Origin of the sequence: Microbacterium sp. Leaf151 (assembly GCF_001424225.1) — a bacterium.
Taxonomy (GTDB): Bacteria; Actinomycetota; Actinomycetes; order Actinomycetales; family Microbacteriaceae; genus Microbacterium.
In genome coordinates this window covers 53,938-278,505 of sequence record NZ_LMOR01000003.1, presented here as the reverse complement: position 1 = coordinate 278,505, position 224,568 = coordinate 53,938, and the positions used below count along the sequence as shown (strand labels likewise).

Below are 224,568 nucleotides of genomic sequence, written 5' to 3'. Positions count from 1 at the left end.
CGCAGTTCGAGGAGTTCCCCCACTTCATGAGCTTTGTCGAGTCGATCACGCAGAAGACCGACACCCTCACGCACTGGAAGGTGAAGATCGGCGGAGCCGAGCGCGAGTTCGACGCCGAGATCACCGAGCAGCACCCCGACGAGCGCGTCGCGTGGAACAGCGTCGGTGGAGACGAGAACCACGCCGGTGTCGTGACCTTCCACCGTCTGTCCGACGACCAGACGCGTGTCACCGTGCAGATCGACTGGGAGCCCACCGGCCTCCTCGAGAAGCTCGGCGCCGTGTTCGGCGCCGACGACCACTCGGTGAAGAAGGACCTCGACAACTTCAAGGAGTACATCGAGTCGCGCGGTGCCGAGTCCGGCGCCTGGCGCGGCGACGTCAGCTGACGTCACCCCTCCACGCAAGCCGGGCCCGTCCACAATGGACGGGCCCGGCTTCTGTCATGCGGGGATCACCACTGCGGGTGGATCTCCGCGCGCAGGCGCCGGTCGTACACCTCGCGCACGACCGCATCGAACGCGGCCAGGTCGAAGTCGCCGTCGAGAAGGTCGGCGGCCGCGGCGTTCGACGCCGCCTGGGCCGCCGAGCGCGCGCCCGGGATGACCGAGGTGATCCCCTCTCGCGACGCGATCCATGCCAGAGTCGCGGCGGGCAGCGTCACACCTTCGGGTAGCGACGCCTTCAGCTCGTCGGCCGCGGCCACGCCCTCGTCGAACGGCACCCCCGAGAACGTCTCGCCCTTGTCGAAGGCCTCGCCATTGCGGTTGTAGGTGCGGTGGTCGTCCTTGTCGAACGTCGTGTCAGCGGTGTATTTGCCGGAGAGCAGGCCGCTCGCCAAGGGGACGCGGGCCAGGACGGCGACGTTCTTCTCGACCGCGAGCGGGAGCACCTCGTCGAGGGGCTTGAGGCGGAACGGGTTGAAGATGATCTGCAGATTCGTCAGGTTCGGCCGGCGAAGCGCCGACAGAGCCTGGTCCATCGTCTCGACCGACGCACCGTACGCCGCGATGACCCCCTCGGCCACGAGCTGGTCGAGCGCCTCCCAGGTGGCGTGGTCGTCGATGACGGCGGAGGGCGGGCAGTGCAGCTGCACCAGGTCGAGCGTGTCGGTGCCGAGCAGGCGCCGCGAGCGGTCGAGCCAGCCGCGGTAGTTCTCGATCGTGAAGTGCTCGGGCGACTGCTCGGCGCGCCGGCCCATCTTGGTCGCCACGGTGATGTTCGCGGCATCCGTGCTGCGCAGGAACTTTCCGATGATCTCTTCGGAGCGCCCGTCGCCGTAGACGTCGGCGGTGTCGAACAGCGTCACCCCCGCGTCGGCCGCCGCCGCGAGCACCGCGAGCGCGTCGTCTTCGCTCACCCCGCCCCAGTCGGGGCCGAGCTGCCAGGTGCCGAGGCCGATGGCCGAGACCTCGCGGCCGGTACGGGAGAGGGGACGCTGCTGCATTGCGGTTCCTTTCGATGCTTCGTCGAGCCTATCCAGCCCCTCCGATACCAGGGCCGCGCGGGAACGGATGCCGCGGTGCGACCCAGCGCAACCCCGGCCCGCCCCACCGGCGCCGCGCCTAACGTTGCGGCACACCCACGGAAGGACGACCATGAACACTCCCGCCGACCGCCTGCCCGGAGCAGACGAAGAGAACCTCGTCCCCGAATCGGACGGCCTCACCGCCGACGTGCCCGCGGGCGCCGCCGGCGCGGACTCGGGTGCCGTCGGCGCCGTCGGGATCGACCCCGGCGACGAAGCGCGTCTGCAGAACATCTCGAGCCAGAACGACCTCCCCGGCGTGGGGACGCGCGCAGCGGACGGTCTGACCGAGCGCGGCACGGATCACGGCGACGGCGGCTCCACCTCGCGCCACACCGAGGACACCGAGGGCGAGGCGGACGCCGCCGATGCGGACGACGATCCCGCCGACCGCGACCGCACCCCGGCTTCCCCGCCGGTGCGCGACGGGGGCGAGCCCCACGTCGACGCCGACGACCCGATCGCGAAGTTCCAGCCCGGTGTCGGCCGCGATTCCGCGGCCTCCAGCAAGATCGCCCAGGGACTCGGCGACTCCGACGACGACTGAGCCCTCGCGGGGCGAACACCTCTTCGCGCGGGCGTGCGGGGCGGGCACCTCCCCGCGCAGGGCGGCGACCTATCGCGCCAGGCGCAATGCGTCCTCCGCGAGGTGGAACAACGTCGGCGTCGCCGCCGAGACGGCCGCCACGTCGGCGTCCGCCATCATCAGCACCACCGTCGCCTCGCTCGCCTCGTCGCGCACGAACCAGCTGCCGGTGACCACACCGCGACTCGACCCGCCCTTGAAGGCCACGTACGGCCAGGATCCGACGTCCAGCCCCTGACCGGGGTTCTCGCTCAGGATGCCGAGCACCTCGGCATCCTGAGTCTCCTGGAGCGCGCGGTGCACGGCGGCGACGTCGGCGGAGGAAGCGAACCACTCGAAGCCCTGCTGCCACACCGGGGTCGTCACGTCGGCCACCGCGACCGCCAGTGGCGCGGCATCGATGCGGTCGAGGAGCGCGCGCCTGCCCGCGTCGTCGGCGGCATCCCACTCGGAGCGCACGGCGGCGTCGCCGTAGCCGAGCGTGAACAGCTCCTTCGTCGAGAGGAACGGCGTGAGCGCCGACGGGTCCGCGTGGCCGCTGCGCGCGACCGCCGCCTCGACGCGCTCGCGCCCGAGACGGCCGATGAGCAGGTCGGTGGCGGTGTTGTCGCTGATGCGGATCATCGCCGACGCCGCCTCGCGCACCGACACCTCGGTGCCGGTCGGGGCGTCCTGCAGCTCACCCGAGGGCAGGCTCCGATCGGTGTCACCGAGCACGAGCGTCTCGTCCCAGGCCAGGTCGCCGGAGGCCACGGCATCCGCCACCGCCAGCAGGACGTACAGCTTGAACACCGAGGCCAGCGGCGCCGACCGGTCGGGGTCGATCGAGACGACGTCGGCGTCTCCGCGCCGCACGAGCGCGCTCACCTCGCCCGGGAGTTCGCGGAGGCGCTGCTCCAGCTCCTCCCACGACGTCGAGGGCTCCCACGGCGCGGCGACGGGGCCGAACACCATGCCGGTGATGCGGTCGTTCCCATCGATCGAGAGCGAGAGGTCGAAGGGGTCGCCGACCGACCCGGCGAGCGTCGCCACGGCCTGCGTCTCGGTGCCCTGGTAAGCCGTCACGGTGAACGGGGCCGCCGGACGGATCTGTCGGTTGAGAAGTTCGGCGACGTCCTCGGCCGACACCTGGGACCGGAAGTCCTCGTGCAGCACATGTGCCCATTCGCTCGCCGTCGTATCGGCCTCGGCTTCGAGCACGTCGATGATCCAGGTGACGCGCTCCCCCACCGGGGTCGACGGCACCTCCACGGATGCCGCCGCGGAGGCGGGGGCGTCGGAGGCGGCGCTCGTGCACGCGGTGAGGGCGGCGACGGCGACGAACGAGAGGGCGGCGGCCAGGCGACGGGCGAGAGTCACGGGGATCCTTCCGGAGGGGGGACGTCCCACGCTACGGAGCGGCCGGCGGCCGGACCTCCCTCGCGAGACGGAGATGCGCCAGGCTGGAGCGATGGACGATCTGCGGCTGGAACCGCTCGCCCCGAGCCTCGACGACTATCTCGAGCTGCGCCGTGCATCGGGCCTGACGCCCAAACGCCCTGAGCAGGGGGCACCGGCTCTGGTGAACAGCTGGGCCTGGCGGCGCATCGTGGATGCCACGGGCCGATCCGTCGCGATGGGCCGCGTCGTGGGCGACGGCGGGTGGTACTTCCTCGTCGCCGACATGGCGACCCTGCCCTCGCACCAACGGCGTGGACTCGGGCGCCGCATCCTCGAGGACCTTCTCGCGGAGATCCGCGCGAAGGCCCCCGAGGGGGCGTACGTGACGCTGCTGGCCGATCCGCCGGGTCAGGCGCTGTACCGGAGCCTGGGTTTCGAGCAGCCGACCAACGGCTCCGTGACGATGCACATGCTGCTCGCCTGACCCGCCGGCGGCCATATGGCACCGTGCCAGCGCGAAGCTCCGCGGGGCAGCTCCCAGAGCCGGTGCCGCGGCGGAACGAGCCGGTGCCGCGGACGCGAGAGCCGGTGCCGACTCAGCGCGACGAGGCCTCACGCCGCTCGGACCGCGACACGCGTCTGGCGCGCCACCCGAGCAGCAGGTCGATAGCGACGAACACCGCGAGGGTGAAGCCGACCAGCGGCAGCACCAGCCCGATCGCCACCGCTGCAACGAGCACCGCACCGATACCCCACCACGGCGCATGTCGCAGCACGCCCCGCGCGGGCGCGGTGGCGAGCCCCCGCGTCGGCCGCCGGTTCCACCACATCGCGTAGCCCAGCACGACCAGCGCCGCGATACCGATCGCGAGGGCGAACAGCACGAGCTGGTTGGCGAGCCCGAACATCGTGCCCATGTGCAGATCGACACCCCAGCGGGAGAGCTTGGCGAGGAGGGGGTAGTCGGCGAAATCGACCCGGTCGGTCACCCGCAGGGTCGCGGCGTCGATCGCCACGGCATCCACCTCGGTCGGGAAACTGCGGTGGATCTCCTGCACGACCCACGCCATCCCCTCTCCCGCGGGCGGGCGGATCTCGAGGTCGCCGGAGGTCACGTTGACCGTGCGGGCGACCGCGAGGACCTCGTCGAAGGTCTCGGCGTCCGCGGCGGAGGCGGGCTCATGCGCTCCCCCGTGATGGGCGTGCTCGCCGGCCGCGGCCGAGCCGTCGAGGCTCGTCACCAGCGCCGGCGTCCCCGCCCCGACCGCCGCGCGCAGGTCGGCCACGTTGGCTCCCGCGTACGTCGACCACGTGATCCCGGTTGCCGAGAGGAACAACGCGCCCAGCACGACCCCGACCCCGATTCCCGAGTGCCAGCGCATCAGTCGCCGATAGCCCCGCACCCGACGGGTGGATCGCCGGCGCCTGGCCAGGAACCGCCCGATCCACAGGCCGAGCCCCGCGAGCGCGACGATGCCGAGCCAGGATGCCGCGAGCTCGCTGTACCAGCGGCCGACGTCGCCCAGGTGCAGCGAACGGTGCAGGTCGCTGATCCAGTGCCGCAGCGGCAGCGCGCCGCTCGTACCGTAAGCGGGGAGGTCGCCGCGGATCTCCGTGGTCGCGGGATCGACGAAAACCGCCCGCGTCGTGCTCTCGGGCAGGGCGTCGTCGGCGAACATCACCCGGGTGGTGTCGCCGGGTGCCGGCGCCGGTCGTACAGCCACGGGCGTCCCGCCTCCGACGTACGCCTCGGCGGCGGCGATCTGGTCGGCCAGGGCCATGCCGTCCCGCGTCGACGACGCCGTGAGCTCGTGAGCGTACATCGCCCTCTCGAGGGTCGGCGTGAGCGCGTACAGCGCCCCGCTGAGAGCGGCGACGAGGATGAACGGCCCGACGAAGAGCCCGGCGAAGAAGTGCAGGCGCCGCAGGAGCGGAAGGAACCAGCCCGAGCGGGGACGGTCGGGCGAGACGGCGGCACCCGTGGACGGGGAGTCGGTCGCGGTCACGGGAGGACCGCCGGGATGGGGAACAGAGGAGACATCTGCGAGATCGCTTTCCAGGTGCAGAGCACCCGTCATCCGGCGGCCACGAGGGCAGCACCGGGACCGCGCCGCCCGCGCGATGACACGCGGGTCATCGCGGACGGCGGGCACTCATGGGTCGAATTGCGCCCGGTGAGGACGCGGAACAGCCCCCGCGGGCGCACGACGGCACCCGGCACGGCGACCGACCGCCCCACCGCTCGAACGGGCGGGGCGGGACTCAGGATGCCGCGACCGGTGGTCCCCGACGAGCGCTCGCTCGCACGACGACCGTCGAGACCGGAGTGACGACGGCGACGATCGCGGCGCGCACGCACCGCACCGGGACCGGAACGAACGCGCTGACGCGGACGCGCGCCCGCACCCAGGCGACGCAGGCGCCCGCCAGCGCCCGCAGCCCCGCCAGTGCCCGTTCGCCGCGGTGCAGGGCCAGCGTCGTCACGACGGCGGCGACGAGGTGCCCCACCGCCATGTCGGCATCCATGGCGAACGCCGGGGCCGACGAACCGCCCGCCACGACGGGGATGACACCGCCGTGCGCGTGGACACCGGCAGCGAGGTCGTAGCTGCCGAGCACGAAGAGGGCGTGGAACAACGCTTGGCTGACCGCGACCGACAACCCCAGCCGCCACGCCGACAGCCGCCGACCGGCGAGCGCCACGCAGACGACGAACGACAGGGCGAGCGGCACCACGATGCCGACCGGGCCCGGGACCGCTCCCCCCGCCGACACGTGCGACACGAGCGCGACGAAGCTGGCGAGGGATGCGGCGACAGCTCCGCGCGCGACGCGCGCGCCCCGGTCGTGTCGTCGCATGGCATCCATTGTGTCAGCCGGGTCGGTGGCATCAGGAGCGCGCGCCGCGGGGGCCTAGGCTGAACCCACCGACCCCAGGAGGACGCCGTGACCCGACCGCCCACCGCGCGCCGCGTCGTGATCGCCGGGGCGAGCGGCTTCGTCGGACGGGCGCTGACGCGGGCGTTCGAGGACGACGGGTACGACGTCTTCACCGTTGGCCGGACGGGGTCCGCCGTGTGGGGAGACGCCGCCGCGATCTCGCGTCTCGTCGACGGCGCCGACGTGCTGGTGAACCTCGCGGGCAAGATCGTGTCGTGCCGGTACACCGACGCGAACCGCGACGAGATCCTGCGCTCCCGCGTCGACACGACCCGTGAACTGCACGCGGCCGTCGCCGCGGCCGCGCATCCGCCGCGCGTGTGGATGAACGCCTCCACCGCCACCGTCTACCGGCACGAGACCGAACGCGGCAACGACGAGATCGACGGGGTCATCGGTGAGGGCTTCTCGGTCGACGTGGCGACGAGCTGGGAGCGCGCCCTCTTCGCCGGCGACCTGCCCGCGACCCGGCGGGTGGCGCTGCGCATGGCGATCGTCCTCGGAGACGGGCCCGCGACCCGCATGCTCTTCGCGCTCGGACGCCTGGGGCTCGGCGGACCGCAGATCGACAGCTGGTGGTTCCCGCACCGCCGTTACCGCGGCATCGGCGCCCACCCCACCGGCGCGGTGTTGTCGAGCTGGCACCGCACGTCAGGACGACAGCGCTTCAGCTGGATCCACATCGACGACGTCGTGGCATCCGTCCGCTTCCTTCGCGACCGCGACGACGTCTCGGGACCGATAAATCTCGCAGCACCCGGCGTCAGCGACAACCGCACCCTGATGCGCGAGATTCGGCGCGTGGCCCGGATGCCCCTGGGCCTCCCGGCCTTCCGGTGGATGCTCGACCCCGCCATGGCCCTTCTTCGCAACGAACCGGAACTGGTCCTGAAGAGCCGGTGGGCGGTTCCGCGCGTGCTCACCGAGGCGGGCTTCTCCTTCAGCTACCCGGAGCTCGGTCCCGCGCTCGACGCGGTCGCCGCCTCGCGCAGGCCGCGGGCACGCGACTTGTTCTCGGTCTGAATCGATTCCCCCCGACCCGAAGGAGCCGACCCCGCGTTCGCGGTCGGTGAGCCCGGAGGACAGCGAGAACGACGGATGCCGTGTCCGCGGCGGGCCGCGTCAGACCTTCCGGCGGACGAAGCGCAGGACCGCCATGACGGCCCCGACGATCAGGATGATGAGGCCGATCCACAGCAGGAACTTCACGGCCTCGACGAAGATGCCGAGGAAGAGCAGCACGAGACCGACGATGACGAGAATGATGGCGAGAGCAGGCATGACCACAGCCTGCGCCGACGCAGATTCCTCTTCCACGGCCTTGACACCTCGGCACGTGCGCCACAGGGCACCTGTCAAGACCGCTGCGGCGGCGCCCGGGCGGGTCTAGCGTCGACCCACCACGATCCAGGAGGCGGCAATGGCTGAACGCGATGTCAACGGACACGGCACGGGACCCGAAGAGGGCGAGTACACCGATCTGCAGCTGCCGGACGGGACGGCCGATCGCGGGAGCGCCGACCTGCCGGGCGAGTACGTCGACCGTCAGAACGTCGACGGCACCCAGGAGCGACCCCGGTCCGACGAGGCGGGCGCGTACACCGATGTGCAGCTGCCGGGCGGCGACGAGTCGCGCGAAGACATCGACGATCCCGGCGAGTACACCGACCGCGATCGGTGAGCCGCTCAGCGGTCCAGCGTGGTCTCGGGCGCTGAGCCGTATGCGGCGCGGTACGCCGCGACGAACGCGGCGCGGTCGAGGAAGCCCCACCGAGTGGCCACCTCGTCGACCGTGACGCAGGTCGGATCCGCATCGATGAGATCGGCGTGCGCCGCGCTCACGCGGGCGGCCGCGAGGTACTCCTCCGGGTTGTCGGCGAGTTGGCCGTTGGCGGCGAAAGCGCGCCGCAGGCCCAGGGTCGATGTCCCCACGGCCCGAGCGGCGTCGTCGACCGTGATGGCCAGCGACGCATGATCGTCGATCCACGCCATCGCCGAGGTGTAGATCGACGCCTGTTCGAGCGCGGAGGCACGGCGTTCCCGGGGGTCCCCGGCGAGGGGGAATGCCTCCAGGGTCGCCGAGACCAGCGACCGTCGCACGTGCGCACGGGCGAGGGGCTCCGCCATCACCGGCAGCTGGGTCTGCGCCCAGCGAACGGTGGCGAGCCAGTAGTCCCGCATCCGGCGCGACACCGGCTCGGCCCCCGAGAAACGCACGTTGAGGGAGTCGTCGCCGTAGATCGCTCGCGCCGATTCGGTGAGCCAGGCCACATCGAAGGCGACGACGTGCAACAGGGTGTCGCGCGGGTGCCCCACGAACTCCTGCCCGGGTTGCACGAGGCCCGGATCGACGCTGTAATCGCCCGACTCCGAGCCCACCGTCCAGGCGTACCCCGGCGTCGAAGTCGCGAAGTAGAAGCGGTCCGCCTCGTAGATCACCTCGGCCCGGCACGCCCAGGTCAACCGACGGATCGAGAACGCACTGTCGCCCACCGCGTGCTCGGCGATCGATGCCTGCTCCGCCTGCACGTCGATACGCCCGTACTGCTGCTGCAGCCAGGCCTGCGTCTCGGCAATGTTTGCCGCGCGGACGCTCGTATCGAAGAAGTCGTTCATGGGACCATTGGTTCACCAGCGAAAAATCAGCGCTCTGACGCCCATGATAGTTAACTCGACGACCCATCCCTTTCGGAGTGACCCACGTGTCGAACTCGCCGTCCATCCGCCCCGTCACCCCTGACGACGCCGGGGAGGTGCTCACCGTCCAGCGCGCCGCCTTCGTGAGCGAAGCCCTGATCTACGGCGACCCCGATATGCCGCCGCTCACCCAGACCCTCGAGGAGCTGCGGGCCGAACTCGTCGAGAACCTCGGCTGCGTCGCCGTGGTGGAGCACCGCATCGTCGGGGCGGTGCGGGCACGCCTCGATGGCGGGCTCCTCCTCATCGGGCGCCTGGCCATCGCGCCCGACCAGCAGGGCGGGGGCCTGGGGACGCTGCTCCTCGACGCGGTCGAGCAGCACGGCCGCGAGGCTGGTGCGACCGAGGCCGAGCTGTTCACCGGTGGTCTGAGCGAGGCGAACCAGCGTCTCTACGAGCGCGAGGGCTACCACCGGACCGAGGAGACGGCCGACGGCGAGATCTTCTACCGCAAGGCTCTCGTCTGACTCCACCGGTGGCTTCGACAGGCTCAGCCACCTGCCCATGCGCGGTCCCGGGCCGCGCCGCTCCCCGGGCCGCACACAGGTCCCCGGGCCGCACATGGGTCCCTGAGGCGCGCACAGGTCCCTGAGGCGCGCACAGGTCCCCGGGCCGCACACAGGTCCTCGAGCAGCGCACAGGTCCCTGAGCCCGTCGAAGGGACCGAGACCCACGCACGCAGGAAGGGGCCCCCGCCCGCACCCGGACGACGGCCCCTTCCTTCGCGGCACTTACGGCGTCGGCATCCCACCGTTGACGTTGAGCGTCTCACCGATGACGTAGCTCGACTCCGCCGAGGCGAGGTACACGAACGCCGGCGCGAGCTCGGCGGGCTGGCCCATGCGCCCGAGCGGGGTCTCCTCGCCGAACTCGTCGACCTTCTCGTCGGGCTGACCGTCGGTGACCTGCAGCGGCGTCCAGATCGGTCCCGGCGCCACCGCGTTCACGCGGATACCCTTCGGCGCGAGCTGCTGGCCCAGCGCCTTGGTGAACGTGTTGATGGTCGACTTCGTCGAGGCGTAGTCGACGAGGATCGGTGCCGGCGAGTACGCCTGGATCGACGTGGTGTTGATGATGGTCGAGCCCGGTGCGAGATGCGGCACGGCCTCTTTGCAGATCCAGAACATCGCGTAGACGTTGGTCTTGAACGTGTCGTCGAACTGCTCGTCGCTCAGCGTGGTGATGTCTTCGTTGAAGATCTGCTTGCCGCCGTTGTTGACGACGATGTCGAGGCCGCCGAGGCCCTCGACCGCTTCCTTCACGAGCGTCCGGGCGTACTCGCGCTCGCGCAGGTCGCCGGGGATCTGCACGACGGTCGCGCCGGCCTCGCGGAGGATGCCGGCGATGCGGTCGGCATCCACCTTCTCCTCGGGCAGGTACGACATCGCGACCGAGGCACCCTCTCGGGCGAAGGCGATCGCGGTGGCGGCACCGATGCCCGAGTCGGCGCCGGTGATGAGGGCCTTGCGACCCTTCAGGCGCTCGCTGCCGACGTAGGTGTCCTCACCGAGGGCGGCCTTGGGCGTGAGCTCGGCGTCGAGACCGGGCTCTTTCTGGTCCTGCGACTGCGGGTCGATGTCGGCGTAGAGCTTCGTCGGGTCGGTGAACGTGTACTGCGTGCTCATGGCGAGTCCTTTCATGGGGAGATGGATGCCGTGACGTGACGCCACGGCGGGGAGTCAGTGGCCGGCGAGCTCGTCGTCGTCGACGAGGTCGCGGATGACGAGAGCGGCGTTGATCAGTGCGAGGTGGCTCAGCGCCTGCGGCAGATTGCCCCAGAATGCGCCGTCGGCCTCGGCAATCATCTCCGAGTAGATGCCGACGTCGTTGCCCTGGGCGACGAGCGCGTCCATCGCATCGATCGCTTCGCCGTGGCGCCCGACGCAGGCCAGGGCCGTGGCCCGCCAGAAGGCGCACGCGACGAACGTCTGCTCCTCCTGGTCCATACCGGTGTAGCGGTACACGAGATGGGTGTCTGTCGTCAGGCGCTCGGTGATGGCGTCGATCGTCTTCGACATCCGCTCGCCGCGGTCGAAGCCGGTGGGGGCATGCAAGAGCACCGACGCGTCGAGGTCGTCGCTCCCCGGCGCGAGCGTGTAGGCCTCGAGCTTCTCCGACCAGCAGTGCTCCTCGACCCAGCGGTGGATGCGGTCGCGCTCGGCGCGCCACCGGTCGCCATTGTCGGGGATGTGCCCGCCGTCGGCCAGCCACTGGGCATCGTCGAGCGCCTTCCAGCAGCCCATCTTCGAGGAGGTGTAGTGACGGAGCTCGGGCAACTCCCACATCCCGGAGTCCTCGCGACGCCAGAGGTCGCAGGTGCGGTCGGCCACGTCGGCGAGCAGGCGCCCGGTCTGCGTGTCGAGGCGGTTGCCGGCCTGAACGTACGTGCGGCACAGCGCGATCAGGTCACCGTAGACGCCGAGCTGCAGCTGTCCCTGGGCGGGGTTGCCGGTGACGACGGGCTGGTTGCCGTTCCATCCCGGAACCTCGTGCTTCTCGAGGCCGATCTCGGCGGCACCGTCGAGGGTGTACATCACCTGCACCTCGGGACCGTTCTTGCGGATCGTGCGCAGTAGCCACGAGATCGCGGCATGCGTCTCTTCGCGAAGGCCGAAGCCCACCCACGCGTGCGCGGTGTACGCGAGGTCGCGCACCCAGGCGTAGCGGTAGTCCCAATTCTTCCCGCCGCGGGGGTTCTCGGGGAGCGATGTCGTCGCCGCGGCGGCGATCGCGCCGGTCGGGCTGAAGAGCAGCAGTTTCAGCGCGAGGGCGCTCCGCTGCACGTCATCAGCCCAAGGTCCCTCGTACGAGAACTCGTCCGACCACATCGTCCACCCGTCGACCGTGCGGTCGATGCCGCGATCGACGTTCTTCGCGTCCGGAACACGAAGGGGCTCGCCCTCGGTCGCGGCGATGACGAGCAGGTGCCGCGACCCCTTCGAGGTGGTGAAGCCGCCGTCGATGCTCTCGTTCCGCGAATCGGGTGCTCCGTGGATGCCATGCTCGTGCCCGACGACGGCGAGCGAGACGTGGCCGATGCGCATGATCGAGAATCCGTCGATACGTTCGGTCCAGGGCGACGCCGATCGCAGCATCGTCCCCGGCTGCACGCACCATGCGAACTCGACCTCGCCCTTGACCCCGTCGACGCGTCGGGCGAGTTCGGCCCACGGGAGGCGACCGGCGATGCCGGTGACCATGGCATCCGTGAGGGTGGCCACGCCCGTCGCCGTGGTGAAGGTCGTCTCGAGGACGTTGGTGCGCGGGATGTAGCGTCGCGTGACTCCGTACTCGCCCACCGGCGCCAACTGGATGCAGCCGCCGGCCGACTCGTCGACGAGTCGCGCGAACACCGGCCGGGAGTGGATGTTGGGAAGCGGCAGCCAGTCGACCGACCCGTCGAGCCCGATCAAGGCGACCGTTCGACCATCGCCGATGGCCGCATAATCGCGCAGTGGTCGAGACGGAGCAGGAGGGGTGGTTGTCACGTACTCACGCTAGGAACGGCTCGGCGGCCCCGAGGCGGGGTTGTCGAATCGATTCCGAGCGGCTACGGAGACCCCGGGCGGCGCCGGTACTCCGCCGCGCAGGACCCCGCAACCCCCGCCGCAGGGCCCGCAACGCCGCCTAACGTCGCTGATGACTGTGAGTGAAAGGAACGCGCATGTCCACCACTACCAAGGACGCCCCCACCAAGAACCGCCGTCGTCCCGCCCGAGGCGGGAGCGGCCCCGAGACCACCGACGAGCAGAACGCCGAGAAGGGCTTCCAGGCGTCGGAGCAGTTGACGGACGCCCTCCAGGCCGTCCTGGTCGACCTGATCGAGCTGTCGGTCCAGGGCAAGCAGGCCCACTGGAACGTCGTCGGCAAGAACTTCCGCGACACCCACCTGCAGCTCGACGAGATCATTGACGCCGCGCGCGAGTTCGGTGACGAGGTCGCCGAGCGCATGCGCGCCCTGCACGCTCTGCCCGATGGCCGCAGCGACACCGTCGCCGAGACCACCACGCTCCCCGAGTTCCCGCAGGGCGAGGTCGACACCGCCGAGGTCATCGACCTCATCACGGAACGTCTCGACGCGACCGTGGGCACCGTTCGCGACGTGCACGACGACGTCGACGACGAAGACCCCACGAGCGCCGACATCCTGCACAGCGTGCTCGAGCGCCTCGAGCAGCTGTCGTGGATGGTGAGCGCCGAGAACCGCGTCGCCCGCAAGTCGTAAAAGCGACTGCAGACACCGGATGCCGGGGCCCCAGGGCCTCGGCATCCGTCGTTCGCGCGGTGTGCTCGGCGCTTCGGCCTCGCGGGCGACGGTACGGCTGGACGAGAACCCTCTGGGAGTCACCGGGAGCGGTCAGCTCGTTTACATGATCACGGTCGCCGTGTACGACGCCGACGACGAGGTGAGACGACGAACGGTCCGACCGGCCGGAAGCACCATCACCGTGGTGCCATCACCGAGACGGCCCAGGGTGTTCAGCCTCCACGCTTTGACCGATGCGTCCCCCCGAGGGCGTACCCCGACACCGCGCCGGCGGCGATCTGCCTCACGTCGGTGAGGCCCGGGATCAGCCCAGCGGACAGGCGATCGGCGCCCGTCATACCGTCACCCATCTGGCCGTATTCGTTGTCGCCCCGTGCCATGACCGTGCCGGTGCTGAGCAGCGCTTACGCGCAGCCGGACCCGGCGGCGACCTGGATCACCCCGCCGGAGATGCCGCCGGTCGTCGTGGGCGAGAGCTGACGGCTGGTTACACTCCGTCGGTTGTCGCCGTCGTCGGCGTGAACGATGACCCGCTGGGCCCGGTGAACGTCACCGCCTGCCCGGCCACCGCCTGACCCACGGTGTCTCTGACCGTCACGGTCGCCGTCACTGGTCCGGATGCGGGCGCCTGGTTGACGGGTGTCGAGACGCCCACCGTCTGGCCCGACGCCGCGAAGGCGGGAGTCGAGGATGCAGCGACGATCGCGGGCACCGCCGATCCGGCGCTGGCCACCAACGCTCGGCGAGACACCCCTTGAGGCTCCTCGACGATCGCCTCAGTCATATCCGGCGCCCTAAGCGCTCCCTTTCTCTGCGCGCGTCGATAAGCCGCGCGTCTGGACATTCCATCGACCCTGGCGCCGACAGCGCACGGAGGGCGCAGTCACCCGCGGCGCTCCGTGTGGTGAAGGACGCGATGTCGCTCACCGGACGAGCAATGGCGGGCCGTATCCCACAGCTCGCGAATTCTCCCGATCCACCAGCTACATCACCCGCAACGGTGCCGGAGGACGAATCGTCGTGATCCGCCGAGGGAGGACCTTCCGCTGACCCCGCTGGCCGCCACACCGCCCTACCCGATACGCGCGTACCGGTCACGGCGTTGTCAACACCACGATTCCCCGACGGCACTGCACTGCATCGATACGCGAGACGGCCGGGCTGCCCGACGGCCGCGACGGGGTCCCCGGCGTCCGGTAGGTGGTGGTCGACCCGTATCCCAGCTGCCCGGAATCGTTGTAACCCCAGCTGCGGAGGGTGCCGTCGGTCATGAGTGCCCAGGCGCTCGTTCGCTCAGCCCCTCGCGACCCGATCGCGGCGATCTGAGCGACCCCGGAGGTGAGCCCCGTGACCTGAACGGGAACGGAGCTGTTCGCCATCGACGAGTTGCCGAGGGTGCCGTTGCTGTTCTCACCCCAGCTCTTGACCGCTCCCGACGACAGGAGGGCGAACCCGTTCAACGGGCCTGCGGCGACCATGGTGACGTCCCCGAGCCCCGGCACGGGCGTGGCCACCGTCCTGTTCGTCGTCGTCCCGTCGCCGAGCTGGCCGAAGGCGTTGTATCCCCATGCAAACACCGATCCATCCGACCGCCGAGCGAGGCAGAAGGACGTGCCGGCGGCGACCGAGGTCACCGACGACAGGGGGCTCGACGCGTCGGTCACGACGGTCACGGCGGAGGAGGACGCCCCACTCGACAGTCCATTGCCCAAACTGCCCAGCGAATTCGCCCCCCACGCACGAACCGTCCCGTCCGACATCACGGCATAAGCCGTCTGCTCGCGGGCAGCGACCTGCACGACCGTGCCCGAGAGGGTGCTCACGAGGCCGGGGGTCGCGCGCGACACGTTGTCGCCCGTCCCGAGCATCCCGCTCTGGTTGTTCCCCCATGACCACAGTGTTCCGTCGGAGCGCAGCGCGAACGCCGCGATCATTCCCATCGCGATCTGCGTCACGTTCGTGAGGCCCGGAATCGGCGCCCACGCCGATCGGCTGATCGTGGTCCCGTCGCCCAGCTGGCCGTGTTGGTTGAACCCCTGTCCCCAGACCTGACCGTTCTGGAGTAGTGCGAGCCTCCAGAGGATCTGATTACCGGTGGAGTCGGACGCGGAGGCCTGTACGACAGGCGAGGGGAACACCAGCTCCGTCTGGGTCAGAACACCGGCCGCTTGGAGCAGATTCGATCCGAGCACCGTCGGGGAGACAGAGGCCGTCTTCGATTCGCAGATCGCGGTCACCGTCACGGTCGACCCGGGTTTGCGCCACGGGGTCTGCAGATCGAGCGAGGTGGTCGCCTGCCCGTTGCCGTCTGTCGTGACGGTGGTCTGCGACAGCGACGCGCCCGCCGGCGCCTGAAACGTCACCACCGCACCCGGCTTCGGCGCTCCGCCCGCCGCGATGACCGTGGCCGTCACCACCGTCGGACCGGTGGCGACGACCGTATTGTTCGGCACGGAGACGGTCAGAGTCTGCTCGCCCGAGGCGGCGTGGGCCGGCGTTGCGACGGTGGCCATGATCGCCGGGACGGCGAGAGCCGCACCGCCGAGAACGGCACGGCGACCGAGCATCCCTGTGGGTTCGGCAAGGGGGAGAGCTGAGGGAGTGTCCACTGTCGATGACCTCTATCGTTCGATCGTCGGCCCCCGTTCGCGGCGGCGCACGGCCACCTTTGCGACGATTTCGGGCCGCATCGCTCACACATCCGTTCCCACGACCGGGTGAAGGGCCCCGGACCGTCTGGACGACGAGGGTTCGCGAAGCGACAGGCTGTCATCGGATGCCGGACCTCTTGCACGGTGCCGATATGGCGCTGCACCACCCGGGGTGTCCATCGACCGACACGTATCCGACGACGACCGCTGCGGCACGCACCCGGGGGGGGAATCGCGAGAGCCGCACTCCGAGATTCACCCGCGCCTTCACCATGGATGGGCATCGACACCGTCGGCGAGTGGTGGCCCGGGCGATGCTCGTCTGGTTCGTGCCAGCCCTCGTGATGGCTCTCGTCCCGCATCCCTGGGCCTCGGGGTCGCGGCATCCGTCGTTCGTGCGGTGGCTTCGAGCGTCGGGGATGTCGACCAGCTCAGCCCGCTCCGTCATGACGCACAGGGCGGTGCCTGAGCTCGTCGAAGGGTCAGCCCCGTGCGATGAGGAACGGAGGGTGAGGACCTTCGATCCGGGCCAACGCGATCTTGACGTCCGTCAGCGTCGCCCCCACCTCCGCGATTCGTCGGTCGACCTCCGCGAATCGGCGGTCCACCTGCGCGAATCGCTCGTCCGTGCTCGCCTCGAGACGATCGAAGCGTCGATCCACGCGATCGAAACGCTCGTCCGTGCGCCGCTCCAGCCGTGCCAGCATCCATTTCATTCCGCCCAGGATGGCGACGGCGAATGTGAGGAAGAACGCGGCGAGCGCAACGAACGCCTGCACGGTATCGAGGGTCACGGGCGGTCCTTCCTGTTCACGGGATGCGTCGAATGTATGTCACTCCGCCGACGACGAGTCATGTGCACGTGCGATGTGCGGAGAATTTCACCCGAACCCTGCGTGTGGAGGAACCGTCAGAGCCGCAGCACCTCGGTGACCCGCACCATCGCGGTGCCCTCGTCCTCGGAAGCCGCGAGGTCGACCTCCGCCCGGATGCGCCAGTCGTGGTCGCCGGCGGGGTCGTCGATCGTCTGCTCGACGCGCCAGAGGCCGTCGGCGGCCGACGACTCGTCGATGACGACGAGGGCCGAGGAGCGCGCCGCTCCCCCGGTGCCGATGCCGTCGTGCTCGTCGAAGTACGCATCCAGCTTCGCGGGCCAGTCGACGTCGGGGTCGAGCTCGACGAGCTCATCGTCGCGTTGGAGCGCTGCGAGTTGCACCCGGCGGAACATCTCGTTGCGCACGAGCACGACGAACGCGCGCCGGTTCGTGAGGATCGACGGCGGCGCCGGCGGGACCACGGGGGCGGTCGGGTCGTCGGCCGGGTTGATGAGCTGCTCCCACTCGTCGACGAGGCTCGAGTCCACCTGGCGCACGAGCTCTCCGAGCCAGGCGATGAGGTCGAGCAGGTCGGGCGTCTGCGCGTCGACGGGGACGGTCTGGCGGATGGCGCGGTAGGCGTCGCTGAGGTAGCGCAGCACGAGCCCCTCGCTGCGGGCGAGCTGGTACAGCGAGACGTACTCGCCGAACGAGCAGGCCCGTTCGAACATGTCGCGCACGACCGACTTGGGGGACAGCTCGAAGTCGCGGATCCAGGGCTGGCTGGATGCGAACACCTCGTACGCCTGCGCGAGAAGGTCGTCGAGGGGCTTGGGCCAGGTGATCTCCTCGAGCAGCTCCATGCGCTCGTCGTACTCGATGCCCTCGCGCTTCATCGCCGCCACGGCTTCCCCGCGCGCGCGGAACTGCTGCTGCGACAGGATCGGGCGCGGATCGTCGAGCGTCGCCTCGATCACGCTGACGACGTCCAGCGCGTAGTGGCCCGTGCCGACCGACGACGCCGGGGGCGTGGCATCCGGTGCCCATCCGAGCTCGACCTCGGGGTCGAGCATCTCGATCGCCGCGAGCGCGAACGGTGACAGCGGCTGGTTGAGGGCGAAGTTCGGCTGCAGGTCGACGGTGAGCCGGATGCCGTCGGGCCCCGCTTCGACCACTCCGGCCTGGACGAGCGTGCGGAAGATCGCGATCGCTCGGCGGGCGAGCTCGTACCGGCGGGTGGGCGACTCGTGGTTGTCGAAGACCAGGGAGCGCACGTTCGCGAACACGTCGCCGCCGCGCGCGATGACGTTGATGAGCATGGCGGCCGACAGCTTCATCTGCGGCTGCAGCGGCTCGGGTTCGGCGGCGACGAGACGGTCGTAGCTCTGCTCGGTCCAGTTGACGAATCCCTGCGGTGCCTTCTTGCGCACGATCTTCTTCTGCTTCTTCAGGTCGTCGCCGGCCTTGAGGATCTGAGCGGCGTTCTCGATCTCGTGATCGGGCGCCATGACCACCACCGTGCCGGCGGTGTCGTATCCGGCACGGCCCGCGCGACCTGAGATCTGGTGGAACTCGCGCGCTGAGAGCTGGCGCATGCGGGTGCCGTCGTACTTGGTCAGCGCGGTCATGAGCACGGTGCGGATGGGCACGTTGATGCCGACGCCGAGGGTGTCGGTGCCGCAGATGACGCGCAGGAGCCCGCGTTGTGCGAGCGTCTCGACGAGCCGTCGGTACCGCGGCAGCATGCCGGCGTGGTGCACGCCGATGCCGGCACGGACGTACCGCGACAGCGTCTTGCCGAACCCGGTGGTGAAGCGGAACCCGCCGATCGCCTCCGCGATCTCGTCGCGTTGCTCGCGGCCGATGATGCGGATCGACGACAGCGCCTGTGCACGCTCCATCGCCGCGGCCTGCGAGAAGTGCACGACGTAGATCGGCGCCTGCTTCGTGTCGAGCAGCTCCTGCACGGTCTCGTGCACGGGGGTGCGCGCGTACTCGAAGTGCAGGGGCACCGGACGCTCGACGCCGGTCACCCGGGCGGTCGGCCGGCCGGTGCGGCGCGAAAGGTCGTCGGCGATGTCGGTGACATCACCGAGGGTCGCCGACATCAGAATGAACTGCGCGCGCGTCAACAGCAGCAGCGGCACGTGCCACGCCCACCCGCGATCGGCCTCGCCGTAGTAGTGGAACTCGTCCATCACGACCTGGTCGACGTTCGCGTCCGCACCCTGGCGAAGGGCGAGGTTGGCCAGGATCTCGGCCGTGCAGCACACGATCGGCGCGTCGGCGTTGACGGACGAGTCGCCCGTGACCATGCCGACGTTCTCCGCGCCGAAGATGTCGACGAGCGCGAAGAACTTCTCGCTCACGAGCGCCTTGATCGGCGCCGTGTAATAGCTCCGGCCGCCCCGGGAGAGGGATGCCGCGTGGGCGGCGACCGCGACGAGCGACTTGCCCGTGCCGGTCGGGGTCGACAGCACGACGTTCGCCCCCGACACGATCTCGATGATCGCCTCGTCCTGCGCGGGGTAGAGCGTCAGACCGCGCGAGGTCGCCCACTCGACGAAACCGAGGTACACGGCATCCGGATCGCTGCCGGTGGGCACGTGCTCGAGGAGGGGGGTCACTCCCCCACCCTCTCATCCGCCGGGTGGCGGGGCCCTTCGACAAGCTCAGGGACCACCCCCTCCCGCAAAATCAGGGACCACCCTTCGACAAGCTCAGGGACCATCCTGCCGAGGTGGCTGAGCCCGTCGAAGCCACCGATCCGCTTCCCCGCCTCAGCCTCCTTCGGCGAAGACGCCCACGTTCTCACCGTCGAAGACGAACTGCACGCTGGTGCCGATCGGGAAGCGGTCGATGAACGGCTCCGGCATCCCCTCCGCCACGACGAACTCCACGGTCGCAGGGAAGATCCCCGCACCGCACCCGCCGTAGACGAAGTTGCCGCTGACCCCGCGCGCGCCGCGTTCCGCGACCTCGGAGGAGTCGAGGAGGTACACGCACGGACTGCGGTTCTCGGTTGCATCGACCTGGGCGAATCCCACGAACGCGGTCACGCCGTAGAAGTCCTTGAACGCGCGCTCCGCGCCCGTGCGCTGGCCGAAGATCGATGGGGTCTCGGTGTCGGGATCCTCCTCGAGCGTGCCGACCTGCGGAGCGCCCACCGAATTCGACACGGGCAAGAAGGTCACGCTGAGCGCCGTCCCGGCGCTCGCCAGCGCGGTGACGACCGCGAGCGAGATCGCCCACGCCCACACCTGACGCCGCGATCGCACGAGGGGGCGACGCTCGCGCGGCACCTCGTCGTCCTCGACCTCGGATTCTCCGGGGCCTTCCGCACCGTCGTCTGCACCGGACGCCGTCGGCTCGGCCGGGTCGTGCGGCGCCGGTGTCTGCGGCGGGGGCGAAAAGCGCTCGCGCCGCTCGAGTTCTTCGAGGGCCGAGAGCCGCTCCGACGCCGCCGGGTCGCCGGCGATGTCCGCGTCGGGACCGTAGGCCCGGGCACGCAGGCGACGCAGCTCGTGGCGTACGTCGTCGTCCATGCTCTGAATGGTTCCACACCTCGAAGGGGCCGGGGCCATCTGGCGGTCCATGCGCGGGAATAGACCGAGACGACCCGCGTTGCACCTCGTATGCGCTCCTTCGGCACACTCTCCTTCGGCCATTACGGCCCCCTCGGCGGCGGGCACCACCTGACCGCCGGTGACTCGATGCTGCAGGCGATCGACCTCGCCCAGGGCATGGACGACCTCGGCGTCAACGGCATCTCGTTCCGCGTGCACCACTTCGCCCGTCAGCAGGCGGCTCCTATGCCCCTGCTCGCCGCGATCGCCGCCCGCACCTCACGTATCGAGGTCGGCACCGGTGTCATCGACATGCGTTATGAGAACCCGCTCATGCTCGCCGAGGAGGCGGCATCCGTCGACCTCATCAGCGGCAACCGACTCGCGCTCGGCGTGAGCCGTGGTTCACCCGAGAGCGTCGTGCGTGGCTACGAGGCGTTCGGCTACACCGGGTCCGACGACCCGCGCGGCGGCGACATCGCCCGCGAGCACTTCGACCTCTTCCTGCGCGCGATCGACGGCGAGGGCCTGGCCGAGCGCGACCCGCACAGCCCCTTCGGCGGCGGAACCGGCCTGCAGCGCGTCGAGCCGCACTCCCCGGGATTGCGTAAGCGCATATGGTGGGGCGCCGGCACGACGGCCACCGCCGAGTGGGCGGGTCGCCTGGGGGTCAACCTCATGTCGTCGACACTGCTCACCGAGGCCGACGGCACGCCGTTCGACCTCCTGCAGGCGCAGCAGCTCGATGCCTTCCGTGCCGCCTGGCGCGAAGCGGGCCACGAGGGCGAGCCCCGCACGTCGGTGAGCCGCAGCATCTTCCCGATCGTCACGGCCGAAGACGAGATGTACTTCGGCGGATCGGCGGGCAACGACCAGATCGGCGTCATCGACGGCATGCGCTCGACCTTCGGCAAGACCTACGCGGCCACCCCCGACAAGCTCGTCGAGCAGCTGCTGAACGACGCGGCGGTGATGAGCGCCGACACCTTGATGCTGACGATCCCGTCGCAGATGGGCGTGGAGTTCAACCTGCGCCTCGTCGAGAACTTCGCCACGCACGTCGCCCCTGCGCTCGGATGGCAGTCGACGCTCGCACCCGTCTCCGTCTGAGCGCCGTCGACGGCATCCGGTTCTCACACGAGCCTCGGATGCCGTCGGTGGCCCCATCGTGACAACCTGGAGAGATGGACGCACTGACTCAGCTCGTTCTTCTCGTCACACTCGCGGCCGTCGCGCTCTACGCCCTGTATTGGACCGTACGCCGGGCCATCCGCGACGAACTCACGTCCACCGGCGGGCGGGACGATCCGCCCGCCGGTGGACCGGGGACATGACCAGCCTGGCTCAGCGCTGGCCTGCAGCGGCGCGCGAGCGCGCGATGGTCTGCGTCACGAGGTACTCGCCCCACGCCACGGCGTAGGCCCCGAGGGCCGCCCACGTCCAGGTCGACGGGAGGAGCCCGACGAGGCCGAGCAGGGATGCCACGGTGAGAGCCGTGACGACGATGAGCACCGGCAGCACGACCCGCTCCCCGACCGAGGGTCCGGCGACCCACCAGGTCGCGAAGATCGCACCCGCCGTGGCGACGAGGAGGATGACCGGGGTCCACCACGACCCGAGCGCACCCATGGTCATGGCCGCGCCCACGCCCGCGATGGCGAGCGAGGCCGTCCGAAGCGACCGGGTGGTCATGGAACGGTCGGCGGGCGTGCGGGCGGCAGGGGTGCGGGACGCAGAGGGAATGACGGGCTCCTTCACGAAACGGGGTCGCTTCCCAGCGTAGACAGGATGCCGACGACGGGGCTGTCTACGGTGGACGAATGACCCTCACCCTGACCCGCGTCGAGGCCGGTGTGCGAGACCGTGACGCGTTGACCGCCTTTCTGACCGGGAACATCTTCCCCTTCCACGTGCGCGAGCGACTCACCGTCGCGCAGGTCACGGCGGACATCGACGCCGGACGCTGGGGCGATGACCGCACCGAGGCGTTCTGGATCGACGACCATGAGCGAGGCCACATCGGTCTGCTCCGCCTCGACGACCTCGGCGATCCGACGGCGGTGGTCGACCTGCGTCTCGCGGAGCGGTGGCGCGGCAGGGGCGTAGGCGCGGGCGTCCTCACGCTCGCCGTGGAGCACACGTTCCGCACGCATGCCGGCGTCGTTCGCGTCGAGGGTCATACGCGCGAGGACAACATCGCGATGCGCCGCACGTTCGACAAGAGCGGTTGGGTGCGCGAGGGCTGGTTCCGTGACGGCTGGCCCGTCGTGGGTGGCGCACCCCTGGCATCCGTCTCGTACGCCGTGCTGCGTCGTGATTGGGCGAGCGGTGAGACGACGCTCGTCCCCCGCGATCCCGGGGTGGGTGCCCTGAGCCCGCGCACACGGGATGCCGAGACCCTGATCACTGACGCGTGGGCGGCCGAGGAACGTCTGCTGGATCCTGCTGTCAGATCCGACGCCGACGAACTGCGCCGTCTGCTCGCCGAAGACTTCACCGAGATCGGTCGGTCCGGACGACGGTGGACCCGTGACGACATCATCGTCGCCCTCGCCGCCGAGACGACGAGCGCACGTCCGCCGATCATCGAGGAGCGGCAGAGCCGGCTGCTCGGACCGGAGACGGTGCTGCTGACCTATCTGCTGCGAGCCGACGACCGCGCGAGCCGGCGATCATCGGTGTGGCAGTGCGCTCCCCGGCCCCGCTGCGTCTTCCACCAGGGAACGACAGTGCCGCACTGACTCAGGGAGCAGCGGGGAACGAGGGCCGCGCGACGGGTACGACCTCGGGGTTCGCCCGGCGGAACGCGGCGAGGTCGCGCACGTTCTTCTGCACGGCGACCACGGCGAACAAGCTCATCGCGAAACCGATGCCGTAGAAGCCCTTCTCCGAGAGCAGGAGCTCGGCGTTCCAGAGGCCGATCACCATCAGGGTCAACGACACCAGCAGCATCCCCCATGCCACGCCGAGGTACGCGCCGGTGACGGGAACGTCTTCGGCGCGGTCGCGCACCGCCTTCTGCACGCTGATGGCGGCGAAGAGACCGAGTAGGAACACCGCCAGGAAGAACCCCTTCTCCGACAGCAGCATCCGGGCGTTGTACAACCCGACGAAGTACACGGTGGCTCCCAGTCCGAGCGCCACCCACGACGCTCCGACGAACGCTCCGGTCGGTCGACCGAGCATCTGCTGCTTCTGGATATCCGACATGGTCCCCACCCTTCTTCCGTCCCCCGCGGGAGACATATTCCGTGGCCGAGAACGTAGCGCTGGCCGCATGCTGGTGGAGACATACGAGCGAATCTGGGGATAGACCTGGATAGGGAGAAACGGTCTGCTCCCGTCCGCCGTCCGCGAACTCCGTTCGCGAGGCGGCGGCGACGGTGGTTGGCTGGCGCGCATGCGACGCATACTCATCCTCGGTGGAACCGCATGGCTCGGCCGCGCGATAGCGGCGGCCGCGGTCGCGTCCGGCGCCGAGGTGGTCTGTCTCGCCCGCGGTGAGGCCGGTGCGGTCATCCCGGGCTCACGACTCGTGCGCGCCGATCGACGCTCCCCGGATGCCTACGATTCACTCGACGGCGAGTGGGACGACGTCGTCGAGCTGTCGTGGGATCCGGAGTTCGTGGCATCCGGACTCGACGCCCTCGCCGACCGCGCGGAGCACTGGACCCTCGTCTCGAGCGTCTCGGTGTACGCCCGCTCCGACATCCCCTTCGCCGACGAGGATGCGGAACTGGTGGAGCCGGCCGATCTGTCGCAGTACGCGGACGCCAAGGTGCACGCCGAGCGGCTCACCGCGGCGCGCCTGGGTGATCGAGCGCTGCTCGCCCGAGCGGGCCTCATCGTGGGTCCGGGCGACCCGACCGATCGCTTCGGCTACTGGCCGGCCCGCTTCGCCCGCGGAGGACGGGTGCTCACCCCCGACCCGCACGGGCGGTACGTGCAGGGCATCGACGTCGACGACCTCGCCGCCTGGATCGAACGCGCCGGCAGAGCGGGCGTCACCGGGCCGATCAACGCGGTCGGCGAGGAGTACCCGCTGGCCGCGGTCCTCGCGGCGGCCGCCGACGCAGCGGGAACGCCCGGTGACACGGTGGCGCTCGACGACGCCACGCTCACGGCCCGCGGTGTGCAGCACTGGATGGGTGAGCGCTCACTGCCGCTGTGGCTCCCCGCCGAGGCGCGGGGCTTCTCGCGGCGCAGTGACGCCGCCTTCGTGGCATCCGGTGGTCTGCGGCGGCCGCTCGCAGAGACGATGCGGCGCACGCTCGCGGATGAACGGGCGCGCGGTGTGGATCGCCCCCGCCGCGCGGGTCTCACGCTCGGCGAAGAGGCGGAAGTCCTGGCACCGACGTCTCGCTGACGGCGTCACCTGAGACGTCCCCCGAAGCGGTCGGGTCGGCGCGGCGGCGCCGACGGGATGATCGCCGGTCAGCGCCCGATGCGGTCGGCGGCGGAGCGCGGCGGCGCCGAGGCCACCTCGAGTCGGTCGAGACCACGCAGCGACGTCCAGATCAGCTCCTCGCCCTTGGCCGCGTGCTGCGAGGCCCGCACGGCCCGCTCGTCGGCCCACGAGTTGAGCACGTGGCCGCTGTGTCCCCGGACGTGCTCGAGGACGACGTCGGGGAGCCCGGCGGCGCGGCGGGCGTCTCGAGCGGCGATGAGGGCCTCGAGGATGCCCTGGTTGGCGACGGGCTTCTTCGCGCTGGTGACCCACCCGCGACGGCGGTGACCGTCCATCCACGACGAGTACGTGTCGATGGCGTACTTCGAGTCGGCCTGCACGACGAGTTCGCGCACGTCCGCGTGATCGGTGATCGCGTGCAGCAGGCCGAGGAGTTCGCCGATGTTGTTGGTCCCCGCGGGGATGGAGCCCGCCGCCCAGTGCCCGTCCTCGCCGACCCAGGCCCAGCCGGCCGGTCCGGGATTGCCCTTGCAGGCTCCGTCGGTGGCGACGACATAGCGATCGGAAGGGGCGGGGGTGAGGGGTGCGGACGCGGGCGAACTCATCCCCCTAGTCTCCCCTCTCCCCCGGATCGACCCAGCCAGGTGACCTCGGGGGTGAATGGTGCCGCCCCTCCGCGGGCGGGGTGGGCGGACGGCGACCGCGCACCTTCGTGCCTGTGGAAACCTGACCCTTCCGCGCCCGCCGCCCCGTCGAGAAGGACCGCCGTCATGTCGCCCGATTCCCCCGCTCGCGCCCATCTGCATCCCGCGGCCGTCACCGCCCTCGCGATCGCCGGTGCCGCCATCGTGGGCGCCGTGGGATTCCTCGTCTGGCTCCTCGCCCAGCCGGTCGACCCCAATGCCGAGGCGACGCAGCGACTCGTTCAGTGGGAGGAGGTCTTCGAGAGGTATCGGGCCGCCCACGGCGCCCTCCCCGACATGCCGTTCGGCGGGTACTGCCTGGGCGACGGCTTCCCCGTCGGCACCGGCAGCACGGCCAACTGCCGCGACTACGAGAGCACGACGTACTACACGCAGGACGCCAGCGCCTCGCTGATGGACGCGCTCCAGTCGGTCGGCGAGCTCCCGCGCGGCGCGACGACACCGGTGCGCGGCACGGTCGGGCCCTACGCGATCTACGACGAGGCGGGCGTGCGACTGCTCACCTCGGAGAACGGCACGTGCGAAGCCCCCGCCGCCGAGGTGTGGAACGACGGCGAGGGCCTCTTCGTGTGTCAGATCCTGTTGGAGCGCTGAGGCTCCGGCTCAGTCGCGCCCGCTCTCGGCCTTCTTCTGGCCCGCCTCGAGCACGTCACCGGCGGGAAGCTCCTGGTGACCGCCGAACTGCAGGCGCATCGCCGAGAGCACCTGGTTGGCGAAGTGGTCCTCGCCGCGCGAGGCGAAACGCTCGAACAGGGACGCGGCCAGCACCGGCACGGGAACCCCGGTGTCGACCGCGGCCTTGACCGTCCAACGGCCCTCGCCCGAGTCGGATACGCGACCGGCGAGCCCGTCGAGAGTGGGGTTCTGCGAGAGAGCGGCCGCGGTGAGGTCGAGCAGCCACGAGGAGATGACCGACCCTCGTCGCCAGAGCTCGGTCACGCGGGCGGTGTCGATGTCGAACTGGTAGTACTCGGGCTCTTCGAGGGGGGCGATCTCGGCCGAGTGCTCGCCCTGATGGAGGCCCGCATCGGCGTTGTTCAGGACGTTGAGGCCCTCGGCGAGCGCGGCCATGATGCCGTACTCGATGCCGTTGTGCACCATCTTCACGAAGTGACCGGCACCGGAGGGACCGCAGTGCAGATAGCCACGCTCCTCGGTCGTGAACTCGCCGGTACGGCCCGGCGTACGCTCGACCTCACCGGGTCCGGGGGCGATCGTCCGCAGCACGGGCTCGAGGTGCGTGACCGCCTCCTCGTGACCGCCGACCATCAGGCAGTAGCCGCGTTCGAGACCGAAGACACCACCGCTGGTTCCGACGTCGACGTAGTGGATGCCGCTGTCGTTCAGCTTCGCCGCGCGGCGCACGTCGTCGCGGTAGTTCGAGTTGCCGCCGTCGATGATGATGTCGCCGGGCTCGAGCACCTCGGCGACCTGGTCGACCACCTTCCCGGTGAGACCGGCGGGGATCATCAGCCACACGGCACGGGGCTTGTGCAGTTTCGAGGCGAGGTCGGCGATGCTCGTCGCTCCGGTGGCGCCCTCTGCGACGAGTGCGGCCACGGCATCCTGATTCACGTCGAACACGACGCAGTCGTGACCGTCCTTCATGAGCCTGCGGACGATGTTGGCGCCCATTCGTCCGAGTCCGACCATGGCGAGTTGCATCCGTACCCCGTTCGTCGTGGATCACGGACCGCGCCGCGCGGCCCCTCCGCGAGTCTAGGAGCCGACCGGGGGGCCGGGCATCGGTGCTAGCCCTGGAAGTCGTCGGGGTCGACGTCGTCGAGGAAGCGGCGGAACTCCTCCACCCTCTTCTCCTCGGCCGATGCGTCGACCTCGACCGCCTCGTCGGGCACGCCCGCCTCGGCGAGGACGTCGTCGGACACCCAGATCGGCGCGTCGACGCGGGCGCCGAGGGCAATGGCATCCGAGGGGCGGGCATCGAACGTGCGCTGTCCCGCCGGGGTGTCCAGCACCACGCGGGCGTGGAAGGTCCCCTCGTCGAGGTGGGTGACCTCGACGCGATCGACGGATGCCGACAGCTCGCCCAGCATCGCCGTCATGAGGTCGTGCGCGAGCGGACGCGGCGACGGCGTGCCCTCGATCGCGACGAGGATCGACATGGCCTCCTGCGGGCCGATCCACACAGGCAGCACCCGGTCGCCGTCCGCGTCGGTGTCGACCGGCTTCAGCAGGATCACGTGCTGCTGGGCCGGGTCGAGGGCCACTCCGACCACACGCACCCGGATCATCCGCCCATCGTACGGTGCTCCCCCCGCTCCGCGGTGCGGGCCCACGCACCGCACGGGGCGACCTCAGCGCAGGATGCCGAGCGCCCGCGCCGCCGACACCGCCGCCGTGCGGGAGGACACGCCGAGCTTCGAGAACACGTGCGCGAGGTGCGACTTCACCGTCGCATCGGTGATGTGCAGACGACGGGCCACATCGGCGTTGGACGCTCCGCGGGCGACCAGACGCAGCACCTCGATCTCGCGCGCCGACAACGTCACCCGCGGTTCGCGCAGGCGGGCGAGCAGGCGGCCGGCGATGGAGGGGGCCAGGGCGCTCTGGCCGGAGGCCGCCGCGCGGACGCCCGCGAGCAGCTCGTGGGGAGGGGCGTCTTTGAGGAGGTACCCGCTGGCCCCGGCCTCGACGGCCCCGAGGATGTCGCCGTCGGTGTCGTAATTGGTCAGGACGAGCACGTAGGGCGGCGCGTCGAGAGCGCGCACGCGCCGGGTGGCCCCGGCACCCGCGGCGCGATCGCCGAACTGCAGGTCCATGAGTACGAGCTCGGGTGCGAGCTCGTCGGCGAGGGCCACGGCCTCATCGGGCGTAGCGGCCTCGCCGACCACGTCGATGTCGGCCTCGGCATCCAGGAGCGCCCGCACGCCCGCCCGCACCACCGGGTGGTCGTCGGCGATGACGACGCGGATCACGGCGCACCGGCCGGCAGCGTCGCCATGATCGTCGTCCCCGCGCCGGGGGCGCTGACGACGTCGAGGCGACCGTCGAGCTGGTCGACGCGTTCCCGCATGGCGCGCAGGCCGAAGGAATCGGTCGCGGATGCCGCCCGCTCGGCCACGCGCGGATCGAACCCCGCGCCGTCGTCGGCGATCTCGAGACGCACCGCGTCGTCGGTCCGCTCGAGTCGGATGCCGACGCGGCCGGCGCGAGCGTGCTGCGCGACGTTCGCGAGAGCACCCTGCGCGACGCGCAGCAGGGCCGTCTGCGCATCCATGGGCAACGCCGGCTCCCGCGACACCTCGACGGTGACCGCCACGCCCTCGCGCGCACCCCAGCCCTCGGCGAGGCGGTCGAGAGCCGCCCCCAGTCCGCTGTCGAGGCTCGGGGGCGCGAGCTCGCGGATGAAGCGCCGGGTCTCGGCGAGCCCGTCGGCAGCCGTCCGCCGTGCGAGGCGCACGTGCCCTATGCCGGGGCCCGTGGCATCCGCCCGCTCCGCCGCGTGCAGCAGCATCTGGATGCTCGACAGGCCCTGCGCCACGGTGTCGTGGATCTCGCGGGCCAGGCGCGCGCGTTCGGCGAGCACCCCCTGCTCGCGTTCCGCCGCGGCGAGCCGGTCGCGCGTGGCGATCAGTTCGATCATGAGCGCCTCGCGCTCGGCCGCACGGCGCTCGAGGGCGGCGTAACCGAGGCCGATCAGCAGGGCGACCCCCGCACCGACCACCGGCCCCACGACGCCGCCGACCGTCAGGCCGCCGTGCACGGCGAAAGCCCCGATGGTCAGCGCGGTGGTGGCCACGACCGCGAGCGGACCGCCCACCCCGGGGAGCAGGTGCAGGTAGAGGAAGAAGAGCGGGAAGACGAGGTAGGCCGCCTCGGGAACGAGCCACACCAGCGCCGCCCACACGACGGTCAGCGCCGCGAGCCATGCGATCGCGGCGGCGGAGCGGCGCGTGCGAGAGAGCGCGATGCCGGAGAGGTAGAGCACGCCGAGCACTCCGGCGAGCGGCAGGGCGATGACCGGCGCACCCGTCAGCAGCACCCGCACCACGACCAGCGCGAGCAGTCCGCCGAACAGCACGTGCAGACCCGCGCGCAGGCCCGCGAAGACGGGGGCGAGGGTGCGGTGGGGCATGTCGGAGTCCAGGCTACGGATGCCGCGGCCCCGGCGGATCATCCGAAAGGTGGAGAGGGAGTTCGCCCGGGCCGCCGATGACCCGCCGACGCCTCACCACGAGGCTGGGGGAAGCCGGCGAGATCCACCGGCGGAAGGAGGCGACGTGTACGTCGCATGGCGCGATCTGCGGTTCGCCCGCGGGCGATTCGCCCTCATCGGGGCGGTCGTCGCCCTCATCACCCTGCTCGTCGGCTTCCTCTCGGGGCTCACCGGGGGACTCGCCGCGCAGAACGTCTCGGCCGTGCTGGCGCTGCCCGGTGACCGGCTCGTGCTGCAGCCCGACGGGGACGCCGCGGCCACCTTCGCCGACTCGGCGATCGACGACGCCACGGTCGCCGCGTGGCGAGACGCCGCGGGCGTCGATCGCGTCGACGCGGTCGGTATCCGGCAGACACGCGCCGAGGGCCCGGGGGCCGCGAGCGCCGTCGCGCTCTTCGGCATCGACGCGGGGACCCGCTTCCCCGCCCCCACCCGCGACGGCGAGGTCGTGCTCTCGGCGGGAGCCGCCGAGACGCTGGGAGCCGCCGTCGGCGACACGGTCGCGGTCGCGGGGTCGACCTATGCGATCTCGGCGATCGGCGACGACCTCTCGTACAGCCACACCCCGGTCGTCTCTCTCACCCCGTCGGCCTGGCGCGCGCTCGACGAACGCCTCGGCGGCACGGGTACCGCGACCGTGCTCGCCGTGTCGGGGGAACCCGCGTGGGACACCGTGGCCGCCGACACCGGCACGGTGGCATCCACCCCGCTCTCGAGCCTGTCGGCGTTGCCCACCTTCCGCTCCGAGATCGGTTCGCTGGCCCTGATGATCGCGATGCTCTTCGGCGTCTCGGCGCTCGTGGTCGGGGCGTTCTTCACGGTCTGGACCATGCAACGGGCGGGTGACATCGCCGTGCTGAAGGCCCTCGGGGCGAGCACCCCGGCGCTCATGCGCGACGCGCTCGGTCAGGCCCTCGTCGTGCTCGTGCTGGGGGTCGGGGTCGGCATCGGGCTCACCGCGGCCCTCGGGGCGCTCGCCGGCGGAGCGCTGCCGTTCGTCCTCGGTCCGCTCACGACCCTCGCCCCCGCGCTCGTCATGATCGCGCTGGGACTGATCGGTGCGGCCGTGTCGCTGCGCACCGTCACCAACTCCGACCCCCTCACCGCTCTCGGGAGCACACGATGATCCTTCTCGACGACGTCACCCTCACCTATCCCGACGGCGATGCGCGCGTCACCGCGGTCGACCACGTCACGCTCGAGGGCCGCCCGGGGGTCCTCACCGGGATCACCGGCCCCTCGGGCTCCGGCAAATCGAGCCTTCTCGCCCTCGCCGCCACCCTGGTGCGTCCCGACTCCGGCCGCGTCGTCGTCGACGGCGTGGATGCCACCGACCTCAGCGCCGCGGGGCGCACGACCCTCCGCCGCGAGCGCATCGGAATCGTCTTCCAGCAGCCGCAGCTCCTGCCCGCCCTCACCGTCCGCGAGCAGCTGCGCGTGATGGCCGAGCTCGGCGGGCGGGGCCGACGGGAGCGGCGCGCCGAGGTCCGCGGACGCGTCGACGAGCTGCTGGATGCCGTGGGCCTCGGCGCCCACGGCGATCGCCGACCCGCCCAGCTGTCGGGCGGGCAGCGCCAACGCGTCGCCATCGCCCGCGCGCTCGTGCACGACCCGCGCGTGCTGCTCGTCGACGAGCCGACGAGTGCGCTCGACACGGCACGCGGCGCCGAGATCATGGCGCTGATCGCCCGCCTGACCCGCGAGCGGGAGACGGCGACGCTTCTCGTCACCCACGACCTCGTGCACGCGGGGACGCTCGATGAGACGGTGGAGGTCGTCGACGGACGGGCCCGCCTCGTCGCCGCGCCGGTCTGAACCCGGCGCGGTGGACTTCACCAGCCGAAGCTGTTGAACCAGTCCCGCCGCCGGTCGGCCTCTTCACGCGTCTCGTCGCCGCGCCATGAGTCGTGCGCGGCGAGCACACCGTTCACGGGCACGACGAACGCCCAGCAGACCGGGCAGAGCGCTCGCCCGCCGGGATAACCGTCGGGCAGGGTGGGAGCCGGCGCCGCCGTCTCCCCCGCCCCGGTGCACGCGGGCGGGTCGGCCTGCAGATCGCTCCACAGCAGACGTCCGCCCGTGCGGTGGTGGAGGCCGCGGTGGCCGTCCTCACGGGTGCAGATCTCGCCGTTTCTTCTGCTCAGGCACAGCCTCCGCGCGGCGCCCGGCAGTGCCGCCAGCGTTCTCGTCATCCTCCGATTGTCTCCGCTGAGAGCGCAGCGGGGGCAAAGCCGGGATGCGCACGGGGGGATGTGGTCCGGTAGGGAAAGGTTCGGTGGTCATCTCCGACCACCACGGGTACGACGATTGTGCATGTCGACCTCCTGACGTCCCGAGCATCTCTCGTCGGGAGTCGGGAACCGAGGGGGTTGACAGAATGAGGGACGACGTAAGGCATACCCCACGGGGGTATCATTGCCGCCATGCACGGATACGAGGGCAACAAAGACGACCTCTTGAAGCGCCTCCGCCGCGCGGAGGGACAGGTGCGCGGCATCGCGCGCATGGTGGACGACGACCAGTACTGCATCGACATCCTCACCCAGGTGTCAGCGGTGACCAAGGCTCTCGAGAACGTCGCCCTCTCGCTACTCGACGACCATCTGTCGCACTGCGTCGCCGAGGCTGCGGCCCAGGGCGGGCCCGTCGCCGAAGAGAAACTGAAAGAAGCCAACCAGGCCATCGCCCGGCTGGTCCGTTCGTGAAGGAGACTCCTATGACCGAGCAGCGTATCGACCTCGGCCTGACCGCCACGACTCCCGCGTCCGGCGGATGCGGCGACGGGTGCGGGTGCGGCGCCGGGGGCGTGGCATCCACGCCGACGACGCAGGCCGCGACGAGCGAGCTCCGCGTCGAGGGCATGACGTGTGGCCACTGCGTGCGCGCGGTCACCGAAGAGCTGACCGCGCTCGACGGCGTCGAAGTCGTCGACGTCGAGCTGCACGACGGAGGCGTTTCGGTGGTACGCATCGCATCGACGGGGGCGGCGAGCGAGAACGACCTCGCGGCGGCGATCGACGAGGCCGGTTACACACTCGCGCGCTGAGCGGCCGCGCGCCGGCGCGGCCCAGGGGTCCTGCGCGCGTCGAGCGGACGCGTGCCGACGTCAGAGCACGCGGCGAACGAGCACGTCGACGGCCGCGTGGAAGGTGACGTGTTGCGACACCTCGACCGCGCGGTCGTACCGCGGTCCCCCCAGGGCGACGAACACCGGACCGACGACCTCGACGTACCCGACGATGTACCCCTCGCGGCTGACCTCGTAGAGATCGAGGTCGATACGCGTCCAGGGGATCTCCGTCGACACCGCGGTCGACACCGTGGGAACGGGACCGGAAACGTGGGGACGGGCTGCCTTCGACGAACCCCGGCGGCTGAGCGGTGCTTCCATGACCATTCGAGAACTCCTTCGGTCTTCCGGGGTGTTCTCAGAATGGAGCGTCGAGCCGAGAAGGGTGCCGGGCTTGACGGATCCTCACGACCGCGTTAGCCGTGCACTACCCGCCTGAGCGGGCCGGTCGGCCGCGACGAGGGCGGTCCTCGGACAGCCCGAACGGGGTCGCCCCGGCCGTGAGCGCCGCGACCTCGTCGAGCCATCGCAGGTCGGCGTCGAGCCGCGCGCGCCGGGCCGCACGCACGATCGCCGCGGGCAGGGCATCCGGGTCTTCGGTCTCGGAATCGGCCAGAGCCGCACGAACGGCCGCGCGCTGGATGGACAGGATGCCGTTGATGTCGGCACCCGGCAGCGTCACCGCCAGGGCGATCTTCAGCGCGACGTCGTCGCGTCCCTCGGCGAGCGATGCGGTGGACAGCCACGCGCGGGCCTCGATGCGCCCGGCTTCTGTCGGCTCCCACAGCACGCGCGCCTCGTCGTCGACGCCGGCGCCGGTCACCAGCCCGTCGCGCTCGAGGCGCTCGAGCGTCGTGTACACCTGCCCGACGTTGACCCGCGCGCCCGTGCGCCGCTCGTACTCGGCGCGCAGCTGGGAGCCGTAGCAGGCGCCGCGATCGAGGATCGCGAGCAGGCTCTGACGGACGGACACGGACGCCTCCTGGCGGGTCGGAAATGACTTGCCCAGTATATCGTTCGATGCCGAGGGATCCCCCGACGCGCCGCAGAACCCCGGCGTACCATGTGGTCTGACCACACAATCCGGTTTGATCGGAGGCTCCCGATGGAGTGGCTCGACCCCCTCGCCCTCGCCCGCTGGCAGTTCGGGTTGACGACGCTGTATCACTTCCTGTTCGTGCCCCTGACGCTGGGGATGTCGCTGATCGTGGCCGTCTTCCAGACCGTCTGGTACCGCACGGGAGACGTGCGCTGGCTGCACATCACGCGCTTCTTCGGGAAGATCTTCCTGATCAACTTCGCCATGGGCGTGGTCACCGGGATCGTGCAGGAGTTCCAGTTCGGGATGAACTGGTCGGCGTACTCGCGCTTCGTCGGCGATGTCTTTGGCGCACCGCTCGCCTTCGAGGGGCTGCTCGCATTCTTCCTCGAAGCGACCTTCATCGGCCTGTGGATCTTCGGGTGGGACAAGCTCCCCCGCCTCGCCCACCTCGCGAGCATCTGGATGGCGTCGATCGGCGCCACCCTCTCGGCGTACTTCATCATCGCCGCCAACGCCTTCATGCAGAACCCGGTCGGCTACCAGATGTCGGCCGAGGGCCACCGGGCCGAACTCGTCGACTTCTGGGCCCTGCTCACCAACCCCGTCGCCCTCGCCGCCTTCCCGCACACGATCTTCGCGGGCTGGATGTTCGCCGCCATGATCGTCGTCGCCATCTCGGCCTGGCACGTGTCACGCGGACGCAACACCGACATGATGCGCAAGACCCTGCGCTTCGGCCTGTGGTCGACGGTGGTGTCGTTCGTGCTCGTCGCGATCGTCGGCGACCAGCTGAGCCTGGTCATGGTGGCCACCCAGCCGATGAAGATGGCCGCGGCCGAGGCGACCTTCAACACCGTCTGCGGAGCGGATGCCTCGTTCTCGATCTTCACGCTCGGAACCCCCGACGGCACGAGCGAGCTGTTCTCGATCCGGGTGCCGTTCCTGCTGAGCCTGCTGTCGACCCATTCGCTCGACGGGTGCGTCGAAGGCATCAACGACCTCAACACCCTCTACAGCCAGCAGCTGTTCCCCCAGTTCGCCGACCAGGTGGACGGCAACTTCGCCCCCGTGCTGTGGGTCACCTACTGGGCGTTCCGCTGGATGATCGCGCTCGGCGGCGTCGCCGCGCTGGTGTGCGTCGCGGGCCTGTGGGTCACCCGCGAGAAGGCCACCCGCCCGGTCGCGCCGTGGATGTGGCGAGTCGCCATCTGGGCCGCCCCCCTGCCGATGCTCGCCAGCCTCGTCGGCTGGGTCTTCACCGAGATGGGTCGTCAGCCCTGGATCGTGTTCGGGCTCATGCTCACCGAGGACGGCGTCTCACCCAGCGTCCCCGGCTGGAGCGTGCTCATCTCGCTCGTGGCCTTCACCCTCGTGTACGCCACCCTGGCCGTCGTGGAGTTCGGACTCATCAAGACCTACGCACAGAAGGGCCCCGACCCCCTGCCCGACCCGGATGCCGTGCGCGACGACTCCGTCGAGAACACCCCGACCACGGTCTACTAGGAGCACCTCATGGACCTCGCATACCTCTGGTTCTGGATCGTCGCCTTCCTCTTCGTCGGCTACTTCGTTCTCGACGGTTTCGACTTCGGCGTCGGCATGTCGATCCCTTTCCTCGGCAAGGACGACATCGCCCGCCGGCAGATCATCAACACCATCGGCCCCGTGTGGGACCTCAACGAGACGTGGGTCATCGTCGCCGGTGCCGCCCTGTTCGCCTCGTTCCCGGAGTGGTACGCGACGCTGTTCAGCGGGTTCTACCTGCCGCTGCTGGCGATCCTCTTGGCCCTCATCGCCCGAGGGGTGTCCTTCGAGTACCGCCATCAGCGCGACTCGCTTCGATGGAAGCGCGGCTTCGACCGCATGATCGTCGCCGGCTCCGCCGTGCCCGCGTTCCTCTGGGGCGTCGCGTTCGCGAACATCGTGCAGGGCGTACCCCTGGATGCCGACCACGAGTACGTCGGCACCGTGCTGACGCTGCTGAACCCGTACGGCATCCTGGGCGGGCTCACGACCCTCTCGCTCTTCTTCCTCCACGGCCTGTACTTCGTGGCGCTGAAGACCGACGGGCAGGTGCGCGCCGACGCCCGACGCCTGGCCGGTCGCGCCGGCCTCGTCACCATCGCCCTGGCCGCGCTGTTCCTGGTGTGGACGATCACGAGTGCCGCGGACGCGCCGCTCTTCCTCGGGGTGGTGGGCCTGTCCGGACTGGCCGCGCTCGCTCTCGTCGGCTCCTGGGTCGCGAACACCCGCGACCGCGAGGGCACCGCCTTCACCCTCGGCGCGGTGACGATCGTCGCGGCCGTCGCCGCGCTCTTCTTCGCCCTCTTCCCCAACGTCATGCCCTCGACCCTGGCCGAGGGGTCGAGCCTCACGATCGACAACGCCTCGAGCACCGACTACACGTTGACGATCATGAGCTGGGCGGCCCTGATCTTCCTGCCGCTGATCCTGGCCTACCAGGGCTGGACGTACTGGGTGTTCCGCAAGCGCGTGACCCGCGCCCGCATCGAGAAGGCCGCGCTGGTGGCGCATTGAAACCCGTCGACCCGCGGCTCCTCCGCTACGCCACCGCCTCCCGCGGCTTCCTCGCCGTCACCGCGGCGATCGTGCTCGCGCAGACCGGCGTCGTCGTCGGGTTCGCGTGGACGCTCACCCACGCGCTGGTCGGGGCGATCGAGGGCCGGCCGCTCGGCGAGCTGTGGGGCGACGTCGGGATCGCGGCATCCCTCGTTCTTCTGCGCGGGCTCCTCATGGCGGCCTCGGAGCGCGTGTCGGCGCGGGGAGCCGCTGCGGCATCGCTGCAGCTGCGCGCGGCGATCGTCTCGGCGGTCGGCGGACTCGGTCCCGGATGGCTCGCGCGGCGGAACACGGCCTCGCTCTCGCTCACCGCGGGGCACGGCCTCGAGGCGCTGGACGCGTACTTCGGCCGGTACCTTCCGCAACTGGTCGCCACCGCGATCACCATGCCTGTGCTGATCGGCGCGATCGCCCTGGCCGATCCGCTCTCGGGTCTCACCGTCGCCTTGACGATCCCGCTGATCCCGCTCTTCATGGTGCTGATCGGTCTCGCCACCCGCGGCGTCCAGCAGCGGCAGTACCGCACGCTCGGGCGCCTTGCGGCGCGCTTCGCCGACACCGTCGAGGGCCTCGGCACATTGAAGGCGTTCGGCCGTCAGCACCGGGCCGCCGACTCGATCGAGACGATCACGCGCGACTACAAGCGCGAGACGATGACGGTGCTGCGCGTGTCGTTCCTCTCCGGGTTCGCGCTGGAGTTCCTGGCATCCATCTCGGTCGCCATCATCGCCGTGACGATCGGCTTCCGCCTCCTCGCGGGGGATCTCTCGCTGCTCGTCGGGCTCTTCGTGCTGCTGCTGGCGCCTGAGGCGTACCTGCCGCTGCGTCAGGTGGGCGTGCAGTTCCACGCGGCCTCGGAGGGGGTTGCTGCGACGGAGGAGATCTTCGACGCGCTCGACGCCGCGCAAGTGGCCCCGACCCCGGATGCCGCGGACTCGGCGCCCGGATCGACGCTGGAGCTCCACGAGGTGAAGGTCGACCGAGAGGGGGTCGCCCTTCCGCGGGTGTCGCTGTCGGTCGGTCCGGGCGAGGTCGTGCTCGTGACGGGGCCGAGCGGCGTGGGGAAGTCATCGTTGATCGCTGCCGTGCTCGGCTACGCCGCGCACGACGGCGAGATCCGCGTCGACGGGGTCGCCGTGCCGCACGCGCGCTCGTCGGTGGCGTGGGCCGGGCAGCGGCCGGGGCTCGTCTCGGGCACCGTGGCCGAGAACGTGGCTCTCGGATCCGACGCCGATGCGGACGCGATCGCCGCCGCCCTGGCCGGCGCCGGAGCCGCGGGCATCGATCCCGCCACGGTCCTAGGCGCCGGTGGATCCGGCCTCTCGGGCGGCGAGGCGCAGCGCGTCGGTGTCGCCCGCGCGCTGTACCGTGCCCGGGTCGTGGGCGCGCCGGTGCTCGTGCTCGACGAGCCCTCGAGCGCCCTGGATGCCGCCGCCGAGGCGCACCTGTGGGCGACGCTCCGCCGCGAGGCCGACCGCGGCCGCGGCGTGCTGCTCGTCTCGCACCGTCTGTCGGCGCGGGCGATCGCCGACCGCGTCCTGGAGCTCAGCCCTTCGCGTGAGGGGTCGGAAATCGTCGCTCCGGAGGGGCTTCAGGCGGCGATATGCGACCCTTCGCGCTCGAGGGCGGGGGCGGGGGTGCGGTCGTGAACGCCCGCGTCCGCGGCATCCTGAGATCCGCGATGCCCTCGCGTCGGCGCTTCGCTCCCGCGGTGCTCGCCGGCTTCGGCACCGCGGCGAGCGCGATCGCGCTGCTCGCGGCGAGCGCGTGGCTCATCGCCCGAGCGGCGGAGCAGCCGCTGGTGATGTACCTGTCGATGGCCGTGGTCGGGGTGCGGGCGTTCGCGCTGTCGCGGGGGGTCTTCCGCTACCTGGAGCGCCTCACCGGCCACGACGCCGCCCTGCACCAGCTCGCCGGGGTGCGCGCCGACCTCGTGCGCGAGATCGTGCCCCTCGCCCCCGACGGTCTGGGGCGTGCCCGTCGAGGCGGGCTGCTCTCCAGCGTCGTCGACGACGTGGAGGAGCTGCAGAATCTGCCGCTGCGCGTCGTGCTGCCGCTTTCGGTCGCCGCCGTCACCTCCCTCGCCGCAGTCGTCTTCACGGCGCTCATCTCGTGGCCCGCCGCCCTCGTGCTGCTCGGGTGCCTGGTCGCCGCATTCGCCGTCGCGGTAGCCGTGGGCTGGGCGGCCGGAGCGCGCGCCGAGCGGTCGATCGCGCCGCTGCGCGCCGCCGTCGCCGACGCCGTGCACGACCTGCTGACGAACCTCGACGTGCTCACCGCGTACGGGGCTCTGGATGCCGCGACCGCCCGCATCCGCGCCGCAGACGTGGCGCTACGCCGGGCGGTCGTCCGCCGCGGCGGGGCGCAGGGGCTCACCTCCGGAGCCGTGTCGGGGCTCGCCGGCATCGCATCCCTCGGCGCCCTGCTCGTCGCCGCCCCCGCGGTGACCGGCGGCACTCTGTCGGGGCCGGGGCTGGCGGTCGCCGTGCTGCTGCCGATGGCGGTGTTCGAGGTGTTCGGCCCCGTGCCGCTCGCCCTCGCGTCATGGCGGCAGGTGCGGGCCGCCGCCGGTCGCATCGCCGAGGCGGTGCCCGAGCGAGTCCCCGACGGTCTCCCCCAGGACGAACCGACCCCGACGGGCGAGGCCCCTGCCCTGGGTCGGGGCCTCGAGCTCCGCGGCATCCGGGCCCACTGGCCGGCACGGGGCGACGCCGACGGTGACGCCGGGCGTCTCGTCGGCGTCGACCTGAACGTCGACCCCGGCGAGCGCGTGCTCGTCACCGGACCCAGCGGTGCGGGCAAGACGACGCTCGCCCACGTGCTCGCGCGCTTCCTCGACTACGAGGGGTCGTACGCGATCGACGGCGTCGAGGTGCGCGACATCTCGGGCGACGATCTGCGCCGCACCATCGGGCTCGTCGAGCAGGCACCGCACCTGTTCGACGAATCGGTGCGGCAGAACCTGCTCTTCGCCCGCGAGGCGGCGACCGATCCCGACCTCTGGCACGTTCTCGCCCGCGTCGGCCTCGACTCCTGGGCGCGCGAGCGCGGCGGACTCGACATCCCCGTCGGCGACCGCGGCGCCCTCGTCTCGGGAGGGCAGGCGCAGCGCCTCGCCCTGGCTCGCGCGCTGTTGCGCGGGTTTCCGGTGCTCGTGCTCGACGAGCCGACCGCGGGCGTGGACCCCGCGGCATCCGATGCCCTTCTGCGCGACCTGCTCGGCGCTGTGGGGCGCGAGCAGGCGGTGGTGCTCGTGTCGCACGTGGAGGTGCCGGCAGGGCTCGTGGATCGCGAGGTGCGTCTGGAGGGCGGGCGGGTGGTGGCGGCCGCGCCGTCGACACGCTGAGTGTCCACAGCGGGGTCGGGCAGGTGCCACACCGACCCTGACGAGACGCCCCGGCGGTTCAGGTCGCCGCGACGAACCGCACGTGACCCGGCGCGACACCGATCAGCACGTCGTCGCCGGGGCGGAGCCCCACCGCCTCGCGCGGTGAGACCTCGGCCGCGCCGACGTCGAGCACGACACGCACGCCGGTCGGGGTCGACTCCAGGTGCGAGACCCTGGCCGGCGCCCCCTCCCCCAGGCGTGCGTCGGCCGCGCGGAAGACGGCGGCCAGCGTGACGCCGTCCCTGGCGGCGAGCGCGCGTGACGCGGCATCCGTCGACTCGAGCCGCAGCCCCTCCCGGACGAATGCTCCGCCCCGCGCAACCCCGACGATGCGTTCGAGCCCGGCGATCTTCGCCGCGACCTCGGTCGCCGGTGCCGCCAGCACTTCCCGGACGGGTCCCTCCTGCGTCACCCGCCCCCGCTCGACGATGAGGAGCCGGTCCGCCAGGGCGGCGGCGTCGACGGCGTCGTGCGTCACCGCGATCGTCGTGACCCCGTCGAGGCGCTCGCGCAGCATCGCGCGGATCTCCGACGCCGTCACCGCGTCGAGGGCCACGAGCGGCTCGTCGAGCAGCACGACCCGCGGCGCAGCCGCGAGGGCTCGGGCGACCGCAACGCGCTGCTGCTCGCCGCCCGACAGCTGCGTGGGACGACGATCGCCCGCGCCCGGGAGCCCCACCCGCGCCAACCACTCGTCTGCTGAGGTCCGAGCGACGGATGCCGAGACCGCGGCCGCCCTCGGACCGAAGGCGACGTTCTCGCGCGCGGTGAGGTGCGGGAAGAGCCGGGCATCCTGCCCGAGCAGCACGATGCCGCGGTGCATCGGGGCGGTCCGCACACGCGGAGGGCGGTCGAGCACCCGTCCGTCGAAGACGATCTCGCCGCCGTCCAGCGGCGTGAGCCCGGCGAGCGCGCCCAGCACCGTCGACTTGCCGGCGCCGCTGCGGCCCATGAGGGCAACGGTCTCTCCTGCGGCCACCTCGAGGAAGACGTCGACCTCGAAGTCCCGACGACGCACGACGACGTGGGCGCGGAGCGCCGCGGCATCCCGATCACCCTCGTCAGCACGCGCGGGCGACCCGGGCACCGCGGCATCCGGAGAAGATCCCGCGCCGCCGTCGACGCGACCGCCGCCGCCATTCATCGCCCCACCCCCGGCCGCCACCCGCGAACGAGCAGCAATACCGCGACCGCCGTCACCAGCAGCAGCAGCGACAGCGCCACGGCCGTGCCCTGCGAGACCCCCGCGCCATTGAACGCCGTGTAGATCGCGAGCGGCATCGTCTGGGTCACGCCGGGGCGGTTGCCGGCGAACAACGCTGTCGCGCCGAACTCTCCGATCGCGCGGGCGAAGCACAGCACGACACCGGCGACGATCCCCGGTGCGGCGAGCGGCAGGGTCACGCGCCGCAGGATCGTCGCGCGCGACGCGCCGAGCGATGCCGCGGCACGCTCGAACTCGACCCCGGTGCTGCGCAACGCGCCCTCCACGGCGAGCACGAGGAACGGCAGGGCGACGAACACCTGCGCGAGCACCACGGCGGGTGTGGAGAAGGGCAGCCCGAGCGCGCCGAACCAGCCGTTCCGCCCGAAGAGATAGAGCAGCGCCACGCCACCGACCATCGGCGGCAGCACGAGCGGCACGGTGACCAGTGCCCGAAGCAGCGCCGCGATGCGAGCGGGGCTCCGCGCGATGACAACGGCGAGAGGGACGCCGACGATCGCGCAGAGCGCGGTCGCCACCGCCCCCGTCGACAGCGACAGACCGAGTGCCGACAGCGCGACATCCGAGGTGATGTCGCTCCACAGCGTCGCCCACTCGACGCGGGCGATGAGCGCCGTCAACGGCACGAGCAGGAAGAGCAGCCCGACGACCGCCGGCACGATCAGCCAGCGCGGGACGTATCCCTCGACTCTCACGGCGCGCGGAAACCGGCGTCGGCGAGGATCTGCTGTCCCTCGTCCGACAGCACGAAGGTGACGAACGCGGACGCCGCATCGGGGTTCTGCGCCTCGGCGAGCGCAGCGATCGGGTAGCGGTTGACGACCGCGTCGGCGCCCTCGGGCACGATCGCTTCGACGTCATCGCGCCCGACGACGTCGGTGGCGTAGACGAGCCCGGCGTCGGCTTCGGATGCCGCGACCTTCGTGAGCACCGCGGTCACGTTCTGCTCCGAGCTCGCCGCGCTCACGCTCACGCCCGCGTTCGACAGCAGCGTCGCCGAGGCCGCACCGCAGGGGACCTCGGGCGCGCAGAGCACGGTCGTGACGCGCGCGAGGTCGGCGAGGGTCCGGACACCGCCGGGGTTCCCCTTCGGCACGGCGATGACGAGGGTGTTCCCCGCGAACACCTGAGGGTCCGGCGCCTGGGCGGTGACCTTGGCCATGTTCTTCTCGTCGGCCGAGGCGAAGACGTCCGCGGGAGCACCCTCGCCGATCTGCGTGGCGAGCGTGCTCGATCCGTCGTAGACCGCGCTCACCGTGACGCCCGGGTGCTCCTGCTCGAACGCCGTCGCGATCTCATCGAACGAGCGCTGCAGGGAGGCCGCGGCGTAGACCTCGACGGTTCCCGACAGCTCACCGGACGACGCGGCGGATCCGGATGCCGCGGGGGCGGGCGCAGCGGGGGTGGAAGCGCTGGCGCACCCGGCGAGGAAAGCCGCCGCGCCCAGAAGGGCGAGAAGACGGACAGAGCGAGACATGGCATCCTTCCGGCGACGCCGGAGGACCGCCACCGCCCCCATTATTCCGCATATGCGGACTCCTGGCCGCAACGAGGCCGCTTTCACAGCGAAGTGCATTTCGCTGACATCTCGGTCGCAAGCTGAAACCGCTCAGTCAGCCGGGTGCACCCTCGCGGGCCCGACCACGGAGCCGCCACTCCGAGCGCGAGGGGTGGACCGGCGAGTCCTGGCACGACCCCGCGCAGCGCGGTAGGAACAAGGGATGCGAGCGACGATATGAGCGACCTGACCGGCCTGGGCGACTTCCTCCAACGCCGCCGCGAGTCCCTGCAGCCCGAGGATGTCGGGCTCGCGCGCGGCGTGCGACGACGGACGGCGGGCCTGCGTCGCGAGGAGGTGGCCCTGCTCTGCCACATGTCCACCGATTACTACGCCCGTCTCGAACGCGGCACGGGCCCTACCCCCTCGGAGCAGATGCTGATCTCCCTCGCGCAGGGCCTGCACCTCAGCCTTGCCGAGCGCGATCACCTCTTCCGGCTGGCGGGACATCAGCCGCCCTCCCGCCACTCCGGCACGGAGCACGTCAGCCCCGGGATGCTGCGCGTGCTGGACCGTCTCGACGACACCCCCGCCGAGATCGTCTCGGAGCTCGGCGAGACCCTGCGCCAGAGTCGCCTCGGGGTTGCCCTCCTCGGCGACGCGTCGCGGCGCACGGGTCCCGCGCGGAGTCTCGGGTACCGCTGGTTCACCGATCCGACCACTCGCACCGCGTACCCTTCCGACGAAGTCGCGGTTCTCTCGCGGGTCTATGCGGCGGGGCTGCGTGAGCTCGTCGCCGCGCGGGGCGAGGGCTCGCGCGGCCGAGCTGGCCAGCGATCTCCGCGGCCGCAGTGCGGAGTTCGCCGGGCTGTGGGACGCGCACGAGGTCGGCGCACGGCCCCCCGAGGTCAAACGGTTCCACCACCCCGAGGTCGGGCACCTCGACCTGTCGTGCCAAACGCTCCTCGACCCCGAACAGTCGCACCGCCTGCTCGTCTACACCGCGCAACCCGGCAGCGAGAGCGCGGACAAGCTCCGCCTGCTGGCGGTCATCGGCGCGCCCTCCACCGCTGCGCGCTGAACTGTCCGGTCGCGCGTGCCGCAACGTGTGGCGCGAGGGGTGGATCGCCGAACAGCGGCTGAGCGGGCACTGGCTCGCTGGGGGCGGCGGCGAGAGCATCGAGACATCGACGCGAAAGGACCCACCATGTCCCCCACCTCTTCTCCCCTCCACGGCCGTCTGGCCGTCGTCACCGGCGCCAGCGACGGCATCGGCACGGTCATCGCGACGCGTCTCGCCTCCCTCGGCGCGGAGGTCGTCCTGCCCGTCCGCTCCCCCGAGAAGGGCCGCCGCGCGCTCGACGCTCTGCGCAGAGAGGTCCCGGATGCCGAGGCCTCGACGCGCACGCTCGACCTCGCGAGTCTGGACTCGGTGCACGCTCTCGTCACCGAGCTCCGCGGGGAGGGGCGGCCCGTGCACCTGCTCGTCAACAACGCGGGCGTCATGACCCCACCGGACCGGCAGACGACCTCCGACGGCTTCGAGCTGCAATGGGGCACGAACCACCTGGGTCACGCGGCACTCACTCTCGGCCTGCTCCCGCTGCTGCGCGAGGGTCGCGCGCGCATCGTGCACCAGACGAGCATCGCGGCCCGCCGGGGGCGTCTGCGCGAGGATGCCATCGACGCCACTCCCTACGACGCGATGGCCTCGTACACGCAGTCGAAGATCGCCATCGGCCTCTTCGCCCAGGAGCTCGAACGCCGCAGCCGCGCCCAGGGATGGCAGATCACCAGCACCCTGGCGCACCCCGGCGTCTCGCCCACCAACCTGCTCGCGGCACAACCAGGTCTCGGCCGCTCGCGCGAACTCGGCGCCCGCCGTGTCATCCGGCTGCTCTCGCGCCTGCACGTCACCGGCACCGTGGCATCGGCCGCCGAACCCGCCGTGCTCGCCGCAACCGCTCCGGCATCCAGCGGCACCTTCTTCGGGCCCTCACGGCTCGTCGGCGGCCCGGCCCGCCCGATCGCGCTGTGGGAGCCCTTCCGCGACGTCGGCGACGCGCGGAAGCTCTGGGACCTCACCATCGACGGCATCGGTCCGCGATTCGCCGTCTGACGCTCGAGCGCGCGGCTGCGCCGGTACCCCGCCGCGCGGGCCTCGCCACGCACCACCTCGGTTGTGGGTGGCGTGATGCGCGCCTCAATCGCGCGGAGCCTCCACCGTCACGACCGTCGCCTTGACCGACGCCACCGCGAGCGAGCCAGGTTCGAGCGCCAGCTCGTTCGCCGCCTCGGCCGACATCAGCGACACCACCCGGTGCGGACCGCACTGCAGGTCGACCTGCGCCATCACCCCGTCGATCTGCACGCGGGTAACGATCCCGACGAACCGGTTACGGGCACTGGAGGTGATGCCGGTCGGGTCATCGGGCTCGTCGGCGAGAGCGACCGCGCGCTCGGCGAGGGCGGCGCCGGGGATCTCCACCGGCGAGGACCCCGTCGTCGGAAGCACGCCCTGGTCGATCCACCGACGCACCGTGTCGTCGCTCACTCCGAGGAGGCGCGCGGCCGTCGCGATGCGGAAGGTGTTTGGCATCCCCCGACCGTAGCGCCTGAGTCCGCCGGGGCGTGGGACGGTCTCGGGGATGACACAGGGGGTGCGTTCGGGGCTCCTGACGTTGTGCGCCGCCTCGGGTGTGGCGACGGGGTTTCACACCGAGGGGACCCGCAGTATCGGTCTGCGGCCGACCACTCCGCCGGTGAGCGCCGGGAGGCTCAGCCCGCTCTCGGGTATGACGGGGAGGCGTCCCACAACCCCCTCTCGATGGTGAGTGTGGGACGTACGGTTGCCGCGAAGCTAACCGGTGATGAGGGGTAACGATGAGCGCGCGTGGTGTGGCGGTAGTAACGGGAGGGCCGCGTGCGGCGCTCAGCCGGATGACTTCTCGCGGGACGGGGCACGTCATCCAGGTCGGTTCGGCCCTCGCCCATCGCGGGATCCCGTTGCAGGCGGCCTACTGTGGCGCGAAACACGCCGTCCATGGCTTCACCGACGCCGTTGTCGCGGAACTCACGCACAATCACAGCGACGTAGCGGTGTCACTGGTGGACATGCCCGCGCTGAACACGACGCAGTTCGGCTGGGTCAAGTCGAACTTCCCCGAACACCCCCAGCCCGTGCCTCCCATCTTCGAACCCGAAGTCGGCGCACGTGCGATCGCGGACGTTGCGGACGTTCCACGTCGACGCACGTGGGTGGGCGAACCCACGGCGGCCACCATCCTCGGCGCGCGATTCGCCGGCCGGTTCCTCGACTGGTTCCTCGCGAAGACCGCGTACAGCGGGCAGGTTGAGACGGGCAAGCCTCGCTCTACGCAGCCCGCGAACCTGTGGGAGCCTGTCGCGGGCGACCACGGCGCCCGAGGCATATTCTCCGACGACGCCCACTCGTTCAGCCCCCAGACGTGGGCCATCCGCCACCGCCGACCCGTCTTCTCCACCCTCGCCCTCACTCTTGCCGCCGCGGTCGGGATGACGGCGGCGGCAGCTCGACGACGCTAACCACCGCCCGAGTGATCTCGGTGACCGGAGCGATACCGACCGCTGGTACGAGATCCACATGATTGGCTTCACGTGAGCCACGCGGCGGGTCAGCGCCGGCGCCGGTGCCCGAGCGCTGGTCGACAAACCACGCCCGTCACGATGCAATGGACCCGTGACGAAGGACGAGCGCGATCTCACCCTTGCCCGCGACGGATATCGCGTGACCGTCCTCGGCGTCCCCAACAGCGTGAGCGCATACTGCATCGGCGTCGAAGGCGCCCCGGCCGCGTTGAGGGAGGCGGGCCTGCTCGAGGCGCTCGCTCTCGGCGGGACGCCGGTTGTCGATGCGGGCGACCTGACGACACGCGTCTGGCACCCCGACCACGCGAGCCCGTTCGTCCAGAACGTCGGCGAGGAAGCCCAGGCGTCGACGGAGCTCGCGGAGGCGGCGGGAGCACTCCTTGCGGGCGGCCGACGGCTTCTGGTGATCGGAGGGAGTTGCATGGTCGCGTTCGGCATCTGCCGGGCGATGAAGATAGCCGGCGCCCGTCCGCGTCTGATCTACATCGACCGGCACCTCGACCTGAACACGCCGCGGTCGACGACCGAGGGTTCGTTGAGCTGGATGGGCATGGCGCACGCTCTCGGACTCGACGGCACCGCCTCCGAACTCGCATCGACAGGTGATGGCGCGCCCGTCCTCGATCCATCCGACCTCGTCTACCTCGGCGCGGATCCCGCTCGACAGGCCACTGCGTGGGAGCGCGAACAGCTCGACGTTCTGAAGATCGGTGTCGTCGATCAGGCCGCGCTGTGCGCCGACCCCACCGCAGCGGCACATCGGGCGATAGCCCACCTCGATGACGGGCCCTTCGTCGTGCACCTCGACGTCGACGTCCTCGACTTCCTAGACGCTCCGATCGCAGAGAACGTCAACGGGCGCAACAGCGGCCCGACCATCGAGATGGTGGGCCGAGCGCTGTCCCATCTCGTCCACCACGAGAACTGCTGGGGCCTGTCGATCGGGCAGCTCGTCCCCGCCCACGCCGCGTCCGACCCCACCGCGCTCCCCCGCCTCGTATCGGCCCTGGGGGCAGCCTTCGCCCCGGATGCGCCCCCTTCCCGTTGAGCGCTCACGCGTCGTAGGAGAGGGAGGCGGACAGATTCGCTCACGTCCCCGCGCGGTTCACCACCAGCCCGACGGTGGACTTCTCGAATCCACGAAACTGCTCCCACTCCGTCTCGGCCCGCCCCCGCCCCCGCGCGGCTGACCTAGGCTCAAGCCATGGATGCCGACCACGCACACGCGACATCGCGTCCGGTGTCCGTGCCGCTCGGCGCCACCGTCACGTCGGCAGCAGGCCCGGCCGCCCAGCTCGGCGCGATCCGTTCCACCGGAGGGCCCCGACCGGCAGACCCGCAGCGGCCCGGACCGCAGCGCGAACCCGGCGCTGTCCGCGCCACCGGCGCCCCGACCGACGGCGGCCTGCAAGACCGCTTCGGCCGCGTCGCCACCGACCTGCGCGTCTCGGTGGTCGACAAGTGCAATCTGCGCTGCACGTATTGCATGCCGGCCGACGGGATGCCGTGGCTCCCGCAGTCGCAGCTGATGAGCACCGATGAGATCCGCCGCATCGTCCGCGTGGCGGTGCAGTCGCTCGGCGCCGAGGAACTGCGCCTCACCGGCGGTGAACCCCTCGTGCGCAAGGACCTCGAGTTCATCATCGCCGGCATCCGCGCCGACAACCCCGACCTGCCGATCTCGATGACGACCAACGCCGTCGGCCTCGACCGCCGCGCGCAGGCGCTGAAAGACGCGGGGCTCACGCGCGTGAACGTCTCACTCGACACCCTGCACCCCGAGACCTTCGCCGAGCTCACCCGCCGCCCCCACCTCGACAAAGTGCTGGCCGGCCTCCAGGCCGCCCGCGCGGCCGGTCTCGGGCCCATCAAGATCAACGCGGTGCTGCTGCGGGGCATCAACGACACCGAAGTCGTGCCGCTCGTCGACTGGGCCGTGTCGAACGGCTTCGAGATGCGGTTCATCGAGGACATGCCGCTCGACGGCGATCGTTCATGGAGCGCGACCAACGTCATCCCGGCGCGTGACATCCGCGCGGCCATCGAGCAGAGCTTCAGCCTGACCGCCGATCCGCGTGGCCGGGGCGCCGCCCCCGCCGAACGCTGGGAGGTGCGCCGCCACGGCGAGACGACGCTAGCCGGACACGTCGGCATCATCTCGTCGGTGACCGAGCCGTTCTGCTCCGCCTGCTCGCGCACGCGCGTCACCGCCGACGGTCGCATCCGCTCGTGCCTGTTCTCGCACGAAGAGACCGACCTGCTCACGGCGCTCCGTGACGGCGCCGACGACGAGGGGCTCGCGCAGATCTGGCGGGATGCCATGTGGACCAAGCCCCGCGCCCACGGCTCCGACCGGGTCGGACTCGCGCGCCCCGACTTCGTCCAGCCCGAGCGCACGATGAGCGCGATCGGCGGATGAGGCCGCTCGTCGAGCCCGTGGCATCCCTCGCCCCGGAGGAGCTCATCCGCACCGCCCGTCACGCCGTGCTCACGGGCATCGGCGAGGAGGGGCAGCGTCGCCTCGCCGCCGCCCGCATCGCCGTGGTGGGTGCCGGCGGCCTCGGCTCCCCCGTGCTGCTCTCGCTCGCCGCGGCCGGGGTGGGCGAGCTCGTGATCATCGACGACGACACGGTCGAGCGGACGAACCTGCAACGCCAGCTCGCGCACCGCGTTGCCGACATCGGCACCGCGAAGACGGCATCCGCCGCCCGCGCCGTTCGCGACCTGTCGCCGCTCACCGTCGTTCACGAACGAAACCTCCGGCTGACCTCCGACAATGCCCTCGAGCTGTTCGCGGGTGCCGACCTCGTCATCGACGGCAGCGACACGTTCGACACGCGCGAGGCCGTCGCAGCGAGCGCCGAAGCCCTCGGCATCCCCCTCGTCTGGGGCGCGGTGCAGGAATGGGCGGCGCAGGTGACGGTGTTCTGGTCGCATCCGCCCGAGGGATACGCGGCCGTCGTCCTCGGCGACCTCTTCCCGCCCGGTTCTGCCGGTGAACCCCCGACGTGCGCCCAGGTCGGCGTGCTCGGCTCGCTGTGCGTCCAGGTCGGCGGGCTTCTCGCGACCGAGGCGATCAAGCTCGTCACGGGAGCGGGTGAGCCCCTCCTCGGGCGTCTCGTCATCATCGACGCGCTGCGCGCCCGGCACGACGTCCTCCCGCTCGCCGGGGCGCGGCGACCATGACCCGCCGGTTTCGCGTGCTGACAGTCCCGGCATCCGTCTCATCCCCGTCCGGAAGGTTCCCCTCGTGACCGCCCTCCTCACCGTCGAAGAGCACCGCGCCCGAGTGCTCGCCGCCGTCGCCCTGCTGCCCGCCGAGTCGGTGCCGCTGTCGGAGGCGTCGGGCCGAACCCTCGCCGAACCGGTGCTCGCGGCGCACGACCTACCGGGCTTCGACAACTCCTCGATGGACGGTTTCGCCGTGCGCTTCGCCGACGTCGAGGGGGCGGATGCCGGGAACGCCGTGACTCTGCGCGTGGTCGCCGACCTCCCCGCCGGCACCGCCGACGACCCCGCGCTCGCCCCCGGCGAGGCCGCTCGCATCATGACGGGTGCCGTCGTCCCCGCCGACGCCGACGCCATCGTGCCGTTCGAGGACACCGTCGGCGGACTCGCCGATTCACTGGGCGCCGTGACCGTGCTCCGCGCGCCGACGGCCACCGGCGCGTTCATCCGCCGCCGAGGCGGCGACACCCGCACCGGCGACGCGGTGCTCTCTCCCGGTGAGCGTCTCGGCGCGTTCGCCCTGGGTGCCGCTGCGGCCGCGGGCGTCGACACGGTCACCGTCACGCGCCGCCCCCGCGTCGCGATCGTTTCCACCGGTAGCGAGCTGGTCGCGCCCGGCCACGCGCCCGGCCGCGGTCAGACTCCCGACTCGAATGCGACGCTGCTGGCGGCCGTCGTCGCCGACGCCGACGCCGACATCGAGCTCGTCGACCGTATCGGCGACGATCCCGCGGGCATCGACGCCGTGCTGGCGCGCGCCACCCGCGCCGATGTCGTCGTGTTCACCGGCGGAGTGAGCGCCGGTGCCTACGAGCCCGTCCGCCTCGCCCTCTCCGACCGGATCGCCTTCGAGAAGGTCGCCATGCAGCCCGGCAAGCCGCAGGCCTTCGGTGTTCTGGATGACGGCCGGTTGGTGTTCGGGCTGCCCGGCAATCCCGTGAGCGTCGCGGTGTCGTTCGAGGTGTTCGTGCGTCCGGCGCTGCTCGCCCTGCAGGGGCGCACCACCGTCGATCGACGTCTCGCCCGGCTCACGGCATCCGAGAGCTGGACGACCCCGCCCGGCCGCCGCCAGTACCTCCCCGCCGTCGTCGATCTCGTCACCGGCACCGTCCGCCCGGCCACCGCGGGTGGTTCCGGATCGCACCTGGCCGCCTCGCTCGCGCGCGCCGGGGCGTTCGCGATCGTGCCGGCCGACGTCTCCGCGGTGTCGGTGGGCGACCCGCTCGATGTCATGCTGATTCCATGACCTTCACCCACCTGGATGCCGCGGGCCACGCCCGCATGGTCGACGTCACGCTGAAGCAGCCCACCGTCCGCACCGCGACCGCTCGCGGTTTCGTCCGGTGCGCACCCGAGGTCGTCGACGCCCTCCGCGGCGGCACCGCCCCCAAGGGCGACGTGCTGGCCGTGGCCCGCATCTCCGGCATCCAGGCCGCGAAGTCCACGCCTGCCCTCCTTCCCCTCGCGCACGTCATCGGCGTTCACCGCGCCTCGGTGGACCTCGCCATCACCGACGAAGGGGTCGAGATCGAAGCCACCGTCGGCACCGCCGACCGCACGGGCGTCGAGATGGAGGCGCTCACGAGCGTCTCGGTCGCCGCCCTCGCGATCGTCGACATGGTGAAGGGCATGGACAAGGGCACGTTCATCGAGAACGTGCGCATCGTGTCGAAGACCGGCGGCAAATCCGGCGACTGGGTGCGTCCTGGGGAGGAATTGTGAGCGTCCGCGTCCGCTACTTCGCCGCCGCCGCCGAGGCCGCCGGCACCGATGCCGAGGACCGCACCGAGTCGACCCTCATGGCCCTGCGCACCGCGGTCGTCGTCGACCACCCCGCGCTCGGCGGCATCCTGGACCGCTGTGCCGTGCTCGTCGACGGCACCCGCCACGACGACGACGCCCCGCTCGCGGATGTCACCTACGTCGACGTGCTGCCGCCCTTCGCCGGCGGCTGAGTCGCGCGGCGGACGAGTGCACCGCCGCCTCCACGCGCACGTTCCACGCACAAACGCGCGGATCTCGCACGACACGGCCGAAAGCCTGCGAGGAAGACGCGTCTTACGGGCAGCGCAGCGCTATCCCCCCAGCCCCTTCCACGCCGTCGTGCCGTCGGCTTCGACCTGCCGCTTCCACACGGGCAGCTCGGTCTTGATGGTCTCGATCACACGTCGGCAGACCTCGAACGCCTCCGCGCGGTGACCGGATGCCACGGCGATCACGACCGCCGCCTCGCCGACGCCCAGGCGCCCCACCCGGTGGCTGACCGCGACGATCGCGTCGGTCCCCTCGGCCGCCGCGGCGGCGATGCGGTGCAGAGCCTGCTCGGCGTCGGGGTGCGCGCTGTACTCGAGCGCGATGACGGCGTCGGACGCGTCGGGGTCGGTGTCGCGCACGCGCCCGACGAAGGTGGTCACGGCTCCCGATGACGCGTCTTCGACAGCGTCGAGGTGCGCGTCGAGATCGAGCGGCGTCTCGGAGAGGCGCGCTATGCGCACGGAGCCCCGAAGAGGAAGGTCGGACGGCGAACCGCTGTCGGGCGTGGTCATGCGTGGTCTCCTCCGGCGAGTTGGTCGAGCACGTGCGGCGCGACCTCCGCGATCACCGCGACCCCGGATGCCACGGCTCGGGTCGACCCGGGCAGGTTGACGATCAGCGTGCCCGGGTCGACGATGCCGGCGAGCCCCCGGGAGATGATCGAGAGAGGGGTGTCGGACAGGCCACGACGGCGGAGCTCTTCGGCGATGCCGGGAAGCTCGCGGTCCAGCACCCGGGCCGTGCCCTCGGGCGTACGGTCGCGCGGTGCGATGCCCGTGCCGCCGGTGGTGACGACGAGCCCGGGGCCCGCCGAGACGGCTGCGCGCAGGGCACTCTGCACGCTGTCGGCACCGTCGGGGACGACGATCGCATCGGCGCAGTCGAACCCTGCCTCGCGCAGCAGCGAGACGGCGAGCGGACCACCCCGGTCTTCGCGGAGTCCGGCGGCGGAACGGTCGGAAACGGTGATCACCCGGGCGGCATGCGGCACGGGATCAGCCTAGGCGCGCCAGGATGTCACAGGCCCCGCGGGCGGGCGACACCGCCGTCATCCGCCGATCGTCTCGACCTCGGGCACCTCCGGTGCGATGCGTCCCGCCTCGGACTGCGGCTCGGGGTCTTCGCGCTGCACGTGCTCGGCAGCAGCGGTGATGCGTCGCGCCATGCCGCTGAAGATCAGCCCGTGGAACGGCAGGACCGCGAGCCAGTAGAGCCGCCCGGCGAGACCCGTGGGGAAGAACAGTGCACGCTGGTCGAAGCGGGCTCCGTCACCCTCGGGGGTCGCACGCAGCTCGAGCCATGCCCCGCCGGGGACCTTCATCTCGGCACGCAGCCGCAGCAGGCTGCCGGGTTCGATGGCCTCGACGCGCCAGAAGTCCAGCGCGTCGCCGACGGTGACGACGGAACGGCTGCGGCGTCCGCGCGCGAGGCCCACGCCGCCGACGAGCCGGTCCATCCAGCCGCGGATCGCCCAGAGCAGCGGCGAGGAGTACCAGCCGTTCTCTCCGCCGATCCCCTCGATCACCGACCACAGCTGCTTGGCGTTCGCCGTCGTCGTCATCGAGCGCTTGTCGGTGTAGACCAGACGGCCGGCCCAGTCGGGGTCGCTCGGCAGCGGGTCGCTCGGAACGCCCGAGACCTCGGCATCCAGCCAACTGGTCTCGATGTCGTCGTTGTTGACGCGCCTCATCGCCAGGCGGACCGCCTCGCGGTAGGGCATGAGTCCCGCCTCGGGACGCGGGATGAGGTCGTCGACCGCGCGGTCCTTGACCACGCAGTCGTTCTGCAGCGACTCCACGAGCGGGCGCGCGATCGCCTTCGGAATCGGTGTGACGAGGTTGACCCAGTGCGACGCGAGCCGCGGCGTGAGCACGGGCAGCGACGCGATCGGACGCTGGTTCAGGCCCGCTTCGAGGGCGTAGCCGTTCATCATCTGCCCGTACCGCAGCACGTCGGGTCCGCCGATGTCGACGGCCCTGTTGACGTTGGGCGCCACGCGCGCCGCCCCCAGCAGGTAGTGCAGCACGTCGCGCACCGCGATCGGCTGGATGAAGTTGCGCACCCACTTCGGCGCGGGCATGTACGGCAGCACGTCGGTGAGGTGACGCACCATCTCGAACGACGCGGAGCCCGAGCCGATGACGACACCGGCCTGCAGCACCAGGGTGGGCACCCCGCTGGCGAGCAGGATGTCGCCCACCTCGACGCGAGAGCGCAGGTGGGCCGAGAGGGGCGTGTCGAGCGGGTGCAGGCCACCGAGGTACACGATGCGACGCACGGATGCCGCGGCGGCCGCGTCCGCGACGGTCTGCGCCGCGCGCCGGTCGGTGCTCTCGAAGTCGCGGCCGCCGCCCATCGAGTGGATCAGGTAGTAGACGACGTCGACGTCTTCCACGGCCTCGGTGACGGCCGAGGTATCGGTCGCATCGCCCTGTACGACCTCGACGTCGCCGCCCCACGGGAACGCCGTCGCGCGCCGGGGGTCGCGCGCGAGCACGCGCACGCGGTAGCCCGCCGCGATCAGGCGCGGAACGAGGCGCCCACCCAGATATCCGGTGGCGCCGAGCACGAGGGCGCGCGGTGCCGAGCCGTCGTCACGGGGCTGCGCGACGAGGGCGGGTTCGCGGCCGGTGGGTGTGGTCAGCTCGCTCATGCCCGTCACCGTACGCCGGGCCTCCGACATCCCCGGGGGCTTGACGGCGGCGCTAGGGTGGGCGCGTGATCGACGCGTCCCCCGGCCCGCTCGCCGAGGCCCCCGCCGGATCCTTCCGCGGTCGCGTCGGAGCAGGGGCTCGCCGGTGGCTGGGCATCCGTTACGGCCGGGCCCCCGTCGGGGACCTCCGGTGGCGCACGCCGCGCGCCGCGCCCGACGCGGTCGAGGAGGTCGACGCCGTTTCCTTCGGCGCGGCGTGCCCGCAGCCGCCCAGCCCCCTGCCGCTCGGCGACGGCATCGCGCAAGATGAGGATTGCCTGTTCCTCAACGTCTGGGCTCCGGATGCCGAGACACCGTCGCCCCGCCCGGTGATGGTATGGGTGCACGGCGGCGCATACGTGTTCGGTGCCGCGAGCCAGCGCACCTACGACGGCGCTCATCTGGCCGTGGCGGGCGACGTGATCGTGGTGACCCTGAACTACCGCCTGGGCACCCTCGGCTTCCTCGGTATCGACGCGGCTCTCCCGGGCGCCGGGTTCGAGGGCAACCTGGGCCTTCGCGACGTCCTCCTCGCGCTGACCTGGGTGCAGCGCAACATCGCCGCGTTCGGCGGCGACCCCGATCGGGTGACGCTGTTCGGCGAGTCCGCGGGCGGCGGCGTCGTCACGACGCTCTTGGCCACACCGTCGGCATCCGGACTCTTCCACCGCGCCATCGCCGAGTCGTCGCCGGCGTCGAGCGTCTACGGCCGCGAGCGCGCGGGCAAGGTCGCGACGCGGTTCGTCCAGTCGCTCGGTGTCGACCCTGATGCGCCCGACGCCGCCCGCCAACTGCGGGAGATGAGCCCCGCGACCCTGGCGGCGGCCGGTCAGCGCCTCTTCGCCGAGGTGCCCGAGCACGACCCGGGGACCCTCGCGTTCGCCCCGACCGTCGACGGCGACCTCGTGCCCGAGGCGCCCGTGACGGTGCTGCGCGAGGGACGTGGACTCCCCGTGCCCCTGATGATCGGCACGAACAAAGACGAGGCGTCGCTCTTCGTCTACATGAAGTCGCCGCTCATCCCCGTCACCGGCGACCGCATCGAGCGGATGTTCGCCGACATGGCCGCCGAGAACCCCGACGTCGTGCTGCCGGAGCGCTCACAGGTGCTCACCGCGTACGAGCACGTCCGCCATCGCGCGCTGGGCCTCGGCATCGCCGGCGACATCGGCTTCCGCCTGCCCACGCTGTGGGTGGCCGAGGGTCACGCCGCCGTCGCGCCCGTGCACCTCTACCGCTTCGATCACTGCACACCGTTCTTCCGTCTCGTGCGCCTGGGCGCCACGCACGGCAGCGAGCTGATCTACGTGTGGGGCACCCTCGACGGCGGTCCGAAAGACCCGACCTTCCGCCTCGGAGGGCGCCGCGCCGGAGAAGAGCTGTCGACGCGGATGCAGCAACGCTGGAGCGCGTTCGCGTACGGTCGGGCGCCATCGGCATCCGGTGCCCCCGACTGGCCCGCGTACACGGTCGACTCCCGCGCAACTCTCGTCATCGACCGGAACGACCGCATCGTCGACGACCTCGACGCCGACCTCCGACGTGCGTGGGGTGACGGCGTGCTGGCCTTCCGCTAGCACGACCCCGCCCCCGGTGCCCCGACTGGCGACCTCGCGGCGATCGGGGTAGGGGTAGAAGAATGAACGAGAACACTCCCTCGGCATCCCCCTCCCCCCGTCTCGAGGTCGACGACGTCATCGTCGTCGACACGAAACGCGTGCGCACCGCCATCGGCGGCACCGTCGTCGGCAACTTCATGGAGTGGTTCGACTTCGGTATCTACGGTTACCTCGCGTTGACGCTCACCGCGGTGTTCGCCTCGGACGTCCCCGACCCGTGGGGGCTGCTGGTCACCCTCCTGGGTTTCGCGATCTCGTTCCTCGTGCGTCCTTTCGGTGGTTTCGTCCTCGGCCCCCTCGGCGACCGCATCGGTCGGCAGAAGGTGCTGTTCCTCACGATGGCGATGATGGCCACGGCGACCGCGCTCATCGGCATCCTGCCCACCTCCGCGCAGATCGGGCTGTGGGCGATCGTGCCGCTGTACCTGTTGAAGATGGTGCAGGGCTTCTCCACGGGCGGCGAGTACGCCGGAGCGACCACCTACGTCTCGGAATTCTCCCCCGACCGCCGCCGCGGCTTCTGGTCATCGTGGCTCGACGTGGGCTCCTACGTGGGCTTCGCCGCGGGCGCGTCGGCGGTGGCGCTGACCACGGCCATCACCACCTCGATCTCGGGAGAGAACGCCATGGTCGAGTACGGCTGGCGCATCCCGTTCCTGCTCGCCATCCCGCTGGGCGTCGTGGCGATCTACTTCCGCCTGCGGATCCCCGAGACGCCGGCGTTCGAACAGGCCGGTACCCACGAGGCCGACGCCGACGACCCGATGGCCCGCCAGGGCCTGGTCGGCATCGTGCGCCACCACTGGCGCGCGCTGCTCATCGGCATCGCGCTGGTGGCCGCCACCAACACCGCCGGCTACGCACTGACCAGCTACATGCCCACCTACCTGGAGAAAGAGGTCGGCATCTCCAACATCGCGGCAGCCGTTGCGACGGTCCCCGTGCTGCTGGTGATGTCGGCGACGCTCCCGCTCATCGGGCGCCTCAGCGATCGCATCGGTCGCAAGCCCGTCTACGCGATCGCCGCGGGCTCCGCGCTCGTGCTGCTGGTGCCGGCGTTCCTGATCATGCAGATCGGCGAGCTGTGGGCGGTGATGATCGCGCTGTGCATGGCGGCGGTGCCGGTGGCGTTCTACGTGGCGATCTCGGCATCCGCCCTGCCCGCGCTGTTTCCCACGGCATCCCGCTTCGGAGCCATGGCCGTCGCCTACAACGTTGCCGTCTCGCTGTTCGGCGGAACGACCCCCCTGTTCAGCCAGGCCCTCATCGACTGGACCGGAAACACCCTCATGCCCGCGTTCTACATCATGTTCTTCGCGGCGCTGGGGCTCATCGCCCTGCTGTCGATGCGCGAGACCGCCCGACGGCCGCTGCTCGGCTCGATGCCGACGGTGGAGACCCCCGCCGAGGCGGAGGCCATCGTCGAGCGGCAAGACCACGACCCGCTCATCGACACCTCGACGATGCCGCTCGCGGTCCGCCGGCCCTGAACCGCACCCCGCCACCACGGGAACCGGTCGGATCGGACGGAATCGGATGCCACACCCCTGGCATCCGGTTCCGCGATGATTCCCCGATATGGCGACGCGCACCACCGCGCCCGCTCAGGATCGGCCGGATCGGACGCCCCGACACGGTGACGTCCGCACCACCGCCCCCGGTACGCGAGCCGGCGGCGCGGCGCGTTCAGCGCCGGCGACTGTTGCCGAACAGGCCGCGGATCACGCCCGACACGATGCTCTTGGTCGCCCCGCGCCCGAGCAGCCCGTCCAACCCGGGCGTGGGTGCGCTCGCGCGGGATCGCGGCGCCGACGTGGACTTCAGGATCCGCTCGTACTCACGCTGCGCCTCCTTCTGCGCGGCGGCGTTGCGCTTGTCGATCGCGGCCTTCTGCTTGGCGTACTCGGCCTCATCGGCGGCGGCCTTCTTCGCCCGTTCCTCCGCCTCGCGGGCCTCCGTCGCCGCCTGCATACGCGCGCCGAGGATCTCGCGCGCCGACTCGCGGTCGATGGGTGATCCGTAGGTGGAGAAGAGGGGGGATGCCGACACGGCCGAGGCCATCGCGTCGGCGGCGATCGGCGACATCGACGCCCGCGGCGCGAAGATGCGCGTCCAGGCGACGGGGGTCGGAGCCCCCCGCTCGCTCATCACCGTGATGATCGCTTCCCCCGTTCCCAACTCCTGCAGCACGCGCTCGAGGTCGTAGCCGGAGTCCGGGTAGGTGCGCACCGACGCGCGCAGCGCCTTCGCGTCGTCGGGGGTGAAAGCGCGCAGGGCGTGCTGAACGCGCGAACCGAGTTGGGCGAGGACGTCACCGGGCACGTCCTTCGGCGTCTGCGTGACGAAGAACACGCCCACGCCCTTGGAACGGATCAGGCGCACGGTCTGCGTGATGGCGGAAAGGAACGCCTTCGACGCGTCACGGAAGAGCAGGTGCGCCTCGTCGAAGAAGAACACCAGCTTGGGCTTATCGACGTCGCCCACCTCGGGCAGCACCTCGTAGAGCTCGGCCAGCAGGTACATCAGGAACGTGGAATACAGCTCCGGACGGGATGCCACATTCGGCACCTCGAGCAGACTCACGATGCCGAGGCCCGCGGCATCCGTCCTCAGGAACACGCGCACGTCGAGCTCGGGCTCGCCGAAGAACGATTCCGCGCCCGCGGCGGAGAAGGCGACCAGCTCGCGCAGGATCACCCCCGCGGTGGCGGCCGACAGCCCGCCGATCCCCTTGAGCTCCGCCTTGCCCTCGTCACCGGTGAGGTGAGTCAGCACGGCGCGCAGGTCCGACAGGTCGACGAGGGCGAGGCCCTTCTCGTCGGCGTAGTGGAAGACGAGTCCGAGGCTCGACTCCTGGGTGGCGTTCAGGCCCAGCACCCGGCTGAGCAGCAGGGGCCCGAAGCCCGATACGGTCGCCCGCACCGGGATGCCCGAGCCCACGTCGTCGCCCAGCGCGTAGAACTCGGTCGGGAATGCCCGCGGCGACCAGTCCTGGCCGAGGGCGGCCGTGCGGGCGGCGAGTTTCCCGCTCGGGGTGCCGGGGGCGGCGACACCGGAGAGGTCGCCCTTGATGTCGGCGGCGAACACCGGCACACCGTTCTCCGACAGTTGTTCGGCGAGCAGCTGCAGCGTCCGCGTCTTGCCGGTGCCCGTCGCCCCCGCCACGAGGCCATGGCGGTTGACCATGGCCAGCGGGATGCGGACGGGAACGGATGCCACCGGCCCCCCGTTCATCAGCACCCCGAGGTCGAGCGCGGCGCCGTCGGCGGCGTACCCCGCGGCGATGCCGGCGACCTGCGCCGAGGTGAGCGGAGCATCGGATGCTGCGGACGCAACCGGTGCGGACGCGGCGGGGGCCGTTGATGCCGATGTCTCATCTTCGGAGCGCTGCGGGTCGGTCGTCGGCTCAGGTGCCGTGCCGCTGGTTCCCTCCGCTCGCCCCGCGTGATCCGCCGCGCCGCCGGCCACCGCGCCGCCGTCCGAGGCGCCGCCGCCCGCCGCGTCGCCGCCCGCCGCGCGCACGCGTGCGGCCGCCGCTGCGGCCTCCGCCGCGGCGAGATCGGCACGCGCGCGGGCCAGGCGCAGTTCGGCCTCGGCCGCCTCCGCCTCGGCCCTCAGCCGTGCCACCTCGGCATCGGCTGCGGAGGGAACGGGGGCTGCGTCGCCGGGCTCGCTCATGGGCGTCAGCCTACGGCGAGGCCGCCGCCTCGGCATCCGTTCTCCGGGCGCGTCGAATCGTCAACCGATCCTCATCACGGGCGCGCAGGCGCGAGAAAGCCGCCGCGAGCACGAGGGCTGCTCCGGCCCCCACCAGCGCCCCGCCGATCGTGTCCGACAACCAGTGCGCGTGCAAATACGTCCGACTGAATGCCATCAGCACGACCCAGGCGACCCCGACCATCCGCACCCACACGTGGGGGAACAGCACCGCCGCGACCACTGCGATGGTCGCCGCGTTCGCCGTGTGGCCCGAGGGGAAGGAGCCGTAGTCGCTCAGGATGAGGATGTCTTCCGGGCGCGCCCGGCCGAAGGTCTGCTTGATCACCTGCACGAGCAGGGCACTGCCCACCGACGCGGCGAGGAAGTACACCGCCGACCATCGTCGTCGCGACAGGAACAGTGCCGCAGCCCCCAGCAGCGGCACGATCAGCACCGCGGTGAGGTGGCCTCCCACGGTGTCCATCACGAGGGCGAACACGTACACCGGCTGCGAGGGCGCCGCGGCGAACAACTGGTTCCACCACACGTCGATGGCGAACGGGCTGGGTCCGCGGAAGAACACCCACGCCCCGAGTCCGCACGCGAGAGCGATGAGCACGACACCCACCACGGCTCGGAAGCGCTGCGGACGCGTGTCGAGCACGACCTCGATCGCGCTGTCGCCTATCGACCTGTCATCCATCGACTCATGATGCCGTCTCGGGCGGCGCCACGGAATGGTCGCGCGCTCGGGCGGGCACTCGCTCGTGCTCTGCTACTGTTCGCCGCGGCAAGAGGTGCCTTCGACAACGAATGCCGTGAACCGCACGTGCCGACGGCGCTTCGCGACAATCGACCCGCGCGGTGCCGGGCACCTCATCCACCGACGATCGCCCGACCCGGTGGATGCCGGGAACCGCGCGTGCGGCTCGTGCACCCGCCCCGGCCGGATACCGGCACGCACTCCGTGCGATCCCGCACGTCTCAGGGCGTCAGACGCTCCACCGTGCGCGGACGCACGAGCGTCCACAACGCGATCACGCCGATCACGGCGCAGCCGACCATGACCGACGCCATCGTGGTGGCGGTGATACCTGAGCCGGTTGCGAGCAGTCCGACGAGCGGTGAGATGACCCCCGCGACGCCGAAGTTGGCGGCACCGATGATCGACTGCGCCGTACCCGCCGCCTTGCCGTGCCGGTCGAGCGCGAGCACCTGCGCGCAGGGGAAGGTGAACCCGCACGCGGTCATGAAGAAGAACAGGGGGATGATCGTGCCCCAGAGGCCCAGTCCGAGCTGGTCGGTGAGCACGATCGTTCCACCCGCGAGCACCAGCACCGCGGTCGACACCGCGAGCACCCACTGCGGCCCGAAGCGGGCGGCGAGGCGCGACGCCACCTGCACACCCACGACCACGCCCACCGAGTTGGCGGCGAACAGCACGCCGTATTGCTGCGGGTTGAAGCCGTACGTCACCTGGAAGAGGAACGAGGATGCCGAGAGGTACGAGAACAAGCCGCTGAAGGCCATCGCGCCGATGACGAGCACGCCGATGAACACCCGATCGCGGAAGACGCTGCCGTAGCGCTGCCAGACGGTCGTGGCGCCCGGGCCGCCGCGGCGAGCCGGCGGCAGGGTCTCGGGGATGAAGATGATGGCCGACACGAGCATCACGAAGCCGTAGATCGCGAGCACCACGAAGATCCCGCGCCAGTTCATCACCAGCAGGAGCGCCGAACCCGCCAGCGGCGCAAGCACGGGAGCGACGCCCGAGACCATCGCCATGCGCGAGAGCATGACGACCAGGCGGCGGCCACCGAACAGGTCGCGGATGATGGCCGCGGCCACGACGCCACCGGCGGCGGCGCCCGCGCCCATCAGCACGCGAGCGACCGAGAGGGTGCCCAGGGTCGGTGCGAGCGCTGCGAAGATGCTGGCGGCCACGTGCAACGCGGTGACCGAGAGCAGGGGCAGTCGCCGCCCCACCTTGTCGCTGAGGGGTCCGACGATGAGCTGCCCGAGGGCGAAGCCGATCATCGTGCCGGTCAGGGTGAGCTGAATGGCCGCGGCCGTGGTCTGGAAGTCGGCCTCGAGCACGGGGAACGCCGGCAGGTACAGGTCGATCGTGAACGGACCGAGGGCGGTGAGCGCGCCGAGCAGCACGATGTACAGCACCCGCCGCGACGACGGGATGGCGTCGCCCGGATGCAGCACGATCGGCGCAGTGGCCGGGTTCTTACCCAGCGTCCGGATGGCCCCGGTGGTGGTGGGGGCGGGGCGCGAGGGCGCCGTGGAGGGAGTGATGACGGGGTGGGAGGAAGTATCGAGCACGCGTCTGGTTTCGTTTCGTCACGCCGGACAGCCCGACGCTGTCGGGCTGAGAAAGTGGGGGGATCATCGAACCTCGAATCGATTCGACATCGTCATACTATCGCGACTCCCCCGCCTGCCACCATCCCGGCTCGGGGGTTCCTCCCAGGCCATCGGCCCATTCGCCCGAATAGGCTGGACGTGTCGGCGGACGCCGATGTGTCCCGCCCCGAAGAGAGACAGAACACAGCGCATGACCTCCCCCTCCGATAAGCGAGCGAGCGGCAACCCCGCCAAGCAGGCTCAGATCGACCTCACCGTCAAGCAGCAGCGCGAGCAGAAGCGCCAGGAGAAGCTGGCCGAGTACCAGAAGCAGGTGGCGCGTCGTAAGCGCGGCAAGCTCGTGTGGTGGGTCGTCGGCTCCGTGGCATCCGTTGCTGTGATCGGTCTGGTCGTGGCATCCTTCGTCTTCGCCCCCGCTCCCGCTCCCAGCTACGAGGCGGGCAATTCCACGGGGCAGGAGATCGGCGGCGTGGAGACCTTCGAGAACCGCTCCGACCACGTGCAGGGCACGGTGACGTACGAGCAGAACCCGCCCGCCGGTGGCCCCCACAACCCGTACTGGCTCAACTGCGGTGTCTACACCGAGCCCCAGGCGAACGAGAACGCGGTGCACTCGATGGAGCACGGCGCCATCTGGGTCACCTACGATCCGGCACGCGTCGACGAGGCCGGTATCGACGCCCTGAAGGCCGTGATGCCCTCCAGCTACGTCATCCTCTCGCCGTACTCCGGTATGGACACCGCCGTCGCGGTCAGCGGTTGGAACCACCAGCTCAAGGTCGACGACCCGGCAGACCCGCGCATCAAGGACTTCTTCACCGAGTTCTGGCGCAGCCAGAACGTCCCCGAGCCCAACGCCTCCTGCTCCGGCGCCATCGACGGACCGGGCAAGGCCTGAGGTGAGCGACGACGCTCCGGCGGCGCGTCCCGCGGTCCGTTTGATCGTCGTCGCGGTCGTGGCCGTCGCGGTTGTGGCCGTGGCCTTCGCGATCGGACGCTTCACGGCGTTCGGCGCGACGGCCGCGCCCGCGCACCCGTCCGAGACCTCGGCCGACGCGGGCTTCGCCCGCGATATGCAGGTGCATCACACGCAGGCCGTGCTCATGGCGATGGAGATCTACCGCAAGACCGACGACGACGAGCTGCGCACCCTCTCGTACGACATCGCGACCGGTCAGGCCGGTCAGCGCGGCGAGATGTACGGGTGGCTCGTCGAGTGGGGCCTGCCGCAGGCGTCGAGCCAACCCCTCATGACGTGGATGGAAGCGTCGGGCGAACACAGCCACGGCGACACCGCGGCGCTCACGCAGGAGCAACTGCTCGCCGAGATGGGAATGGCCTCGGACGCCGAGCTCGATGAGCTCAGCGCTCTCCAGGGCCAGCCCGCCGACTGCCTGTTCCTCGGCCTGATGATCCGCCACCACCAGGGCGCTATCCCCATGGCGCAGGCCGTCATCGAGCTCGGCGACGACCCGCGGGTGAAAGAGGTCGCCGGCACGATCGTCAGCGGGCAGTCCGCCGAGATCGACGCGATGACCGACATCCAGGCGCGCCTCGGCTGCAGCGCCTGACCCGCCCACGGCGTCGGCCTCCGCGGCCCCGGTTCGTCGCCCGCGCGTCCGCGGTCCAAGACGGCCCCGGCCCTTCACGCATAAACACGATTCCTGCGCAGAAACACTGCGCCACCGCGTTTATGCGCACGGATGCCGTTTACGCCTGCCCCAGCCGCCACGGCCCGCCGCCGGCCGCGCGGGCGCCGCAAGCCGCAAGCCGCGCGCCGCGCGCCGCACAAACACGATCCCTGCGCAGAAACACCGCACCACCGCGTTTATGCGCACGGATGCCGTTTATGCGGGCGTAAGACCGGTCGAAGCCGCCGCGTCGGAGCCCGTTGGGGAACCGCCTGGCGCACACGTCGGAGCTCGTCGGCGGTACCGCCCCGAGCACACGTCGGCACCCGGCGCGGAGCACCGCACACGCGAAGGGCGCGGCATCCCCTCGGATGCCGCGCCCTTGGCGTGTGGTCGCGCCTCAGCCCTTCGTCGCGCCCGCCAGCAGACCGCGCACGAAGAAGCGCTGCAGCAGGAAGAACACGATCAGCGGCACGAGGATCGAGATGAACGTTCCCGCCGACTGCAGGAACCACTGGTCGCCCCAGGTTCCCGACAGAGAGTTCAACGACTGCGTCAATGGCAGAGAGGACGATGGCGCGAAGATCGTCGCCACCAGCAGGTCGTTCCAGACCCAGATGAACTCCAGCACCGCGAACGAGGCCAGGGCGGGAGCCGCAAGCGGCAGGATGAGGCGGAAGAAGACCTGCCCGTGACCGGCGCCGTCGACGCGCGCGGCCTCGATGACCTCGGCCGGGATCTCGGCGATGAAGTTGTGCAGCAGGAAGATCGCCAGCGGCATCGCGAAGATCACGTGCGCGATCCACACGGTGGCGAAGCTGTGCTCGACACCGCGCAGGTCGAAGCCCGGGAAGATCGTAACCTCGTTGATCGTCAACCCGCGCGAGAACAGGCTCAGCAGCGGCACGAGTGCCATCTGCAGCGGCACGATCTGCAGCGCGAAGATGAAGATGAAGAAGAAGTTGCGCCCCTTGAAGTCGATCCACGCGAAGGCGTACGCGATGAGCGAGGCGATCGCGAGGGCGAACAGCACGACCGGGATCGTGATCGCCAACGAGTTCAAGAACGACTGCGCCAACGTCAGCGCGGTGCCGCCCGACGTGAGTGCGAGGCGGTAGTTCTCCAGCGTGAACGACGGATCGGTGAACACCGTCCACCAACCGGTCGACTGGGTGTCGGATCCGGGGCGGAACGAGGTGAGGAACAGGCCGAACGTCGGGATCGTCCAGAAGAAGGCGATCACGACGGCGGCGATCGTCGCGCCCTTGGAGGTCAGGCGCTTGCGCGCCATCGCCTCGTGCTTGCGCGTGTCGCGCGCGACCTGACGCGCGGTGCGGGTGTCGGTCGTGGGTTCGAGCACCACGGTGGAGGTGGTCATCGCACTTCCCTCTGCTTCCGGATCTGGCGCACGTTGAAGATGATCAACGGCAGCACGAAGACGAACAGCACGACCGCCAGCGCCGCGGAGTGTCCGTAGCTCTGGAATCGCTGCTGCTGGTTGACCATCTCGAAGGCGAGCACGGTCGAGTCGTTACGACCGCCGGTCATGACGGCGACGATGTCGTAGATCTTCAGCGCGCCGATGGCGATGGTGGTGAGCACCACGATGAGCGACGAACGGATGCCGGGGACCGTGACGTTGATGAACCGCTCCCAGGCGCTCGCGCCGTCGAGCTCGGCTGCTTCGTTCTGCTCCGGCGGCACGGCCTTGATGGCGGCCGAGAGGATGACCATCGCCAGGCCCGTCTGGCTCCAGATGAACACGACCACGAGCAGGAGGGTGTTCACCAACGGCGCCGCCGACAGCCACGAGATCGGCTGTCCGCCGAAGGTGGTGACGATGGCGTTCAGGATGCCGAGCTGGTCGCCCTGGCGGAAGTCGTAGACGAACTTCCAGATGATGCCGGCACCGACGAACGAGATCGCGAAGGGCATGAAGATGAGCACCTTGAGGTACTTCTCCCCCGCGGCGCGGTCGATGAAGACGGCGTACGCGAGACCGATCGCCGTCGCGATGGTCGGCGCGAGCAGCACCCAGATGAGGGTGTTGATGACCGACCAGAACCCTTCGGGGTTCGTGAAGGTCCAGATGTAGTTCTCCAAGCCGACGAAGTTCTCACCGGTCTTGTCGAAGAACGACTGGAAGAAGGTCGTGATCGCCGGGTACACCAGTCCGAGCAGCAGGAGGATCGCCGCGGGAGCGGCGAACAGGATGAGCTGGAACAGGTAGCCCGCGCCCTGGCGGGAGCGGTAGTCGGCGTAGAACAGGATCGCCCCGAGGAGGATCGCGATGCCCAGCACGTAGATGACGGCGTTCTGGTAGGGGCGCAGCAGCATGAATGCCAGCACGGGGATGACGAAGCACGCCGCCAACCGCAGCCAGAAGTATCCCTTGCCGGATCGCGGCGCGTATTCGATGAGCAGCAGCAGGATGCCGACGACGGCACCGAAAGCCACGAGCACGAGCGGAATCTGCACGATGGGGCTGAGACCGCCGAGCCAGATGAAGAAGCTGTTGAGCGAGAACCCGAGCGTGGTCGGCCTGGTCTCCACCGGCGCGCGCGTGACCATGAAGAGGAAGAGGGCCACCGCCAGGATGAGGCCGACGATGACCACGAGCAGCGTGGTGCGATGAGTGGCCGCGGAGCCGCGCGACGCGGGCTTACCCCGGCCGGTCGGCGGTGGCGACGCCGCCGGCGTCGTCTCCGCGTTCTTGATGTCGGTCATGACGTCCCTCCCGAACACGCCTTCGTGCTCATCGATCAGTGCCCGGATGCCGCGTCGGGCAGGTTAGAAGTATGGACCGGATGGGCCGCCCGCGCACCGCGGGCGGCCCATCGATCGGTCAAATCGATCAGTTGTTGTAGCCGGCCTGGATGTCGCTGAGCACCTGGTCGGTCGGCGTACCGTCGATCCAGCTGACCATGCCCTTCCAGAACGAGCCCGAGCCGACGGTCGCCGGCATCAGGTCGGAGGCGTCGAAACGAACCGTGGTGCTCGGGTCCTGCAGGGTCTGCATCGCCTCCGTGAGGAACTCGCTCGAGGCGAGCGACGGGTCGGCTCCCTTGTTGGCGGAGATCACACCGCCGAGCTTCACGCGGGCGTCGGCGAACTCGGGCGTCGACATGTACTCGACGACCTTCTGCACGCTCTCGTCGTCGGAGAAGGCCGCGACGAACTCGCCGCCACCCTCGACCGCGAGCTCACCCTCGGTCACACCCGGGGTCAGGAACGCATAGACGTCTCCGTCGGGCGCGATCGTCGGGGTCTGACCGGCCGCGTTGGTGACCGTCAGGAAGTTGGCCGAGAGGAACGACGCCTGGTGCGTCATCGGGCAGCTGCCGTCGGCGACCTTGGCGGCGACGTCGGCGAAGGCGGTCGAGTTGATGCTGCTGACGTCGCCGAAGCCGGCGTTGACGTACGCAGGGTTGAGCAGGATGTCGCCCACCGCGTCGAAGGCCGCCTTGATCTGCGGGTCGGTGAACGCGACCTCGTTGGCGACCCACTGGTCGTAGACGTCGGGGCCCGAGAGACGCAGCACCATGTCTTCGACCCAGTCGGTGCCGGGCCAGCCCGAAGCGGCGTCGGAGGCGAAGCCGGCGCACCACGGGGCTGCGCCGGTCTTCTGCTGGATGGTCGCGGTGAGGGTCATGAGCTCGTCGAGCGTCTTGGGGATCTCGACGCCCCACTCGGCGAACTTCGCCGGCGAGTACCAGATGTAGCCCTTGAGGTTGGCGAGCATCGGGGCGGCGTAGAACGTGCCGTCCTCGGTGCCGTACGACTTCCAGTCCTCGCCCCAGTACTCGTCGACGTTCGACGAGACGGCGTCGGAAGCCGGCTGCACCTCGTTGGTGCCGATGAGGGTCTTCAGCAGACCCGGCTGCGGGACGATCGCGATGTCGGGGGCGTCGCCACCCGACACCTTCGTGACGATGTTGCCCTCGAAGCTCTTGTCACCGGTGTAGACGACCTCGATGCCCGTGTCCTGCGTGAACTGCGCGAACGTCTCGTTCAGCGCGTCGGCCTCGGTGCCGGTGATTCCGCCGGAGATGCGGACCGTGGTCGCGCCCCCACTCGATCCGCTCGTGCCGCCACTGTCGCCTTCGGCGCAGCCCGCGAGCGCGATCGCACCGATCGCCAGCAGCCCGACGGGCGCCAGCATGCGAGTCCGCTGTGACATACCCATGTGGTCTCTCCTCTTTGAGTTCTATGGTGCATCGGATCCAGTCGGGAACCGATTCCAGGCAACCGTAGAGGCAATTCACAAGAGTCGCAACCAGCGTCAGGTCACGAACCGATAACTGGCGTATTTCCGCCGCCCGCAGCGTGGACGCGCCCCCGGAACCGGTTCCACTTTGCCGCGATGTTGGATACTCTTCTCGACGTCGACACGGACGTCGACCCATTACGAGGAAGTCCACGCATGAGCGGAATCGCTGAGGTGGCACGCCTGGCCGGCGTGTCCAAGTCGACCGCCAGCCGCGCCCTCACCGGCGGCGGCTACGTCTCCGACGGCACGCGCCGACGCGTGGCCGACGCGGCGGCATCCCTGGGATACGTCCCCTCCACGAGCGCGGTGAGCCTGGCCACCGGCCGCACGCGCACGATCGCGCTGATCGTGCCCAAGGTGAACCGGTGGTACTTCGGGGCGATCGTCGAGGGCGTCGAACGCACCCTCATCCCGCTCGGCTACGACGTGACCCTGTACGTTGCCGAACCCGGCTCGAACGACCGGGAGAGCCTGTACTCGACCTACCTGGCGCGCAAGCGCTTCGACGGCATCATCGCGGTCGCCCTCGAGCCCGACGACGCCGACCTCGAGCGCCTCGCCAACATCGGCAAACCCGTCGTCAGTATCGGAAACGCCCTCTCCGGCGTGCCGACGCTCGGGCTCGACAACATCGCGATCACCCGCATCATCACGCAGCACCTGATCGCACTGGGGCACACCGACATCGCCTTCGTGGGCAGCACTCCCCCGACGGACGCTCCTGCGAAAGACGTCGACGAGCGCTCCATCGGGTATCGCAACGCAATGAACGACAACGGCCTGGCCGTGCGTATCCGAAACGTCCCCTCCACCCTGACCATCACCGATGCGTACGCCGCGGCGGCCTCCTTCCTCGCCGACGCGGCGTCGCGTCCGACGGGGGTGGTCGCCGCGTGCGACGAGGTCGCGATCGGCGTGATCATCGCGGCACGGCGCATGGGGATCTCGGTGCCGACCGAGCTGAGCGTCGTGGGCATCGACGGGCACGATTACGCCGAGATGTTCTCCCTCACCACGGTCGAGCAGTTCCCCCTGGCACAGGGCATCGCCGCGACGCGCATCCTCGTCTCCCTGATCGAGGGCACCGGCGACGCCCCCCGTCGCACCGAGGCCGAGACGCGCCTCGTCGTGCGCGCGTCCACCGCGCCCCCGCGCTCCGCCTGAGACGACGGAGACCCCGGATGCCACGGCGTCCGAAGCCCCTCGTGCGAGACGACGAAGACCCCGGATGCCACGGCATCCGGGGTCTCCGTTATCACTGCGGATCAGTCGCTCTGGCGCACCGCCCGGCGACGCGCGAACACGCCGAGCCCGAGCAGCGCGAGTGCCGCGAGGAGGCCGGCACCCATCCAGCCCGTGTCGGTACCGGTCACGGGGAGCGAGCCACCCGTGCCCGGTGTGTTGCCCTGGCCCGCGCCGGACCCCGAACCGCCGGAGCCCGAACCGCCGCCGCCCGCGAGCGCACCGACCCGGATCGGAACCGTCACGTCGGTGCCGCTCGGCTGCGCGCTGAGCTGCAGCGCGACCTCGCCCGTGGCGTCGGCGGGAACGCCGAGGGTGACCGTCGCCGCCCCGTTCATGACGGGGAAGTCCACGGCCTCGTCTGCCGCACCCCACGTCGCCGACAGCGACGTGTTGGCCGGAGCGCCGAGAGAGGTGAGGTCGAGGTTCGAGACCGCGACGGTGACGTCGCCGCCCGGCTCGACCTGAGCGGGCACACCCGAGACCTGCACCGCACGGGCGGTGAAGTCGGGGGTGAGGTCAAGGTTCGCCTCGAGGTAGGCGATCCACCCGTCGCGGTCGATCAGGCCGGAGTCGCGCGTGTCGGCGCCCTGCCCGAGGGCCGCGAAGGCGTCGCCGCCCTGCAGGAGGAAGCTGAACGAGCCGACCCGATACGTCGCGGCAGGGTCGACGGGAGCCCCGTCGATCCAGATGCCGGTGATGCGCTGACCCGCGCCCCGGGCGACGTCGTACGTGACGCGCACGTTCTCCGAGACACCGAGCGCGAGGTCGCGGTCGCGGCCCGCCGTGTCACCCCACTGCTGCTCGAGAGCGAGTCGCAGCTGTTCCCCGGTCAGGGTGGTGGTCCACAGGTTGTTCACGAACGGCAGCACCGCGTTCGCCTCGGCCCGTGTGATGACCCCGTCGCCGGCGTACAGGAGTTCGGCGCGCAGACCGCCCGGGTTGACCAAGGCGATCTCCGCCCCGCCGCGCGCGGGGTCGGCGAGGGTGTCGCGCAGGGCGTCGGCGACCAGGCCGCCGAGCGCGGACTGCTTCGAGCGGTCGTCGCGCTGGCCGCCCGTGTAGACGCCGTCGACGTACGACCCGCCCCGGAAGGCGGTGGTGATGTCGGCGGTGACCGACCCCACGGGTTGTGCACCGACTCGGTCCGCCTCGGTGCGCGCGAGCTTCACGATACGGTCGACCTCTTTCACGCGCGGATAGGTGGCGATCAGCTCGGCATCCAGGGCTGCGCTGTTCGCGGCGGTCTGCTCGGCGTTGTTCGGCACGGTCGCCGCGGCGAGGCGGGGCACATTGCGCGCGGAGTAGTCGACGACCTCGCCGTTCTGCTGGTCGACGGTCAATACGATCTCGCCGATGTTCTCGCCGTAGCTCCCGGTCTGAACGATCGGGCGTGTCCCCTCACCGCCCGGGATCGGAGCGTCCCACGCGTACTTCTGGTGGGTGTGACCGGTGAAGATCGCGTCGACCGCGGCATCCGTCTCGTTCACGATCTTGGCGAAGGCGCCGCCGGCGGCCACCGCTGCCTCGATCGTCTCGCCCGTGGAGTCGCCTTCGGCGGCACCCTCGTGGTACTCGGCGACGATGACGTCGACCTGATCCTCGATCTCGGCGACGACGCGGTTCACCTCGGCCACGGGCTCGCGGAACTCGATGCCCTCGATACCGCCGGGCGAGACGAGCTGCGCCGTCTCCTGCGTGACGGCGCCGATGACGCCGACGCGCACTCCGTCGACCTCGAAGATCGCGTACTCGTCGAGCAGCGGCTCCCCGTTCTTGTAGACGTTCGCCGCGAGGTAGGGGAAGTCGGCGGAGTCGGACACGCGCCTGGTGAGGTCGGCGGCGCCCGTGTCGAACTCGTGGTTGCCCGTGGCGGATGCCGCGAGCTCGAGCGCGTTCAGCACCTCGATGGTCGGCTCGTCGTCGAAATACGCCGAGGCGAACAGCGACGCCCCGATGTTGTCTCCGTTGGAGAGGAAGAGGGTGTTGTCCTCGCCCCCCTCGGCGCGCAGCTGCTCGATGGTGCCGGCGAACTTCACCGTGTTGGCGTCGATACGACCGTGGAAGTCGTTGATGCCGAGCAGATTGACCGTGGTGACGCCGAGATCGAGCCCGACGACGACGGGGTCGTGGTCGCTGGAGCGATAGGGCGACGCGTCGTAGAAGTTCCGCACGTTGTAGTTGAAGCGGCTGTACTCGAGGGCGAGCGCCTCGACGGCATTGATGCTCCAGATGTCGGTGCCGGTGACCAGCTCCCGTGCCGACGGCGACGCCAGCACGTGGTCGAGCGAACCGGACTGACCGCTGAACGAGTACGAGTACTCTCCCGTGCCCGCCTCGAGGGGCTCGAAGCCGTACTCGCGCAGCTTCTGGATCGGGTCCTCCTGCGTGTAGGCGTTGAAGTCGCCGAGCAGGAACACCTCGTCGGTGCCGACCTCGGCCGCGCGGGCCTTCGCGAACTTCCCGAGGGCGTCCGCCTGGCGCACGCGATCACCGTTGAAGGCACCCTGGATGCCATTGGCGTTGTCACCGGTGGCGGCCGGACGACTGTCGCCCTTGGACTTGAAGTGGTTCACGATCGCGAGGATCTTGGCATCCGGAGCGGAGACCGGGGCGAAAGCCTGCGCGAGCGGCTGACGAGCGTTGCGGAACGCCGGGTCATCGAGGATGACGCTGTCACCCGACGGCGCGACGACGGCCTTCTTGTAGATGAAGGCGGTGCGGATGACGTCTTCGGATGCCGGAAGCACGGCGGCCGACGGAACGAACGCCCACTCCGACGAGCCGAGCGCGGCGTTCAGCGCGTCGACGAGGGTCGACAGCGCCTCATCGCGGTCCTTGCCGAAGGCGGCGGAGTTCTCGATCTCTTCGAGCGAGACGACATCGGCACCGAGTCCGTTGATCGCCGCGACGATCTTGTCCTGCTGACGTTGGAGGTTCTCGGCGTCAGCGGCACCACGTGGTCCCGGAGCGGGGCACGTGTCGGCCGTGATGGGGTTGCCCTCGCGGTCCTTGTACGTCGAGGTGCAACCGACGCTCTCGGCGGTGGTCGTGAAGTAGTTGAGCACGTTGAAGCTCGAGATCTTCACGTTTCCGCCGACGTCCTCAGGCGCCGCGGTGCGGGTGTTCCCGAAAGTCGCCGGCTGCACGCCGCCCGCGTTGTCGACGGTCAGCTGCTGCGTCGGCTGGAACTTCCACGCGTTGTTGCGGAAGTCGAGAATGACCGGCGTCTCGAACGACACGGGGGCACCGACGCGCACCGGCTCGGTGAGCGAGACGTACGGCAACGGGATGCCCTTGTTGGCGTCGTTCAAGAAGTTGATCGACGCACCATCGTCGAGGACGACCGCGCGCGCGTTGTTGTCGGCGACGGCCGCCACGTAGGCGGGTGTGTCGGGGCGCGCCACGTCGGTGGGGGTGCGCAGCGGCGTCTCGCCGGCCGCCAGACCCACCTCGGCGTACTGATTGGTCGAGTAGGTGTTGGTGACGGTGAAGTCGCCCTGCGGCTCGAGGAGCATGCCCTCGAAGCGCTCGCGCTCCTCGTCGGTCTTCGGCCATGAGACCTTCGCGGGCTGCACGGCGGCGGCCTGCTCCGTCAGGATGCTGACCGCGGCGCCGTCGGCGGTGATCTGGGTCTGGCCGGCGAATTCGGTCGCCGTTCCCGTGACCTCGACGTGCTGGCCGATCGACACCTTCATGGTGGCGTCGGAACCGTAGACGAAGACGGCGTCGGAGGCGGTGTGGGTGGCCGGGTCGAGCGGGCCCCCGGTGCCGGGTGTCTGGATGTAGAACCCGTTGTATCCGCCGGTCGGGTAAGCGGCGGTGACGATACCGCGCGTGGTGACGACGGCGCCCGCGAGCGGCGTCATGGCTCCGGTGCCCTGGATGTCACGGATCGGCGTGACCGCGCCGGGGGTGACGGTCGCGGTGGGTGCCGGCGTCGGCGTGGCGGTCGGCGTCGCTGTGGGGGTGGCCGTGGCGGTCGGCGCGGGCGTCGGCGTGACCGCGCCGCCCGAGCCCTGGGGCGTCACGGTGGTGGTGTTGGTGAAGTCGAGGGAGTTGTCGTTCGTGTCGACGAAGCCCGTGCGCACGAGCGCGTTCGCCGTACCGTTGGGGCCGTCGACGGACGCCGCCGTGGTCTCGACGCTCGCCGCGCCGCCGTACCCGAGGAAGTCGACGACGCGAGTGTCGGCGACGGAGCCCGCGGGCACCGCGAGCGACTCCGCGACGTTGGCGAGGAACAGCTGGCCGGTGGTGCCCGAGGGGTTGAGGCCCCCGCTCGTGATGTCAGCGGCGGGCAGGTCCGCCCCGTTCGTGCCGTTGCCCGGCAGTCCGATGAGGTAATAGCCGCCGGGGGCGATCGACCCGGTCAGCGGCTGCGTGTTCGCACCGGTCGGAGCCACCACGCTGCTCGCGGAGCGGTACTGCAGCGACCATCCGCTGAGGTCCTGAGCGGTGTCGCCGGCGTTGTACAACTCGACGAACTTCTGGTTGAAGAAGGCGCCGTTGCTTCCACCCTTCAGGTAGGCCTCGTTGATCACCACCCGGGGGCCGTCTGCGGCGAAAGCCGGAAGCGGAACGAGTGCGGAACCGAGCAGAGCGACGCCGAGGGCGGCGCTCAGCGCGGTCGTGAAGCGGCGCGCGGGTACGCGCGAAGCAGCGTTGGGCATGAGTCTCCAGGTACCGACGCGCGAACGATCGACGTCGGATGGGGGGATCGACGGGGGTTCTCAACGACCGTAAACGATGGGCATACGGTTTTCCCAGGCTTCAACGTTTCGATCTGGTGAACATCGGTCCCTCGACCGGTGAAACCGGGTTCCACGCTGCGCGCACCGTCCAGATCCCGGATGCCACGCCCCGGCGTCGGAGGGCACCGGTGCCGAGCAGCCCCTGAATGTCGCTCCCCCGGCCGCAACGACGAAGACCCGGATGCCAGCGGCATCCGGGTCTTCGTGTATCGCGTTACCGCGACCGCATGAAGCGTTATTACTTCAGGGTCACCGTGGCGCCGGCACCCTCGAGCGCCTCCTTGGCCTTCTCGGCGGTCTCCTTGTTCGCGCCCTCGAGCACGGCCTTGGGAGCGCCATCGACGACGGCCTTGGCCTCGCCGAGGCCGAGCGAGGTGAGCTCACGGACGACCTTGATGACCTGGATCTTCTTGTCACCGGCGGCCTCGAGGACGACGTCGAACGAGTCCTTCTCCTCGACCTCTTCGGCGGGGGCGGCGCCACCGGCGGCGGGGCCGGCGACGGCCACGGGGGCGGCAGCGGTGACGTCGAAGGTCTCCTCGAACGCCTTGACGAACTCGGACAGCTCGATGAGCGTGAGCTCCTTGAACGCGTCGAGCAGCTCTTCGGTGCTGAGCTTAGCCATGTTGTATCTCCTTGATCGGGTTAATCAGCCGGGCCGGGTCAGGCCGCGGTGTCCTGCTTCTCGCGCAGCGCGTCGACCGTGCGAACGGCCTTAGACGGAAGCGCCTGGAAGACGTATGCCGCCTTGGTCATCGTCGCCTTCATCGCACCGGCGAGCTTCGCCAGCAGGACTTCACGGCTTTCGAGATCGGCGAGCTTGTTGACCTCATCCGCGGTCAGAGCGGCGCCATCGAAGTAGCCGCCCTTCACCACGAGCTGAGGGTTAGCCTTGGCGAAGTTACGCAGGCTCTTCGCGACGGCGACGGGGTCGCCGTGCACGAACGCGATGGCAGACGGGCCCTTGAGCTCGTCGTCCAGTCCCGTGACCCCCGCGTTGGACGCGGCGATCTTGGTCAGCGTGTTCTTCACCACGGCGTAATCCGCGTCCTGACGGATGTCGTTGCGCAGCTGCTTGAGCTGGGCAACCGTCAGACCGCGGTACTCGGTCAGCAGAACGGCGGTCGAGTTCTCGAAGTTCTTCGTGAGCTCGGCGACCGATGCATCCTTCTGCGCCATGGCCACTCCTTGTGTGTACGAGGCGCTCCGCGATGACGGGGCGCCAGCCGAAGACACCGGGTCTGGGCAAAAAGAAGAGCTCCGGCGCAGGCGCACGGAGCTCGGATTCCCTTTCGGGAGGAGTTCAAGTGACCTGCGTAGGTTCTCTGCTTCTCAGCAGACGCTTCGACCGGAGTGCGAGCACTCCGATAACCGACGGTCTTTGGCTTGACACCCACTGTACCCGACGCCCGCCCCCTTCGCCAATCCGCCCGCACCCCGCCCGCCGCGCCTCCGCCCGCCGCGGTCCCGCCCCGGCGCGGCCCCGCCCTCATCCCCATCCCCGCCCCCGGCCCCGGCGTCGGCGTCGGCCCCGGCCACCCTCGACGTCGAGATGACTCGCGTTCGCCGAAATGACGCGGCGTTCGCGCGAATCGCGGGTCATCTCGCGCATCTGCGGTCATCTCGGCGACCCGGCGGGGCCGGTGGCGGGCGCGCCGTGCGCTTAGTGCGGGGGACGCACGCCGAAGGCGGCGAGGCGGGCGGCCAGTGCCTCGGGTGTCCGCACGTCTTCGAAGCCCCCTCGGCACAACCTCCACTGCGTCGTACCCCGAATCCAGTCCTCGCGGCGCTTCTCGTCGAGCAGGACCCTCTCGATGGATCGTCCACCGCGCATTGCGGCATCCCGATATTTGACCTCGCCGTCGAACTCCCAGAAGGTGCGCACCTCGCGCAACCCGATGTCGACGAAGTAGTCGGCCCCTCGCGGCCCGGCGACGGCGACCTGGAGGTCGATCTGCTGGAATCCGATGCGGTGCAGCTGCAACCGGCTGATGCTCTCGCCGGGCAGCTCGGCGCGACCGTCTGCGAACTCGATCACCCATCGCGCGCGACGGACGCCGCGTCGACCCGACGCCTGATCTGCTCGTCGACGCAGGCGCTCCCTCCATCGCTCCTGAGCCGCAGCATCGAATCGGCGCGCCGACACCGCCTCGCGCCGCAGCGCCGCGTCAGCGCACGCCAGCGCCATCTCGAGCGAAGCCGTGCGCGCGACATCGAACACGGTCCGGTCGAGGCTGGTGCACGCGACACCCTCGATCGACACGACATCGTCATCGGGGAGCGCATCGAGGTGGCGTCGCAGCCCGTCGCGGCTGGATCCCCCGACGCGACCTGCGAGCGTCACCTCTACCGCGCGATCGCCGAATCGGTACTGCGGTAACCCGTGAAGGACCGCCGCACTGAGGTGAGAGACCACCGCCGACCCGCCGCGCATGCACCTCGACGCCGCGTCCACGGCGATTCTGTGACGCTCCGCCGGTGGCCGCGCGAGATGCATCTCTCGAGCGACGTACGCGCCGGACTGCAGCCGGAGCCATGGTCCACCCCGTGACGCGAGTGCCAGAACGTCCGCGGGCACGCCACGGGAGAGCAGGTCTTCGCGGGTGAAGAGCCCCTCGCTGACGCCCCACGCCTGCCACTGTTCCCGCTCCATCCGTCGATGCTGCGGCATCCTCGGTCCCGCGCGCTCACGCCCGTCCGAATCCGTGGACCCCGTCCCCTACCCTCTCCCCTGTGCAGGAGGGTTCGCGTCGGGTCACACCTGCGCCGAGATCACACCCGTTCGCCGAGATGACCCACCATGTCGATCAATCGCCGGTCATCTCGCGAAACGCCGGTCATCTCAGCGCGCACGGGCACCCCGCGGCCCCGACATGCCACCGCGGCGAACGGCAGCGTCAGGACACGCGCGGCTCCGGCAGCAGCGCCCGGGTCATGCGCACGATCCGCGACGGTGTGCGTGCGCCCAGCCAGACCGTGCAGACCGGGTCGTCGCCGCAGGCCCACTCGGCGCACCAGGCATGGATGGCCTGCGCGAGACGCTCGCCGCGCGGGCGGAGCCCGCCGTCGAGCGATCGATCGAGCCAGCTCACCCGCCCCTCGCGCGCGTCGATGACGCCGACCTGGTCGGATCCGCACACCTCCACCAGCACCGTCACGTGCGCTGCGGGCGACAGGGCGGCGGCGATGCGGCGCATCTCGGGCAGGTTATGCGCGTCGCCGCCGAGCAGCACCGCTCCCTCGAGATCGCACCAGCGGCCGCCGTCGGGGCGGCGCAGCGAAGCGGCATCCGGAGTCATGCCCCTCAACTTAGGTCACCCTTACCTGCACCACAAGCCCCCGGATGCCGACGCGCCGAGGTTCGCATCCGGTCCACGCGCGAGCGGGGTTAGGGTCGAACGCATGTCCCCCGAGTTCGTCGCCTCCCGAAGCGCCGACCTCGACGCACGGATCGTCGCCGACTCCCGCGATCGGGTGGCCTGGATCCGCGCGCGGTCCCGCGGGATCACCGCCACCGATGTGGCGACCCTGACCAGCCCGAACGCGATCTCCCGAGCGGCGGATGCCAAGCTCATGGGCTCGAACTTCTCGGGCAACGCCTTCACCGCCCACGGTCGTCGGCGCGAACCGGAGATCGCCGCCTGGGTCGCAGCGACGCACGGCATCCGCCCCTCCTCCGCGCTGTACCACGCGGTCGTCGAGAAGCGTCACCTCGCCACCCCCGACGGCGTGGTCGTCGACGGCGAAGGACGTGTGGTCCTCGCCGAGATCAAGACCACCAACAAGGCGTGGCGCTCGATCCCCCGCACGTACATGAGGCAGATCTGGTGGCAGCAGCACGTGCTCGGCGCCGAACGCACTCTCGTGGCATGGGAGCAGCACGACGGTTTCGTGCCCCTGCACGACGAACCCCGCTGCCAGTGGATCGACCGCGACGAGCGCGAGATCAGCAAGCTCGTGAATCTGGCGACGTCCCTCATCGACGAGCTCTACCGCCGCACGATGCAGGCGCGTCAGCCGCGCCCCGAGCCCGTGCGGCCGGAGCCCACCGAGAGGTACCGCGCCCTCGCGCTCCTCGATTAATAGTTGACGCAAGTCAAGCATTCGGCGTATCGTTGACATCGGTCAACCAATCGCGCCACCGTCGTCGCGGCATCCGTCCCCCACGTGGAGTTCCGCATGACAACCGTTTCCCCCGAGACCGCCGCCCCGCGGCGTGTCCTCCCGGCCCTCATCGGGCTGCTGCTCGGCACCTTCGTGTCGATGCTCGCCTCGACGGTCGTCTCGACGTCGCTGCCGGTCATCGTGCACGACCTGTCGGGCGATCAGAACGCCTACACCTGGGTCATCACCGCGACCCTCCTCACCACAGCGATCTCGACCCCCATCTGGGGCAAGCTCGCCGACCTGTTCAACCGCAAGGTGCTCATCCAGGTCGCGATCGCCATCTTCGTGCTGGCCACCGCCGCCGCCGGGTTCTCGCAGAACACCGAGATGCTCATCACCTTCCGCGCCGTGCAGGGTCTGGGTGCCGGCGGTCTCGCCGCCCTCAGCCAGGTGATCATGGCCGACATCATCAGCCCCCGCGAGCGCGGCCGGTACATGGGCCTCTTCGGTGCGGTCATGGCCGTCGCGACCGTCGGCGGTCCGCTCCTCGGCGGCGTCATCACCGACGCCTTCGGCTGGCGCTGGAACTTCTTCGTCGCCCTCCCCTTCGCCGTTGCCGCCCTGCTCATCCAGCAGCGCACGCTGCACCTGCCGGTCCGTGCCACGCGCAAGGTGAAGATCGACTACGTCGGCATCGTCCTGCTGTCGACCGCGGTCTCGCTGCTGCTCATCTGGGTGACCAATGCCGGCACCTCCTACGAGTGGGCCAGCGTTGAAACGGTGCTCATGGTCGGCGGAGCCGTCCTCGCCGCCGTCCTGTTCGTCATCGTCGAACTGCGCTCCTCGGAGCCGCTCGTGCCCCTCACGCTGTTCCGCGACGCCACCTTCACCCTCGCCACGATCGCCTCCATCGCGACGGGACTGGCGATGTTCGGCACCTCGGTGTTCCTCAGCCAGTACATGCAGATGGCCCGCGGAGCCACGCCGACCGAGGCGGGTGTCATGACCATCCCCATGATCGGCGGGCTCCTGGTGTCCTCGATCGTGGTGGGTGCGCTCATCTCGCGCTTCGGCAACTGGAAGCCGTTCCTCATCGCGGGTGGCGCGCTGCTCATCGCGGGCTCGTTCCTGCTGTCGACCATCCACTACGACACGAACTTCGCCCTCGTCTCGCTCTACATGGCCCTCCTCGGCGCGGGCGTCGGCATGACGATGCAGAACCTCGTCCTCATCGTGCAGAACACCGCCAACCCGGAGCAGATGGGAGCGGCGAGTTCGGGAGTGACGTTCTTCCGCAGCCTGGGCGGCACGATCGGCGTCTCCGTCATGGGTGCCGCGCTCGCCAGCATGGCGACGAGCTTGTTCACCGACCGCGCTGCCGACCTGCAGGCGGCGATCACGGGACTCGGCGCGAACGGCGCCGCGGTGGCCGAGTCGCTGCAGTCGGGCACGATCCCGCAGGTCTCGGCCCTCCCCGAGACCGTCCGTGTCATCGTCGAGGACATCTACGCCCAGGCCATCGCGCACTCGTTCCTCATCGCGGTGCCCGTGGCCGTGATCAGCCTCATCGCCATCCTGTTCCTGCCGAACCGTCCGCTGACCCGCATGACCACGAGCGAGCGCGTCGCGGCCAGCGAAGCCGATCTCGCCACCGTCTCCGTCCCCGCGGCCATGGCCACCCTCTCCGCGACCGGCTCGGTGCGGACCCTGGATGCCGCAGCCGAACGCCGTGCCGACGACGGCGCCCTCGCCGCCACCGGTTCGGTGCCGACCCGGGATGCCGCAGACTCCCGCCGCACCCACCGCGGGGCCGAGATGGGAGAGGATGGCTGACGTGATGAGCGACGTGACCGATGACCGCCGAGTGGCCGTGCAGGCCCTGGAATCGTCGTTCTCGGAGCTCATGACCGTGTTCCGCCGCTTCGTCTCCGAGGCGGCGGAACGCGTGAGCCCAGGAATGCTCCCGGCCACGTTCAAGGCTCTCTCCGTCGTGAGCCGATTCGGACCGCTGACACTCTCGGCCCTGGCCGAGCGCCTGGCGGCCGACAAGGGCTTCCTCAGCCGGTCGATCACCGAGCTCGAAGAACTCGGGCTCGTCACCCGCACCCCCGATCCCAACGACGGCCGCTCGCGCCTCATCGCCGTCACCGAGGTCGGTCATCGCCGGCTCGCCGACGCTCGAGCCCCGCACGAGAGCCGACTCTTCGATGCGATCGCCGACTGGTCGATCGACGACATCCGCCACCTCTCGACGCTGCTGCACGCGCTGGCGGTCGGCGAGGTACCGGTCCGGGACTGACGGCTCAGCGGCGTCGGCCGCTGTTGCGGCCCGGGCGAGCGCGCGATGGCCGCAGTGATCGCTCGAGAAACATGGTTCGCGGCGAGAAACCGTGCGACGAGGCGTTTCTTCGAGCGGACCGCGTTTCTCGCGGCGCGCGAATCCCGTACCCCGGGGCAGACGGGGTGCCACTGGGCGCGGACTTCGCGACACGGTGACGGCGGCGAAACACCATCGAGACAATGACGCGCTTGACTGGGACCGTCGGGGCGGGGCCGCCTCGACTGCGAACACCCCGCGAGAGAGAGCGCCCGATGAGATTCCGATCGACGCGTCCTGAGACCGCCCTGCACCCGGCTCCCCCGGTGCCCGAGACGATGCATTCGGTGGTCTACGACGCGCCGGGCGCAGCCGACGTGCTGCACATCGCCGAGACCGCGGTACCGCAGCCGGTGCTGAGCGAGGTGCTCGTGCGCGTGGTCGCGGCGGGCATCAACCCCATCGACGCCAAAACGCGCGCGGGACGCGGGATGTCGGCATCCATCGACGCCTGGCCCGCGGTGCTGGGGCTCGACGTCAGCGGTGTCGTCGTGCGCGCCCCCTTCGACGCGCACCCGTTCCCGGTCGGCACGGAGGTGTACGGCATGGCCGCCGTCCCCCGCACGGCGGGCACCTATGCCGAGTACGTCGTCGTGCCGACACTTTCGCTCGCCCGCAAGCCCCTCTCCCTCTCGCACGTCGAGGCCGCGGGAGTGCCGGTCGCTGCCCTCACCGCGTGGGGGCTCGTCGTCGAGACGGCGCTCGCCCATCAAGGGCAGCGCATCCTCATCCACGCGGGCGGCGGCGGGGTGGGTCACTTCGCTGTGCAATTCGCCGCGTACTTCGGCGCGCACGTCATCGCCACCGGGTCGCCGCGGAATCTCGACTGGCTCCGCGAGCTCGGCGCGGCGGAGGTGGTCGACTACACCTCGACACGATTCGAAGACGTGTTGGACGATGTCGATGTCGTCATCGACCTCATCGGCGACGTCTCCGACGACACCGGCACCCGCTCGCTCGACGTCCTCCGTCCGGGCGGGCTGCTGATCGAGGTCCCCACCGGCGCGTGGCCCGGGTTCCGGGAGGCGGCCGCGGCCCGCGGCATCCGCTGCACCGACTACAAGACGATCCCCGACGGCAGCGCCCTCGCGACCATCGCGCGCCTGCTGGATTCGGGTGCTGTGCGGGTCTACATCGACCGCGTGTTCGAGCTGGCCGACGCGGCCGCAGCTCACTCCGAGCTCGAACGCGGGCACACCCGCGGCAAGATCGTGCTGCGGGTCAGCGACGACTGACCCTAAGCCGCGAGCACACGGCGCCCCTCCCCGACGATCTCGTCGGCGACGTCGTCGAGTAGCGGCGAGGTGAGATTCCACTGCTGCCAGAACAGCGGCACATCGACGGGGTCCTCGCCCAGACGCACGAGCGCACCCGCGGCGAGGCCCGCTGCGGACTGGAAGCCCGGGAGCAACCCCCACCCGAGCCCCAGTTCGATCGCGGTGGCGAAGTCCTGGGATGCCGGCACACGGTGGCGCGGTGGCCCCGCCGCGGCCACACCTCGACGGGCGAGCCAACGGGACTGGAGGTCGTCGCGCCGGTCGAAGTCGACCACCGGCGCCGCGCCGAGGGCGTCCGAGTGGGCGCCGGAGGCGAACCACCGCGTCGCGAAATCCGCCGTGGCCACCGCCTCGTAGCGCAGCACCCCCAACCGCCGCACGCGGCACCCGGCGACCGGGGCCTCACGCGACGTGACGGCGGCCATGACCGTCCCCGATTCCAGCAGTCCCGCCGTGAAATCCTGGTCGTCGCGGTGCAGGTCGAACACGACGGGGCGGCGGGCCGCGACGCGGGCCAGCGGCGGCAGGAACCAGGTGGCGAGCGAGTCGGCGTTCACGGCGAGGGGCACGGATGCCACCGACCCGCCCTCCGCCCCCATCGCCGCGAGCGCGTCGTGCTCCAGCAGGGAGAGCTGGCGAGCGAGCCGCACCACCGCATCCCCGGCTTCGGTGGTGCGCACGGGCTTGGAGCGGACGAGCACGACCCGCCCCAGCTGATCCTCGAGGGCCCGGATGCGCTGACTCACCGCGGAGGGGGTGATGTGCAGACGACGGGCGGCGGCATCCAGTGTCCCCTCCTCCACCACGACGGCGAGGGTGCGGGCGAGGTCGAGCGGGATAGACATGAAGCGATGCTAATGTTCCTACAGAATCTTGAGCTGGTCTTGTGCACCGCGTCGCCCTAGCGTCGGAACGTGCTCACTCCCCTGCTCGCCGGTCTCGGCCTCGGCTTCTCGCTCATCGTCGCCATCGGCGCTCAGAACTTGTTCGTGCTGCGGCAGGGCGTCCGGCGCGAGCACCTGCTCGCCGTCGTCGCGGTGTGCGCGATCTCCGACGCCGTGCTGATTCTGCTCGGCGTCTCGGGGATCGGTCTCGTTCTGCAAGCCGTTCCGTGGCTGATCGTGGTCGTGCGCTGGGCGGGAGCCGCATTCCTCGTCGGCTACGGCGCGCTCGCGGCTCGGCGGGCCCTGCGCCCCAGCGGCGAGACCCTGCGGGCGAATACGGCGACGCCCGAGACGACGGATGCCGGCGGCACCGCACTGCGCACGCGCACGACGCTCACCGCCACCGTGCTGACGTGCCTCGCGCTCACGTGGCTCAACCCGCACGTCTACCTCGACACCGTCTTCCTGCTCGGCTCCGTGGCATCCACTCACGGCGAAGACCGCTGGGCGTTCGCGATCGGTGCCTGCATCGCGAGCCTCGCGTGGTTCTCGGCGCTGGGATTCGGTGCACGCTACCTCGGCCGGTGGCTCGACACCCCCCGCGCGTGGCGGATCCTCGACGCGGTCATCGCCGTGGTGATGTTCGCGATCGCACTCTCGCTCGTGCTCCCGCACTGACGCGTTGGGGCCGCTCGGATCGCGTCCCTCGCCTCGTCGGGGCGCGGTCCAGGGTTCGGGGGCAGATCCGCCGCTCGAGCACGCTCCGCGGTATCGGCGGAATCCGCCCGCCCCGAAGCGCCGAATCCGCCCCAAACCCGCAAAGCCCCTCGCACCGTCCGCGAGAATGACGGTATGCGAGCGGTGACGATCACGGTGCACGGGCGAGTGCAGGGCGTCGGCTTCCGCTACGCCCTGCAGAACGAAGCGCAGCGCGCGGGCGCCCGCGGCTGGGTGCGCAACCGTCGAAACGGCTCGGTCGAGGCGCTCATCGCGGGAGAGGCGACAACCGTCGACACCGTGATCGCCTGGGCTCACGTCGGGCCACCATCAGCGGGGGTCGACCGCGTCGACGCCGTGGAGAGCAGCGAGACACCCCCCGATGGGTTCGAGATCCACGCGACAGCCTGACCAGGCGCCGCGTCCGGGAGCGGGCTCGCGAGACGCGGAGGATGACGCGAAACTCGCCTCTCTCGGCGAGAACCCTGCGAGATCGTCACGATGCTGCGAAATCCAGGCGGCGCCGGGGTGGTCAGCCGGGAACCCCGGCGCGCAGTTCGGCGAGGACCTCCGCGGCGTCGTCGAGACGCGCCAGCGCCGCCGCCTGCCCGGCCCACAGCGACACCAGATCGGCATCACCCGACGCGGTCGCGGCGGCACGGAACACCCCGGTGAGCCAGTTCTGCGCGGGAAACGGTGCGATCATGCCCGACGCCTCGAGCTCGCGCATCGCGCGATTGGGGATGCCACGGGCCAGCCGTCCGCTCATCGCCCGTGTCAAGACCGTGTCGGTGTCGGCGGCCGTGCCGATCGCCGCCCGGTGGCCGTCCGTCGCCGCGGACTGCCGGGTACGGAGGAACGCCGTGCCGACCTGGACACCCTCGGCTCCCAGCGCGAACGCCGCCGCGACGCCCCGACGGTCGGCGATGCCGCCCGCCGCGATCACCGGGATGCCGACGGCGTCGACGATCTGGGGCACCAGTGCGAAGGTGCCGACGAGCGAGTGCGCGGGGTCGCGGAGGAACGACACCCGATGTCCCCCCGCCTCCGATCCCGTCGCGACGACGGCGTCGACGCCTGCGGCCTCGAGCGCCACCGCCTCGGCGACAGACGTCGCAGTTCCGATGACATGGATACCGAGTGATTTCGCGCGGGTGAGGGTGCCGGCATCCGGAACGCCGAAGACGACGCTCAGCACGTCGGGGCGGGCGTCGAAGACCGCGTCGAGCTGGTCGGCGAGCGTCGGCATGAACGATGCCGGGGGCGCGGGCGGGGTGACACCGGCGGCGGCGAAGAGCGGGGCGGCGGCGAGGAGGAACGGGGCCATGTCGACGTCGGCGGGTGAGACCTCGTCGCCTCGGGGCCACCAGAGGTTCACGGCGATGCGGCCCGGAGTCGCCGAGCGCAGCGCGGTGATCGTGTCGTGGATGCGTTCGGGCGCGTACCCGTAGAGCCCGAACGATCCGAGACCGCCGCCGTCGCTGACCGCCGCGCACAGAGCGACGGACGAGAGACCGCCGAACGGGCCGAGCACAACGGGCGTGTCGATTCCGAGCAGACCTTCGAGGCGTCGCATGCTCCGACGCTACTCCGCGCCGTGATCTTCGCGCGGCGGGTTCGTCCGTCGACGCGCTATCGCGGAGGTCGTGCAGCCGCCGGCATCAAGACCCGTCATCCGACGCGGGGTCGGGGCCGTCGAGGGGACGCAGCAGGCGGTTGAGGAAGCGCCGCGTGCGCTCCTTCTTCGGCTGCCGCAGCAGCTCGGACGGAGCTCCGCGCTCGACGATCACGCCCTCGTCGAAGAACAGCACCTCGTCGGCGACCTCGCGGGCGAAGCCCAGTTCGTGCGTGACGATGACCATCGTCCATCCCTCGTTCGCGAGTTCGCGGAGCACCGTCAGCACCTCACCGACCAGCTCGGGGTCGAGGGCGCTGGTGGGCTCGTCGAACAGCAGCAGCTGCGGCTCGAGCGCGAGTGCACGCACGATCCCGACCCGCTGCTGCTGACCGCCCGACAGCTCGGACGGGTAGGCGTTGCGCTTCTCCGACAGACCGACGCGGGCGAGCAGCCTCTCGGCCCGCTCCGCTGCAGCGGCCCGAGGGACGCCGTGCGCCTGCACCGGCCCCTCCATGACGTTCTGGATCACCGTCAGGTGCGGGAACAGGTTGTGGTGCTGGAACACCATCGCCGAGCGATCGCGGAGCGCCGTCCGATCGCGCTTGGTGACCTTCGCCCCGAAGTCGACGCGCGGCCCTCCCTCGAACGCCACGACTCCGGCATCCGGGGTCTCCAAGCCGTTCAGGCAGCGGAGCACCGTCGTCTTGCCCGACCCCGACGGTCCGATCAGCACGAGCACGTCGCCGCGGCGCACCTCGAGATCGACGCCGGCGAGCACACGGTTCGCCCCGAAGCTCTTCTCGAGCCCCGTGACGTGCAGCAGAGGGTTCTCAGTGGGCGACATGGCGGTCCAACCTCTTCTCGAGGGCGTTCTGCCCGAACGACAACACCAGGCAGAACAGCCAATAGATGAGCGCCGCCTCCAGATACACGGCCATGAACTCGTAGGAGAAGGCGGCGATGTTCTGGGCCTGGCGGAACAGTTCCGAGACCAGGATGAGGGATGCCAGCGAGCTGTCCTTCACGAGCGAGATGAACGTGTTCGACAGGGGCGGCACCGACACGCGCGCCGCCTGCGGCAAGATGATGCGCGTCAGCGTCTTGGCGGGCGAGAGGCCCACGGTGTGGGCCGCCTCCCACTGTCCACGGGGGACCGACAGGATGGCCGCGCGGATGACCTCCGCAGCGTAACCGCCGACGTTGAGCGAGAAGGCGATGACCGCCGCCGGGAACGGGTCGATCGTGATGTTCAGCGACGGCAGGCCGTAGAAGATCACGAACAACTGCACCAGCAGCGGTGTGCCACGAATGATCGAGATGTAGAACCGGGCGATGCCCGACAGCACCACGTTGGGCGACAGGCGCAGCAGCGCCATGAACAGCGCGATCACGAGACCGATCACGAACGAGGCCAGCGACAGGGGGATGGTGCCCCGCAGTCCCGCCAGAACCATCGGCCAGAACGAATCGAGCATCAACGTCCAGATGTCGTTCATGGGCCTCCTTCCTCCTGCGGGCGCACCGCCCGGATCCTGCCCGCGGACGCCGGCGCACACGCGGACGCGGACCGACCGACTCCCACGCTAGGGGCGGGAGACGATCGATCCGCGGGGCTTTACAGCGGGTCGTTACTGCGTGACGTCGTCGCCGAAGTACTTCTCGCTGATCTCAGCGAGCGTGCCGTCGGCGCGGAGCTCCTCGAGCGCACCGTCGACAGCCTGGGCGAGGCCGTCCTGGCCCTTCTTGAAGGCGAACGCGCTCTCCGAGGTGTCGTCGGTCTCGGCGGCGATCTTCAGGCCCGTGGGGCTATTCGTCTTCTCGTAGTCGAGGTAGGTGAGTTGGTCGTTGACCGTGGCATCCACGCGACCCTGCTTGAGCAGGGCGACGGCCTGCGCCCAGCCCTCGACAGCTTCGACCTGGGCGCCGCTCTCGGTGGCCAGCTCGTACCAGTTGCTCGTGAGCGACTGGGCGGTGGTCTTTCCCGACAGGTCGGCGAAGCTCGAGATCGAGTTGTCGGTGTCGGCGGTGACGACGACACCGCGCGACACGGTGTAGGGGGTGCTGAAGGTGTACTTCTCTTCACGCTCCGAGTTGATCGACACCTGGTTGGCGATGACGTCGAAGCGTCCCGCGTCGAGCCCGGCGAAGATGGCATCCCACTGGGTCTCCTGGAATGTGACCTCGAGGCCGAGCTTCTCGCCGACGGCCTGGGCGATCTCGACGTCGAAGCCGGTCAGGTCGCCCGCGCCCTCGTGGTACGAGAACGGGCGGTAGGTGCCCTCGGTGGCGACGGTCAGGGTGCCGTCGGAGACGAGACCATACACGGATCCCGCTCCCGGGGTGGCCTCGGAGGTCGCACCGCCGCTGCAGGCGGTCAGCGCGAGGGCGCTCAGGCCCAGGGTGGCGGCGAGGACGGTCAAACGGCGACGGGGCATAGCTGTTCCAGACATGGTGATGTGGGGGAGGCGCGATCGACGCCCTCAAGCAGAACACGGCCGCGTGCCGGTCTCTTCCCGGATGACGCCGTGTTGCACGTTCGTGCGGGATCGGGGCACGTGATCGTCAGGCGACGGAGGTCGTCGAGCCCGTCGAGGGGACCGGTGCCGGGGACGCGCGGAGGCGGAGTTTCCGCAGCCCGTCGCAGGCACCTATCCGCTGTGCCGGTCGGAGATCTGAGAGTGCGGGTGCGCTTCGGTTGGGCGGTGCGGGTGCGCGTGCCGCGCGATCGGGCAGAGCATGCGGAAGCCCCGCCGGCACGAGGCGCGGCGGGGCTTCCGGGTGACGCAGACGTCAGGCGATGACGTTGACGTCCAGCGGGATGCCGGGACCGAAGGTGGTCGAAACGGCGCCCTTCTGGATGTAACGGCCCTTCGAGCTCGACGGCTTGAGACGGACGATCTCCTCGAGCGCTGCGGCGAGGTTCTCGTCGAGCTGCTCAGCGGTGAACGACGCCTTGCCGACGACGAAGTGCACGTTGGCGTGCTTGTCGACGCGGAACTCGATCTTTCCGCCCTTGATCTCCTCGACGGCCTTGGCCGGGTTGGGGGTCACGGTGCCGGTCTTGGGGTTCGGCATGAGGCCGCGGGGTCCGAGGACCTTTCCGAGGCGACCGACCTGACCCATGAGCTCGGGCGTGGCGACGGCGGCGTCGAACGACGTGTAGCCGGCGGCGACCTTCTCGATGAGGTCGGTGCCACCGACCTCATCGGCGCCGGCGGCCAGAGCCGCCTCGGCCGCGGGGCCGTTGGCGAAGACGATGACGCGCGCGGTCTTACCCGTGCCGTGGGGCAGGATGACCGTGCCGCGGACCATCTGGTCAGCCTTACGGGGGTCGACCGAGAGCTTCAGCGCGACCTCGACGGTCGAGTCGAACTTCTTCGAGCCGGTCTCCTTCGCGAGGGCGACGGCCTCGGTCGGGGTGTAGAACGTGTCGGCCGCGATCTTCTCAGCAGCGGCGCGGAATGCCTTGGACTTGGTAGCCATTGTTATCTCCCTCAGTCCTCGACCGTGATGCCCATGGAACGGGCGGTGCCGGCGATGATCTTCGAGGCGGCCTCGATGTCGTTCGCGTTCAGGTCGGGCTGCTTCGTGGTGGCGATCTCGCGGACCTGGTCCTTGGTGAGCTTGCCCACCTTGACCGTGTGGGGCGTGGACGAGCCCTTGGCAAGCCCGGCCGCCTTCTTGATGAGCTCCGCCGCGGGCGGGGTCTTCAGGATGAAGGTGAAGCTGCGGTCTTCGTAGACCGTGATCTCAACGGGGATGACGTTGCCGCGCTGGGCTTCGGTCGCCGCGTTGTAGGCCTTGCAGAACTCCATGATGTTGACGCCGTGCTGACCGAGCGCCGGACCGATCGGCGGCGCGGGGTTGGCCGCGCCCGCCTTGATCTGGAGCTTGATCAGGCCGGTCACCTTTTTCTTGGGTGCCATATCCTTTTCCTCTCTCGAGCGGGGGCCTCGCGGCTCCCTCTCTCCCGCACACCCGGCGGTTCCGGGCAGCGGTCGTCACGCGCTGACGCACGCAACCTCCCCATCATACGCGACGCCGTACCCTCCGGCATCCACCGTCCTCCGCCTCCCTGCGACGGTGGCGGCCGCCCCGCTCCCCCGTCCAGCTGATCGGCGTGGGCGCGGTCCTGCGGTCCGGCGGTCCTGCGGTCCGGCGGTCCGGCGGTCCTGCGGTCCGGCGGTCCTGCGGTCCTGCGGTCCGGCGGTCCTGCGGTCCGGCGGTCCGGCGGTCCGGCGGTCCGGCGGTCCGGCGTCGCACTGTGCCACGGCATCCATCCGCCACCGGGATTCAGTCACGTTGGGTCTCCCCCAGTTTCCATACGCATAAACACAGTTCGTGCGCGCAAACGTGACGACGTAGTGTTTCCGCGCATCAATCGCGTTTGCGCGTGAGCGGGCGGGGGAGTTATCCACAGGGCCCGCCGGAGACGCCGACAAAGCTGCCACCCTCACCGCATGGATGTCACTCCTCGGTCGCTACGCGCATCGCCGACGCCGTTGGTGCTCGCTTCGCGTGTGCCGCTCTCTGGGCCCCCGCCGTCACGCGACGAACGGCTGGTCCGTGTCCGTTCCGGTGTCTACACGGCGCGCGTCAGGTGGGAGGGATTGTCCCCATGGGAACGTTATCTCGTCCGCGTCCATGCGTTCGCGACGGCGCGACGCGATGCCGTGTTCTCACACGAGTCGGCCGCCGCGCTTCTCGGCCTGCCGACGTTCGGGCATCCGCGATTGATCCACATCTTCGACGGACGCCGCTCACGCTCGGCCAGGTACGGCGACGTCGCCGTACACACGAGCGCGGACCCGCGCACGACGCAGGAGACGGCCGGCATCCGGACCACTGCGATCGAAGATGTCGTCGTCGACCTCGCCCGCGTCTTGCCTCCCGCACTGGGGGTCGCCGTCGCAGATGCGGCGTTGCGATCGTTCGGACTCTCCGCAACGGATCTCCTCGAGCGGGGCTCGGTCCAGCGCAACAGATTCGGCCTTCGACGCATGGCGTGGGTGGTGAACCGCGCAACGCCGCTTTCGGAATCTCCCGGAGAGTCCATCAGCCGCATCGTCATCGAGTGGTGTGGATTCCCCCGTCCCGCGCTCCAAGCAGAGCATGAGATCGACGGCCGCGTCTATCGATCGGATTTCTGTTGGCCGGAGCGCCAGGTCATCGGTGAGTCCGACGGGTGGCTCAAGTACGAGGGAGACGGCGCCGTCGACGCTGTCCGTGCCGAGAAACGACGAGAAGACGCGCTCCGCCGAGCGGGCTGGCGTATCGCCCGGTGGGACTACGCCGGGGCCATCGGCGTCGAGGGGCTGAGATCCGCCCTTCTCGCCGCGGGGTTGACGCAGGTGAAGCGCGACGAGACGGCGGCGCTGGCATCCGTCGCTCGCAATGCGCGCTCGGTGTGACGAGCAGGAACACAATTCGTGCGGATAAACAGGCCGAGGGCGTGTTCCCACGCAGAGATCGTGTTTATGCGTGGGTGCCGCGCGCGAACGTATGCCCACGCCAGCGGCGCGGCGCGAGCCGAGGGATCGATGCCTTCACCCGCCCGGTCAGACGCGAGCCCCACACGATCGGCATAAACACGGTTCGTGCGGATAAACGGGCCGACAGCGTGTTTCCACACACAGATCGTGTTTATGCGTGGGTGCCGCGGGCGAACGTACGCCCACGCCAGCGGCGCGAGCCGAGGGGACGGTGATCCAACGGCGCCGGCGAACCGACAGCGACGACCGACGGGACCGACAGAGACGACCGGCAGGACCTACAGAGACCACCGGCGGGACCTACAGGGACGACCGACGGGCGGCAAGCGAGACGACCGACGGGCGACAACGACGAACGCCCCGCCGGCGGGAGCCGGGCGGGGCGTTCGGGAGACGCGCGGGGCGTCAGACCATCTTGGTGACCTGGTCGAACGACAGCTCGACGGGGGTCTCGCGCTCGAAGAGCGACACGAGCACGGTGAGCTTGCCGCTCTCGGGCTTGATCTCGCTGATCGTGCCGGGAAGACCCGCGAACGAGCCCTCCTTGATCGTGATCGTCTCGCCGGTCTCGAAGTCGACCTCGGCGGGGATGACGCGCTGGGTCGTCGCCGACCCCTTGGCGGCACCGGCCTTGGAGGGAGCGGACTCCTTGATCTCGACCAGGCTCTTCAGCATGTTGAACGCCTCATCGAAGCGCAGCGGCGTGGGGTTGTGGGCGTTGCCCACGAAGCCGGTCACACCGGGGGTGTGACGCACGACCGACCAGGTGTCTTCGTTGAGGTCCATGCGCACCAGCACGTAGCCGGGGATGCGCACGCGGTTGACCATCTTGCGCTGGCCGTTCTTGATCTCGACGACGTCCTCCATGGGGACCTCGACCTGGTAGATGTCATCCTCGACCTCGAGCGTCGACTTGCGCTGCTCGATGTTGGCCTTCACCTTGCGCTCGAATCCGGCGTAGGAGTGGATGACGTACCACTTGCCCGGAAGCGACCGCAGCTCGGTGCGGTAGGCCTCGTAGGGGTCGGCGTCCTCGTCGTGGTCGGTGGGCGCGTCGGCGGCGGACTCGCCGGCCTCGACCTCGTCGACCACGCTCGCCGCGGCGGAGACCTCGTCGACGAAGTCCTCGTCGAGCACGGGCTCGTCGGGCTCGCCGTTGACGTCGGGGCCGTCGTACGGGGTGACCTCGTCGGCGGCTTCGGCGGCCTCTTCGGCCTGCTCTTCGGCGAGGGAGTCGTTCAGGACCTCGGCGGCTGCCTCGGCCTCGCTGGTCTCGTCGATCTCGAGAGCGTCGTTCACGATCGCGTCCGCCTCCGGGTCGGTGATGTCGATGTCGCTGAGGTCGGCGTCGTCGACCTCAGCCTCGTCGTCCACGATGTGAACGGCGGAATGCTCGGCCGAGTCGGAGGCGCGCTCCTGGGACTCGAGCACGTTGCCCTCTTGGGCTTCGTCGTCTTCGCTGGACTGCTCGGCTGCCGTCGCCCAATCGGCGTCGTCGACATATCTTTCAGACACTGTGATCTCTTCCGTTCAGAGGCGGCCGCTCTTGGCGCCGCACGTCCGCACGAACGCCGGTCAGGCGCCGGCGGTACCGGGGACGCCGAAGACGGCGGTGGTGATCCACACGAACAGCACGTCGAGGCCATAGACGATCGCCATCATGACGACGACGAAACCGAGGACCACGGCGGTGAACTTCAACAGCTCCTGCCGCGTCGGCGTGACGACCTTGCGGAGTTCTGCGAAGACCTGACGGATGAAGAGGGCGATCCGCGCGAAGAAGTTCAGCTTCTTCTCGCGGGGGGCGCCGCGGTCGGCGACGATCTCGCCGCTCGCCTCGTCCTGCGTCATCGAACCACCTTGGTCTGTGTCTGTGCCAGCGTGCGCTGTGCGCAGGGCGGACAGGAATCGAACCTGCAACCTGCGGTTTTGGAGACCGCTGCTCTGCCAATTGAGCTACCGCCCTAAGATCCCGAGGGATCCAGGAAACGAAACCGCGCGCTTCCGCCTGGAATCTCTCGGGGGAGGATGCCGCGTACCCGAGGGCACGGCGAAAGAATGCAGATTTCGACTGCACTATCCAGTCTATGTCATGGACCTCGGCCTGGCGAACCGAGGCCGGTATCGAGGGCCGGGAACCGGACCGCGGATGTCCCCCGGCCCAGCCAACCGGGCCGGGGGGACGCGGTGCCGATCACACCGTGCGGATGAGCTTCTTGTTCACGAACTCGTCGGCCGCGAGCAGGCCCATCTCACGCGAGGTGCCGCTGCGCTTGACGCCGCCGAACGGCAGCTCGGGCGAGTCGGCGAGCACGACGTTCACGTAGACCATTCCGGCCTCGATCCGGTCAGCGATGCGCTGTGCCTGCTCGGCATCGGTTGTGAAGACGTAGGAGCCGAGCCCATAGCCCGTGCCGTTCGCGATCTCGATCGCCTCCTCCTCGTCGGCCACCCGGTAGACGGTGCCGACGGGGCCGAAGAACTCCTCGCCGTACGCGTCCATGTCGGGCGTGATTCCCGTCAGCACGGTGCCGGGGTAGAACGCCCCGTCGCGCGTCCCGCCGACCTCCACCGTCGCGCCCTGCGACACGGCGCGCTGCACCTGCTCGTCGAGGCGCTCCGCGGCCGCGAGTGACGACAGGGGCCCGAGGACGGTGTCGTCGGCGAACGGGTCGCCGACCTTCGCCTCGCCGAGGGCCGCGGTGAACTTCGACAGGAACGCGTCGTACAGGTCGTCGATCACGATGAAGCGCTTGGCGGCGTTGCACGACTGGCCGTTGTTGTCGAGGCGCGCATCGACGGCGGCCTGTACGGCGGCATCCAGGTCATCCGTGGACATCAGGATGAAGGGATCGGAGCCGCCGAGCTCCAGCGCGACCTTCTTGAGGTTGCGGCCGGCGATCTCGGCGACGGCGGCACCGGCGCGCTCCGAGCCGGTGACCGACACGCCCTGCACGCGCGAGTCGGCGATGATGGTCGCCGCCTGATCGTTGGTCGCCCGGATGTTGACGTACGCGCCGTCGGGCAGCCCCGCGTCACGGTAGATCGCCTGCAGCGCCTCCGCCGACTCCGGGCATTGGGGGGCGTGCTTGAGCAGGATCGTGTTGCCGACGGCGAGGTTCGGCGCGGCGAAACGGGCGACCTGATAGTAGGGGAAGTTCCACGGCATGATGCCCAGCAGCACGCCCAGCGGCGAGCGGCGGATCACCGCCGAGCCCTCGCCCAGGATGTCGAGCGGGGTGTCACCGGTGATCTTGTCGATGACGTCGGCGTAGTACTCGGTGATGTCGGCGGCGAAGTCGACCTCGCCGAGGGCCGCCTCGAGCGGCTTGCCCATCTCTCGCACGATGGTCGCGGCGAGGTCGTCCCGGCGCTCGCGGTGCAGCTCGGCCACGCGGCGGAGTGCCTCGGCCCGCTCGGCCGGAGCGGTCCGCGACCAGGAGCGGTACCCCGCGTCGGCGGATGCCAGGGCGTGCTCGACCCCGGCGTCGGTCAGCGTGTCGTACTCGGCGAGGGTCTCCCCCGTGGCGGGGTTGACGACGGCGTAGTCGCTCATGGTGCTCCTTGTCGTTTCGATGTCAGGACGTGCGGCGGCGGCGGGCACTGGCGGGTGCCTCCCGACCCAGGGTCTCACCGCGGAAGAAGGCGGGGCTCGCCACCCTCTGCGCCACCATCAACACGATGCCGGTGACGATGATGACCACGGTGATGACGAAGACCAATCCGACACCGCCGATGTTGGACCCCGATCCGTACTCGGGATCGGCGCTGTCGATGAGGGTGGTGACGAACAGCACGGCCAGGATGCCACCGCCCACGAGCGGGGCGAGGAGGGTCAAGAAGAAGTTGCGCACCGAGTCGAACCACTGCTTGCGGAAGTACCAGACGCACGCGAACGCGGTCAGGCCGTAGTAGAAGCAGATCATCGCGCCCAGCGCCGTGATGGTGTCGGTCAACACGTTCTCGCTCAGCACGCGCATGATCGCGTAGAACGCCGACGCGACGACGGCCGACACGATGGTGGCATAGCCGGGGGTGAAGAACCGCGGGCTCACCTTCGCGAAGTTCTTCGGCAGTGCGTCGTAGTGCGCCATGGCCAGCAGGGTCCGTGCCGGCCCCACGAAGGTGGCCTGGAGCGAGGATGCCGAGCTGGTGAGGACCGCGAGCGACACGAGGAACGCGAGGGGCCCGAGGATGGGTCCCGAGAGGTGGAAGAAGACGTTCTCCTGGATGTCCTCGTTGCCGAGCCCCAGCTCACCGGCACCGTTGCCGGCGAACATGAGCAGTGCCACGGCGATGAAGAGATACAGGGCCACGATGAGGAAGACCGTGACCGTGGCGGCGCGCCCCGGGGTGCGGTCGGGATCCTTCGTCTCCTCGTTCATGGTGAGGATGACGTCCCAGCCCCAGAAGATGAAGATCGACAGCGACAGCCCCGCGGCGAAGGAGCTGAACGAGTCCACCTCGAAGGGGTTGAACCATGACGCCTCCACCGGGCTGGCGTCGAAGGCGTTACCGCTCATCATCTCGACCACGGCGGCGCCGGCGAAGACCAGCAGCACGAGGATCTGGAACCCGACCAGACCGTACTGCAGACGCTGCGTCGTCTGCAGGTCGCGGTAGGACACCACCGTCGCCAGGAACATGAACAGCAGGCAGACCGCGATGTTGATCGGGACGACGCGGGTGAGTTCGGCGATCTCGGCGTTGCCGCTGACCTGCGCGATGAGAAGGAACAAGAAGTCGACGGCGATGCCCGCCAGGTTCGACAGCACGATGACGGTGGCCGCGACCAGACCCCAGCCCGCCATCCAGCCGACCCAGGGTCCGAAGGCGCGCGACGCCCAGGTGAACGAGGTGCCGGCATCCGGCATCCGGGAATTCAGCTCGCGATAGCCGAGCGCGACGAGCAGCATCGGGATGAAACCGACGAGGATGATCGCCGGCACCTGGAACCCGACGGCCGAGACCGTGGGGCCGAGGGCGCCGGTCAGTGTGTACGCCGGGGCGATGGTGGAGATGCCGATGACGACGGCGCCGATCATGCCGATCGAGCCGACGCGCAGGCCCTTGTTGGAGATGCCGGTGGTGACGGCGCTGTCGGGGGACGCGCTCGCACCGTGGGATGCATCGGTCATGACGAGACCTCCTGGGTGCGGGGCACCACGATCATCGGGACGGGCAGGGCACGCAGGATCCGCCCCGCGGTGGAGCCGAGGAACAAGCGACGGGGCTGGGCGAGGCGACTCGATCCGACCAGCGCGATCTCGCCGGGCTGCCACTCGATGTGCGAAACGGCGTCTTCGATGTCGCTGCCGGTGCCCACGACGGCCTCCGCCGGCACTTCTGCGGGGAGCGTCGCGCGTGCCGCCTCGAGCACGCTCGCGGCGTGCGTCTGGCCGGTGAGGCGGGTGAGGCCGGCGTCGACGCGGTTCGGCAGATCGACGCCGGCGAGGGAGAGCAGCCGGAGCGGCGCGTGGGTGCGGCGCGAGACGGTCGCCGCGGTGTGCAGGAGCACGTCGGCGCCCGGGCGGGTGCCGATCGCGGCGGTGACTCGCGGGAGGCCGACGCCCGGGTCGATCGCGCGCGCCCCTTCCTGCGCGAGGGCGACGGGGACCGGAGCCGAGTGCACGAGCTCCTCGGCCGTGGTGCCGAGGCGGTGACGACCGCGCGGTCCACCCCCGCCGGTGCCGACGACGATGACGCCGGCGTCGAACTCCTCCGCGGCGGCGACGAGACCGTCCGAGACGGCGGAGGCGTGTCGGACGTGGCCCCGGATGCCGGGGAACGACGCGAGCGCGTCGCGCAACCATCCGCGCGCGGTGTCTTCGACGAGACGCTCGTACGACGCGTCGGTCGGGATCGAGACATTGCCCTCGGCCGACGGCAGGACGACGACGGCGTGGACGGGGGCGTCGAGCACAGCTCCCAGGCGCGCACCGAGCGCGAGGGCGTCGGCACCCGCGTCGGTGGCCGCGTAGCCGACGACGACGCGGTCGCCGGTCATCCGCGCGTCCGCTCGAGGATCTCGTCTGCGGCGCGGTGCCCCTGTCGGATCGCCCCGTCGACGTGCTGGTAGCCCGCTCCGGCCATGTCGCTGCACGCGAGATGGATCGCACCCATGGGCTGGCGCTGGTCGGCGCCGTAGCGATGCAGGCCACCGAGGTCGAAGCTCGCCGCGTACGCGCCACGGGTCCACTCCTCGGTGCCCCAGTCGCTCTCGTAGTAGACGACCGGCGTCTTCGCGGCGGGCCCGTAGTAGCGCGACAGGGATTCGAGGATGCGCTCCTTGCGCTCCTCGGCGCTCAGACGGAACAAGTCGTCGGCGTTCTGGTCCGACACGAAGCCGACCAGGGTGCCGCGCTCGTCTCCGTGATTGGTGTTGTCGTACGCCTCGTGGCACAGCTCGTAGGGGCTGAACGCCGTGCCCGACAGGCCCTGCTCGCGCCAGAACGGCGTCTCGTACACCGCGTGCACCTTGATGACGAAGCCCATCGAGATGTGCTGGTGCATCTGGTGCTGCAGGCGCGGCAGCGGCGGCTCGAACGAGATGCGCGAATACAGCACGGGGGCCAGGGCGAGGATGGCGAAGCGGGCGCGGACGGTGACGCCATCGGCGATCACCGTGACGCCGTCGGAGGAGGATGCCGCGGCCTCGACGCGAGCCGTCAGCGCCTCGAGGTCCGCAACCCGCTGACCCGTGTCGGCCGGGCGATCCGGCGTCGCCGAATCGGCGCCCCAGACGACGCGGCGCACCGGCTGGTTCAGGAAGACGTCGTCACCGAGACGCTCGGCCAGCAGCTCGGGCACCTGCTGCAGGCCACCCGCGACGCGCTTATCGAGGATGAAGTCGGCGTCGACGAGGTGAGAGTAGGAGCCGGCGGATGCCGCCATGAGCAGCGACTGCAGCAGCGAGAAGGTGTGCGTGGGCTTGGTGAGCATCGCAGAGCCCGTGGCGAACGCGAGGTTGCGCACGGCCTCGTCGTCGTCGGTCTGCTCGCGGAGCCATGCGTCCCACGAGACCTTGTCCCACTCGGCGGCGCGGGGGTGCTCCCACGGCTTGTCGGGGTCGATCTCGGCCACCATGGCATCCAGTCGCGCGGTGATCTCGTCGATGGCCTGCTCGGTCGAGGCGGCCACGGGGAACATCTCCCCCGTGAAGCGCTTCGCCTCGCCGTCGGCGCCGACGTAGACGCTCTCGCCGTCTCGATAGCGGCTGTACGTCGACAAGCCCAGGTCGGCGACGGTGTCGATGAGCGCCTGCTGGTCGGGCGAGACCCACTGTCCACCGAGCTCGAGCATCGCGCCCTCGATCACGTCGGTCCACAGGCGCCCGCCCACGCGGTCGCGCGCTTCGAGCACGGCGACAGAGAGGCCGGCCTTGCGCAGGTCGTTGGCGGCGGTGAGTCCGGCGGCGCCGGCTCCGATGACGACCACATCGCGGGTGATCTCGTCCATGGGCTCTTCTTCCTTCTCGTTCACGTCTACGTGTGCTGGGGGCCGCTCGGGTTCGGCGGGAGCCCTCGCCCCGACGGCGGTGGAGTCCGCCGCCGGGACGGTCGTCAGTTGCGGGCGAGGGCTGCCGCCACGACGTCGAGCCCCTCGTGCAGCAGCTCGTCACCGATCGACAGCGGGGGTAGGAACCGGATGACGTTGCCGTAGGTGCCGCAGGTGAGGACGATGACGCCCTCCGCGATCGACGCCTTCGCGACGGCGGCGGTGAGGGCGGCGTCGGGGGCGCCGGTGGTGGGGTCGACGAACTCGGCGGCGATCATCGCGCCGTGACCGCGCACGTCGCCGATACGGGGGTCGTTCGCCTGGAGGGCGTGGAGACGGTCCTTCAGCATCTCGCCGATCTGCTGCGCGCGCTCGATGAGCCCCTCGTTCTCGAACGCATCGATGGACGCCAGAGCCGCGGCGCACGCGACCGGGTTACCGCCGTAAGTTCCGCCGAGGCCGCCCGTGTGGGTGGCATCCATGATCTCGGCTCGTCCCGTCACGGCCGCCAGCGGGAGACCCGCGGCGATGCCCTTGGCGGTGGTGACCAGGTCGGGGACGATGCCGAAGTGCTCGCTGGCGAACATCGCTCCCGTGCGGGCGAAGCCGGACTGCACCTCGTCGGCGATGAAGACCACGCCGTTGTCGCGGCACCAGTCCACGATCGCGTTCAGGAACCCGTCGGCGGGCACGATGAAGCCGCCCTCGCCCTGGATGGGCTCGATGATGACGGCGGCGAGGTTCTCGGCACCGACCTGCTTCTCGATGAGCGAGATCGCCTTGGCGGCGGCCTCGGGGCCCGACAGTCCGTCGCGGTACGGGTACGACAGCGGAGCGCGGTAGACCTCGGCCGCGAAGGGCCCGAAGCCGCTCTTGTACGGCATGTTCTTGGCCGTGAGCGCCATCGTGAGGTTGGTGCGGCCGTGGTACGCGTGGTCGAACGCGACGACGGCCTGGCGCCCCGTGAACTTCCGGGCGATCTTGACGGCGTTCTCGACCGCCTCGGCGCCGCTGTTGAACAGCGCGCTCTTCTTGGCGTGATCGCCGGGCGTGAGGCGGTTCAGGGCCTCGGCGACGGCGACGTAGGAGTCGTACGGCGAGATCATGAAGCACGTGTGGGTGAAGGCGGCGACCTGCTCCTGCACGGCGGCGACGACGGAGGGGTGGGCGTTGCCGACGCTGGTGACGGCGATGCCCGAGCCGAGGTCGATGAGCGAGTTGCCGTCGGCGTCGACCACGACTCCGCCACCCGCGGCGACCGCGTGGATGGGGACGGTGTGTCCGACACCGGATGCCACGGCCGCGGCCTTGCGGTCGAGCAGTTCCTGCGAACGGGGGCCGGGAATGGCGGTGACGAGGCGGCGCTCCTGGGCGAGGGACGGACCGCCGACGGTGGGGAGGGTGTCGAGGCTCATGGCGGCGATGCTACGGACGGCGCGACGCGCCCCGCACTCTCCTGGTTGTACAGTCGCTCGCACCGTCGTATACGTCTCGTACAGGAGGAAGCATGGTCGACACCGCCGCCACTCCGCCGAACCTGCGCGCGCTGCTCGCACGGCGCGACCTGCACCTGCGCCTCGTCGTCGACGAGCACGACCTCACCCCCGGCAGCTTGGACCGACCCGTGCGCTGGGTGCATTCCAGCGATCTCGCCGACCCGACCCCCTTCCTCAGCGAGGGGCTGGTGCTGCTGACCACCGGCACGCAGTTCGCCGGCGCGGTCACCGCGGACTACGTCGCGTACGTGGGACGGCTCGTCGCCCGCGGCGTGCGCGCGCTGGGGTTCGGCACGGAAGTCGTTCGAGACGGGATCCCCCCGGCCCTGACCCAGGCGTGCGTGGCAGCCGGGATGCCCATGTTCGAGGTGCCGTACCGCACGCCGTTCATCGCGGTGGCACGCGCGGGCGCCGAGGCCATCGCCGCCGACGCCTACGCCCGCCGCAGCTGGTCGCTCGCGGCGCAGCGGGCCGTGTCGCTCGCCGCCCTGCGCCCCGACGGCCTCTCGGCCACCCTCGCCGAGCTGTCTCGCCAGCTCGGTTGCTGGGTGGGGCTGTTCGATGCCGCGGGGGCCCTCCGCGACGCCCACCCCGTGGGCACCCTGGCGCCGGCGGCAGTGGATGCCGTCGCGGCCGAGGTGACAGCGATGCTGCGTCGGGGAACGCGGGCCGCCGGCGCGATCCGGGTCGGGGACACGTCGGTGACCGTGCAGACGCTCGGTCGCGGCGGCCACCTCCGCGGCGCCCTCGCGATCGAAGCCTCCGACCTCGATCACGAAGCACGCAGCGTCGTGACCGCGGTGGTGGCGATGGCCGCGCTCGCGCTGGAGCAGCAGGACGGTCTCGGTCGCGCGGTCAGCATGTTCCGCGCGGGCCTCGTCCAGTCGCTGATCGGCGACGACCCCGCGCTCGCGCGCCGCGCTGCGCGTGACCTCTTCGGCCCCCTGCCCGCCGCTCCCGTCATCGTCGCCCTCACCCCCGCGGCATCCGCCCGCTCCACCGCGCTCACAGAATGGCTGGAGCACCGCGGACAGGAGCACCGCGGCGAGATGTTCTTCGGCCGGGGCGACGACGGCCTGGTCATCGTGGTGCCGGCGGGCGCACGCGAGTTGCTCGCCGACATCGCCGATCGGTTCGAGACGGTGATCGGGTGCTCGGCCGCGACGGGATACGACGGGTTCTCACGCGCCCTCACCCAGGCGCGCACCGCGCGGGATCGGGTCTCGACGCCCGGTATCGCCGACTTCGCCGACACCGCCCGCGCCGGACTCATCGCCGCCCTCGGCTCGGAAGCGGCGCGGACGGTCGCCGCGGGGAGCCTCGCACCGCTCCACCTTCACGACGCCGAACAGGGCTCCGCGCTCGTCGACACGCTCGACGCCTGGCTCGCGAACGACTGCTCGCACGAGGCGACGGCGCACGCCCTCGGTATCCACCGCCACACCGTGCGCGCCCGCATCGCCCAGGCCGAGCGCGTCGCCGAGCGCGACCTGTCGTCGGGGGGGGCCCCCCCCCCCCCCCCCCCCGGGTCAGCGTCGGGCCAGTGCACAACGGCGGGGAGTTCTCCGACACGCCGAGTCGCCGGCATCCCGGTCCGGCGTGTCGACGAGAGGGCCCGCCGTTGTGCCCCGATTCCCCCGGCAACCCCACCCACCGTCTCCGCCGCACGGCCTCCTCGTGGGTGCACAACGGCGGGGGGTTTTCCGGCACGCCGAGTGGTCGGGGTCCCGCTCCGGCGTGTCGACGAAAGGGCCCGCCGTTGTGCTCGGGATGCCGTCTGCACCGCTCGACTCCTCCCCACGCGGCGGCCATCCACAGATCCCCGCGCCCCAGCCCGGGAGCGACGGGGCAGCGGCCATCGTGGAGGCATGTGCGAGAGCGGTCATGGCATCCGGACCTTCGCCGGCCTTCGCGGGGCGGGGTTGTCGCGTCGGGACATCGGCGCGGCGACGGCAGCGGGCTCCCTCGTGCACCTGCGACGCGGGGTGTACGCCGACAGCGGCGCCTGCGACCCGGTCGTCGTCGCGGCGCGACACGGGGGAGCCGTGGCGTGCGTGACGGCGGCACGGCATCTCGGGCTATGGGTCCTGACCCCCGGTGAGCAGTCACACGTCTGGCTCCGTCGTGGCGGGCACGACCACGCCCACGACGACTGCGACTGCGCTGTCCACCGAGATGACGCCGTCGTCGACTCCCCCTTCACGATTCCCTCCATCGCACGCGTGCTCCGGCAGATCCTGCGGTGCCGCGGCGTCGAGGAGTTCTTCGTGGCGGTGGAGTCGGCGCTGCGTCAGGGCCGGCTGACTCCCACCGCATGGGCGTGGCTGCGAGATCACCTCAACGAGGCGGGGAGAGACGCGATGACGTTCGCCCGATCCGACGCCGACAGCGGGCTCGAGTCCCTCGTGCGATGGCGGCTGCGTCGATTGAACCTTCCGGTGCGGACGCAGGTCGGGATCGTGTCGGTGGGCCGCGTCGACCTGCTCATCGGGGATGCACTCATCGTCGAGGTGGACGGCGCGGCGCACCACGACGCGCCGGCGGATCGACACCGGGATCTGCAACGGGACGCTCATGCAGCCGCGTGGGGTTTCATCACTCTGCGGTTCGACTACGCCCTCGTCGTGCACGATTGGCCGACGGTCGAGCTCGCCATCCTCGCCCACGTCGACCGCGGCCGGCACCGCTTCCGTTGACGCCGCCGACCCTGTTCCCGGCGCACCAGGCGGCCGCACGAGAACCCCGCGGGCTGACCCGCGCACAACGGCGGGCGAATTCACCGACACCCCGCTCTCGGGCGTCGCGAACCGGCGCGTCGAAGAAAGGCCCGCCGATATGCACGGCCCCGCCGATATGCACGGCCCCGCCGATATGCACGGGCACGCCGATGTGGCCGGCCCCGCCGATATGCACGGGCACGCCGATATGCACGGGCACGCCGATGTGGCCGGCGAACGCTACGCCCGCGCCGGATCCATCGGCGCGAAGCGCCGCAGGCTCTCGCACGAGGTCAGGCGCGAGGCCGCGAGCGAGCCCGCGACGGCGAGGAAGATCGGCACCAACAGGGTGAACCCGGTGTCGGTGAACTCGATGACGAGCGCGATCGCGGTGAAGGGCGCACGCATCGTGGATGCCAGGAAGGCGGCGGCCGCCACGATCGCGAACGCCGTGCCGTCGGCTCCCGGCCACACGAACGCCCAACCGGCGGCCGCGGCCGCGCCCAGTGCCGCGCCGATCGCGACCGACGGCTGCAACGTGCCGCCGATCGCCCCGGCACCGAGCGAGACGGACGTCGCGACGTACTTCATCACGGCGAGCGCGACGAGCAGGATCGCGGGCTGGGAGAAATCGAAGCCTGCCGCCGCCAACGCGCGACCGTTGCCGAGGACGAGAGGGAAGACCGCGCCGAGCGCTCCGACCGCCGCGAACGCGACGGGCAGGGCGACGAGCAGCCGCCACCCCGCGGGACGGAACCGGGCGAGCGTCCTGGTCACGCCGGAGAAGCTCGACGCCCCCCATCCCATCAGCGGCCCGATGAGGATCGCGGCGACGATCAGCGAGGCGTTCACCTCGACGGATGCCACGGAGTACAGCGATCCGTCGCCGACGAGCGGCCGCGCGACGAGCGTCGCGATCGAGCTGGCGGCGAGCGCGACCACCGCAGCGCCGACGCTGAACTGCGCGAGCAGGATCTCGATGGCGAAGAGGGCACCGCCGAGGGGCACGTTGTAGACGGCGGCGAGACCGGCCCCGGCGGCTGCGGCGATCAGGATGCGGGACCATCGGGCGTCGAGGCGGAACCACCGCACGATCTTCGACCCCGCCATCGCCGACAGTTCGCGCGGCGCGACCTCCTTGCCGATCGATGCTCCCATCGCCACCGACGCCACCTGCAGGACGGTGTCCGCGAGTGTCTCCCACCAGGGCATCCGCGCCCCGTCTACGCCCTGCTCGACCGTGGCGAGACGTCGACCGAACCGGCGGAGCAGATACCACCCCACGGCGACGACGGCGCCGGCCCCGCCCACCGTCGCTATCGGAAGCCACCAGGGGTCGGGAAAGGCGACGCCGTCGAGGAACGGCCCCTCCGCGTGACCCCACACGAGGTGCTCCAGGCTGTGGACGATCCAGACCAGCAGCAGCACGGCGAGACCCGCACCGACGCCGACGAGTGCGGTCGCAGCTCCGAGCCGGGCGAGCGAGCCGAGTCCACGGCGTCGGGAGCGGAGGGGCCTGGTGAGCGCTGTCACCCGCTCACGGTAACCGACCCGTGTGTCGCGCCGGTGGCGCGCTAGCGTGACGGCATGACGCCCCTGCCTCCCCCGTCGCCCCGGCGCGGCATCGACGTTCTCGGCATCGTCGCGGTGTGCCTCGCGAGCCTCGTGGTGTTGCCGACACTGGCGGTGGTCCTGATCGGCCTGATCCCCGAGATGAACGGCATCTGGTGGCTCGGGATCGTGCTCCTGCCCCTCCTCGTTCTCGACGGCGCCCTGGTGGTGGTGATCGCGGTGATCGGCGTCGTGGTGGGGGTGAGACGCCGCGGCCCCCGGGCGATGTCGATCGTGGCGGTGGTGGTCGGCATCCTGATGCTCCTTCCGCCCTTCCTGCTGTGGGTGGGATCGGCGATCTGACCCTCGGCGCGCCGGGATCGGAACACTAGGCTCGGGTCCGTGACTTCCCGTGCTCCTCTCTCCCGCAAGCTGTCCGCCATCGCCGAGTCCGCGACCCTCAAGGTCGACGCCAAGGCCAAGGCCCTCCAGGCCGCCGGCCGTCCGGTGATCTCCTATGCGGCCGGAGAGCCCGATTTCGCGACCCCTTCGTTCATCGTGGATGCCGCAGCCGACGCATTGCAGAACCCGGCGAATTACCGCTACACCCCCGCCGCGGGTCTCCCGGTGCTGCGCGAGGCGATCGCGGCCAAGACGCTCCGCGACTCGGGCCTCGAGGTGACCCCGTCGCAGGTCATCGTGACCAACGGCGGCAAGCAGGCGGTGTACCAGGCGTTCCAGACCGTCGTGAACCCCGGCGACGAGGTGCTGCTGCCGGCTCCGTACTGGACGACATACCCCGAGGCCATCGCGTTGGCCGACGGGACCCCGGTCGAGGTGTTCGCCGGCGCCGACCAGGATTACAAGGTCACCGTGGCCCAGCTCGAGGCCGCCCGCACCGACAAGACGACCGTGCTCGTGTTCGTCTCGCCGTCGAACCCGACCGGCTCGGTGTACACCGCCGAGGAGACCGCCGAGATCGGCCGCTGGGCCCTCGAGCACGGCATCTGGGTCATCACCGACGAGATCTACCAGAACCTCACCTACGAGGGCGTCCGCGCCGTCTCGATCGTCGAGGCCGTTCCCGAACTCGCCGAGCAGACGATCCTGCTCAACGGCGTCGCCAAGACCTACGCCATGACCGGATGGCGCGTGGGCTGGATGGTGGGACCGGCGGATGCCATGAAGCTCGCCGCCAACCTGCAGTCGCACCTGTCGAGCAACGTCAACAACGTCGCCCAGCGCGCCGCCGCCGCAGCCCTGAACGGGCCCCAGGGCGAGGTCGAGCAGTTCCGTGAGGCGTTCGACCGCCGCCGCCGCCTGATCGTGTCGGAACTGTCGAAGATCGACGGCGTCGAGGTCCCTAACCCCCTCGGCGCGTTCTACGTGTACCCCGACGTGCAGGGGCTGCTGAACCGAACGTGGGGCGGCGTGACCCCCACGTCTTCCCTCGAGCTGGCCGATCTCATCCTCGAGCAGGCCGAGGTCGCCGTCGTCCCCGGCGAGGCCTTCGGCCCCAGCGGGTACCTGCGGCTGTCGTACGCCCTGGGCGACGAGCAGCTGCTCGAGGGCGTGCAGCGCCTCCAGCGTCTGTTCGCCTGAGCCCGTGCCGCCGGCCTCAGGGTCCCGCGCCGGGGGCCTGAGGCCGTAGCCGCGCGGGCGGCCGAGGCGGTCGAGATGCGGGGGCGGGCGAGTCTGTCGCTAGCGGGGCCACGTGACGAGCGGAGGGCCGGGGATCAGCGGAGGACCGCATGACGCGGTCCGTCCTCCGCACGTCCCCGGCCCTCCATCCGTCACCGGCCGGGGCAGCCGGCGGGGCTACAGCTCGACGCCCACCAGCACCGGCTCGGGCTGCAGCACCAGGCCGAACTCCGACGCCACCCGGCTCTGCACGAAGCGGGCGAGTTCGGCGATCTCCGCAGCTGTGGCCTCGCCGCGGTTGGTCAGCGCGAGCGTGTGCTTGGTCGACAGGCCGGCGCGCGAGCGCGGGAAACGGAAACCGCGCGAGAGCCCGGCGTTCTCGATCAGCCAGGCCGCGCTCACCTTCACCTCGCGCTGTTCGACGGGGGGAGGCGGAAGGATGCCGTCGAACGCGGCCAGCGGGATCACCCTGACCGCGTCGAGCTCCGGCGACAGGGGCCACTTCGGGCACGCCGCGGGGAGTGTCCGGGCGAACGCCTCGGAAACGATGGCGTTCTGGAAGAAGGAGCCGGCACTCCAGGTGTCGGGGTCTTCGTCGTCGAGGACCATTCCCTTGCGCGAACGGGTGGCGAGGACGTGGTCGCGGATCCAGCGCAGCGACACCGTGTCGGGGGCATCCAGTCCCAGGGCGGAGCGCAGCTGTTCGCCCGCGATCGGACGCTCCCCGTCGCCGACGCGCGCGAGCTCGAGCGTCGCCGAGAGGATGACGGCGGTGCGCCGGGGCGTGGAGCCGTAGTGCTGCTTGAGGACGGAGGTGCGGAACCCGAGTCCGAGCTCGGAGGCGGGAACGACCGACACCTCGCCGTTCGCCTCATCGATCAGCTCCACCTCGACGAGGGTCTGCACGATCTCTTGCCCGTACGCGCCGATGTTCTGCACCGGCGCCGCACCGACCGTACCGGGGATCCCCGACATGGCCTCGATGCCGGCGAACCCGCGCGCGACAGTCTCGGCGACGAGCGCATCCCAGTCGTGGCCGGCCTGCACCCGAAGGCGCACGGCGGCGTCATGCGACCCGGGCAGTTCCTCGATGCCGGTCGACCGCACCCGGATGACGGTGCCGTCGAAGGGCTCGTCGTCCACGAAGATGTTGGACCCGCCGCCGAGCACCAACCAGGGCTCGCCGTCGGCCCACACCTCGCGAAGGGCGGCGACCAGCTCGTCGGTGGAGTGCGCGTCGACCAGGCGGGCGGGCTTCCCTCCGGTGCGCAGGGTCGTCAGTCGCGACAGCGGGATCGGGGCGACCTCGGGCATCAGCTCACCCGCACCCGTACCTGCGCCTTGCCGAGCACGGAGGTGTCGGCGAACCGGACGGTGAGGTCGACGCGCGCCGTCTCGTCGTCGATGGCACCGACCTCGGCGCGCACGTGGATGTCGGCGCCGGTCATGGCGTCCACGATCACGGGACGCGTGAACTTCACGCCGCACTCGGCCATCAGGCCGGGGTCCCCCAGGGCGTCGGAGACGATCCCGACGGCGATCCCCATCGTGAGCATGCCGTGCGCGAGCACGCCCGGCAGGCCGACCGCCGCGGCCACGTCGTCGTTGTAGTGGATGGGGTTGAAGTCGTTCGATGCGCCCGCGTACCGCACGAGCGACTCGCGCGTGAGGTGCACGGAGCGTTCGGCGATGATCTGGCCCACGGTGAAATCGCTCATGCGTCGGAGTCCCCCACGAGAAGAATGCTGGTGGTGGTCACGACGTGGGCGCCGTCGGCATCCACGACCTCGGCCTCCATCGTGACCATGGAGCTGCCCCGCATCGCTCGGACGCCGGCGACCGTCAGCGTGGCGACCAGTTCGTCTCCGGCGACGATCGGCCGCGAGTAACGGAAACGCTGCTCGGCGTGCACGACGCGCGACAGCTCGATGCCGGATTCCGGGTAGGCGAGCATCTGCTGCAGCGTGATGTCCTGCATGACGACGGCGAACGTCGGCGGGGCGACGACGTCGGCATAGCCGAGTGCGCGAGCCGCTTCGGGGTCGACGTGCTGCGGGGCGTCGGCGAAGACGGCGCGCGCGAACTCGCGCACTTTCTCTCGACCGACCAGATACGGCGCGGTCGGCGGGAAGGCGCGACCGACCAGTTCGGGATTCACGGGCATCGAGTCAGTCTATCGACGCGACCGGTCGCCCTCTCAGCGCTGATGGCGACCGCGGACGGCCTTGATCCCCATCTGCACGGCGATGAATGCCAGGAACACCGAGAAGAGGATGTTGCCGACGAGCGGATCGACGAGCGTGGCGATAAAGGCGCCCAACGCAGTCGTCGTACAGGCAGCGAGACCGACGAACGCCGCCGCTCGCAGGTCGACGTTGGATCGGCGCAGGTTGCCGACGGTCCCCGAAACGGCCGCGGGGATCATCATCAGCAGCGAGGTGCCCTTGGCGATGAGGTCGCTGGTGCCGAAGAGCAGCATGAGCGCGGGCACGACGATGATGCCGCCGCCGACGCCGAGGAGGCCGGCCAGGATGCCGGTGATCACACCGAGCACCCCGAGCAGCGGTCCGGTGACCCAGGTCAGGACGAGCTCGGCGTCACGCGAGGGCACGACGAAGTAGAGGCTGACGATGACGATGGCGAGGAACGCCACGAACGACCACCGCAACGCGGTCTGCGACAGCTTCGGGAGCAGCCAGGTGCCGATCTGCGCGCCGACCACGGCACCGGCGGCCAGGATGAGGGCGGGAAGCCACGCCACCGACCCGTGTACCGCGTACGAGATCACGCCGACGGATGCCGTGGGCACGATGGCCGCGAGAGAGGTTCCCGCGGCGAGCCGCTGGTCGAAACCGAGCAGGAGCACGAGCAGGGGCACGATGACGGTGCCGCCGCCCACGCCGAAGAGCCCGGACAGGAGTCCGGCCAGGAGACCCACGCCGATGCAGACGGCGTAGAACCGGGTGGAGCGGACGGGGCGGGTGTCGGGGGTCACGGGCTCGGGGTTCCTTCGCAAGACGGTCCACGGCGGCGAAGCGCCACCGACCAACCAGTCTTCCACTCGCGCGGTGCGCGACGAAACGACACCCGCCGGGGAACGTGCCGCCCCGGAAAGGAAAGCGGCCCCCGGTGGTCCGAAGCCGCGTCCACCGGGGGCCGTCGCCCTCACAGGTCAAGCTGGACGGTGACCCGAACACCGGCCGGCGACCACTCGCGTGAGGGTGCGACAAGATGACGATAATCGCGCCACCCCCGCCGATCGACCGGTTGACCACGGTAGCTCGGAGTGCTAAATACTTATGCCGCTAGTTTTTCGTTCGGAGGCGGGAATGCGTCCCCCGCGGGTGCCGTTGCAGTCCAGCATGACAACCGTAGGAATCATCGGAGCAGGACACATCGGCTCGGCGCTCGCGAAGGGCTTCGCGAAGAACGGCTACGACGTCGTGATCGCCAACTCCCGAGGGCCCGAGACGCTCACCGACCTCGTGTCGTCGATCGGCGACAACGCCCGCGCGGCAACGGCCCAGGATGCCGCAGAAGCCAGCGACATCGTCGTCGTCACCGTGCCGCTGAGGGCGATCGCCGAGGTGCCCGTCGCCCCGCTCGCCGGCAAGGCCGTGCTCGACACCAACAACTACTACTTCGAGCGCGACGGACAGATCGCCGAACTCGATGAGAAGAAGACGACCACTTCGCAGATGCTTCAGGACCACCTGCCGCAGTCGCACGTGGTGAAGGCGTTCAACCACATCAAGGCCGCTGACATCCTCACCGACGGCTCCCCCGCCGGCAACGAGAACCGTCGCGCACTCGCCACTTCCAGCGACTCCGACGAGGCCGTCGCCCTCGTCACCCGTGTCTACGACGAGTTCGGCTTCGACACCGTCAACGTCGGTCCGCTCAGCGAGAGCTGGCGCGTCGAGCGCGATCAGCCGGCCTACGTCGTACGTCAGAACGCCGACGAGCTGACGCGGAACCTGGCTCGCGCCGAGCGCTGACGTCGGGCCGCGACGGCCGGGCCCGACCCGCGCCGGTCCGCGCCGGTCCGCGCTGGTCCGCGACGCGCCGAGCGTGGGTCTGACCCGCGCCCGGCGCCTGACCCGCGCCCGGCGCCTGACCCGCGCCGCGCCGCACCATAAACGCGATTCACGCCGATAAACGCGCTCCCGCCGTGTTTATAGACGCGGATCGCGTTTATGCGTGGATGCCGCAATCCGACACCGCCGCCGCGATACCCGCGCCGCGCGCCCCATCAACGAGGGCCCAAGCCCGCAACACACCCATAAACGCCATATGCACGCATAAACACGCCCTCCCCGTGTTTATGCGCGCGGATCGCGTTCATGCCTGGATGCCGGGACCCCGGCCGCCCGCGCCGGATCACCTACGCCGGCAACCGACGCCGGCGACCGACGCCAGTGACCGAACGCCCGGGCAGGGTGGGCTCAGAGCGACGCGAGCGCCCGATCCACGTCGGCGATGAGGTCGTCGACGGACTCGATGCCCACCGACAGACGCACGATGGTGTCGGGCACCGCGAGCTCGGTGCCGCGCACGGACGCGTGGGTCATGGCATCCGGGTAGTTCACGAGCGACTCCACACCGCCCAGGGACTCCGCGAGGGTGAACAGACGCGTCGACTCCGCGAAACGACGGGCGGTCGCGCCGTCGGCCAGGGCGAGCGAGACGATGCCGCCGAAGCCGCTCATCTGTGTCGCCGCGAGCTTGTGGCCCGGGTGCGCGGGGAGGCCCGGGTAGTACACCGTCGCGACCCGATCGTGGCCGGCCAGGTGCTCGGCAACGGCGTGCGCGTTCGAGCTGTGACGCTGCATGCGGATGCCGAGCGTCTTGATCCCGCGCGTGGTGAGGTAGGCGTCGAACGGCCCCGACACCGCTCCCGCGGCGAACTGCAGGAATTGCGTCTTCTCGGCGAGGTCGGCGTCGGCGAAGGCGAGCGCGCCGCCGACGACGTCACTGTGGCCGCCCAGGTACTTCGTTGCCGAGTGCACCACGACATCGGCGCCCAGCGCGATGGGACGCTGCAACGCCGGCGAGGCGAAGGTGTTGTCCACGACGACGATCGCGCCGACCGCGTGCCCCAGGCGGGCGAGACCGGCGATGTCGGTGATACGCAGCATCGGGTTGCTGGGCGTCTCGACCCAGACCATCTTCGGAGCGCGCTCCTCGATGGAGGCGGCCACGGCATCCAAGTCGCTCATGTCGACCACGCGCAGCGTGATGCCCCACGGGCCCAGCACGCGGGCGAGCAGGCGGTAGGTGCCGCCGTAGACGTCGTTGCCCATCAGCACCTCGTCGCCGGGGACGAGCGCCGCGCGCAGCAGCGCGTCTTCGCCGGCCAGGCCGGAGGCGAACGACAGGGCGCGGACGGCCCCTTCGAGTGCGGCGATCTGCGACTCCAGCGCGGTGCGCGTGGGGTTTCCGCTGCGGCCATACTCGTAGCCGCCGCGGAGGCCGCCGATGCCGTCCTGCGCGTAGGTGGTGGACACGTGGAGCGGCGGGATGACCGCACCGGTCGTCTCGTCGGGGGTCTGGCCCGCGTGGACGGCGAGGCTGTCGAAACCGCGGGCGGCGTCGTGGGTGCTCATGAAGAGTGCTCCTGGGTGCTCGGAGGAATGACGGATGCCACCGGTGCAACGTCGTAGCCCCGCCCGATCATCCAGTCATCGTCGAAGATCTTGCTGAGGTAACCGCGGCCGTGGTCGGGCAGCACCACGACCACCACCGCGTCGGCGGGGAGATCGCGGGCGACGCGGAGGGCGGCGACGACGGCCATGCCGCTGGAACCGCCCACGAGCAGCCCCTCCTCGCGTGCGAGGCGCCGCGTCATCGCGAACGACTCGGCGTCGGATACGCGCTCGTACCCGTCGACGAGCGAGGGGTCGAAGGCCGGCGGCCAGAAGTCCTCGCCGACACCCTCGACGTCATAGCCGTGGATCTCGTCGCCCGAGTAGATCGAGCCCACCGGGTCGGCGCCCACGATGCGCACGCGATCCCCCGCGACCTCGCGCAGGTAGCGACCGGTGCCGGTGATCGTGCCTCCCGTGCCGACGCCGGCGACGAAGTGGGTGATCTCGCCCTCCGTATCACGCCAGATCTCGGGACCGGTGGTCTCGTAGTGACTGCGCGGACCATTCGGGTTGGCGTACTGGTTGGGTTTGAAGGCGCCCGGGATCTCGCGGACGAGACGGTCGGAGACGCTGTAGTACGAGTTCGGGTCGTCGGGCTCGACGTTCGTCGGCGTCACCACGACCTCGGCGCCGTAGGCCCGGAGGACGGCACGCTTGTCTTCGGCGACCTTGTCGGGCACAACGAAGACGCAGCGATACCCGCGCTGCTGGGCGATGAGCGCCAAACCGACCCCGGTGTTGCCGCTGGTGGGCTCGACGATCACGCCGCTCGGACGCAGCAGGCCGTCGCGCTCGGCGGCATCCACGATGTTGGCGGCGATGCGGTCTTTCGCCGACCCGCCGGGGTTGAAGTACTCGATCTTCGCGAGCACGGTGGCGGCGATGCCATCGGTCACGCGCGTCAGACGGACGAGGGGGGTATTGCCGACGAGGTCGGCGACGCTGTGGGCGTAACGCACGATGGATTCCTGAGGATGAATGCGCCGGAGGGCGCGGCTGACGGGGTCGTCGAAAGAACGCGGAGAGCGTTCAGCGACAACAGCGACAGGTCAGCACGCCGCCAGCATACCGCGACTGCTCCGGCGTCACGACACGGCACCGAGGAACTCGTCGAAGCTCTGGGCCGCGCGACCGGTCACCCGTTCGACATCGTCGGAGACGGCGGCGAGGTCACCGCTCGCGATCGCCGTGTAGGTGCTGACCCACGCGTCGACCTGCCAGCGCGGGGCGCCGTACGCCGCACGCGACGCGTAGGCCTCGTCGAGGCTCTCGTCGACGAACCGCACGGGGTGACCTCGCACCGCGGAGATCTTCTCGGCCACCTCCGCCAGCGTCAGCGCCTCGGGACCCGTGAGGTCGTACGAGATGTCGGCGTGGTCGGCGGGATCGAGGAGCACCGACACCGCGGTGGCCGCCACGTCGGAGCGGGAGACGAGCGAGCACCGCCCGTGGGCGGCCGGACCCCGGATGACGCCGTCGTCGCCGGCGAAGAGCTCCATCATGTCCATGTAGAAGTTGTCGCGCAGGAACGTCCAGGTCATCCCCGAGGTGCGGATGACGTCCTCCGTCGCGGCGTGATCGCGGCCGAGCGTGAAGACGGCGTCCGGGGCTGCCGCGAGGAACGACGTGTAGACGATCGAACGGACGCCGGCGGCAGCGGCCGCGTCCACGAAGGTGCGGTGGTGCTCCACCCGGTCGGCGGTCTCCGACGCCGAGACCATGAAGAGCGTCTCGACCCCCTGCAGGGCCGCGCGGGCGGCATCCCCGTCGGAGTACCGGGCCACCCGCACCTCCGCGCCCTCGAGGGAGGGGGCGCGCGATGCATCGCGCACGAGAAGGCGTTGAGGGATGCCGCGGGCGGCGAGGTCGCGGGCGACGCGACCTCCCACGGCGCCGGTGGATCCGGTGACGGCGATGACGGGCGTGGGCATTCGGCCTCCGGGAGGGAACGAGCGGTGCTCCCAGCGTAAGCCGCCGCCGACCCCCCAGTCCGTGAAACGACTCAGGAGGCGGGGACCACCAGACGCGCCACGCGCACCCGCACGCGAGACGGCACGTCGTCGACACCCGCGCCCCGCGCGGCGGCGGCGACGGCGGTGGCGACGCTCGCCGCGTCGTCGGTCTGCGACACCCCGATGCACACGGTGATCGCGCGGGCTCCGGCCGCCTCTTCGACGGACGCGAGCGAACCCTCCACCTCGGCGACGTGCTCGAACGCGCGGGCCACCACGGGACGGGCGGAATACGTCTCTCGCACCCCCTCGACCGCAGTCACGGCGAGGTCGATACGCGGGGCCAACTCTGCGGCGGTGATCGCGGTCATTCGTCTTCCCCCTCGTCCGTGTGCACGTCGCCCACGGTGACGTCGACGCGGCCCACCTTCAGGTCGCCGTGGTGCTCGATCGCCGTGCGGATGCCGGTGCGCATCTCTTCGACCGCCACTGCCATCGCGCGACCGAAGCGCACGCTCACGGTGACGCGCACCTCGAGCGGGGCCCCGGGCTCCGGCTGATTCAGGCGCACGCGGCCGACCAGCACGCCCTCGACGCCGTCGCCGACGGTGCGGATGAGTTCGTAGATCGCTCCCTCGGTGACGACGATCTCCGTACCGTCGTCGGTGCGGGCGAGCGGGATGTCGCGGCCGGCGCGGAACTCCCGCATCACCTGCCGCATGATGCTGTCGTACCAGGACTCGGCGAGAGGCTCGGCCGCCTGCTCCTCCACGATCTCGCGGGACAGGCGACCCATCCGCTCCATGGATGCCAGGATCGCCTGGCACTCGGCGTTGCGCTCGATGGCGGGGATACGGGGGGTGCGCCCACGATCGAGATAGGCCGAGAGGTCTTCGAGGGAGTACCCCGAACCTCCGATTTCTTCGCTGTGCTCGCTCATTCCGGTCACCTCCACTCCTGCATGCGTTCCAACACGGTCTTACGGGCGCGGGCGAGGCGGCCTCGCACCGTCGCCGCGGTCTCACCGACCTCGACGGCGATCTCGTCGTAGCTGTGGCCGCCGACCTCGCGCAGCACCCACACGACCCGCAGTTCCTCGGGCAGGTCGGCGAGCACCTTCTTCAGCGCCTCCATCTGTGAAGATGCCACAACGGAGCGCTCGGGGTCGTCCTTGGCCGACACCATCTGCTCGTCGATCTGCTCCGAGATCTTGCGCGAGCGCATCCGGTCGGTGACCTTGCGCGACACGATCGTGGTGAGCCAGCTGCGCACCTTCTCGGGATCGGTGAGATCGGGAAGACGACGCCAGGCCGTGATGAGGGCTTCCTGCACGCAGTCATCGGCGTCGGCGCGCGAGCCCGTCAACCGCGTTGCGAAGGCGACGAGGAAAGGCGCGTGCCGTCGCACCAGCACGCCGAAGGCGAGCTGGTCGCCGTCGGCCGCCCGCGACGCGAGGAACGCGTCGGTGGCGGAGGACAAAGAGGGCATCGCGGTTCCTGTCAGAAATTTCTCAGTCTCGATCCGTGACGTTTCACGAATCGGTTCCGTCCACTCAGCGAACACCCCCACGGTCGATATGGCCCGGGATCTTGACGAAAGGATGTTCCTCATGGCACAGAACGCCTCCCTCCCCCGCGACGCCCGCAGCAACGGCGGCAAGACCGTCATCGTCGACCCCGTGGTCGCCAAGGTCGCTGGCATCGCCGCAGCCGAAGTGCCCGGCGTGCACGCCCTCGGCGGCGGCGCCGCCCGCGTCATCGGCAACATCCGTCAGGCCGTCGGCGCCAAGGACTACGCCCAGGGCGTCAGCGTCGAGGTGGGCGAGACCGAAGTCGCCGCCGACATCGCCATCCAGGTCGACTACCCCGAGCGCATCCAGCGCGTCGCCGCGAACGTGCGCTCGGCCGTTGAGAAGGCGATCACCGACATCGTGGGCATGAAGGTCGTGGAGGTCAACGTGACGGTGGTCGACGTGTTCATCCCCGGCGACGACGAGGACGACGCGGAAGAGGCGCGGGTTCACTGACCCGCGACCCTGAGGGTCTCCGGCCCGCGAGCGAGACCTCGCGGGCCGTTCGACGTCAACCCGCCGCCCGGTGTCGGTGCTCGACGCTATCTTCGACACCATCCCGACCTGAAGGATCTCCATGCGCATCGCCCTCACCGGCTCTTCCGGCAAGCTCGGCACCGTCGTCGCCCGCGAACTGCGGGCCGCCGGCCACGACGTCATCGGCCTCGACATCCACGGCGAACGCGGCCCCGGATTCGTTCAGGTCGAGCTCACGGACTACGGCCAGGTGATCGACGCCCTCGCCGGGGTGAACGACCAGCACACCGGCTTCGACGCCGTGGTTCACCTCGGGGCGATCCCCGCGCCCGGCATCCGCTCCGACATCGCCACGTTCCACAACAACATGACGGGCACGTTCAACGTGTTCTGGGCTGCCGTGCGGCTCGGCATCCGCAAGATCGTCTACGCCTCCAGCGAGACGGTGCTGGGGCTGCCGTTCGACGTCCCGCCGCCCTACATCCCGGTCGACGAACAGTACGCTCCTCGCCCCGAGTCGGTCTACTCGCTCGTGAAGACACTCGAAGAGCGACTCGCGACCGAGCTGGTGAGGTGGCATCCCGACCTCTCGATCACGGCGCTCCGGTTCTCGAACGTCATGGTCCCCGCCGACTACGCGGAGTTCCCCTTCGACGCCGACGCGCGCACGCGCAAGTGGAATCTGTGGGGCTACATCGACGCGCGCGACGGCGCGCAGTCGATCCAGCGCGCCCTCGAGACCGCACCGACCGGCTTCGACACATTCATCATCGCGGCCGCCGACACGGTCATGACCCGTCCGAACGCCGAACTGGTCGCCGAGATCTTCCCGGGCGTCGAGACCCGGGGCGAAGTGGGCGAGAACACGACGCTGCTGTCGATCGACAAGGCGCGGCGTCTGCTCGGCTACGACCCGCAGCACTCGTGGCGCGATCACAGATGACTCCTGACGACGATCAGCCGGCCATTCCGCTGCCGACCGCCCACGAGAAGGAGGTCAGCTTCTTGGCCCGCAGCGGTGCGGTGGTGACCCTGCGACTGATCGACACGGGTCGATACGAGCTCAAGCTCGACACCCGCGGCGACTACACCGCCGTGCTCCTGCACGACGGTGAGACGTTCGAGCTGCATCCCGCGCCCGGGGTGCACGCTCTCGGCGGTACGGGGCTGACCGCGACCGACATCTACGAGGGGTTCTGACCCGCGGCGCAACCCCCGCAGCCGCCTCGCCGGTGCGGGCTTGACTGGGGTCACCGACCAGCCAGGAGGACCACCGTGAGCGAGCCCGCCGACAGCTACGACATCGCCGTGATCGGCGCCGGTCCGGCCGGAACGGCTGCGGCCCTCCGCGCGGCGGAGCTCGGGGCGTCCGTCGTCGTCCTCGAAGCCGGCCGCGTCGGCGGTACGTGCGTCAACACCGGCTGCGTCCCCACTCGCGTTCTGGCCAAGGCCGCACGGCTCATGCGCGAGACCCGCTCGGCTGACGACTACGGCATCGTCGTCGACGAGCCTCGGGTGGACTGGTCGGCGGTGGTGTCCCGCGTGCACGAACGAGTGGATGCCGTGCGCTCCATCAAGCGCGAGGTGGAGCGCTTCGCCGAGGCGGGCATCGACCTGATCCACGAGGGTCGCGCGCGCTTCGTCGACGACCACACCCTGGCGCTCGACAGTGGCCGCCGGGTGCGCGCGGAGTCGATCCTCGTGTGCGTCGGCGGGCACTCCCGACGCCTCCCGATTCCCGGGGCCGAGCTCGCGACCGTCCCGGAGGACGTGCTGTCCCTGACCGAGCTCCCCCGCCGCGTCGCCGTGATCGGCGCGGGCAACACCGGAGCACAGCTGGTCACGGTGTTCCGTTCGTTCGGCGCCGAGGTCACGCTTCTCGACGTCGCGCCGCGCGTGCTCATGGCATCCGACGCCCGGATCTCCGCCGCCATCGCCGAGTCGTTCGTCGCGCACGGCGTCGCCGTGCACACGGGGATCGACACGGTCGAGCGCCTCGACGAGCGCGACGGCGCGATCCGCCTGACCTGGCGAGAGAGCGACGAGGCGCACGCCGTCGATGTCGACGTGGTCATCATGGCCACGGGATGGCCCGCAGATGTCGAAGACCTCGGTCTCGAGCGCGCGGGCATAGAGGTGGAACAATCGGCGATCCCCGTCGACCGCTACTTCCGGACGATCGTGCCGCACATCCTCGCGGTGGGCGACGCCAATGGTCGCGACATGCTCGTGCAGGCGGCGCAGTTCGAGGGCGAGGCAGCAGCCGAGAATGCGGTGCTCGGCGCGAACCGACGCACCCCGCACCATCTTCTCCCCGCCGGCGGGTTCACCGACCCCGACTACGCCGGCGTCGGGCTCACCGAAGAGCAGGCGCGCGACCGCGACCCCTCGTGCGTCGTCGCGACGGTACGGTTCGCCGACCTCGACCGTGCCGTGATCGACGACCGCGAGAGCGGCTTCCTCACGCTCATCGCCGATCGTCGCCGCGAGCTCGTCCTTGGAGCGCACGCGGTGGGCGAGAACGCCGTCGAGGTCATCCAGTCGGTCACGACGGCGATGGCCGCGGGCATCGACGTCGCCACCCTCGCCGGTGTGCGCTTCGCCTATCCCACCTACAGCGCGGTCATCGGCAACGCGGCGCGCGCGCTCCTGCGTACCGACTCTCCCGCCCTGCTGGAGTGACACACTGACATCGTGACCGCCGCGAACCCCGCCACTACCCCCGCCGACTCCCCCGCGCGGCGCGGGCGTCCGGGCTACGACCGCGAGGGCATCCTCGCCGTCGCCGTGCGGGTGTTCAACGAACAGGGTTACGACGCCACGAGCGTGTCCGACCTCGCCCGACGTCTGGGGCTCGCCAAATCGGCGCTCTACCACCACTTCTCCTCGAAGGAGGAGCTCCTGTCGGTGGCTCTGGAGGCGGCCCTGGGGGGTCTCGACGCGGTCTTCGACGATCCCCGCGCGTCCGCGGGGGCGGCCACCGACCGCCTGCGCTTCGTGCTCGTCGGTACGACCGACGTGCTGGTCGCACAGCTGCCCGCGGTGACGCTGCTGCTGCGGGTGCGCGGGAACAGCCCCGTCGAGCAGGCGGCGCTCGAACGGCGGCGCGTCTTCGACCACAGGGTCACCGCCCTCGTCGCCGCAGCGCAGGCTGAGGGCAGTGTGCGAGACGACGTCGACGCGGCGGTCGCCGCGCGCCTGCTGTTCGGCATGATCAACTCCGTCGTGGAGTGGTACCGCCCCGGCGGCGGTGTCGACGGCGGACGCCTCGGTGCCGACGTCGTGCGCATCGCCCTCGACGGCCTGCGCACACCTTGAACGCCGCGCGGACCACTGAGCCTTCATCGACCGAACGATCAGCAATCGTGTCGCGCGCGAGGGGTCGCATCCACGCTGTGGCAAGGCCCGGGCATCGTGGACGCCGTGCGGCGACGTACGACGTCGCCGTCCGCGACGACGCCGAACGGCTCATCGCGACGGCACGCATCACGAACCTGAACGTCGATCCGAACTGACGCGGGCGCTCTGGCATCCTGGATCGATGGCGGAGATCCGAGGGGTTGCACTGCCCCCACGCAGTGCAACCCCTCACCCGCCGAGGTCAGTCCCGAACATCTGTCGGCGGGCGTGCGGGTGTCGTCTCGAAGCCGGAGAGGACACCCACCCCCATCAGTGCGGTGTCTACCGGACGACGATCCTTACAGCCCCCCGAAAAAAATCTCCGTCACTTCGACGTGTAAGGATTCGCCTTGTCCAAACACTTCCTTTTCGAATGCACGGAGACCTACACCGGTGATCGACGAGTCGGATTTCGTGGCGCTCTTCCGCGAGCACCACAACGCCGTTCTCCGATTCATCGAACGGCGCGTCTCGGATCGCGAGGCCGCCGCCGACCTCACGATGGACTGCTTCGAGATCGCCTGGCGCAAACGCGATCCCCGAGAGCCGTTCGGACTGCCGTGGTTGTACCGCACCGCACGCAATCTCATTGCGAATGAATACCGGCGACGTGATCGAGAGGGGGCCCTGTGGACGCATATCGAGGACCACGTACGCACCCTCGCGAGCGAGGCGGAGCCCACGATGACCGCGCGGCTGCTGGATGCCATCCGGGCGCTGCCCGAACGCGAGCGCGAAATACTCTGGCTGACGTACTGGGAGGAACTCTCCGCCGCCGAGGTCGCGGTCGTGATCGGGCTGAGCGAGGGCGCCGTGTGGACGCGGCTCAACCGTCTGCGCGCACGACTACGCCCCCTGCTTCTGAGTTCGACCTCGACCGGCGAGGAGGTGCGCGATGAACGACGATGAGCTCGCCGGTGCACTGCGCCGCCTGGACCCCGCGCGTACCCCGGTCGACGCCCCGATCCCTCTCGACGCGGAACGACGTCTGCGCGAGATCGTCGGCCGTCCCGGCACCCGTCGACGCCGTCCGACCCTCGCCATCGCCTCCGCCGCCGCGGCCGTGGTGCTCGTGCTCGCCATCGTGTCGGGAGTGCTCTGGATGCCGGCACCCTCGGCCCACGCCCTCACCCCCAAGCCCCTCGTCTACTCCGCCGTCGCCGACGATGCGTCGCGGGTCATCGCCGAAGCGCAGCTCCGTCTGGCCGAGTCGACGACGCCGCTCGCGCCGGAGCGTCGATCGCTGTCGCTGGGGTGGTACTTCAGCGGCTCGCCCGATGAAGCGGAGGCCACGGTCTTCCGTCGCGAGTGGGTGGACGTGCGCTGGGCCGAGAATCTCTCCGGGTCGATCGTCACCCTCGCGGCCGAGGCGACCAACGCCGACGGCGACACGGTGCCCGCGGACGATCCGACCCCCGGCACCGTGGTGGGCGATCTGCAGTTCGTGCAGAACCAGTTCTCCCCGCTCTCGCGCACACCACCCGCGCCGACCGCTGACGCCATGCGATCGCTGATCGTCGCCTCGACGGGCGCGAGCGAAGCCCTCACGGCGGGTGACGTGATGCTGGGAGTGCGGTCCTTGCAGAGCGAATGGACGCTCACGGGGAGCCAGCAGTCGGCCCTGCTCGACGTGGTCGCATCCGCCCCCGGGCTGCGCGTCCTCGGCGTCACGAACGACCGCCTGGGTCGCCCTGTCGTCGGGCTCGGCGGCATCCCCTCGACCGCGACCACCTCCGACGTCACGCTGCTCATCTCCACGGAGACGGGCCGCATCGTGGGGTACGAATCGGCTCTCATCGAGGACAGCCCCAACCTCAAGCTCCCCGCCGGATCGATCACCGACTACATCCTGTGGGATGTACGCGACAGGAAGGACGCTCCGCAATGACCGCACCCGAGAACCTCCACCCCGACATCGCCGCGGCCCTCGAGGACCTCCCCGGCGGGGTCGTGATCGACGCGACCCACGCGCACTGGCCCGAGCTCGGCATGAGCATGGACGTCCCTCCCGAAGATGACAAGGCCGTCGGCAGCTGCGCCACCGGGAACGTATGCGCCTTCAACGGCACGGGGCTGTCGGGCACACGAGTGTCGTGGTCGTCGTGCGGAACATACGCACCCGGCATGACGGTGCGCTCCATCGCCAACGCCCGCTCCGCCGGTTACGCGCAGGCGCGGTCGTCGTCGGGGTCGGTGCTGGCCACCGCGATCGCGGGCTCGTGGGCGAACGTGTCGGGCAGTGTCGCCGACGTGCGGTGCGTTCCCTGACCTGCCGGTCCGCTTAGGGCAGGGCCGGGGGCGGCTTTCCTCGCCGGGGTGCCGCCGTGCTCTTCCGCGTGGGAGTGCCGTTGCGGGCTTTCGCGCGGAATGCTGCCGCGGGATCCGGCGCCGGAGTGCCATCGTGGGCTTTGGCGCGGGAAGCGCTGCCGCGGGATCCGGCGCCGGCGAGCCGCGGGCCCCCGCAGAACGCGCGGACGGCTCAGCGCCAGGGGCGTTCCGACCGGCGGCGCCAGTAGTCGCTCGGATCGGTCGCGAGCTCGGCGAGCACCGAGCGGTCGACCTCCAGGGCTCGCGCCTCGACGCCGCGGCGGAGGTGAGCGAGCGTCGTCGCCCCGCTCAGCACGATGTCCGCGAACGGCTGCGAGAGCGCCGCACCGAGCGCGAAGAGGTCGGGGGCGACCCCGGATGCCGCAGACGCGAGTGCTCCGCCCGGCACGGCGGACGCGAGTTCGCCGTTGGCCAGCGCTTCTTTGACCACCACGGTCCAGCCCGCGTCGTGCGCCTCGACCAGCGCGGCGCCGGCCGAGGACTCTCGCAGGTTCCAGGTGGACTGCACGACGGTGAAGGGACTGTCGTCCAGGCGCATCGCGGCGCGGATGACGTCGGCCTGGTGCGGACCACTCGTGGACAGCCCCACCCGCACGCCCTCGGCCCGCAGGCGTCGCACCCGCTGGAGCACCTCGATGTCAGCGAGCGCGGGACTGTCGGGGGTGACGGAATGGATCAGGAAGAAATCCGGCGCCGAGCCGAGGGCCGCGAGCGTCTCGGGCCACTGCCGGTCGAACATCGCCGCCGAGTGCTCTTTGCGCTCGTGCACGGCGGCATCCATCTTCCACCCGCCGACGTAGGCGTAGCCCCATTTGGAGCCGATCACGATCCCGGAACGCCTGCCGGGATGCGCCGCGAGCCAGCCCCCGAGGAACTCCTCGGCGAGCCCGTAGGAGCGCGCCACGTCGATGTAACGGATGCCGAGACCCCACGCCTCATCGAGCAGGAGGTGTGCGCGCCCCCGTAGCGCCGGGATCGAGCGGTCGACCGGATCGCCCAGATCGGCATCGCGATCGGTGGTGATGTACGCCGGCCGGCCGACAGCGGCCAGACCGAAACCCAGGCGGGCGGAAGAAGCAGGCATGCTCCGACGTTATCCGCGCTGCGGGCGCAGTCGAGATGTCACCGCGGGAACGGAGGGTCCATGAGTTACACGAACGCCTTCGCCGACGAGGCACAGCCCATCTGCCCCGCCTGCGGCGTGACGATGCATCCGCTCCTCGACGAGGGCATCCGGGCCGACGAGTGTCGCGAATGCGGGTTCCAGGTGGAGTGGGTCGCAGCGGACCTTGCGCGCGAGGGAGACGACGAAGAGCGAGACACGCGCTGGGATTGAGTGCCGGGGGGCCCGAGCCGTCCTCCGCATAGGGGGTCGCTTCATTGCGCGCATCTCGATCACGGCCATCGCCCGCACACGAGTCGCGTCGGTGCGTGCGCGCCTAGATGGCGTCGAAGGGAATGTCTCCGTCGCTGTAGTCCCGGTCGATCCTCGGGGCGTGCTGCAGCCCCCGTCCGTCGGCCGTGTCGGCGCTGAGCGGCACGGTCGCGACCGCGATGACGATCGACGTCGTCGTCGTCACGAAGAAGCTGAGGCGTTGACCGCCGTCGACGGTGACGTTGAGGAAGCCGCCGGCGGCTCGGGCGGCGCGCAGCACCTGGTCCCGCAAGTCGTCCAAGCCCTCGAGGGGACCCAGCGCGAACGTCGAACCATCCACCGTGAGGTGGATCCGCTCGATACTGTTCGGCATGGGCGCACGCTAGCCGTCGCCGATGGGAAACCTCAGGGGGTTGCCTCGACGCAGCGCGTGTCGCACACTCCGCCTGCACCTGTCGAGGCGAGCGCATCCGCGGGGGTCGAGGCCGCCGGGGTGGCATACTCCCCATATGCGACCGCTCGAAGACTCGCCACCCCGCCGCTCCCACGCACAGCTCGAAAGCTGGGTGAAGGAGTTCGAGCAGGAAGAGCACTGCATCGCCGGCTCCATCACCGTCGCTCCTCAGGAAGACGGGGACAGCGACGACACCGGGCTCGTCATCCTGCGACTGCGGAACGCGTCGACGTCCATCTTCATGAAGCCGCGCAGTTACGACGACCCGATATGGGAGTTGACGCTCACCGAGCGGCCGGATGACCTGGTGATGTCGGTGCACGACATCGCCAGCCTCGCCGCCGAGTACGTCATCGCCAGCAACCTCTGCACTTTCCTGCAGTGGAAGTCGTTGGAATGGGACCGGCAGAGCGGCCGACGCGCGGCCTGAGCCAAGACGACAGAAGCCCCGGCGCGAGCCGGGGCTTCTCTGTGTCTTCGGTAGCGGGAGCGGGGCTTGAACCCGCGACCTCACGATTATGAGTCGTGCGCTCTCACCAACTGAGCTACCCCGCCGCACGGCATCCACTATTCAGAGGTGGACACCTTGAGCCCCGAGTCAGGATTGAACTGACGACCCCTTCCTTACCATGGAAGTGCTCTACCACTGAGCTATCGGGGCGTACCCGGATCGCTCCGGGCAACTTGAAGAGGTTATCAGACCGCGACACCCTCTCACCAATCGGGTCAGCCGCCGGTGTGCTGACGCAGCCACACGATCGGATCGATCGGCGTGGTGCCGTTCTGCAGGATCTCGACGTGCGTGTGGGCACCGAACGAGCGGCCCGTGTTGCCGGTGCGGCCGAGGAACTGACCGACCTTCACGTGCTGACCCTGGGTGACCTGCAGCGAGCCGTACTGCATGTGCCCGTACCGGCTCGAGATGAGCTGACCGTCGATCTCGTGATCGATCAGAACCGTGACGCCGAAGGCGCCACCCTGCTCGGTCGCGATGCGGACGGTGCCGTCGGCGATCGACTGGACGGGCGAGCCCTCGCCGGGCACGAAGTCGGCACCCTCGTGCATGGTGCCGTCGCGCATGCCGAAGCCGTACGTGATGGGCACACCGACCGCGAAGGGCCATTGGATGGGCGCTGTGGGGTCGTTGACGTAGAAGTTGGACGGGTTCGTGATCCCCGAGTCGGCGGCCATCTGCGCGTAGGTGGTCGCGCTGTAGCCGTCGGAGCGGTCGACGACAGCCGCTTGCGCCGCGGCGGGCGCGACGTAGGCCTGGATGGCACCCTCGGATGCCGCGACGTCGCCGCCGACGGCGAGCCGGGTGGTGACGCTTTCGCTCGCGGTGACGCTGTCGGTGCCGTTCGCCGAGGCGAGGGCGCTGACCGGCATGGTCATGCCCACCGTCAGCAGACCCACGACGCCCATGACGCCGACGGAGAACGACGTGGCCGCGATGCGGCGCACGTTGCGGCGCGAGCCGGTCGTCGCCGCGGCCGGAAGACCCTCGGCGACGGGCTGCACGGGAGCGACCACGCGGTTCTGCTGAACGGCGGTCTCGCCGGTGAACGAAAAGAGGCGCGCGGCCGACGTGAATTCGTCGTCGACGGGGACGCCAGCGGCATCCGGGGCCTGCTCGGCGCGCGGCGCCTCGGCGGCGGGTGCATCTGCGACGGACACCGCGGCGGCCGGCGACTCGGGCGTTTCGGCGCTGTCGAGGATGACCGCCTCCTGCGGGCGACGGCGCGAACGACGCGACGAGACCGGAAGGGTGATCGGGGAAGTCGGCAGCGTGACGGGCGTCGTGGCGCTGTCGCTGTCGGTGCTCTGGAGGATGACGGCGACCTCGTCGGAGGAGCGCTCGTCGACGACGGTGACCTCGAGGGCGTCGGGTTCTGCATCGGCCGAGGGCGCGGCATCCGTCTCGGGGAGCGTGGCGTCGATCGTCGCGGCGATGACCGTCTCGAGGACGGCGGCGGCCACGTTCTCGATCAGCTCGGGCTGCGCGGCGTTCTCGGCGTCGGCCGGGGCCGGGTCGCTCGCACCGTGGCGACGCATCTCGACTCGAGTCGGCCGGATGGCGGCCTCGTGGGCAGGGGCGAGGGGGCGACGGGACCGCCGGGTGGGGGCAGGCTCAGTCGGGAAGGCTTCTGACGGCAACGCGCGAGGGCTCTCGTGTCGTGTCGCGCTCGGGCGACGGCTTCGGGCTGTGGGGCTTGGCCATTTCCGCAGGTTCGGGTTGCGGAAGATAACGAACTGGTAAACACTCTACCCCCGTCATCTGAGAATGCGATGAGCGGGAGGGGGTCACCTCTCGAAGTCGAGCAGCGGCTCGAGCCGCGAGAAGAAGTCGGGGCCGGACGCGATGACCATGCCGTTGCCCGGGCGACCGCCGGGCGCGCCGCCGACACGCCCCCCGGCCTCTTCGACCAGCAAGGCCCCGGCTGCGTGATCCCAGGGGTGGGTCCCGCTCTCGTAATAGGCGTCGACGCGACCGGCGGCGACGGATGCCAGGTCGAGCGAGGCCGCACCGATGCGACGCACGTCGCGTGCGATCGGCATGACGCGCGACAGCTGCGCGAGCGCCGGGCCGTGCGTCTCGGGGTTGTAGCCGAAGCCCGTCGCGACGAGCCCACCGGCCTCGCCCACTTCGCTGACCGAGAGGCGCTGATCTCCGAGCCAGGCTCCGCCGCCGCGCGCGGCGCGGAACAGCTCGCCCGTGATGGGGTTGAAGACGGCACCGGCGAGCGCGGTCCATGACGCGGTCTCGGCGGTGCCCTCGACGGCGGCGATGCTCACCGCCCAGGCCGGGATGCCGTAGGCGTAGTTGACGGTGCCGTCGATCGGATCGACGACCCAGGTGATGCCGCTCGTGCCGGCCTCGGCGTCGGACTCCTCGCCGAAGAACCCGTCGCCCGGACGCTCTCGAACCAGCTCCGCACGAATGAAGGCCTCGACCTCGCGATCGGCGGCGGTGACGATGTCGGCAGCGGCCGACTTCGTGGCCGCGACCGTGACTCCCTCGCGGCGGCGACGGAGAGCCAGCTCGCCGGCCTCTCGTGCGATTCGTGTGGCGATGTCGAGGAGATCCGCGGGGGAAGTCATGGCATCCACGCTACTGCGCCACCCCCTCCGCCGAAGTCGCGTCCGTGGATACCGTGGATAACATGACCGCCTCGGATGCTCGCCGGTACGACGTCGTCATCGTGGGAGGAGGGCACAACGCCCTCGTCGCCGCGGCCTACCTCGCCCGCGCCGGGCGTCGTGTGGTGGTGATCGAGCGAACGGATGCCGTGGGCGGCGCCGCCGAGTCGGAACGCCCGTGGCGCGGGGTCGACGCGCGGCTGTCGCGCTACTCCTACCTCGTCAGCCTTCTGCCGCAGAAGATCATCGACGACCTGGGCCTGCGCATCGAGCTGCGGCGGCGCCGGTACTCCTCGTACACACCCGATCCGGTCGATCCGTCGCGCGGCATCCTCATCGACACCGGGGATGCCGAGGCGACGGCCGCGTCCTTCACCCGCACCCTGGGGGACACCGGCGAGGCCGAGCGGTACGCCGCGTTCGGGGAGCGTCTGGCCCCCCTCGGCCGCGCGGTGTTCCCGACGATGACCGAGCCACTGCCGACCGCCGACGAGGTGCGCGAGCGGGTCGGGGACGACGCACTGTTCTCGTCGCTGACCGAGCGTCCGCTCGGCGATCTGCTGCGCGCGTCATTCGAGAGCGACGTGGTGCGCGGCATCGCGTTGACGGACGGGCTGATCGGTACGTTCGCGTCATCGGACGACCCCTCGCTCGCGCAGAACCGCTGCTTCCTCTATCACGTCATCGGCGGCGAGACCGGTCACTGGGACGTCCCTGTCGGAGGCATGGGCGCCGTCACGGCGGAACTCGAACGCGCCGCGCGCGAGGCCGGCGCGCAGATCGTGACGGGAGTCGAGGTCATCTCGGTCTCACCCGACGGCGACGTGCACACCATGACCGATCGATCGGAGGTGTTCCACGGGGAGCTCGTGCTCAGCGGCGTCGGGAGCGCGGTGCTCGACCGGTTACTCGCCGCGGGCGGTTCTGCGACCACCGGCGCCCCGCAGCCCGAGGGCGCGCAGGTCAAGGTCAACATGCTGCTGTCGCGACTGCCCCGACTGCGCGACACCTCCGTCACCCCCGAGGCCGCGTTCTCGGGCACCTTCCACGTCAACGAGACGATGACCCAGTTGGATGCCGCGCACGTGGCGGCATCCGCGGGACTCCTCCCCGAGCCGCTCCCCGTCGAGATCTACTGCCACTCGCTGACCGATCCGTCGATCCTCGGCGACGACCTGCGGGCGTCGGGCGCACAGACGTTGACGATGTTCGGGCTGCAGGTGCCGCATCGCCTCATCGACGACACCGATCCCGTCGCCGCGGGGGCACGGCTGCTGGCGGCAGCGCAGGCATCGTTGGACACGGTGCTGGCCGAGCCGTTGCGCGACTGCATCCTGCGTGCGCCCGACGGGCGGCTGTGCATCGAAGCCCGCACGACGACCGACCTGGAGACGTCGCTGAACATGGTCGGCGGCGACATCTTCCACGGCGCACTGTCGTGGCCGTGGCTGTCTTCACCGGCGCACTCCCCCGCGGAGCGGTGGGGCGTGGCGACACCGCACTCGCGCGTGCTGCTGTGCGGGTCGAGCGCGCAGCGGGGCGGGGCGGTCAGCGGTATCGGGGGGCAGAACGCGGCGATGGCTGCGCTGGAGATACTGGAGCGGTAGAGCGGGCTCGGGGCTCTGTCCCGGAGGCCGGGGGCGCGGGGGCAACGGACACGGGCGGTTTCGGTTGCGTAGTCGCGATGCCGCGGGCATGCAGGGGGTGAAGTCGCAGGGAGACGGGTGAAGTTTCACCACCCATTCGAACATATTTTCTAAACTGACGTGCATGTCCGATTCTCGCTCTCCCCGCACTGAAGGCCACGGCAGCAACAAGCCCGACGACCTGCGTGATCTCGTCGGACTCATCCGTGCGGGCACGATTGAGCTGGCGCGCGTGCAGGCCGGGCTGGTCCGATCGCGCGCCGCTGTCATGCAGATCGCGCTCGACCAGGTCGCGCACTCCCCCTCACGAGCGTCCCGAGAGCGAGAGCTTCCCGTACGGTCCGTCGCGCTCGAAATCGGTGCCGCAACGCAGACGCACGACCTGACCGTACAGAAGGAGCTCGGCGAGGCGCACGCGCTCACGGAGAAGTTCGCCGCGACGATCGACGCCCTCGAGTCCGGGCGCATCGGCATGCGCCACGTCCAGGCGATCCTCGACACGGGAATCGTCATCGACGACGACGACACCCGCCGGGGATGGGAGCAGGTCGTCCTCACCCGCGCCGAGCGCGATTCGCCGGGCAGGGTGCGAGCGTTCGCCCGAGAGCTTGCCGAGAGCGTGCACCCCGTCGGCATGACCGCACGACACGCGCGCGCCGCTGAATCGCGAGGAGTCAGTGTTCGCGACCTGGCCGACGGCATGGCTGAGCTCAGCGTCATCCTGCCTGCGACGGTCGCGTACGGCATCCGCGATCGACTGAGACGGCAGGCGGCGGCGATTCGATCCGCGGCATCGCACCCGACGTCGGCATCGGAATCGACGAACGTGTGTGCTCCGCACGGCACGGAATCTCCCGCAGGGGGTCACGAGGGGGCGACGGATACCGGGAAGGTCATCCTGTCGGACGCCGATATCGCCGACTCGGCGGGCACCCCACACCACGCCAAGCCGGCCTCCTTCCACGACGAGCGCACTCTTGCTCAGATCGGCGCCGACGTCTGCGCCGACCTCCTGCTCACCGCCGCGCCCACTGTCGACCCGACGACCGAAATCACCTGCCCCGGCGGCCTCGGGGCGATCCGCGCTCACGTGCAGACCACTGTGCCGGTGCTCACTCTTCTCGGTCGCACCGACGTGGGCGCGTCCGTCGCTGGGCGCAGCCCCATCGATCCGGAGTCGGCACGACGCCTGGCCGCGCATGCCCCCGGATGGGACCGCGTGATGTGCGATCCGATCCTCGGCACCGTGCTCGAAGTCGACCGCTACAGCCCGACCGCAGCCCAGCGGCGGTATCTCGCTGCGCGCGACCAGCACTGCCGGGCTCCCGGATGCCGCGCTCCGCTGAGGCGATGCCAGATCGACCACAATCACGAAGCGCAGCACGGAGGGGCGACCACCCTCCGCAACCTCGCCCACCTGTGCACACGACATCACACGCTCAAAACCGAAACGGCTTGGACGGTCTCACAGGGCTCGGATGGCACACTCCGCTTCGAGAGTCCTCTCGGGCAGCAGGTGATCGAGTCTCCCCCGCCGCGCGTGATGTTCCTGCCGAACGACGACGGCGCGACGCGGACGGCGAACCCGCCGGCGGTGCCACCATTCTGACGGGGTCTGCTCGGCGGCGGTCTGTTCGGAACTTCTCAGCGAACCCGGTGGTCGCGCGGACCTCGGGCCGTCGCTACACCCCGCAGACACGGAGAAGGCGGGCGCGCCCCGACACACTTCACAGATGGACGTCACGGTGCCGGCCGAAGTCATCTTCGTCGGGGGTCGATCCGGCGTACGCAAGACGACCGTCGCGGTCGAGGCGTCCCGCATCTTCGCGAAGCGAGACATTCGCCGTGCCGTCATCGAGGCAGACGGGCTCGATCACGCCCACCCTGAGCCGTGGAGTGATGGCGTCGACCTCGCAGAGCAGAGTCTCGCAGCGATGTGGAGCAACTATCGACGCGCGGGATGACCGACGGCCGAGACGCCGTCCGCCGGAAGCGGACCCCCATACCTACCTACCACCACCGTGAGCAGGCGCTAGCCCGGAGGCGATTCCGACATCGGCCCCGTGGGACCACCGATACCGACGTGCGCACGCAGAACGGCGAGCATCCCCTCGATCGCTTCCACGAGCACGACGGTCGATGGCGCGGCGTACCCGAAAACGATGCCCGCCGGAAGCGACGAGCCGGCGCCCTCCCAGATGTACGAGGCCAGAGGCGCCACCCGGATGCCGCGCTCGGCGAGATCCGCGACGATCGCACGCTCGGCATCCTCGCCCCTCCCGGGGAGTAACGCCACCGCATGCAGGCCACCGTCCGTGGCCGCCAAGTCGACGCCGGGCACGCCCGAGAAAGCCTCGAGCAGGAGGCGACGACGGTGGCGGTACTCGCGCCGCCGCCGCGCCGTGTGCCGTGCGAGTGAACCCTCCGCGAGGTACAGCGCGAGCGCGTGCTGCTGCACGAGCGAGACCGGGAGATCGAGATCGCCGCGCGCCGCGCGCATCCGCTCACCCACCTCGCCGGTCGCGACGAGCCACCCGCAACGGACTGCCGGCGTGAGGGTCTTCGACAGACTGCCGATCAAGACGACCCGCGCGGGATCGATCATGTGCAGCGGGGGAAGGGGCGCCCGACCGTGGGGGAATTCGCTGTCGTAATCGTCCTCGATGACGACGACGTCCTCGCGGTCGGCCCAAGCGAGCAGACGGGCACGCGCCTCGGCATCCAACCGACTTCCGAGCGGGTAGTGATGGTGGGGAGTGACGATGAACGCATCGAGATCGCGCTGACGCTCGACCGCATCGAGGTCGAGACCCGCGCCGAGACGCACGGGGACGGGGACGGCCTCGATGCCGAGCCGACGGAGGATCCGGTGCACGCGCGGATACCCCGGGTTCTCGATGCCGACCCGCAACGTCGTCCTGCCGCCACGAGGCGACATGGCGAGGAGGGCCAGGAGCATCGCATCGCTGGTGCCGGCGGTCACGACGACCTCGGATGCCGCCACATCGAGCCCCCGCGCACGACCGAGGTACCGGGCGATCTCCTCACGCAGAACCTGCGCACCCGCTGTGTCGGGGACGTCCGCATCCGGATCGCCCGCCGTCGCCCGCCGCCACGCCGAGCGCCACCCCGCATCCGCGAGACCCGTCGTACCGGGCCGCCCCGGACGCAGATCGACGGGCGGCGGCTCCTCCACAGTGCCGGTGTCGGCCCGCGCGCGCGGTGACGGTGAATGCGCCGTGACCTCGGCGACGACGGTCGCACCCCCCGGTCGGGACACCAGATACCCCTCGCCCGCGAGGATCTCGTACGCGGCGACGACGGTGCCGCGAGCGACTCCGAGGTCGGCGGCGAGCGCGCGCGTCGACGGCACCGCTTCTCCCCCACGCAGGCGTCCCGCAAGCACCGCCGCCCGCAGTCCGTGTGCGAGTTGCTCGTGCAGCGACACGGTCGAGCGGCGGTCCAGGATGCCGAGCGAGATCACGCACGAAGTCTGCCACTGGTCCACAAGAACGCGCGAGAAGCGGACTACGTCATGGTCCAGCAAAACGGATGCAATCGGATCATGACCGATGTACCCGTCGCTGGACAGCCCCTGACCGACCCGCCGAACCCGCAAGCGCGCCACGCCGACGTCGGTCGGGCCGACCGCCCCCACGCCGATCCGTCTCCCACCGACCTGCCGCTCACCGACCGGCCCGTCCCCGACCTGCCCCTCACCGCTCTCACCCGCGTCCGCCGCGGCGCACACCACCAGCGCACGGATCGCGCCGCGCTGTACGACGTGATCGACGGCGCGCTGTCGGGAACGCTCGCCATCGTCCGCGACGACCGGCCCGTGGCCCTGCCGATCGGCATCGGCCGCGACGGTGAAGACGTGCTCCTTCACGGCTCGACCGGAAGCGATTTCTTCCGTCGCATCGCCGCCGGCGCCCCGGTCTGCCTGACGGTGACGCACCTGCTGGGCCTGAAGTACGCCCGGTCGCTCTTCGACAGCTCGATGCGCTACCGGTGCGCCGTCGTGCACGGGGTCGCATCCGTCGTCCCCCCGGAGCAGAAGGAGGCCGCGCTCCTCGCGCTGTCGGAGCACCTCATGCCCGGGCGGAGCGAAGACGTGCGCCCGATGACCGCGCGCGAGATCGCGGCGACCATGGTCCTGCGTCTGCCGCTCGCCGAGGCGAGCGTCAAGGACAACGCGGGCTCCCTCGTGGAGGTCGACGACGACGGCGAGGACCGCGGGGTGTGGGCGGGCATGCTGCCGCTGCGGATCGTCGCGGGCGCGCCGGTGACCTCACCGCAGACCGACCCGAACACTTCCGTGCCGGATTCGGTGCGCCGGGCCGCACAGCGTGTCGCCGCGTCGGGAACGGCCTGACCGACCCTGCCCGGCCGAAGACGACGCAGGAACGCCGACGACGAGAACACCGACGGGCGGGGCCGCCCCGAACGAACGGCCCCGCCCGCCACGGTGGTCACCGCGCGACGAGCGGGGGAACCTCGTAGCGACGAGGAGTGCCGAAGCGGTGCGCCGTGATCGACACGGCCTGCTCACGCAGGAACGGCAACAGCTCGACGTGCCCCGCACGGGTGACCGCGCCCGGGTAGACGGCGAGCGAGGGCGAGCCTCCGGTGGCCTCGGCCACCGCGGCCGGTGAGCCGCCGAGCAGCCGGACGCGTCCGCCCGTGCGGGCGATGCGCGCGGCGCGGCGACCCCAGCCGGCGGCGTCCTCGACAGCGGCACGCACGCCGACGCCCTCGAGCCACGCGCGTACCGCGGGCGTCAGTTCGCGCGCAGTGCTGACCGTCACCGGCGACCCCGCCCGCACACCCGCCGCGGTCACCCGCACCAGCGCCGTCTCCGACGCGTCCTCGAGCCGCACGGTCACGGGCACGGCGGCGTAGCGCAGCACGTTCTGCTCCGACTCGAGCCCCGTCACGTCACGGGCGAGCGAGAATTCCGACGTCCACGCGGCAGCGTCGCTGGAGAGGGCGGCTGCCAGCCACTCGCGGTCGCTCGCGGGCACGGCGGCCAGCGCCGGTGCGGCGAAGGCGTCGGTGGACCGCGGCGCCGAAGTCTGGGCATCCGTCCACGTTCCGAACCCGAAGAGGTAGTGCGGGCCGCCGGCCTTCGTCCCCGCCCCCACTGCGGATTTCTTCCACCCGCCGAACGGCTGGCGCTGCACGATCGCACCCGTGGTGCCGCGGTTGACGTAGACGTTGCCCGCCTCGATACGCGCGAGCCACGTGTCGATCTCCACCGCGTCGAGCGCATGCAGGCCCGAGGTGAGGCCGTACTCGATGGCGTTGACGATGTCGATCGCCTCATCCAGGGTCTCGGCGGTCATGATGCCGAGCACGGGTCCGAAGTACTCGGTGCGGTGGAACTCGCTCCCCGGCTGCACGCCCTCGCGGATGCCGGGACGCCACAGCATCCCGTCGTCATCGAGGCGGCGAGGCTCGACGACCCAGCGCTGGCCGGGCTCGAGCGAGGTGAGGGCCTGGAGAAGCTTCCCCTGGGCCGGCTCGATCAGCGGACCGACACGGGAGGCCTCGTCCCACGGCATCCCGACTTCGAGCGAGGTGACCGCGTCGACGAGCTGGTCGCGGAAGCGACGCGAGCGTGCGACCGAGCCGACGAGCACGACGAGGGATGCCGCCGAGCACTTCTGGCCGGCGTGGCCGAAGGCCGACATCGCGACGTCCTTCGCCGCGAGGTCGAGGTCGGCGCTGGGGGTGACGATCACGGCGTTCTTGCCGCTCGTCTCGGCGAGCAGCGGCAGATCGGGGCGGAAGGAGCGGAACAGCTCGGCGGTCTCGTACGCCCCGGTCAACACGACCCGTTCGACGGCGGGGTGGGTGAGCAGCTGACGACCGAGGTCGTTCTCGGACATCTGCACGAGCCTGAGCACCTCGCGGGGCACGCCCGCCTCCCAGAGCGCCTCGACCATCACGGCGCCGGAGCGCTCGGCGAGGCCCGCGGGCTTGATGACCACCGCGGACCCTGCGGCGAGCGCGGCGAGGGTCGAGCCGGCGGGGATCGCGACGGGGAAGTTCCAGGGAGGAGTGACCACCGTCACCCCGACGGGCGTGAAGGTCGCGCCGTCGACGTCGTCGAGCGCGCGCGCCTGCTCGGCGTAGTAGTGCGCGAAGTCGATCGCCTCCGACACCTCGGGGTCGCTCTGCTCGATGACCTTGCCGCACTCGGCACTCATGACCTCGAGCAGATCGGCTCGACGGGCCTCGAGCGCGTCGCCCGCGCGATGGAGGATCTCAGCGCGCTTCGCAGCCCCCAGCTCCCGCCAGCTCACGGCCGCCGTCGCGGCATCCTGGATCAGCGCGTTCAGGGCGCCTTCGTCGGTCACGGTGTGCGCGGCGATGGTCGCGCGACCGAGTTCCGAGCGCTCCATCCGCGCGACGATCGCGCGGGCCCAGTCGCGGTTGGCCGCGATCGCCGGGTCGGAGTCGGGTGTGTTGCGGAACGCATGCGTGGGCGCGGGCTCTGCCGCGGCCGTGCGATCCTGCACGCGGTGGGAGGTCGGAACACCCTCGGGCATGTCGGCGAGGGATGCCAGGAAGCGGTCGCGCTCGCGGGCGAACAGCGCCGCGTGGGTGTCGAGGTCGAACACCGCCGACATGAAGTTCTCGCTCGACGCGCCTTCTTCGAGGCGGCGGATGAGGTACGCGATCGCGACGTCGAACTCCTGCGGGTGCACGACCGGGGTGTACAGCAGGATCGCGCCGACGGTCCGACGCACGACGGCCTGCTGGGCGGTCGCCATGCCGAGCAGCATCTCGACCTCGACGCCGGGCGTGCCCGTCGACGAGGTGACTCCGCGCCGTTCCGCGAGCAGCCACGCGAGGGCGACGTCGAACAGGTTGTGGCCGGCCACGCCGATCCGCACGTTCGCGGTGCGCTCGGGCCGCAGCGCGTAGTCGAGCACCGCCTTGTATGACGCGTCGGTCGCCTGCTTCGACGGCCACGTGGCCAGCGGCCAGTCGTGGACGTCGGCATCCACCCGTTCCATCGGAAGGTTCGCGCCCTTGACGACGCGCACCTTGATCGGCGCGCCCCCGGATGCCACGCGCCGGGCGGTCCACTCCTGCAGGCGGACCATCGCGGCGAGGGCGTCGGGAAGGTAGGCCTGCAGCACGATGCCGGCCTCGACGCCGTGGAACTCGGGCTCGCCGAGCAGCGTCTCGAAGACGGCGAGGGTGAGGTCGAGGTCTTTGAACTCCTCCATGTCGAGGTTCAGGAACGTGCCGGTCTCCTTGGCCACCCGGTAGAGCGGGCGCAGGGCCGCGACGGCGTCGGCGACGGCGGCGTCGAAGGCCCACGGCGTGTGCGGCGCGACGGTGGACGACACCTTGATCGAGACGTAGTCCACGTCGGCGCGCGCGAGCAGCTTGCGCGTTCCGGCGAGCCTGCGCGCGGCCTCCTTCTTGCCGAGGATCGCCTCACCGAGCAGGTTCACGTTGAGACGGATGCCGTCTCCTCGGCCGCGGATCGAGGTGATGGCGTCGCCGAGCTTGCGGTCGCTGGCGTCGACGATGAGATGGCGCACCATCGAGCGCAGCGCCGTGCGGGCGGCGGGCACGACGACTCGCGGAAGGATCGGCGCGGCGAAGGCGCCGAGACGGATCGCAGCTTTCAGGTGCAGCGGCAGGAAGCCGGGGATGAGGGGGGTGAGGGCGGCGAGATTGCGCGCGGCGACTCGCACATCGTCAGGGCGCACGACACCGTCGACGAACCCCACCGTGAAGTCGAGGCCGTGCGGGTCGCGCAGCACCCCGGCCAGGCGCTCGGCGGAGACGTCGACCGGCTCTTCCCTGCTTTCGGCGAGCCAGCGGCGCACGAGGGCGATGGCCTCGTCGGCCAGCGCGGCGGGCGCGACCAGCTCGACGGGCGAAATCTGCTCGTCGGGCGTGACATGCCCGGCGGGGGTGACATGCCCGGCGGGGGTGGTGACGGATGCGACGGGAGATGCGTCAGTGAGCGACATGGCGATCCTTCCTCGGATGCCCTCAGCATGCGGCCCGCATCCCGTCAGGAAAAGCGATGATTGATGACGGGTTATGTTCGACAGGATCGAAGGGATGCCATGTTCGACCTCCGCCGTCTGCGCCTGCTGCACGAACTGTCGATGCGCGGCACCCTCGCCGCCGTCGCCGACGCTCTCTCGTACAGTCCGTCGACGATCTCGCAGCAGCTCTCGTTGCTCGAGCGCGAAGCGGGCGTGCCTCTTCTCGAGCCCGACGGCCGGCGCCTCCGGTTGACCGCTCAGGGCGCGGCCCTCGCCGCGCACGCCGCGCGAATGCTCGACGCCGACGAGGCGGCGCGCGCCGAGCTCGAACGCCTCCGCCCCTCGCTCGCGCCGGTGCGCGTCGCGGTGATGCAGTCCGCCGCACACGGCCTGCTCCCCCGTGCCCTCGACGCCCTCGCCGAGAGCGAGCCGCTGCTGCGCATCGAGGTGGCCGAACTCGCCCCGGAAGAGGGGCTGTTCGAGGTCGCGGCGCGCGGCTTCGACCTCGCCGTCGCCGAGCAGTACCCCGGTCATACGCGCGAGCACCGCGACGGCATCGAGCGGAGCCTGTTGGGGCGGGATGCCATCCACCTCGCCGTCGCGCACGGCGATCCCGCCGAGACCCTCGCCGATCTCCGCGATCGCGCATGGGTGATGGAACCCGTGGGCACCGCCGCCCGACAATGGGCGACCCAGCAGTGCCGGGCCGCGGGCTTCGAACCCGACGTGCGCTTCGAGATGGCCGACCTGACCGCGCACGTGCGGCTGGTGGCATCCGGTCACGCGGTCGGAATGATCCCCGACCTCGTCTTCGCCGGGGGCACTCCACCGGTGCGGCTGGTCGATCTTCCGGGTGAACCGCGCCGCGAGGTGTTCACCGCGGTGCGCCGCGGAACGGCCGACCGCCCCGGTGTACGCGCGGTGCGCGCGGCACTGCAGGTGGCGTACGACCGGGGCGGTCGGTGAGCGGGGGATCTTACTTGGTGAGCGCGATCTCGTTCGGAGTCTGCTCCAGCGTCGCGCTCTTCACGACCTCGCCGGTGGTCAGATCGACCGCGTGCACGGCGTTCTTCGTCGGCTCCGTGACGTAGGCGATGTCGCCCGACACCTTGATCGCGGGGTGGGCGTCCTGCCACTCGACCGGGCCCTCCCAGGCGTCGATCACGGGGAACGCCTCGGTGAAGGCACCCGACTCGAGGTCGAACACGTGGATGGCGCCGTCGGAGGCGAGGATGTAGCCGAGGTCCTCGGGGCCGCGGGCCAGGTCGCGGAAGGTGTACTCGGCCCCCGCCGGCATGTCGACGATGGTCTGCGTCTTCGCCGCGGTGTCCACCACCGAGACGCGGTGCAGCAAGTAGCCCTCCGCGTCGCGGTCGTCCTTGTAGTCGCCGAGCACCAGCGGGCTGGTCTCACTGACGAACATGTTGCCCGAGCGGCCGTACGGCTGGTCGGGGGCCTCGACCTTGGTGATCACGCCGTCGTCGTAGATGAGGGCGCCGTTGTCGCAGCCGAAGACGACGACCTCGTTCTTCGCGGTGCCCTCGCCGTGCACGCCGGGGCAGGTCGCGTTCTCGGCGACGGTCGCACCCGAAGCGTCCTTGACGACGATCCCCGTGCGGCCGTTCGCGTTGCCGACGGTCGTGACGAACGAGCCGTCCTCGAGCACGATCGACACACCGTGGTGCGCCTCGACGCCGGGGATGGTCTCGACCGCGGGGAGCTCGTCGGTGGATGCCAGCAGGGCGTCGGTGTCGAAAATGGTGGAGTCGCTCGTGCCGTCGGCGTACAGCACCGTCTTGCCGCCGTGCGTGACGACATGGCCGGGCTTGGCGGCCGCGAACACGAGGTCGGTGAGCTGCGGCTCCACGCCGGAGGTGCCGGCATCCAGGACCTGGAAGCCCTCGCTCGTGGTGACCATGACATGGCGGCCGTCACCGGCGGAGTTCAGGCGGGTGAACTCCTCCGACGTGAAGTCGCCGAGGGTCTCGAGGCTCTGACCGTCGAGCACGACGACCCCGCCGGGGTACGACAGGGCGACGCGGGTGCCGGTGTCGGCCGCAGCGGCGGCGCTGGAGGCGGGAGCGGCCGAGCCGGTTCCGGCGCCGCCGGCGCATGCCGAGAGGCCGACCGTGGCCCCGACCGCGAGGGCGAGCAGGCCCGCGCGGCGGAGGCGATCCGCGCGGAAGGAGGAACTGCGCATGTGATTCTCTTTCTGGGTGAGGACCCGCGGCGGTGCGAGGGTCCGGGCGATGACGCGGCGACGGGGTGCGCCGTGTCGGGGCTCTGGCGTCGGGCTCAGGGAGCCAGACCGGATCGGATGCGCTCGGTGTTGACGCGCATCATGGCGAGGTAGTCGGGTGCTCCGCCGTCGGCGTCGGTGAGCGACTCGGTGAACAGCTCGGCCACCGCGACCTGCCGGTCGGCCTCATCGGCGAGCGCCCGCACGAGGCGGTCGGGCGACGACGACTCCGCGAAGATGGTCGGCACACCGGCCCGATCGATCGCCGACACGAGGTCGGCGAGGTCGCTCGTGCTGGGAGCGGCGAGGGTCGTGCCACCGGGGATGACAGCCCCCACCAGACGGAAGTCGAAACGGTCGGCGAGGTAGCCGAAGACGTGGTGGTTGGTCACGAGCGCGCGCCGCTCCGTCGGGATCGCGGCGAAGGCGGCGGTCATCTCGGCATCCAGATCGGTGAGTTCCGCACGGTACGCGGCGGCGTGATCGGCGACAGCGGCACCGCCCACTCCCTCGAGAATCGGCGTGAGGGCGTCGACGACGGCGATCATCTGTGCGGGATCCGTCCAGAAGTGCGGATCGTCGGCACCTCCGGCGTCGGTCGAGGTGTACGGAAGCACGGTGACGGCGGCCCCCGCGACGAAGGTGGGGACCCCCTCGGATTCCGCGGCATCGAGGTGCTGCTGCAGTCCCTCCTCGAGGCCGATGCCGTTGGCCACCAGCAGGTCGGCGGAGCGCATGCGGGCGGCCTCGGCGGCGGAGATCTCGAACGAGTGCGGGTCGGCGCCGGGACGCATGAGCGTCATCACCTCGACGTCGTCGCCGACGAGGTTCGACACGACGTCGCCCAGGATGTTCGTCGTCACCACGACGAGCGGGCGATCGGATGCCACGCCGCCCGCGCAGCCGGTGAGGGTGAGCACGGCGGCCGTGAGCGCGACGGCCAGGAATTTCTTCATGTCAGCGCCCCGTTTCGGCGACGAAGAGCGGCGTGCGCTCGGGCGTGAACTCGCGGGCGATGCGTGCGCCGTCGGCGAAGTCGAGTTCCCACATGCGGCCCTCGGCGGATCCGCTGAGGTAGGCGCGCTGCTGGTCGGCGATGAGACTGACCGGCTGTCCCTGCGCCAGGCTCGCGCTCACGAGCGGAGCGGATGCCGCTCGCAGCGCACCGGTCCCGCCATCGAGCACCAGCATTCGACCGTCGGCGGTGAGGGCGAGCAGGTTCGCGTCCTTGTCGTCGACCGCCGTGACCTGCACGACCGGCTCGGCCGTCGGCAGAAGCGTCCACGATCGCTCTCGCGTGTCGAGCATCCACACCCCGACCCCCTCGGCGACCGCTGCGACCGTCGGCCGCCCCTCGCGATTCGCGAACGCGGTGGCGCGCGGCGCGGTCGCGCCCACGGGGTACGGGATGCGCTCGACGACGGGCTGCTCGTCGGCGACGGTGATGAGGAGGGCGGAGTCTTGGCATCCGATCACCGCACCGACGCGGGTGGTGATGGTGCCGGCGGGGTCCGTGCAGGCGGCGGCCTCGCCGACCGCGGTGCCGTCGGTCGCGTGCAGCGTCACCTCGCCACCCGCAGCGACCGCGGCGAACGAGCCCGCAGGCACGACGAGCCCCGCGCCGGGAACGGTCTGCAGCCGGAACGTCTCGACGATCTCCCCCGTCGACAGCGCCTCGGTGTCGAGAAGAACGGCCTCACCCGATCCGGGGAAGAAGAGCCCCGTGCCGCCGGTGGTCGATGAGTTCGACGTCGCCACGGTCGCGATCCCCTCACCCTCGACGTCGCCGAGGATGCGCGCCTCGGCGCGGTAATAGTGGAAGTGGTCGACGTGATCCCAGGTCCACACCCCGCTGTCGACGACCGAGACCCCGGACTCGTCGGCCGCGAACAGGTAGCGCCCGTCCGAATGCATCGTGAGCGGAGCGCGCACGGCGCCGAGATCGGCCGTGGTCTCCTCGAGCAGGTCGAGGTGCGACACGTGTCCCTCACCATCGATCGAGGTGAGGCCGACGGCGGGTTCGGCGAGCTCCGCGGCGCCGGCGATCTCACCGTGGGTGTCGGGCGAGGGGTCGGTGGGCATGTCGCCGGCGGGAGACGCGGGAGCGGCGCAACCGGCGAGAGCGACGAGGAGCAGCGCCCCCAGAGGAGCGAGCCGCCGAGGGGAAGCGGGATGGGGCATGAGGACTTTCCAGGTCAGGCGGGAAGAAGGACAGGGGATGCCGTGCGGCCCCGCACGGCGTCACGACTTGCGCGAAGGGCCCACGAGGCGCCCGCTGCGCCGATGGCGCTGGCCGCGATCGTGGCGCCGGCGGCGGTTGCGGCGTGCCAGGAGATGAGGAGTCCCGCCGCGACCGCCGCGGCACCGATGGCGGCGGCGAGCACCATGGTCGTCGGGATGCGGTGCGTCCACTGCCGCGCGGCGACCGCGGGGGCGACCAGCAGCCCGACCACCAGCAGGGATCCGACCGCCTGATACGACGCGACGACGGCGAGGGTCACGAGACCGACCAGCACCGTCTGCGCGACGCGCGGACCAAGCCCCAGCACGCGCGCGACACGCTCGTCGATCGCGAGCGCGACGAGCGCGCGGTGCGCCGTGACGGCCGCGGTGAGGCCGACGACCACGGCGACGGCGAGGACGACGAGGTCCCCCGCCCCGATGGCCAGGATATCGCCGAACAGGATGGCCGTGGCATCCGTCGCGAAGCTCCCGGCGTGCGAGATGACGATGACTCCGAGCGCGAGCATGCCGACGAACAGCAGGCCGATGCTCGTGTCGTACGACAGCTTCGCGCGCCGTTGCAGCGCCCCGATGCCGAGGCTCATGACCACGGCGCTCACCGCGGCTCCGAGCAGCACCGGCAGGCCCATCACGGTCGCGAGGGCGACGCCGGGGAGCATGCCGTGCGCCAGTGCCTCGCCGAGGAACGCCATCCCTCGCACGATCACCCAGGTGCCGGCGATCGCGCACAGGATCGCCACGAGAACGCCGCCGAGCAGCGCGCGCTGCACGAACTCGAGCGAGAAGGGATCGAAGAGCCAGGTCACGATGCCCGACCGTAGCGAGAATGAGAATGATTCTCAAACTCGTATAGTGGATGCCATGCCCCCCTCAGCCATCGTCGCGCGCGCCCTCCGAGTCGATTTGCGCGGCACCCTCGCGCTCGACGGCGTCGACGTCGACATCGTCGCAGGGTCGCTGACGGTCATCGTCGGCCCGAACGGCGCGGGAAAGTCGACACTGCTCGAGGTGCTCGCCGGTGCGCGGGAGCCGTCTTCCGGCTCCGTCGAGGTAGGCCGGCACTCCCGCGCCTTCGTGCCTCAACGTGCGGCCGTGTCGGAACACCTGCCCCTCACCGTGCGCGACATCGTGTCGGTCGGCGCCTGGGGACATGCGGGAGCCATCCGTCGTCTCGACACATCCGACCGTGTCGCGATCGAGACGGCGATGCAGCGACTCGACATCGCACCTCTAGCGCGGCACCCTTTCGCCTCGCTGTCAGGTGGCCAGCGTCAGCGCGCGCTCCTCGCACAGGGACTTGCCCGGACGGCCGGCATCCTGCTGCTCGACGAACCCACGACCGGCCTGGATGCAGCGAGCGCGGAACGCAATCGAGACGCGATCGCCCATGAACTCGCCCGCGGTGCCACCGTGGTGTGCGTCAGCCATGACGATCGGTTGATCTCCGACGCCGGTCGCGTGGTGGAACTCGACGCGGGGCGCGTGCGCACCGCACACCCTTCGCCCGACGTCGTCAGAGCCGCACGCGCACCCGTTCGGTGACGCGCACGAGGATCTCAGCGGCGGCGCGGGCGACCTCGGCGGGTTCGGCGCGCACGGCCGACTCCACCTCTCGCGGGAAGCGGCGAAGCGCCGCCCACGGCTCCGAGTCGAGATCGACTTCGAGATGGATGTGATTCACACGACGATCGTCGGCGTCGAGCTCGCGACGCAGGAGCCCGCGGCCGATGAGGCGGTCGACGAGGGTGGTCACGCCGGCAGCGGTGACCCCCAGGCGCCCCCGCAGATCGGAGGGACGGATGCCGGGCTCGCCTGCGATGTGCGACATCGCCGCCGCCTCGAGCTCACTGACCGACAGATCGCGGCGGGCCTTGGCTACAGCCTCATCACGAGCGGTCACGTAGTCGTCGAGTGCGGTCATCAACGCCGAGGTGTGCGACAACGTCATCCCTCTCCTCAGCGTGGTCCGGCCGACCACTACCCCCACCATAGTGAAGAAAGTGAACATTTCATGAAAATAATTAAGTTGGTGAAATACGTGCTAGTTTAATTTTTAGCCGACCCCCCATTCACGACCGAAGGAGACCCAATGGCCACTCTGTTCTACGGTTCCGACGTAGCGCCTATCTCGCTTCCGGACCGCCTGATGGGATACATCAAGGTCATCGCCTCGACGAAGCTCCGCCGCGGCGAATCGTTCACCTTCACCTGGACCGGCACCGCGGGCGAGCCCGGACGCTCCACCATCTGGCTCCAGCCGGCGATCCCCCTCCGCTTCGTCTTCGAATCCACCGAGCCGGAGCAGCTCGTCGGCGACTATCTGCGCGCCCTGGCCGACCAGGCCAACGCCGCGTCAGGTCTCGTCATCGATGTGCGCACGTGGGAGTCCGCCGAAGAGGCGGCACACTCTCCGGTGCACGCTGCTCGCGCTGCCGGACGCCCGGTCCGCGCCGCCTGAGCGCGACCACCACGCTCGCGCGATCGCACCGCGTGAGCTCGATTTTGGCCTCGGTCCAATCTCCTCCGTCATAATGTGAGGGGACGCGTGATATTCACGCGCATGGATCGGAGAGAGCCGTGCCGGTACGAAGCCTTCTGAACAAGGACCTCCTCGAGGACTGGCTGGCTCAGTTTCGCGGTCTCGGCTACCTGACCGGCAGCGACATCCGACTCCTCGGGCAGGAAGACGAGACGGATCCCGACTCGGGCCTGATCGTCGTCGATCTCAGCGGCGCGAAGACCGTCACCTACCTGCAGCCCATCTCCGGAGGGGGCGGCGCCTGGAAGGCGACGATGGAGGCGCGCGACGCCACCATCGAGCTCGACGCCGTCGAACTGGTCAATCTCGGGAACGAGGTGGTCGTGCTCGCCGCACTGGTGTCGTTCCTCGAGGTGAGGTCGAAGGCATTGCTCTCCGGCGTCTGAGCAATCGCAAACACAACGAGAAAGGGCACCCGATCGGGTGCCCTTTTCTGATGGTGGTGAGTTCGGGTTTCTCATTCAGCCCTGGATTTCCGCGGGAGTTCAGAAGCCTTCACGGGACGATTCCTCTGGAATCCTCTCGCTATTCCTCCGGCATCCCCCGCGACCCCTTGAGCCGCCTGCGAAGTGACGGTTCTCGCGCCACGGTTCCGAACATGCTTACGCCGCAGCGCTGAACGCCGCGACCGCCGTCTCCGGGCGAGCAGCTTTCGCTCCCACCCGGTCCGGCCGTTACTCGCTTCGCACGGGGTGGTGTCCCTTGGGGGCGCCATGTGCTGGCCCACACCCCATCCACGAGCGTTTAGCCTCTCCGCTAGCCCAGCGGCGAGGTCGAGCGCCGTGAGGTCCTCTGCGGCAAGCGCCGCGACCTGGTAGGCGTACTCGAGGTGGTTGACTGCAGCGTTGACGTCGCGGTCGTGAGTTGCCCCGCACTCGGGGCACGTCCACGAACGGACTCGCAGCGGCTTGGGGCCGTCAACGGTTCCGCAGGCGGAGCACTTGCGGCTGCCAGGGAAGAACCTCGGCAGCACGATGAGGTCACGGCCACGTTTGACCGAGCCCTCCTGGAGCGCCCGGAGGAAGATCCCCCAGGCGGTGTCATACACGGACTTGCCGACCTTTGACTGACCTAAGCCTGCGATGTTCAGCGTCTCGACAACGATCCCTTGGTTCTCGCGGATCAGTTGAGCGGCTTCCCGGCGGGCGAAGTGCTCGCGCTGGTTGGCGATGTGGGTGTGCAGGCGAGCGACTCGACGCCGCTGCTTGTCCCACCGTTTCGAAGCCTTGCGGCCACGTGTGGGGCCCTGCATGCGCGCAAGGTCACGCTGCATGTGGGCGAGCTTTCGTTCCTGCTTCAGAAGGAAGCGGGGGTTGTCGATCTTCTCGAAGCGCCCGTCGCTGTACGCGATGGTGGCGAAGTGGGTCAGACCGAGGTCAACACCGGCGACGCGGCCGGGGTTTTGGGGTTTCGTGAGCGCGAGCGCCTCGCGGACGACAAAAGAAACCCACCAGCGGCCGTCTGGGGTGAGGACCACCGTCGCCGTCGTGGGGTCAGAGGGCAGGGGTCGTGACCAGCGCACGCCGACGGTACCGATGTGCTTGCCCAGGTGAAGGCGCCCGCCCGTTCGGCCGGTGTTCTGCCATCCGCCTGCGATCCGGAATGCCCCATCGCTGAGGCTGACGCTGCCCCCGTGGGACTTCTTCCTCATCTGAGGGGCGGCGACCTTCGGTCCGCGCCGTTGTCCGGCGAGCGAGGAAAGATGATTCTGTTGCGCGCGCTGTGCGTCTCGTAGCGCCGCGGACAGGACCGCGTGCGGCACCGCTGCCAACCACGGCAACCGGCTGCGCGGCTCGGCGATGATTGCGTTCGACTGCCCCGCGAGCGCTGGGTACTTCCCAGTTTCCCGGCGGTGGTCGCGCGCGAATGCCACTGCAGAGTTGTAGACGTAGCGAGCGGCACCGATGGTCCTTCGCAGTGCACGGCCGACCACGGGGTCGGGCAGGATCTCATACCGGTACCGGACAACGCGGGTGAGCTGGCCGGCGAGTGCTTCGTCCGATGCGGCGCGACGCTCGGCGCGGGTGGACTGTCCCTGCTTTGGTTCGCCGAGTACCGCGATGCTGCACCGCCGGCAACGGCAGTTCCAGTAGGAGTATCCCGACGGCTTCCCGTGGGCATCCTCCGGCATACCCGCTGCGAGCCGCGCTGCTCGTCGCGCCCCCTGGGCTGCTGTGTTTGCAGCCTTGCAGGGATTGCAGACCGGGCGGCAAAGCCGGTAGGCCCGGGTCGTGCCGTGGTCGTAGCCATCGGGGAGGTTCATACCTCCTTTATGCGCGGTGTCGACGATCACGATGACCATGTACGCGGCGCGTTCGAATTCCGGGGAGAACGGCATCATGCACGCGGATCCAGCGATAGGTTCCGAGCATGCAGTTTCGTCAGGTCACGGCCGCATGAGCTCACCGGCACCCGAGAGTAGCCGGTCATGGCGCCTCGGCAGCGCAGATTCGTCGTCGCTGACCGTGCATCTGCGGCTAGCGGCGATGACGGCGGCCAACGAGGCCCTCCGTAAGTTCGGCGACACCTCCCCGCCTGCCGCGCTTTGGGCAGCAACGGCGGCCGGCGTGGCCGTCGAGACCGCACTCAAACTCTGTCTCGCTACGGCGAACCCCGCGTTTATCGCCGCCAACGTCGACAGCGGCATCCGCTTGGATGTGCGCGCAGACGAACCTCTCGACACAATTCGCACGCTGACCGGCCAGGAAGCCGCTAGAGCAGTTCGCCTCCTTCACCCACACCACCCATCCGGGCTTAGCGGGCGCCATGTCGACCTCGTGCTTGGGCTGCGGAACGCAGCCGCCCACCTTGGTTATGTCGATCCGGAACACACGTCAGAAGGGATGCAGGCCATGGTGGTCGTCGTACAGGCATGCCTGAAACTCATTGACGAGGACCCCGAGGACTTCTGGGACGACGAGAACGCCACACTGCTCGAGTACCTCGAAGCGGAAGAGACAGAGCGCACGCAACTCGACCTTGAACTGCGGAAAGCCGAGGCTCACCGCCGATACGATCAGCGTATTGCGGACATTCCCGCCGCGCAGGTCGAGCAGGTTCGCGCAGTCCTTGCCGCGCCGGTTCTTCGCGTAATCTCCCCGCCCGAAGTGGTTGTGCACCCGTGCCCCGTCTGCTATTCGGCAGGAGCGCTATTCCGTTACGTCACTGACTCCGACACCGACTTCACCGGCAGCCAGTATCCTGACAACCACCCCCGCGGCGAACGTTTCGCCTATCCAGACCTCTTCGAATGCTCCGTCTGCGGCTTGTCGCTCACAGACAGCGAGATGGAGCTCGACGGACATTTTGATGACGTCCTTGAAGAGGAAGTGGAGCCGTCGGAGGGGTTCTGGCGAGCGTTGCAGGATTGGAAGTACGACCAGGAGCAGGAGCGAGCTCTTGAACAGTCTCAGCTACTCATTTATGAGGAGTTGGACTAAGATACGCGCGCAACCGCGCGACACAGACTGCGCTGGAAATGGAGCTCGCACGGTTATCGAACGCGGGCGCGATTCTATCGCGCAATAGGACTCCACGCCTTCTGAATGCCGAGGTATTCTGTTGCCGAATACAAAGACAAGGGTTTCTGAATGTCGTTCGCCGAATGGATCAAGCAGATCGACGATCTGCACACCTGGGACATGTCGAAGGGGGACCTCACGACCCTCGAGATTCGACCCGGGACCGACGCGTTCCACTACTTTTACGACCCGCTCGAAAACCGCCTCATCAAAGACTTTCTCCTCGATGACCGCCCTCGAGTTTCTCTTCATTGCGAAGTTCGCCTGATTGACCACGGAGGGAAGTATTCTCCGCGGGTTCGTCTGTGGAAACGCGATAGAAGCAAGAAAGCCACCCAACTGTGGGAAACCGGCGAAATTCCTGGCAGCCACATCGTGAAAGCGCTCGTCGATACCGGAGATGGTCACGAGCATTTCCTCACCCTCATGGCTTACCTTGTGGAACTGTCTGGGGTGACCGTCGGCGACCGGGCAGTTCGAGTGGTCGATGCGACGGATGCTGACATTGTCAGTGCGCTCCGGGCTCGCAGCCGAGCCGACGTCGTTCCAATGATCGAGTCCGTACTGGACTCGCCCCTAAACGGCGCCGAAATCGCCGCACTCAGCGGGCGGAAGAGTGACCTTGAGGAGTTCGAGACGCTACTGACGGACAACGCGCATTTCGAGCGAGAGGCCGCCGATGGCTCGCGCGAAGCTGTCTGGCAGCGCTTCTTTGAGAGAGCGACGTGGATCTTCGGCTACGGCTTGAACCTTGTTTCCCACGCAGCGATGGACGACGGCAAGCTCGAGAGAATCACCGTAGGGAACAACATCTTCACCGGCGCTGGCAAGCGTAGTGACGCGATCATGAGGACACGAGCACTCATCAGCACCCTTCTATTCTGCGAGATCAAAAAACACGACACACCCCTCCTCTCCCCGGGCCGTCCCTATCGTGAGCCGGACGTATACTCGCCATCCGCCGAATTGGTTGGAGGTACGGCTCAACTACAGAAAACCGTCCGCAAGGCGTACAGACTCATGATCAACCAGGTCGAGAAGCATACGACTCCGGACGGAACCCCCACAGGGCTCGACTTCTCGACCACTCGCCCGCGACAAGTCCTGCTGGTCGGGAGTCTCGACGAGTTCCGTACCGATGCAGGCGTCAACGCAGAGAAGATGGAGTCCTTCGAGTTATACCGAAGGGCTCAGGCAGAAGTCGAAATCATCACCTTCGATGAGCTACTAGAGCGTGCACGTTTCATTGTGGCCGGGTGACCATGCAGCCCCTTCTCGAGACTGTGGGGAAGTTCAGCCTCTCCCCAATCCCATACGGGACGACGGGTCGCAGAGGCGGGCTTCCAACATTCCCCACGTCAGGCCGCGCTGTTTTCCACTACGTTCCGCGGATCGTCGAGCTCCCGCGCATCTGAACTTCTGCACGCTTGCCAACCACCGTTCGGCTGACACGTTCTTGCTTGCGAGGTGCGCGTGCGCGCACCTCGGATCGATGGCTCCCTGCTTCGTCCAGGTCTGCCTGAGGCCGACGCCGACGCCAGCCGTGCGGGCAGACGCGTCGGAGTGTTCGCCAGCGCCTGTGGCACGCGGACGATGGACGATGCCCAGAACGTACCGTCTGCATCCGCCGTAGTGGTGACGGCAGACGGATAGCCGGTAAGCGGCCGGTGCCAGTTCACTCGGACGTCTTTGGTCGAGTTCGCCAGGTTCAGTCGCCCACCGCCTTTGCGGGAGTTCTGCCAACCTGCGCGGATGATGAACGACTTCTCCGAATTGCGCGGAGCCTGTTGGGCGGTGAGGTGGGACCCGTGCTGGGGGCGCCCTACCCGTCGGCCCTTGATGCGGCCAGCCGCCGAGTCGAAGAGGCGGGAATCAGCATCTGCCGCGTCGCGCACGGACGCGGACAGGACGGGGTGGGCGACCTCGCTTAACCCGGCCGTCGTGCCCGCCCTCCGACCCCAGTCACCAGCGTCTTCGCCGCTTCGAAACCCAAGGGGTGCTTTCACCGTCTCGAAGCGGTCGCGTGCGAGCGCGATGCAAGAGTCGCACAGGAAACGGCGAACGGGTTTGGATGAGCTCGGGCAGCAAACCTGGGAGAAGCCTGGCCGTCTCTGAGATGCTCGCTCCGTCGGGGATAGCGTCGAAGAGGCGTGGTAATCAGGCCACGCTTCCATTCCCCCCGATTGGAGCAACATTGAACACGGTAATGTCCCCGCGCACCTCATCGAAGAGGCAGTCGCGAATGGTCGCCGGCATCGCTGCCGCACTACTGGCCGTGACGGTCCAGTCCGCACCCGCATTCGCGGCAGATGAGCCCATCGACACGCTCAGCGTCGTTGAATCACAGGGTCTGCTCGGCGCGGCTGCGGCCCTTCCTCACGTGGCGCAGGAGTCTCAGCAGTCCACGACCCTGCAGCGCATGGCGGCAGAGTCCGGCACACCTTCACCGGAGCGCGTCCAGATCTCACCGGTGACCGACGCGACCGCAGAACAGGTGGACCGACTGGGAGCGACCGTCCAGGACTCGCCCTCGTATGGATTCGTGACGGGCCTGTCGAGCTCCGGCGCGAATGCGAGCTTCGTGGTCATCAAAGACAGCACCGCGCCGGATGCCTACGACTTCACCGTCGGGGAGGCATCAACCCAGCTCACCCTGAACGGTGACGGCTCAGTGACCGTCACAAAGGCGGACGGGACCTGGGTGAACAAGATCAGCGCGCCGTGGGCGAAGGACGCCAACGGAAAGGACCTTGAAACGTCTTACACGGTGTCTGGGAACGTCATCACGCAGAGCGTTTCGCTCGAGGGCGCCGCGTTCCCCGTTACGGCTGATCCGACGTCCGAGTGCGGCGTCGGCTGGTGCTCCGTCTACCTGAACAGGGACGAGACTCGCGACCTCTCCAACGGATCGCCGGCGGGGACCGCCGCGTTCGCCGCGGGGTGCTTGGCGCTGGGAGGACCGTGGGCAAGTGCCGCTTGCGCCGCCGGTGCCGGCATCGCTGCAGGAACCGCCGCTGTCGCTTACGGCCAGGGGAACTGCGTCGGCGCCGTCGGCTACCTTGTGCCGCCGGTGTTCCTCCCCAGCTGGAACCCGTTCATCGAACCTCGGGGCACCGTTCACTGCCCCTGAGCCAGCACACCCAACTGAAAGAGGATAGGAGAAGGACCATGACGAACAAGGTTTTTCGCATCGGGCTCTTCGTCTTCGTGCTGCTAGGACTGGTGTGCATGGTGCTCGCGGTCGCCCAGGTGATTCCATCCTGGGTGGGCTGGATACTCTTCGCCGGGGTCATGGTCTGGACCTGGGTGCGGTACGGCTCGAAACGAACGTCGGGCGCAAAGTAGACACGCCACCGCGCTTAACAGAGGCAAGCGACGGCGGTTCCGGTTTCTCGGGGCCGCCGTCGCTCAGGCCCAGGGCGGGAGGTCGCGCTGATCACGCGCCTCGCGGAAGCGCCGCGCGATGGTGGTCTTGCGGCGCTCGCCCTGGATTCAGCGATTCACGCGAACGGGTTGGTCGTCAGCGTGTACTTGCTCTGCAGGTACTCGTTGATTCCTTCCGCGCCGCCTTCGCGGCCGAGCCCCGAGTGCTTCCAGCCGCCGAATGGCGCCGCAGCGTTAGAGACGACGCCGACGTTGAGGCCCATCATGCCGGTCTCGAGGCGCTCAATCATGCGTTGTCCGCGCGCCAGGTCTTCGGTGAAGACGTAGGAGACGAGACCGTATTCGGTGTCGTTGGCGAGGCGGACGGCCTCGGCCTCGTCGTCGAAAGGGATGATGGCGAGGACGGGTCCGAAGATCTCTTCGCGGAGGATATCGCTGCCGGGCTTCACGTCGGAGACGACGGTCGCTTCAAAGAAGGTGCCGCGTCCTTCCACTGCGTTGCCGCCAGTGCGAAGCGTCGCACCCCGCGAGACGGCATCGTCGACGAGGGCTACGGCCTTCTGGACTGCCTTGACGTCGATGAGCGGACCGATCTGCACGTTCTCGTCGGTTCCGCGGCCGATGCGGAAAGCCTCCACTCGTTCGGTGACGCGGCGGGCGAACTCGTCTTCGACGGAGCGGTGCACGATGAACCTGTTGGCGGCGGTGCAGGCCTGCCCAGTGTTGCGGAACTTCGCGAGCATCGCGGCGTCTATGGCCTTGTTCATGTTCGCGTCTTCGAAGACCACGAACGGCGCGTTCCCGCCGAGTTCCATCGACGTGCGCAGCACACCAGGCGCCGCCTGCTGAAGCAGCTTGACCCCGACCGGTGTGGACCCGGTGAACGAGAGCTTGCGCAGACGCGGGTCGGTGATGATGCGTTCGGAGACTGGGCCTGTGTTCGTCGTGGTGACGATGTTGACCACACCGGCGGGGAGCCCAGCATCCTCGAGGAGCTTGCCGAACAGCAGGGTCGTTCTACGAGATGCGCCGAAAGGATACGAAGCCGAACGGCAACATCACGATGTGGTGCCCGGCAGCTGGCCCCTCGCCGACGCTGCTCTGCCCACTGAAGAAGAACGAAACCGCAAAACTGCCGACGGGGGCGGTGCGGCTGCCCATCAAGCCCGCAAGTGCAACACCTGCGCAGCAGGTCTGCAAGACCATGACAACCTCGTTCCGCCCCGACGCCGGCGGAAAGTACAAGCAGCACTACCGGTACGGCACCAAGGAATGGGAAAGCGTCCACTCATACGGTCGGCAGGTCATCGAGTCCTTCAACCGCTCCATGAAGCACGCGCAGAACAGCCTGCACGACCACGCGAACCGGTGCCTGCGCGGCGAGACGGCCCAAGCGTTCCTCGCCGTCCTCGCAGTGGTCGGGACCAACGCGCGTCACATCGCAGGCTGGCAGGAACACCACGGCATCGACGCGGGCGTCGCGCCAGAAGCCCGGCTGCGCGAAACGCGAACCGTCCGGCACGAGGCCGGTCCGAGTCGCAGCCGCAAGGGCGTCTCGGCGCGACGCGCAGTCCAACTCGGACTACCCGCGGAATCGCGCGGCCGCGGTCGCGCAGCCCGCAGTCGCTAGGAGCCATAACGAGAAGAAGGCCGCCGGGTTCCGGCGGCCTTCTTCTCGTATGTCTGGTGTTCTGAGTTATCCGAACGTTTCACGTCAGATATCCGAACACCCCATGGTGGCGAGTGAGGGATTCGAACCCCCGAATGCAATGCAGTCTGATTTACAGTCAGATCCCTTTGGCCGCTTGGGTAACTCGCCAGGTGCGCACCCGCCCGACTTTCGCAGTCGACCAGAGGCGCGATAGACCACTCTACTATCCCCGCAGGGATGCGTCGAACCACGGTGGCATCCGTTCAGCGAGAGACCTCGGCGGAATCCAGTACGCGGCTCACGAACTCCTCGGTGCGGCGCTTCGTGCCGTCGATCTTGCGATCCACGCTCGCGCGGATCTCGCTCGGCGCCAGCGGAGCGGCCAGGCGCACCGTCTCGTGGCACGACATATCGGCGCAGATGTAGGTGCCGATGGTGTCGCCGTGCTCCCCGGCATCCCCCGCCCGGCGGGCGGTGAACAGCGACACCTGATCGCCCGGCTGCATCGTGTGGCACAGGTTGCACATCGCCGAACGCGCGCGGGACTGCCCCTCGGCAGCGCGCAGCACGACGCCGGTGGGCTGTCCCTGATGCTCGGTCACGATGTAGCCGCGACCGCGGGTGCGCGGGTCGCGCCAGGCGAGGAAGTCGAGGTGATCCCAGTCGGCCAGCACGAAGTCGAGGGGCAGGGCGATGATCCGCAGCTCGTCGGGGGTGGCGTTGACGAACGCTTCCCTGACCTCGTTCTCGGTGAGTGCGCGCATGGCATCCGAGTCTACGAGCGCGACGGGGCGTTGGCGCGGGCTCGGCTCACTTCTGCACGGTCACCCAGGCGCGTTCTGTCCCCTCCGCCACGGTGAGCACGACCTGCACGGTGCCCCCGACACCGGTGGTGTGCGTGCTGCCCTGCGACGCGGCCGAATCGCATCGGAAGGTTCCACTGGCGAGGTCGGCGCCGTCGCCGTCGGGCGTCGAGTCGCGGAGGATGTAGCGCATCCACTCGCCGCCCTCGCACTGGCCACTCACCGTCAAGGCATCATCCGCCTCGAATGCGTCGGACAGCACGGTGTCGGTGGTGTTGACACCGTCGACCACCTCGAACACCGCCCGAGCGATCTCGCCCGGCGCCGATGTCGGCACCGCGTAGGGGATCGGCGTGGGCTCCGCGACGGACGGGGGCGCCGTTGAGGGCGTCGCGGGCTCCGCGCTCGGCGTGCAGCCCGCCGAGGCGGCGAGAGCGACAGCCAGGACGGTCAGGGCGGTGGGCTTTCTCCACAGTGCCATCCATTGACGCTAGACAAGAGCGCGCGGGGTGTCGAGATCATCACTCTGTCGGCGAACACGGCACGCCGTCCGTGTGACGGATGCGAGAGCCCCGGTACCTTTGAGGGATGGCTGATTCTTCGTTCGACATCGTGTCCAAGATCGACCGGCAGGAAGCCGACAACGCGCTCAACCAGGCCCACAAAGAGGTCGAGCAGCGCTACGACTTCAAGGGGACCGACGCCTCCATCGCCTGGAGCGGCGAGTCCATCGTCATCAAGGCCAACTCCGAAGAGCGGGCCAATGCCGTCCTCGACGTCTTCCAGACCAAGCTGATCAAACGTGGCATCTCGCTGAAGAGCCTCGACAGCGGCGAGCCGACGCAGAGCGGCAAGGAGTACCGCATCACCTCCACGCTGAAGGAGGGGATCTCGCAGGATGACGCGAAGAAGATCGGCAAGATCATCCGCGACGAGGGCCCCAAGGGCGTGAAGTCGCAGATCCAGGGCGACGAGCTGCGCGTGCAGTCGAAGTCGCGCGACGACCTGCAGGAGGTGCAGCGCCTTCTCAAGGCCGCCGACCTCGACGTCGACCTGCAGTTCACGAACTACCGGTAATACCCACCGCTGACCTGGGGTTTATTGTTCTCAGTCCGCGGAGAGTCCGCAAGAGCGGCGATCGAGGCCATGAGGTCCGCGGTCGCGGCGCGCGTCCGGTCCTCCGCGGACGGCCAGAGGTGCGCGTACGTGTTGAGCGTGATCGACGGCTGAGCGTGGCCGAGCGCGCGCTGCACGGTGACGACGTCGCACCCCGACGCGATGAGGTTCGACGCGTACGTGTGCCGGAGCGTGTGGAGTGTGACGCCGACCGGGAGGCCCGCTCGGGCGCGGATACCGCGCCACTCCTCGCCGGCGTTGTTCCGCTGGTAGAGGTCGCCGCGGGGCGTGCGGAACAGCTGCGCGTCCGGCGCGGCGAGCCTGGAAGCCGCAACGTGCGCAGAAAGAGCCGCGGTGAGGCCGCCGGGCACATAGACGGTGCGCTCGCTGCCGTACTTCGGGGAGGCCAGGGACGTCGATGCGATCGACGACCCCTGGACCTGGCGCCTGATGTCGATCGCGCGCCCGAGGAAGTTGACGTCTCCAAGCTGCAGCCCTGCCGCTTCGCCGAGGCGGAGGCCGGCGAACAGGCACACCTCGACGAACGGCCGGAACCGCCCGGCCGTGGCGAGCACCGCGGCTGTCTGCTCGAGAGTGAGGATGTCCATCGCGGCATCCGCGCGCCGCGGTCGAGGCGCCTTGATAGACGCCGTAGGGCTCTCGGGGATCACCTTGTCCAGCACGGCCGCGCGGAACGCCATCTGTACATAGTTCAGGCGCGTGCGCACCGTCGATGCCGCGAGGCCGCGCTTCGTCTCTGCGCTCACCCACGCCTGAACGTCTGAGGGTCTGACGCTACGGAGGGCTCGCCGACGCCAGGGGACACTGTGCAGCGCCGTCTCGGCCGCCTGCACCGTCCCCGCCGCCCACGCCTGCCGTGCTACCCACGCCGCCGTCCAGTCGTCCCACAGCACGTTTCCCGCGCGCGGGTCGACGTACATGCCGGTGACGACCGAGGCCGTCACCTCGTCGAGCCACCTCTGGGCGTCACGCTTCAGAGAGAAGTGCCGAGCGTGCTCCTTGCCCGCCTCATCGCGGTAGCGAGCTCGCCACGAGCCGTTGGGGCGCTGCCTAATGCTCATCGGGGTTCCAGACTGTCGGCACCCCGAACCGAATGACCTGCCGTTCGGTCCACCCGTCCGGGCGAACCACACCGAGGATGACTTCGGATCCATCGGGGCCCTGGACTTCGCTGTCCACGGTCAGCCAGCCCGGAAGCGCGCGAGCCTGGAAATCGCGCTCCTCGTCAGTCGAGATGCCGACACCGGCCCCAGTCATCCACTCCCACAGCAACGCCAGGCTGGCGGTGACTCCGGTTACCTGCGTGATCGCATCGGGCTCTCCGCGAGGTAAGAGCAGCGAGGGCGGAGGCGTATCAAGACAGACGGCCAACGCCATGAGGTCGTCGACATCAACCTTCCGCGTGCCGTTCTCGATCTTGCTCAGGCCCGAGACGCTGACCTTGCGACCGATAGCCGTCATCTGATCTGCGAGGCCTTGCAAGCTCTGCCCGCGGGCGCGGCGTATTCGAGCCACGTTCGCCCCGACCGTCAGGCCGGTCGCGCCGATGTCGTTCCCGCGCTGCCGTTCATTTTCCATGTATGGAAACTTACAGGCGCTACTTGACACTATGCAATTCTTCGACATAGGTTGTTGCTTATAGAGCAAACCGCTTTCCAGGTAAGGAAGAGTCCATGGTCAAGCTGCTGACAGTCGATGAGGTCGCGGACCGCCTCAGCACCACCCCCGGCGCCCTGCGCTATGCGATCCATGTCGGTCGGGCGCCCAAGTCCGGCAAGGTCGGCGGCCGGCGCATGTTCCGAGAGTCCGACGTCGAGGCGTACATCGCCGAAGCGTTCGCCGACTGACCCACCAAACCGAAAATGCCCTCGCTGTGCAGGAACACAGTGAGGGCCAGACCCACAGGAGATGACCCCGTGAGCAAGACCACCATAGCAACACCGGTCCCCTGCACCGACAGCCAGTGCCGTGAAGCCACCCACACCGGCCCCGACTTCATCCACATCGTCGATGAACTGGCCTGTGACCAGTGGGAAGTCAGCGTCTGCCGCTTCGTCAGCCCCGGGGACGAGCAGGAGGATTACCGCCTGTTCGTCAAGATCGATGACGCGCTGTCCGACGACGAGGCCGCCGTGTTCGCGCGCGAGCTGGTGCGTCTCCGTGAGGTTTGCCGACTGGCGAACCTCTTCGGAGCATGGGTGGTCGCAGCGTGACCGCCCAGCGCGCCCGCGCCGCCCGCGCGATCGAGCTGCAGTCGGCCCGCGAGGATGCGGGCCTGACCGTCGACGAGCTCGCCGGCCGCGTCGTCGATATGTGGGACGAGAAACTGGGGAAGGGCCGTCGCGCGAGGTGGCGACAGAGCGTCGAGAAACTCTCCCCGCAGATCAGCTACCTCGAGCGTGCGTCGGAGGGCGCCTATGACCGGGCGGAGGCCTACAGCCAGGCCCCGGCGGACGAGCGCAGCGGTCGACCGCGTGTGCACCTGCTGCTCTGGCGTGAAGCCCTCGCTGCCACCCATTCCGCCGACTCCCGCGAAGCGGTCGCGGACGCCCTGCGCGCCGACGCAATCTCGCGCGCGGCGGCACACCGCGCAGCTGACAGCCGTGCGCGCGACCGTGCCCGCGAGCAGGGCCGGGACATCGCCACCCTCGTCTGGAACGCCGCCGAAGACCCCGACTTCCTCGACCGCGTCCTCGTCGACGAGCTGGCGGCCGTCCCGCCCCGGCACCTCGCCTACCTCGTGCGCGCCGCGCTCGTCGACATTGCCGATGAGCTGCGCGTCACCTTCCCCGACCGTCCCTCTCGCGATCTGCGGGCCGTCGCATGAGCGTCGCCGTCGATGCCCGGTTCGCGGGCGGCAGCATCTTGGTCGACGTCGACGAGCACGCCGGGGCTCCCGTCGTGATCGTGCAGATGCCAGGCGACTCCGCGGCGATGTTTCCCGATGAGGCCCGCCGCCTCGCCGTGACACTCATCGAACAGGCCGCCCGCGCCGAGAACCCGCCCGAGGCCGATACATGGCCGTGACGCCCGCCCTGCCCGCGCTGGGGGCCGTCGCTTGATTCCACCCACCGCTGATGCCCCGAGAGCCGTCCTACCGCTCTCGGGGCGTCGGCGCGCCCGAAAGGTCCACTGAATGGTCTGGTTCAAAGTCGATGACGGACTCGCGTCCGCGCTCAAGACGACAAGGATCCCACGGGCGCGGCGCGCTGCGGCAATGGGCCTGTGGGTGCTCGCGGGGTCGTGGGCCGCACGAGAGCTGACAGACGGCCTGATCCCCGACCACATGCTGGCGGAGCTCGCGTGCACCAAGAGGATGGCAGCCGACCTCGTGGAGGCCGGTTTCTGGGAGGTGGTCGACGGTGGCTACCAGTTCCACAACTGGTCGCTCTACAACCCCGATGCGGCCTCTGTCGGCTCCGCCAGATCAGCGATGACAGACGGCGGGCAGGAGGGCAATCACCGGCGCTGGCATGTTCAGCGGAACCGGAAAGCTCCCGGCTGTGTCTGGTGCTACCCCGAGGGAGAAGACGGTTCCGGATCGGACGGCAAGCCGGGTCCTGATCGCTCCCCCGAGTCGCCACCCGATCGGGTACCCGATTCGGGGGCCGAGTCGGGGGCGAATCCTCCCGTACCCGTACCCGTACCCGTACCCGTACCCGTACCCGAACCGATGGAGAATGCTTCGCATTCTCCGGCGCGCGAGCGGAGGCCCGTTGTCGTGGATGAGGTCGCTGGATCGTTCGCGAGAGCGTGGAAGACCTGGCCGAAGAAAGCCGACCGCAAGAGCGCGCTCGCGCGATACAAGACCGCGGTCAAGGCGCGGGGAGGACTCACCGAGCTGGAGGCCGACGTCATCCGCTTCGGTCAGGCTTACGCCCGCAGCGCCGAGGAGATGAGATTCGTTCCCGGCCTGGCCCCCTGGCTCCACGGTGAACGCTGGCACGACGATCTACCCGTCCCAGCTCTCCATCCGATGACCCGCGACGAACAGAACATGGCCGTCGTCCGACGCTTGGAAGCCCGCGAGCGTGACCAACGCCCAACGCGTGGGCAGGAGCACCTGGCCTACATCGCGAGTCTCGGCACCGCATCGTGCGAGCCCGGCCACCACAAGCTCACCGTCGACGGCTCCTGCGCGGTGTGCATCACGCCCGCCCACGAGATAGCCACGGAGAACCCGTTTTGACCGCCCGCATTGGCACCTGCCTCCAAGGGCACACCATCCACCGCTTCGACCCCCATGAGCGGCTGGTGCGCTCGCGGGTGCGGGTGGCGCGACGACGGCGCCACCAGTCACCCCGCGGTACCCCTGCCCCCGCTCGAGGTCCCCGACATCACCGAACCCCGCCGCCACCAGGAGCAACCATGACACCCAACAAGCCACGCCCAGCCGTCTCAACCCGCGAAAAGCGAGCCGCAGCCGAAGCCCGCATCCGCGCCCACCTCACCCGCCTCAACGACCCCGACCTCACCAGAGACGTCTACGCGCTCGTGCACCTGCTCAACGTCGAGAACGCTCGCTGGCGGCACCGGGTCAAGACCATCACGCAGGAGCCCACCCGATGACCTACAACGGCCCTCGACGAGGTAGACCGCGCGGCCTCCGTCTCAAGCCAGCAACGCCCAGCCGACCGCGGAACGATGCCGAGCAGCTGTACGAGAAGCTCACCTCGCAGGGCACAGACACGCCACCCGCGTGCGACGGCGACGACACCTTCACCGCAGAGCGCGCAGACCTCCACCCCGCCGACCTCACCCGCATGCGCCACGTCTGCAACCGCTGCCCGCTCCTCGACGCATGCAGGACCTACGCGGACGCCGCCAAGCCCACAGCTGGTTTCTGGGCCGGATCACACCGCGGCAAGACCAGCCCCGAATGACCCCCAGCGGGTCCCGCGCGGGGTGCTGGGCCGGCCGGTTCCGTGTTGGTCGAGCGTGACGCGCCAAGGAAACCCATGGCATATGAAACCTAGGCCCCCTCAGCGCTCACCAGCGTTCACGGGATGGTATGATGCGAGCACTACAACATAAGACCGGGCTCCCGCCGTTTTCTTCCCGCCCAGGTGGCGGGAGACGGCGGATTCGGACTTCGCCAGGTGCCTAGACCGAGCTGACTCAGACGTACTTCACGTCTCTGTCGCTCGGTCCTTTCGTTCACCTGGGAGAAGAGTTCAGATCCCGGTCAAGTCAGCCGCCGCAAGGTGGGGCACGGTCGCCGACGCCGCGAAAGAATTCCGCGTCGGAGAGAGCACCGTCCGACGCTGGATCAGCGAAGGTCGCGTGCGATCGGAGAAGGTCGGCGGGCACCGACGCCGCGTTGCCCTCGATAGCGTCACAGACGGCCGCGGCTTCGGCCCGCAGCTCACCGCCGCCCTCGCCACCCTGGATCAGCACGACGTAGAGACGATCGCTCGCGTTGCCGGCAAGATTCTGCCGGCGACTGACGACAACGCGAGCGCCTTCTACGCCGTGTGGCAGACGATCGGTGCGGTAGCACGCTCCCAGGCCAAGGCGGAGTCCCAGCGTGCCTGACATCTCCGGGGCCCGCCGCCTCTTCACGCTCACGGGCGCACAGGCTGACCAGTACGACCAGACCGCGCATGAAGCAGCCTGGGTCCTGGCGTCCGCGGCTTCTCGGAGCATCGACCAGCTCGACACGGAGCTGGACGCAATGCTCGCACTTCTTGAACCGGTCGTCGGCGAGCGAGGCCCGGATGAAGCGCACGCCGCCCTCGCGCTCGTCGCCCGCCGCCTGGCCCTTTTCGTACGCAGCCTCACGACCGGCAACAGCGCTTCTACGCACCCGCTCGCGGATAACCTCCGCCGCCATGAGGACCTGAGCGGCGTCCAGGGTGAGCAGCTGGTCGCACGGCTCGAGACGTGGCTCCGATCGAACGGGGGCCGCGCATGAGCTTCGAAGCTGCCTCGTTGGTCGCCACGATCCGCATGGACGGTGCCGAGAAGGTCGGCCGTGACCTCTCCACGGTCCGCGGCCGGCTGAACGACACGGACGGCGCTTTCGGCAAGATCAGGAATGCCGCAAAGTCCGCGTGGGACACGGCCGCTGTCGGCGTCGGCACGACCGTCACCGCGGTGTCCGTCCTCACCGCGGGCCTGTTCTCGGCCGGCGTCGGCTACAACCAGTTGCAGCAGACGTCCCGAGCGGCTCTCCGCACGCTCCTGGGCGGCGCCGAGCAGGCCAACGCACAGATGGACAAGCTCGACGCCTTCGCTCGCAACTCGCCCTTCAGCAAGTCGACGTTCATCTCCGCCCAGCAGCAGCTCATCGGCTTCGGCTTCGAGGCCGAGAAGGTCATCCCGATTCTGGGGGCCGTGCAGGACGCCGTAGCGGCCGTGGGCGGGTCGAATCAGCAGATCGGCGAGATCGTCTCGATCCTCGCGAAGATCCGGTCCTCGGGGAAGCTCACGGCCGAGGACCTCAACATGCTCGGCGAGCGGGGCCTCGACGCCGCGACGTTGCTCGGGCAGGGCTTCGGCAAGACGGCCGCCGAAATCCGCGAGAGCATTACGGACGGCACCCTGGACGCCGGACAGGCGATCGACGTCCTGACCACCCAGATGGGTACGAAGTTCGCCGGCGCCGCGTCGAACGTGAAGGACACGTTCGCGGGAACGACGGACCGGATCAAGGCCGCGTCGCGCGACATCGGCGCGGCCCTCGCCGAGCCGTTCGTGTCGAAGAACGGCGGCGGCCAGGCGGTCATCTGGGGCAACCAGGTTGCCGACGTCATGCGCGCCGTCGAATCCCACGTCGCCCCCGTCGTCACCATCCTCATGAGCCGCGCCACCCCGGCCGTGAACGGCGTGACCGATGCCCTCGACCGCGCGCGGGTGCAGGTCCGCGCGTGGGACTCGTCCCGCGTCGAGCAGGGCCTGGAAAGCATTGGCGAGAATGGCCCCGCGATCGCAGCTGTGGCCGGCGCAATCCTGGGCGTGAACAACAATCTGCTACGCGGCCTCCCTGTGGTCGGTTCGTTCGTCCCGGCGATCGGTCCGTTGCCTGGCATCCTCGCCGGCATCGTGCTGGCATCCCCGGAGGTGCGCTCGGCGCTTGGCGACGTGCTCGGCGAGATGCGCCCTCTGATACCGGTCGCCGTGAGCCTCGCCGGCGTCGTGTCGAACGGCCTGAACGCGGCTCTCCCCGTCACCGCTGACGGCATCCGCCTCGTCGCCGGCGTCGCCGGGCCGCTCGTCGACGTGCTGGCTTCCATACCCTCACCGGTCCTCGCCACTGTCGCCGCCACCGTCGCGGTCACGGGGGCGATGCGGTCGGGAGCGCCGGTCATCCAGACGTGGCTGGACACGGCGCGCCGCGTCGCCGACCAGGTGGCCGTCCAGTCGGCCCTGGCAGGGATGACGCAATCCGCCGCGGGCGCTACGACCGGTCTCGGGGCGATGAACAAGGCCGCCGAGGGGGCGAACAAGTCGGCTGGCCTCATGCCAGGCATCATGGGCGCCGCCGGACGCGCTGTCACGGCCGCGTTCGTTACCAACCCGGTGGGCCTCATCATCTTGGGCGTCTCGACGGCCGCCGCGATCCTCACCGCGGCGTTCATGGCGCAGAGCGAAGCCGCCGCCGCGACCAAGGACCGAGTGACGGGGTACGCCGAGGCGCTGGACCAGACGACGGGAGCCATCCTCCGCACGACGCGGGCGCACGTCGAGAAGAACCTCGCCGACCGGAACGCACGTGGCCTCGCCGAGGAGCTGAAGGTCAGCTACAACGACCTGACGAACGCAATCCTCGGCCAGCCCGACGCCCTCGAGCGGGTCAAGTCCGCGATCGAGGAGAACGGCGCGGCGTACTCGGCTACGACGGGCGTGCGGAACGGGTACACCGTCAACGCGCAGGAGCTCATCAAGATTCTGAACGAAGAGTCGAGCGCTCTCCAGCAGGGTCAGGCGGACCTACGACAGCAGGCGGAGGATGCGCGCAAGAACGCCCGCAGCCTGGACGACGCGGCACGGTCGAACTCCCGGTTCAATGAGGCCCTCGGCATCATGCGCGAAGTCGGGCGAGACGCGACCGAGAAGGTGAAGGGCCTGAACCAGGCTCTCGACGAGCTACGTGGCGGCACGCGCACCCAGGCGGACGCTATCCAGGCGCTGAACGAGCGTGGCCGCGATCTGGCGGACGTGCTCAGCGCCGCACGCGACGCCGGGCAGGACCTCAACGCCCTCGTCCTGCCTACGGGCGAGATCGACACGGCGACGGCGGCGGGCTCCCGGCTGCGCGACACGATCAAGTCGGTGTCGGACGAGATGAAGACGTCGATGATCCAGGCTCAGGAGGAGTCCGAAGCGCAGCGGGGTCGGAACATGACCCTCGACGAGACGCGCGAGCTGTACGGCCAGTACGCCGATAAGGTGCGCGGTGTCGCGAAAGAGGCGGGCCTGTCCGACGAAGCGGTCGACCGCATGACGCAGACGATGCTGGGTGTCCCCGAGGTGCTCCAGTACCTCATCACCAGCGACGGCACCGTCGACGCGGAGACGCAGCGGGTGCTCAACCTCGCCGGCCAGATCCTCGCGACGCCGAACGGTTCGTTCGAGGTCACCGAGGACGACATCGGCCCGCTCACGACCCTGCTACAGCAGCTCGGGATTGACATCCTCGGGCTCCCTGAGGGGACGGTCCGCGTCAAGAAGGATGACGGGTCGATCACGACCGTCGAGGACGCGCTGAACAACGTGGCCCGCGACCGCACGGCCTACATCCGCCTCGTCACGACGACAGGTCTCGGCGGCGTCCCGGTCAATCAGCCCCCGCCGGGCATTTCGAAGCTGGAGAAAGCGGGCGGCGGGCCGGTGTGGGGTGCTGGCACAAGCACGAGCGATTCGATCCACGCGATGCTGTCGAACGATGAGCACGTGTGGACCGCGTCCGAGGTCCGCTCTTTCGGTGGCCACGGGGAGATGATGCGGCTGCGCGCTGCTGTGCGGTCTGGTCAGTTCACGGTCCCCGCCTTCCGGGACGGCGGCGCCGTGCGCCTCCGCTCCGAGCTGCTGCCCCCGAGCGCACCCATCCAACTGCGGTCGACGTCCCGAGCCGCCTACACGGCCGAAGCCGCCACGTCCGCGGGTGGTCAGACCGTGTTCCACACCGAGTTCTCCGGGCCCATGTACGCCTACGACCCCCACGACCTCATGCGGAAAGCGGAGGACGCGAAAGCCATGACCATGGCCGTTCACGGCCTGTACGGGAAGAACTAGAACATGACTGACGACGCACTGCCAGCCGACACAATCGACCAGATCCGCGCGAGACGCGGACAGCGAGAACAGACCGACATCGACCGGCTCCGAGCCGAACGCCGCGACCGCCGCGAGCCGAACGACCGAAAGGACACTGAATGAGCGAACAGGCAGAGGTGCAGGACCTCGACGAAGAGACCGCCGTCGAACAACTTCACGAGCTGGAGCAGGCGGCCATCGACGGACATCCCGTCACCCCGGCAGAGATCGCCGAGGCCCGCGAGCGAGTCACGCTGTCGGGACTCGTCGCCCGTGGACGTGCACAGCGCGCGGAGGCACGTGCCGCGGAGGCTCGTCGTGACGCTCAGGTCGAGGCGAAGGCAGAGGCGGCGCGCATCGCCGCCGGCGTGGCCGATCTCGACGCCGCCGCGTCGACCATCGCGACCGCGCTCGGCTCGTTCCTGGACGCCGTCGACGCCCACAACGGAGTCGTCCGCACCATCCGCCAGGTGTTCGACGGCGCTGGGCTTCCAACTCCAGAGGTGTGGGGCCAGAGCGATCTGTACGCCGTCGTCGGCCTCGACCACCGCAACCACGCCAGGGTGACAGACGGCGACGAACTCCGATGGGTGACCGTCGACGGTCAGACCCTCCCGGTGCTGGATCGACGGTCACGTCTGGTCGAAGCGTTGGGCGCCGCCGTGCTCAAGCTCGGTCTCGGCCGCGCCGTCAAGATCGAGTAGTAGTGCAGAGATCAGGTCCGACAGCGAGGCCCCACGTGAGGCGCTCAGCGCAGACTAGCTCAGTGACCTTGGGACGGCTTGACGTGCGTTGACGGAGGCCGAGAAGCCACAATCCCATCTTCCACGCTTCGCGCCAAGCGAACTGCCACCTGGTTCGCCAAAATGAGGCCAAGTTATCTCTATGATGGGATGATGGCTCGCAGATACGAAGAGACGCATCCCTGGATCAGCTTCCAATTTCGCGTGGAGCAGAGTCGCATCTGGGCGAAGCTCGGTGAGGCATTTTCGAAGAATCAGCATCTGGCCGGGATCCCGCTACAGCCCGCGTTGGCGAACGAGCTTGCCTCTGTTCTACTCACCAAAGGCGCTTTGGCAACCGCTGCGATCGAAGGGAACACTCTCTCCGAGGCCGAGGCCAATCGCGTTATCCACGAGGGGGAGAAGCTCCCGCCGTCGCAGGAGTACTTGGCCCAGGAAATCAGGAACGTCACGAGCGCTCTAGACGCGATCGACCACTCCGGTCAGCGCGGTGAGAGCTTCGAGCTCACGCCCGAGTGGCTGCAAGCCCAGAATGCGAAGATCCTTGATCAACTCGAGGTCGATGACCATGTCGTCCCCGGCCAGTACACCAAAGAGGGTCTCACCGTGGGTAGCGTCTACCGAGGCGCTCCGCCGGCGGACCTTGAGCATCTCGTCGAGAGGATGTGCTCCTGGCTGAACGAAACCTTCATCCGACCATCACAGGACCATAACCTCGCCGATGACATTCGCTTCTACAACGCGGTGTTTGGCGCCGTACTTGGTCACCTCTACACAGCCTGGATCCACCCGTTCGGCGACGGCAACGGCCGCACAGCTCGGCTCCTGGAAGTAGCCATTCTCTCCCACTCGCGGGTGGTTCCTTGGGTTGCCAGCAACCTGCTCTCGGATCACTACAATCGCACAAGGTCTCGTTACTACGCCCGCCTGGCCAGCACGTCTCGTGAGGGCAAGGTCGGCGAGTTCGTTGAGTACGCGGTCGAGGGTTACGTTGACATGCTGCGCGAGCAGATCGAAACAGTTCGTGCGAGCCAGATGCGAGTCGCCTGGCAGAATTACGTGCACGAAACGATGCACAAGGAGGCGTCCGGGAAAACAAAGGACAGACGACGAGAACTCGTTCTCTCCTTGCCAATGAATGGCCTCGTCGCGAAGAAGGACATCCGGCGCCTCTCACCCACGCTCGCTGAGCAGTACGCGGGCCATGAAGAACGAATGATTGCCCGCGACATGAACGCGCTGGAGAGACTCGGCCTCGTGAGTTGCGAACCCGCTGGTTATCGCGCGCGCGCCTCGATCATCAATGCCTTCGTTCCCATCCCCAGCGTGCCCCTCAACGCGTCCTGAGGATAACCGCTACCGTCAGCCGAGAGAGAAGAGGGGACCGTCATGGTTGGAGCTAAGCGGCACGATGTGAACTTGCCGGGATTTGGGGTAGTCCCGGTGTACGCCAGCGCCAAAGTGGGGAGGGCGATCGACGAAGTGTCCGGCGAGCTGGATCTCTACCACGGCGTGCGCCTAATGGAGATCCTGGAGGCTGTTTACGTCCAAGGTCTCACTAATGGCCGTGCTGAAGTTTTCGAGGCGCACGAGGAGCAGGCACGTCAACTCCGCGCTCGAGAGGACCTCAAGCACCGGAATGCGGGGCGTCCTCCAAAGAGGTGAACGCACCGCGGCCTCTTCCTGGCTCCACACCAGATCCGGTAAAGCCCACGGCGCGGAACGGCCACAGAGCGAACGCCGCCGGCGTCCCCTCACATCGAGGCGGACGCCGGGGGCGTTTCGTCGTTCGAGGTTCGTGGTGGACGGTCCGCGAGTCGCGCGGATAGCATCCCCCTCATGCCTGTCTACGCGAGATGTCGCAACTGTCACCAGGAGTGGGTCTCTCGCTCAATCCGGTTCGAGGGCGACTTCAACGTGACCATGAACCTGAGCAATAACACGGAGCCTTGCCCGTTCTGTGGAGGAACTGCTCACCTGATGGAGGGCGAGTTCAAAGTCGACGACAAGTCGGTAGAGATCCTGAGCGCTTCGCCGTCCGAAACAGACTTCGTTATACGGATGAACGCGAAGCAGCGCCAGAAGCTAAACCAGTCGGCGCGGTGGGCGCAAGAGCAGATGCGCGCAGGAAACGTCGATGAAGCCCGTGTCGCGCACGTCCTTGAGCGCACTGTCGAACAGAACGTGCCGCACGGTAAGACAATCATCGAACATTTACGTGACCCCGCCGTCGGCAACATCGGCACCTGGGTGAGCATCTTGCTCGCCCTGATCGTGTGGCTGTCGACTATGGACTCGGGGATCAGTATCGAGGACGCGCAGCAGGTCGCTGACGAGACCGCTCGGACCGTTCTTCGCGAGCTAGAACACTCAAGTTCCACATTGCCAACGCCGCCATTGCCAGCCCCACCAGCAGGAGAGCAGCCCCCGCCGGCGACGGAGCTACCCACGCCCAAGACACGTTGAAGCATCCCAGGACGAGTAGTCCGAGCCAGAACGCCGCTTGCCGCATGCGAGACAGGTTACTCGCCTGGCGGTCGTGCGGCAGGGTTCCTTCGGATGGTCAGCAGTTTGCGAGCCCACGGGCGCGCAGATACGCGTGGACGAGGCGTAGCTCTTTTTCTTCGACGGGCATACCGTCGTCCTTCCATGCTCCACTGAGCCACGGCATGGTCATGCCGGCCGCGGGTAGGTCTCGCTCGTTGACGAGCACGACGACCTGGCCCAGACCTGGCACTTCGAGTGCGGCGATCGCCGCCCCAGCATAGAAATCACCGCGGCTTCGGCGGAACGTACGCGGGCCCGAAGCCGGTGGTGCCGTGCGCGGGCGCTGAGCGCTTCGCTCGCCCCACCGGTGCCCAGTCCGCGGCGCCCGGGATGCCCTCGATGATCGCGGCCACCAGGACAGCGGTGTGCTCGTCGTCGTAATACCCCGCCCACCGTCCCGCCTCGAACGCGAGCACGTCACCCCGGTCGCCGGCCACCTGGAGCAGCTCGGCGATCACCGGGCCCGGGTCGCGCGTGTACCGGTTGCGGGAGCAGATCGCCGACAGGTGGATGCCGAGCTTCACGTCGGGGTGCAGCGGCCGGGACATGCCACGGAGGCTACGCGCCACCGCCGACACACCACCCGGACACTCGCCACAGACGCTCCAGCAGAGCAATATGTCCCTTGTGACCGGCGCCCGGGAGCGAGCTCTCGCTGAGGTCGCTCGTATTGTGCACGAGCAGGGCCTTATCCTCGATGGCCTGACCGCTCAGGAAGCCGCCGAACGCGCGTGGCGTCGGGGTGGGCCGTCCATCGAGGATCTGACTCAGCTCGCCCTCGCACGCGGATGCCGAGATGCCTTGTCGCCCGACGAGTAACGAGTGCATACGCGCGGCCCGCGGGACGTTCTCGAGCATCGAGGACAGGCACGGGCGTCTCCCTTCGGGGCGGTCGGTACGCTCGGCGGCATGGACAACACCACGGCGCTCGTCGCGCTGATCTCTACGTCGGGCACGGTTCTCGTCGCAGCCATCGGCGCGATCGGCGCGCTCTTCGGCGAGAGCTGGCGCGAGTCGCGTCGAAGCGCGGCCCAGGCGCGTGCCGCTGCCGTCGACCGTCGCTACGACGCGCTCGTGACCTTCAGTGAAGCTCTGATTGCCGCGACTCAGATGGAGCGTTGGGCCGACCGCCTGGAAGTAAACAGGGCTCGGATCCGGTTCTCTTCCACATTGCGAAGCGGCGAAGGCGCTGTCGCCGATTACGCGGCTGAGCTCGTCGACGCGGTCGCGCGAGAACAGATCGTCCACATGATGGTGTCGTTGCGTGTCGCTACTGGGGGCTCGGACCAGCTGTTCGCGTGGTTGCGCGGCGACATGCTGGCCAGTGAACTGACCGTGCCGGATGGTCATTGAGGTCAGGTGGCGAGTAGCAGCTCGGTCGGCCAGTCAATCCGTCGAGCGAGTGGTCGTTGACCTTCACCGGTTCGTCCTTGACGAGCAGCTGAGCAGATCACGCACGGGCGAGAACAGCCACGGCCCGGATACCCTCACCTTGACCGGACACGCCCAGCTCCTCCCCCACCATGCTCCGAATCGTAGCTACCCGCCAACACGCCCGGACGAGTCCGCACAGAGTCCGCAAAACCTATTCACACCCACTATTACCCGCTACTATCCACTAGTGGATAAATGCCAGGTGCGGCGGCAAATACTAGTTCCAACTATTACCCACTATTGTTTGCTAACGATTCACGAACTACCGCTGAGCGACGGCGGGAGGATGCCGTGGCTGTCCGCGTCGATCTGAACATCTCGCTCGACGGGGTGGCGATGCCCGCCGACCCCACCCCCGAGAACCCGATGGGCGAGGACTGGGGTCGGATCGTCGCCGACTACATGGCGACGAAGACCTCCCGCGAGCGGGTCTTCGGCGACACCTCCGGCGCCGGCACGACCGGCGTCGACGACCGTTACGCGGCGGCGTACTTCGACAATGTCGGCGCCGAGGTCATGGGCGCGGCGATGTTCGGCCTGCACTCCTTCCCCGACGACACCGACTGGCGCGGATGGTGGGGCGACGAGCCGCCGTTCCAGGTACCCGTCATCGTGCTCACCCATCGCCAGCGCGAGCCGATCGCCTTCGCCAACGGCACGCGCTTCGAGTTCTCGTCCGAGAGCATCACGGATGCCGTGACCCGGGCGCACGAGCTCGCCGGCGGCGCCGACGTCCGGGTGGGCGGCGGGCTGTCCACCGTCCGTTCCGCACTGGAAGCCGACCTCGTCGACCGGCTTCACGTCGCCGTCCGACCCGTCATCCTCGGTCGCGGGGGCCGACTGTGGGACGACCTTCGTGGCCTCGACGAGCGCTTCACCGTCACGTCCGAAGTGGCGGAGAGCGGCGTCGTCCACGTCACGTTCGCGCGATGAGCCGACCGGTCGACCCGCTCGCCTGCCCGACGTGCGGTGACCCGCTGCGCTTCGAGATCCTCGACGACGAGCGTTTCCTCGTGGCGTGGTCGTGCGTGAACTGCGGACTGATCCGCACGACCGAGCCGGTCTGACCGGACGTCAGTTGATGATCTCGGCGTTCTCGTCACGCATCTCCGTCAGCCTCTCCCGCCATGCGGCGAGCGCCTCGGGGGTGAGCCTGGTCCAGTCGTCGCGCTCCGCGACGATCCGGAGCGGCATGACAGAACGGAAGGACCGCGTCGGGTTGCCCGGGAACTTCTTGTCGGTGACGTTGGGGTCGTTCTCGAACGGCCCCGTCGGCTCGACCTCGTAGACGCGCGGCGGCCCGTCACCCGTGATGATCTCGGCTGCGAGGCCCGCTCCGTCGAGGAGGGCGGTGAAGTAGATGTGATTCATCACGATCTCGGGCCGATAGTTCGAGCGGAAGCCGGGCGTCAAGAGGTCGCCGACGCGCAGCGCTGCCCTCGACCCGTGGAAGAACGGCCCCGGATCGAGGATCTCGTCTCCGTACGGGATCATGCCTCGGCTCCGCGCAGCGCGGCATCCGTCCATTCCACACACGTGATTTCGCCGCGCGCGACGGCCTCTTCGCGCTGGCGCAGTTCGACGCGGCGGATCTTGCCCGAGATCGTCTTGGGCAGCTCGAAGAACTCCACGCGGCGTACCCGCTGGTACGGCGCGAGCCGCTCGCGCGCGAAGCGCAGGATGTCGAGCGCGATCTCCTCGCCCGCTTCCCGTCCACCGGCCAGCACGATGTACGCCTTGGGCACGGCGAGCCGCAGCTCGTCGGGGGCGGGAACGACCGCCGCCTCGACCACCGCGGGGTGCTCGATGAGAACGCTCTCGAGCTCGAAGGGGCTGATCTTGTAGTCCGAGGCTTTGAAGACGTCGTCGGTGCGTCCGATGTAGGTGATGCTCCCGGTCTCATCACGACGGGCGACGTCGCCGGTGTGGAAGAGCCCGTCGGCGAACGCCTCGGCGTTGCGGGCGGCGTCGCCGACGTAGCCGGTCATGAGATTGAGCGGACGATCGGTGAGGTCGAGGCAGATCTCACCCTCGTCGGCGAACTCGCCGGAGACGGGGTCGACGAGCACCACCGGACAGCCCGGCAGCGGCCGACCCATCGAGCCCGGAACGAGCGACGCCCCGGGAGTGTTCGCGACCACCGCGGTCATCTCGGTCTGCCCGTACCCGTCGCGGATGTCGAGGCCCCACGCCCGCTGCACCGTCGCGATCACCTCGGGGTTCAGCGGCTCCCCCGCCGAGACCACCTCGCGAAGCGCTCCGCGCCGACCGGTCAGATCGGCCTGGATCAGCATGCGCCACACCGTCGGCGGCGCGCAGAAGGTCGTCACGCGGTCGGCTTCGAGTTCAGCCAACAGCCGTTCCGCGGAGAATCGCGAGTAGTTCAGCGCGAGCACGGTCGCCCCCGCGATCCACGGCGCGAAGAACAGACTCCACGCGTGCTTCGCCCACCCGGGTGAGCTGATGGCGAGGTGCACGTCGCCGGGCTGAAGCCCCAGCCAGTACATCGTGCTGAGGTGGCCCACCGGGTACGACGCGTGCGTGTGCTCGACGAGCTTCGGCTTCGACGTGGTGCCCGAGGTGAAATACAGGAGGAGGCGGTCGTCGGCGGTGGTTCCCGGATGCCGGGCGGGCTCGGCATCCATCTCGAAAGCGTCGTCGTAGGTCGCCCAGCCCGAGTGCTCTCCCCCCACGACGATCCGGCCGAGTCCCTCTGGCAGATCGTCGAACTTCTCGGCATCCCCGGCGCCGACGATGACGTGCCGGATCGCCGCCCGTTCGATGCGGTCACCGAGGTCGGTGGTACCGAGCGCGGTGGTGGTCGGGGCGATCACGCCACCGAGCTTCATGATCGCGAGCATCGCCTCCCACAGCTCCACCTGGTTGGCGAGCATGAGCAGCACCGTCTCACCGCGGCGCACACCCTGGGATGCCAACCACGCGGCGACCTGGTCGGAGCGACGTGCGAGCTCGTCGAAGGTGCGCTGGTGATGGGTGCCGTCGTCGTCGACGACGATCAATGCGGTCGCGTCGTTGCCGCGCGCCATCGGATCGAACCAGTCGATCGCCCAGTTGAAGGGCCCCTCGAACCGCGGCCAGGTGAACCTCGCGGCCCGGTCGGGATCGGTGCGCGCGGCGAGCAGCTCGTCGCGCGCGGCCCGGTAGCGGTCGGTGGCGGACGCGTCGGTGGGGATCATGGGGCTCCTTCGCTCTCGTCCACGCTAGCCCTCCGCTCCGGCTACGGACCCGAACCTCAACCCCGAACGGAGCCCTGCCGCCCCAGACTCAGTCGCGGAGGTGCTGCGCGAGGTCGGCGATCTCGTCGAGGTGCACGCGCATGGCCGCCTCCGCGGCATCCGGGTTCGCCGCCCGCAGGGCGCGCAGGATGCGGGCGTGCCCCTCGTGCGAGAGGCGGCGACCCCCGGCGGCGACGTGCGAGAAGAGCCGCGCCTCGAGCGTCCACGACACCGTGAGCTCGCTCAGCGAGGCGAGCAGCGGGTTGCGCGTGGCCGATGCGACGCCGGCGTGGAACGCGATGTCGAGCTGCACCGAACGCTCGCCGTCGAGGACGGTGCTCGACTCGGCCACGACCGCCGCGAGGGCGTCGAGCTCCGCGGCGTCGATGCGGGTCGCGGCGAGACGGGCGATCTGCGGCTCAACGACGGTTCGGAACTCGGATGCCGCCGCGATCGACGTCGGATCGTCGTCGCGCCACGAGGCCAGCGCGGTGGAGATCGGTACCCGAGCGCTCACCCGGGTGCCACTGCCCTGACGTCGTTCGACGAGGCCGGCCGACTCCAGTCGCAGCAGCGCCTCGCGCACGGCCGACCGGGAGACGATCAGTTGCTCGGCGAGCTCGCGTTCGGTCGCCAGCCTGTCCCCGGGTTTCAACACCCCCGCCAGGATCAGGGCGCGCAGCCGCGCCACGATCTCCTCGTGCACCGATCCGCCGTGCCGCTCCAGCGGCGCCAGCGTCGCGTGATCGCTCATCGACCCTCCCGCACCCATCCTTTCAGGCGCGTTCTCTCACGGCATCCGAATTGGTCAGACCGTAACGGTCCCGAAACACAGGAAACGGGTGCGCGAAACGCCGACATCCCACAATTGGACCGACCAGGGGCCATCTGTGGAGGAGCGACCATGACCAACGACGACAGCACGAGCGGTGGCCGCGGTCTCGCGACGACCTGGCGGATTCTCCGCCACCCGGCGAGCCTGATCGCCCTCGCGGCGGTGCTGGGCATCGTCTTCGGCCTCGCCACCGGAGAGTGGGCCGCGAACCTCAAGTTCGTCGGCGACCTGTTCATCCGCCTCATCCAGATGGCGATCGTGCCCCTCGTGATGGCCTCGGTGATCGTGGCCACGGGCTCCATGACCGGCTCGGGGATGGGACGCCTCGCCGGACGCACGTTCGCGTGGATGATCGGCTTCTCGGTCGTCGCCGCGATCGTCGGCTGGGCGCTCGCGACCCTTGTACGCCCGGGCGCGGGCATCGACTACTCCGGCGCGATCGATCCCGCACTGCAGGAGGCCGCCCAGCCCACCGGTTGGCAGGAGACAGTGCTCGGCTTCGTGTCGACCAACATCTTCAGCGCGATGTCGACCGCGAGCATGCTGCCCATCATCGTCTTCTCGCTCCTGTTCGGGCTCGCGCTCAACGGCTATGTCCGCACGACCGGCAACCGGCTCGTCGTCACCCTGCTCGACCAGCTGCAGCAGATCATCCTCGGCATGATCCGCCTGGTCATGCGCATCGCGCCGATCGGCGTGTTCTGCCTCCTCGCCGCCCTCGCCGGCGACGTCGGCTTCGCGGTGGTCACCACGGCCCTGGCCTACCTCGGGTCGACCCTCGCCGGTGTGCTCATCGTGACGGCGCTGTTCGTCGTCGTCGTCGCGGTGCGCACCCGCCTCAACCCGGCGGCCCTCCCCGGCAAGCTCGCCGAGCAGACGGTCATCGCCGTCACGACGACGAGCTCGGCCGTGACCTTCCCCACCGTGCTGAAGAACGCCGTCGAGAAGGTCGGGATCAGCCAGCGTGTGGCGAACTTCACCCTGTCGGTGGGCCTGACCATGGGCTCCTACGGCGCGGTGCTGAACTACACGATCGTGATCCTCTTCCTCGCCCAGGCCGGGCGCGTGGAGCTGACGCCCGGGCAGATCATCCTCGGCATGGCGCTGGCGATCATGCTCAATATGGGCACCATCACCGTCCCGGGCGGCTTCGCCGTCGCCGCGACCTTCCTCGCCACTTCGCTCGGCCTGCCGCTCGAGGCGGTCGGACTCCTCATCGCGGTCGACTGGTTCACCGGCATCTTCCGCACCTTCCTCAACGTCAACGGCGACACGATGGTCGCCATGCTGGTCGCGAACGGCACCGACGACATCGACCGCGACGTGTACGCGGGGCGCAAGAGCGTCACGGCCGCCGCGGTGAATGACGGGGAGCTCTCGGAGAAGTTCGCGGTGGCCGACCGCGCCGACTGACGGTGCTCGCGCGACGGAGGGCCGACGTCATGTCGACTCTCCGTCGCCGCGTTGGGGCCCGCCGAAGCGACTCCCGCCTCACCACGCGTGCAGAACTCCGGAGAATGCGCGCGCATCGGGGCGGTTCTGCCCGGATCCCGCGAGGACCTACGGCTTTTCCGGAGTTCGGCCCGGCAGCCGGCGACCGTCGAGACCGGTCCGCGCCCGCGACTCGCGTACGAACACGGTCGACGCCGCACTTGCGTGCGCAACTCCGGAACATTCCGCCGCGCCGGCCACAACGGCCCGCGTATCGGCGGGATGAGGAGCGAGAACTCCGGAGTTGCGCCCGGCTCGCGGCCCCGCGCAATACCCCGCGCGTTCCACGCCTGTAGACGCAGAACCGCCCCGTCGGTCGGACGGGGCGGTTCGGGATCAGTCGATCACTCGCCGCGCGAGATCGCGATCATCTCGTCGCGGGGCACGACCTTGATGCGCGCGCGCTCGTGCGGGGCACCGAGGGCCACCTCGTGCTCGTCGAGGCGGTGCCAGCCGCCGAGGTCGGTCCAGCGCACGCCCCGCTCCGCGAGAAGAGCCGGGATGGCCTCCTCGTCGGGGTGGGCGGGTCGCCACCACTCGCTCTGGTCGTTGATGACGTGACGCACGGTCTCCATGGCATCCGACTTGGTGTGCCCGATGAGGCCGACGGGCCCGCGCTTGATCCACCCGGTGGCGTAGATACCGGGCACGCGCGAGTTCGAGTCGGCCGAGAGCACCTGGCCCTCGTGGTTCGGGATGACGCCGTGGCGCTCGTCGAAGGGAACGTCCTTCAGCGGCGAACCGAAGTAGCCGACCGCGCGGTAGATCGCCTGGATGGGCACCTCGCGGATCTCGCCCGTGCCGACGACGCCGCCCTCGGCGTCCGGTCGCGTGCGCTCGTAACGCAAGGCGGCGACCCGCCCCTCGGCGTCTTTCACGACCTCGAGCGGCTTCGCCCAGAAGTGCAGGTGCAGGCGGCGCGATGCGTCTCCCCCGGCACCGTTCGCGCCCGGGCGCGTGCGCCACTGCTGCAGCACACGGTCGATGACCTTGACCTGCTTGTTCGTCTCGACGGCGGCCTTCGAGGCCTCGTCGTAGTCGAAGTCCTCGTCGTAGACGACCATGTCGACGTCGCGCAGCTCGCCGAGCTCGCGGAGCTCGAGCGGGGTGAACTTCACGTGCGCCGGGCCGCGGCGACCGAACACGTGCACGTCGGTGACGGGCGAGGCCTTGAGGCCCTGATAGACGTTGTCGGGCACTTCGGTGGGAAGCAGGTCGTCGGCGTGCTTGGCGAGCATGCGCGTGATGTCGAGGGCGACGTTTCCGTTGCCGATGATCGCGACCGACTCGGCTTCCAGTGGCCACTCGCGCGGCACGTCGGGGTGACCGTCGAACCAGCTGACGAAGTCGGCCGCGCCGTACGAACCGTGCGCGTCGATGCCGGGGATGTCGAGGTCGGCGTCGCGGATCGCGCCGGTCGAGAAGATGACGGCGTTGTAGTGCTGCTTGAGGTCGTCGAGGGTGATGTCCTCGCCGAACCGCACGTTGCCGAACAGGCGGATGTCGCCACGGTCAAGCACTTCGCGAAGCGCCGTGACGACGCCCTTGATGCGCGGGTGGTCGGGGGCGACACCGTAACGGACCAGGCCGTAGGGCGCCGGAAGCTGCTCGAACAGGTCGATCGAGACGTCGAACTGACGCTCGGCTTTCAGCAGGATGTCAGCGGCGTAGATACCGGCGGGGCCGGCTCCGACGATGGCGAGGCGCAGCTTCGTCATGGGGTCCTCTCGATCGGGATCGGGGGGGTGGAAATGTGGTCAGGCCGAGCGGTCGGCCACGGCCCGGGCGAAGCGCGTCAGCGCCTCGCGCACGGCGCCGTCGGGCAGCGGTGCGAGGGCGTCGATCGCGTCCTGCGACCACTGATGCGCGAGACGAAGGGTCTCGTGCGTCGTCTCGTGGTCGCGCAACTCCGCCAGAGCCGCGTCGAGGATCGCGGGGTCGGCGCCGTCGGCGATGCGTTCCTGCCCCTCGTCGATGCGGGCTCGCAGGTCTGCGGATGCCGCGTCGGATCGGTGCCCGAGCAGCAGGTAGGGCATGGTCGGCACCCCCGCCCGCAGATCGGTGCCGGGCACCTTCCCCGTCTCGGACGGGTCGGGCGACAGGTCGATCACGTCGTCGAGCAACTGGAAGGCGACACCGGCCTTCTCGCCGAAGACGACCATGGGCTGCTCGTACTCCTCGGGCGCGCCCGAGTAGATGACGCCCGACTGAGCCGCGGCGGCGATGAGCGAGCCGGTCTTGTCGGCCAGCACCTTGAGGTAGTAGTCGACGGGCTCGTCGCCGTCCTGCGGACCCACGGTCTCGTGCATCTGGCCCAGCACGAGACGCTCGAAGGTGTCGGCCTGCAGCTGGATCGCGCGCTCGCCTCGGCGGGCCATCAGTTGACTCGCGCGGGCGAAGAGCAGGTCGCCGGTGAGGATGGCGATGTTGTTGCCCCACACCGTCTGCGCGCTCGGCACACCGCGGCGCTTGTCGGCACCGTCCATGACGTCGTCGTGGTACAGCGAGCCGAGGTGCGTGAGCTCCAGCGCCGTGGCGACCTCGACGACCTCGCGTGTGGTTCCCTGGCCGAGCTGGGCGGTGAGGATGGCCAGCATCGGCCGTACCCGCTTGCCGCCGGCCTCGTACAGGTAACGCGCGGTGACGTCGGCGAGCTTGTCGGCGCTTCGCACCTCGCCCTCGAGCTCGGTCTCGACGAGCGCCAGCCCCGCCTCGACGGTGGCGAGAAGGGTGCGCGAGCGGAGGCCTGCGAAGATGCGGTCACTCAGGCCCAGCTTGCCGGACAGGCGGGAGCCGGCCGCGGGCGGTCTCGGGGTCACGCTGTCAGCCTAGCCTGGCGCGCCGAAGGGCAGCCGCGGGTATCTCGACGGTTGACAGCGCTCCGCTGGGGAGAAGGCGTCGGGCCGGGGGCCGGAATCACTCCGCGGGACGGATGCCGCGGTGCAATGCCACGATGCCGAACGAGAGGTTGCGGTACTCCACGTCATCCCATCCCGAGTCGCGCATCCAGCGGGCCAGCGTCGGCTGATCGGGCCAGTCGCGGATCGACTCGTTCAGGTAGTCGTAGGCCTCGGCGTTGCTGCTCACGGCCTTCGCGACGATCGGCAGCACACGGCCGTTGTAGAACCGGTAGAGGCCGCTGAAGACGGGGGACGGCGGGTGCGAGAACTCGCACACCACGATGCGGCCGCCGGGTCGGGTCACGCGGCGCAGCTCCCGCAGAGCCCGGCGCGGGTCGTTGACGTTGCGCAGGCCGAACGACATCGTCACCGCGTCGAACTCGCCGTCGCGGAAGGGGAGGTCGGTGGCATCCGCCTGCACGAACTCGAGGTTGGGCACGTCACCGTGACGACGACGCCCCTCGGCGATCATGCCGCGCGAGAAGTCGGCGGCGACGACGTGGGCCCCGCTCGGCACGAACGCCATCGAGGAGGTGCCGGTACCGGCGGCCAGGTCGAGGATCCGCTCGCCCTTCTTCGGAGCTACCGCCCGCAGGGTCGCGACGCGCCACAGCCGGTCGTTGCCGAGGCTGAGAACCGAGTTGGTGCGGTCGTAGGCGGCGGCGACCTGGTCGAACATGCCGCTGACGCGCTGCGGGTCTTTGCCGAGGTCGGCGCGGTTGGGGTCGCTGCTCACCCGTCGAGTCTAGGCCGGGGCGACGGGGCGGTCGCCGGGGCTTGCGAGAGCCGCGAGGCGCTCCAGCCAGGGACCGGTGATCGCGTCGGAGAACGGTGCCTCGTGCGCGCGCACCCGTCGCTCGAGGTCGGTGGCCACGGCATCAAGGTGGTCGACGATGTCGAGAGGGTAGCCGTAGCGCACGCGGTGCTCGTCCCACTCGTCGCGGTCGTCGATCCACGTACCGCGCCCGTCGGTGCGGCGCACGACGTCGAGGTCCATGTCGATGCCGCGGGGAACGCCGTCGTCGTGCCAGCGGACGTCCCACGCCAGGTCGATGTAGACGGCGACGGGATGGGGAGACGCGTTGTGCGTGAAAGCCCAGTCACCGCTCGCCGGCACGAGTGTGACGTTGGGCTGGCGGCACACGAAGGCAGCTCCCGGCCGGGCACTGCGCCACCCCACCTGCTGGCCGAACCACTCGCCCCATTCGTCGGAACCGAGGTAGACGCTGTCCTGCACCCAGTGCGGCGAGCCGTCCCATTTGCGCCACTCGAACAGCAGGCGGGTGCCGGGGGCGGGTCGGGGATCCATGGTTCGGAGTCTAAATCGGGTATCGGCACCGGTCTCCGCGACCCGCCCCGCGATTCAGCGCAGCAGAACCCGATCGGAACCGCCGGGTCGACCCTGCCTGCGTCGAGGGACCTCCGTTGTGTCGTGGATCGGCGCGCGGCCTCGGCGAACGCGACGGGTCTACGCTGAAATCGTGCTCGAACCCGCGGATGACGTCGTGCCGCGCCTGCGCGTGGTCACACGCGAACTGCCTCCGATGGATGACGTGCTGGCCTACACGACCTCCTACGACCCCCTGTTCTGGAGTCGTCGAGGTGAGTCGCTCGCGGCCTTCGGCGATCTGCTGACGCTGCGCTACACGGGCGAACGCCCGGGTGATGCCACGATCTCGGAGCGCTGGCGGGCGATCGCCGCGGCCGCCGAGGTCGACGACCCCGTGCAGCTGCCCGGAACCGGTCTCGTGGCCTTCGGATCCTTCGTCTTCGACCCGCGGTCCGAGCGCGAGAACGTGCTGCGCGTCCCGGGCATGATCGTGGGCCGCCACAGCGGACGTGCGTGGGTCACCCGCCTCGCGTTCGACGACACCCCCGACGAACCCGAGCCCGAGCTGCCGCCCCGCTCCCCCTTCGGACCGCATTGGTCGGCGACTCTCGGCCCCGGCCTGCAGACGGCCGAGAAGTACCAGGATGCCGTCCGCCAGGCCATCGAGGCCATCGGCGCCCGCGAGGTGGCCAAGGTGGTGCTCGCCCGCGACATCGTCGGCACCGTCCCCGCCGGCTCCGACCTGCGTCGCCTGGTGCGCTCGCTTCTCGAGGGCTACCCCGACTGCTGGGTGTTCGCCGTCGACGGCCTCATCGGCGCGAGCCCCGAGACGCTGGTGACCGTCTCGGGCGGCACGGTCACCGCGCGAGTGCTCGCCGGTACCGTGGCTCGCGGCGGAGACGCCGACGCCGATGTCGCGGCATCCATCGGTCTCAGTCGGAGCACGAAAGACCAGGACGAGCACCGCTTCGCCGTGCAGAGCGTGTTGAAGGCCCTCGGCCCGCACACGTCGTCGCTGGCCGCCGAAGACCAACCCTTCACCCTCAAGCTCCCCAACGTCTGGCACCTCGCGACCGACGTCGAGGGGGTTCTGAGCGCCGACGCGTCGTCACTCGATCTGCTGTCGGTGCTTCACCCGACGGCCGCTGTCGCCGGGACCCCGACGGCTGCGGCGATCGAGGTCATCCGCCGGCTCGAGCCGTTCGATCGCGGGCGGTACGCCGGCGCCGTCGGCTGGACGAGCGCCTCGGGCGACGGCGAATGGGCCATCGCCCTGCGGTGTGCGCAGATCGACCGCGGGGCCCCGTCGTCGCCGACGGCGCCGATCACCGCCTACGCGGGGGCGGGAATCGTGTCCGAGAGCGTCCCCGAGTCGGAACTGCTCGAAACGCGCGTGAAGTTCCGCCCCATCGTGGAGGCGCTCGCCTAGTCACGGTCCGGATCGACGCAGGAGATCAGGATGCCGCGAGCCGGCGCTTCTCCTCCTCGACGTCGTAGTCGGCCGCCGGCCACCGCGGATCGATGTGGGCGAGGGCGCCGATGAGCAGCTGCTGCACCGCGAGGCGCGCGTACCACTTACGGTCGGCGGGCACGACGTGCCAGGGCGCGACCGGCGTCGATGTGCGCTCGATGGCGACCTGGTATGCCTCCATGTAGTCGTCCCACCGCTGACGCTCGTCGACGTCGCCGGGGTTGTACTTCCAGTGCTTCTCGGGGCGGTCGAGGCGCTCGGCGAGACGCTCGCGCTGCTCGTCCTTCGAGATGTGCAGCATGACCTTGACCACGCGGATGCCCATCTCGGCCGCCTGCGCCTCGAAGGTCACGATGGCGCCGTACCGGCGTTCGATCTCATCGGCCGGGGCGAGGGAGCGCACCCTTCCGATGAGCACGTCTTCGTAGTGAGAGCGGTCGAAGACGCCGAGGCGCCCGGCATCCGGCAGGCGCTTCTCGATGCGCCACAGGAAGTCGTGCGCCAGCTCGTCGGCGGTGGGCTTGTTGAACGAGGCGAGCTCGACGCCCTGCGGATCCACCGCACCCACGACGTGTCGAACGATCCCGCCCTTGCCGGCGGTGTCCATCGCCTGCAGCACCAACAGCACCGATCCCGTCGCCGTGCCCGCGACGCTCTGGGCGAAGAGACGCTCCTGCAGATCCTCCAGCGGCTCGCGGCCCGCATCGAGGTCGGCTTTGCCGGCAGCCTTGTCGCCGTCGTACCCGGGCGTCGACCGCGGGTCGATGTCAGCCAATCGGAAACCCGGCTCGACCCGGAGTGCCTCGGCGGCGGGGGTGGACCATCTGCTGCTCGCGCTCATCCCGACATCGTGCCGCGGCATCCGGGTTGCGCACCACCCCGTTGACGGGCGGGATCAGCGCGGCAGGGGGACCTCGATGAGCTGACGCCCACCCGTCGGAGCCGTGAGTACCTGGTCGAGCGCGACCCGGGTGGTGCAGCGGTGGTACTCCCAGCCGAACGCGAGCGCGAGCTGCTCCAGCCGCGCGGTGTGCGGGGTGTACTGCACCCGCGCCATCGCGTCGGCACCGGCGATCCCCGCCACCTCGAGACCGTCGAAGATCGTGCCGCCGCCGTCGTTGCCGACGACGACCTGCAGCCGCGGCTCGGCCTCGCCGGGGGGAAGCAGCAGCGCGCCCATGTCGTGCAGGAACGCCAGGTCGCCCAGCAGCAGACGCGTGACGCCCGGGCGCTCATCGACTTGGCTCGACAGCGCCACCCCGGTCGCCGTCGCGATCGTGCCGTCGATGCCCGCCAGGCCGCGGTTGGCGTGCACGGCCACCTTCTTGCCGCCGAGTAGTTCGTCGGCGACGCGCACGAGCCGCGACGAGCCGAAGACGAGACGGTCGTGGGGCCAGGTGGCACGCCAGAGCGCATCGACGAGGGCGGCGCGGTCCAGCGGCGCACGCATCACCTCCACCTCGGCGCTGATCGCCCCGAGCCGTTCGTGCGGAACGGCGGATGCCAGGCCCTCGGCATCGGGGGCGCGTGGCGACAGATCGACAGCCGCGTCGCGCGACGCGCGCATCCACTCCCCCAGCCACGTGCGATCCGCCTCTCCCGTCACCCGGACGGCGTCGACCGCGACGGTCGTGCCGTTGAGGTTGACGGGCTCGCCGGGTCCGCGCACGGCGAGAACCTCGACATCGTCGCGCCCGAGCAGCAGGGCGACCTCGCGACTGAGCGTCGGACGCCCGAACAGCACGACGCGCTCGATCCGGCCGCCCAGCGCCGGTTCGCGCAGCAGCGCGCGGTAGCCGTGCACGATCTGACGACCGAAGCGCGCACCGCTGACGATCTCGGCGACGAGGGGGAAACCGCCCGCGTGGGCGAACTGTTCCGCCGCAGGGCCTGCATCAGCTCCCGCGACGACGATCGTGCGCGGGCCGGTCTCGATGCGATGCGCGGCCTCGGGATCGGGGGCGACGTCGGCGATGCCGATCCCCCCTCCTCCCTGGTAGAGCGCGCCGGACGCGTCCTCGCTGGTATCGGGGGCCGTCTCGACGGCACGGGATGCCGCCCGCTCCGCGAGCCACGTCGGTACGGCGCCCGCGAGGGGCTCGCGGAAGGGCACGTTGACGTGCGCGGGCCCGGCCGCGCGCATGCCCTCGCCGAGCGACGCGGCGAGCGCTTCGCCCGCCACCGCATCGAGGGCGGCGGTCTGCTCACCGGCGCCATCGACGTCGATCGCCTCGGGAACGGCCAGGTCGGCCTCGAACCGCGCCGCCGAGCGGAACAGCCCGGGCTGGCGGGTCGTCTGATTGGCGCCGACTCCGCGGAGCTCGGGGGGACGATCGGCCGTGAGCAGCAGCAGGGGCACACCCGCGTGGTGGGCCTCCAGGGCGGCGGGCAGGAGATTCGCGACGGCGGTCCCCGACGTGCACACCACCACTGCCGGTGTGCCCGTCTCACGCCCGATGCCGAGGGCGGTGAAGCCGGCGACGCGCTCGTCGATGCGCACGTGGAGGTGGATGAGACCCGCGCGCTCCAGTTCAGCGGCGACCAGGGCCAGCGCCTGCGACCGCGAACCGGGACTGACCACGACGTGGCGAACGCCCCGGGAGACGAGCCCGGCGAGGAGCGCTGCGGCAGCGTCGGTGGCGGGCGCGCCCGAGCGATCGTTCAGCGAAGCCACGACGGCTCAGCCGACGGCGCCGCGCTGACCGCGGGTGTCGTCGTCGCCCTTCCCCGGGGGGTTGTCGGGATCGGTCGGCTTCTTCGGCGGCTGCGGGTCGTCGGCCTCGGAGTCGAGCTGCGCGAGCTCCTCCTCGAGGCGGCGGATCCGTTCGTCCTGGTCGGCACGGGCCGTCGCGGTCATGCGCCCGAGGAATTCGGGGTCGTCGTCGGGCGCACGCCGTGCGGCCGTCGTCTTGCTCGCGGCGCGACCACGACCGATCACGAACCAGAGGATGCCGCCGAGCACCGGCAGCAGGATGACGATCGCCATCCATGCGCCTTTACTCACCCCGCGGTGACGAGAGGGAGCCTGCACGGCGCAGTCCACGATCGTGTAGACCCAGAAGACGGTCGCCACGAGCGCCAGGATGAGAAGCAACCGTGCCATGCACCGATTCTACGTGCGTCTGCTGGGCGACGGCCCGGAACCATGGGGGCCGCACTCCGCCGTAGACTGACAGGATGCGTGCTCGTTCGGCCCTCGTCTACACGGTGCTGCGACTTCTCGCGTTCCTGGTGCCGCTCGGCGTCCTGCTGTTGTTCCCCGTCTTCCAGGAACTGCCCTGGCTCGCGGCGATCTTCGCGGCCCTCATCGGTTTCAGCCTGTCGCTGCTGTTCCTGCGTCGCCCTCTCGACAACGTCACAGGCGGGCTCGCCGAGCGTCGCGCGCAGCGCGCCGCCACCGGCCGCCGCACGGGCGCCGAGACCGACGCCGACGCGGAGGATTCCGCCCTGGACGCCCCGCGGCGCGGCACCGACCCCGGGGCCGGCTCCGAGCGCTGAGGACACCCGCGCTACCCGGCTCACGCCGCGGCGCCCTGGCGTCCTGTGCGAGTGATGCGCGACGTCGGGAGCCGGCGGGGAGTGGCGTCAGACCCCGGCGCAGCGACGGCGGGTCAACCCGCGAACGCCCAGAACAGCAGGGCTCCGTAGGCGACGGAGGTGAAGCTCGTGACCTGCAGCGCGGTGATGAGTTCACGCGGCGTGCGGTACGTCCAGACGATGAGGATGGCGGCGAGCCCTCCGAGGAGCGCGACGAGCGTGAGCCACGCGATGGGATAGACCAGCGCCAGGAACACCGCGATGCCGAACGGGACGAGCACGAACACCGTGAAGAGCACCTGGGTGGCGCGTCGGCCGATCAGCACCGAGAGCGTGCGCTTGCCGGCGAGGCGGTCTTGATCGATGTCGCGCAGGTTGTTCGCGAGCAGCACCGCGCACGCCAGCAAGCCCGCGGCGACCGCGCCGAACCACGCCTCCTGCGGAAGTGACCGCACCTGCAGCCACGTCGTGCCGAGGGTGGCGACGAGGCCGAAGAAGACGAAGACGAACAGCTCACCCATGGCGTTGTAGCCGTAGGGGCGCTTGCCGCCGGTGTAGAACCACGCGGCGACGATGCACACCGCCCCCACGAGGAGGAGCCACCACTGCCCCGTGCGGATGACGAGCGCGAGGCCGATGAGCGCGGCGAGCGCGAAAAACGCCAATGCCACGATCAGCACGGTACGGGGCTTCGCCTTCTTCCCCCCGGTCAGGCGTCCCGGACCCACGCGCACGTCGTCGGTCCCGCGGATGCCGTCCGAGTAGTCGTTGGCGTAATTGACGCCGATCTGCAGCGCGAAGGCGACGGCGAGGCACGCCAGGGCGATGACCCAGTGGAGCTGCTCGTCCACGAGCGTCGCCGCACCCGTGCCGATGAGCACCGGGGTGATCGCGAGAGGAAGCGTGCGGATGCGGGCCGCGGCGATCCAATCGCGCGCGGTGGCCGGAGCGACGGCCTGCGGTGCACCACCCACCGGCTTCTGCGGGTTGCCGCGGGGGCGACGCTTCTTGGCGGGGGTCGAACGCTTACGAGACGGAGCTGCCACGGAGGGTCATCCTATGCCCGCGGGTCCGCCCCGAGTGTCGCGCGCAGGGACGCTCGGTCCGGCTTCCCCGACGAAAGGGTGGGCAGTTCGTCGATGGCCACGACACGCGCCGGTCGCGCGGGCGCGCCCACCGCATCGCCCACGACCCCCCGCACCCGAGCGAGCATCGTCTCTTCCTCGACGGCGGCGAGTCCCGGCACCACCACAGCTGACGCCTGCCCCCACTCGGCATCCGGGATCGGCACCACCACGGCCGACTCCAGACCGGGGATGCCGCGGACGGCGGCTTCGACGCGATCGAGCGACACGTTCACGCCGCCCGAGACGATGACGTTGTCGAGGCGACCGGTGACGTGCAGCACCCCGTCGACGATCTCGCCCCCGTCGCCCGTGCGGTACCAGCGCCTGGCGTCGGCATCCAGGGGGAAGATGGATGCCGTTCGCTCGGGGTCGCCGAGGTAGCCCTCGGCGAGCATGGGGCCCGACAGCCGCACCTCGCCGTCGACGATGCGCATGCCGACGCCGTCGAGGGGGACGCCGTCGTAGACGCAGCCGCCGCTGGTCTCACTCGAGCCGTAGGTGCGCACGACGCGCGCGCCGAGCGCCTCGGCGCGCCGGCGGACCGCGGGCGCGAGCGCCTGCCCGCCGATGAGGATGGCCTCGAACGACCGCAGCGCCTGAGCGACGGTGGTGTCGTGCTCGGCGGCATCCAGGAGTCTCTGCAGCTGCGCCGGCACGAGGGAGGTGTAGCTCGGCACGCGCACGCCGTCGGCATGGGATGCCATGCCCAGGGCGGCCGCGGCGAACGGTTCGGGGCGGAAGTGCCCGGACACCACCGCGGGTTCACGATCGGCGAGCAGCGCCCGCACGATCACCTGCACGCCCGCCACGTAGGTAGCGGGGACAGCGAGCAGCCAGGCGCCCTCGCCGATGCGTGCGGCCGTCGAGTAGGCGCTGCTGATGAGCGCGTTCCGACTGAGGACGACCGATTTCGGAACGCCCGTCGACCCCGATGTCGTCACGACGGCGGCGGTCCCCGGGGGCACCTCGTTCGGGAGTCCGTCACCCCCCAGCGCCACGGCCGGACCGGCCCCGAGCACGGCGGCGCGCAGCGCCCGCAGCACGTCACGGGGATCACCGGATGCCGGGGACTCGAGCCTCACGCGCGGCACCCGTCCGATGCGGTGGCCCTCACGCGCCGCACCCGTCTCGTCAGTAGTGCCACGGCACGTCGGACCAGTCGGGGTCGCGCTTCTCGAGGAAGGAGTCGCGACCCTCGGCTGCTTCGTCGGTGCCGTAGGCGAGGCGGGTGGCCTCTCCGGCGAACAGCTGCTGTCCCACGAGACCGTCGTCGACGGCGTTGAAGGCGTACTTCAGCATGCGGATCGCGGTGGGCGACTTCGTGAGGATCGTGCGGGCCATCGCGAGGGCCTCGCGCTCGAGCTCGGCGTGCGGCACGACGCGGTTGACGGCGCCCATCTCGTACGCGCGGTCGGCGGAGTACTCCTCCGCGAGGAAGAAGATCTCGCGCGCGAACTTCTGCCCGATCTGGCGCGCGAAGTATGCGGAACCATAGCCGGCGTCGAACGAGCCCACGTCGGCATCCGTCTGCTTGAAACGACCGTGCTCCCGGCTGGCGATCGACAGATCGCACACGACGTTGAGGGAGTGTCCCCCTCCCGCGGCCCAGCCCGGGACGACGGCGATGACGACCTTCGGCATGAACCGGATGAGGCGCTGCACCTCGAGGATGTGGAGGCGTCCCGCGCGACCCGGGTCGTGGACGGCCGTCTCGTCGTGCGAGTACTTGTAGCCGTCGCGGCCGCGGATGCGCTGATCGCCGCCCGAGCAGAAGGCCCAACCGCCGTCTTTTGCGCTCGGTCCGTTGCCGGTCAGCAGGACGACGCCGATGCGGTGGTCTTGCCGGGCGATGTCGAGGGCGCGGTACAACTCGTCGACCGTGTGCGGGCGGAAGGCGTTGCGCACCTCGGGCCGGTCGAACGCGATGCGGGCGACGCGCCCGTCGTGGGTGACGTGGGCGGTGATGTCGGTGTAGTCCGCGGCGCCGGGCGCCAGGGTCCATTCCGCGGGGTCGAAGAGCTCGGAGACGGTCACCCGATCAGCCTACGCGCGGCGCCCCTGCGCGGAACGGGACGGCTGGATCGAGAGGGCGCAACGTCACGCCCGCCGGACGGACCCTTCCCTCGCGTATTCTTCGCGCGGTAGCGGGCTGACGCCCCGCCCGGTTCACGCGTTCTTCGAGTCGCGCCAGGTCAGCCAGCGCTCGACGAGGGAGTAGTCCCAGTCGGGGCCGGAGAAGCCGAGGGTGAACAGGCGCGTGCCGGCGTCGAACAGCGCATCAGCCACGGTCTCGTCTCGGTCCTTGAGCTCGTTCGAGACGATCAGGCCCGAGAGGTCGCGCCCCTCGGTCTCGGCCCACTTCTCGATGACGCCGAACTTGTGGGGCAGCTCGTCGGGTGTGACGAAGCTGTGCCAGATATCGGCGTGACGGGCGACGATGCGCAGGGTCTTCTGCTCGCCCTTGCCGCCGATCATCACCGGGATGCCGCGGGTGGGCGCGGGATTGAGCTTGCCCCAGCGCTCGACGACGCGGTCGAGGTCGGTGGCGAGCGCGTTCAAGCGCGAGCCCGCGGTGCCGAAGTCGTAGCCGTACTCGTCGTAATCGCGCTGGAACCAGCCCGACCCGGTGCCGAAGATGAAGCGGCCGGTGTCGCCGCCCTTCTTGCTGATGTGGTCGATCGTGCGGGCCATGTCGGCCTGCAGATCGGCGCCGCGGTAGCTGTTGCAGTTGACCAGCGCACCGAACTCGACGCGTTCGGTCTGCTCAGCCCAGGCCGCCAGCATCGTCCACGACTCGAAGTGCTCGCCATCGGGGTCGCCGTAGAGCGGGAAGAAATGGTCCCAGTTGAAAAGGACGTCGACGCCCATCTCCTCCAGCCGGAGGACGGCGTCGCGGATGTCGGAGTACTGCACGTGCTGCGGCTGGATCTGGACGCCGAGTCGGACCGGGGTATCGAGGAGCATGCGGCCAGCCTATTCCGGGCCACCGACACCGGGGCCAGGATGGGGGCATGAGCACCACGCGCCTCCCCCCGCTCGCCGACGTCCTCGCCACCGCACGGGTGGTCGCGCTTCCCCTCGTCACGCGGTTCCGCGGCATCGGAACCCGAGAAGCCGTGGTGTTCGAGGGACCGCAGGGGTGGACCGAGTTCTCGCCCTTCACCGAGTACGGCGACGCTGAGGCGGCGACCTGGCTCGCCGGGGCCCTCGATTTCGGGTGGGAGCCCGCACCGCCGACGCGGCGCGACGCGATCCCGGTCAATGCCACGGTCCCCGCCGTCGCGGCATCCGAGGTGGCCGGCGTCCTCGCCCGTTATGACGGATGCCGCACGGTGAAGGTCAAAGTGGCCGAGGCGGGGCAGACACTCGCCGACGACGTGGCGCGCGTGCGGGCGGTGCGCGAGGTCATGGGACCGGAGGGGCGCGTGCGCATCGACGCCAACGCGGCGTGGAACGTCGACGAAGCCGAGCGCGCCGTGCACGCGCTTTGCGCTTTCGACCTGGAGTACGTCGAGCAGCCGTGCGCCGAGATCGACGAACTCGTGCAGCTGCGCGAGCGCATCGCCTATCTCGACATCGCGATCGCCGCGGACGAGAGCGTGCGCAAAGCCGCCGACCCGCTCCTCGTCGCCCGCGCGGGCGCCGCGGACCTGCTCGTCATCAAGGCTCAGCCGCTCGGAGGGGTGCACGCGGCGATCGACATCGTCGCGCAGGCGGGTCTGCCGGTGGTCGTCTCCAGCGCGCTGGACACCTCGATCGGGCTGTCGATGGGCGCCGCCCTCGCGGCGGCCCTGCCGCAGCTCGACTTCGACTGCGGGCTCGGCACGGCCTCGTTGTTCGCGGCCGACGTCGTGGCATCCCCGCTCGTCGCCCGGGGTGGCCTGCTGTCGCTCGAACGCCCCCGCCCCGCGTCCGCCGACCTCGACCGCGTGGCCGCCGCCGACGAACGGCGCGACTGGTGGCTGGCGCGCCTTCGCCGCTGCTACGACCTGCTCGAGGTCACTCGAGGATGAGCCCGACCACCTGCGCCAGCCGCTCGGCCAGCCCCGATCGCGACAGCGCCGGCGCCTGACGGGTGAGCAGGGCCGTCTCGGAGGTGGAGACCCACACCGACAGCAGCAGCTCGGTGGCGACGTCGGCGGGCACGCGCAGCGCCAGGCCTCGTACCTCGGCGATGTCGCGGACGAGCTGCGTGACGCTCTCGCCGAGCCCCTGGTTCAGGGCGAGGTAGGCGTGGGCGAACTCGGGATTGCGTAACGCCTGCAGACGCGTCTCGGCTCCGAGGAGCACGTCGAGGCGGTCCTCGCCCGTCGCCTCGAGGACTTCGTGCACGAGCTGCCGGACGTCGCCGGCTGTCTCGAGACCGCGATCTTCGATCGACGTGACCCGGTCGCGGACGGCGGCGATGGTGGTCTCGGCCGACCGCGCGCACAGCGCCAGGAACAGCTCCTCCTTCGAGGCGAAGTTCGAGTAGAACGCACCACGGGTGAAACCGGCGCGTTCGCAGACGGCCTCGACGGATGCCGCGTCGATGCCGACCTCGGCGAACATCTCGGCTGCGGCGTCCATCAGACGGATGCGGGTGTTCTCTCGGCGCCGCGTCGTCGCGGGAGCGGAATCGGTCATCCACGACCTCCTGTCCTCGGGTGACGTCCAGGTTCGACGTCGCCATCTCGGTCTACGATACATTGATGTATCCGATACGGTGCTGTATCGACTCGTTCACCGATCGTGGGGAGCCACCGTGTCGACATTCCTGTACACCCTGGGTCGCTGGTCGTTCCGCCACCCGTGGCGCGTGCTGACCGCGTGGTTGCTGGTGCTCGTGCTCGCCGGGGGCGGGGTCGCGCTCTTCGCGAAGGGCACTGACAACACCTTCACGATCCCCGGCACCGAGTCGCAGGCGGGCCTCGAGATGCTCGAGCGCACCTTTCCCCAGGTGAGCGGGGCGAGCGCCGAGATCATCGTCGTCGCCGCCGACGGCTCAAGTGTGCGTGACCAGGCGTATCAAGACGCCATCGCGACGACGACCGCCGACGTCGGCGGGCTCGACTTCGTCGAGGCCGTCACCGATCCCTACGACTCGCGCATCGCGGGCGGCATCGCCGACGACGACCGCGCGGCCATCGTCCGCATCCAATTCTCCGGCGAGGCGACCGCCGTACCCCAGGCCACGGAAGATGGGCTCCGCGACGCCGCCACCGCCCTCGGTTCCGCCCTCCCCTCCGGTTCGCAGGCCGTCCTCGGCGGCCAGCTCTTCGCCACCGAGATTCCCGGAGCGACCCTCACCGAGGCCCTCGGGGTGCTCATCGCCGCGCTGGTGCTGATGATGACGTTCCGCTCGTTCCTCGTGGCCGGCATGCCGCTGGCCACGGCGATCCTGGGCGTGGCCCTCTCGATCGGCCTCATCTTCATCGCGACGGGCTTCGCCACCGTGTCGGCGACCACGCCGCTGCTGGCGGTCATGCTGGGACTTGCGGTGGGCATCGACTACGCCCTCTTCATCGTGTCGCGACATCAAGACCAGACCCGGGCGGGGATGGACCCCGAGGAGTCGACCGCGCGCGCCGTCGGCACCGCGGGATCGGCCGTCGTCTTCGCCGGCATCACCGTGCTCATCGCCCTCATCGGGCTGAGCTTCGCCGGCATCCCGTTCCTGACGACGATGGGCATCGCCGCATCGGTCGCGGTCGCGATCGCGGTGTGCGTCGGGCTGACCCTGACCCCGGCGCTGCTGGGCTTCGCCGGTCATCGCGTGGTCGGGTGGGGGCACAAGCGGCCGAAGAAGCGCGCCCGGGGCGTCGCGACCGACGAAGACCCCGTTGAGGCCGCCCGGGCTGCGGCCGAGAGTGAAGAGAAGGCCGCGACCGCGGCCATCCGTGCTCAGCGCAACGGACCCGCGAAGCGCTGGGTGGGGCTGGTGACACGGCGTCCCGTGGTCACCACCGTCGCCATCGTCGCACTCCTCGGCACGGCGGCGATCCCCGCCGCCTCCCTCGCCCTCACCCTCCCGAATGCCGGACAACTGCCCGAGGGCGACGAGGCCCGCGTGGCGTACGAGCTGACCGACGAATACTTCGGGCCGGGCGCCAACGGCCCGCTCATCATGACCGGCACCATCGTCACGAGCAACGACCCGCTCAACCTGATGACCGACATCGGCGATGAGATCGCGAAGATCCCCGGCGTCGCCGAGGTCGCGCTGGCGACTCCGAACGAGACCGCCGACACCGGCATCGTGCAGATCGTGCCCGAGACCGCGCCCGACGACCCGCGCACCGCCGATCTCGTCCGCGAGTTGCGCGCGCAAGAAGACCGCCTGTACGACGAGTTCGGCGTGCGCCTCCTGGTCACCGGGTACACCGCCGTCACGATCGACATCTCCGACCAGCTCGGGGCGGCACTGCTGCCGTTCGGCCTCTTCGTGGTCGGCCTGTCGCTCATCCTGCTGATGATCGTGTTCCGCTCGATCTGGGTGCCCCTCACCGCCGCGGGCGGCTACCTGCTGTCGGTCGCCGCCGCCTTCGGCGTGGTCGCCGCGGTATTCGAATGGGGGTGGTTCGCCGACGCACTGCACGTCGCCAAGGTCGGCCCCATCATCAGCTTCATGCCGATCGTCGTGATGGGCGTGCTCTTCGGCCTCGCCATGGACTACCAGGTGTTCCTCGTCTCGCGCATGCGAGAGGACTACGTGCACGCGCGTCGCGACGGACGAACAGCACGTGAGGTCGCGCTCGGCGCCGTCCGCAGCGGGTTCGCGGCATCCGCCCGCGTGGTGGTCGCGGCCGCCGTCATCATGTTCGCCGTCTTCGTGGCGTTCGTCCCCGAGGGCGACTCCAGCCTCAAGCCCATCGCGCTCGGCCTCGCCGTCGGCGTCGCCGTCGATGCCTTCCTCGTGCGCATGACACTCGTGCCCGCCGTACTCGCCCTGCTCGGCGACAAGGCCTGGTGGATGCCGCGCTGGCTCGACCGGCTGCTCCCCAAGTTCGACGTCGAGGGCGAGGCCGTCGAGCGCGAGGTGCGCCTCGCCGACTGGCCCGCCGAACCGGCGATGGCCGTCGCCGCCGACGATCTGCGCACGGCCGAGGCCTCGGATGCCGAACAGCCGGTGTTCCGCGATGTCTCGATTCGCGTCGGGTACGGCGGGACACTGTTGGTCACGGGCGAGACGCCCACCACCCGCACCCTGCTGCTCGCTGTGGCCGGGCGCCTGTCGAAGATCGAGGGGAAGCTGCGGGTCGACGGGTTGCTCGTGCCCGAGCGCGCGGGCGCCGTGCGTGCACGTGTCGGCGTCGCCCTGCTCGACGATCCCGCAACCGCCGGCGCCGAGATCGTGCACGCCGTCAGCGGCGGAGCGCGCATCGTCGTGGTGTCCGACATCGACCGCCTCGACGACGATGCCCGCGACGAGGTCGCGCAGGTGCTGCGTCGGGCCGCGACCGCGGCGCGCGAGCGAGACGTCGATGCCTCGTCGCCCTTCACCCTCATCGTCTCGGCGCGCGACGAACGCCGAGCCCTCGCCCTGCTCGCCGAGGCGCAGCGGCCCGATGTGGTCTCCCTCGCCCTGCCGACCCGGCGCCGTCACCGTCCGAGCGAACCGGCGCAGCCGGAATCCTTCGCCGATATCTCCGAGGTGTTCGCATGACTCTCCCCGTCGAGCGCTCCCGCTCACGCCGCCCCGTCACCTGGCTGACGCTGATCGGCGTCCTGCTCCTGCCCGCCGTCATCGGCGGCATCCTCGTCGGCGCGCTGTACGACCCCACCGACCGGCTCGACAACATCACGGCCGCGATCGTCAACGACGACAAGGCCGTCGAGCTCGACGGTCAGCTCGTTCCGCTCGGCCGTCAGCTCACCGGCGGACTGGTCAAGGGCGCCGATGATCAGCCCAGCAACATCGACTGGGTCATCTCGAACGACGAAGACGCCACGGCGGGTCTCGCCGACGGCACCTACACCGCCGTTGTGACCATCCCCGAGAACTTCACCGCCGCCTCGCTTTCCACCCGCCCCGGCGAGACACCCGAGAAGGCCACGATCGATGTGCAGACGGCGCCCGACGCACGCGTCGTCGACGGTGCGATCACCGCGCAGTTGGCATCCACCGCGTCCAGCGTCTATGGCAGCGAACTGTCCTCGCAGTATCTGAAGAACGTGTTCCTCGGGTTCACCACGCTCGGCGACCAGCTCGGTCAGGCAGCCGGTGGCGCGCGCCAGCTCGCCGACGGCGCCTCGCAGGCCGCCACCGGTGCAGACGGACTGCAGGACGGTGTGGGCCAGCTCTCCGACGGCGCCGGCGCACTCTCCAGTGGCGTCGGTCAGCTGGCCACCGGGGCCGACCAGCTCTCGGGTGGCGTCGGTCAGCTCGCCACCGGCGCGGGAGCCCTCTCGAGCGGTGCGGGCCAGCTCGCGGCCGGGGCGGGCGAGCTCTCGGGCGGGGCCGACCAGATCTCGAGCGGTGCGACGGGACTGGCCGACGGCGCCGACCAGCTCGCCAGCGGCGCCGCCCAGCTCGCCACCGGCACGCGCGACGCCGCGGCCGGAGTCGGGCGACTCGCCGGCGGCGCCGACGGCATCGCCGAGGGCAACCGCCAGCTCGCCGACCAGATCGGACAGATCGCCGACGCCATTCCTCCGGGCTTCGAGCAGGCAGCGAACGATGTGGCCGATGCGGCCCCGCAGGTCAATGACGCGCTCGTCACCGCCGCAGCCGATCTGCAGCGGCTGGCGGACGCCTGCGATGCGAACACCAGCCCGGAGCTGTGCGCGCAGTTGCGTGTCGCCTCCGACCGGGCCATCGCCGCACTCCCCCGTGCCCAGCAGACCGTGACGGACATCGGGCAGATCGCCCGACAGGCGGCCCAGCTCCCGGCCGGCGTCCGCACGATCGCCGAGGCCAACGCGCAGTTGGCCGATGGAGCCGCGGGCCTGGCCATCGGCGCACGCGACGCCGAGAGCGGCCTGAACACGATCGCCGGCGGCATCGACGGTGTCGCAACGGGCGCGACCGGGCTCGGCGACGGTGCGCGACAGCTGGGTACCGGTGCGAACGCGCTGAGCTCCGGCGCCTCGCAACTGGCCGGCGGACTCGACCAGACGCGTGACGGGGCCGCGCAACTCGCCACGGGCGCCCAGGGTGCCGCTGGCGGCGCCTCGCAGCTCGCGACGGGCGCGCAGGGCGCCACCGACGGCGCCTCCCAACTCGCGACCGGCGCGCAGGGCGCCGCCGACGGTGCCGGTCAACTCGCCGACGGCGTCGACCAGGTGGCATCTGGAACGACATCGCTCGCCGCCGGCCTCGACACCGCCGTGTCCCAGCTACCGACCTACACCGACGCGGAGGCGGCCACTCTCGCTGACGTGGTCGCCGACCCCGTCTCCGCGACCGGCGCGAGCGATTCCCTCTTCGGCCTTGCGGCGGTCCCCCTCCTGGCGATGGCGGTGCTGTGGTTCGGCGGGCTTGCCTCGTTCGTGGCATTCCAGGCCGTCTCGGCACGGGCGCTGACGAGCCGTCGACCCTCTGCCCTCGTCGCTCTGCGAGGCTTCCTGCCGGCGGCCGGCGTCGGCGCCGCGCAAGGCCTGCTGGTCGCGGCGGTCGTGCAGGTGGCATCCCGTTACGACTGGGGCGACTGGGCGCTCTTCGCCCTGATCTGCATCGCCGCGGGAATCGCCTTCGCAGCCGTACACCAAGCGCTCGTCGCCGTGTTCGGGGGCGCCGGGCGCTGGGTGGCCGCCGTCATCGGCGCACTCGCGCTCGGAGCGACCATCGTCTCGACCGTGCCTCCCGCCCTCGCCGCGGCCGCCGCCCTGATGCCCACTGCGCCGGTATACGACGCGATGCTCGGCGCCCTGTCGTCATCTGGCGGCGTCGCCGCCGGAATCGCGGGGTTCGTGGTATGGGCAGTGCTCTCACTGATCGTCACGACGCTGATGGTGGTGCGTCGCCGCACGACATCCGCCCGCGCCGCCGCCCAGCCCGCCTAGCCGCGCAGCCCACAGCTCCGCGGGCGAGCGCGCGACCCCGGGCGGGTGGGGGCCGGCACGCGACCCGGGCGGGTGGGGGCGGGCCCGCGCGACGGCTGGTCGGATGGCGCCGGGCGAACGCAACAAGCGAGCGCGACGCCGGGCGGACCGGGCCGACTCCCTCCGCGCCCGAAACCCCCGTCGAGTGTCCAGAACATGCCGTGTCATCACGCCGGACACGGCATGTCTTGGACACTCAACGTTCGATCGAGACGCGGGCGGGCGCGACGCCGGGCCGACCGGGCCGACTCCCTCCGCGCCCGAAACCCCCGTCGAGTGTCCAGAACACGCCGTGTCATCACGCCGGACACGGCATGTCTAGGACACTCATTGCTCGATCGGGACGCGGGCGAGCGTGAGCGGAGGTCCTCCCCAGGGTTGTTATCCACAGGCGGGAGGGGCGCCGCGCGACATCGCTCGGCACACGCTGTCTGCTAGCGGGATGCGAACTCGACCGCTCCCGCCCGACCTGGGCACCGCCTTCCATGTTCGAGAGGCAGATGTCCTCGGTATCCCCCGTCGACGCCTCGCCGCGGATGACCTCCGGGCGCCGTTCCACGGCGTGCGCGTCGCGCGGGAGGAATCGCTCGAGTCTGTTGCGGATCGCTGCCAGGCCTACCTGCCCCGGATCACGGGCGGGCAGTTCTTCAGCCACACCACCGCCGCGACGCTCTGGGGCATGCCCCTCCCCTTCCGTCACGGAGACGAACTCCACGTCGGCGCGATTCCGCCCACTCGCGAACCTCGCACTCGCGGCGTCGTGGGACATCGGCTGGAACTCCCCCCGGACGGCGTCACCCTGATCGGCGATCTGCCGGCCCCCACCCGCGTCGAGACCTGGGCGCAGCTCGGTTCCCTGCTGCGGATGGACGACCTGGTGGCGGCCGGCGACTGGGTTCTGTCGCAGGGCGAGTCGGTCGAGGACCTCACCGAGGCCGCGCTGAGGGCACGACGCCGCGGTGCCGTCGCGCTGCGCGAGGCGGTGGATTTCGTGCGACCCGGTTCCGAGTCCCCACGGGAGACGCAGGTGCGTCTGATCCTGGTCCGGGCCGGTCTCCCCGAGCCCGAGCTCAATTGGACTTTGCGCACCACCACCGGCACCTTCGTTGCTCGGCTCGACCTGGCCTACCCCGAGCAGCGCGTAGCCGTCGAATACGACGGTCGTCAACACGCCGACACCGAGCAATTCCGTCGGGATGCCGACCGGTGGCGCGCCATCGCCGACGAGGGGTGGACCCTGATCCGCGTGGTCGCTCACCACCTCGACACGCCTGCGCACGACGTCGTCGCCCCGGTTCGGCGAGCGCTCCTGGCCGAACGAGCCCGTTGAGTGTCCAAGACACGCCGCCTGCCCGCTGATCGCCCGGCGTGTCTTGGACACTCAACACGACTGGGTGCCGTGACTCAGGTCCGCGACGCCGCACCCGCCACGCTCGTGCAGGCATCAATTCGAGTGTCCAAGACACGCCGTGGGACGACCCGCAGCGCGGCGTGTCTTGGACGATCGACGGAGGAATGCCCGCGTAACCACAACGGCCGCGTGCGCCGCACACCGGCGTGCGCGTCGCACGCCGGGCCGGTCGCTTACGTCGTCAGGCCGCTGTAGGCGTGCAGGCCCTTGAAGAAGACGTTGACGATCGTGAAGTTGAACAGCACCGCGGTGAAGCCGATGATCGACAGCCACGCCGAACGGGTGCCGCGCCAGCCGCGGGTCGCTCGGGCGTGGATGTACCCGGCGTAGAGCACCCAGATGACGAAGGTCCAGACCTCTTTGGTGTCGAAGCCCCAGAAGCGGCCCCACGCGTCATTCGCCCAGATGGAGCCGGCGATGAGCGTGAAGGTCCAAAAGATGAAGCCGACGATGGCGAAGCGGTAGGCGAGCGACTCCAGGGCGTCGGCTGACGGCACGGTGCGCAGGAAGCTGCGCTTCGGCTCGGCATCCGTCGGCGCCTCGGCGAGCTTGCGCTCGCGTCGCGCCTGGATGAGTTGCACGACCGACAGGCCGAAGGCCAGGGCGAACAGAGCCGTCGCAAGGCTCGCGACGAACACGTGCACGACGAGCCACACCGACTTCAACGGATCGGCCAGAGGAACGACCTCGACGTGGAACGCCAGCGTCGCACCGCCGAGCAGCAGCACCGCGAGCCCCGTCATGAGCGAACCGAGGAAGCGCAGGTCGTAGCGCGTCAGCACGGCGAGGTAGACAGCGATGATGAGCAGCAGCCCGGTCAGCGCGAACTCGTACATGTTCGACCACGGCACCCGCTCGGCCGCGACACCGCGCAGGACGGTCGCGACGAGGTGGAACACGAACCCCAGCGTCGTCAGCACTGTACCCAGGCGAGCCCACAGGTAGCGCGGCTTCGACGCGACGGTGGATGCCGACGACGCGGCGGATCCCCCGATCACTCCCCCACCGCCCGCGGTGACGAGCTCGCGCGCGACGACCTCGTCCTTCGCCTTCAGGGCGAGGTCGGAGCGACGCGCGAGGTCGATGGCGTAGGCGATGAACGCCAGCACATAGATGGCGACCGCCGTCCACACCAAGAGGAGGGAGATCTCGTCGAGGAGAAGCGGGTCGGTTCCGGGCATGGTCTCAGTCTACTTTTCCGGTGTCGGGCTGGCTCTGCGGAGGTGTGGGTGATCCGGCCTCGGGACCGGTCGGTCGCGGGCGCGCGTCGGTGTCGGGCCGACTCTGGGCTGGCAGAGCGGTGCCGTGCTTCTCGACGAGTTGGTCGACGGCCGCGGCGAGGGTCGGGTCCTCGCCGCGCGCGAGGCCCGCGTACTCGATAGACACCCCGTTCGCGGACGGGGTGGCCTTGACCCACATGCGTCGGCGCGGAACGAACAGTGCCGCGAGCAGGCCGAACAGCGCGAGCAGGGCGAACGCGAGCACCCACGGTCCCGCCAGATCCCGGTGGATCGACAGCGATGCGAAACGCTTGACCGACCCGTCGTAGCCGGACGCGCCGGCCGGGGCCTCGTTCTCGAACGTGATGGTGCCCAGGCCGTTGGGGAGGTCCTCCGTCTGGCCGGGCATGAGCTGGATAGCCGGATTGCCGCTGTCGCCGCCGGCGATCTGGGTCATGCCCGAGGGATCGAGCGTGTACACCGAGCGGGGCGTGCCGTCGTCGATGCCGAGGTCGCCCTCGTAGACGCGCAACGTCAGCACCGGATACTCGAGGTCACCGAAGGTGGAGGTGAGCGCCCCCGAGGGCAGCACGTCCATCGTCGGATAGAAGAAGCCGAGCAGGCCGAGCTGTTCGGGCAGGCCGTCGGCGACCTTGATGACGCCGAGCGAGGTCATGTTGGCATCCTGAGGAAGGAAGGCGACCGAGTCGTGGAACACCTCTCGACCGTCGGCGTCGCGGATCGTGACGGTGGGCGCGTACCCGTTTCCGAGGAGGTAGACGCGGTCCCCGCGCACGTCGAGCGGGTGATTGACCCGCACCTCGCCGTCCTGGGGGTCGCCACCGGGAGCCTGGGTGGTCACGTGCGCGACGAAGTCGCCGGCCTGGCCGGCACCGGGCTGTCCGGGAGGCACGTAGCTCACATCGAACTGGTCGAGCGTCATCGAGTAGGGCGTGAGGGTGTCGCCGCTGACGAAGCGGCCGGGGTTGAACGAGGAGTAGTCGAGCAGGCTGTTCGCGAACGCCTGACCCTCCACGAGCACGCGCTGCCCGGTGTAGGTGAAACCGCCACCCAAACCGACCGCGACGAGGACGCCGACCAGGGCCGCATGGAAGACGAGGTTTCCCGTCTCACGCAGGTAGCCGCGCTCGGCCGACACCGAGAACGTCCCGCGACCGTCGTAACGGGCCACCCGGTAGCCGCTCTTTCGCAGCTGAGCTGCGGCGGTGTCGACAGCGGCGGATGCCGCGGCATCCGGATCCCCGTCGACCGCGATCGTGCGGGTGCGGTGATCGTCGAGGCGCGACAGGCGCGCGGGGGTGCGCGGCGGCTGCGAGCGCAGAGCCTTCCAGTGGTGCTTGGTGCGGGGCAGCACGCAGCCGATCAGCGAGATGAACAGCAGCAGATAGATGGCCGAGAACCACGGCGAGGTGTAGACGTCGAAGAGGCTCAGGTTGTCGAGCACGGGAGCCAGGTCGGGGTTGTCGGTGAAGTACTGCGTCACACCGTTGGGATCCGCGGTGCGCTGCGGCACGAGCGAGCCCGGCACGGCGGCGATCGCGAGGAGCAGCAGCAGCACGAGGGCGGTGCGCATCGACGTGAGCTGACGCCAGCCCCAGCGAGCCCACCCCACGACACCCAACCGCGGCTGGGTGATGTCGTCGGAATCGGATGCCGCGGCGGAGTCGGCGTGGTCGGACGGGCGCAGGACGCCGTCCGTGGGCTCCCTTCGCGAGGGATCAGAGGGGGAGCTGGACACCGCTCATCACCCCCTGCAGGGACGACATCCACGCGCCCCAGACACCGGTCACCATGGCGAGTCCCAGAACGACGAGCAGGACTCCCCCGACGATGTTGACCGCGCGGATGTGCTTGCGCAGGAACGCGACGGACCGTGTCGCCCATCCGAAACCGAGCGCCAGGAGGAGGAAGGGGATGCCGAGACCCAGCGAGTAGGCCAGCCCCAGCAGGGCGGCCCGGCCGGGGTCTCCGAGGTTGTACGACACCGACAGAATGGCCGTCAGCGTCGGTCCGATGCACGGCGTCCAGCCGACACCGAGGGCGATACCGAGCAGCGGCGCCCCGACGAGACCGAGATTGCCCTTGGCCTGCATCCGCACCGACCGCTGCGCTACACCGAACAGGCCGATGAACACGAGCCCCATCAAGATGATCACCACGCCGAGGACGCGGGTGATCACGTCGCCGTAGCGGGTGAAGAACGCCCCCGCGGCACCTCCGAGCACGTTGAATGCCATGAACACGAGCGTGAACCCGGCGATGAACAACAGCGTTCCGCCCAGCAGGCGGCCACGACCGGCGGATGCCGAGCCCCCTCGGGGGGCGACCGCACCGCCGATGTAGCCCAGGTAGCCCGGCACGAGAGGCAGCACGCAGGGCGAGAGGAACGAGATGAGGCCGGCGGCCAGGGCGATGGGCACGGCGACCCACAGCGCCCCGTCGAAGACGAGGGCTCCCGGATTCACGCGCCCTCCGCGACCAGGGTGCGCACGATCGCCTCGAGGATGGAGGCCTCGGGCAGTTCGCCGACGATGCGCGCCGCGACGCGCCCCTGCTTGTCGAGTACGAGGGTGGTCGGGGTGGCGTTCAGCGGCGTCTTGTCGTTGAACGCCAGCTTCAGCTCGGCGTCGTTGACGGCCATCGCGCTCGGGTAGGAGATGTCGTGGTCGCGCGCGAACGACTGCGCGGTCGAGGGCTGGTCGTAGGTGTTGATGCCGAGGAAGGCGACGTCCTGCCCCTCGAAGGTCTTGTACGCCTGCTCGAGACGCGGCGCCTCGATGATGCACGGGCCGCAGGTGGCGTACCAGAAGTTCACCACGAGCACCTTGCCGTCGTAGTCGGAGCTGGACACGGTGGAACCGTCGTCGAGCGTGCCGGCGAAGTCGACAGGCTCCCCGCGACTGTCGGCGGGGATCTCAGCGGTCTGGAAACCGTTCGCGGCGATGTAGCCCTTGTTGTCACCGGCGCGGTACTGGTCGGCGAGCGGGTCGGCGGTGCAGGCCGCCAGGCCCACCACGAGGGCCGCGGCGGCGGCGAGAGACCCCGCGGCGGTGAGGATTCGGCGCATCACACGGCTCCTACGTCGACGGCTCCGGCGGTGGATGCCGGCTCGGCGTACGCCACCTCGACCCAGCGCGTCGAGCCGTCGGCGCCGTCTCGCCGCTCGAAACTCGTCACGCTCGACAACGCGCACCGGCGCTTGCGGGGGTCGTGGCGGGTGGGTTGGTGGGAGAGGGCGAGGTGGGTCACCCAGATCGGCAGCTGGTGCGAGACGACGACGACGTCGCCCGAGGGCACCCGCTCCCAGGCGTCGGCCATGGCATCCGTCATCCGGGCGACGATGCGCTCGTACGGCTCGCCCCAGCTGGGCACCGCCGGACGGTGGAGGTGACGCCAGTTGAGGGGGTTGGCCAGCGCCTGCTTCATGCGCCGTCCCTCAAAGACATTGGTCGGCTCGATCACCCGGTCGTCGATGTAGGCGTCGACGCCGAACATCTCGGTGAAGGGCTCGGACGACTCGCGCGTGCGCTGCAGCGGGGAGACCACCAGGGCGCTGACGGGCCGGTCGAGCCCGCGCACGAACACGGCGGCCTGACGGGCCATCTGGCGTCCTGCGACGCTCAGCCCGAATCCCGGGAGCCGACCGTAGAGCACGCGACGGGGGTTGTGGACCTCTCCGTGGCGCACGAGATGCAGGCGATCGGCGGTCACGAAGCCAGTCTAGGCGCGGGTTCTGTGGTCTGACTGAGCGGGGACGCCGGTTGCTTCGACGTGGAGATACCGCGGGCGATCAGGCGTCTTTGCGCGCTCCGAGGAGAGAACGGATGCGGCTGTAGAGGAACAGGGCCACACCGACACCCACCGCGGCGATCACGACGTATTGCAGGATCGAGGCGTACTCCTCGACGATGTGCCAGTTCTCGCCGAGCAGGTACCCCGAGAGCACGAAGATCGTGTTCCAGATCAAGCTGCCGGCGCCCGTGAGCAGTCCGAAGCGCCACATGGGCATCTTCGACACCCCCGCGGGGATGGAGATCAGGCTGCGGAAGATCGGGATCATCCGCCCGAAGAACACCGCCTTGCCGCCGTGCCGCTCGAACCACGCCACCGTCCGATCGACGTCTTCGGGGTGCAGCAACGGCATCTTCGCGGCGAAGGCGCGCAGACGCGCGGCTCCGAGCCACCGGCCGAGGCCGTAGAGCATGAACGCACCGACGACCGATCCGATGGTCGTCCACAGCAGGGCCTCGAAGAGCGTGAACGAACCGCGGCTGGCGGTCAGCCCCGCCATCGGCAGAACGACCTCGCTGGGCAGCGGCGGGAAGAGGTTCTCGAGCGCGATGGCCACGCCCGCACCCACGGGGCCGATGATCTCCATGAGCGAGACGGTCCAGTCGGCCAGCGACGTCAGCCACGACTGCCCCTCGCCGGAGCCGGAGCCGGCTCGGAGAAGAGAAAGGGTGAGTGTGGTGTCGGTCATCGGGTGCCTTCGCGCTCGGTGATCGGCCGCCCGAACGGGCGCCCCTTTCAGGCTAGAGCCCGGGCGCGCGCGAATCCTGGGGGTTGGCCCCGAGCGGAGGGATGCCGCGATGCCCGCGCCCGGGTCCCGGTGCCGCGCGACCGGCGCACGTAGGATGGTCGATCGTGAGCGAACGCGTCCTGGTCAACCAGCTGAAATCCCTCCCCGCCGGCGCCGTCGAGGTGTCGGGATGGGTCGAAACCGTGCGCGATCAGAAGAAGGTGCAGTTCGTCGTCCTCCGCGACGAGACCGGCGCCGTGCAGCTGGTGAACCCGGCGACGCGGCCCGTCGACGACGGCTCCGAGCAGGATGCCGCCGCTCTGGCACTGACCGAGACGGTCGGCGCTCTCGCTACCGGCACGTTCCTGACCGTGCGCGGTGAGCTGAAGCACGACGAGCGCGTCAAGCTCGGCGGCGTCGAGATTAAGGTCGGCGAGCTCGTCATCGCCGCCGCCGCCAACCCCGAGACGCCCATCGCCGCCGACAGCAGCCCCGACAAGCGCATGGACTGGCGCTTCCTCGACCTGCGTCAGCGCCGCAACAACCTCATCTTCCGCGTGCAGACCACCCTCGAGCACGCCATGCGCACGTACTGGGTCGAGCGCGACTACATCGAGGTCCACTCCCCCAAGCTCATGGCATCCCCCTCGGAGTCCAACGCCGAGTTGTTCGAGGTGCCCTACTTCGAAGACAAGACCGCCTACCTCGCTCAGAGCCCGCAGTTCTTCAAGCAGATGGCCCAGGTCGCCGGCTTCGGCAAGATCTTCGAGATCGCCCCCGCCTTCCGCGCCGACCCCTCTTTCACCAGCCGCCACGCGACCGAGTTCACCTCGATCGACGCCGAGATCAGCTGGATCGATTCGCACGACGACGTCGCGCGCATGCAGGAGGAACTGCTCCAGACGGCGTTCCAGGCCGTCGCCGACAAGCACGGCGCCGAGATCCAGGAGTTGTTCGGCGTCGAGGTGCAGGTGCCGTCGGTGCCCTTCCCCCGCATCCCCCTCGCCGAGGCGCGCGAGATCGTCGCCGCCCGCGGATACGACATCCCGCGCACAGACGGCGATCTCGATCCCGAGGGCGAACGCCAGATCGCGGCGCACGTGGCCGAGACGTATGGCCACCAATTCGTCTTCATCACCGACTACCACCCCGAGATCCGCGCCTTCTACCACATGCGCGACGAAGAGACCGGGCTGACGAAGTCGTACGACCTGCTCTTCAACGGGGTCGAGATCACGACGGGCGCCCAGCGCGAGCACCGCGTCGACGTGCTGATCGAGCAGGCGAAGGAGAAGGGTCTCGACCCCGAGCACCTCGACTTCTACCTCGACTTCTTCCGTTTCGGCGCCCCGCCGCACGGCGGGTTCGGCATGGGCCTGGCGCGCGTCCTCATGCTTCTGCTGGGCGAGTCGTCCATCCGCGAAGTCACCTACCTGTTCCGTGGACCGACCCGCCTGGCCCCGTAAGCACCGACGTCCACGATTCGACCGAGCGACGCCCGGGGTTCACTCCCCGGGCGTTCGCGTGTCACTGGCGACCCCTAACGTGGGCGCATGGTCGCCGTCACGCCCGTGGAACCCGCGGGAACCGGGCGTGCGCCACGCCCCCGGGGCTGGTCGATCGTCTTCCGCGGGGTCAGCCGTGATCGCGCGGGCGTACGCGTGCTGCACGACATCGACCTCGAGATCGCGGCGGGTCGGATCGCGGTGATCGTCGGCCCGTCGGGATGCGGGGCCTCGACGCTGCTGAGACTCGCCACCGGCGCCGAGCGCTGCGACGGGGGAACGGTGCAGGTCGAGGGACGCACGGGCGCTGCGGCCCCGCGCCTGCCCGGGGTGGCGGACCGTGCGGCGGCCCCGCGCTTTGTCCGCGTGCGCGCGTCGATCGCGGCAGCGGCTCGTCATGCCGGCGTCGTCGACCCCGACCTCGAGACGGACCGGCTGTGCGAGCTCGTCGGGCTGGAGGCATCGGACGCCGCCGTCTCCCGGCTCGCTCTCGGCGACCGCCAGCGCTGGGCGGTAGCGCGGGTCCTCGCATCCCGCCCGCGAGCCCTCGTGCTCGACGACGCACTCGCAGCGCTTCACACCACCGCCCGCGCCGAGACGCGTGATCGCCTGGTCCGCGAACTGCGCGAGCGCGGAGTGACGACCCTCTGGGCCACACGCGATACCGCCGAGGGCGCAGCCGTCGCCGACGAACTCGTCGTGATGGACGAGGGAAGGATCATCGCCCGGGGCTCCCCCACCGACGTCTACGGACGTGTCGGAGATGCCGCCGTCGCGGAGGTCCTCGGGCCGGTCAGCACGGTGCCGGGGATCGTCGAGGGCGCTGTCGTGGAGGTCTGGGGACAGCGCCTGCCCCTCGCCGGTACGGCCCACGACGGTCACTGCGAGGTGGTGGTACGACCCGAGAACGTGGTGCTCGTCGACGCGGACACGCCGGGGGTGGATGCCATCGTCGAGGAGACGACGTTCCTCGGCAGCATGCGCCGTTCGACCGTCCTCACCGCCGACGGCAGCCGCGTCGTGGTCGAACACCCTGCGGAACGACGCCTGGACGACGACGCCCGCGTGCGCATCGCTCTCGCAGCCGTGCCGGCGAGCGTCCTCTCCCAGGACTGACGGCGGCTGCGCATTCGGGGCGCGGTATCGCACCGCACGTCACCCTGCAGCATGCACTCGCGGGAGAGGGAGTCCCGGGCGCCGGCCGAGCGGTGATCAGAACGGGTAGTCGACGCAGGAGCGCTCTGCGACGACGGAGCGAACGAACTCCGCGACCTCTTGGTGCGCCGGGTGCACCTGGTACCGCTCGAGGGCGGCGGCGTCGGCGAACTCGCTCACGAGCGCGACGTCCCAGTTGGACTGGGGATTGACGACGTTGCGGCCCACCTCGATCTGGTCGATCTCGGTCACGATCTCGCGGAGGGCGAGGAGCTTGTCGGCGATCTGCTCGGCGTGCAGTGCCCGGGTGTCGGCGTCGTCGGCCGCGAGCTTCCAGAGGACGATGTGACGGATGCTCACGAGGAGGCTCCTTCGGAATCCGCCGCGATGAGCGCGGCTCGCAGACGGTCGGCGGACACTCGCCAGTGGGCGTGCAGTTCGCCGTCGATGAGCACGACCGGGATCTTCTCCCACCACACGGCGTGCAGCGCCGCGTCGTCGGTGATCGAGGCCTGCTCGATCTCGACGCGCTCGGCGAGACTCGCGGGAAGATCGGCGACGACCGTCTCGACGATCTGCTCGGCCACGTCGCACAGATGGCAGTCGGGCTTGCCGATCAGCGTGAGGGTTGTCACGCCTCCATCCTAGGAGGCTCGGACGCGCTCAGGACTCGACGGCGTATCCCGCCGCGACCCATTCACCCGTGCCACCCTCGACGTTCGTCACGTCGTGACCACGCGCGGCGAGCGCTTCGGCCACTCGCGCCGATCGGCCGCCGATCTGGCAGATCACGTCGAACGGCTCGGCCGGCAGCTCGTCGAGGTGCTCGCCCAGGCTCGACATGGGCAGGTTCACCGCGCCGGGCACGTGGCCCGCAGCGAACTCGTGCTCTTCGCGCACGTCGATCAGGGGGCGCTCACGCCCCGCGTGCAGGTCGTGGACCGTGATGGACTGCATGCTTCTCCTCCTGAAGGGGCGAGGCGACGACCGGGATGCCCGAGCGTCACGAACCCGCGACGGATACACGAAGCGCCCGTCACATCGGACAGGCGCTCGGTGTGGTAGCCGCTTTACTTCTTGTTGCGGCGCTGGTGACGAGTCTTGCGAAGCAGCTTGCGGTGCTTCTTCTTCGCCATGCGCTTACGGCGCTTCTTGATGACAGAACCCACGGAAAACCTCACTAAGTCGGGGTCTGGGTGCCGATTTCGGCCCCCGGGAACAGCAGGCGATGGAAAAAAGCCTCGGATCAGTCTAGCCGACGTCGGACACCGGTCGCTGCACGAGCGCCGCGACCGCCGATTCGGGCACACGGTAGCTGCGTCCGAAGCGTACCGCGGGAAGTTCGCCGGCGTGCACGAGTCGGTAGACCGTCATCTTCGATACGCGCATGAGCTCGGCGACCTCGGCGACCGTCAGGAACCGCACGTCGGGCAGCTCGGCCATCGTTCACCCCTCGTTCCGGGTGGACTCACCCTGATGCTGACCACACTCTAGAGTCTGGGCGTGACGGCTGTAAACCGGTGCGCCGCCTGTGACGGGTGTGCATTCCGGATGCCGCACGCGATGGCATCCGTGGTCATCTCCGCCGGGAGATCACCGCCCGGGGAGTTTGCGCAGCGCCGTCGAGAAGGAGTGCTTCACGGACGCTGCTGCGCGGCCGACGACCTCGGCCGCGTGCATGGCGGACTCCGGGAGAGCCGGTTCGTTCTCTTCGTCGATGGAGAAGAAGGGCACCAGCCAGTCGTCGACCTCGTCGAGGGGCGCGACGGCGAGGCTGTAGTAGCGGTGCTGCCCCATCTCGCGGACCGACACCAACTCGGCCTCCCGCAGCACCTTGAGGTGCTTGGAGACGGTGGGTTGACTGACGCCCAAGGCCGCGACGATCTGCGACACGCTGGTTCCGCGCTCGCCACCGGTTGCCCGGTCCAGGAGCAGCTGAAGGATGTCGCGACGCGTTCCGTCAGCGATCACATCGAAGATGTCCGCCATGGCATCAGATTAGCCAAGCCCCGGCCCGAGTACCATGATTCGGGTTCGGGCACCGAAGGGAGCGGCGCATGGCGGCGACGCCGAACGAGGTGCGATTGCCGGTGCGACTACGTCGCATCGCGTTCACGGCATGGGATCGTCTGCGCAACCTGACGACCGCCTCTCCCGCGCGTTTCGCGGTCCTGGTCTTCGTGACGCTGATCCTGCTGTTCACCGCCCTGTTCTCGCTTCCCGCCGCTGCGGCCGACGGCCAGGTCACACCGTTGGCCGATGCCCTCTTCACCGCGGTGTCGACTATCTGCGTGACCGGGCTCTCGACGGTCGACATGTACTCGCACTGGTCGCCGCTCGGCCACGCGATCACCTACGTCGGCGTCAACGTCGGCGCCCTCGGGGTGCTCACCCTGGCATCCATCCTCGGTTTGGTGATCTCCAAGCGGTTGGGGCTGCGGGCGAAGCTCATCGCCGCGGGCGACAGCAACCCGCTCCGCGCCCACGGCGGGCCGGTCAACGAGGGCCAGACCGTGCGCCTGGGCGAGGTCGGTCAGCTGCTGCGCACGGTGGCACTGTCGACCCTCGTCATCGAGGCGGGGTTGACCGTGCTCATCTACCCCGCACTCGTGGTCGGCGGGATCGACCCCCTGGTCGCCCTCTGGGAGGCGCCGTATTACGCGGCGATGGCGTTCACGAACACCGGATTCGTTCCGAACGCCGACGGGCTCACCCCCTTCGCGCAGGACTACTTCCTCCTGACGGTGCTGATGCTGGGTGTGTTCCTCGGTTCGATCGGCTTCCCCGTCATCTTCACCCTGTGGCGGCACCATTGGCGCTTCCGGCTGTGGTCGCTGCACACGAAGCTCACGCTGATCACCACGGTCATCCTCTTCGTGCTCGGCGCGGGGTTCATCCTGCTTCTGGAATACGACAACCCCCTCACATTCGGGAGAATGGATGCATGGGACACCACGTTCCAGGCGTTCTTCCTCTCGGCGATGACGAGGTCGGGCGGTTTCAGCGTCATCGACATCGGCGACCTGAACGGCGCGACCCTCATCGTCGGCTCCATGCTCATGTTCGTCGGCGGGGGCTCGGCCTCCACCGCCGGCGGCATCAAGGTCACAACCCTCGCCGTGTTGGCCCTGGCGGTGTTCTCCGAGGCGAAGGGACGTCCGTCCGTCCAGGCCTTCGGCCGGCGCATCCCGAGCGATGTCCAGCGGGTCGCCCTCTCGGTCGTGGCCTGGGGCGCGACCATCGTCGCGATCTCGACGGTCACCATCAGCCGCATCACCGACGCCCCCATCGAATACGTGCTGTTCGACGTCATCTCGGGCTTCGCGACGGTGGGGCTCTCGACCGGGCTCACGGCCGAGCTGCCCGACCCTGCCGTATACGTCATGTCGGCGACGATGTTCATGGGGCGCATTGGTACTGTGACTCTCGCCGCGGCGGTCGCCGCGGCTTCTCGATCGCAGCTGTATGCGCTGCCCGTGGAAAGGCCGATCGTTGGTTGAACGGATTCGCAGCGACGCGCCCGTCCTGGTGATCGGTCTCGGCCGATTCGGCGCGGCGTGCGCGGGAGAGCTCGACCGACTCGACCGCGATGTGCTCGCCGTCGACGGCAATCTCGAACTCGTGCAGAAGTGGTCGGAGCGCGTCACCCATGCCGTCCAGGCCGACGCCCGCAACATCGACGCGCTCCGCCAGATCGGCGCCCAGGACTTCCAGGTCGCGGTCGTGGCCGTCGGGTCGCTCATCGAGGCGTCGGTGCTCATCACGGCGAACCTCGTCGACCTGAAGGTGCCGCAGATCTGGGCGAAGGCGGTCTCGCAGTCGCACGGCAAGATCCTCGCCCGCGTGGGGGCGAACCACGTCATCTACCCCGAGGCCGAGGCCGGCGAGCGCGTCGCGCACCTCGTGAGCGGGCGGATGCTGGACTTCATCCGCTTCGACGACGACTTCGTGCTCGCCAAGATGTACCCGCCGAAACTGGTGCGCGGGGTGGGACTGAACGAGTCGGGCGTGCGCTCGAAGTACAACGTCACCGTCGTGGGCGTGAAGAGCCCGGGGCGCCCGTTCCGGTACGCCGAGGCCAACACCGTCGTGACCAACCACGACCTCATCATCGTCTCGGGCACGAACTCCGACATCGAGCGTTTCGCGGCGCTCGACCGCTGAACCGGTCGTATCTCGCCCGGCGCGCACCGCGCCCGACCGGCCGGCTTCTTTCCGCCGCGAGAGACGCTTTCCGCTTGGCGAAACGCCTCGGCGGGGCGTTCCTCGCTGCGGGGGCGTTTCTTGCGAGAGACGACCGCGTCAGGCGTCGATGTCGAGCACGACCTCGACCTCGTCGTCGAGCGCGAGACCCTCGGCATCCTGCAGCGCTTTCTTGACCGGCACGATGTATCCGCCGTCTTTGGGCCAGAGCGCGGTCGTCACGGTCGTCGCACCGATCGTGACGGATGCCGGGATCATGCCCCAGCCGTACGTCACCACGGGCGCGATCTCGGCGATCATCGCCGCCTCGGTCTCGGGCACGGTGACGAAGTGGAACGGCGCGGGACCGCGCCAGAACCAGATCGGGCCTGAGAACCGCAGACGCATGGCTCAGCCCCCGGCGGCCAGTTCTTCGGCACGGGCGAGGGCGGCCTCGGCGGCGACGGTGAACGTGTCGTCGAAGCGCGCTTCTTGCAGAACCGCAATCGCCCGCTCGGTCGTGCCCTTCGGACTCGTGACGCGACGGCGGAGTTCTGCGGGGTCGACGTCGGAGGCGGCCAGCAGGGCCGTCGCACCGATGAAGGTCTGCTCGGCGAGCAGTCGCGCCTGGTCGAGGTCGAAGCCCATGCGGACGGCGGCCTTGGTGAACTCCTCGACCAGGAGGAACACGTAGGCCGGGCCGGAACCGGAGATGGTGGACAGCGCGTCGATCTGCGCCTCGGGCACCTCGACGACCGACCCCACCGTCTCGAACAGGGCGCGTACGACGGCGACATCGTCGTCGGAAGCCGCGGGACCCGCCGCGAGACCCGTGACGCCCTTGCCGACGAGAGACGGGGTATTGGGCATCGACCGCAGCGTGGCGACGTCGTCGCCGAGGTGGTGAGCGAAGGTCTCGAGCGTCACACCGGCCGCGAGGCTCACCACCACCGCGCCGGGTCGGAGGTGCGGGGCGATGTCGATCAGCAAGTCGGGCACCATTGCGGGCTTGACGCCGATGATCACAATGTCGGCGGATGCCACGGCATGGGCGTTTCCGGCCGGCTGCGCTTCGAGGGCGACGCTCGTGACGCCCTCCAGGTCGGCGAGCTCAGCGGCCTTCGCGATCGAGCGATTGGTCGCGGTGACTCCGCCGCCGGTGAGCCCCGCGGCGACGAGACCGCGGAGGATGGCTCCCCCCATCGAGCCCGCACCGATGATCGCGATCGGGGGCAGCGAGGTCGTGGCATCCGTCATGCCCTCAGTCTACGAACCACCCCTGACATCCGCCCGGCGGCGTCGTTCGGCGGAAGGCGGGCCGCGGGCGCGAACGAAAGCGATGGTGGGGCGCCGTCCGCCGGTCTGCGCTGCGGGCGCGCGCGAGCGGCGCTCCAGCGCAAGCCTGAGTGCGGCCGCTAGGGGCGCGCGTTAGAGTCGGAACCGGTGTACGGGAGCACCGTTGAGCGACACGGAGGACCTGCCATGACACTCTTCGACGGCATCACCGCACGTCTGGTCGAGACGGACCGGCTCGGTGTCAACGTTCTCGAACGCGCCGGCGACGACCCCGGCACGACGGCCGACCACACCATCGTCTTCGTGCACGGCAACGTCTCCTCCTCCTTGTTCTGGCAGGAGATCATGCAGGACCTGCCGAGCGAGCTGCGCGTGCTCGCGGTCGATCTGCGCGGCTTCGGCCGCACCGAGCACACTCCGATCGACGCCACCCGCGGCGTCCGCGACTTCAGCGACGACCTGTACGCGACGCTGCAGGCCCTCGGCGTCTCCGAGGCGCACCTCGTCGGCTGGTCGATGGGCGGCGGCGTCGTGCTGCAGTACGCACTGGACCACCCGGTGCTCTCGCTCACGCTGCAGTCGCCGGTGTCGCCGTACGGCTTCGGCGGTACTCGCCGCGACGGTTCGCGGCTCTCCGACGAAGACGCCGGCACGGGCGCCGGTGCCGCCAACGACGACTTCGTGCAGCGCCTCATCGATCACGACACCACGGCCGACGCCCCGACGTCTCCGCGCTCGGTCTTCCGTTCCGCTTACGTCGCACCGGGGTACACCAGTGAGCACGAGGACGTCTGGGTCGAGTCGATGCTGGCGACCTCGACAGCGGGCGGCAACTACCCCGGCGATGCCGTCGCGACGTCGACCTGGCCCGGTTTCGCGCCCGGGACGACGGGCGTGCTCAACACCCTGTCCCCGAGGTACTTCGACGTGTCCGGGATCGTCGACCTCGCGGCCAAGCCCCCGATCCTCTGGATCTACGGCACCGCGGATGCCATCGTCTCCGACACGTCGTTCTCCGACCTCAACCACCTGGGCTCGCTCGGCGTCGTGCCGGGCTGGCCCGGAGCCGATGTCGCCCCGGCGCAGCCGATGGTGTCGCAGACGCGCGACGTCCTGGCGGCGTACGCGGCCGCGGGCGGCGAGGTGACGGAGGTTCCCGTCGACGGCGCCGGACACTCGGTCCACCTCGAGCGGCCCGCGCAGTTCCGCCGGGCGCTGCTCACCCACATCGGCTATGTCGGACGCCCCGCCGACCCCGCCCCGCCGACCGAGGCGATCATCCTGCGCTCCGCCGACTGACGCGGCGCCGTCCCCTTTCCCCCGGAGGTCCCCGTGGAGTACTGCCTGTTCACCGAGCCCCAGCAGGGGTTCTCGTACGACGACCAGCTCGCCTTCGCGCAGTCCGCCGAGAGCCACGGTCTCGACGGGTTCTTCCGTTCCGACCACTACCTGTGCATGGGCGAGGGCGACCCGCTGCCCGGCCCGACCGACGCGTGGACGACGCTGGCCGGTCTCGCTCGGGAGACATCGCGCATCCGCCTCGGCACACTGGTTTCCTCGGTGACCTACCGCGTGCCCGCGATCCTCGCGATCCAGGTCGCCCAAGTCGACGCGATGTCGGGTGGCCGCGTCGAACTCGGACTCGGTACCGGCTGGTTCGAGCGCGAGCACCTCGCGTACGGCATCCCGTTCCCCGCCAAGAGATTCGATCTGCTCGACGAGCAGCTGCAGGTCGTGACGGGACTCTGGTCGACTCCGGATGCCGAGACCTTCTCGTTCCACGGTGAGCATTACCGATTGGAAGAGGCGCCGGCCCTGCCCAAGCCGGTGCAGTCACCCGTGCCCGTGATCGTGGGTGGCGGCGGCCCGAAGCGAACCCCCGCTCTCGCCGCGCGCTACGCGACCGAGTTCAACATCGGCTTCGTCTCCGAAGACGTGGTGGCGGAGAAGTTCGCCGTCGTCCGAGCCGCGTGCGAGGCCATCGGTCGCGACCCCCAGACGCTGAAGCTCTCGGTCGCACTGCCCACGATCGTCGGCCGCGACGAGGCCCAGATCTCACGCCGGTCCGAAGCGGTCGGGCAGTCCCGCGGGCAGTTCGACAACGGAGCGAACATCATCGGCACCCCCGAGCAGGTCGCCGAGAAGGTGCACCGACTGCAGGCGCTCGGAGCCGAGCGCGTGTACTTCCAACTCCTCGACCTGCGCGACGTCGATCACGCCGATCAGATCGGCGCCGAGGTGCTGCCGTTGCTGCCGCGCTGAGCGAGGCGGGGCGAGTCGTGCAGTACAGCCGCGCTGAGCGAGGCGGCCGGGGTCGTGGAGTACAGCCGCGCTGAGCCCGGCAGACGGTCGCGGCCGATACTGCCGCACTGAGCCCGGCAGACGGTCGCGGCCGATTCAGCCGCGCTGAGCCCGGCGGACGGTGTCGGCCCGCGCCGCCACGTAGCGCCCGGCCGATGGGAGTCGCAGACGCAACCTCGCGTGCCGGTGCGCGCGGCTCGTCGGTGCCGTGCGGTGGCACCCCCGCGATGCCGCCGATCCGTCTCAGCGGCGCTCCTCGAAGAACGCCTGCAGCTGAGCGGCGGCCGTCTGCTCCTCGACCCCGCCGACGACCTCGACCCGATGCGGCAGACGGCGGTCGCGCAGGACGTCGTACATCGATCCGGCGGCACCGGCCTTGGCATCCCACGATCCGAACACCACGCGCGCGACCCGCGCCTGCAGGATCGCGCCGGCGCACATCACGCACGGCTCCAGCGTCACCACGAGCGTGCAGTCGGCGAGGTGCCAGGACCCGATCCGGGATGCCGCCTCGCGCAACGCCACGATCTCGGCGTGCGCGGTGGGGTCGTTCGTGCGTTCGCGGAGGTTTCGTCCCTCCCCCACGATCGACCCGTCGGCACCCAGGACGACGGCGCCCACGGGCACGTCACCGTCGGACGCCGCCGCTGCGGCGAGCGCGAACGCCCGGTGCATCGCGGCGAGGTCACGGGCGGTGGGGGTCACGGGGCTCCGGAAAAAGGGACGGGGTCGCACGGGGGAAGCCGTTAGCCTTGAGCCTATGCGTGTCCACGTCGCCGACCACCCTCTCATCACCCACAAGCTGACGGTGCTGCGCGACGTGCAGACGTCGTCGCCGGTGTTCCGCCAGCTCACCGAGGAGCTCGTGACGCTGCTCGCGTACGAAGCGACCCGCAACGTGCGCGTCGAGCCGATCGAGATCCAGACCCCGGTGACCACCACCGAGGGTGTGAAGATCAGCGAGCCCCGTCCGATCGTCGTGCCGATCCTGCGCGCCGGTCTCGGCATGCTCGAAGGCATGGTGAAGCTCTTGCCCACCGCCGAGGTCGGTTTCCTCGGCATGGTGCGCGACGAGCAGACGTTCGAGCCCACGACCTATGCCGAGCGCCTCCCCGACGATCTCAGCGACCGCCAGTGCTTCGTGCTCGACCCGATGCTGGCCACCGGAGGCTCGCTCGGCGCGGCCATCAAATTCCTCTTCGCCCGCGGGGCGCAGGACGTCACGGCGATCTGTCTGCTGGGTGCCCCCGAGGGCGTCGCCGCGATCGAGAAGCAGGTCGAGGGTCACGACGTCACGCTCGTGCTCGGCGCCGTCGACGAGCGTCTGAACGAGAGGGGCTACATCGTGCCCGGTCTCGGTGACGCCGGCGACCGCCTGTACGGCACCGCCTGACGCCCCGGCGGGGTTCGCCGGGCAGCGCCTGACACCCGGCGTGGTCCGACCGGCAGCGCCTGACATCCGTGCGTCGTCCGCCCGGCACCGTCTGACATCCGGACGTCGTCCGCCCGGCACCGTCTGACATCCGGACGTCGTCCGCCCAGCACCGTCTGACACCCGGACGTCGTCCGCCCAGCACCGTCTGACACCCGGGCGTCGTCCGCCCGGCACCGCCTGACACGCAGGCGAGCGGTCAGTCGGCCCCGGCGACGAGACGTGCGAAGGCGCTCAGCCGTGCGACGCCCTCGGGCGTGCGCGGCAGGTCGTCGAGCAGCGCCGGAGAGTACACGATGTACGCCGCCTGCATCGCGCGCGAGATCGCGACGTTGATGCGATTGCGCAGCAGGAGGAACTCCAGCCCGCGCGGTGCTTCGCGTCCCGATGACGCGGCCAGCGTGAGGATGGCCACCACGGCCTCCTTGCCCTGGAATCGATCCACCGTGCCCACGGGCACGTCTGCGAAGCCCTGAGCGGCGAGAGCCTCTTCCACTGCCACCTGCTGCGCGTTGTACGGCGTGATGACGATGATGTCATCGGGGCGGAGGGCGCGGGGCGGCCGAACGGTCGCACTGTCGCCCGCGCCGCCCTCGGCACCGGTCCACTCACGCCCCACCAGGTGGGCGACCAGGCGCGCCACCTCGGCGGCCTCCTCGACCGAGCAGGTGGAGTTGCCCGTGTGACGCACCGGAACGACGTGGACGCCGGGTTCGATGCCGTCGAGCCGCCGGAGGGCGGTCGACGGGTGGGCGGCGAGACGCCCCTCGTACGACAACTGCGAAACGGGCCCGGCGACGGCGGGATGCATGCGGCGGGTGCGGGCGAGGAAGTAGCCGAGCTCAGGCGGGACCACCTCTGCGCCGTCAATGATCCACCCCAACGCCGAGGTGTCGACCGGCTCGGGGTGCGTGCCCTGGCTCACCTGCGGGAGCTGCTGCGGATCGCCGAGGAGCAGCAGGCGCTGAGCCGCGAGCGAGACGGCGATGGTGGACGCCAGGGAGAACTGCCCCGCCTCGTCGATGACGAGGAGGTCGAGGCTCCCCCGGGGGATGCGGGCCTCGTGGCTGAAGTCCCATGCGGTGCCGCCCACGACGAACCCGCCCGCGGCGTTCTCAGCGGTGAAGGCGGCGACGCCGTTCTTGGGGAGCACCGTGAACGCGTGCGCGAGGCTCGGGTCTTTGGGGGCCTTGCCGACACGGGACGCCGGGACCCCCGCCGCGATGACCTGGTCGAGCATGTGCTCGATCGTCGCGTGCGACTGGGCGACGACGCCGATGCGGTAGCCGCGCTCGGCGACGAGCCGGGCGATGACGTGCGATCCGACGTAGGTCTTGCCGGTTCCGGGAGGACCCTGAACGGCTAGATAGCTGTGGTCGAGATCGGCCACGCTTCGGGCGATCGCGGTGACTTCGTCGTCGCCTGAGGCGGCGCTCACGGCGGTGTCGGCCATGCCGGCGACCGCGAGGGCGGCCACCGGTGCGAGGGCGCCGGAGAGGGTGCGCGGGGGGATGCGCCGCAGGATGTCGGCGGCGGGTCCGTGCGGGATCGTCGGCGCAGCGGTCAGCACGGCGTCGGCCCACGCGTCGATCGCCTTCTGCTGGTTGCCTGAGCGCGGGGGCGCCGCGGGAGTCAGTGCCAGCGGCAGTTCGTGCCACGTGACACCGTCGGCCGCGATCTCTTCGACGATCGCGCCGTCGTCGAGCACCTCGCGCACGGTGACGCGGCGCGCGCCGTGGATCCATCGCGGACGGGTCTCGATCGGGAACGGGGCGGGCAGGTCGTAGATCGCGAATGGGTCGGCATCCACACTCAGGCGCGTGCCGGGGGCGGGTTCTCCCCGCAGCTCGACCAGTCGACGCTCGGATCCGCGACCCGACTCGGCGATGTGCCAGTCGGCCACGACACGGGACCGGGCAGCGTCCACGACCACGACATCGCGCGTCTCTTCCCAGACCGACACGGGCTCCCGCAGCCGGAGGAAGTGGGTCGCCCAATAGGTCTTCTCTTCACGCGGGTAGTAGTCGATCGCCGCGGCCGCGAGGCGCAGCGCCGTGGCATCGGGAGTGTCGAAACCCGGTCGAGCCGCGTCGGCGGCCCACCGCTGCAGAGCGGTCGCCCGGGGGGACGGCTCGTAGGCCTGCTCATCGGGCTCTGCGCTGCGTGCGGGCACAGCACCGGACTCTCGTGCGCGATCGACGAGCCAGTCGCGCAGACGGCGGGTGGAGACGCAGTCGTACCGGTTGTAGTCGGCGAGATCGTCGAGCACCGTCTGGGCGGCCTCGGTGTCGCCGTCGGCGGCGAGCGCACGCGCTTCGACGTACTTCACGATCGAGTCGTCGCCGCGCTGGACGTCGCTCGTGCGGACCTCGTCGCCCATGTACAGCGGCTCGAGCTTCTTGATCGAATACGACCGCGATCCCACACGGAGCGCTCGCCTCACGACCGGGTAGAGGTCGACGAAGACGCCGTCGCGCAGGAGCCGATCCACGTCGGCCTCGCGCACGCCGTAGCGTGCGGCCATCGTCAGGAGGTGAGTCGGCTCGTACGGGGCGTAGTGGTAGATGTGCATGTCGGGGTACTGCCGGCGGCGCAGCGTCACCATGTCGAGGAACGTCTCGAGTGCGGCGCGCTCCTCATCGAAGGTGTGCGCCCACAGCGCGCCGTACGTCTCGCGCGTGTCGATCCAGCCGAACAGGTAGTCGATCCCCCAGTGCTCGCCGACGCCCTCGGTGTAGAGCGGGTCGCCCTCGAAGTCGAAGAAGAGGTCGCCGTGGTCGGGACGCGGCAGCACCCCGAGCGACTTCGGCGCCACGACCTCGAAGGTGGGGACCGCGTGCGCGGGGTCGTCTTCGGACGGCACGCCCGCGGGACTTTCGAGCTGCAGTCGCGCCTGCGTGCGCAGCGACGCGAACGTGTCGGCGCTCATGGCGGCGGGCGCCTCGGCGGCGATGGCGAGGGCGTCAATCGTCTGGATGCCGCCCGCCCGCAGGCGATCGCGCTGCACGGGCCGCATGCCCGCCACGAGCAGCAGGTCACGGTGGGAGACGACCTCGATCTCGCAGGTCGCGCATCGTCCGCAGGCGACGACCCCGAGGTCACCGCGCGCATCGCCCCATCCGATGACGGGTCCCGCGGCACCGAGGCCCACCGCGCGATCGGCGATGAGGGCGCGGAGGCGCTCCCGCCGGAGGCGGAAGACGGGGAGAAGGTCGTCGACGCGGTGCGTGCTCGTGGAGCCGTCGCCGAGTAGCAGCTGCACCTCGGCGGACCGCGGTACGTCGAGCCGGTCGAGCTGGTCGACGTAGGCGGCGAGCTGCATCAGGGCCGTGACGCGAGCGCGACGTGCGAGTTTGGTGTCTTGCACGACCCACGGTCGCGTGCCGTCGGCTCGGGTGCCGTCGGCTCCGGGCTCGGGTTCGCGCACGAGGAAGTCGGCGAAGCCGACGAACTCATCGGTCGCGAAGGCCGCCTGGTAGACGACCTCGGCCGCGGGGTCTGCGAGCGCTGCGTCGGTGAGGCGCACGGACTCGGCGAGGGCGTCTGCGTCGGAGGACCGGGCAGCGGGGATCTCGTGCACCGCTGCGCCGAGGCGCGCCCGGTATTCGTCGAGCACGCGGAGTTCATGCGCGGTGCCCAGACGCGCGGCGCGTTCGAGCGTGGCATCGACCGGGTCGTCGACGGCGGCGATGCGCCCGAGCTTGGCGTCGATCGCGCGCAGCCACGCGAACTCGCACTCGGCCGCAGCCTTGAGGTCGCTGGCGCTCCAGACGATGCGCGCGTCGCGCTCGATGTACCGCATGACCTCCACGCTAACCGCGACCCCCGACATCGCCCGCCGGGCATCCACAGACCCCGCCTGAGCGATCCCACTGCCGCGGTGTCGAAGGGGCCTGCCAGACTGGGGAGGTGATCACCGATCTGCCGTTCGAGAGCGTCTACCGGCACGGGTTCGCGCGCGTGGCCGCGTGCACGATCCCCGTCGCGGTCGCCGACCCCGCCACCAACGCCGACGCCGTGCTCGATTCCGCCCGCGCGTGCGACGCCGAGGGCGTCGCGGTCGCGGTGTTCCCCGAGCTCTGCCTCTCCGGCTACGCCATCGACGACCTGGTCATGCAGGATCCGCTGCTCGACGCCGTCGAGGCGGCCCTGTCGCGCCTGGTCGTGGCATCCGCGGATCTGCTTCCGGTGCTGCTGGTGGGCGCGCCACTCCGGCACGGCAACAGGCTGTTCAACTGCGCCGTGGTCATCCATCGAGGTCGCATCCTCGGCGTCGTGCCCAAGGCGTACCTCCCGACCTACCGCGAGTTCTACGAACAGCGCTGGTACGCCCGCGGCGATGACCAGGCGGGGCAGCACATCGTCGTCGCCGGCCAGACGGTGCCGTTCGGACCCGATCTGCTCTTCGACGCCGTCGACGTACCGGGGCTCACCCTGCACGCAGAGGTGTGCGAAGACGTCTGGGTGCCGATCCCGCCCTCTTCCGGCGCCGCCCTCGCGGGCGCGACGGTGCTGGCGAACCTGTCGGGCAGTCCCATCACGATCGGTCGGGCCGACGACCGCACCCTGCTCTCGCAGTCGCAGTCCCTGCGTTGCCTCGCCGCGTACGTGTACGCCGCGGCCGGTCAGGGCGAATCGACCAACGACGTCTCGTGGGACGGCCAGACCATGATCCACGAGGGCGGCCAGCTGCTCGCCACGACAGAGCGGTTCCCCGACGGGCCGCGCCGGAGCGTCGCCGACGTCGACCTCGATCGCCTCCGGCAGGACCGCATCCGCCAAGGCACGTTCGACGACAACCGCCGCACGATGGCACCCGCGTTCCGCACGGTGCCCTTCGAGCTCACGCCCCCCGCGGGCGACATCGGTCTGCGCCGGACGCTCGACCGCTTCCCCTTCGTCCCCGACGACCCCACTCGGCTCGCGCAGGACTGCTACGAGGCGTTCAACATCCAGGTGTCGGGCCTCGTGCAGCGGCTCCGGGCCATCGGCGACCCGAAGCCCGTCCTCGGCGTCAGCGGCGGCCTCGACTCCACCCACGCACTTCTGGTGATCGCGCAGGCCATGGACCGCATGGGGCGCCCCCGCAGCGACATCCTCACCTACACGCTCCCCGGCTTCGCCACCAGCGAGAAGACCAAGCGCAACGCGATCGCCCTCGCCGAGGCCGTCGGGGCCTCGATCGAGGAGATCGACATCCGCCCGGCGGCATCCGAGATGCTCGCGCGCATGGGGCACCCCTTCGCCTCGGGCGAGCCGGTGCACGACGTCACGTTCGAGAACGTGCAGGCGGGCCTGCGCACCGACTACCTCTTCCGTCTCGCCAACAAGAACGGCGGCATCGTCGTCGGCACGGGCGACCTGTCCGAGATCGCCCTCGGCTGGTCGACCTACGGCGTGGGCGATCAGATGAGCCACTACTCGGTGAATCCGGGCGTGCCCAAGACCCTCATCCAGCACATCATCCGGTGGGTCATCTCCGCGGGCGAGCTGAGTGCGGCCACCGTCGAGGTGCTGCAGGCCGTGCTCGACACCGAGATCAGCCCCGAGCTGGTGCCCGCCGGTCAAGACGGACGCATGCAGTCGACGGAGGACCGCATCGGTCCCTACAACCTGCACGATTTCACGCTCTACCACGTGCTGCGCTTCGGCTTCCGTCCCTCGAAGATCGCTTTCCTCGCCGCCCACGCCTGGGCGGATCCGGATGCCGGGACCTGGCCCCCGGGCTACCCCGAGGGTGAACGACCGTCGTACGACCTCGTCACCGTGGCGAAGTGGCTGGAGGTGTTCCTGCAGCGCTTCTTCGGCTTCGCGCAGTTCAAGCGCACGGCCATTCCCAACGGGCCGAAAGTGTCGCCCGCGGGGTCGTTGTCACCCCGCGGCGACTGGCGCGCGCCGTCCGACGGCAACGCGCGAGCGTGGCTCGCCGACCTGCACGCGGCGGTGCCGGGGGCGTTCGCGGAATAGCCTGCGCGACGGATCGGGGTTCGCCGCCCCTACCAACCCATCGAGCCGGGGACGCCCTTGAAAGGACCCGCGAGATCGCTCGTGACCCATCCGCCGTAGAAGCCGCCGGGCTGAGGCTCGACGGTCTCTCCCCCGAGGACGACCGCATCCATGGGGCCCGCATACACGGCGACGCGGTCGTGCAGCACCTCGTACCCGGGCATGGGGCGGGGGTAGTTCCACGCCGCCCGCTCGGCCACCGCTCCCCCGCCGCCGTGCACGTCGAAGTACCGGGCCGCCCCCTTGAACTCGCAGAACGACGCACCCTGACCGAGCGTCAACGCGACGGCGAAAGCGGCGATCGGCACGTAGTAGACCGGTGGGTGACTCGTCTCGAGCACGCGGACGACGTCGTCGGTGTCGACGATGCGCGTGCCGCCGAAGTCGATCTGCACGCGCCGTCTCTCACGCTCCACGCGCGGAGGGCGGGGGTAGTCCCACACCGATTCCTGGCCGGGACGAACGGGGTCGGGAACGGGGCGCGCCATGCACCCACGCTACGCCGGGTCGGCGCCGCGGGGGTCGCCCGCTTCGTGATGACAAGCGGACCGCCTGGGGATGACGGCACGGGGGCCTCGCGCGTTTTCGATAACCTGGGGCGGAAGGGGGCAGCGTGAGCGAGCAGAGAATGACGACGGACAGTCGTCGGTACCGCGTCTATCAGATCGTCGGCATCGTGGTGGCCGTGTTGTTCCTGGCCCTCGGTGTCGCCGCCTTCCTCACCGGCGGCGGCCCCATCATCGCCGCCATAGCCGTCGTCGGAGGTCTCGCCGTGCTGATCGTCTCGATCGTGATGATGGTGCGCACGTGAGCGCTCCGGGCGAAGACGGCGGCAAGAAGAAGTATCCGCCCGGCACGGTCGTCATCTGGATCGCGGGCGCCGGAATCGGTCTCTGGCTCCTAGTCAGCGGACTCATCGGCATCCTCTCCGGCGGGAGCTGACCCGGCGCGTCACGGGAATGCCCACGGGCGAGGGTCGTTGTCTCCAAGGTCAGTGACCCCCCTCCGAAAGGACATCATGACGCGCATCGGACGCAGCGACCTCGACATCTTCCCCCTCTCGCTCGGCGGCAACGTCTTCGGCTGGACGGCCGATCGCGATACGTCGTTCGCGGTCCTCGACGCCTTCCGCGACGGGGGCGGCAACTTCATCGACACCGCCGACGGCTACAGTGCGTGGGTCCCCGGCCACTCGGGCGGCGAGAGCGAGACCCTGATCGGTGAGTGGCTCGCTTCGCGAGGGCCTTCCGACGTCGTCGTCGCGACGAAGGTGAGCACGCACCCCGACTTCCGTGGCCTGTCCGCGGCGAACGTGCGGGCCGCCGCCGAGGCGTCGCTGAAGCGTCTCGGCGTCGAGACGATCGACCTGTACTACGCCCACTTCGACGACGCCGACACCCCCCTGGAAGAGACCGTCGCCGCCTTCGCCGGTCTCGTGCGTGACGGGCTCGTGAGATACGTGGGCGTCTCGAACTATACCGCCGAGCGCATCCGCGAATGGGTGTCGCTGGCGGAGGCCGCGGGCGCCGATCTTCCCGTCGCCGTGCAGCCCCACTACAACCTCGTCCACCGCACCGAGGTCGAGCGGGAGATCGTGCCCGTCGCCCAGCAGTACGACATGTCGCTCGTACCGTATTACGCGCTGGCGAGCGGGTTCCTCACGGGCAAGTACCGTTCGTCGGATGCCGGGGGTGACTCGCCGCGAGCCGGGGGCGCCGCGAAGCTCGCCACACCCGCAGGCCTCGCCCTCATCGACGCGCTCGAAGACGTCGGCTCCGCGCACGGCGCGTCCATCGCCTCGACCGCACTGGCGTGGTTGCGTACCCAGCCGACCGTGGCCGCACCCATCGCGAGCGCGTCGAAGGTCGAGCAGGTCGCCGACCTGCTGGCCGGCGCGTCCCTCCAGCTGACGCCGGACGAGATCGCCCGACTGTCGAAGGCGTCGGACCCGGCCCAGGCATGACGGTGTGGATCGGGCCCGCTTCGGGGTCCGATCCGCCCGTAGGTCGGCACGGCGCGGACCATTGTCGCCGGCAGGTGAGAATGGAGGGGTGAAGCTCCTCGTCGCCGCCCACGCGTCCGAACTCATCGCCTTCGAGGCGGACATCCCCGGTTTCGATGTCCTGCTCACCGGGGTGGGAAAGATCCCGGCCGCCTCCGCCCTCACCCGCGCCCTGTGCCAGGGCGAGTACGACGAGATCGTCGTCGTCGGCACCGCCGGCGCGATCGACGACGCTGTCGAAGGCGGCGTCTACGACATCTTGGCCGCCATCCAGCACGACGTGAAGGGGCTCGACGGCACATTCGGTGAGCACGTCTCACTGCCGCCGCGTGTCGACACCGGTCACGACGGCCTCATCATCGCCACCGGCGATCACTTCGTCGACGACGCCGAGACCGTCGCCCTCATCCGCGGGCTCGGAGCCCGCCTCGTCGACATGGAGTCGTACGCGCTCATCTGGGTCGCGCAGCAGTTCGGCGTGCCCATCCGCGTCCTGCGTGCCGTCTCGGACCGCGCGCAGGACGGCGCCACCGAGCTGTGGGACGTCGTGGTCGAGCGCTGCAGTCACCACCTGCGCGACGAACTGCGCGCCCGCTACGGCGTCTGACGACGGGTTCACCGCCTCGTCCGACCCCGCTCTACCGCGACCCTGGGATGGCTGCGCCGAGTACCGCCGTTCCGCCCGCGGTCAGGGAGTCTGCGACCCCGTCTTCGCGCGCTTGGCCAGGTCGGCCACGCCCACGATGAGCGCGAGGCCCAGGAAGACGCCGACGGTGATCATGCCGGACGCATAGGCGTCGTGGTAGAGCACCACCGTGTCATCCACCGTGTCTTGTTCGCGGTAGACGGTGGCGTAGAAAAGCGCCAGGGCGATCGCCGTACCGACGGCCGTACCGATGCGCTGGCCGAGCTGACCGACGGAGCCGGCGACGCCGCCGCTGCGCACCGGGATGTCGGCGAGCGTGAGGGTCTGGTTGGGCGAGATCACGAGACCTCCCGCGAAGCCGCCGAACGTCATCACGGCGGCCATGGCCCACGGGGTCCATTCGGGAGCCGTGAACAATGCCACGAGCACGAGGCCCCCGGCCGTGGCGACCATGCCGAGGATCCCCCACACCACGAGCGGGCGGCCGAGGCGGGTGACGAGGTTGCCGCCGATCCACGAGCTCCATGCCGAGGCGACCGCGAACCCGATCGTCACCATGCCCGCGAAGACCGGTTCGAGGCCGAGCCCGCCCTGGAGGAACAGCGTTCCCAACAGGAACATGGCCGGTATCGCGGAGAAGTACGCCGTCGAGATGAGGACGCCGTTGCGATATGACGCCAGCGAGAAGATCGAGAACGGCATGAGCGGCATCCGACCGCGCTCCGCGTAACGACGCTCCCAGAACACGAAAGCCGCCGCGAAGACCACGGACGCCACCAGCAACCACCAGCGGTTCGGATTGTCGCCGGGGCTGCCGGTGGTGAACAGGAACGGCCACATCAGCGCGAGGATCGTCGCCGCGAACAGCACGATACCCACGGGATCGAGATCGAGACGGCGATGCGACTTCGTGCGGGTGTCGGGGAGGAGCCAGGCGGCCAGAACGATGACGATGGCGACGAGGGGGATGTTGATCCAGAAGATCAGACGCCACCCGTCGGTTTCTCCTCCCAGGGCGATGAGGAGGCCACCGAGGGTCGGTCCGAACGCCGTGGCGATGCCGATCGTCGCGCCGAACAGACCGAAGGCACGCCCGCGTTCTTTCCCCTGGAACAACTGTTGGACCAAACCCAGCACCTGAGGCATCTGGATGCCGGCCGCCACGCCCTGCAAGAGGCGAGCGACCAGCAGCACGGTGGTGTTCGGTGCGAGGGCGCACGCCAGGCTCGTCACGAGGAACAGCGAGAGGCCGACGAGGAACAGCACGCGGCGCGACCGAAGGTCTCCCAGACGCCCGGCCGGCACGAGCACCAGGCCGAACGTCAGGATGTAGCCCGACACGACGAGCTGCAGCTCTGTCGGACCGGCGTTCAAAGCCGCCTCGATCGAGGGCAGTGCGACGTTGACCTTCGTCAGGTCGAGGATGGTCAGCGCCGCCACCGCGACCGCCACCCAGTACGCCCGCCACCGGTGCCGCGGCGACAAGTCGATGTCGCGGGTGATGGGCGCGGATGGTTTCGAGGAGGTGGGGGCCTGATCAGACATCGTGAGGGACGCTACTCCGGGCCTCCGACATCACACCCGGGCTTGCGCTCGGGGTCGTCGACTCCGTGTCGCGTCCCGAGGGGTGTCATCCCCGGTCAGTCCACCTCACGGCGGGCGAACACCGCACGCAACACGAAGAAGACAATCAGCGCCACGATGGCCACCGCGATCAGCCGGAAGGCGAATGCGATCAGCGAGAACAGGATGTTCACCAGCACCCAGGCGATGATCACGGCGACGACGACGCCGACGACGGTCCACAGTGTGCTCTTGCGCATGCGACAAGCCTAAACGCGATGCCCCCGCCGAGCTTCAACCGCGGGCGAGAGCGACGTCGTGACGGATCACGCTCGGACCCCGGGGAGTCGCGGTCACGTGCAACTGCGCCGGCAGCTGGTCTCTCATCGAGGCCACGTGGCTGATGACGCCCACCGTGCGGCCGCCCTGTCGCAACTCGTCGAGCGTGCGCATGGCGAGGTCGAGGGTGTCGTCGTCGAGCGAACCGAAACCCTCGTCGATGAACAGCGTGTCGAGACGGAGTCCCCCGGCACGGGCGGTGACGACCTCCGCCAGCCCGAGGGCGAGAGCGAGGGATGTGAGGAAGGTCTCGCCGCCGGACAGCGACTGCGGTGGACGGCACTGACCGGTGAAGGCGTCCATGATCTCGAGGCCGAGGCCGCTGGAGGCTCCCCGGGCGGCGAGCGCGTCGGTGTGCTGGAGGCGATAGCGTCCGGCCGACATGTGCTCGAGGCGCAGATTGGCCGCGGTCACGATCTCTTCGAGCTCCGCCGCGAGCACGAACGTCTCGAGCGTCATGCGACGCGTGTTGGGCGCCCGCCCGGCGACCGTGTCTGCCAGGCGCGCGACGACGGCGTACTCGTCTGCCAGGCTCGCGACCGCGGCGTGGCCGGCGTCAGCGCGCTGAGCGAGGGATCGCAGCCGTTCGGCGAGCGCGCGGGCGCCGGCACCTGCGGCGGCGATCAGCTGCACGGCTTCGCGAGCCGACGCCACCTCGGCGACGAAGGGCGCGAGGTCGATCGGTTCGTCTCCGGCATCGACGAGCATCAGTTCGAGATCGAACAGTCGCTGCCGGGTCGCTGCGAGCGCCGCGTCGTACTCGGCTGCGGCAGTGTCGAGGCTCCGACGGTGCGCGGCCGATCGCAGCGCGGCTGTGACCGAAGCCACCTCGGCGAAGGGACTGTCGGCGACGAGGGCGGCGACGGCGCTGTCGGCGTCGCGTCGAGCGTCACGCGCGCCGGCGAGCGCCGCCCGCGCCGAGATGAGTCGGCGCACGGCGTCGCGTCGCGCGCGGAGATCGTCCTGCCGGGCGGCGACCGTGTCGAAGCCACCGCGGGCGGCGGCGACCTCGCCACCGAGCCCCTCGGCACGCTGCTGCGCGAGGGCGAGGTCTTGCCGGGCGACGGCGAGCTCCGCCCCCAGGGTGTCGAGTCGACGGGCGATGGCCGCGTCGAGGTCGGCCGCGCGGGTGCGATCGCCTCGGACCCGGTCGTACTCGTCGACGTCGGTCGCCGCGGCGACGAGGGCGTCTTCGGTCGTCGCGAGGCGCGCCCGCAAGACCTCGACGCTCTCACCGCCGGCGAGGGCCGCGGCCAGGGCGTGCGCGTCACGGGCGACGCGAGCGGAGTCGGAGGCGAGCCGATCGCTCTCGACGGCGGCGTTCTTGCGATCCTCTGCGGCGGAGAGGTCGGCATCGCTTACGGGAGCGTCGGAACCGCGAGCGGGGTGCGGGTGCTCGCGCGCACCGCACACCGCGCAGGGCTCGCCGTCGACCAGATCGTGCGCCAGTTCGACCGCCGCACCGGAGAGTCGGCGACGCAGGAGTGTCGTCCACGCGTCGATCGCCCGCTGGAGGTCGTCTGCCCGCACCAGCGAGGCGAGGTCGGCCTGATCCCGCTGATCGAGCAGGCGGGCCGCCTCGCGGGCGGCGTCCAGACGACGTGACGTCTCATCACGAAACGCGAGAGCGGCGTCGCGTCGCGCGTCGGCACCGGCCAGCTCGGCGATGCGGTCGTCGAGGACGCGAAGCATGTCGGGGATCTCGAGGCGTTCGACCGCGAGCTTCTGCCGCTCGGCGTCGACGGTGTCGACACGCCCCCGGAGGCGGTTCACGTCGCGGTCGAGATCGGCGAGTTCACGCTCGACCTTCAGCGCGGCCTCGCCGCGCGACAGGAGAGCGGTGAGCGCGTCGTCCCGCGACCCCAGGTCGGCGTCGTCGGCGAGCACCTCGTCGACGGCGCGAACCCCGGCGTCGGCGTCGACCAGTCTCTCGTCGGCAAGGCCGTACGCACGGCGGGCGGCCTCGGCGGTCTCGATCGCGGGGCGTAGCTCTTCGGCGGCGGCGGCGGCCCCGGCCTCACGGCGGACGGCGGCGATCGCCTCTGCCTGGGCCTCGAGGGCCGTGAGCCTCTCGCGCTCGCCGAGGCGGTCGCTCTGCCGCTCGGCCAGCGAACGGGCCTCGCGCTCAGCAGCCAGGGCGGCGTCGAGTCGGGCGTCGACGACGCGGTTCTCGCGCGAGAGGGTGTCGGCACGGTAATCGGCGCGCTCGACCGCTCGCACGACCAGCGCGAGCCGCTCGGAGACGCCGCGAACGGCCCCCTCGTCGTCGCCCGGGACCGGATGGTCGTGCTCTCGGTCGTCGAGCTCGTGGACCAGGCGCTCGGCCTCGTCGAGAAGCGTCGCCACCTCGACGCCCTCGGAGGCGAGACGCTCGCTCGCGCGCTTTCGACGCTCATCGAGGTCGGCGGCGTACTGCTCGAAGGATCGCGTGCCGAACAGGGTGCGCAGCA

General features: G+C 70.0%; 223 protein-coding genes, 4 tRNA genes and 2 pseudogenes (2 of these 229 cut by a window edge). 105 read left to right on the top strand and 124 right to left on the bottom strand.

Features of this window, described 5'->3' with window-relative positions; translation table 11 throughout:
* Positions 1-389, top strand: partial view of an SRPBCC family protein gene (locus ASF76_RS08885; RefSeq protein ID WP_055956264.1) — the 3' portion only. The gene continues 64 nt to the left of window position 1, outside the view; 389 of the gene's 453 nt are visible here — the last part of the coding sequence; its start codon lies off the left edge, out of view; the stop codon is at positions 387-389.
* Positions 390-454: 65 nt separating this feature from the next.
* Here ASF76_RS08885 and ASF76_RS08880 read toward each other — a convergent pair whose 3' ends face one another.
* Positions 455-1,447: an aldo/keto reductase gene (locus tag ASF76_RS08880; RefSeq protein ID WP_055956261.1), complete on the bottom strand. Its 993-nt coding sequence runs from the start codon at positions 1,445-1,447 to the stop codon at positions 455-457.
* Positions 1,448-1,598: 151 nt separating this feature from the next.
* Between ASF76_RS08880 and ASF76_RS08875 the strand changes: the two genes are divergently transcribed.
* Positions 1,599-2,075, top strand: coding sequence for a hypothetical protein (locus tag ASF76_RS08875; RefSeq protein WP_055956258.1), 477 nt, complete (start codon positions 1,599-1,601; stop codon positions 2,073-2,075).
* 69 nt (positions 2,076-2,144) lie between these two features.
* Here the strand turns inward: ASF76_RS08875 and ASF76_RS08870 are convergent, their stop codons facing one another.
* Entirely contained in the window at positions 2,145-3,473 is a 1,329-nt protein-coding gene (locus tag ASF76_RS08870; RefSeq protein ID WP_055956254.1) for a Cpe/LpqF family protein, read from the bottom strand.
* 91 nt (positions 3,474-3,564) lie between these two features.
* On the opposite strand from ASF76_RS08870, the gene ASF76_RS08865 reads away from it, so the two are divergent.
* Positions 3,565-3,978: a GNAT family N-acetyltransferase gene (locus ASF76_RS08865; protein WP_055956251.1), complete on the top strand. Its 414-nt coding sequence runs from the start codon at positions 3,565-3,567 to the stop codon at positions 3,976-3,978.
* Between the two features lie 112 nt (positions 3,979-4,090).
* Here ASF76_RS08865 and ASF76_RS08860 read toward each other — a convergent pair whose 3' ends face one another.
* Together ASF76_RS08860 and ASF76_RS08855 are read right to left on the bottom strand one after the other, a co-directional pair.
* A complete protein-coding gene (locus ASF76_RS08860; RefSeq protein WP_235561268.1) occupies positions 4,091-5,500 on the bottom strand; it encodes a PepSY-associated TM helix domain-containing protein in 1,410 nt (469 codons plus the stop codon).
* Positions 5,501-5,756: 256 nt separating this feature from the next.
* Complete coding sequence (locus tag ASF76_RS08855; RefSeq protein WP_055956248.1) at positions 5,757-6,353, bottom strand: hypothetical protein; 597 nt, start codon at positions 6,351-6,353, stop codon at positions 5,757-5,759.
* A gap of 87 nt (positions 6,354-6,440) precedes the next feature.
* Here ASF76_RS08855 and ASF76_RS08850 point away from each other — a divergent pair, with 87 nt between their 5' ends.
* Entirely contained in the window at positions 6,441-7,457 is a 1,017-nt protein-coding gene (locus tag ASF76_RS08850) for an epimerase (protein ID WP_055956244.1), read from the top strand.
* Positions 7,458-7,556: 99 nt separating this feature from the next.
* On the opposite strand, the gene ASF76_RS17335 is transcribed toward ASF76_RS08850, so the two are convergent.
* Entirely contained in the window at positions 7,557-7,715 is a 159-nt protein-coding gene (locus ASF76_RS17335) for a hypothetical protein (RefSeq protein ID WP_183420490.1), read from the bottom strand.
* 139 nt (positions 7,716-7,854) lie between these two features.
* Between ASF76_RS17335 and ASF76_RS08845 the strand changes: the two genes are divergently transcribed.
* Positions 7,855-8,115, top strand: a complete 261-nt coding sequence (locus ASF76_RS08845) for a hypothetical protein (RefSeq protein ID WP_055956241.1) — start codon at positions 7,855-7,857, stop codon at positions 8,113-8,115.
* Positions 8,116-8,120: 5 nt separating this feature from the next.
* Here the strand turns inward: ASF76_RS08845 and ASF76_RS08840 are convergent, their stop codons facing one another.
* Positions 8,121-9,050 carry a helix-turn-helix domain-containing protein gene (locus tag ASF76_RS08840; RefSeq protein ID WP_055956238.1) on the bottom strand — a complete coding sequence of 310 codons (930 nt, stop codon included), beginning with the start codon at positions 9,048-9,050 and terminating at the stop codon, positions 8,121-8,123.
* An 86-nt stretch (positions 9,051-9,136) separates the two neighbouring features.
* On the opposite strand from ASF76_RS08840, the gene ASF76_RS08835 reads away from it, so the two are divergent.
* Positions 9,137-9,598 (top strand): GNAT family N-acetyltransferase, encoded by a 462-nt coding sequence (locus tag ASF76_RS08835; RefSeq protein WP_055957156.1) that lies wholly within the window; start codon positions 9,137-9,139, stop codon positions 9,596-9,598.
* 264 nt (positions 9,599-9,862) lie between these two features.
* Here ASF76_RS08835 and ASF76_RS08830 read toward each other — a convergent pair whose 3' ends face one another.
* Both ASF76_RS08830 and ASF76_RS08825 read right to left on the bottom strand, forming a co-directional pair.
* Entirely contained in the window at positions 9,863-10,756 is an 894-nt protein-coding gene (locus ASF76_RS08830) for an SDR family oxidoreductase (protein ID WP_055956233.1), read from the bottom strand.
* A gap of 54 nt (positions 10,757-10,810) precedes the next feature.
* Positions 10,811-12,619, bottom strand: a complete 1,809-nt coding sequence (locus tag ASF76_RS08825; RefSeq protein ID WP_055956230.1) for a glycoside hydrolase family 15 protein — start codon at positions 12,617-12,619, stop codon at positions 10,811-10,813.
* A 176-nt stretch (positions 12,620-12,795) separates the two neighbouring features.
* Between ASF76_RS08825 and ASF76_RS08820 the strand changes: the two genes are divergently transcribed.
* On the top strand, positions 12,796-13,356 hold the full coding sequence (locus ASF76_RS08820; protein ID WP_055956227.1) for a Dps family protein: 561 nt from the start codon (positions 12,796-12,798) through the stop codon (positions 13,354-13,356).
* Between the two features lie 529 nt (positions 13,357-13,885).
* On the opposite strand, the gene ASF76_RS17200 is transcribed toward ASF76_RS08820, so the two are convergent.
* From ASF76_RS17200 to ASF76_RS08795, 5 genes are all read right to left on the bottom strand, one after another.
* Positions 13,886-14,182 (bottom strand): hypothetical protein, encoded by a 297-nt coding sequence (locus tag ASF76_RS17200; protein WP_162240812.1) that lies wholly within the window; start codon positions 14,180-14,182, stop codon positions 13,886-13,888.
* 310 nt (positions 14,183-14,492) lie between these two features.
* A complete protein-coding gene (locus ASF76_RS08810; RefSeq protein WP_156459198.1) occupies positions 14,493-16,007 on the bottom strand; it encodes an RCC1 domain-containing protein in 1,515 nt (504 codons plus the stop codon).
* A 524-nt stretch (positions 16,008-16,531) separates the two neighbouring features.
* Entirely contained in the window at positions 16,532-16,843 is a 312-nt protein-coding gene (locus tag ASF76_RS08805; protein ID WP_055956217.1) for a hypothetical protein, read from the bottom strand.
* A 116-nt stretch (positions 16,844-16,959) separates the two neighbouring features.
* Positions 16,960-19,491, bottom strand: a complete 2,532-nt coding sequence (locus tag ASF76_RS08800) for a DEAD/DEAH box helicase (protein ID WP_055956214.1) — start codon at positions 19,489-19,491, stop codon at positions 16,960-16,962.
* A gap of 153 nt (positions 19,492-19,644) precedes the next feature.
* A complete protein-coding gene (locus tag ASF76_RS08795; protein ID WP_055956210.1) occupies positions 19,645-20,409 on the bottom strand; it encodes a hypothetical protein in 765 nt (254 codons plus the stop codon).
* A 90-nt stretch (positions 20,410-20,499) separates the two neighbouring features.
* On the opposite strand from ASF76_RS08795, the gene ASF76_RS08790 reads away from it, so the two are divergent.
* Together ASF76_RS08790 and ASF76_RS17330 are read left to right on the top strand one after the other, a co-directional pair.
* On the top strand, positions 20,500-21,540 hold the full coding sequence (locus ASF76_RS08790; RefSeq protein WP_055956206.1) for an LLM class flavin-dependent oxidoreductase: 1,041 nt from the start codon (positions 20,500-20,502) through the stop codon (positions 21,538-21,540).
* Between the two features lie 74 nt (positions 21,541-21,614).
* Positions 21,615-21,764, top strand: a complete 150-nt coding sequence (locus tag ASF76_RS17330; RefSeq protein ID WP_200936101.1) for a hypothetical protein — start codon at positions 21,615-21,617, stop codon at positions 21,762-21,764.
* A 10-nt stretch (positions 21,765-21,774) separates the two neighbouring features.
* Here ASF76_RS17330 and ASF76_RS08785 read toward each other — a convergent pair whose 3' ends face one another.
* Complete coding sequence (locus tag ASF76_RS08785; protein WP_055956203.1) at positions 21,775-22,122, bottom strand: hypothetical protein; 348 nt, start codon at positions 22,120-22,122, stop codon at positions 21,775-21,777.
* 128 nt (positions 22,123-22,250) lie between these two features.
* On the opposite strand from ASF76_RS08785, the gene ASF76_RS17680 reads away from it, so the two are divergent.
* The gene (locus ASF76_RS17680; protein WP_082484948.1) at positions 22,251-23,171 is read left to right on the top strand and encodes a GNAT family N-acetyltransferase; all 921 of its coding nucleotides are present in this window, start codon (positions 22,251-22,253) and stop codon (positions 23,169-23,171) included.
* A 1-nt stretch (position 23,172) separates the two neighbouring features.
* On the opposite strand, the gene yiaA is transcribed toward ASF76_RS17680, so the two are convergent.
* Positions 23,173-23,640, bottom strand: coding sequence for an inner membrane protein YiaA (gene yiaA, locus ASF76_RS08775; RefSeq protein WP_055956200.1), 468 nt, complete (start codon positions 23,638-23,640; stop codon positions 23,173-23,175).
* A gap of 190 nt (positions 23,641-23,830) precedes the next feature.
* Here yiaA and ASF76_RS08770 point away from each other — a divergent pair, with 190 nt between their 5' ends.
* Positions 23,831-24,796, top strand: a complete 966-nt coding sequence (locus tag ASF76_RS08770; protein ID WP_055956197.1) for a reductase — start codon at positions 23,831-23,833, stop codon at positions 24,794-24,796.
* Positions 24,797-24,864: 68 nt separating this feature from the next.
* Here the strand turns inward: ASF76_RS08770 and ASF76_RS08765 are convergent, their stop codons facing one another.
* The gene (locus tag ASF76_RS08765; protein ID WP_055956194.1) at positions 24,865-25,443 is read right to left on the bottom strand and encodes a ribonuclease H family protein; all 579 of its coding nucleotides are present in this window, start codon (positions 25,441-25,443) and stop codon (positions 24,865-24,867) included.
* Positions 25,444-25,608: 165 nt separating this feature from the next.
* Here ASF76_RS08765 and ASF76_RS08760 point away from each other — a divergent pair, with 165 nt between their 5' ends.
* Positions 25,609-26,136: a hypothetical protein gene (locus ASF76_RS08760; protein WP_055956191.1), complete on the top strand. Its 528-nt coding sequence runs from the start codon at positions 25,609-25,611 to the stop codon at positions 26,134-26,136.
* Between the two features lie 9 nt (positions 26,137-26,145).
* Here the strand turns inward: ASF76_RS08760 and gnd are convergent, their stop codons facing one another.
* The 4 genes from gnd to ASF76_RS08740 all read right to left on the bottom strand — a co-directional run bounded on the left by gnd (position 26,146) and on the right by ASF76_RS08740 (position 29,638).
* Positions 26,146-27,207, bottom strand: a complete 1,062-nt coding sequence (gene gnd, locus ASF76_RS08755; RefSeq protein ID WP_055956188.1) for a phosphogluconate dehydrogenase (NAD(+)-dependent, decarboxylating) — start codon at positions 27,205-27,207, stop codon at positions 26,146-26,148.
* 86 nt (positions 27,208-27,293) lie between these two features.
* Positions 27,294-27,794 carry a bifunctional nuclease family protein gene (locus tag ASF76_RS08750; RefSeq protein WP_055956185.1) on the bottom strand — a complete coding sequence of 167 codons (501 nt, stop codon included), beginning with the start codon at positions 27,792-27,794 and terminating at the stop codon, positions 27,294-27,296.
* Positions 27,795-27,857: 63 nt separating this feature from the next.
* Positions 27,858-28,478, bottom strand: coding sequence for a response regulator (locus ASF76_RS08745; protein WP_055956182.1), 621 nt, complete (start codon positions 28,476-28,478; stop codon positions 27,858-27,860).
* The gene (locus ASF76_RS08740) at positions 28,475-29,638 is read right to left on the bottom strand and encodes a sensor histidine kinase (RefSeq protein ID WP_055956179.1); all 1,164 of its coding nucleotides are present in this window, start codon (positions 29,636-29,638) and stop codon (positions 28,475-28,477) included. The genes ASF76_RS08745 and ASF76_RS08740 overlap by 4 nt, the downstream gene beginning before the upstream one ends.
* A gap of 145 nt (positions 29,639-29,783) precedes the next feature.
* Here ASF76_RS08740 and ASF76_RS08735 point away from each other — a divergent pair, with 145 nt between their 5' ends.
* Together ASF76_RS08735 and ASF76_RS08730 are read left to right on the top strand one after the other, a co-directional pair.
* Positions 29,784-30,845 (top strand): ABC transporter permease, encoded by a 1,062-nt coding sequence (locus ASF76_RS08735; protein ID WP_055956176.1) that lies wholly within the window; start codon positions 29,784-29,786, stop codon positions 30,843-30,845.
* Complete coding sequence (locus ASF76_RS08730; RefSeq protein ID WP_055956174.1) at positions 30,842-31,534, top strand: ABC transporter ATP-binding protein; 693 nt, start codon at positions 30,842-30,844, stop codon at positions 31,532-31,534. Before ASF76_RS08735 ends, ASF76_RS08730 begins: the two co-directional genes overlap by 4 nt.
* 17 nt (positions 31,535-31,551) lie before the next feature.
* Here the strand turns inward: ASF76_RS08730 and ASF76_RS08725 are convergent, their stop codons facing one another.
* On the bottom strand, positions 31,552-31,911 hold the full coding sequence (locus ASF76_RS08725) for a hypothetical protein (RefSeq protein ID WP_055956171.1): 360 nt from the start codon (positions 31,909-31,911) through the stop codon (positions 31,552-31,554).
* 231 nt (positions 31,912-32,142) lie between these two features.
* On the opposite strand from ASF76_RS08725, the gene ASF76_RS08720 reads away from it, so the two are divergent.
* The gene (locus ASF76_RS08720; protein WP_055956168.1) at positions 32,143-32,424 is read left to right on the top strand and encodes a metal-sensitive transcriptional regulator; all 282 of its coding nucleotides are present in this window, start codon (positions 32,143-32,145) and stop codon (positions 32,422-32,424) included.
* An 11-nt stretch (positions 32,425-32,435) separates the two neighbouring features.
* Positions 32,436-32,765, top strand: a complete 330-nt coding sequence (locus ASF76_RS16715; protein ID WP_082484947.1) for a heavy-metal-associated domain-containing protein — start codon at positions 32,436-32,438, stop codon at positions 32,763-32,765.
* Positions 32,766-32,825: 60 nt separating this feature from the next.
* On the opposite strand, the gene ASF76_RS08710 is transcribed toward ASF76_RS16715, so the two are convergent.
* Complete coding sequence (locus tag ASF76_RS08710) at positions 32,826-33,116, bottom strand: hypothetical protein (protein WP_055956163.1); 291 nt, start codon at positions 33,114-33,116, stop codon at positions 32,826-32,828.
* A gap of 100 nt (positions 33,117-33,216) precedes the next feature.
* Positions 33,217-33,762, bottom strand: a complete 546-nt coding sequence (locus tag ASF76_RS08705; RefSeq protein WP_055956160.1) for a PadR family transcriptional regulator — start codon at positions 33,760-33,762, stop codon at positions 33,217-33,219.
* 132 nt (positions 33,763-33,894) lie between these two features.
* Here ASF76_RS08705 and ASF76_RS08700 point away from each other — a divergent pair, with 132 nt between their 5' ends.
* Genes ASF76_RS08700 through cydC form a run of 4 tightly spaced genes read left to right on the top strand, consistent with a single transcriptional unit; the run spans position 33,895 to position 39,757 of the window.
* Positions 33,895-35,334: a cytochrome ubiquinol oxidase subunit I gene (locus tag ASF76_RS08700; RefSeq protein ID WP_055956157.1), complete on the top strand. Its 1,440-nt coding sequence runs from the start codon at positions 33,895-33,897 to the stop codon at positions 35,332-35,334.
* 9 nt (positions 35,335-35,343) lie between these two features.
* Complete coding sequence (gene cydB / locus ASF76_RS08695; RefSeq protein WP_055956154.1) at positions 35,344-36,369, top strand: cytochrome d ubiquinol oxidase subunit II; 1,026 nt, start codon at positions 35,344-35,346, stop codon at positions 36,367-36,369.
* Positions 36,366-38,060: a thiol reductant ABC exporter subunit CydD gene (gene cydD / locus ASF76_RS08690; protein ID WP_082484946.1), complete on the top strand. Its 1,695-nt coding sequence runs from the start codon at positions 36,366-36,368 to the stop codon at positions 38,058-38,060. The genes cydB and cydD overlap by 4 nt, the downstream gene beginning before the upstream one ends.
* Positions 38,015-39,757 (top strand): thiol reductant ABC exporter subunit CydC, encoded by a 1,743-nt coding sequence (cydC, locus tag ASF76_RS08685; protein WP_082484945.1) that lies wholly within the window; start codon positions 38,015-38,017, stop codon positions 39,755-39,757. The genes cydD and cydC overlap by 46 nt, the downstream gene beginning before the upstream one ends.
* 58 nt (positions 39,758-39,815) lie before the next feature.
* On the opposite strand, the gene ASF76_RS08680 is transcribed toward cydC, so the two are convergent.
* Genes ASF76_RS08680 through modA form a run of 3 tightly spaced genes read right to left on the bottom strand, consistent with a single transcriptional unit; the run spans position 39,816 to position 42,501 of the window.
* Positions 39,816-40,943 (bottom strand): ATP-binding cassette domain-containing protein, encoded by a 1,128-nt coding sequence (locus tag ASF76_RS08680; RefSeq protein ID WP_082484997.1) that lies wholly within the window; start codon positions 40,941-40,943, stop codon positions 39,816-39,818.
* Positions 40,940-41,719: a molybdate ABC transporter permease subunit gene (gene modB, locus ASF76_RS08675; RefSeq protein ID WP_055956150.1), complete on the bottom strand. Its 780-nt coding sequence runs from the start codon at positions 41,717-41,719 to the stop codon at positions 40,940-40,942. Before modB ends, ASF76_RS08680 begins: the two co-directional genes overlap by 4 nt.
* Complete coding sequence (gene modA, locus ASF76_RS08670) at positions 41,716-42,501, bottom strand: molybdate ABC transporter substrate-binding protein (RefSeq protein WP_055956147.1); 786 nt, start codon at positions 42,499-42,501, stop codon at positions 41,716-41,718. Before modA ends, modB begins: the two co-directional genes overlap by 4 nt.
* A gap of 258 nt (positions 42,502-42,759) precedes the next feature.
* Between modA and ASF76_RS08665 the strand changes: the two are divergent.
* Together ASF76_RS08665 and ASF76_RS08660 are read left to right on the top strand one after the other, a co-directional pair.
* Positions 42,760-43,603, top strand: a pseudogene (locus tag ASF76_RS08665) (helix-turn-helix transcriptional regulator).
* 126 nt (positions 43,604-43,729) lie between these two features.
* A complete protein-coding gene (locus ASF76_RS08660) occupies positions 43,730-44,641 on the top strand; it encodes an SDR family oxidoreductase (RefSeq protein WP_055956144.1) in 912 nt (303 codons plus the stop codon).
* An 84-nt stretch (positions 44,642-44,725) separates the two neighbouring features.
* On the opposite strand, the gene ASF76_RS08655 is transcribed toward ASF76_RS08660, so the two are convergent.
* A complete protein-coding gene (locus tag ASF76_RS08655) occupies positions 44,726-45,121 on the bottom strand; it encodes a TOBE domain-containing protein (RefSeq protein WP_055956141.1) in 396 nt (131 codons plus the stop codon).
* 284 nt (positions 45,122-45,405) lie between these two features.
* Here ASF76_RS08655 and ASF76_RS08650 point away from each other — a divergent pair, with 284 nt between their 5' ends.
* The 7 genes from ASF76_RS08650 (at position 45,406) to ASF76_RS08620 (ending at position 51,332) form a co-directional block, all read left to right on the top strand.
* Entirely contained in the window at positions 45,406-46,086 is a 681-nt protein-coding gene (locus tag ASF76_RS08650; RefSeq protein ID WP_082484944.1) for an SDR family NAD(P)-dependent oxidoreductase, read from the top strand.
* 154 nt (positions 46,087-46,240) lie between these two features.
* Positions 46,241-47,197, top strand: a complete 957-nt coding sequence (locus ASF76_RS08645; RefSeq protein ID WP_055956135.1) for an arginase family protein — start codon at positions 46,241-46,243, stop codon at positions 47,195-47,197.
* A gap of 156 nt (positions 47,198-47,353) precedes the next feature.
* A complete protein-coding gene (moaA, locus tag ASF76_RS08640; RefSeq protein ID WP_055956132.1) occupies positions 47,354-48,568 on the top strand; it encodes a GTP 3',8-cyclase MoaA in 1,215 nt (404 codons plus the stop codon).
* Positions 48,565-49,335, top strand: a complete 771-nt coding sequence (locus ASF76_RS08635) for a HesA/MoeB/ThiF family protein (protein WP_055956129.1) — start codon at positions 48,565-48,567, stop codon at positions 49,333-49,335. The genes moaA and ASF76_RS08635 overlap by 4 nt, the downstream gene beginning before the upstream one ends.
* Positions 49,336-49,399: 64 nt before the next feature.
* Complete coding sequence (locus tag ASF76_RS08630) at positions 49,400-50,623, top strand: molybdopterin molybdotransferase MoeA (RefSeq protein ID WP_055956125.1); 1,224 nt, start codon at positions 49,400-49,402, stop codon at positions 50,621-50,623.
* Positions 50,620-51,099: a cyclic pyranopterin monophosphate synthase MoaC gene (gene moaC / locus ASF76_RS08625; protein WP_055956123.1), complete on the top strand. Its 480-nt coding sequence runs from the start codon at positions 50,620-50,622 to the stop codon at positions 51,097-51,099. Before ASF76_RS08630 ends, moaC begins: the two co-directional genes overlap by 4 nt.
* Positions 51,096-51,332, top strand: a complete 237-nt coding sequence (locus tag ASF76_RS08620; protein ID WP_055956120.1) for a MoaD/ThiS family protein — start codon at positions 51,096-51,098, stop codon at positions 51,330-51,332. Before moaC ends, ASF76_RS08620 begins: the two co-directional genes overlap by 4 nt.
* 120 nt (positions 51,333-51,452) lie before the next feature.
* Here ASF76_RS08620 and ASF76_RS08615 read toward each other — a convergent pair whose 3' ends face one another.
* From ASF76_RS08615 to ASF76_RS08605, 3 genes are read right to left on the bottom strand one after another with little or no spacing between them, the layout of a single operon-like run.
* The gene (locus ASF76_RS08615; protein ID WP_055956117.1) at positions 51,453-51,923 is read right to left on the bottom strand and encodes a molybdenum cofactor biosynthesis protein MoaE; all 471 of its coding nucleotides are present in this window, start codon (positions 51,921-51,923) and stop codon (positions 51,453-51,455) included.
* The gene (locus tag ASF76_RS08610) at positions 51,920-52,402 is read right to left on the bottom strand and encodes a MogA/MoaB family molybdenum cofactor biosynthesis protein (RefSeq protein WP_055956114.1); all 483 of its coding nucleotides are present in this window, start codon (positions 52,400-52,402) and stop codon (positions 51,920-51,922) included. Before ASF76_RS08610 ends, ASF76_RS08615 begins: the two co-directional genes overlap by 4 nt.
* A 57-nt stretch (positions 52,403-52,459) precedes the next feature.
* Positions 52,460-54,064 (bottom strand): SDR family oxidoreductase, encoded by a 1,605-nt coding sequence (locus tag ASF76_RS08605; protein ID WP_055956111.1) that lies wholly within the window; start codon positions 54,062-54,064, stop codon positions 52,460-52,462.
* A 65-nt stretch (positions 54,065-54,129) separates the two neighbouring features.
* Between ASF76_RS08605 and ASF76_RS08600 the strand changes: the two genes are divergently transcribed.
* Together ASF76_RS08600 and ASF76_RS08595 are read left to right on the top strand one after the other, a co-directional pair.
* Complete coding sequence (locus tag ASF76_RS08600; RefSeq protein ID WP_055956108.1) at positions 54,130-55,680, top strand: carboxylesterase/lipase family protein; 1,551 nt, start codon at positions 54,130-54,132, stop codon at positions 55,678-55,680.
* Positions 55,681-55,742: 62 nt separating this feature from the next.
* On the top strand, positions 55,743-57,212 hold the full coding sequence (locus ASF76_RS08595) for an MFS transporter (RefSeq protein WP_055956105.1): 1,470 nt from the start codon (positions 55,743-55,745) through the stop codon (positions 57,210-57,212).
* 196 nt (positions 57,213-57,408) lie between these two features.
* On the opposite strand, the gene ASF76_RS08590 is transcribed toward ASF76_RS08595, so the two are convergent.
* The 3 genes from ASF76_RS08590 to ASF76_RS08580 all read right to left on the bottom strand — a co-directional run bounded on the left by ASF76_RS08590 (position 57,409) and on the right by ASF76_RS08580 (position 61,752).
* Positions 57,409-59,400, bottom strand: a complete 1,992-nt coding sequence (locus ASF76_RS08590; RefSeq protein ID WP_055956103.1) for a helicase HerA-like domain-containing protein — start codon at positions 59,398-59,400, stop codon at positions 57,409-57,411.
* Positions 59,401-59,410: 10 nt separating this feature from the next.
* Positions 59,411-60,124 carry a phosphatase PAP2 family protein gene (locus ASF76_RS08585; RefSeq protein ID WP_082484943.1) on the bottom strand — a complete coding sequence of 238 codons (714 nt, stop codon included), beginning with the start codon at positions 60,122-60,124 and terminating at the stop codon, positions 59,411-59,413.
* 281 nt (positions 60,125-60,405) lie between these two features.
* Positions 60,406-61,752, bottom strand: a complete 1,347-nt coding sequence (locus tag ASF76_RS08580) for a multidrug effflux MFS transporter (protein WP_200936100.1) — start codon at positions 61,750-61,752, stop codon at positions 60,406-60,408.
* Between the two features lie 232 nt (positions 61,753-61,984).
* Here ASF76_RS08580 and ASF76_RS08575 point away from each other — a divergent pair, with 232 nt between their 5' ends.
* Together ASF76_RS08575 and ASF76_RS08570 are read left to right on the top strand one after the other, a co-directional pair.
* Positions 61,985-62,692: a DUF3105 domain-containing protein gene (locus ASF76_RS08575; RefSeq protein ID WP_055956100.1), complete on the top strand. Its 708-nt coding sequence runs from the start codon at positions 61,985-61,987 to the stop codon at positions 62,690-62,692.
* 1 nt (position 62,693) lies between these two features.
* On the top strand, positions 62,694-63,365 hold the full coding sequence (locus ASF76_RS08570) for a DUF305 domain-containing protein (RefSeq protein ID WP_055956096.1): 672 nt from the start codon (positions 62,694-62,696) through the stop codon (positions 63,363-63,365).
* Between the two features lie 460 nt (positions 63,366-63,825).
* Here the strand turns inward: ASF76_RS08570 and ASF76_RS08565 are convergent, their stop codons facing one another.
* From ASF76_RS08565 to ASF76_RS08555, 3 genes are all read right to left on the bottom strand, one after another.
* Positions 63,826-64,803 (bottom strand): carbohydrate ABC transporter permease, encoded by a 978-nt coding sequence (locus ASF76_RS08565; protein ID WP_055956092.1) that lies wholly within the window; start codon positions 64,801-64,803, stop codon positions 63,826-63,828.
* The gene (locus ASF76_RS08560) at positions 64,800-66,152 is read right to left on the bottom strand and encodes a carbohydrate ABC transporter permease (protein WP_442922761.1); all 1,353 of its coding nucleotides are present in this window, start codon (positions 66,150-66,152) and stop codon (positions 64,800-64,802) included. The genes ASF76_RS08565 and ASF76_RS08560 overlap by 4 nt, the downstream gene beginning before the upstream one ends.
* Before the next feature lie 127 nt (positions 66,153-66,279).
* Positions 66,280-67,611: an ABC transporter substrate-binding protein gene (locus tag ASF76_RS08555; RefSeq protein WP_055956089.1), complete on the bottom strand. Its 1,332-nt coding sequence runs from the start codon at positions 67,609-67,611 to the stop codon at positions 66,280-66,282.
* A gap of 237 nt (positions 67,612-67,848) precedes the next feature.
* On the opposite strand from ASF76_RS08555, the gene ASF76_RS08550 reads away from it, so the two are divergent.
* A complete protein-coding gene (locus tag ASF76_RS08550; protein WP_055956085.1) occupies positions 67,849-68,859 on the top strand; it encodes a LacI family DNA-binding transcriptional regulator in 1,011 nt (336 codons plus the stop codon).
* 101 nt (positions 68,860-68,960) lie between these two features.
* Here the strand turns inward: ASF76_RS08550 and ASF76_RS08545 are convergent, their stop codons facing one another.
* From ASF76_RS08545 to ASF76_RS08525, 5 genes are all read right to left on the bottom strand, one after another.
* Positions 68,961-73,607, bottom strand: a complete 4,647-nt coding sequence (locus tag ASF76_RS08545; RefSeq protein WP_082484942.1) for an ExeM/NucH family extracellular endonuclease — start codon at positions 73,605-73,607, stop codon at positions 68,961-68,963.
* Between the two features lie 319 nt (positions 73,608-73,926).
* Positions 73,927-74,313 (bottom strand): 50S ribosomal protein L7/L12, encoded by a 387-nt coding sequence (gene rplL / locus ASF76_RS08540; RefSeq protein ID WP_055956082.1) that lies wholly within the window; start codon positions 74,311-74,313, stop codon positions 73,927-73,929.
* Positions 74,314-74,351: 38 nt separating this feature from the next.
* Positions 74,352-74,867, bottom strand: a complete 516-nt coding sequence (rplJ, locus tag ASF76_RS08535; protein ID WP_055956078.1) for a 50S ribosomal protein L10 — start codon at positions 74,865-74,867, stop codon at positions 74,352-74,354.
* A 484-nt stretch (positions 74,868-75,351) separates the two neighbouring features.
* Positions 75,352-76,341 carry a hypothetical protein gene (locus tag ASF76_RS08530; RefSeq protein ID WP_055956075.1) on the bottom strand — a complete coding sequence of 330 codons (990 nt, stop codon included), beginning with the start codon at positions 76,339-76,341 and terminating at the stop codon, positions 75,352-75,354.
* A gap of 244 nt (positions 76,342-76,585) precedes the next feature.
* Positions 76,586-76,987: an SIP domain-containing protein gene (locus ASF76_RS08525; protein WP_055956072.1), complete on the bottom strand. Its 402-nt coding sequence runs from the start codon at positions 76,985-76,987 to the stop codon at positions 76,586-76,588.
* A 103-nt stretch (positions 76,988-77,090) separates the two neighbouring features.
* On the opposite strand from ASF76_RS08525, the gene ASF76_RS08520 reads away from it, so the two are divergent.
* The 4 genes from ASF76_RS08520 (at position 77,091) to ASF76_RS08505 (ending at position 81,407) form a co-directional block, all read left to right on the top strand.
* Complete coding sequence (locus tag ASF76_RS08520) at positions 77,091-77,771, top strand: YqaJ viral recombinase family protein (protein WP_055956069.1); 681 nt, start codon at positions 77,091-77,093, stop codon at positions 77,769-77,771.
* A gap of 96 nt (positions 77,772-77,867) precedes the next feature.
* Positions 77,868-79,628 carry an MDR family MFS transporter gene (locus ASF76_RS08515; protein WP_055956066.1) on the top strand — a complete coding sequence of 587 codons (1,761 nt, stop codon included), beginning with the start codon at positions 77,868-77,870 and terminating at the stop codon, positions 79,626-79,628.
* A 4-nt stretch (positions 79,629-79,632) separates the two neighbouring features.
* Positions 79,633-80,094, top strand: coding sequence for a MarR family winged helix-turn-helix transcriptional regulator (locus tag ASF76_RS08510; protein ID WP_055957140.1), 462 nt, complete (start codon positions 79,633-79,635; stop codon positions 80,092-80,094).
* A 293-nt stretch (positions 80,095-80,387) separates the two neighbouring features.
* The gene (locus ASF76_RS08505) at positions 80,388-81,407 is read left to right on the top strand and encodes an NADP-dependent oxidoreductase (RefSeq protein ID WP_055956063.1); all 1,020 of its coding nucleotides are present in this window, start codon (positions 80,388-80,390) and stop codon (positions 81,405-81,407) included.
* Positions 81,408-81,409: 2 nt separating this feature from the next.
* On the opposite strand, the gene ASF76_RS08500 is transcribed toward ASF76_RS08505, so the two are convergent.
* On the bottom strand, positions 81,410-82,294 hold the full coding sequence (locus tag ASF76_RS08500; RefSeq protein ID WP_055956060.1) for a LysR family transcriptional regulator ArgP: 885 nt from the start codon (positions 82,292-82,294) through the stop codon (positions 81,410-81,412).
* A gap of 69 nt (positions 82,295-82,363) precedes the next feature.
* Between ASF76_RS08500 and ASF76_RS08495 the strand changes: the two genes are divergently transcribed.
* Together ASF76_RS08495 and ASF76_RS08490 are read left to right on the top strand one after the other, a co-directional pair.
* Positions 82,364-83,011 carry a LysE/ArgO family amino acid transporter gene (locus tag ASF76_RS08495; RefSeq protein ID WP_055956057.1) on the top strand — a complete coding sequence of 216 codons (648 nt, stop codon included), beginning with the start codon at positions 82,364-82,366 and terminating at the stop codon, positions 83,009-83,011.
* Positions 83,012-83,185: 174 nt separating this feature from the next.
* Entirely contained in the window at positions 83,186-83,461 is a 276-nt protein-coding gene (locus ASF76_RS08490; protein ID WP_055956054.1) for an acylphosphatase, read from the top strand.
* Positions 83,462-83,582: 121 nt separating this feature from the next.
* Here ASF76_RS08490 and ASF76_RS08485 read toward each other — a convergent pair whose 3' ends face one another.
* The 6 genes from ASF76_RS08485 to rplK form a co-directional block, all read right to left on the bottom strand.
* A complete protein-coding gene (locus ASF76_RS08485; RefSeq protein ID WP_055956051.1) occupies positions 83,583-84,626 on the bottom strand; it encodes an NAD(P)H-dependent flavin oxidoreductase in 1,044 nt (347 codons plus the stop codon).
* Positions 84,627-84,711: 85 nt separating this feature from the next.
* Positions 84,712-85,512, bottom strand: a complete 801-nt coding sequence (locus tag ASF76_RS08480) for an amino acid ABC transporter ATP-binding protein (protein ID WP_055956048.1) — start codon at positions 85,510-85,512, stop codon at positions 84,712-84,714.
* Positions 85,499-86,164, bottom strand: a complete 666-nt coding sequence (locus ASF76_RS08475; RefSeq protein WP_055956045.1) for an amino acid ABC transporter permease — start codon at positions 86,162-86,164, stop codon at positions 85,499-85,501. The genes ASF76_RS08480 and ASF76_RS08475 overlap by 14 nt, the downstream gene beginning before the upstream one ends.
* A gap of 132 nt (positions 86,165-86,296) precedes the next feature.
* Complete coding sequence (locus ASF76_RS08470) at positions 86,297-87,103, bottom strand: amino acid ABC transporter substrate-binding protein (protein ID WP_055956043.1); 807 nt, start codon at positions 87,101-87,103, stop codon at positions 86,297-86,299.
* A 355-nt stretch (positions 87,104-87,458) separates the two neighbouring features.
* Complete coding sequence (gene rplA, locus ASF76_RS08465) at positions 87,459-88,151, bottom strand: 50S ribosomal protein L1 (protein ID WP_055956040.1); 693 nt, start codon at positions 88,149-88,151, stop codon at positions 87,459-87,461.
* Between the two features lie 11 nt (positions 88,152-88,162).
* Positions 88,163-88,594, bottom strand: coding sequence for a 50S ribosomal protein L11 (rplK, locus tag ASF76_RS08460; RefSeq protein WP_013585556.1), 432 nt, complete (start codon positions 88,592-88,594; stop codon positions 88,163-88,165).
* A gap of 747 nt (positions 88,595-89,341) precedes the next feature.
* Here rplK and ASF76_RS08455 point away from each other — a divergent pair.
* On the top strand, positions 89,342-90,079 hold the full coding sequence (locus ASF76_RS08455; protein ID WP_055956037.1) for a hypothetical protein: 738 nt from the start codon (positions 89,342-89,344) through the stop codon (positions 90,077-90,079).
* Between the two features lie 486 nt (positions 90,080-90,565).
* Here the strand turns inward: ASF76_RS08455 and nusG are convergent, their stop codons facing one another.
* From nusG to gabT, 8 genes are all read right to left on the bottom strand, one after another.
* Entirely contained in the window at positions 90,566-91,675 is a 1,110-nt protein-coding gene (nusG, locus tag ASF76_RS08450; protein WP_055956034.1) for a transcription termination/antitermination protein NusG, read from the bottom strand.
* A gap of 60 nt (positions 91,676-91,735) precedes the next feature.
* On the bottom strand, positions 91,736-92,011 hold the full coding sequence (secE, locus tag ASF76_RS08445; RefSeq protein ID WP_055956031.1) for a preprotein translocase subunit SecE: 276 nt from the start codon (positions 92,009-92,011) through the stop codon (positions 91,736-91,738).
* Between the two features lie 42 nt (positions 92,012-92,053).
* Positions 92,054-92,126: transfer RNA gene (locus ASF76_RS08440), tRNA-Trp, on the bottom strand.
* 228 nt (positions 92,127-92,354) lie between these two features.
* The gene (locus tag ASF76_RS08435) at positions 92,355-93,716 is read right to left on the bottom strand and encodes an NAD-dependent succinate-semialdehyde dehydrogenase (RefSeq protein ID WP_055956028.1); all 1,362 of its coding nucleotides are present in this window, start codon (positions 93,714-93,716) and stop codon (positions 92,355-92,357) included.
* Positions 93,717-93,738: 22 nt separating this feature from the next.
* On the bottom strand, positions 93,739-95,298 hold the full coding sequence (locus ASF76_RS08430) for an APC family permease (RefSeq protein WP_055956025.1): 1,560 nt from the start codon (positions 95,296-95,298) through the stop codon (positions 93,739-93,741).
* Entirely contained in the window at positions 95,295-96,167 is an 873-nt protein-coding gene (locus tag ASF76_RS08425; protein WP_055956022.1) for a universal stress protein, read from the bottom strand. Before ASF76_RS08425 ends, ASF76_RS08430 begins: the two co-directional genes overlap by 4 nt.
* A complete protein-coding gene (locus ASF76_RS08420) occupies positions 96,164-97,618 on the bottom strand; it encodes a flavin monoamine oxidase family protein (protein WP_055956019.1) in 1,455 nt (484 codons plus the stop codon). Before ASF76_RS08420 ends, ASF76_RS08425 begins: the two co-directional genes overlap by 4 nt.
* A 104-nt stretch (positions 97,619-97,722) precedes the next feature.
* Positions 97,723-99,072, bottom strand: a complete 1,350-nt coding sequence (gene gabT / locus ASF76_RS08415; protein ID WP_156459195.1) for a 4-aminobutyrate--2-oxoglutarate transaminase — start codon at positions 99,070-99,072, stop codon at positions 97,723-97,725.
* Between the two features lie 92 nt (positions 99,073-99,164).
* Here gabT and ASF76_RS17445 point away from each other — a divergent pair, with 92 nt between their 5' ends.
* Positions 99,165-101,849, top strand: coding sequence for a PucR family transcriptional regulator ligand-binding domain-containing protein (locus ASF76_RS17445; protein ID WP_235561267.1), 2,685 nt, complete (start codon positions 99,165-99,167; stop codon positions 101,847-101,849).
* 261 nt (positions 101,850-102,110) lie between these two features.
* Here the strand turns inward: ASF76_RS17445 and ASF76_RS08405 are convergent, their stop codons facing one another.
* Complete coding sequence (locus tag ASF76_RS08405) at positions 102,111-103,403, bottom strand: chloride channel protein (protein ID WP_055956013.1); 1,293 nt, start codon at positions 103,401-103,403, stop codon at positions 102,111-102,113.
* Between the two features lie 54 nt (positions 103,404-103,457).
* Between ASF76_RS08405 and ASF76_RS08400 the strand changes: the two genes are divergently transcribed.
* Together ASF76_RS08400 and ASF76_RS08395 are read left to right on the top strand one after the other, a co-directional pair.
* Positions 103,458-103,784, top strand: coding sequence for a hypothetical protein (locus ASF76_RS08400; protein ID WP_055956010.1), 327 nt, complete (start codon positions 103,458-103,460; stop codon positions 103,782-103,784).
* Positions 103,785-103,823: 39 nt separating this feature from the next.
* The gene (locus ASF76_RS08395; RefSeq protein ID WP_055956006.1) at positions 103,824-105,023 is read left to right on the top strand and encodes a pyridoxal phosphate-dependent aminotransferase; all 1,200 of its coding nucleotides are present in this window, start codon (positions 103,824-103,826) and stop codon (positions 105,021-105,023) included.
* A 216-nt stretch (positions 105,024-105,239) separates the two neighbouring features.
* On the opposite strand, the gene ASF76_RS08390 is transcribed toward ASF76_RS08395, so the two are convergent.
* Genes ASF76_RS08390 through ASF76_RS08375 form a run of 4 tightly spaced genes read right to left on the bottom strand, consistent with a single transcriptional unit; the run spans position 105,240 to position 108,057 of the window.
* Positions 105,240-106,376, bottom strand: a complete 1,137-nt coding sequence (locus tag ASF76_RS08390) for a UDP-N-acetylmuramate dehydrogenase (protein ID WP_055956003.1) — start codon at positions 106,374-106,376, stop codon at positions 105,240-105,242.
* Positions 106,376-106,780, bottom strand: a complete 405-nt coding sequence (locus tag ASF76_RS08385; RefSeq protein WP_055956000.1) for a MaoC/PaaZ C-terminal domain-containing protein — start codon at positions 106,778-106,780, stop codon at positions 106,376-106,378. Before ASF76_RS08385 ends, ASF76_RS08390 begins: the two co-directional genes overlap by 1 nt.
* A complete protein-coding gene (locus ASF76_RS08380; RefSeq protein WP_055955997.1) occupies positions 106,777-107,226 on the bottom strand; it encodes an FAS1-like dehydratase domain-containing protein in 450 nt (149 codons plus the stop codon). Before ASF76_RS08380 ends, ASF76_RS08385 begins: the two co-directional genes overlap by 4 nt.
* 33 nt (positions 107,227-107,259) lie before the next feature.
* Positions 107,260-108,057 carry a sulfite exporter TauE/SafE family protein gene (locus ASF76_RS08375; protein ID WP_055955994.1) on the bottom strand — a complete coding sequence of 266 codons (798 nt, stop codon included), beginning with the start codon at positions 108,055-108,057 and terminating at the stop codon, positions 107,260-107,262.
* Positions 108,058-108,424: 367 nt separating this feature from the next.
* Here ASF76_RS08375 and ASF76_RS08370 point away from each other — a divergent pair, with 367 nt between their 5' ends.
* On the top strand, positions 108,425-109,060 hold the full coding sequence (locus ASF76_RS08370; RefSeq protein WP_055957139.1) for an NADPH-dependent F420 reductase: 636 nt from the start codon (positions 108,425-108,427) through the stop codon (positions 109,058-109,060).
* A gap of 447 nt (positions 109,061-109,507) precedes the next feature.
* On the opposite strand, the gene ASF76_RS08365 is transcribed toward ASF76_RS08370, so the two are convergent.
* The 6 genes from ASF76_RS08365 to ASF76_RS08340 all read right to left on the bottom strand — a co-directional run bounded on the left by ASF76_RS08365 (position 109,508) and on the right by ASF76_RS08340 (position 114,150).
* Positions 109,508-110,668: a cystathionine gamma-synthase gene (locus ASF76_RS08365; RefSeq protein WP_055955991.1), complete on the bottom strand. Its 1,161-nt coding sequence runs from the start codon at positions 110,666-110,668 to the stop codon at positions 109,508-109,510.
* On the bottom strand, positions 110,665-111,669 hold the full coding sequence (locus ASF76_RS08360; protein ID WP_055955988.1) for a pyridoxal-phosphate dependent enzyme: 1,005 nt from the start codon (positions 111,667-111,669) through the stop codon (positions 110,665-110,667). Before ASF76_RS08360 ends, ASF76_RS08365 begins: the two co-directional genes overlap by 4 nt.
* A gap of 126 nt (positions 111,670-111,795) precedes the next feature.
* Positions 111,796-112,641, bottom strand: a complete 846-nt coding sequence (locus ASF76_RS08355; RefSeq protein ID WP_055955985.1) for an SDR family oxidoreductase — start codon at positions 112,639-112,641, stop codon at positions 111,796-111,798.
* A gap of 71 nt (positions 112,642-112,712) precedes the next feature.
* A complete protein-coding gene (locus ASF76_RS08350) occupies positions 112,713-113,033 on the bottom strand; it encodes a hypothetical protein (RefSeq protein ID WP_055955983.1) in 321 nt (106 codons plus the stop codon).
* Positions 113,030-113,602 (bottom strand): Asp23/Gls24 family envelope stress response protein, encoded by a 573-nt coding sequence (locus tag ASF76_RS08345; protein WP_156459194.1) that lies wholly within the window; start codon positions 113,600-113,602, stop codon positions 113,030-113,032. Before ASF76_RS08345 ends, ASF76_RS08350 begins: the two co-directional genes overlap by 4 nt.
* A 5-nt stretch (positions 113,603-113,607) precedes the next feature.
* On the bottom strand, positions 113,608-114,150 hold the full coding sequence (locus ASF76_RS08340) for an RNA polymerase sigma factor (RefSeq protein ID WP_055955977.1): 543 nt from the start codon (positions 114,148-114,150) through the stop codon (positions 113,608-113,610).
* A gap of 121 nt (positions 114,151-114,271) precedes the next feature.
* Here ASF76_RS08340 and ASF76_RS08335 point away from each other — a divergent pair, with 121 nt between their 5' ends.
* The 8 genes from ASF76_RS08335 (at position 114,272) to ASF76_RS08300 (ending at position 120,376) form a co-directional block, all read left to right on the top strand.
* Complete coding sequence (locus ASF76_RS08335) at positions 114,272-114,688, top strand: Asp23/Gls24 family envelope stress response protein (RefSeq protein WP_055957136.1); 417 nt, start codon at positions 114,272-114,274, stop codon at positions 114,686-114,688.
* A gap of 121 nt (positions 114,689-114,809) precedes the next feature.
* Entirely contained in the window at positions 114,810-115,652 is an 843-nt protein-coding gene (locus tag ASF76_RS08330) for an NAD-dependent epimerase/dehydratase family protein (protein ID WP_055955974.1), read from the top strand.
* Positions 115,649-115,909, top strand: a complete 261-nt coding sequence (locus ASF76_RS08325; protein WP_055955971.1) for a hypothetical protein — start codon at positions 115,649-115,651, stop codon at positions 115,907-115,909. Before ASF76_RS08330 ends, ASF76_RS08325 begins: the two co-directional genes overlap by 4 nt.
* Before the next feature lie 75 nt (positions 115,910-115,984).
* Entirely contained in the window at positions 115,985-117,391 is a 1,407-nt protein-coding gene (locus tag ASF76_RS08320) for a dihydrolipoyl dehydrogenase family protein (protein ID WP_055955968.1), read from the top strand.
* Between the two features lie 12 nt (positions 117,392-117,403).
* Positions 117,404-118,027, top strand: coding sequence for a TetR/AcrR family transcriptional regulator (locus tag ASF76_RS08315; protein ID WP_055955965.1), 624 nt, complete (start codon positions 117,404-117,406; stop codon positions 118,025-118,027).
* A gap of 474 nt (positions 118,028-118,501) precedes the next feature.
* Positions 118,502-119,017 carry an RNA polymerase sigma factor gene (locus ASF76_RS17195; RefSeq protein WP_055955962.1) on the top strand — a complete coding sequence of 172 codons (516 nt, stop codon included), beginning with the start codon at positions 118,502-118,504 and terminating at the stop codon, positions 119,015-119,017.
* Entirely contained in the window at positions 119,004-119,996 is a 993-nt protein-coding gene (locus tag ASF76_RS08305; protein WP_055955959.1) for a hypothetical protein, read from the top strand. Before ASF76_RS17195 ends, ASF76_RS08305 begins: the two co-directional genes overlap by 14 nt.
* Entirely contained in the window at positions 119,993-120,376 is a 384-nt protein-coding gene (locus ASF76_RS08300; RefSeq protein WP_055955956.1) for a hypothetical protein, read from the top strand. The genes ASF76_RS08305 and ASF76_RS08300 overlap by 4 nt, the downstream gene beginning before the upstream one ends.
* A 211-nt stretch (positions 120,377-120,587) precedes the next feature.
* On the opposite strand, the gene ASF76_RS08295 is transcribed toward ASF76_RS08300, so the two are convergent.
* The gene (locus tag ASF76_RS08295) at positions 120,588-121,520 is read right to left on the bottom strand and encodes an aldo/keto reductase (RefSeq protein WP_055955951.1); all 933 of its coding nucleotides are present in this window, start codon (positions 121,518-121,520) and stop codon (positions 120,588-120,590) included.
* Between the two features lie 60 nt (positions 121,521-121,580).
* On the opposite strand from ASF76_RS08295, the gene ASF76_RS08290 reads away from it, so the two are divergent.
* Positions 121,581-121,772 (top strand): zf-TFIIB domain-containing protein, encoded by a 192-nt coding sequence (locus tag ASF76_RS08290; protein ID WP_055955949.1) that lies wholly within the window; start codon positions 121,581-121,583, stop codon positions 121,770-121,772.
* Between the two features lie 103 nt (positions 121,773-121,875).
* On the opposite strand, the gene ASF76_RS08285 is transcribed toward ASF76_RS08290, so the two are convergent.
* The gene (locus ASF76_RS08285) at positions 121,876-122,184 is read right to left on the bottom strand and encodes a hypothetical protein (protein ID WP_055955946.1); all 309 of its coding nucleotides are present in this window, start codon (positions 122,182-122,184) and stop codon (positions 121,876-121,878) included.
* Between the two features lie 136 nt (positions 122,185-122,320).
* On the opposite strand from ASF76_RS08285, the gene ASF76_RS08280 reads away from it, so the two are divergent.
* On the top strand, positions 122,321-122,695 hold the full coding sequence (locus tag ASF76_RS08280) for a hypothetical protein (protein ID WP_156459193.1): 375 nt from the start codon (positions 122,321-122,323) through the stop codon (positions 122,693-122,695).
* A gap of 51 nt (positions 122,696-122,746) precedes the next feature.
* Here the strand turns inward: ASF76_RS08280 and ASF76_RS08275 are convergent.
* The 4 genes from ASF76_RS08275 to ASF76_RS08260 form a co-directional block, all read right to left on the bottom strand.
* A tRNA-Met gene (locus tag ASF76_RS08275) sits at positions 122,747-122,820 on the bottom strand.
* 34 nt (positions 122,821-122,854) lie between these two features.
* Positions 122,855-122,926: transfer RNA gene (locus ASF76_RS08270), tRNA-Thr, on the bottom strand.
* A 65-nt stretch (positions 122,927-122,991) separates the two neighbouring features.
* Positions 122,992-124,317, bottom strand: coding sequence for a M23 family metallopeptidase (locus ASF76_RS08265; protein WP_055955940.1), 1,326 nt, complete (start codon positions 124,315-124,317; stop codon positions 122,992-122,994).
* Between the two features lie 249 nt (positions 124,318-124,566).
* Positions 124,567-125,364 carry an inositol monophosphatase family protein gene (locus tag ASF76_RS08260; RefSeq protein ID WP_055955937.1) on the bottom strand — a complete coding sequence of 266 codons (798 nt, stop codon included), beginning with the start codon at positions 125,362-125,364 and terminating at the stop codon, positions 124,567-124,569.
* Between the two features lie 62 nt (positions 125,365-125,426).
* Here ASF76_RS08260 and ASF76_RS08255 point away from each other — a divergent pair, with 62 nt between their 5' ends.
* From ASF76_RS08255 to ASF76_RS08245, 3 genes are all read left to right on the top strand, one after another.
* Positions 125,427-127,010: a phytoene desaturase family protein gene (locus ASF76_RS08255; protein ID WP_055955933.1), complete on the top strand. Its 1,584-nt coding sequence runs from the start codon at positions 125,427-125,429 to the stop codon at positions 127,008-127,010.
* A gap of 163 nt (positions 127,011-127,173) precedes the next feature.
* Positions 127,174-128,658: an HNH endonuclease gene (locus tag ASF76_RS08250; RefSeq protein ID WP_055955931.1), complete on the top strand. Its 1,485-nt coding sequence runs from the start codon at positions 127,174-127,176 to the stop codon at positions 128,656-128,658.
* 124 nt (positions 128,659-128,782) lie between these two features.
* Complete coding sequence (locus tag ASF76_RS08245; protein WP_055955928.1) at positions 128,783-129,013, top strand: hypothetical protein; 231 nt, start codon at positions 128,783-128,785, stop codon at positions 129,011-129,013.
* Between the two features lie 68 nt (positions 129,014-129,081).
* Here ASF76_RS08245 and pdxR read toward each other — a convergent pair whose 3' ends face one another.
* A complete protein-coding gene (pdxR, locus tag ASF76_RS08240; protein ID WP_162240811.1) occupies positions 129,082-130,533 on the bottom strand; it encodes a MocR-like pyridoxine biosynthesis transcription factor PdxR in 1,452 nt (483 codons plus the stop codon).
* Between the two features lie 81 nt (positions 130,534-130,614).
* On the opposite strand from pdxR, the gene ASF76_RS08235 reads away from it, so the two are divergent.
* Positions 130,615-131,424, top strand: a complete 810-nt coding sequence (locus tag ASF76_RS08235) for a pyridoxamine 5'-phosphate oxidase family protein (RefSeq protein ID WP_082484994.1) — start codon at positions 130,615-130,617, stop codon at positions 131,422-131,424.
* A 97-nt stretch (positions 131,425-131,521) separates the two neighbouring features.
* On the opposite strand, the gene ASF76_RS08230 is transcribed toward ASF76_RS08235, so the two are convergent.
* On the bottom strand, positions 131,522-135,049 hold the full coding sequence (locus tag ASF76_RS08230; protein ID WP_235561266.1) for a bifunctional proline dehydrogenase/L-glutamate gamma-semialdehyde dehydrogenase: 3,528 nt from the start codon (positions 135,047-135,049) through the stop codon (positions 131,522-131,524).
* Positions 135,050-135,148: 99 nt separating this feature from the next.
* Between ASF76_RS08230 and ASF76_RS08225 the strand changes: the two genes are divergently transcribed.
* On the top strand, positions 135,149-136,036 hold the full coding sequence (locus tag ASF76_RS08225) for a LysR family transcriptional regulator (protein ID WP_055955921.1): 888 nt from the start codon (positions 135,149-135,151) through the stop codon (positions 136,034-136,036).
* A gap of 10 nt (positions 136,037-136,046) precedes the next feature.
* On the opposite strand, the gene aztD is transcribed toward ASF76_RS08225, so the two are convergent.
* The 4 genes from aztD to aztB form a co-directional block, all read right to left on the bottom strand.
* Positions 136,047-137,270, bottom strand: coding sequence for a zinc metallochaperone AztD (aztD, locus tag ASF76_RS08220; RefSeq protein WP_055955917.1), 1,224 nt, complete (start codon positions 137,268-137,270; stop codon positions 136,047-136,049).
* A gap of 95 nt (positions 137,271-137,365) precedes the next feature.
* Positions 137,366-138,265 carry a zinc ABC transporter substrate-binding protein AztC gene (gene aztC / locus ASF76_RS08215; RefSeq protein WP_055955914.1) on the bottom strand — a complete coding sequence of 300 codons (900 nt, stop codon included), beginning with the start codon at positions 138,263-138,265 and terminating at the stop codon, positions 137,366-137,368.
* A 1-nt stretch (position 138,266) separates the two neighbouring features.
* Positions 138,267-139,490 carry a hypothetical protein gene (locus tag ASF76_RS08210; RefSeq protein ID WP_055955910.1) on the bottom strand — a complete coding sequence of 408 codons (1,224 nt, stop codon included), beginning with the start codon at positions 139,488-139,490 and terminating at the stop codon, positions 138,267-138,269.
* A gap of 14 nt (positions 139,491-139,504) precedes the next feature.
* Positions 139,505-140,359: a zinc ABC transporter permease AztB gene (gene aztB, locus ASF76_RS08205; protein ID WP_055955907.1), complete on the bottom strand. Its 855-nt coding sequence runs from the start codon at positions 140,357-140,359 to the stop codon at positions 139,505-139,507.
* A gap of 55 nt (positions 140,360-140,414) precedes the next feature.
* On the opposite strand from aztB, the gene aztA reads away from it, so the two are divergent.
* On the top strand, positions 140,415-141,095 hold the full coding sequence (gene aztA, locus ASF76_RS08200; protein WP_055955903.1) for a zinc ABC transporter ATP-binding protein AztA: 681 nt from the start codon (positions 140,415-140,417) through the stop codon (positions 141,093-141,095).
* Here aztA and ASF76_RS08195 read toward each other — a convergent pair.
* Entirely contained in the window at positions 141,067-141,501 is a 435-nt protein-coding gene (locus ASF76_RS08195) for a MarR family winged helix-turn-helix transcriptional regulator (protein ID WP_055955900.1), read from the bottom strand. The genes aztA and ASF76_RS08195 overlap by 29 nt on opposite strands.
* Positions 141,502-141,642: 141 nt before the next feature.
* Here ASF76_RS08195 and ASF76_RS08190 point away from each other — a divergent pair, with 141 nt between their 5' ends.
* Positions 141,643-142,011 carry a DUF7882 family protein gene (locus ASF76_RS08190; protein WP_055955896.1) on the top strand — a complete coding sequence of 123 codons (369 nt, stop codon included), beginning with the start codon at positions 141,643-141,645 and terminating at the stop codon, positions 142,009-142,011.
* 119 nt (positions 142,012-142,130) lie between these two features.
* Positions 142,131-142,478: a hypothetical protein gene (locus ASF76_RS08185; RefSeq protein WP_055955893.1), complete on the top strand. Its 348-nt coding sequence runs from the start codon at positions 142,131-142,133 to the stop codon at positions 142,476-142,478.
* Between the two features lie 71 nt (positions 142,479-142,549).
* On the opposite strand, the gene ASF76_RS16690 is transcribed toward ASF76_RS08185, so the two are convergent.
* The gene (locus ASF76_RS16690; RefSeq protein ID WP_162240810.1) at positions 142,550-144,394 is read right to left on the bottom strand and encodes an RNA-guided endonuclease InsQ/TnpB family protein; all 1,845 of its coding nucleotides are present in this window, start codon (positions 144,392-144,394) and stop codon (positions 142,550-142,552) included.
* Here ASF76_RS16690 and ASF76_RS17030 point away from each other — a divergent pair.
* The 4 genes from ASF76_RS17030 to ASF76_RS17025 all read left to right on the top strand — a co-directional run bounded on the left by ASF76_RS17030 (position 144,387) and on the right by ASF76_RS17025 (position 148,958).
* A complete protein-coding gene (locus tag ASF76_RS17030) occupies positions 144,387-145,532 on the top strand; it encodes a hypothetical protein (RefSeq protein ID WP_156459190.1) in 1,146 nt (381 codons plus the stop codon). The two genes, ASF76_RS16690 and ASF76_RS17030, sit on opposite strands and share 8 nt — an antisense overlap.
* 150 nt (positions 145,533-145,682) lie before the next feature.
* Positions 145,683-146,873, top strand: coding sequence for a Shedu immune nuclease family protein (locus ASF76_RS08170; protein ID WP_055955884.1), 1,191 nt, complete (start codon positions 145,683-145,685; stop codon positions 146,871-146,873).
* A gap of 982 nt (positions 146,874-147,855) precedes the next feature.
* Complete coding sequence (locus ASF76_RS08165) at positions 147,856-148,743, top strand: hypothetical protein (protein ID WP_055955880.1); 888 nt, start codon at positions 147,856-147,858, stop codon at positions 148,741-148,743.
* A 38-nt stretch (positions 148,744-148,781) separates the two neighbouring features.
* The gene (locus ASF76_RS17025) at positions 148,782-148,958 is read left to right on the top strand and encodes a hypothetical protein (RefSeq protein ID WP_156459189.1); all 177 of its coding nucleotides are present in this window, start codon (positions 148,782-148,784) and stop codon (positions 148,956-148,958) included.
* A 155-nt stretch (positions 148,959-149,113) separates the two neighbouring features.
* Here ASF76_RS17025 and ASF76_RS08160 read toward each other — a convergent pair.
* A pseudogene (locus ASF76_RS08160) lies at positions 149,114-150,016 on the bottom strand (aldehyde dehydrogenase family protein); the annotation flags it as partial.
* A gap of 5 nt (positions 150,017-150,021) precedes the next feature.
* Between ASF76_RS08160 and ASF76_RS08150 the strand changes: the two are divergent.
* Entirely contained in the window at positions 150,022-150,627 is a 606-nt protein-coding gene (locus ASF76_RS08150) for a hypothetical protein (protein WP_156459188.1), read from the top strand.
* Between the two features lie 104 nt (positions 150,628-150,731).
* Here ASF76_RS08150 and ASF76_RS08145 read toward each other — a convergent pair.
* The 3 genes from ASF76_RS08145 to ASF76_RS08135 all read right to left on the bottom strand — a co-directional run bounded on the left by ASF76_RS08145 (position 150,732) and on the right by ASF76_RS08135 (position 151,932).
* Positions 150,732-150,816, bottom strand: a tRNA-Tyr gene (locus ASF76_RS08145).
* A 95-nt stretch (positions 150,817-150,911) separates the two neighbouring features.
* Positions 150,912-151,412, bottom strand: a complete 501-nt coding sequence (locus ASF76_RS08140) for an FBP domain-containing protein (RefSeq protein WP_055955870.1) — start codon at positions 151,410-151,412, stop codon at positions 150,912-150,914.
* 46 nt (positions 151,413-151,458) lie between these two features.
* Positions 151,459-151,932 carry a hypothetical protein gene (locus ASF76_RS08135; RefSeq protein WP_055955867.1) on the bottom strand — a complete coding sequence of 158 codons (474 nt, stop codon included), beginning with the start codon at positions 151,930-151,932 and terminating at the stop codon, positions 151,459-151,461.
* 107 nt (positions 151,933-152,039) lie between these two features.
* Between ASF76_RS08135 and ASF76_RS08130 the strand changes: the two genes are divergently transcribed.
* Entirely contained in the window at positions 152,040-152,528 is a 489-nt protein-coding gene (locus ASF76_RS08130) for a YajQ family cyclic di-GMP-binding protein (RefSeq protein ID WP_055955863.1), read from the top strand.
* On the opposite strand, the gene ASF76_RS08125 is transcribed toward ASF76_RS08130, so the two are convergent.
* Positions 152,519-153,649 carry a tyrosine-type recombinase/integrase gene (locus tag ASF76_RS08125; protein ID WP_055955860.1) on the bottom strand — a complete coding sequence of 377 codons (1,131 nt, stop codon included), beginning with the start codon at positions 153,647-153,649 and terminating at the stop codon, positions 152,519-152,521. The genes ASF76_RS08130 and ASF76_RS08125 overlap by 10 nt on opposite strands.
* Positions 153,639-154,166: a helix-turn-helix domain-containing protein gene (locus tag ASF76_RS08120; protein ID WP_055955857.1), complete on the bottom strand. Its 528-nt coding sequence runs from the start codon at positions 154,164-154,166 to the stop codon at positions 153,639-153,641. The genes ASF76_RS08125 and ASF76_RS08120 overlap by 11 nt, the downstream gene beginning before the upstream one ends.
* A 95-nt stretch (positions 154,167-154,261) precedes the next feature.
* Between ASF76_RS08120 and ASF76_RS16685 the strand changes: the two genes are divergently transcribed.
* The 14 genes from ASF76_RS16685 (at position 154,262) to ASF76_RS08060 (ending at position 165,055) form a co-directional block, all read left to right on the top strand.
* Positions 154,262-154,435: a helix-turn-helix transcriptional regulator gene (locus ASF76_RS16685; protein ID WP_082484935.1), complete on the top strand. Its 174-nt coding sequence runs from the start codon at positions 154,262-154,264 to the stop codon at positions 154,433-154,435.
* Positions 154,436-154,504: 69 nt separating this feature from the next.
* The gene (locus ASF76_RS08115) at positions 154,505-154,801 is read left to right on the top strand and encodes a hypothetical protein (protein ID WP_055955854.1); all 297 of its coding nucleotides are present in this window, start codon (positions 154,505-154,507) and stop codon (positions 154,799-154,801) included.
* Entirely contained in the window at positions 154,798-155,415 is a 618-nt protein-coding gene (locus tag ASF76_RS08110; RefSeq protein ID WP_156459186.1) for a hypothetical protein, read from the top strand. The genes ASF76_RS08115 and ASF76_RS08110 overlap by 4 nt, the downstream gene beginning before the upstream one ends.
* Positions 155,412-155,615, top strand: coding sequence for a hypothetical protein (locus ASF76_RS08105; protein WP_055955847.1), 204 nt, complete (start codon positions 155,412-155,414; stop codon positions 155,613-155,615). Before ASF76_RS08110 ends, ASF76_RS08105 begins: the two co-directional genes overlap by 4 nt.
* Before the next feature lie 109 nt (positions 155,616-155,724).
* Entirely contained in the window at positions 155,725-156,777 is a 1,053-nt protein-coding gene (locus tag ASF76_RS08100) for a hypothetical protein (protein WP_156459185.1), read from the top strand.
* Between the two features lie 179 nt (positions 156,778-156,956).
* Positions 156,957-157,157, top strand: a complete 201-nt coding sequence (locus ASF76_RS08095) for a hypothetical protein (protein WP_055955841.1) — start codon at positions 156,957-156,959, stop codon at positions 157,155-157,157.
* Positions 157,154-157,471 (top strand): WhiB family transcriptional regulator, encoded by a 318-nt coding sequence (locus tag ASF76_RS08090; protein WP_055955838.1) that lies wholly within the window; start codon positions 157,154-157,156, stop codon positions 157,469-157,471. The genes ASF76_RS08095 and ASF76_RS08090 overlap by 4 nt, the downstream gene beginning before the upstream one ends.
* Positions 157,472-157,766: 295 nt before the next feature.
* Positions 157,767-158,123, top strand: coding sequence for a helix-turn-helix domain-containing protein (locus ASF76_RS08085; RefSeq protein WP_082484934.1), 357 nt, complete (start codon positions 157,767-157,769; stop codon positions 158,121-158,123).
* Positions 158,116-158,502 carry a hypothetical protein gene (locus ASF76_RS08080; RefSeq protein ID WP_055955832.1) on the top strand — a complete coding sequence of 129 codons (387 nt, stop codon included), beginning with the start codon at positions 158,116-158,118 and terminating at the stop codon, positions 158,500-158,502. The genes ASF76_RS08085 and ASF76_RS08080 overlap by 8 nt, the downstream gene beginning before the upstream one ends.
* On the top strand, positions 158,499-161,825 hold the full coding sequence (locus ASF76_RS08075; RefSeq protein WP_055955829.1) for a tape measure protein: 3,327 nt from the start codon (positions 158,499-158,501) through the stop codon (positions 161,823-161,825). The genes ASF76_RS08080 and ASF76_RS08075 overlap by 4 nt, the downstream gene beginning before the upstream one ends.
* 3 nt (positions 161,826-161,828) lie before the next feature.
* Positions 161,829-161,969: a hypothetical protein gene (locus ASF76_RS17440; RefSeq protein WP_235561265.1), complete on the top strand. Its 141-nt coding sequence runs from the start codon at positions 161,829-161,831 to the stop codon at positions 161,967-161,969.
* A complete protein-coding gene (locus ASF76_RS08070; RefSeq protein WP_055955826.1) occupies positions 161,966-162,550 on the top strand; it encodes a hypothetical protein in 585 nt (194 codons plus the stop codon). The genes ASF76_RS17440 and ASF76_RS08070 overlap by 4 nt, the downstream gene beginning before the upstream one ends.
* 189 nt (positions 162,551-162,739) lie before the next feature.
* Positions 162,740-163,936 (top strand): Fic family protein, encoded by a 1,197-nt coding sequence (locus tag ASF76_RS08065; protein ID WP_055955823.1) that lies wholly within the window; start codon positions 162,740-162,742, stop codon positions 163,934-163,936.
* 492 nt (positions 163,937-164,428) lie between these two features.
* Positions 164,429-165,055 carry a hypothetical protein gene (locus ASF76_RS08060; RefSeq protein ID WP_156459184.1) on the top strand — a complete coding sequence of 209 codons (627 nt, stop codon included), beginning with the start codon at positions 164,429-164,431 and terminating at the stop codon, positions 165,053-165,055.
* 305 nt (positions 165,056-165,360) lie between these two features.
* Here the strand turns inward: ASF76_RS08060 and ASF76_RS08055 are convergent, their stop codons facing one another.
* Positions 165,361-165,684, bottom strand: coding sequence for a hypothetical protein (locus ASF76_RS08055; RefSeq protein ID WP_156459183.1), 324 nt, complete (start codon positions 165,682-165,684; stop codon positions 165,361-165,363).
* A gap of 10 nt (positions 165,685-165,694) precedes the next feature.
* Positions 165,695-165,994: a hypothetical protein gene (locus tag ASF76_RS08050; protein WP_235561263.1), complete on the bottom strand. Its 300-nt coding sequence runs from the start codon at positions 165,992-165,994 to the stop codon at positions 165,695-165,697.
* A 51-nt stretch (positions 165,995-166,045) separates the two neighbouring features.
* Between ASF76_RS08050 and ASF76_RS08045 the strand changes: the two genes are divergently transcribed.
* From ASF76_RS08045 to ASF76_RS17325, 3 genes are all read left to right on the top strand, one after another.
* Complete coding sequence (locus tag ASF76_RS08045; protein ID WP_156459182.1) at positions 166,046-166,489, top strand: hypothetical protein; 444 nt, start codon at positions 166,046-166,048, stop codon at positions 166,487-166,489.
* A gap of 372 nt (positions 166,490-166,861) precedes the next feature.
* Positions 166,862-167,503 (top strand): dihydrofolate reductase family protein, encoded by a 642-nt coding sequence (locus ASF76_RS08040; RefSeq protein ID WP_082484933.1) that lies wholly within the window; start codon positions 166,862-166,864, stop codon positions 167,501-167,503.
* Complete coding sequence (locus ASF76_RS17325; RefSeq protein WP_200936098.1) at positions 167,500-167,637, top strand: hypothetical protein; 138 nt, start codon at positions 167,500-167,502, stop codon at positions 167,635-167,637. The genes ASF76_RS08040 and ASF76_RS17325 overlap by 4 nt, the downstream gene beginning before the upstream one ends.
* Before the next feature lie 7 nt (positions 167,638-167,644).
* Here the strand turns inward: ASF76_RS17325 and arr are convergent, their stop codons facing one another.
* The 3 genes from arr to ASF76_RS08025 all read right to left on the bottom strand — a co-directional run bounded on the left by arr (position 167,645) and on the right by ASF76_RS08025 (position 170,560).
* Positions 167,645-168,064, bottom strand: a complete 420-nt coding sequence (arr, locus tag ASF76_RS08035; RefSeq protein WP_055955804.1) for an NAD(+)--rifampin ADP-ribosyltransferase — start codon at positions 168,062-168,064, stop codon at positions 167,645-167,647.
* A complete protein-coding gene (locus ASF76_RS08030) occupies positions 168,061-169,767 on the bottom strand; it encodes an AMP-binding protein (RefSeq protein WP_055955801.1) in 1,707 nt (568 codons plus the stop codon). Before ASF76_RS08030 ends, arr begins: the two co-directional genes overlap by 4 nt.
* A gap of 88 nt (positions 169,768-169,855) precedes the next feature.
* Complete coding sequence (locus tag ASF76_RS08025; protein WP_055955798.1) at positions 169,856-170,560, bottom strand: FadR/GntR family transcriptional regulator; 705 nt, start codon at positions 170,558-170,560, stop codon at positions 169,856-169,858.
* A gap of 150 nt (positions 170,561-170,710) precedes the next feature.
* Here ASF76_RS08025 and ASF76_RS08020 point away from each other — a divergent pair, with 150 nt between their 5' ends.
* Positions 170,711-172,054: a dicarboxylate/amino acid:cation symporter gene (locus ASF76_RS08020; RefSeq protein ID WP_055955794.1), complete on the top strand. Its 1,344-nt coding sequence runs from the start codon at positions 170,711-170,713 to the stop codon at positions 172,052-172,054.
* Between the two features lie 422 nt (positions 172,055-172,476).
* On the opposite strand, the gene ASF76_RS08015 is transcribed toward ASF76_RS08020, so the two are convergent.
* The 4 genes from ASF76_RS08015 to ASF76_RS08000 all read right to left on the bottom strand — a co-directional run bounded on the left by ASF76_RS08015 (position 172,477) and on the right by ASF76_RS08000 (position 176,341).
* Positions 172,477-173,850: an FAD-dependent oxidoreductase gene (locus ASF76_RS08015; protein WP_055955791.1), complete on the bottom strand. Its 1,374-nt coding sequence runs from the start codon at positions 173,848-173,850 to the stop codon at positions 172,477-172,479.
* Between the two features lie 39 nt (positions 173,851-173,889).
* On the bottom strand, positions 173,890-174,951 hold the full coding sequence (locus tag ASF76_RS08010; protein ID WP_055955787.1) for a polyprenyl synthetase family protein: 1,062 nt from the start codon (positions 174,949-174,951) through the stop codon (positions 173,890-173,892).
* Positions 174,952-175,048: 97 nt separating this feature from the next.
* Positions 175,049-175,711: a class I SAM-dependent methyltransferase gene (locus ASF76_RS08005; RefSeq protein ID WP_235561287.1), complete on the bottom strand. Its 663-nt coding sequence runs from the start codon at positions 175,709-175,711 to the stop codon at positions 175,049-175,051.
* 66 nt (positions 175,712-175,777) lie between these two features.
* Complete coding sequence (locus ASF76_RS08000; protein ID WP_055955780.1) at positions 175,778-176,341, bottom strand: DUF402 domain-containing protein; 564 nt, start codon at positions 176,339-176,341, stop codon at positions 175,778-175,780.
* Positions 176,342-176,576: 235 nt separating this feature from the next.
* Between ASF76_RS08000 and ASF76_RS07995 the strand changes: the two genes are divergently transcribed.
* Positions 176,577-177,791, top strand: coding sequence for an isochorismate synthase (locus ASF76_RS07995; RefSeq protein WP_055957129.1), 1,215 nt, complete (start codon positions 176,577-176,579; stop codon positions 177,789-177,791).
* A 25-nt stretch (positions 177,792-177,816) separates the two neighbouring features.
* On the opposite strand, the gene ASF76_RS07990 is transcribed toward ASF76_RS07995, so the two are convergent.
* The 3 genes from ASF76_RS07990 to ASF76_RS07980 are packed head-to-tail and all read right to left on the bottom strand — an operon-like array spanning position 177,817 to position 180,936.
* Positions 177,817-178,674, bottom strand: coding sequence for a PPK2 family polyphosphate kinase (locus ASF76_RS07990; RefSeq protein WP_055955777.1), 858 nt, complete (start codon positions 178,672-178,674; stop codon positions 177,817-177,819).
* 54 nt (positions 178,675-178,728) lie between these two features.
* Positions 178,729-180,507 carry a 2-succinyl-5-enolpyruvyl-6-hydroxy-3-cyclohexene-1-carboxylic-acid synthase gene (gene menD / locus ASF76_RS07985; protein WP_156459181.1) on the bottom strand — a complete coding sequence of 593 codons (1,779 nt, stop codon included), beginning with the start codon at positions 180,505-180,507 and terminating at the stop codon, positions 178,729-178,731.
* A 6-nt stretch (positions 180,508-180,513) separates the two neighbouring features.
* Positions 180,514-180,936: a PLD nuclease N-terminal domain-containing protein gene (locus ASF76_RS07980; RefSeq protein ID WP_055955773.1), complete on the bottom strand. Its 423-nt coding sequence runs from the start codon at positions 180,934-180,936 to the stop codon at positions 180,514-180,516.
* Between the two features lie 74 nt (positions 180,937-181,010).
* Here ASF76_RS07980 and ASF76_RS07975 point away from each other — a divergent pair, with 74 nt between their 5' ends.
* Positions 181,011-181,331 carry a DUF4229 domain-containing protein gene (locus ASF76_RS07975; protein ID WP_055955770.1) on the top strand — a complete coding sequence of 107 codons (321 nt, stop codon included), beginning with the start codon at positions 181,011-181,013 and terminating at the stop codon, positions 181,329-181,331.
* Between the two features lie 113 nt (positions 181,332-181,444).
* On the opposite strand, the gene ASF76_RS07970 is transcribed toward ASF76_RS07975, so the two are convergent.
* From ASF76_RS07970 to ASF76_RS07955, 4 genes are all read right to left on the bottom strand, one after another.
* The gene (locus ASF76_RS07970) at positions 181,445-182,416 is read right to left on the bottom strand and encodes a 1,4-dihydroxy-2-naphthoate polyprenyltransferase (protein ID WP_055955766.1); all 972 of its coding nucleotides are present in this window, start codon (positions 182,414-182,416) and stop codon (positions 181,445-181,447) included.
* 11 nt (positions 182,417-182,427) lie between these two features.
* Positions 182,428-183,579: an AMP-binding protein gene (locus tag ASF76_RS07965; protein ID WP_055957124.1), complete on the bottom strand. Its 1,152-nt coding sequence runs from the start codon at positions 183,577-183,579 to the stop codon at positions 182,428-182,430.
* A 49-nt stretch (positions 183,580-183,628) separates the two neighbouring features.
* On the bottom strand, positions 183,629-184,531 hold the full coding sequence (locus tag ASF76_RS07960) for a 1,4-dihydroxy-2-naphthoyl-CoA synthase (protein WP_055955763.1): 903 nt from the start codon (positions 184,529-184,531) through the stop codon (positions 183,629-183,631).
* A gap of 132 nt (positions 184,532-184,663) precedes the next feature.
* Positions 184,664-185,461, bottom strand: a complete 798-nt coding sequence (locus tag ASF76_RS07955; RefSeq protein WP_055955760.1) for an LLM class F420-dependent oxidoreductase — start codon at positions 185,459-185,461, stop codon at positions 184,664-184,666.
* 47 nt (positions 185,462-185,508) lie between these two features.
* Between ASF76_RS07955 and ASF76_RS07950 the strand changes: the two genes are divergently transcribed.
* Complete coding sequence (locus tag ASF76_RS07950; RefSeq protein ID WP_055955756.1) at positions 185,509-186,510, top strand: o-succinylbenzoate synthase; 1,002 nt, start codon at positions 185,509-185,511, stop codon at positions 186,508-186,510.
* Here ASF76_RS07950 and ASF76_RS07945 read toward each other — a convergent pair.
* Positions 186,497-187,123, bottom strand: coding sequence for a TetR/AcrR family transcriptional regulator (locus ASF76_RS07945; protein ID WP_055955752.1), 627 nt, complete (start codon positions 187,121-187,123; stop codon positions 186,497-186,499). The two genes, ASF76_RS07950 and ASF76_RS07945, sit on opposite strands and share 14 nt — an antisense overlap.
* 118 nt (positions 187,124-187,241) lie before the next feature.
* Here ASF76_RS07945 and ASF76_RS07940 point away from each other — a divergent pair, with 118 nt between their 5' ends.
* From ASF76_RS07940 to ASF76_RS07930, 3 genes are all read left to right on the top strand, one after another.
* Positions 187,242-190,142, top strand: a complete 2,901-nt coding sequence (locus ASF76_RS07940) for an MMPL family transporter (RefSeq protein WP_055957123.1) — start codon at positions 187,242-187,244, stop codon at positions 190,140-190,142.
* On the top strand, positions 190,139-192,481 hold the full coding sequence (locus tag ASF76_RS07935) for a YhgE/Pip domain-containing protein (RefSeq protein ID WP_055955749.1): 2,343 nt from the start codon (positions 190,139-190,141) through the stop codon (positions 192,479-192,481). Before ASF76_RS07940 ends, ASF76_RS07935 begins: the two co-directional genes overlap by 4 nt.
* Before the next feature lie 481 nt (positions 192,482-192,962).
* Positions 192,963-193,850 (top strand): endonuclease domain-containing protein, encoded by an 888-nt coding sequence (locus tag ASF76_RS07930; protein WP_055955745.1) that lies wholly within the window; start codon positions 192,963-192,965, stop codon positions 193,848-193,850.
* Positions 193,851-194,104: 254 nt separating this feature from the next.
* Here ASF76_RS07930 and ccsB read toward each other — a convergent pair whose 3' ends face one another.
* The 6 genes from ccsB to ASF76_RS07900 all read right to left on the bottom strand — a co-directional run bounded on the left by ccsB (position 194,105) and on the right by ASF76_RS07900 (position 199,652).
* Complete coding sequence (ccsB, locus tag ASF76_RS07925) at positions 194,105-195,112, bottom strand: c-type cytochrome biogenesis protein CcsB (protein WP_055955742.1); 1,008 nt, start codon at positions 195,110-195,112, stop codon at positions 194,105-194,107.
* A gap of 4 nt (positions 195,113-195,116) precedes the next feature.
* The gene (gene resB, locus ASF76_RS07920; protein WP_055955738.1) at positions 195,117-196,910 is read right to left on the bottom strand and encodes a cytochrome c biogenesis protein ResB; all 1,794 of its coding nucleotides are present in this window, start codon (positions 196,908-196,910) and stop codon (positions 195,117-195,119) included.
* Positions 196,891-197,637 carry a cytochrome c biogenesis CcdA family protein gene (locus ASF76_RS07915; protein ID WP_055955735.1) on the bottom strand — a complete coding sequence of 249 codons (747 nt, stop codon included), beginning with the start codon at positions 197,635-197,637 and terminating at the stop codon, positions 196,891-196,893. Before ASF76_RS07915 ends, resB begins: the two co-directional genes overlap by 20 nt.
* Complete coding sequence (locus tag ASF76_RS07910; protein ID WP_055955732.1) at positions 197,634-198,239, bottom strand: TlpA family protein disulfide reductase; 606 nt, start codon at positions 198,237-198,239, stop codon at positions 197,634-197,636. The genes ASF76_RS07915 and ASF76_RS07910 overlap by 4 nt, the downstream gene beginning before the upstream one ends.
* Entirely contained in the window at positions 198,239-198,883 is a 645-nt protein-coding gene (locus ASF76_RS07905) for a histidine phosphatase family protein (protein WP_055955728.1), read from the bottom strand. The genes ASF76_RS07910 and ASF76_RS07905 overlap by 1 nt, the downstream gene beginning before the upstream one ends.
* Positions 198,884-198,962: 79 nt before the next feature.
* Positions 198,963-199,652: a DedA family protein gene (locus tag ASF76_RS07900; RefSeq protein WP_156459179.1), complete on the bottom strand. Its 690-nt coding sequence runs from the start codon at positions 199,650-199,652 to the stop codon at positions 198,963-198,965.
* 164 nt (positions 199,653-199,816) lie between these two features.
* Between ASF76_RS07900 and aspS the strand changes: the two genes are divergently transcribed.
* Together aspS and ASF76_RS07890 are read left to right on the top strand one after the other, a co-directional pair.
* The gene (gene aspS, locus ASF76_RS07895; protein ID WP_055955725.1) at positions 199,817-201,157 is read left to right on the top strand and encodes an aspartate--tRNA(Asn) ligase; all 1,341 of its coding nucleotides are present in this window, start codon (positions 199,817-199,819) and stop codon (positions 201,155-201,157) included.
* A gap of 87 nt (positions 201,158-201,244) precedes the next feature.
* Complete coding sequence (locus ASF76_RS07890) at positions 201,245-202,312, top strand: ATP-binding cassette domain-containing protein (protein ID WP_055955724.1); 1,068 nt, start codon at positions 201,245-201,247, stop codon at positions 202,310-202,312.
* 96 nt (positions 202,313-202,408) lie between these two features.
* Here the strand turns inward: ASF76_RS07890 and ASF76_RS07885 are convergent, their stop codons facing one another.
* The 6 genes from ASF76_RS07885 to ASF76_RS07865 all read right to left on the bottom strand — a co-directional run bounded on the left by ASF76_RS07885 (position 202,409) and on the right by ASF76_RS07865 (position 204,340).
* The gene (locus ASF76_RS07885; RefSeq protein WP_055955722.1) at positions 202,409-202,711 is read right to left on the bottom strand and encodes a Dabb family protein; all 303 of its coding nucleotides are present in this window, start codon (positions 202,709-202,711) and stop codon (positions 202,409-202,411) included.
* Positions 202,708-202,986 carry a glutaredoxin family protein gene (locus ASF76_RS07880; protein WP_055955720.1) on the bottom strand — a complete coding sequence of 93 codons (279 nt, stop codon included), beginning with the start codon at positions 202,984-202,986 and terminating at the stop codon, positions 202,708-202,710. The genes ASF76_RS07885 and ASF76_RS07880 overlap by 4 nt, the downstream gene beginning before the upstream one ends.
* A gap of 28 nt (positions 202,987-203,014) precedes the next feature.
* Entirely contained in the window at positions 203,015-203,308 is a 294-nt protein-coding gene (locus ASF76_RS07875) for a rhodanese-like domain-containing protein (protein WP_055955717.1), read from the bottom strand.
* Positions 203,309-203,421: 113 nt separating this feature from the next.
* Complete coding sequence (locus ASF76_RS16680; protein WP_003792170.1) at positions 203,422-203,520, bottom strand: 30S ribosomal protein bS22; 99 nt, start codon at positions 203,518-203,520, stop codon at positions 203,422-203,424.
* An 82-nt stretch (positions 203,521-203,602) separates the two neighbouring features.
* Positions 203,603-203,794, bottom strand: coding sequence for a helix-turn-helix domain-containing protein (locus tag ASF76_RS07870; protein ID WP_055955713.1), 192 nt, complete (start codon positions 203,792-203,794; stop codon positions 203,603-203,605).
* A gap of 150 nt (positions 203,795-203,944) precedes the next feature.
* Complete coding sequence (locus tag ASF76_RS07865; RefSeq protein WP_055955710.1) at positions 203,945-204,340, bottom strand: ArsR/SmtB family transcription factor; 396 nt, start codon at positions 204,338-204,340, stop codon at positions 203,945-203,947.
* A gap of 68 nt (positions 204,341-204,408) precedes the next feature.
* Between ASF76_RS07865 and ASF76_RS07860 the strand changes: the two genes are divergently transcribed.
* Positions 204,409-205,851, top strand: coding sequence for a TrkH family potassium uptake protein (locus tag ASF76_RS07860; RefSeq protein ID WP_156459178.1), 1,443 nt, complete (start codon positions 204,409-204,411; stop codon positions 205,849-205,851).
* On the top strand, positions 205,844-206,515 hold the full coding sequence (locus ASF76_RS07855; RefSeq protein ID WP_055955708.1) for a potassium channel family protein: 672 nt from the start codon (positions 205,844-205,846) through the stop codon (positions 206,513-206,515). Before ASF76_RS07860 ends, ASF76_RS07855 begins: the two co-directional genes overlap by 8 nt.
* 138 nt (positions 206,516-206,653) lie before the next feature.
* Here the strand turns inward: ASF76_RS07855 and ASF76_RS07850 are convergent, their stop codons facing one another.
* A complete protein-coding gene (locus ASF76_RS07850; protein WP_055955705.1) occupies positions 206,654-206,941 on the bottom strand; it encodes a DUF1905 domain-containing protein in 288 nt (95 codons plus the stop codon).
* A gap of 3 nt (positions 206,942-206,944) precedes the next feature.
* On the bottom strand, positions 206,945-207,790 hold the full coding sequence (gene proC / locus ASF76_RS07845) for a pyrroline-5-carboxylate reductase (protein WP_055955702.1): 846 nt from the start codon (positions 207,788-207,790) through the stop codon (positions 206,945-206,947).
* Between the two features lie 225 nt (positions 207,791-208,015).
* Between proC and ASF76_RS07840 the strand changes: the two genes are divergently transcribed.
* Together ASF76_RS07840 and ASF76_RS07835 are read left to right on the top strand one after the other, a co-directional pair.
* A complete protein-coding gene (locus tag ASF76_RS07840) occupies positions 208,016-209,128 on the top strand; it encodes an alpha/beta hydrolase (protein WP_055955700.1) in 1,113 nt (370 codons plus the stop codon).
* Between the two features lie 33 nt (positions 209,129-209,161).
* On the top strand, positions 209,162-210,091 hold the full coding sequence (locus ASF76_RS07835) for an LLM class F420-dependent oxidoreductase (protein WP_055955697.1): 930 nt from the start codon (positions 209,162-209,164) through the stop codon (positions 210,089-210,091).
* A 282-nt stretch (positions 210,092-210,373) separates the two neighbouring features.
* On the opposite strand, the gene tadA is transcribed toward ASF76_RS07835, so the two are convergent.
* On the bottom strand, positions 210,374-210,805 hold the full coding sequence (gene tadA, locus ASF76_RS07830; protein WP_055957117.1) for a tRNA adenosine(34) deaminase TadA: 432 nt from the start codon (positions 210,803-210,805) through the stop codon (positions 210,374-210,376).
* A gap of 85 nt (positions 210,806-210,890) precedes the next feature.
* Between tadA and upp the strand changes: the two genes are divergently transcribed.
* A complete protein-coding gene (upp, locus tag ASF76_RS07825; RefSeq protein WP_055955695.1) occupies positions 210,891-211,523 on the top strand; it encodes a uracil phosphoribosyltransferase in 633 nt (210 codons plus the stop codon).
* Positions 211,524-211,761: 238 nt separating this feature from the next.
* On the opposite strand, the gene ASF76_RS07820 is transcribed toward upp, so the two are convergent.
* Positions 211,762-215,364: a TM0106 family RecB-like putative nuclease gene (locus ASF76_RS07820; protein WP_055957115.1), complete on the bottom strand. Its 3,603-nt coding sequence runs from the start codon at positions 215,362-215,364 to the stop codon at positions 211,762-211,764.
* Positions 215,365-215,471: 107 nt separating this feature from the next.
* Between ASF76_RS07820 and ASF76_RS07815 the strand changes: the two genes are divergently transcribed.
* Entirely contained in the window at positions 215,472-217,529 is a 2,058-nt protein-coding gene (locus tag ASF76_RS07815) for an NAD(+) synthase (protein ID WP_055955692.1), read from the top strand.
* A gap of 29 nt (positions 217,530-217,558) precedes the next feature.
* On the opposite strand, the gene ASF76_RS07810 is transcribed toward ASF76_RS07815, so the two are convergent.
* The gene (locus ASF76_RS07810) at positions 217,559-218,056 is read right to left on the bottom strand and encodes a DUF427 domain-containing protein (protein WP_055955689.1); all 498 of its coding nucleotides are present in this window, start codon (positions 218,054-218,056) and stop codon (positions 217,559-217,561) included.
* A gap of 125 nt (positions 218,057-218,181) precedes the next feature.
* Here ASF76_RS07810 and ASF76_RS07805 point away from each other — a divergent pair, with 125 nt between their 5' ends.
* From ASF76_RS07805 to ASF76_RS07795, 4 genes are all read left to right on the top strand, one after another.
* Complete coding sequence (locus ASF76_RS07805; protein ID WP_156459177.1) at positions 218,182-218,379, top strand: hypothetical protein; 198 nt, start codon at positions 218,182-218,184, stop codon at positions 218,377-218,379.
* The gene (locus ASF76_RS17595) at positions 218,376-218,510 is read left to right on the top strand and encodes a hypothetical protein (protein ID WP_268774326.1); all 135 of its coding nucleotides are present in this window, start codon (positions 218,376-218,378) and stop codon (positions 218,508-218,510) included. Before ASF76_RS07805 ends, ASF76_RS17595 begins: the two co-directional genes overlap by 4 nt.
* A 76-nt stretch (positions 218,511-218,586) precedes the next feature.
* Positions 218,587-219,531, top strand: coding sequence for an aldo/keto reductase (locus ASF76_RS07800; RefSeq protein WP_055955684.1), 945 nt, complete (start codon positions 218,587-218,589; stop codon positions 219,529-219,531).
* Between the two features lie 88 nt (positions 219,532-219,619).
* On the top strand, positions 219,620-220,177 hold the full coding sequence (locus tag ASF76_RS07795; RefSeq protein WP_055955681.1) for a phosphorylase family protein: 558 nt from the start codon (positions 219,620-219,622) through the stop codon (positions 220,175-220,177).
* An 81-nt stretch (positions 220,178-220,258) separates the two neighbouring features.
* Here ASF76_RS07795 and ASF76_RS07790 read toward each other — a convergent pair whose 3' ends face one another.
* The 3 genes from ASF76_RS07790 to ASF76_RS07780 form a co-directional block, all read right to left on the bottom strand.
* The gene (locus ASF76_RS07790) at positions 220,259-221,761 is read right to left on the bottom strand and encodes an MFS transporter (RefSeq protein WP_055955678.1); all 1,503 of its coding nucleotides are present in this window, start codon (positions 221,759-221,761) and stop codon (positions 220,259-220,261) included.
* Between the two features lie 95 nt (positions 221,762-221,856).
* The gene (locus ASF76_RS07785; RefSeq protein ID WP_055955675.1) at positions 221,857-222,039 is read right to left on the bottom strand and encodes a hypothetical protein; all 183 of its coding nucleotides are present in this window, start codon (positions 222,037-222,039) and stop codon (positions 221,857-221,859) included.
* A 34-nt stretch (positions 222,040-222,073) separates the two neighbouring features.
* On the bottom strand, positions 222,074-224,568 hold the 3' portion of the coding sequence (locus tag ASF76_RS07780) for an AAA family ATPase (protein ID WP_055955672.1). The gene runs 523 nt beyond the window's last position; only the last 2,495 of its 3,018 coding nucleotides appear in the window; its start codon lies beyond the right edge, outside the window; the stop codon is at positions 222,074-222,076.

Coding starts and splice junctions, on each gene's coding strand:
- ASF76_RS08880 (WP_055956261.1), bottom strand. CDS start 1,447: ATGCAGCAGCGTCCCCTCTCCCGTACCGGCCGCGAGGTCTCGGCCATC.
- ASF76_RS08875 (WP_055956258.1), top strand. CDS start 1,599: ATGAACACTCCCGCCGACCGCCTGCCCGGAGCAGACGAAGAGAACCTC.
- ASF76_RS08865 (WP_055956251.1), top strand. CDS start 3,565: ATGGACGATCTGCGGCTGGAACCGCTCGCCCCGAGCCTCGACGACTAT.
- ASF76_RS08855 (WP_055956248.1), bottom strand. CDS start 6,353: ATGCGACGACACGACCGGGGCGCGCGCGTCGCGCGCGGAGCTGTCGCC.
- ASF76_RS17335 (WP_183420490.1), bottom strand. CDS start 7,715: ATGCCTGCTCTCGCCATCATTCTCGTCATCGTCGGTCTCGTGCTGCTC.
- ASF76_RS08845 (WP_055956241.1), top strand. CDS start 7,855: ATGGCTGAACGCGATGTCAACGGACACGGCACGGGACCCGAAGAGGGC.
- ASF76_RS08840 (WP_055956238.1), bottom strand. CDS start 9,050: ATGAACGACTTCTTCGATACGAGCGTCCGCGCGGCAAACATTGCCGAG.
- ASF76_RS08830 (WP_055956233.1), bottom strand. CDS start 10,756: ATGAGCACGCAGTACACGTTCACCGACCCGACGAAGCTCTACGCCGAC.
- ASF76_RS08820 (WP_055956227.1), top strand. CDS start 12,796: ATGTCCACCACTACCAAGGACGCCCCCACCAAGAACCGCCGTCGTCCC.
- ASF76_RS17200 (WP_162240812.1), bottom strand. CDS start 14,182: ATGACTGAGGCGATCGTCGAGGAGCCTCAAGGGGTGTCTCGCCGAGCG.
- ASF76_RS08795 (WP_055956210.1), bottom strand. CDS start 20,409: ATGGACGACGACGTACGCCACGAGCTGCGTCGCCTGCGTGCCCGGGCC.
- ASF76_RS08790 (WP_055956206.1), top strand. CDS start 20,500: ATGCGCTCCTTCGGCACACTCTCCTTCGGCCATTACGGCCCCCTCGGC.
- ASF76_RS17330 (WP_200936101.1), top strand. CDS start 21,615: ATGGACGCACTGACTCAGCTCGTTCTTCTCGTCACACTCGCGGCCGTC.
- ASF76_RS08785 (WP_055956203.1), bottom strand. CDS start 22,122: ATGACCACCCGGTCGCTTCGGACGGCCTCGCTCGCCATCGCGGGCGTG.
- ASF76_RS17680 (WP_082484948.1), top strand. CDS start 22,251: ATGACCCTCACCCTGACCCGCGTCGAGGCCGGTGTGCGAGACCGTGAC.
- yiaA (WP_055956200.1), bottom strand. CDS start 23,640: ATGTCGGATATCCAGAAGCAGCAGATGCTCGGTCGACCGACCGGAGCG.
- ASF76_RS08770 (WP_055956197.1), top strand. CDS start 23,831: ATGCGACGCATACTCATCCTCGGTGGAACCGCATGGCTCGGCCGCGCG.
- ASF76_RS08765 (WP_055956194.1), bottom strand. CDS start 25,443: ATGAGTTCGCCCGCGTCCGCACCCCTCACCCCCGCCCCTTCCGATCGC.
- ASF76_RS08760 (WP_055956191.1), top strand. CDS start 25,609: ATGTCGCCCGATTCCCCCGCTCGCGCCCATCTGCATCCCGCGGCCGTC.
- gnd (WP_055956188.1), bottom strand. CDS start 27,207: ATGCAACTCGCCATGGTCGGACTCGGACGAATGGGCGCCAACATCGTC.
- ASF76_RS08750 (WP_055956185.1), bottom strand. CDS start 27,794: ATGATCCGGGTGCGTGTGGTCGGAGTGGCCCTCGACCCGGCCCAGCAG.
- ASF76_RS08740 (WP_055956179.1), bottom strand. CDS start 29,638: ATGCCCCACCGCACCCTCGCCCCCGTCTTCGCGGGCCTGCGCGCGGGT.
- ASF76_RS08730 (WP_055956174.1), top strand. CDS start 30,842: ATGATCCTTCTCGACGACGTCACCCTCACCTATCCCGACGGCGATGCG.
- ASF76_RS08725 (WP_055956171.1), bottom strand. CDS start 31,911: ATGACGAGAACGCTGGCGGCACTGCCGGGCGCCGCGCGGAGGCTGTGC.
- ASF76_RS08720 (WP_055956168.1), top strand. CDS start 32,143: ATGCACGGATACGAGGGCAACAAAGACGACCTCTTGAAGCGCCTCCGC.
- ASF76_RS16715 (WP_082484947.1), top strand. CDS start 32,436: ATGACCGAGCAGCGTATCGACCTCGGCCTGACCGCCACGACTCCCGCG.
- ASF76_RS08710 (WP_055956163.1), bottom strand. CDS start 33,116: ATGGTCATGGAAGCACCGCTCAGCCGCCGGGGTTCGTCGAAGGCAGCC.
- ASF76_RS08700 (WP_055956157.1), top strand. CDS start 33,895: ATGGAGTGGCTCGACCCCCTCGCCCTCGCCCGCTGGCAGTTCGGGTTG.
- cydB (WP_055956154.1), top strand. CDS start 35,344: ATGGACCTCGCATACCTCTGGTTCTGGATCGTCGCCTTCCTCTTCGTC.
- cydC (WP_082484945.1), top strand. CDS start 38,015: ATGCGACCCTTCGCGCTCGAGGGCGGGGGCGGGGGTGCGGTCGTGAAC.
- ASF76_RS08680 (WP_082484997.1), bottom strand. CDS start 40,943: ATGAATGGCGGCGGCGGTCGCGTCGACGGCGGCGCGGGATCTTCTCCG.
- modA (WP_055956147.1), bottom strand. CDS start 42,501: ATGTCTCGCTCTGTCCGTCTTCTCGCCCTTCTGGGCGCGGCGGCTTTC.
- ASF76_RS08660 (WP_055956144.1), top strand. CDS start 43,730: ATGTCCCCCACCTCTTCTCCCCTCCACGGCCGTCTGGCCGTCGTCACC.
- ASF76_RS08655 (WP_055956141.1), bottom strand. CDS start 45,121: ATGCCAAACACCTTCCGCATCGCGACGGCCGCGCGCCTCCTCGGAGTG.
- ASF76_RS08650 (WP_082484944.1), top strand. CDS start 45,406: ATGAGCGCGCGTGGTGTGGCGGTAGTAACGGGAGGGCCGCGTGCGGCG.
- moaA (WP_055956132.1), top strand. CDS start 47,354: ATGGATGCCGACCACGCACACGCGACATCGCGTCCGGTGTCCGTGCCG.
- ASF76_RS08635 (WP_055956129.1), top strand. CDS start 48,565: ATGAGGCCGCTCGTCGAGCCCGTGGCATCCCTCGCCCCGGAGGAGCTC.
- moaC (WP_055956123.1), top strand. CDS start 50,620: ATGACCTTCACCCACCTGGATGCCGCGGGCCACGCCCGCATGGTCGAC.
- ASF76_RS08615 (WP_055956117.1), bottom strand. CDS start 51,923: ATGACCACGCCCGACAGCGGTTCGCCGTCCGACCTTCCTCTTCGGGGC.
- ASF76_RS08605 (WP_055956111.1), bottom strand. CDS start 54,064: ATGAGCGAGCTGACCACACCCACCGGCCGCGAACCCGCCCTCGTCGCG.
- ASF76_RS08595 (WP_055956105.1), top strand. CDS start 55,743: ATGAACGAGAACACTCCCTCGGCATCCCCCTCCCCCCGTCTCGAGGTC.
- ASF76_RS08590 (WP_055956103.1), bottom strand. CDS start 59,400: ATGAGCGAGCCCGGCGACGCAGCCCCCGTTCCCTCCGCAGCCGATGCC.
- ASF76_RS08585 (WP_082484943.1), bottom strand. CDS start 60,124: ATGGATGACAGGTCGATAGGCGACAGCGCGATCGAGGTCGTGCTCGAC.
- ASF76_RS08575 (WP_055956100.1), top strand. CDS start 61,985: ATGACCTCCCCCTCCGATAAGCGAGCGAGCGGCAACCCCGCCAAGCAG.
- ASF76_RS08565 (WP_055956092.1), bottom strand. CDS start 64,803: ATGACCACCTCCACCGTGGTGCTCGAACCCACGACCGACACCCGCACC.
- ASF76_RS08560 (WP_442922761.1), bottom strand. CDS start 66,152: ATGACCGACATCAAGAACGCGGAGACGACGCCGGCGGCGTCGCCACCG.
- ASF76_RS08555 (WP_055956089.1), bottom strand. CDS start 67,611: ATGGGTATGTCACAGCGGACTCGCATGCTGGCGCCCGTCGGGCTGCTG.
- ASF76_RS08550 (WP_055956085.1), top strand. CDS start 67,849: ATGAGCGGAATCGCTGAGGTGGCACGCCTGGCCGGCGTGTCCAAGTCG.
- ASF76_RS08545 (WP_082484942.1), bottom strand. CDS start 73,607: ATGCCCAACGCTGCTTCGCGCGTACCCGCGCGCCGCTTCACGACCGCG.
- rplL (WP_055956082.1), bottom strand. CDS start 74,313: ATGGCTAAGCTCAGCACCGAAGAGCTGCTCGACGCGTTCAAGGAGCTC.
- rplJ (WP_055956078.1), bottom strand. CDS start 74,867: ATGGCGCAGAAGGATGCATCGGTCGCCGAGCTCACGAAGAACTTCGAG.
- ASF76_RS08530 (WP_055956075.1), bottom strand. CDS start 76,341: ATGGAGCGGGAACAGTGGCAGGCGTGGGGCGTCAGCGAGGGGCTCTTC.
- ASF76_RS08525 (WP_055956072.1), bottom strand. CDS start 76,987: ATGACTCCGGATGCCGCTTCGCTGCGCCGCCCCGACGGCGGCCGCTGG.
- ASF76_RS08520 (WP_055956069.1), top strand. CDS start 77,091: ATGTCCCCCGAGTTCGTCGCCTCCCGAAGCGCCGACCTCGACGCACGG.
- ASF76_RS08515 (WP_055956066.1), top strand. CDS start 77,868: ATGACAACCGTTTCCCCCGAGACCGCCGCCCCGCGGCGTGTCCTCCCG.
- ASF76_RS08510 (WP_055957140.1), top strand. CDS start 79,633: ATGAGCGACGTGACCGATGACCGCCGAGTGGCCGTGCAGGCCCTGGAA.
- ASF76_RS08505 (WP_055956063.1), top strand. CDS start 80,388: ATGAGATTCCGATCGACGCGTCCTGAGACCGCCCTGCACCCGGCTCCC.
- ASF76_RS08500 (WP_055956060.1), bottom strand. CDS start 82,294: ATGTCTATCCCGCTCGACCTCGCCCGCACCCTCGCCGTCGTGGTGGAG.
- ASF76_RS08490 (WP_055956054.1), top strand. CDS start 83,186: ATGCGAGCGGTGACGATCACGGTGCACGGGCGAGTGCAGGGCGTCGGC.
- ASF76_RS08485 (WP_055956051.1), bottom strand. CDS start 84,626: ATGCGACGCCTCGAAGGTCTGCTCGGAATCGACACGCCCGTTGTGCTC.
- ASF76_RS08480 (WP_055956048.1), bottom strand. CDS start 85,512: ATGTCGCCCACTGAGAACCCTCTGCTGCACGTCACGGGGCTCGAGAAG.
- ASF76_RS08475 (WP_055956045.1), bottom strand. CDS start 86,164: ATGAACGACATCTGGACGTTGATGCTCGATTCGTTCTGGCCGATGGTT.
- ASF76_RS08470 (WP_055956043.1), bottom strand. CDS start 87,103: ATGCCCCGTCGCCGTTTGACCGTCCTCGCCGCCACCCTGGGCCTGAGC.
- rplA (WP_055956040.1), bottom strand. CDS start 88,151: ATGGCTACCAAGTCCAAGGCATTCCGCGCCGCTGCTGAGAAGATCGCG.
- rplK (WP_013585556.1), bottom strand. CDS start 88,594: ATGGCACCCAAGAAAAAGGTGACCGGCCTGATCAAGCTCCAGATCAAG.
- secE (WP_055956031.1), bottom strand. CDS start 92,011: ATGACGCAGGACGAGGCGAGCGGCGAGATCGTCGCCGACCGCGGCGCC.
- ASF76_RS08435 (WP_055956028.1), bottom strand. CDS start 93,716: ATGAGCGACTACGCCGTCGTCAACCCCGCCACGGGGGAGACCCTCGCC.
- ASF76_RS08430 (WP_055956025.1), bottom strand. CDS start 95,298: ATGACCGATGCATCCCACGGTGCGAGCGCGTCCCCCGACAGCGCCGTC.
- ASF76_RS08425 (WP_055956022.1), bottom strand. CDS start 96,167: ATGACCGGCGACCGCGTCGTCGTCGGCTACGCGGCCACCGACGCGGGT.
- ASF76_RS08420 (WP_055956019.1), bottom strand. CDS start 97,618: ATGGACGAGATCACCCGCGATGTGGTCGTCATCGGAGCCGGCGCCGCC.
- gabT (WP_156459195.1), bottom strand. CDS start 99,072: ATGAGCCTCGACACCCTCCCCACCGTCGGCGGTCCGTCCCTCGCCCAG.
- ASF76_RS17445 (WP_235561267.1), top strand. CDS start 99,165: ATGGTCGACACCGCCGCCACTCCGCCGAACCTGCGCGCGCTGCTCGCA.
- ASF76_RS08400 (WP_055956010.1), top strand. CDS start 103,458: ATGACGCCCCTGCCTCCCCCGTCGCCCCGGCGCGGCATCGACGTTCTC.
- ASF76_RS08390 (WP_055956003.1), bottom strand. CDS start 106,376: ATGCCCGAGGTCGCCCCGATCCCGCTGTCGCGACTGACGACCCTGCGC.
- ASF76_RS08385 (WP_055956000.1), bottom strand. CDS start 106,780: ATGAGCGATTTCACCGTGGGCCAGATCATCGCCGAACGCTCCGTGCAC.
- ASF76_RS08380 (WP_055955997.1), bottom strand. CDS start 107,226: ATGCCCGTGAATCCCGAACTGGTCGGTCGCGCCTTCCCGCCGACCGCG.
- ASF76_RS08370 (WP_055957139.1), top strand. CDS start 108,425: ATGACAACCGTAGGAATCATCGGAGCAGGACACATCGGCTCGGCGCTC.
- ASF76_RS08365 (WP_055955991.1), bottom strand. CDS start 110,668: ATGAGCACCCACGACGCCGCCCGCGGTTTCGACAGCCTCGCCGTCCAC.
- ASF76_RS08355 (WP_055955985.1), bottom strand. CDS start 112,641: ATGCCCACGCCCGTCATCGCCGTCACCGGATCCACCGGCGCCGTGGGA.
- ASF76_RS08350 (WP_055955983.1), bottom strand. CDS start 113,033: ATGACCGCGATCACCGCCGCAGAGTTGGCCCCGCGTATCGACCTCGCC.
- ASF76_RS08345 (WP_156459194.1), bottom strand. CDS start 113,602: ATGAGCGAGCACAGCGAAGAAATCGGAGGTTCGGGGTACTCCCTCGAA.
- ASF76_RS08340 (WP_055955977.1), bottom strand. CDS start 114,150: ATGCCCTCTTTGTCCTCCGCCACCGACGCGTTCCTCGCGTCGCGGGCG.
- ASF76_RS08335 (WP_055957136.1), top strand. CDS start 114,272: ATGGCACAGAACGCCTCCCTCCCCCGCGACGCCCGCAGCAACGGCGGC.
- ASF76_RS08330 (WP_055955974.1), top strand. CDS start 114,810: ATGCGCATCGCCCTCACCGGCTCTTCCGGCAAGCTCGGCACCGTCGTC.
- ASF76_RS08325 (WP_055955971.1), top strand. CDS start 115,649: ATGACTCCTGACGACGATCAGCCGGCCATTCCGCTGCCGACCGCCCAC.
- ASF76_RS08305 (WP_055955959.1), top strand. CDS start 119,004: ATGAACGACGATGAGCTCGCCGGTGCACTGCGCCGCCTGGACCCCGCG.
- ASF76_RS08300 (WP_055955956.1), top strand. CDS start 119,993: ATGACCGCACCCGAGAACCTCCACCCCGACATCGCCGCGGCCCTCGAG.
- ASF76_RS08295 (WP_055955951.1), bottom strand. CDS start 121,520: ATGCCTGCTTCTTCCGCCCGCCTGGGTTTCGGTCTGGCCGCTGTCGGC.
- ASF76_RS08290 (WP_055955949.1), top strand. CDS start 121,581: ATGAGTTACACGAACGCCTTCGCCGACGAGGCACAGCCCATCTGCCCC.
- ASF76_RS08285 (WP_055955946.1), bottom strand. CDS start 122,184: ATGCCGAACAGTATCGAGCGGATCCACCTCACGGTGGATGGTTCGACG.
- ASF76_RS08280 (WP_156459193.1), top strand. CDS start 122,321: ATGCGACCGCTCGAAGACTCGCCACCCCGCCGCTCCCACGCACAGCTC.
- ASF76_RS08265 (WP_055955940.1), bottom strand. CDS start 124,317: ATGCGTCGCCACGGTGCGAGCGACCCGGCCCCGGCCGACGCCGAGAAC.
- ASF76_RS08260 (WP_055955937.1), bottom strand. CDS start 125,364: ATGACTTCCCCCGCGGATCTCCTCGACATCGCCACACGAATCGCACGA.
- ASF76_RS08255 (WP_055955933.1), top strand. CDS start 125,427: ATGACCGCCTCGGATGCTCGCCGGTACGACGTCGTCATCGTGGGAGGA.
- ASF76_RS08250 (WP_055955931.1), top strand. CDS start 127,174: ATGTCCGATTCTCGCTCTCCCCGCACTGAAGGCCACGGCAGCAACAAG.
- ASF76_RS08245 (WP_055955928.1), top strand. CDS start 128,783: ATGGACGTCACGGTGCCGGCCGAAGTCATCTTCGTCGGGGGTCGATCC.
- ASF76_RS08235 (WP_082484994.1), top strand. CDS start 130,615: ATGACCGATGTACCCGTCGCTGGACAGCCCCTGACCGACCCGCCGAAC.
- ASF76_RS08230 (WP_235561266.1), bottom strand. CDS start 135,049: ATGTCGCTCACTGACGCATCTCCCGTCGCATCCGTCACCACCCCCGCC.
- ASF76_RS08225 (WP_055955921.1), top strand. CDS start 135,149: ATGTTCGACCTCCGCCGTCTGCGCCTGCTGCACGAACTGTCGATGCGC.
- aztD (WP_055955917.1), bottom strand. CDS start 137,270: ATGCGCAGTTCCTCCTTCCGCGCGGATCGCCTCCGCCGCGCGGGCCTG.
- aztC (WP_055955914.1), bottom strand. CDS start 138,265: ATGAAGAAATTCCTGGCCGTCGCGCTCACGGCCGCCGTGCTCACCCTC.
- ASF76_RS08210 (WP_055955910.1), bottom strand. CDS start 139,490: ATGCCCCATCCCGCTTCCCCTCGGCGGCTCGCTCCTCTGGGGGCGCTG.
- aztA (WP_055955903.1), top strand. CDS start 140,415: ATGCCCCCCTCAGCCATCGTCGCGCGCGCCCTCCGAGTCGATTTGCGC.
- ASF76_RS08195 (WP_055955900.1), bottom strand. CDS start 141,501: ATGACGTTGTCGCACACCTCGGCGTTGATGACCGCACTCGACGACTAC.
- ASF76_RS08190 (WP_055955896.1), top strand. CDS start 141,643: ATGGCCACTCTGTTCTACGGTTCCGACGTAGCGCCTATCTCGCTTCCG.
- ASF76_RS17030 (WP_156459190.1), top strand. CDS start 144,387: ATGACCATGTACGCGGCGCGTTCGAATTCCGGGGAGAACGGCATCATG.
- ASF76_RS16690 (WP_162240810.1), bottom strand. CDS start 144,394: ATGGTCATCGTGATCGTCGACACCGCGCATAAAGGAGGTATGAACCTC.
- ASF76_RS08170 (WP_055955884.1), top strand. CDS start 145,683: ATGTCGTTCGCCGAATGGATCAAGCAGATCGACGATCTGCACACCTGG.
- ASF76_RS08165 (WP_055955880.1), top strand. CDS start 147,856: ATGGTCGCCGGCATCGCTGCCGCACTACTGGCCGTGACGGTCCAGTCC.
- ASF76_RS17025 (WP_156459189.1), top strand. CDS start 148,782: ATGACGAACAAGGTTTTTCGCATCGGGCTCTTCGTCTTCGTGCTGCTA.
- ASF76_RS08150 (WP_156459188.1), top strand. CDS start 150,022: ATGCGCCGAAAGGATACGAAGCCGAACGGCAACATCACGATGTGGTGC.
- ASF76_RS08140 (WP_055955870.1), bottom strand. CDS start 151,412: ATGCGCGCACTCACCGAGAACGAGGTCAGGGAAGCGTTCGTCAACGCC.
- ASF76_RS08135 (WP_055955867.1), bottom strand. CDS start 151,932: ATGGCACTGTGGAGAAAGCCCACCGCCCTGACCGTCCTGGCTGTCGCT.
- ASF76_RS08130 (WP_055955863.1), top strand. CDS start 152,040: ATGGCTGATTCTTCGTTCGACATCGTGTCCAAGATCGACCGGCAGGAA.
- ASF76_RS08125 (WP_055955860.1), bottom strand. CDS start 153,649: ATGAGCATTAGGCAGCGCCCCAACGGCTCGTGGCGAGCTCGCTACCGC.
- ASF76_RS08120 (WP_055955857.1), bottom strand. CDS start 154,166: ATGGAAAATGAACGGCAGCGCGGGAACGACATCGGCGCGACCGGCCTG.
- ASF76_RS16685 (WP_082484935.1), top strand. CDS start 154,262: ATGGTCAAGCTGCTGACAGTCGATGAGGTCGCGGACCGCCTCAGCACC.
- ASF76_RS08105 (WP_055955847.1), top strand. CDS start 155,412: ATGAGCGTCGCCGTCGATGCCCGGTTCGCGGGCGGCAGCATCTTGGTC.
- ASF76_RS08100 (WP_156459185.1), top strand. CDS start 155,725: ATGGTCTGGTTCAAAGTCGATGACGGACTCGCGTCCGCGCTCAAGACG.
- ASF76_RS08095 (WP_055955841.1), top strand. CDS start 156,957: ATGACACCCAACAAGCCACGCCCAGCCGTCTCAACCCGCGAAAAGCGA.
- ASF76_RS08090 (WP_055955838.1), top strand. CDS start 157,154: ATGACCTACAACGGCCCTCGACGAGGTAGACCGCGCGGCCTCCGTCTC.
- ASF76_RS08075 (WP_055955829.1), top strand. CDS start 158,499: ATGAGCTTCGAAGCTGCCTCGTTGGTCGCCACGATCCGCATGGACGGT.
- ASF76_RS17440 (WP_235561265.1), top strand. CDS start 161,829: ATGACTGACGACGCACTGCCAGCCGACACAATCGACCAGATCCGCGCG.
- ASF76_RS08070 (WP_055955826.1), top strand. CDS start 161,966: ATGAGCGAACAGGCAGAGGTGCAGGACCTCGACGAAGAGACCGCCGTC.
- ASF76_RS08065 (WP_055955823.1), top strand. CDS start 162,740: ATGATGGCTCGCAGATACGAAGAGACGCATCCCTGGATCAGCTTCCAA.
- ASF76_RS08060 (WP_156459184.1), top strand. CDS start 164,429: ATGCCTGTCTACGCGAGATGTCGCAACTGTCACCAGGAGTGGGTCTCT.
- ASF76_RS08055 (WP_156459183.1), bottom strand. CDS start 165,684: ATGTCCCGGCCGCTGCACCCCGACGTGAAGCTCGGCATCCACCTGTCG.
- ASF76_RS08050 (WP_235561263.1), bottom strand. CDS start 165,994: ATGCTCGAGAACGTCCCGCGGGCCGCGCGTATGCACTCGTTACTCGTC.
- ASF76_RS08045 (WP_156459182.1), top strand. CDS start 166,046: ATGGACAACACCACGGCGCTCGTCGCGCTGATCTCTACGTCGGGCACG.
- ASF76_RS17325 (WP_200936098.1), top strand. CDS start 167,500: ATGAGCCGACCGGTCGACCCGCTCGCCTGCCCGACGTGCGGTGACCCG.
- arr (WP_055955804.1), bottom strand. CDS start 168,064: ATGATCCCGTACGGAGACGAGATCCTCGATCCGGGGCCGTTCTTCCAC.
- ASF76_RS08030 (WP_055955801.1), bottom strand. CDS start 169,767: ATGATCCCCACCGACGCGTCCGCCACCGACCGCTACCGGGCCGCGCGC.
- ASF76_RS08025 (WP_055955798.1), bottom strand. CDS start 170,560: ATGAGCGATCACGCGACGCTGGCGCCGCTGGAGCGGCACGGCGGATCG.
- ASF76_RS08020 (WP_055955794.1), top strand. CDS start 170,711: ATGACCAACGACGACAGCACGAGCGGTGGCCGCGGTCTCGCGACGACC.
- ASF76_RS08015 (WP_055955791.1), bottom strand. CDS start 173,850: ATGACGAAGCTGCGCCTCGCCATCGTCGGAGCCGGCCCCGCCGGTATC.
- ASF76_RS08005 (WP_235561287.1), bottom strand. CDS start 175,711: ATGTTCGACCAGGTCGCCGCCGCCTACGACCGCACCAACTCGGTTCTC.
- ASF76_RS08000 (WP_055955780.1), bottom strand. CDS start 176,341: ATGGATCCCCGACCCGCCCCCGGCACCCGCCTGCTGTTCGAGTGGCGC.
- ASF76_RS07995 (WP_055957129.1), top strand. CDS start 176,577: ATGGATGACGTGCTGGCCTACACGACCTCCTACGACCCCCTGTTCTGG.
- ASF76_RS07990 (WP_055955777.1), bottom strand. CDS start 178,674: ATGAGCGCGAGCAGCAGATGGTCCACCCCCGCCGCCGAGGCACTCCGG.
- ASF76_RS07980 (WP_055955773.1), bottom strand. CDS start 180,936: ATGGCACGGTTGCTTCTCATCCTGGCGCTCGTGGCGACCGTCTTCTGG.
- ASF76_RS07975 (WP_055955770.1), top strand. CDS start 181,011: ATGCGTGCTCGTTCGGCCCTCGTCTACACGGTGCTGCGACTTCTCGCG.
- ASF76_RS07955 (WP_055955760.1), bottom strand. CDS start 185,461: ATGCTCCTCGATACCCCGGTCCGACTCGGCGTCCAGATCCAGCCGCAG.
- ASF76_RS07950 (WP_055955756.1), top strand. CDS start 185,509: ATGAGCACCACGCGCCTCCCCCCGCTCGCCGACGTCCTCGCCACCGCA.
- ASF76_RS07945 (WP_055955752.1), bottom strand. CDS start 187,123: ATGACCGATTCCGCTCCCGCGACGACGCGGCGCCGAGAGAACACCCGC.
- ASF76_RS07935 (WP_055955749.1), top strand. CDS start 190,139: ATGACTCTCCCCGTCGAGCGCTCCCGCTCACGCCGCCCCGTCACCTGG.
- ASF76_RS07930 (WP_055955745.1), top strand. CDS start 192,963: ATGCGAACTCGACCGCTCCCGCCCGACCTGGGCACCGCCTTCCATGTT.
- ccsB (WP_055955742.1), bottom strand. CDS start 195,112: ATGCCCGGAACCGACCCGCTTCTCCTCGACGAGATCTCCCTCCTCTTG.
- ASF76_RS07910 (WP_055955732.1), bottom strand. CDS start 198,239: ATGCGCCGAATCCTCACCGCCGCGGGGTCTCTCGCCGCCGCCGCGGCC.
- ASF76_RS07900 (WP_156459179.1), bottom strand. CDS start 199,652: ATGACCGACACCACACTCACCCTTTCTCTTCTCCGAGCCGGCTCCGGC.
- ASF76_RS07890 (WP_055955724.1), top strand. CDS start 201,245: ATGGTCGCCGTCACGCCCGTGGAACCCGCGGGAACCGGGCGTGCGCCA.
- ASF76_RS07875 (WP_055955717.1), bottom strand. CDS start 203,308: ATGCAGTCCATCACGGTCCACGACCTGCACGCGGGGCGTGAGCGCCCC.
- ASF76_RS07870 (WP_055955713.1), bottom strand. CDS start 203,794: ATGGCCGAGCTGCCCGACGTGCGGTTCCTGACGGTCGCCGAGGTCGCC.
- ASF76_RS07865 (WP_055955710.1), bottom strand. CDS start 204,340: ATGGCGGACATCTTCGATGTGATCGCTGACGGAACGCGTCGCGACATC.
- ASF76_RS07860 (WP_156459178.1), top strand. CDS start 204,409: ATGGCGGCGACGCCGAACGAGGTGCGATTGCCGGTGCGACTACGTCGC.
- ASF76_RS07850 (WP_055955705.1), bottom strand. CDS start 206,941: ATGCGTCTGCGGTTCTCAGGCCCGATCTGGTTCTGGCGCGGTCCCGCG.
- proC (WP_055955702.1), bottom strand. CDS start 207,790: ATGACGGATGCCACGACCTCGCTGCCCCCGATCGCGATCATCGGTGCG.
- ASF76_RS07840 (WP_055955700.1), top strand. CDS start 208,016: ATGACACTCTTCGACGGCATCACCGCACGTCTGGTCGAGACGGACCGG.
- tadA (WP_055957117.1), bottom strand. CDS start 210,805: ATGCACCGGGCGTTCGCGCTCGCCGCAGCGGCGGCGTCCGACGGTGAC.
- upp (WP_055955695.1), top strand. CDS start 210,891: ATGCGTGTCCACGTCGCCGACCACCCTCTCATCACCCACAAGCTGACG.
- ASF76_RS07820 (WP_055957115.1), bottom strand. CDS start 215,364: ATGCGGTACATCGAGCGCGACGCGCGCATCGTCTGGAGCGCCAGCGAC.
- ASF76_RS07810 (WP_055955689.1), bottom strand. CDS start 218,056: ATGGCGCGCCCCGTTCCCGACCCCGTTCGTCCCGGCCAGGAATCGGTG.
- ASF76_RS07800 (WP_055955684.1), top strand. CDS start 218,587: ATGACGCGCATCGGACGCAGCGACCTCGACATCTTCCCCCTCTCGCTC.
- ASF76_RS07790 (WP_055955678.1), bottom strand. CDS start 221,761: ATGTCTGATCAGGCCCCCACCTCCTCGAAACCATCCGCGCCCATCACC.
- ASF76_RS07785 (WP_055955675.1), bottom strand. CDS start 222,039: ATGCGCAAGAGCACACTGTGGACCGTCGTCGGCGTCGTCGTCGCCGTG.